General features: G+C 63.7%; 214 protein-coding genes, 7 tRNA genes, 2 pseudogenes and 1 riboswitch (2 of these 224 running past the window's edge). Of the genes and pseudogenes, 133 read left to right on the forward strand and 90 right to left on the reverse strand.

The window, feature by feature from the left end:
* The 4 genes from ACWPW1_RS07455 to ACWPW1_RS07470 all read left to right on the forward strand — a co-directional run.
* Nucleotides 1-2,042 carry the 3' portion of an ATP-binding protein gene (locus ACWPW1_RS07455; RefSeq protein WP_454252683.1) on the forward strand. 238 nt of this gene lie to the left of the window's left edge, so 2,042 of the gene's 2,280 nt are visible here — the last part of the coding sequence; its start codon lies off the left edge, out of view; the stop codon is at nt 2,040-2,042.
* 8 nt (nt 2,043-2,050) lie between these two features.
* The gene (locus ACWPW1_RS07460) at nt 2,051-2,512 is read left to right on the forward strand and encodes a response regulator (RefSeq protein ID WP_059314159.1); all 462 of its coding nucleotides are present in this window, start codon (nt 2,051-2,053) and stop codon (nt 2,510-2,512) included.
* Between the two features lie 102 nt (nt 2,513-2,614).
* Nucleotides 2,615-5,026 carry a response regulator gene (locus ACWPW1_RS07465; protein ID WP_059314160.1) on the forward strand — a complete coding sequence of 804 codons (2,412 nt, stop codon included), beginning with the start codon at nt 2,615-2,617 and terminating at the stop codon, nt 5,024-5,026.
* 27 nt (nt 5,027-5,053) lie between these two features.
* Nucleotides 5,054-5,623 (forward strand): biliverdin-producing heme oxygenase, encoded by a 570-nt coding sequence (locus ACWPW1_RS07470; protein WP_454252684.1) that lies wholly within the window; start codon nt 5,054-5,056, stop codon nt 5,621-5,623.
* 6 nt (nt 5,624-5,629) lie between these two features.
* Here ACWPW1_RS07470 and ACWPW1_RS07475 read toward each other — a convergent pair whose 3' ends face one another.
* A complete protein-coding gene (locus tag ACWPW1_RS07475) occupies nt 5,630-6,505 on the reverse strand; it encodes a hypothetical protein (protein WP_271654303.1) in 876 nt (291 codons plus the stop codon).
* A gap of 184 nt (nt 6,506-6,689) precedes the next feature.
* On the opposite strand from ACWPW1_RS07475, the gene ACWPW1_RS07480 reads away from it, so the two are divergent.
* Nucleotides 6,690-7,709 (forward strand): quinone-dependent dihydroorotate dehydrogenase, encoded by a 1,020-nt coding sequence (locus ACWPW1_RS07480; protein WP_059314163.1) that lies wholly within the window; start codon nt 6,690-6,692, stop codon nt 7,707-7,709.
* 120 nt (nt 7,710-7,829) lie between these two features.
* On the opposite strand, the gene rmf is transcribed toward ACWPW1_RS07480, so the two are convergent.
* The gene (gene rmf, locus ACWPW1_RS07485) at nt 7,830-8,045 is read right to left on the reverse strand and encodes a ribosome modulation factor (protein WP_007159291.1); all 216 of its coding nucleotides are present in this window, start codon (nt 8,043-8,045) and stop codon (nt 7,830-7,832) included.
* 318 nt (nt 8,046-8,363) lie between these two features.
* Here rmf and rlmKL point away from each other — a divergent pair, with 318 nt between their 5' ends.
* Together rlmKL and ACWPW1_RS07495 are read left to right on the forward strand one after the other, a co-directional pair.
* Nucleotides 8,364-10,535 carry a bifunctional 23S rRNA (guanine(2069)-N(7))-methyltransferase RlmK/23S rRNA (guanine(2445)-N(2))-methyltransferase RlmL gene (gene rlmKL / locus ACWPW1_RS07490; protein ID WP_454252685.1) on the forward strand — a complete coding sequence of 724 codons (2,172 nt, stop codon included), beginning with the start codon at nt 8,364-8,366 and terminating at the stop codon, nt 10,533-10,535.
* Between the two features lie 167 nt (nt 10,536-10,702).
* Nucleotides 10,703-11,737 carry an acyltransferase family protein gene (locus ACWPW1_RS07495; RefSeq protein ID WP_313648830.1) on the forward strand — a complete coding sequence of 345 codons (1,035 nt, stop codon included), beginning with the start codon at nt 10,703-10,705 and terminating at the stop codon, nt 11,735-11,737.
* Here ACWPW1_RS07495 and ACWPW1_RS07500 read toward each other — a convergent pair.
* Nucleotides 11,731-12,789: an oxidoreductase gene (locus ACWPW1_RS07500; protein WP_454252686.1), complete on the reverse strand. Its 1,059-nt coding sequence runs from the start codon at nt 12,787-12,789 to the stop codon at nt 11,731-11,733. The genes ACWPW1_RS07495 and ACWPW1_RS07500 overlap by 7 nt on opposite strands.
* 82 nt (nt 12,790-12,871) lie before the next feature.
* Nucleotides 12,872-13,309, reverse strand: coding sequence for an HPF/RaiA family ribosome-associated protein (locus ACWPW1_RS07505; protein ID WP_017638924.1), 438 nt, complete (start codon nt 13,307-13,309; stop codon nt 12,872-12,874).
* 223 nt (nt 13,310-13,532) lie between these two features.
* On the opposite strand from ACWPW1_RS07505, the gene ACWPW1_RS07510 reads away from it, so the two are divergent.
* Together ACWPW1_RS07510 and ybaK are read left to right on the forward strand one after the other, a co-directional pair.
* A complete protein-coding gene (locus ACWPW1_RS07510) occupies nt 13,533-14,597 on the forward strand; it encodes a diguanylate cyclase (RefSeq protein WP_454252687.1) in 1,065 nt (354 codons plus the stop codon).
* The gene (gene ybaK / locus ACWPW1_RS07515) at nt 14,594-15,064 is read left to right on the forward strand and encodes a Cys-tRNA(Pro) deacylase (RefSeq protein ID WP_323148596.1); all 471 of its coding nucleotides are present in this window, start codon (nt 14,594-14,596) and stop codon (nt 15,062-15,064) included. Before ACWPW1_RS07510 ends, ybaK begins: the two co-directional genes overlap by 4 nt.
* Nucleotides 15,065-15,205: 141 nt before the next feature.
* On the opposite strand, the gene xylB is transcribed toward ybaK, so the two are convergent.
* The 9 genes from xylB to ACWPW1_RS07560 form a co-directional block, all read right to left on the reverse strand.
* Nucleotides 15,206-16,702 carry a xylulokinase gene (gene xylB, locus ACWPW1_RS07520; protein WP_454252688.1) on the reverse strand — a complete coding sequence of 499 codons (1,497 nt, stop codon included), beginning with the start codon at nt 16,700-16,702 and terminating at the stop codon, nt 15,206-15,208.
* Between the two features lie 22 nt (nt 16,703-16,724).
* Nucleotides 16,725-18,200 carry a mannitol dehydrogenase family protein gene (locus tag ACWPW1_RS07525; protein WP_454252689.1) on the reverse strand — a complete coding sequence of 492 codons (1,476 nt, stop codon included), beginning with the start codon at nt 18,198-18,200 and terminating at the stop codon, nt 16,725-16,727.
* Between the two features lie 64 nt (nt 18,201-18,264).
* Complete coding sequence (locus ACWPW1_RS07530) at nt 18,265-19,362, reverse strand: ABC transporter ATP-binding protein (RefSeq protein ID WP_271654310.1); 1,098 nt, start codon at nt 19,360-19,362, stop codon at nt 18,265-18,267.
* Nucleotides 19,363-19,519: 157 nt separating this feature from the next.
* Nucleotides 19,520-20,353, reverse strand: a complete 834-nt coding sequence (locus ACWPW1_RS07535; protein ID WP_059314172.1) for a carbohydrate ABC transporter permease — start codon at nt 20,351-20,353, stop codon at nt 19,520-19,522.
* Nucleotides 20,354-20,363: 10 nt separating this feature from the next.
* Nucleotides 20,364-21,296: a carbohydrate ABC transporter permease gene (locus tag ACWPW1_RS07540; protein ID WP_271654311.1), complete on the reverse strand. Its 933-nt coding sequence runs from the start codon at nt 21,294-21,296 to the stop codon at nt 20,364-20,366.
* 122 nt (nt 21,297-21,418) lie between these two features.
* The gene (locus ACWPW1_RS07545) at nt 21,419-22,690 is read right to left on the reverse strand and encodes an ABC transporter substrate-binding protein (RefSeq protein WP_423815078.1); all 1,272 of its coding nucleotides are present in this window, start codon (nt 22,688-22,690) and stop codon (nt 21,419-21,421) included.
* Between the two features lie 270 nt (nt 22,691-22,960).
* Nucleotides 22,961-23,275 carry a hypothetical protein gene (locus ACWPW1_RS07550; RefSeq protein WP_059314175.1) on the reverse strand — a complete coding sequence of 105 codons (315 nt, stop codon included), beginning with the start codon at nt 23,273-23,275 and terminating at the stop codon, nt 22,961-22,963.
* Nucleotides 23,276-23,417: 142 nt separating this feature from the next.
* Complete coding sequence (locus ACWPW1_RS07555; RefSeq protein WP_059314176.1) at nt 23,418-23,663, reverse strand: hypothetical protein; 246 nt, start codon at nt 23,661-23,663, stop codon at nt 23,418-23,420.
* A gap of 152 nt (nt 23,664-23,815) precedes the next feature.
* Entirely contained in the window at nt 23,816-24,256 is a 441-nt protein-coding gene (locus ACWPW1_RS07560; RefSeq protein WP_454252690.1) for a hypothetical protein, read from the reverse strand.
* A 311-nt stretch (nt 24,257-24,567) separates the two neighbouring features.
* On the opposite strand from ACWPW1_RS07560, the gene ACWPW1_RS07565 reads away from it, so the two are divergent.
* On the forward strand, nt 24,568-25,377 hold the full coding sequence (locus ACWPW1_RS07565) for an inositol monophosphatase family protein (RefSeq protein WP_454252691.1): 810 nt from the start codon (nt 24,568-24,570) through the stop codon (nt 25,375-25,377).
* A gap of 53 nt (nt 25,378-25,430) precedes the next feature.
* On the opposite strand, the gene ACWPW1_RS07570 is transcribed toward ACWPW1_RS07565, so the two are convergent.
* Entirely contained in the window at nt 25,431-25,997 is a 567-nt protein-coding gene (locus ACWPW1_RS07570) for a histidine phosphatase family protein (protein WP_059314179.1), read from the reverse strand.
* Between the two features lie 257 nt (nt 25,998-26,254).
* On the opposite strand from ACWPW1_RS07570, the gene ACWPW1_RS07575 reads away from it, so the two are divergent.
* The 6 genes from ACWPW1_RS07575 to ACWPW1_RS07600 all read left to right on the forward strand — a co-directional run bounded on the left by ACWPW1_RS07575 (nt 26,255) and on the right by ACWPW1_RS07600 (nt 33,939).
* Nucleotides 26,255-26,701, forward strand: a complete 447-nt coding sequence (locus tag ACWPW1_RS07575; protein ID WP_454252692.1) for a FecR family protein — start codon at nt 26,255-26,257, stop codon at nt 26,699-26,701.
* On the forward strand, nt 26,698-27,327 hold the full coding sequence (locus ACWPW1_RS07580) for an OmpA family protein (protein ID WP_454252693.1): 630 nt from the start codon (nt 26,698-26,700) through the stop codon (nt 27,325-27,327). Before ACWPW1_RS07575 ends, ACWPW1_RS07580 begins: the two co-directional genes overlap by 4 nt.
* Before the next feature lie 10 nt (nt 27,328-27,337).
* Nucleotides 27,338-29,341, forward strand: a complete 2,004-nt coding sequence (locus ACWPW1_RS07585) for a CHASE2 domain-containing protein (RefSeq protein WP_454252694.1) — start codon at nt 27,338-27,340, stop codon at nt 29,339-29,341.
* Nucleotides 29,342-29,761: 420 nt separating this feature from the next.
* Nucleotides 29,762-32,164 (forward strand): TonB-dependent siderophore receptor, encoded by a 2,403-nt coding sequence (locus ACWPW1_RS07590; protein WP_454252695.1) that lies wholly within the window; start codon nt 29,762-29,764, stop codon nt 32,162-32,164.
* A 92-nt stretch (nt 32,165-32,256) separates the two neighbouring features.
* Nucleotides 32,257-32,763 (forward strand): GNAT family N-acetyltransferase, encoded by a 507-nt coding sequence (locus ACWPW1_RS07595; RefSeq protein ID WP_454252696.1) that lies wholly within the window; start codon nt 32,257-32,259, stop codon nt 32,761-32,763.
* 99 nt (nt 32,764-32,862) lie between these two features.
* Nucleotides 32,863-33,939: a hypothetical protein gene (locus ACWPW1_RS07600; RefSeq protein WP_454252697.1), complete on the forward strand. Its 1,077-nt coding sequence runs from the start codon at nt 32,863-32,865 to the stop codon at nt 33,937-33,939.
* Between the two features lie 19 nt (nt 33,940-33,958).
* Here ACWPW1_RS07600 and ACWPW1_RS07605 read toward each other — a convergent pair whose 3' ends face one another.
* The gene (locus tag ACWPW1_RS07605) at nt 33,959-34,588 is read right to left on the reverse strand and encodes a LysE family translocator (RefSeq protein WP_323148234.1); all 630 of its coding nucleotides are present in this window, start codon (nt 34,586-34,588) and stop codon (nt 33,959-33,961) included.
* Nucleotides 34,589-34,637: 49 nt separating this feature from the next.
* Entirely contained in the window at nt 34,638-35,456 is an 819-nt protein-coding gene (gene ppsR / locus ACWPW1_RS07610) for a posphoenolpyruvate synthetase regulatory kinase/phosphorylase PpsR (RefSeq protein WP_454252698.1), read from the reverse strand.
* A gap of 126 nt (nt 35,457-35,582) precedes the next feature.
* Between ppsR and ppsA the strand changes: the two genes are divergently transcribed.
* The 6 genes from ppsA (at nt 35,583) to ACWPW1_RS07640 (ending at nt 42,038) form a co-directional block, all read left to right on the forward strand.
* The gene (ppsA, locus tag ACWPW1_RS07615; protein ID WP_059314186.1) at nt 35,583-37,952 is read left to right on the forward strand and encodes a phosphoenolpyruvate synthase; all 2,370 of its coding nucleotides are present in this window, start codon (nt 35,583-35,585) and stop codon (nt 37,950-37,952) included.
* 148 nt (nt 37,953-38,100) lie between these two features.
* Nucleotides 38,101-39,102, forward strand: a complete 1,002-nt coding sequence (locus tag ACWPW1_RS07620; RefSeq protein WP_313648398.1) for a zinc transporter ZntB — start codon at nt 38,101-38,103, stop codon at nt 39,100-39,102.
* A 48-nt stretch (nt 39,103-39,150) separates the two neighbouring features.
* Nucleotides 39,151-39,417, forward strand: coding sequence for a hypothetical protein (locus ACWPW1_RS07625; RefSeq protein ID WP_059314188.1), 267 nt, complete (start codon nt 39,151-39,153; stop codon nt 39,415-39,417).
* A complete protein-coding gene (locus ACWPW1_RS07630; RefSeq protein WP_454252699.1) occupies nt 39,418-40,242 on the forward strand; it encodes a mechanosensitive ion channel family protein in 825 nt (274 codons plus the stop codon).
* Nucleotides 40,243-40,297: 55 nt separating this feature from the next.
* Nucleotides 40,298-40,882, forward strand: coding sequence for an RNA polymerase sigma factor SigX (gene sigX, locus ACWPW1_RS07635; protein ID WP_007159259.1), 585 nt, complete (start codon nt 40,298-40,300; stop codon nt 40,880-40,882).
* A 100-nt stretch (nt 40,883-40,982) separates the two neighbouring features.
* Complete coding sequence (locus ACWPW1_RS07640; protein ID WP_059314190.1) at nt 40,983-42,038, forward strand: OmpA family protein; 1,056 nt, start codon at nt 40,983-40,985, stop codon at nt 42,036-42,038.
* A 123-nt stretch (nt 42,039-42,161) separates the two neighbouring features.
* Here the strand turns inward: ACWPW1_RS07640 and gltA are convergent, their stop codons facing one another.
* Entirely contained in the window at nt 42,162-43,442 is a 1,281-nt protein-coding gene (gltA, locus tag ACWPW1_RS07645; protein ID WP_059314191.1) for a citrate synthase, read from the reverse strand.
* A gap of 345 nt (nt 43,443-43,787) precedes the next feature.
* Here gltA and sdhC point away from each other — a divergent pair, with 345 nt between their 5' ends.
* The 10 genes from sdhC (at nt 43,788) to brnQ (ending at nt 56,611) form a co-directional block, all read left to right on the forward strand.
* On the forward strand, nt 43,788-44,174 hold the full coding sequence (gene sdhC, locus ACWPW1_RS07650) for a succinate dehydrogenase, cytochrome b556 subunit (protein ID WP_167348559.1): 387 nt from the start codon (nt 43,788-43,790) through the stop codon (nt 44,172-44,174).
* On the forward strand, nt 44,168-44,536 hold the full coding sequence (gene sdhD / locus ACWPW1_RS07655) for a succinate dehydrogenase, hydrophobic membrane anchor protein (RefSeq protein ID WP_059314192.1): 369 nt from the start codon (nt 44,168-44,170) through the stop codon (nt 44,534-44,536). The genes sdhC and sdhD overlap by 7 nt, the downstream gene beginning before the upstream one ends.
* 3 nt (nt 44,537-44,539) lie before the next feature.
* A complete protein-coding gene (gene sdhA, locus ACWPW1_RS07660; RefSeq protein ID WP_059314193.1) occupies nt 44,540-46,312 on the forward strand; it encodes a succinate dehydrogenase flavoprotein subunit in 1,773 nt (590 codons plus the stop codon).
* Between the two features lie 11 nt (nt 46,313-46,323).
* On the forward strand, nt 46,324-47,028 hold the full coding sequence (locus tag ACWPW1_RS07665) for a succinate dehydrogenase iron-sulfur subunit (RefSeq protein WP_434776144.1): 705 nt from the start codon (nt 46,324-46,326) through the stop codon (nt 47,026-47,028).
* A 185-nt stretch (nt 47,029-47,213) separates the two neighbouring features.
* Nucleotides 47,214-50,045, forward strand: a complete 2,832-nt coding sequence (locus tag ACWPW1_RS07670) for a 2-oxoglutarate dehydrogenase E1 component (protein ID WP_059314194.1) — start codon at nt 47,214-47,216, stop codon at nt 50,043-50,045.
* A gap of 42 nt (nt 50,046-50,087) precedes the next feature.
* On the forward strand, nt 50,088-51,308 hold the full coding sequence (odhB, locus tag ACWPW1_RS07675; protein ID WP_454252700.1) for a 2-oxoglutarate dehydrogenase complex dihydrolipoyllysine-residue succinyltransferase: 1,221 nt from the start codon (nt 50,088-50,090) through the stop codon (nt 51,306-51,308).
* 80 nt (nt 51,309-51,388) lie between these two features.
* Nucleotides 51,389-52,825 (forward strand): dihydrolipoyl dehydrogenase, encoded by a 1,437-nt coding sequence (gene lpdA, locus ACWPW1_RS07680; protein WP_059314196.1) that lies wholly within the window; start codon nt 51,389-51,391, stop codon nt 52,823-52,825.
* Nucleotides 52,826-53,008: 183 nt separating this feature from the next.
* Nucleotides 53,009-54,175: an ADP-forming succinate--CoA ligase subunit beta gene (gene sucC, locus ACWPW1_RS07685; RefSeq protein WP_007159249.1), complete on the forward strand. Its 1,167-nt coding sequence runs from the start codon at nt 53,009-53,011 to the stop codon at nt 54,173-54,175.
* On the forward strand, nt 54,175-55,062 hold the full coding sequence (sucD, locus tag ACWPW1_RS07690; protein WP_027602680.1) for a succinate--CoA ligase subunit alpha: 888 nt from the start codon (nt 54,175-54,177) through the stop codon (nt 55,060-55,062). Before sucC ends, sucD begins: the two co-directional genes overlap by 1 nt.
* Before the next feature lie 205 nt (nt 55,063-55,267).
* Nucleotides 55,268-56,611 (forward strand): branched-chain amino acid transport system II carrier protein, encoded by a 1,344-nt coding sequence (brnQ, locus tag ACWPW1_RS07695; RefSeq protein ID WP_454252701.1) that lies wholly within the window; start codon nt 55,268-55,270, stop codon nt 56,609-56,611.
* A gap of 55 nt (nt 56,612-56,666) precedes the next feature.
* Here the strand turns inward: brnQ and ACWPW1_RS07700 are convergent, their stop codons facing one another.
* Complete coding sequence (locus ACWPW1_RS07700; RefSeq protein WP_059314197.1) at nt 56,667-56,948, reverse strand: hypothetical protein; 282 nt, start codon at nt 56,946-56,948, stop codon at nt 56,667-56,669.
* 200 nt (nt 56,949-57,148) lie between these two features.
* On the opposite strand from ACWPW1_RS07700, the gene htpG reads away from it, so the two are divergent.
* On the forward strand, nt 57,149-59,053 hold the full coding sequence (gene htpG, locus ACWPW1_RS07705; protein ID WP_313648401.1) for a molecular chaperone HtpG: 1,905 nt from the start codon (nt 57,149-57,151) through the stop codon (nt 59,051-59,053).
* A 55-nt stretch (nt 59,054-59,108) separates the two neighbouring features.
* On the forward strand, nt 59,109-59,846 hold the full coding sequence (locus tag ACWPW1_RS07710) for a dienelactone hydrolase family protein (RefSeq protein WP_313648402.1): 738 nt from the start codon (nt 59,109-59,111) through the stop codon (nt 59,844-59,846).
* A 44-nt stretch (nt 59,847-59,890) separates the two neighbouring features.
* Here ACWPW1_RS07710 and ACWPW1_RS07715 read toward each other — a convergent pair whose 3' ends face one another.
* Both ACWPW1_RS07715 and ACWPW1_RS07720 read right to left on the reverse strand, forming a co-directional pair.
* On the reverse strand, nt 59,891-60,385 hold the full coding sequence (locus ACWPW1_RS07715) for a SprT family zinc-dependent metalloprotease (protein WP_454252702.1): 495 nt from the start codon (nt 60,383-60,385) through the stop codon (nt 59,891-59,893).
* Between the two features lie 25 nt (nt 60,386-60,410).
* Nucleotides 60,411-61,031, reverse strand: a complete 621-nt coding sequence (locus tag ACWPW1_RS07720; RefSeq protein ID WP_059314201.1) for a DNA-J related domain-containing protein — start codon at nt 61,029-61,031, stop codon at nt 60,411-60,413.
* Between the two features lie 97 nt (nt 61,032-61,128).
* On the opposite strand from ACWPW1_RS07720, the gene ttcA reads away from it, so the two are divergent.
* From ttcA to ACWPW1_RS07765, 9 genes are all read left to right on the forward strand, one after another.
* Entirely contained in the window at nt 61,129-61,953 is an 825-nt protein-coding gene (gene ttcA, locus ACWPW1_RS07725; RefSeq protein ID WP_059314202.1) for a tRNA 2-thiocytidine(32) synthetase TtcA, read from the forward strand.
* On the forward strand, nt 61,953-62,624 hold the full coding sequence (locus ACWPW1_RS07730; RefSeq protein ID WP_454252703.1) for a DNA-3-methyladenine glycosylase I: 672 nt from the start codon (nt 61,953-61,955) through the stop codon (nt 62,622-62,624). The genes ttcA and ACWPW1_RS07730 overlap by 1 nt, the downstream gene beginning before the upstream one ends.
* On the forward strand, nt 62,621-63,385 hold the full coding sequence (locus ACWPW1_RS07735; RefSeq protein ID WP_454252704.1) for an SIR2 family NAD-dependent protein deacylase: 765 nt from the start codon (nt 62,621-62,623) through the stop codon (nt 63,383-63,385). Before ACWPW1_RS07730 ends, ACWPW1_RS07735 begins: the two co-directional genes overlap by 4 nt.
* Before the next feature lie 96 nt (nt 63,386-63,481).
* Entirely contained in the window at nt 63,482-64,120 is a 639-nt protein-coding gene (locus ACWPW1_RS07740; protein ID WP_454252705.1) for a C40 family peptidase, read from the forward strand.
* Nucleotides 64,121-64,216: 96 nt separating this feature from the next.
* A complete protein-coding gene (locus tag ACWPW1_RS07745) occupies nt 64,217-64,753 on the forward strand; it encodes a C40 family peptidase (RefSeq protein WP_313648407.1) in 537 nt (178 codons plus the stop codon).
* A gap of 54 nt (nt 64,754-64,807) precedes the next feature.
* Nucleotides 64,808-65,128: a hypothetical protein gene (locus tag ACWPW1_RS07750; RefSeq protein WP_271654332.1), complete on the forward strand. Its 321-nt coding sequence runs from the start codon at nt 64,808-64,810 to the stop codon at nt 65,126-65,128.
* A gap of 291 nt (nt 65,129-65,419) precedes the next feature.
* Nucleotides 65,420-66,646: a c-type cytochrome gene (locus ACWPW1_RS07755; RefSeq protein ID WP_454252706.1), complete on the forward strand. Its 1,227-nt coding sequence runs from the start codon at nt 65,420-65,422 to the stop codon at nt 66,644-66,646.
* Between the two features lie 2 nt (nt 66,647-66,648).
* A complete protein-coding gene (locus ACWPW1_RS07760; RefSeq protein ID WP_271654334.1) occupies nt 66,649-67,131 on the forward strand; it encodes a (2Fe-2S)-binding protein in 483 nt (160 codons plus the stop codon).
* Nucleotides 67,128-69,374, forward strand: a complete 2,247-nt coding sequence (locus ACWPW1_RS07765) for a molybdopterin cofactor-binding domain-containing protein (RefSeq protein ID WP_454252707.1) — start codon at nt 67,128-67,130, stop codon at nt 69,372-69,374. The genes ACWPW1_RS07760 and ACWPW1_RS07765 overlap by 4 nt, the downstream gene beginning before the upstream one ends.
* Here ACWPW1_RS07765 and ACWPW1_RS07770 read toward each other — a convergent pair.
* The 3 genes from ACWPW1_RS07770 to ACWPW1_RS07780 form a co-directional block, all read right to left on the reverse strand.
* Nucleotides 69,371-69,988: a DedA family protein gene (locus ACWPW1_RS07770; RefSeq protein ID WP_059314211.1), complete on the reverse strand. Its 618-nt coding sequence runs from the start codon at nt 69,986-69,988 to the stop codon at nt 69,371-69,373. The two genes, ACWPW1_RS07765 and ACWPW1_RS07770, sit on opposite strands and share 4 nt — an antisense overlap.
* A gap of 130 nt (nt 69,989-70,118) precedes the next feature.
* Nucleotides 70,119-70,952, reverse strand: coding sequence for a metallophosphoesterase family protein (locus ACWPW1_RS07775; RefSeq protein WP_454252708.1), 834 nt, complete (start codon nt 70,950-70,952; stop codon nt 70,119-70,121).
* A 121-nt stretch (nt 70,953-71,073) separates the two neighbouring features.
* Entirely contained in the window at nt 71,074-71,442 is a 369-nt protein-coding gene (locus tag ACWPW1_RS07780) for a YggL 50S ribosome-binding family protein (RefSeq protein WP_044342397.1), read from the reverse strand.
* Between the two features lie 132 nt (nt 71,443-71,574).
* Between ACWPW1_RS07780 and ACWPW1_RS07785 the strand changes: the two genes are divergently transcribed.
* The 3 genes from ACWPW1_RS07785 to ACWPW1_RS07795 all read left to right on the forward strand — a co-directional run bounded on the left by ACWPW1_RS07785 (nt 71,575) and on the right by ACWPW1_RS07795 (nt 74,869).
* Nucleotides 71,575-72,591, forward strand: coding sequence for a LacI family DNA-binding transcriptional regulator (locus ACWPW1_RS07785; protein WP_454252709.1), 1,017 nt, complete (start codon nt 71,575-71,577; stop codon nt 72,589-72,591).
* 90 nt (nt 72,592-72,681) lie between these two features.
* Complete coding sequence (locus tag ACWPW1_RS07790) at nt 72,682-73,659, forward strand: 2-hydroxyacid dehydrogenase (RefSeq protein WP_454252710.1); 978 nt, start codon at nt 72,682-72,684, stop codon at nt 73,657-73,659.
* Between the two features lie 10 nt (nt 73,660-73,669).
* Complete coding sequence (locus tag ACWPW1_RS07795) at nt 73,670-74,869, forward strand: mandelate racemase/muconate lactonizing enzyme family protein (protein WP_454252711.1); 1,200 nt, start codon at nt 73,670-73,672, stop codon at nt 74,867-74,869.
* A gap of 5 nt (nt 74,870-74,874) precedes the next feature.
* Here ACWPW1_RS07795 and ACWPW1_RS07800 read toward each other — a convergent pair whose 3' ends face one another.
* Nucleotides 74,875-75,204 (reverse strand): four-helix bundle copper-binding protein, encoded by a 330-nt coding sequence (locus tag ACWPW1_RS07800; RefSeq protein ID WP_059314216.1) that lies wholly within the window; start codon nt 75,202-75,204, stop codon nt 74,875-74,877.
* 97 nt (nt 75,205-75,301) lie between these two features.
* A riboswitch (cobalamin riboswitch) is annotated at nt 75,302-75,496 on the forward strand.
* Between the two features lie 95 nt (nt 75,497-75,591).
* Between ACWPW1_RS07800 and cobO the strand changes: the two genes are divergently transcribed.
* The 11 genes from cobO (at nt 75,592) to ACWPW1_RS07855 (ending at nt 86,658) form a co-directional block, all read left to right on the forward strand.
* Nucleotides 75,592-76,218, forward strand: a complete 627-nt coding sequence (cobO, locus tag ACWPW1_RS07805) for a cob(I)yrinic acid a,c-diamide adenosyltransferase (protein WP_059314217.1) — start codon at nt 75,592-75,594, stop codon at nt 76,216-76,218.
* Nucleotides 76,212-77,510 carry a cobyrinate a,c-diamide synthase gene (locus ACWPW1_RS07810; protein WP_454252712.1) on the forward strand — a complete coding sequence of 433 codons (1,299 nt, stop codon included), beginning with the start codon at nt 76,212-76,214 and terminating at the stop codon, nt 77,508-77,510. Before cobO ends, ACWPW1_RS07810 begins: the two co-directional genes overlap by 7 nt.
* The gene (gene bluB, locus ACWPW1_RS07815; RefSeq protein ID WP_059314219.1) at nt 77,507-78,157 is read left to right on the forward strand and encodes a 5,6-dimethylbenzimidazole synthase; all 651 of its coding nucleotides are present in this window, start codon (nt 77,507-77,509) and stop codon (nt 78,155-78,157) included. The genes ACWPW1_RS07810 and bluB overlap by 4 nt, the downstream gene beginning before the upstream one ends.
* Nucleotides 78,154-79,062 (forward strand): adenosylcobinamide-phosphate synthase CbiB, encoded by a 909-nt coding sequence (cbiB, locus tag ACWPW1_RS07820; protein WP_454252713.1) that lies wholly within the window; start codon nt 78,154-78,156, stop codon nt 79,060-79,062. Before bluB ends, cbiB begins: the two co-directional genes overlap by 4 nt.
* On the forward strand, nt 79,055-80,044 hold the full coding sequence (cobD, locus tag ACWPW1_RS07825) for a threonine-phosphate decarboxylase CobD (protein WP_454252714.1): 990 nt from the start codon (nt 79,055-79,057) through the stop codon (nt 80,042-80,044). Before cbiB ends, cobD begins: the two co-directional genes overlap by 8 nt.
* A complete protein-coding gene (locus ACWPW1_RS07830; protein WP_454252715.1) occupies nt 80,041-81,492 on the forward strand; it encodes a cobyric acid synthase in 1,452 nt (483 codons plus the stop codon). The genes cobD and ACWPW1_RS07830 overlap by 4 nt, the downstream gene beginning before the upstream one ends.
* Nucleotides 81,493-82,014, forward strand: coding sequence for a bifunctional adenosylcobinamide kinase/adenosylcobinamide-phosphate guanylyltransferase (cobU, locus tag ACWPW1_RS07835; protein ID WP_434776159.1), 522 nt, complete (start codon nt 81,493-81,495; stop codon nt 82,012-82,014).
* Complete coding sequence (gene cobT, locus ACWPW1_RS07840; RefSeq protein WP_434776160.1) at nt 82,011-83,069, forward strand: nicotinate-nucleotide--dimethylbenzimidazole phosphoribosyltransferase; 1,059 nt, start codon at nt 82,011-82,013, stop codon at nt 83,067-83,069. Before cobU ends, cobT begins: the two co-directional genes overlap by 4 nt.
* The gene (locus ACWPW1_RS07845; RefSeq protein ID WP_271654345.1) at nt 83,062-83,613 is read left to right on the forward strand and encodes a histidine phosphatase family protein; all 552 of its coding nucleotides are present in this window, start codon (nt 83,062-83,064) and stop codon (nt 83,611-83,613) included. The genes cobT and ACWPW1_RS07845 overlap by 8 nt, the downstream gene beginning before the upstream one ends.
* Nucleotides 83,613-84,344: an adenosylcobinamide-GDP ribazoletransferase gene (locus ACWPW1_RS07850; protein WP_454252716.1), complete on the forward strand. Its 732-nt coding sequence runs from the start codon at nt 83,613-83,615 to the stop codon at nt 84,342-84,344. The genes ACWPW1_RS07845 and ACWPW1_RS07850 overlap by 1 nt, the downstream gene beginning before the upstream one ends.
* 160 nt (nt 84,345-84,504) lie before the next feature.
* Entirely contained in the window at nt 84,505-86,658 is a 2,154-nt protein-coding gene (locus ACWPW1_RS07855) for an EAL domain-containing protein (protein ID WP_434776162.1), read from the forward strand.
* A gap of 91 nt (nt 86,659-86,749) precedes the next feature.
* On the opposite strand, the gene ACWPW1_RS07860 is transcribed toward ACWPW1_RS07855, so the two are convergent.
* Complete coding sequence (locus tag ACWPW1_RS07860) at nt 86,750-88,057, reverse strand: OmpP1/FadL family transporter (protein ID WP_323148261.1); 1,308 nt, start codon at nt 88,055-88,057, stop codon at nt 86,750-86,752.
* A gap of 282 nt (nt 88,058-88,339) precedes the next feature.
* Between ACWPW1_RS07860 and rnd the strand changes: the two genes are divergently transcribed.
* From rnd to ACWPW1_RS07875, 3 genes are read left to right on the forward strand one after another with little or no spacing between them, the layout of a single operon-like run.
* On the forward strand, nt 88,340-89,488 hold the full coding sequence (gene rnd / locus ACWPW1_RS07865; protein ID WP_454252717.1) for a ribonuclease D: 1,149 nt from the start codon (nt 88,340-88,342) through the stop codon (nt 89,486-89,488).
* On the forward strand, nt 89,485-89,787 hold the full coding sequence (locus ACWPW1_RS07870; RefSeq protein WP_434776164.1) for a YcgL domain-containing protein: 303 nt from the start codon (nt 89,485-89,487) through the stop codon (nt 89,785-89,787). Before rnd ends, ACWPW1_RS07870 begins: the two co-directional genes overlap by 4 nt.
* Nucleotides 89,784-90,725 (forward strand): D-2-hydroxyacid dehydrogenase, encoded by a 942-nt coding sequence (locus ACWPW1_RS07875; RefSeq protein WP_454252718.1) that lies wholly within the window; start codon nt 89,784-89,786, stop codon nt 90,723-90,725. Before ACWPW1_RS07870 ends, ACWPW1_RS07875 begins: the two co-directional genes overlap by 4 nt.
* Here ACWPW1_RS07875 and ACWPW1_RS07880 read toward each other — a convergent pair.
* The gene (locus ACWPW1_RS07880; RefSeq protein WP_454252719.1) at nt 90,710-91,306 is read right to left on the reverse strand and encodes a nitroreductase family protein; all 597 of its coding nucleotides are present in this window, start codon (nt 91,304-91,306) and stop codon (nt 90,710-90,712) included. The genes ACWPW1_RS07875 and ACWPW1_RS07880 overlap by 16 nt on opposite strands.
* 136 nt (nt 91,307-91,442) lie before the next feature.
* On the opposite strand from ACWPW1_RS07880, the gene ACWPW1_RS07885 reads away from it, so the two are divergent.
* Entirely contained in the window at nt 91,443-91,892 is a 450-nt protein-coding gene (locus ACWPW1_RS07885) for a YcgN family cysteine cluster protein (protein ID WP_058762427.1), read from the forward strand.
* 8 nt (nt 91,893-91,900) lie between these two features.
* Here the strand turns inward: ACWPW1_RS07885 and ACWPW1_RS07890 are convergent, their stop codons facing one another.
* From ACWPW1_RS07890 to ACWPW1_RS07930, 9 genes are all read right to left on the reverse strand, one after another.
* The gene (locus tag ACWPW1_RS07890; protein WP_434776166.1) at nt 91,901-92,884 is read right to left on the reverse strand and encodes an oligopeptide/dipeptide ABC transporter ATP-binding protein; all 984 of its coding nucleotides are present in this window, start codon (nt 92,882-92,884) and stop codon (nt 91,901-91,903) included.
* Nucleotides 92,881-93,864 carry an ABC transporter ATP-binding protein gene (locus tag ACWPW1_RS07895; RefSeq protein ID WP_285387379.1) on the reverse strand — a complete coding sequence of 328 codons (984 nt, stop codon included), beginning with the start codon at nt 93,862-93,864 and terminating at the stop codon, nt 92,881-92,883. The genes ACWPW1_RS07890 and ACWPW1_RS07895 overlap by 4 nt, the downstream gene beginning before the upstream one ends.
* A gap of 1 nt (nt 93,865) precedes the next feature.
* The gene (ddpC, locus tag ACWPW1_RS07900) at nt 93,866-94,741 is read right to left on the reverse strand and encodes a D,D-dipeptide ABC transporter permease (RefSeq protein ID WP_313649285.1); all 876 of its coding nucleotides are present in this window, start codon (nt 94,739-94,741) and stop codon (nt 93,866-93,868) included.
* Between the two features lies 1 nt (nt 94,742).
* A complete protein-coding gene (locus tag ACWPW1_RS07905) occupies nt 94,743-95,759 on the reverse strand; it encodes an ABC transporter permease subunit (RefSeq protein WP_434776167.1) in 1,017 nt (338 codons plus the stop codon).
* A 48-nt stretch (nt 95,760-95,807) separates the two neighbouring features.
* Nucleotides 95,808-97,373, reverse strand: a complete 1,566-nt coding sequence (locus ACWPW1_RS07910) for an ABC transporter substrate-binding protein (RefSeq protein ID WP_434776168.1) — start codon at nt 97,371-97,373, stop codon at nt 95,808-95,810.
* A 108-nt stretch (nt 97,374-97,481) separates the two neighbouring features.
* The gene (gene ddpX, locus ACWPW1_RS07915; RefSeq protein ID WP_313649283.1) at nt 97,482-98,057 is read right to left on the reverse strand and encodes a D-alanyl-D-alanine dipeptidase; all 576 of its coding nucleotides are present in this window, start codon (nt 98,055-98,057) and stop codon (nt 97,482-97,484) included.
* Between the two features lie 41 nt (nt 98,058-98,098).
* Complete coding sequence (locus ACWPW1_RS07920) at nt 98,099-98,950, reverse strand: MurR/RpiR family transcriptional regulator (protein WP_434776169.1); 852 nt, start codon at nt 98,948-98,950, stop codon at nt 98,099-98,101.
* A gap of 215 nt (nt 98,951-99,165) precedes the next feature.
* Nucleotides 99,166-99,921, reverse strand: a complete 756-nt coding sequence (locus ACWPW1_RS07925) for an SRPBCC family protein (protein WP_059314234.1) — start codon at nt 99,919-99,921, stop codon at nt 99,166-99,168.
* Nucleotides 99,922-99,974: 53 nt separating this feature from the next.
* Complete coding sequence (locus ACWPW1_RS07930; RefSeq protein WP_454252720.1) at nt 99,975-101,996, reverse strand: S9 family peptidase; 2,022 nt, start codon at nt 101,994-101,996, stop codon at nt 99,975-99,977.
* An 89-nt stretch (nt 101,997-102,085) separates the two neighbouring features.
* On the opposite strand from ACWPW1_RS07930, the gene ACWPW1_RS07935 reads away from it, so the two are divergent.
* The 4 genes from ACWPW1_RS07935 (at nt 102,086) to ACWPW1_RS07950 (ending at nt 104,127) form a co-directional block, all read left to right on the forward strand.
* A complete protein-coding gene (locus ACWPW1_RS07935; protein WP_454252721.1) occupies nt 102,086-102,559 on the forward strand; it encodes an MFS transporter in 474 nt (157 codons plus the stop codon).
* A gap of 97 nt (nt 102,560-102,656) precedes the next feature.
* The gene (locus tag ACWPW1_RS07940; RefSeq protein WP_454252722.1) at nt 102,657-103,430 is read left to right on the forward strand and encodes a class II glutamine amidotransferase; all 774 of its coding nucleotides are present in this window, start codon (nt 102,657-102,659) and stop codon (nt 103,428-103,430) included.
* Nucleotides 103,431-103,448: 18 nt separating this feature from the next.
* Nucleotides 103,449-103,961: a DUF2937 family protein gene (locus tag ACWPW1_RS07945; protein WP_323149678.1), complete on the forward strand. Its 513-nt coding sequence runs from the start codon at nt 103,449-103,451 to the stop codon at nt 103,959-103,961.
* 89 nt (nt 103,962-104,050) lie between these two features.
* Nucleotides 104,051-104,127 (forward strand) — tRNA-Val (locus tag ACWPW1_RS07950).
* A gap of 507 nt (nt 104,128-104,634) precedes the next feature.
* On the opposite strand, the gene ACWPW1_RS07955 is transcribed toward ACWPW1_RS07950, so the two are convergent.
* A complete protein-coding gene (locus tag ACWPW1_RS07955; protein ID WP_454252723.1) occupies nt 104,635-105,015 on the reverse strand; it encodes a hypothetical protein in 381 nt (126 codons plus the stop codon).
* A 722-nt stretch (nt 105,016-105,737) separates the two neighbouring features.
* Between ACWPW1_RS07955 and ACWPW1_RS07960 the strand changes: the two genes are divergently transcribed.
* A complete protein-coding gene (locus ACWPW1_RS07960; RefSeq protein ID WP_454252724.1) occupies nt 105,738-106,481 on the forward strand; it encodes a hypothetical protein in 744 nt (247 codons plus the stop codon).
* A 13-nt stretch (nt 106,482-106,494) separates the two neighbouring features.
* On the opposite strand, the gene ACWPW1_RS07965 is transcribed toward ACWPW1_RS07960, so the two are convergent.
* The 8 genes from ACWPW1_RS07965 to ACWPW1_RS08000 all read right to left on the reverse strand — a co-directional run bounded on the left by ACWPW1_RS07965 (nt 106,495) and on the right by ACWPW1_RS08000 (nt 115,047).
* Nucleotides 106,495-106,896, reverse strand: a complete 402-nt coding sequence (locus tag ACWPW1_RS07965) for a hypothetical protein (RefSeq protein WP_454252725.1) — start codon at nt 106,894-106,896, stop codon at nt 106,495-106,497.
* 923 nt (nt 106,897-107,819) lie between these two features.
* Nucleotides 107,820-108,122 carry a hypothetical protein gene (locus ACWPW1_RS07970; RefSeq protein ID WP_454252726.1) on the reverse strand — a complete coding sequence of 101 codons (303 nt, stop codon included), beginning with the start codon at nt 108,120-108,122 and terminating at the stop codon, nt 107,820-107,822.
* A 3-nt stretch (nt 108,123-108,125) separates the two neighbouring features.
* Nucleotides 108,126-108,551, reverse strand: a complete 426-nt coding sequence (locus ACWPW1_RS07975; RefSeq protein WP_454252727.1) for a hypothetical protein — start codon at nt 108,549-108,551, stop codon at nt 108,126-108,128.
* 10 nt (nt 108,552-108,561) lie between these two features.
* A complete protein-coding gene (locus ACWPW1_RS07980; RefSeq protein WP_454252728.1) occupies nt 108,562-108,897 on the reverse strand; it encodes a helix-turn-helix domain-containing protein in 336 nt (111 codons plus the stop codon).
* 85 nt (nt 108,898-108,982) lie between these two features.
* Nucleotides 108,983-109,621 (reverse strand): hypothetical protein, encoded by a 639-nt coding sequence (locus ACWPW1_RS07985; RefSeq protein WP_454252729.1) that lies wholly within the window; start codon nt 109,619-109,621, stop codon nt 108,983-108,985.
* A 1,484-nt stretch (nt 109,622-111,105) separates the two neighbouring features.
* Entirely contained in the window at nt 111,106-112,062 is a 957-nt protein-coding gene (locus ACWPW1_RS07990) for a tyrosine-type recombinase/integrase (protein ID WP_454252730.1), read from the reverse strand.
* Nucleotides 112,063-112,604: 542 nt separating this feature from the next.
* Nucleotides 112,605-113,774: an MFS transporter gene (locus tag ACWPW1_RS07995; protein WP_454252731.1), complete on the reverse strand. Its 1,170-nt coding sequence runs from the start codon at nt 113,772-113,774 to the stop codon at nt 112,605-112,607.
* Between the two features lie 565 nt (nt 113,775-114,339).
* Entirely contained in the window at nt 114,340-115,047 is a 708-nt protein-coding gene (locus ACWPW1_RS08000; protein WP_454252732.1) for a YfdX family protein, read from the reverse strand.
* 438 nt (nt 115,048-115,485) lie between these two features.
* Between ACWPW1_RS08000 and ACWPW1_RS08005 the strand changes: the two genes are divergently transcribed.
* The 10 genes from ACWPW1_RS08005 (at nt 115,486) to ACWPW1_RS08050 (ending at nt 123,374) form a co-directional block, all read left to right on the forward strand.
* A complete protein-coding gene (locus ACWPW1_RS08005; protein ID WP_059314241.1) occupies nt 115,486-115,767 on the forward strand; it encodes a hypothetical protein in 282 nt (93 codons plus the stop codon).
* A gap of 206 nt (nt 115,768-115,973) precedes the next feature.
* Nucleotides 115,974-117,896 carry a threonine--tRNA ligase gene (thrS, locus tag ACWPW1_RS08010; protein ID WP_059314242.1) on the forward strand — a complete coding sequence of 641 codons (1,923 nt, stop codon included), beginning with the start codon at nt 115,974-115,976 and terminating at the stop codon, nt 117,894-117,896.
* A gap of 20 nt (nt 117,897-117,916) precedes the next feature.
* The gene (infC, locus tag ACWPW1_RS08015; RefSeq protein WP_059314243.1) at nt 117,917-118,450 is read left to right on the forward strand and encodes a translation initiation factor IF-3; all 534 of its coding nucleotides are present in this window, start codon (nt 117,917-117,919) and stop codon (nt 118,448-118,450) included.
* A 61-nt stretch (nt 118,451-118,511) separates the two neighbouring features.
* Complete coding sequence (rpmI, locus tag ACWPW1_RS08020) at nt 118,512-118,706, forward strand: 50S ribosomal protein L35 (RefSeq protein ID WP_059227088.1); 195 nt, start codon at nt 118,512-118,514, stop codon at nt 118,704-118,706.
* 30 nt (nt 118,707-118,736) lie between these two features.
* Nucleotides 118,737-119,093, forward strand: coding sequence for a 50S ribosomal protein L20 (rplT, locus tag ACWPW1_RS08025; protein ID WP_007159199.1), 357 nt, complete (start codon nt 118,737-118,739; stop codon nt 119,091-119,093).
* Between the two features lie 96 nt (nt 119,094-119,189).
* Nucleotides 119,190-120,191: a phenylalanine--tRNA ligase subunit alpha gene (gene pheS, locus ACWPW1_RS08030; protein ID WP_434776175.1), complete on the forward strand. Its 1,002-nt coding sequence runs from the start codon at nt 119,190-119,192 to the stop codon at nt 120,189-120,191.
* Nucleotides 120,192-120,209: 18 nt separating this feature from the next.
* Nucleotides 120,210-122,588 (forward strand): phenylalanine--tRNA ligase subunit beta, encoded by a 2,379-nt coding sequence (gene pheT, locus ACWPW1_RS08035; RefSeq protein WP_454252733.1) that lies wholly within the window; start codon nt 120,210-120,212, stop codon nt 122,586-122,588.
* 3 nt (nt 122,589-122,591) lie between these two features.
* Entirely contained in the window at nt 122,592-122,894 is a 303-nt protein-coding gene (gene ihfA, locus ACWPW1_RS08040) for an integration host factor subunit alpha (RefSeq protein WP_007159196.1), read from the forward strand.
* Nucleotides 122,875-123,234 carry a MerR family transcriptional regulator gene (locus tag ACWPW1_RS08045; protein ID WP_007159195.1) on the forward strand — a complete coding sequence of 120 codons (360 nt, stop codon included), beginning with the start codon at nt 122,875-122,877 and terminating at the stop codon, nt 123,232-123,234. The genes ihfA and ACWPW1_RS08045 overlap by 20 nt, the downstream gene beginning before the upstream one ends.
* Nucleotides 123,235-123,297: 63 nt before the next feature.
* Nucleotides 123,298-123,374 (forward strand) — tRNA-Pro (locus ACWPW1_RS08050).
* A gap of 405 nt (nt 123,375-123,779) precedes the next feature.
* Here ACWPW1_RS08050 and ACWPW1_RS08055 read toward each other — a convergent pair.
* Both ACWPW1_RS08055 and ACWPW1_RS08060 read right to left on the reverse strand, forming a co-directional pair.
* Nucleotides 123,780-124,031, reverse strand: coding sequence for a hypothetical protein (locus tag ACWPW1_RS08055; protein ID WP_082696299.1), 252 nt, complete (start codon nt 124,029-124,031; stop codon nt 123,780-123,782).
* Between the two features lie 534 nt (nt 124,032-124,565).
* Nucleotides 124,566-125,459, reverse strand: coding sequence for a LysR substrate-binding domain-containing protein (locus ACWPW1_RS08060; RefSeq protein ID WP_454252734.1), 894 nt, complete (start codon nt 125,457-125,459; stop codon nt 124,566-124,568).
* Nucleotides 125,460-125,610: 151 nt separating this feature from the next.
* Between ACWPW1_RS08060 and ACWPW1_RS08065 the strand changes: the two genes are divergently transcribed.
* The 9 genes from ACWPW1_RS08065 (at nt 125,611) to ACWPW1_RS08105 (ending at nt 134,065) form a co-directional block, all read left to right on the forward strand.
* The gene (locus ACWPW1_RS08065; RefSeq protein ID WP_454252735.1) at nt 125,611-126,756 is read left to right on the forward strand and encodes an ABC transporter substrate-binding protein; all 1,146 of its coding nucleotides are present in this window, start codon (nt 125,611-125,613) and stop codon (nt 126,754-126,756) included.
* Between the two features lie 224 nt (nt 126,757-126,980).
* The gene (locus tag ACWPW1_RS08070) at nt 126,981-128,054 is read left to right on the forward strand and encodes an ABC transporter ATP-binding protein (RefSeq protein WP_059314247.1); all 1,074 of its coding nucleotides are present in this window, start codon (nt 126,981-126,983) and stop codon (nt 128,052-128,054) included.
* Nucleotides 128,041-128,913, forward strand: a complete 873-nt coding sequence (locus ACWPW1_RS08075) for an ABC transporter permease (RefSeq protein WP_059314248.1) — start codon at nt 128,041-128,043, stop codon at nt 128,911-128,913. Before ACWPW1_RS08070 ends, ACWPW1_RS08075 begins: the two co-directional genes overlap by 14 nt.
* A gap of 5 nt (nt 128,914-128,918) precedes the next feature.
* Nucleotides 128,919-129,716, forward strand: coding sequence for an ABC transporter permease (locus tag ACWPW1_RS08080; protein ID WP_059314249.1), 798 nt, complete (start codon nt 128,919-128,921; stop codon nt 129,714-129,716).
* On the forward strand, nt 129,713-130,852 hold the full coding sequence (locus ACWPW1_RS08085; protein WP_434776188.1) for an FAD-dependent oxidoreductase: 1,140 nt from the start codon (nt 129,713-129,715) through the stop codon (nt 130,850-130,852). Before ACWPW1_RS08080 ends, ACWPW1_RS08085 begins: the two co-directional genes overlap by 4 nt.
* Nucleotides 130,842-131,189, forward strand: a complete 348-nt coding sequence (locus ACWPW1_RS08090) for a (2Fe-2S)-binding protein (protein WP_434776189.1) — start codon at nt 130,842-130,844, stop codon at nt 131,187-131,189. Before ACWPW1_RS08085 ends, ACWPW1_RS08090 begins: the two co-directional genes overlap by 11 nt.
* A complete protein-coding gene (locus ACWPW1_RS08095) occupies nt 131,186-132,565 on the forward strand; it encodes an FAD/NAD(P)-dependent oxidoreductase (protein ID WP_454252736.1) in 1,380 nt (459 codons plus the stop codon). Before ACWPW1_RS08090 ends, ACWPW1_RS08095 begins: the two co-directional genes overlap by 4 nt.
* Nucleotides 132,558-133,745, forward strand: coding sequence for an NAD(P)/FAD-dependent oxidoreductase (locus tag ACWPW1_RS08100; RefSeq protein ID WP_454252737.1), 1,188 nt, complete (start codon nt 132,558-132,560; stop codon nt 133,743-133,745). Before ACWPW1_RS08095 ends, ACWPW1_RS08100 begins: the two co-directional genes overlap by 8 nt.
* The gene (locus tag ACWPW1_RS08105; RefSeq protein WP_042135772.1) at nt 133,706-134,065 is read left to right on the forward strand and encodes a RidA family protein; all 360 of its coding nucleotides are present in this window, start codon (nt 133,706-133,708) and stop codon (nt 134,063-134,065) included. Before ACWPW1_RS08100 ends, ACWPW1_RS08105 begins: the two co-directional genes overlap by 40 nt.
* A 203-nt stretch (nt 134,066-134,268) precedes the next feature.
* Here ACWPW1_RS08105 and ACWPW1_RS08110 read toward each other — a convergent pair whose 3' ends face one another.
* Nucleotides 134,269-134,556 carry a hypothetical protein gene (locus ACWPW1_RS08110; RefSeq protein WP_181109433.1) on the reverse strand — a complete coding sequence of 96 codons (288 nt, stop codon included), beginning with the start codon at nt 134,554-134,556 and terminating at the stop codon, nt 134,269-134,271.
* Between the two features lie 674 nt (nt 134,557-135,230).
* Between ACWPW1_RS08110 and ACWPW1_RS08115 the strand changes: the two genes are divergently transcribed.
* On the forward strand, nt 135,231-136,352 hold the full coding sequence (locus tag ACWPW1_RS08115) for an STY4528 family pathogenicity island replication protein (protein ID WP_454252738.1): 1,122 nt from the start codon (nt 135,231-135,233) through the stop codon (nt 136,350-136,352).
* 37 nt (nt 136,353-136,389) lie between these two features.
* Here the strand turns inward: ACWPW1_RS08115 and ACWPW1_RS08120 are convergent, their stop codons facing one another.
* Nucleotides 136,390-136,665, reverse strand: a complete 276-nt coding sequence (locus ACWPW1_RS08120) for a hypothetical protein (RefSeq protein WP_454252739.1) — start codon at nt 136,663-136,665, stop codon at nt 136,390-136,392.
* Nucleotides 136,666-136,985: 320 nt separating this feature from the next.
* Between ACWPW1_RS08120 and ACWPW1_RS08125 the strand changes: the two genes are divergently transcribed.
* Nucleotides 136,986-137,333 (forward strand): helix-turn-helix domain-containing protein, encoded by a 348-nt coding sequence (locus ACWPW1_RS08125; protein ID WP_160922927.1) that lies wholly within the window; start codon nt 136,986-136,988, stop codon nt 137,331-137,333.
* 330 nt (nt 137,334-137,663) lie between these two features.
* Here ACWPW1_RS08125 and ACWPW1_RS08130 read toward each other — a convergent pair whose 3' ends face one another.
* Nucleotides 137,664-137,999 (reverse strand): hypothetical protein, encoded by a 336-nt coding sequence (locus tag ACWPW1_RS08130; protein WP_454252740.1) that lies wholly within the window; start codon nt 137,997-137,999, stop codon nt 137,664-137,666.
* A gap of 285 nt (nt 138,000-138,284) precedes the next feature.
* On the opposite strand from ACWPW1_RS08130, the pseudogene ACWPW1_RS08135 reads away from it, so the two are divergent.
* Nucleotides 138,285-138,673, forward strand: a pseudogene (locus ACWPW1_RS08135) (SDR family oxidoreductase); the annotation flags it as partial.
* 89 nt (nt 138,674-138,762) lie between these two features.
* On the opposite strand, the gene ACWPW1_RS08140 reads toward ACWPW1_RS08135, so the two are convergent.
* The gene (locus ACWPW1_RS08140) at nt 138,763-139,545 is read right to left on the reverse strand and encodes a response regulator transcription factor (protein WP_454252741.1); all 783 of its coding nucleotides are present in this window, start codon (nt 139,543-139,545) and stop codon (nt 138,763-138,765) included.
* Between the two features lie 139 nt (nt 139,546-139,684).
* Here ACWPW1_RS08140 and ACWPW1_RS08145 point away from each other — a divergent pair, with 139 nt between their 5' ends.
* Nucleotides 139,685-140,500 carry a carbon-nitrogen hydrolase family protein gene (locus tag ACWPW1_RS08145; RefSeq protein ID WP_454252742.1) on the forward strand — a complete coding sequence of 272 codons (816 nt, stop codon included), beginning with the start codon at nt 139,685-139,687 and terminating at the stop codon, nt 140,498-140,500.
* A 107-nt stretch (nt 140,501-140,607) separates the two neighbouring features.
* A complete protein-coding gene (locus ACWPW1_RS08150; protein ID WP_454252743.1) occupies nt 140,608-141,936 on the forward strand; it encodes an APC family permease in 1,329 nt (442 codons plus the stop codon).
* Between the two features lie 301 nt (nt 141,937-142,237).
* Here ACWPW1_RS08150 and ACWPW1_RS08155 read toward each other — a convergent pair whose 3' ends face one another.
* From ACWPW1_RS08155 to dapA, 10 genes are all read right to left on the reverse strand, one after another.
* Complete coding sequence (locus ACWPW1_RS08155) at nt 142,238-142,999, reverse strand: DeoR/GlpR family DNA-binding transcription regulator (protein ID WP_454252744.1); 762 nt, start codon at nt 142,997-142,999, stop codon at nt 142,238-142,240.
* 55 nt (nt 143,000-143,054) lie between these two features.
* Complete coding sequence (locus tag ACWPW1_RS08160) at nt 143,055-143,738, reverse strand: SDR family NAD(P)-dependent oxidoreductase (protein ID WP_454252745.1); 684 nt, start codon at nt 143,736-143,738, stop codon at nt 143,055-143,057.
* 11 nt (nt 143,739-143,749) lie between these two features.
* Nucleotides 143,750-144,880, reverse strand: coding sequence for a sialidase family protein (locus tag ACWPW1_RS08165; RefSeq protein WP_454252746.1), 1,131 nt, complete (start codon nt 144,878-144,880; stop codon nt 143,750-143,752).
* A complete protein-coding gene (locus tag ACWPW1_RS08170) occupies nt 144,867-146,279 on the reverse strand; it encodes a sodium:solute symporter family protein (protein ID WP_454252747.1) in 1,413 nt (470 codons plus the stop codon). The genes ACWPW1_RS08165 and ACWPW1_RS08170 overlap by 14 nt, the downstream gene beginning before the upstream one ends.
* A gap of 78 nt (nt 146,280-146,357) precedes the next feature.
* A complete protein-coding gene (locus ACWPW1_RS08175; protein WP_323150109.1) occupies nt 146,358-147,683 on the reverse strand; it encodes an MFS transporter in 1,326 nt (441 codons plus the stop codon).
* Between the two features lie 27 nt (nt 147,684-147,710).
* Complete coding sequence (locus ACWPW1_RS08180) at nt 147,711-148,661, reverse strand: phosphoglycerate dehydrogenase (RefSeq protein WP_454252748.1); 951 nt, start codon at nt 148,659-148,661, stop codon at nt 147,711-147,713.
* A gap of 11 nt (nt 148,662-148,672) precedes the next feature.
* A complete protein-coding gene (gene pdxA, locus ACWPW1_RS08185) occupies nt 148,673-149,686 on the reverse strand; it encodes a 4-hydroxythreonine-4-phosphate dehydrogenase PdxA (protein ID WP_454252749.1) in 1,014 nt (337 codons plus the stop codon).
* Nucleotides 149,679-150,932: a four-carbon acid sugar kinase family protein gene (locus ACWPW1_RS08190; RefSeq protein WP_454252750.1), complete on the reverse strand. Its 1,254-nt coding sequence runs from the start codon at nt 150,930-150,932 to the stop codon at nt 149,679-149,681. Before ACWPW1_RS08190 ends, pdxA begins: the two co-directional genes overlap by 8 nt.
* Nucleotides 150,929-152,095, reverse strand: a complete 1,167-nt coding sequence (locus ACWPW1_RS08195) for an iron-containing alcohol dehydrogenase (RefSeq protein WP_454252751.1) — start codon at nt 152,093-152,095, stop codon at nt 150,929-150,931. Before ACWPW1_RS08195 ends, ACWPW1_RS08190 begins: the two co-directional genes overlap by 4 nt.
* 12 nt (nt 152,096-152,107) lie before the next feature.
* On the reverse strand, nt 152,108-152,983 hold the full coding sequence (gene dapA, locus ACWPW1_RS08200) for a 4-hydroxy-tetrahydrodipicolinate synthase (RefSeq protein WP_454253907.1): 876 nt from the start codon (nt 152,981-152,983) through the stop codon (nt 152,108-152,110).
* A gap of 365 nt (nt 152,984-153,348) precedes the next feature.
* Between dapA and ACWPW1_RS08205 the strand changes: the two genes are divergently transcribed.
* The 3 genes from ACWPW1_RS08205 to ACWPW1_RS08215 all read left to right on the forward strand — a co-directional run bounded on the left by ACWPW1_RS08205 (nt 153,349) and on the right by ACWPW1_RS08215 (nt 155,649).
* On the forward strand, nt 153,349-153,825 hold the full coding sequence (locus tag ACWPW1_RS08205) for a GlcG/HbpS family heme-binding protein (RefSeq protein ID WP_454252752.1): 477 nt from the start codon (nt 153,349-153,351) through the stop codon (nt 153,823-153,825).
* A gap of 11 nt (nt 153,826-153,836) precedes the next feature.
* Nucleotides 153,837-154,235 (forward strand): hydroxyisourate hydrolase, encoded by a 399-nt coding sequence (gene uraH, locus ACWPW1_RS08210; RefSeq protein WP_271654374.1) that lies wholly within the window; start codon nt 153,837-153,839, stop codon nt 154,233-154,235.
* Between the two features lie 640 nt (nt 154,236-154,875).
* On the forward strand, nt 154,876-155,649 hold the full coding sequence (locus ACWPW1_RS08215) for a lipopolysaccharide biosynthesis protein (protein WP_454252753.1): 774 nt from the start codon (nt 154,876-154,878) through the stop codon (nt 155,647-155,649).
* A gap of 10 nt (nt 155,650-155,659) precedes the next feature.
* Here the strand turns inward: ACWPW1_RS08215 and ACWPW1_RS08220 are convergent, their stop codons facing one another.
* The 4 genes and pseudogenes from ACWPW1_RS08220 to ACWPW1_RS08235 form a co-directional block, all read right to left on the reverse strand.
* The gene (locus ACWPW1_RS08220) at nt 155,660-156,403 is read right to left on the reverse strand and encodes an SDR family oxidoreductase (protein WP_454252754.1); all 744 of its coding nucleotides are present in this window, start codon (nt 156,401-156,403) and stop codon (nt 155,660-155,662) included.
* Between the two features lie 165 nt (nt 156,404-156,568).
* Nucleotides 156,569-157,006 (reverse strand): YqaA family protein, encoded by a 438-nt coding sequence (locus ACWPW1_RS08225; protein WP_271655814.1) that lies wholly within the window; start codon nt 157,004-157,006, stop codon nt 156,569-156,571.
* A gap of 113 nt (nt 157,007-157,119) precedes the next feature.
* Nucleotides 157,120-157,660: pseudogene (locus tag ACWPW1_RS08230) on the reverse strand (DsbA family protein).
* 92 nt (nt 157,661-157,752) lie between these two features.
* A complete protein-coding gene (locus ACWPW1_RS08235; protein WP_454252755.1) occupies nt 157,753-158,796 on the reverse strand; it encodes an SDR family oxidoreductase in 1,044 nt (347 codons plus the stop codon).
* A 161-nt stretch (nt 158,797-158,957) separates the two neighbouring features.
* Between ACWPW1_RS08235 and ACWPW1_RS08240 the strand changes: the two genes are divergently transcribed.
* Complete coding sequence (locus ACWPW1_RS08240; protein ID WP_454252756.1) at nt 158,958-160,349, forward strand: CoA transferase; 1,392 nt, start codon at nt 158,958-158,960, stop codon at nt 160,347-160,349.
* A gap of 35 nt (nt 160,350-160,384) precedes the next feature.
* Here ACWPW1_RS08240 and yghU read toward each other — a convergent pair whose 3' ends face one another.
* The 3 genes from yghU to ACWPW1_RS08255 all read right to left on the reverse strand — a co-directional run bounded on the left by yghU (nt 160,385) and on the right by ACWPW1_RS08255 (nt 163,448).
* On the reverse strand, nt 160,385-161,218 hold the full coding sequence (gene yghU, locus ACWPW1_RS08245) for a glutathione-dependent disulfide-bond oxidoreductase (protein WP_454252757.1): 834 nt from the start codon (nt 161,216-161,218) through the stop codon (nt 160,385-160,387).
* 167 nt (nt 161,219-161,385) lie between these two features.
* Nucleotides 161,386-162,288 (reverse strand): AraC family transcriptional regulator, encoded by a 903-nt coding sequence (locus ACWPW1_RS08250; RefSeq protein ID WP_059314270.1) that lies wholly within the window; start codon nt 162,286-162,288, stop codon nt 161,386-161,388.
* A gap of 65 nt (nt 162,289-162,353) precedes the next feature.
* The gene (locus ACWPW1_RS08255) at nt 162,354-163,448 is read right to left on the reverse strand and encodes a GNAT family N-acetyltransferase/peptidase C39 family protein (RefSeq protein WP_454252758.1); all 1,095 of its coding nucleotides are present in this window, start codon (nt 163,446-163,448) and stop codon (nt 162,354-162,356) included.
* Nucleotides 163,449-163,587: 139 nt separating this feature from the next.
* Here ACWPW1_RS08255 and ACWPW1_RS08260 point away from each other — a divergent pair, with 139 nt between their 5' ends.
* Nucleotides 163,588-165,081 carry a RimK family protein gene (locus ACWPW1_RS08260; protein ID WP_454252759.1) on the forward strand — a complete coding sequence of 498 codons (1,494 nt, stop codon included), beginning with the start codon at nt 163,588-163,590 and terminating at the stop codon, nt 165,079-165,081.
* Nucleotides 165,082-165,203: 122 nt separating this feature from the next.
* On the opposite strand, the gene ACWPW1_RS08265 is transcribed toward ACWPW1_RS08260, so the two are convergent.
* Nucleotides 165,204-165,401: an SEC-C metal-binding domain-containing protein gene (locus ACWPW1_RS08265; protein WP_058762382.1), complete on the reverse strand. Its 198-nt coding sequence runs from the start codon at nt 165,399-165,401 to the stop codon at nt 165,204-165,206.
* A 1-nt stretch (nt 165,402) separates the two neighbouring features.
* A complete protein-coding gene (locus ACWPW1_RS08270; RefSeq protein WP_059314273.1) occupies nt 165,403-165,885 on the reverse strand; it encodes an LEA type 2 family protein in 483 nt (160 codons plus the stop codon).
* A gap of 168 nt (nt 165,886-166,053) precedes the next feature.
* Here ACWPW1_RS08270 and ACWPW1_RS08275 point away from each other — a divergent pair, with 168 nt between their 5' ends.
* Complete coding sequence (locus ACWPW1_RS08275; protein ID WP_454252760.1) at nt 166,054-166,629, forward strand: hypothetical protein; 576 nt, start codon at nt 166,054-166,056, stop codon at nt 166,627-166,629.
* Between the two features lie 5 nt (nt 166,630-166,634).
* Here ACWPW1_RS08275 and ACWPW1_RS08280 read toward each other — a convergent pair whose 3' ends face one another.
* Nucleotides 166,635-167,108: a YchJ family protein gene (locus ACWPW1_RS08280; protein WP_323148721.1), complete on the reverse strand. Its 474-nt coding sequence runs from the start codon at nt 167,106-167,108 to the stop codon at nt 166,635-166,637.
* A gap of 1 nt (nt 167,109) precedes the next feature.
* On the reverse strand, nt 167,110-167,607 hold the full coding sequence (locus tag ACWPW1_RS08285) for a DUF6231 family protein (protein ID WP_059314276.1): 498 nt from the start codon (nt 167,605-167,607) through the stop codon (nt 167,110-167,112).
* Nucleotides 167,608-167,742: 135 nt separating this feature from the next.
* On the opposite strand from ACWPW1_RS08285, the gene ACWPW1_RS08290 reads away from it, so the two are divergent.
* From ACWPW1_RS08290 to ACWPW1_RS08305, 4 genes are all read left to right on the forward strand, one after another.
* Nucleotides 167,743-168,396 carry an OmpA family protein gene (locus ACWPW1_RS08290; protein WP_026083574.1) on the forward strand — a complete coding sequence of 218 codons (654 nt, stop codon included), beginning with the start codon at nt 167,743-167,745 and terminating at the stop codon, nt 168,394-168,396.
* Nucleotides 168,397-168,486: 90 nt separating this feature from the next.
* Nucleotides 168,487-168,747 carry a DUF1145 domain-containing protein gene (locus ACWPW1_RS08295; RefSeq protein WP_059314277.1) on the forward strand — a complete coding sequence of 87 codons (261 nt, stop codon included), beginning with the start codon at nt 168,487-168,489 and terminating at the stop codon, nt 168,745-168,747.
* 135 nt (nt 168,748-168,882) lie between these two features.
* Nucleotides 168,883-171,027, forward strand: coding sequence for an ATP-dependent DNA helicase DinG (gene dinG / locus ACWPW1_RS08300; RefSeq protein ID WP_059314278.1), 2,145 nt, complete (start codon nt 168,883-168,885; stop codon nt 171,025-171,027).
* A 193-nt stretch (nt 171,028-171,220) separates the two neighbouring features.
* Nucleotides 171,221-172,366: a serine hydrolase domain-containing protein gene (locus ACWPW1_RS08305; RefSeq protein ID WP_059314279.1), complete on the forward strand. Its 1,146-nt coding sequence runs from the start codon at nt 171,221-171,223 to the stop codon at nt 172,364-172,366.
* A gap of 9 nt (nt 172,367-172,375) precedes the next feature.
* Here the strand turns inward: ACWPW1_RS08305 and ACWPW1_RS08310 are convergent, their stop codons facing one another.
* Nucleotides 172,376-172,945, reverse strand: coding sequence for an NYN domain-containing protein (locus ACWPW1_RS08310; RefSeq protein WP_454252761.1), 570 nt, complete (start codon nt 172,943-172,945; stop codon nt 172,376-172,378).
* A 207-nt stretch (nt 172,946-173,152) separates the two neighbouring features.
* Nucleotides 173,153-173,572, reverse strand: coding sequence for a hypothetical protein (locus ACWPW1_RS08315; protein ID WP_454252762.1), 420 nt, complete (start codon nt 173,570-173,572; stop codon nt 173,153-173,155).
* Between the two features lie 231 nt (nt 173,573-173,803).
* Between ACWPW1_RS08315 and ACWPW1_RS08320 the strand changes: the two genes are divergently transcribed.
* The 26 genes from ACWPW1_RS08320 (at nt 173,804) to ACWPW1_RS08445 (ending at nt 198,859) form a co-directional block, all read left to right on the forward strand.
* A complete protein-coding gene (locus ACWPW1_RS08320) occupies nt 173,804-175,036 on the forward strand; it encodes a glutamate carboxypeptidase (RefSeq protein ID WP_454252763.1) in 1,233 nt (410 codons plus the stop codon).
* A 419-nt stretch (nt 175,037-175,455) separates the two neighbouring features.
* On the forward strand, nt 175,456-176,298 hold the full coding sequence (locus ACWPW1_RS08325) for an OmpA family protein (RefSeq protein ID WP_454252764.1): 843 nt from the start codon (nt 175,456-175,458) through the stop codon (nt 176,296-176,298).
* A gap of 82 nt (nt 176,299-176,380) precedes the next feature.
* On the forward strand, nt 176,381-177,028 hold the full coding sequence (gene pdxH, locus ACWPW1_RS08330) for a pyridoxamine 5'-phosphate oxidase (RefSeq protein ID WP_454252765.1): 648 nt from the start codon (nt 176,381-176,383) through the stop codon (nt 177,026-177,028).
* A gap of 270 nt (nt 177,029-177,298) precedes the next feature.
* Nucleotides 177,299-177,763, forward strand: coding sequence for an outer membrane lipoprotein (locus tag ACWPW1_RS08335; RefSeq protein WP_017639693.1), 465 nt, complete (start codon nt 177,299-177,301; stop codon nt 177,761-177,763).
* Between the two features lie 186 nt (nt 177,764-177,949).
* On the forward strand, nt 177,950-179,170 hold the full coding sequence (locus tag ACWPW1_RS08340) for an aspartate aminotransferase family protein (RefSeq protein ID WP_454252766.1): 1,221 nt from the start codon (nt 177,950-177,952) through the stop codon (nt 179,168-179,170).
* Nucleotides 179,171-179,232: 62 nt separating this feature from the next.
* Nucleotides 179,233-180,252, forward strand: coding sequence for an arginine/ornithine succinyltransferase subunit alpha (aruF, locus tag ACWPW1_RS08345; protein WP_059314285.1), 1,020 nt, complete (start codon nt 179,233-179,235; stop codon nt 180,250-180,252).
* A gap of 26 nt (nt 180,253-180,278) precedes the next feature.
* A complete protein-coding gene (gene astA / locus ACWPW1_RS08350) occupies nt 180,279-181,286 on the forward strand; it encodes an arginine N-succinyltransferase (RefSeq protein ID WP_059314286.1) in 1,008 nt (335 codons plus the stop codon).
* A gap of 9 nt (nt 181,287-181,295) precedes the next feature.
* Nucleotides 181,296-182,759, forward strand: a complete 1,464-nt coding sequence (astD, locus tag ACWPW1_RS08355; RefSeq protein ID WP_454252767.1) for a succinylglutamate-semialdehyde dehydrogenase — start codon at nt 181,296-181,298, stop codon at nt 182,757-182,759.
* Nucleotides 182,756-184,117, forward strand: coding sequence for an N-succinylarginine dihydrolase (gene astB / locus ACWPW1_RS08360; RefSeq protein ID WP_323148729.1), 1,362 nt, complete (start codon nt 182,756-182,758; stop codon nt 184,115-184,117). Before astD ends, astB begins: the two co-directional genes overlap by 4 nt.
* A 14-nt stretch (nt 184,118-184,131) precedes the next feature.
* Entirely contained in the window at nt 184,132-184,428 is a 297-nt protein-coding gene (locus ACWPW1_RS08365) for a hypothetical protein (protein ID WP_059314289.1), read from the forward strand.
* Nucleotides 184,429-184,465: 37 nt separating this feature from the next.
* Nucleotides 184,466-185,473 (forward strand): succinylglutamate desuccinylase, encoded by a 1,008-nt coding sequence (astE, locus tag ACWPW1_RS08370; protein ID WP_037063295.1) that lies wholly within the window; start codon nt 184,466-184,468, stop codon nt 185,471-185,473.
* Between the two features lie 12 nt (nt 185,474-185,485).
* A complete protein-coding gene (gene ltaE, locus ACWPW1_RS08375) occupies nt 185,486-186,484 on the forward strand; it encodes a low-specificity L-threonine aldolase (protein WP_454252768.1) in 999 nt (332 codons plus the stop codon).
* Nucleotides 186,485-186,669: 185 nt separating this feature from the next.
* Nucleotides 186,670-189,294: an alanine--tRNA ligase gene (alaS, locus tag ACWPW1_RS08380; RefSeq protein WP_323148730.1), complete on the forward strand. Its 2,625-nt coding sequence runs from the start codon at nt 186,670-186,672 to the stop codon at nt 189,292-189,294.
* Between the two features lie 84 nt (nt 189,295-189,378).
* Nucleotides 189,379-190,614 (forward strand): aspartate kinase, encoded by a 1,236-nt coding sequence (locus tag ACWPW1_RS08385; RefSeq protein ID WP_059314292.1) that lies wholly within the window; start codon nt 189,379-189,381, stop codon nt 190,612-190,614.
* A 157-nt stretch (nt 190,615-190,771) separates the two neighbouring features.
* On the forward strand, nt 190,772-190,957 hold the full coding sequence (gene csrA, locus ACWPW1_RS08390) for a carbon storage regulator CsrA (protein ID WP_007159101.1): 186 nt from the start codon (nt 190,772-190,774) through the stop codon (nt 190,955-190,957).
* A gap of 61 nt (nt 190,958-191,018) precedes the next feature.
* A tRNA-Ser gene (locus ACWPW1_RS08395) sits at nt 191,019-191,109 on the forward strand.
* Between the two features lie 106 nt (nt 191,110-191,215).
* A tRNA-Arg gene (locus ACWPW1_RS08400) sits at nt 191,216-191,292 on the forward strand.
* A 60-nt stretch (nt 191,293-191,352) separates the two neighbouring features.
* Nucleotides 191,353-191,429, forward strand: a tRNA-Arg gene (locus tag ACWPW1_RS08405).
* Between the two features lie 143 nt (nt 191,430-191,572).
* Complete coding sequence (locus tag ACWPW1_RS08410; RefSeq protein WP_454252769.1) at nt 191,573-192,013, forward strand: acyl-CoA thioesterase; 441 nt, start codon at nt 191,573-191,575, stop codon at nt 192,011-192,013.
* Nucleotides 192,014-192,015: 2 nt separating this feature from the next.
* Nucleotides 192,016-193,014 carry a tRNA-dihydrouridine synthase gene (locus ACWPW1_RS08415; RefSeq protein WP_313648999.1) on the forward strand — a complete coding sequence of 333 codons (999 nt, stop codon included), beginning with the start codon at nt 192,016-192,018 and terminating at the stop codon, nt 193,012-193,014.
* 152 nt (nt 193,015-193,166) lie between these two features.
* Nucleotides 193,167-195,170, forward strand: a complete 2,004-nt coding sequence (locus ACWPW1_RS08420) for an FUSC family protein (protein ID WP_454252770.1) — start codon at nt 193,167-193,169, stop codon at nt 195,168-195,170.
* The gene (locus ACWPW1_RS08425; protein WP_059314296.1) at nt 195,157-195,360 is read left to right on the forward strand and encodes a DUF1656 domain-containing protein; all 204 of its coding nucleotides are present in this window, start codon (nt 195,157-195,159) and stop codon (nt 195,358-195,360) included. Before ACWPW1_RS08420 ends, ACWPW1_RS08425 begins: the two co-directional genes overlap by 14 nt.
* Nucleotides 195,361-195,387: 27 nt before the next feature.
* Nucleotides 195,388-196,290, forward strand: a complete 903-nt coding sequence (locus tag ACWPW1_RS08430) for an efflux RND transporter periplasmic adaptor subunit (RefSeq protein WP_059314297.1) — start codon at nt 195,388-195,390, stop codon at nt 196,288-196,290.
* A 240-nt stretch (nt 196,291-196,530) separates the two neighbouring features.
* The gene (locus tag ACWPW1_RS08435; RefSeq protein WP_454252771.1) at nt 196,531-196,842 is read left to right on the forward strand and encodes a DUF485 domain-containing protein; all 312 of its coding nucleotides are present in this window, start codon (nt 196,531-196,533) and stop codon (nt 196,840-196,842) included.
* A complete protein-coding gene (locus tag ACWPW1_RS08440) occupies nt 196,839-198,494 on the forward strand; it encodes a cation acetate symporter (protein WP_271654397.1) in 1,656 nt (551 codons plus the stop codon). The genes ACWPW1_RS08435 and ACWPW1_RS08440 overlap by 4 nt, the downstream gene beginning before the upstream one ends.
* 206 nt (nt 198,495-198,700) lie before the next feature.
* Nucleotides 198,701-198,859 (forward strand): DUF3309 family protein, encoded by a 159-nt coding sequence (locus ACWPW1_RS08445; protein WP_007159093.1) that lies wholly within the window; start codon nt 198,701-198,703, stop codon nt 198,857-198,859.
* Nucleotides 198,860-199,018: 159 nt separating this feature from the next.
* Here the strand turns inward: ACWPW1_RS08445 and dacB are convergent, their stop codons facing one another.
* From dacB to ACWPW1_RS08465, 4 genes are all read right to left on the reverse strand, one after another.
* Entirely contained in the window at nt 199,019-200,479 is a 1,461-nt protein-coding gene (gene dacB, locus ACWPW1_RS08450; RefSeq protein ID WP_271654398.1) for a D-alanyl-D-alanine carboxypeptidase/D-alanyl-D-alanine endopeptidase, read from the reverse strand.
* Nucleotides 200,480-200,647: 168 nt separating this feature from the next.
* Entirely contained in the window at nt 200,648-200,797 is a 150-nt protein-coding gene (locus ACWPW1_RS08455) for a hypothetical protein (protein WP_017639713.1), read from the reverse strand.
* A 62-nt stretch (nt 200,798-200,859) separates the two neighbouring features.
* A complete protein-coding gene (locus ACWPW1_RS08460) occupies nt 200,860-201,480 on the reverse strand; it encodes a hypothetical protein (protein ID WP_454252772.1) in 621 nt (206 codons plus the stop codon).
* Between the two features lie 106 nt (nt 201,481-201,586).
* Complete coding sequence (locus ACWPW1_RS08465) at nt 201,587-201,796, reverse strand: cold-shock protein (RefSeq protein WP_007159089.1); 210 nt, start codon at nt 201,794-201,796, stop codon at nt 201,587-201,589.
* A gap of 844 nt (nt 201,797-202,640) precedes the next feature.
* Between ACWPW1_RS08465 and ACWPW1_RS08470 the strand changes: the two genes are divergently transcribed.
* Nucleotides 202,641-202,910 (forward strand): hypothetical protein, encoded by a 270-nt coding sequence (locus ACWPW1_RS08470; RefSeq protein WP_237140581.1) that lies wholly within the window; start codon nt 202,641-202,643, stop codon nt 202,908-202,910.
* Between the two features lie 286 nt (nt 202,911-203,196).
* Nucleotides 203,197-204,048, forward strand: a complete 852-nt coding sequence (locus ACWPW1_RS08475) for a CvfB family protein (RefSeq protein WP_323148919.1) — start codon at nt 203,197-203,199, stop codon at nt 204,046-204,048.
* On the opposite strand, the gene ACWPW1_RS08480 is transcribed toward ACWPW1_RS08475, so the two are convergent.
* The 6 genes from ACWPW1_RS08480 to ACWPW1_RS08505 all read right to left on the reverse strand — a co-directional run bounded on the left by ACWPW1_RS08480 (nt 204,002) and on the right by ACWPW1_RS08505 (nt 210,486).
* A complete protein-coding gene (locus ACWPW1_RS08480; protein ID WP_454252773.1) occupies nt 204,002-206,623 on the reverse strand; it encodes a ligase-associated DNA damage response DEXH box helicase in 2,622 nt (873 codons plus the stop codon). The two genes, ACWPW1_RS08475 and ACWPW1_RS08480, sit on opposite strands and share 47 nt — an antisense overlap.
* A 12-nt stretch (nt 206,624-206,635) precedes the next feature.
* Entirely contained in the window at nt 206,636-207,967 is a 1,332-nt protein-coding gene (locus tag ACWPW1_RS08485) for a deoxyguanosinetriphosphate triphosphohydrolase (protein WP_059316845.1), read from the reverse strand.
* A gap of 93 nt (nt 207,968-208,060) precedes the next feature.
* Nucleotides 208,061-209,239, reverse strand: coding sequence for an EAL domain-containing protein (locus ACWPW1_RS08490; RefSeq protein WP_454252774.1), 1,179 nt, complete (start codon nt 209,237-209,239; stop codon nt 208,061-208,063).
* A 105-nt stretch (nt 209,240-209,344) separates the two neighbouring features.
* Nucleotides 209,345-209,686: a hypothetical protein gene (locus ACWPW1_RS08495; protein WP_454252775.1), complete on the reverse strand. Its 342-nt coding sequence runs from the start codon at nt 209,684-209,686 to the stop codon at nt 209,345-209,347.
* On the reverse strand, nt 209,683-210,075 hold the full coding sequence (locus ACWPW1_RS08500) for a phage holin family protein (protein WP_059314307.1): 393 nt from the start codon (nt 210,073-210,075) through the stop codon (nt 209,683-209,685). Before ACWPW1_RS08500 ends, ACWPW1_RS08495 begins: the two co-directional genes overlap by 4 nt.
* 15 nt (nt 210,076-210,090) lie before the next feature.
* Complete coding sequence (locus ACWPW1_RS08505; RefSeq protein ID WP_313649011.1) at nt 210,091-210,486, reverse strand: DUF883 family protein; 396 nt, start codon at nt 210,484-210,486, stop codon at nt 210,091-210,093.
* Between the two features lie 347 nt (nt 210,487-210,833).
* On the opposite strand from ACWPW1_RS08505, the gene ACWPW1_RS08510 reads away from it, so the two are divergent.
* Entirely contained in the window at nt 210,834-211,121 is a 288-nt protein-coding gene (locus ACWPW1_RS08510) for a DUF3509 domain-containing protein (protein ID WP_007159080.1), read from the forward strand.
* A gap of 134 nt (nt 211,122-211,255) precedes the next feature.
* On the opposite strand, the gene ACWPW1_RS08515 is transcribed toward ACWPW1_RS08510, so the two are convergent.
* The 4 genes from ACWPW1_RS08515 to ACWPW1_RS08530 all read right to left on the reverse strand — a co-directional run bounded on the left by ACWPW1_RS08515 (nt 211,256) and on the right by ACWPW1_RS08530 (nt 217,000).
* On the reverse strand, nt 211,256-211,690 hold the full coding sequence (locus ACWPW1_RS08515; RefSeq protein ID WP_454252776.1) for a hypothetical protein: 435 nt from the start codon (nt 211,688-211,690) through the stop codon (nt 211,256-211,258).
* Between the two features lie 15 nt (nt 211,691-211,705).
* Nucleotides 211,706-211,987 (reverse strand): DUF3509 domain-containing protein, encoded by a 282-nt coding sequence (locus ACWPW1_RS08520; protein WP_059314310.1) that lies wholly within the window; start codon nt 211,985-211,987, stop codon nt 211,706-211,708.
* A 97-nt stretch (nt 211,988-212,084) separates the two neighbouring features.
* Nucleotides 212,085-212,963 carry a dTDP-4-dehydrorhamnose reductase gene (gene rfbD / locus ACWPW1_RS08525; protein ID WP_454252777.1) on the reverse strand — a complete coding sequence of 293 codons (879 nt, stop codon included), beginning with the start codon at nt 212,961-212,963 and terminating at the stop codon, nt 212,085-212,087.
* Nucleotides 212,964-213,529: 566 nt separating this feature from the next.
* Nucleotides 213,530-217,000, reverse strand: a complete 3,471-nt coding sequence (locus ACWPW1_RS08530; protein ID WP_454252778.1) for a hybrid sensor histidine kinase/response regulator — start codon at nt 216,998-217,000, stop codon at nt 213,530-213,532.
* Between the two features lie 146 nt (nt 217,001-217,146).
* On the opposite strand from ACWPW1_RS08530, the gene ACWPW1_RS08535 reads away from it, so the two are divergent.
* Nucleotides 217,147-217,713, forward strand: a complete 567-nt coding sequence (locus tag ACWPW1_RS08535) for a GNAT family N-acetyltransferase (protein WP_271654407.1) — start codon at nt 217,147-217,149, stop codon at nt 217,711-217,713.
* A 175-nt stretch (nt 217,714-217,888) separates the two neighbouring features.
* Nucleotides 217,889-220,345, forward strand: a complete 2,457-nt coding sequence (locus ACWPW1_RS08540; RefSeq protein ID WP_454252779.1) for a putative bifunctional diguanylate cyclase/phosphodiesterase — start codon at nt 217,889-217,891, stop codon at nt 220,343-220,345.
* Here the strand turns inward: ACWPW1_RS08540 and ACWPW1_RS08545 are convergent.
* Nucleotides 220,295-221,236 (reverse strand): bile acid:sodium symporter family protein, encoded by a 942-nt coding sequence (locus tag ACWPW1_RS08545; RefSeq protein WP_454252780.1) that lies wholly within the window; start codon nt 221,234-221,236, stop codon nt 220,295-220,297. The two genes, ACWPW1_RS08540 and ACWPW1_RS08545, sit on opposite strands and share 51 nt — an antisense overlap.
* Nucleotides 221,237-221,296: 60 nt before the next feature.
* Entirely contained in the window at nt 221,297-222,217 is a 921-nt protein-coding gene (gene rdgC, locus ACWPW1_RS08550) for a recombination-associated protein RdgC (protein WP_059314316.1), read from the reverse strand.
* Nucleotides 222,218-222,428: 211 nt separating this feature from the next.
* Between rdgC and ACWPW1_RS08555 the strand changes: the two genes are divergently transcribed.
* Nucleotides 222,429-222,504: transfer RNA gene (locus tag ACWPW1_RS08555), tRNA-Val, on the forward strand.
* 13 nt (nt 222,505-222,517) lie between these two features.
* Nucleotides 222,518-222,594, forward strand: a tRNA-Asp gene (locus tag ACWPW1_RS08560).
* A gap of 268 nt (nt 222,595-222,862) precedes the next feature.
* Here ACWPW1_RS08560 and ydiJ read toward each other — a convergent pair.
* On the reverse strand, nt 222,863-222,941 hold the 3' portion of the coding sequence (ydiJ, locus tag ACWPW1_RS08565) for a D-2-hydroxyglutarate dehydrogenase YdiJ (protein WP_454253908.1). It continues 2,951 nt past the right edge of the window; only the last 79 of its 3,030 coding nucleotides appear in the window; its start codon lies beyond the right edge, outside the window; its stop codon occupies nt 222,863-222,865.

A 222,941-nucleotide genomic window follows, 5' to 3' on the forward strand; every position in this document is an offset into this window, starting at 1 on the left:
TCGGTGCGCTCACGCAGGAAGAGCAGAATCCCATCTACCAGGGCGACGTGACCCTGGGCCCGCAGCAGCAGACGTTCGCTCTATTCATGCATCGCTTCGGTGGCGTGCTGATCGTCGAGTTCGAAGCGCCGGTGGACAGCCGGCTCGGTCTCAATACCCTCTATCCCATGGTGCGGGTATTCATCGAACAGCTGCATCAGGCCGAAACCGTCGAGGCCATCGCGACCCTGGCGGTGCGCGAGGCCAAGCGCATTTCCGGTTTCGATCACACCATGATCTATCGCTTCGACGAAGACGGTCATGGCCAGGTGCTGGCAGAGGAACTCGACCCGGGCGTACCCAGCTATCTGGGGCTGAGGTTTCCTGCTTCGGACATTCCCGCCCAGGCGCGTCGGCTGTATCTGGAAAATCGCATTCGGGTGATCGGCAACGCCAACTATGAGCCGTCGCCCCTGCAACCACAGACCAACCCTGTCACTGGGCAGCCGCTCGATCTCAGCTTCGCGCAACTGCGCAGCGTCTCGCCGGTGCACCTGCAGTACATGAGGAACATGGGCACCCTGGCGTCCATGTCCATTTCCATCGTGGTTGGCGGCCGTCTCTGGGGCCTGGTGCTCTGCCACGACCGCCAGCCGCAGCGCGTCTCCTTCCAGACGCGCACGGCCTGCGAGCTGTTCGGTCGCGTGCTGTCGTTGCAGATCGATGCGGCCGAGACCCACGCGCAATCCGATCGCCGCCTGGCGCTGCGCCAGTCCATGGTACAGATGCTCTCGACCATGGCCGACCGCGACAGCGTTTGCCAGGGTCTGCTGGAGTTGCCGCAGGTCTATCTGGACTTCGCGCGGGCGCAGGGCGCCGCCATCGTCTCTTCCGAAGGCACCGAACTGATCGGCCAGACTCCGCCGCGCGAGGTGGTGGATGGCCTGGTCGAATGGCTGTCGGTCAACGTCAAGGACCACTACATCACCGATAACGTCGCCAAGGACATCGCCGAGCTGCCGCAGCTCGCCCAGCATGCCGCCGAGCTGCCGCAGCTCGCCCAGCATGCCGCTGGGGTGTTGGCCGTGCCCATTTCCGAGTTGCATTCCCACTATCTGATCTGGTTCCGCAGCGAGCTGGTTCAGGTGGTCAACTGGGCAGGGCGGCCGACCAAGCAGGAAGGCAGCGACGGACGGCTGTCGCCGCGGCAAAGTTTCGTGCTCTGGCAGGAAACGGTACGGGGGCTGTCGCTACCCTGGTCCGCGCTGGAGCTGGAAAGCGCCATCGAGCTGCGCAACGCGGTCCGCGGCATCGTGCTGCGCAAGGCCGAGGAAATGGCCGAACTGGCCGAAGAACTGCAGCGCAGTAACAAGGAATTGGCCGCCTTCTCCTACAGCGTGTCTCACGACCTGCGCGCACCGCTGCGGCATATCGCCGGCTATGCCGAGCTGCTGGGCGACATCGAAGGTGGCAAGCTGTCGGATCGCGGGCGCCGATTCCTGGAAAACATCGGGTCTTCGGCGCGCTTCGCCGGCAGCCTGGTCGACAATCTGCTGAGCTTCTCGCAGATGGGACGAGCGGCGATCCGCTACTCCGACGTCAACCTCACCGCGCTGGTGGAGGCCATCCGCGAAGAGATGGCGCCGGACTACGAGGAGCGGGAGGTCGAATGGCGTGTCGGTCCGCTTCCCGTGGTCATCGCCGACGCCGCCTTCGTTCATCTCGCCTTGCGCAATCTCCTGGCCAACGCCATCAAGTACAGCCGTTATGAAGAGCCTGCGGTGATCGAGATCGGCACCTTGCCGAGCGATTCCGAAGACATCATCTTCGTCCGGGACAATGGCGTCGGCTTCAACATGGATTACGTGGGCAAACTGTTCAGGGTCTTCCAGCGTTTGCACCACACCGATGAATTCGAAGGGGTCGGTATCGGTCTGGCCAGCGTCAGACGCATCATCGAGCGCCATGACGGTCGCGTCTGGGCAGAAGGTGCCATAGGCGAGGGCGCTACCTTCTATTTCGCTCTGCCCAAACAACGCCCTTCACCGGTACACAAAAGGTAGTTCTCTTCATGCTCAAACCCATTGTGCTGGTCGAAGACAATCCGCACGATCTGGAACTCACCCTGGTGGCTCTGGAGCGCAGTCAGCTGGCCAACGATGTCGTGGTCCTGCGTGACGGCGCCGAAGCGGTCAGCTATCTGCTCAGGCGCGAGCCCTATGCCGATCGCGAGACCGGCAATCCCGCGGTGATGTTGCTGGATCTCAAGCTGCCCAAGGTCGATGGCCTCGAAGTCCTCGAGGTGGTGCGAGGTACGCCCGAACTGTGCAGCATCCCTGTCGTTATGTTGACTTCGTCACGGGAAGAGCCTGATCTCGAGAAAGCCTACGAGCTGGGAGTGAACGCTTACGTGGTCAAGCCGGTCGAGTTTCGTGATTTCGTCGCCGCGATCAGTGATCTCGGCGTATTCTGGGCCGTGCTCAATGAGCCGCCGCCAGGATCGCGACGGGTGACACGGCGGACTGGCCGCTAGCGAGTGAGCAGAATCAGTCCCTCTGTATCCAGTAATCCGCGACCGGCAGAGATGCGCGCCCCGGGTCCCCTGAGTGAACAGATCCAAGGCCGACGTCCGTTTATGCCTCTCTCGAAACAGATCAAGATCCTGCTGGTAGAAGACAGCAAGCTCGACGCCGAGCTGATCCTGATCGAGCTGGAAAGACATGGATTCGAGCTGCAATCCAAGATCGTCTATGAGCGTACCGGTCTTACCCTGGCCCTGAGCCAGCAGACCTACGACATCATCCTGTCCGATATCATCCTGCCGGGCTTCTCTGGGGCCGAGGCCCTGCGCGTGGCACGGGCGTTGGCCCCGGAAACCCCCTTCATCTTCGTCTCGGGCATCTTCGGTGAAGTCCATGCGGTGGAGATGATGCGCCTGGGTGCCAACGACTATGTGCTCAAGCAGAGCATGGAGTTGCTGGCCAAGGCGGTCGAGCGGGCGCTGCTGGTGGTGCACGAGCGTCGCGAGCGGCGGCGTGCCGAAGAAGCCCTGCACAGTCTCGAGGTCAGGTCGCGGCTGGCCATGGATGCCTCGCGCCTGGGCATGTGGGAATACCTGCCGGCCAGTGGCACCCTGATCTGGGATGAGCGCTGCAAGGCCATGTTCGGCCTGCCGGCCGATACGGTGGTCGACCTGGCGGTGTTCGAGCGACTGTGCGGCGCTGACGGCCTCGAACGCTTTCTCGATACGGTCCGCCAGGCGGGTGCCGACGAACGCGACGACGACTACCGCAGCGAGTACCGCATCCGCCTGGACAACGGCGCACAGCGCTGGGTCGAGACTCGCGGTCAACCCTTCTTCGATGCTGGCGTCTGCACTCGCTTCCTGGGCGTGATGCTCGACATCACCCAGCAGCGTGATGCCGCGGAAAAGCTCGAACGCCTCAACGTCAGCCTCGGCGAGCGCGTCGAGGAACGGACCCGCGAGCGCGACCGTACCTGGGATCTCACCCGCGATCTGCTGCTGGTGTGCCAGCCGGACGGCATTCTGGTAGCGCTCAATCCGGCCTGGGAAGAAAATCTGGGCTGGTCGCGGGTGGAGCTGCTTGGTTCTTCGCTGCTGGCCTTGGTCCATCCCGACGAGCGCTTCATCACCGAAAACGAACTCGAGCAGTTGGCCACCCGGGCCGCCAGCCAACGCTTCGTCAATCGCATCCGCCACCGCGATGGCAGCTATCGCTGGATTTCCTGGACCGCGGTGCCGGATGCCGGAATGACCTATTGCTCCGGCCGCGACATCTCCTCGGAGGTCCTGGCGATGGAAGAGCTGGCGGCGGCCAACCGCCAGCTGCGCGAACAGATCGACGAACGTGAGCGCGTGGAGGCGACCCTGCAGCAGATGCAGCGGCTGGAAGCCGTGGGTCAGCTGACCGCGGGCGTGGCCCACGATTTCAACAACCTGCTGACCGTGATCCTCAGCAGTGCCAGTTTCCTGGAGCGCGATCTGACCCGGCTGGCTGCCAACGACAAGACCCAGGGCCGGGTACAGAACATCCGCGAAGCGGGTGAGCGTGGCGCCAAGCTGACCGCCCAGCTGCTGGCCTTTTCCCGCCGCCAGCGTCTGGCGCCCAAGCCGGTCAAGCTCAACGAAACCGTCGAGGGGATGCTCGAACTGCTGCGCAGCACCATGGGTGGCAGCGTCTGGATCGAGACTCATCTGCGTGCCGACTGCTGGCATGCGCTGGTCGATCCGACCCAGATCGAACTCATCATCCTCAACCTGGCGATCAATGCCCGGGATGCCATGGCGGTTGGTGGCACCCTGCGACTGAGCACCTCCAACCAGACCATCAGTCAGGCTCCCCAGCGTCCCGAAGAGCCGGAGCCCGGCGAATACGTGCTGCTGGCGGTGCAGGATTCCGGTACCGGGATGAGCGAGGAGGTGCTGGCCAAGGCCTTCGAGCCCTTCTTCACCACCAAGGAGGTAGGCAAGGGTTCCGGTCTGGGCCTGGCCCAGGTGTTCGGCTTCGCCAAGCAGTCCGGTGGTGGCGTGCGCATCGAGACGCAGATGGGCAGCGGCACCACGGTGCTGGTCTACCTGCCGCGCACCGAAGCGGAAGACGCCCTGGAGCCCGTGGGGCTGCCCGCGCTGGGTCGTGACGAACAGGCCGCCGAGCGACGCATCCTGCTGGTCGACGACGACCATGCGGTGCGCAACGTGACGGCAGCCCTGCTGGCCGATCTCGGCTATCAGGTGGTGGAGGCCAGCAATGGCTTCGCCGCCCTCAGCGCCCTGGAGCGCGATCCGCAGATCGATCTCCTGCTGGCCGACTTCGCCATGCCCGGCATGAACGGCGCCGAACTGGCCCGCCAGGCGCGCAAAAGGCTGCCGCAGCTGCCGGTGGTCTTCATCACCGGGTACGCCGAGCTGGGCGAACTCGATCCCGAACAATCTTTCATCGTGCCCAAGCCCTTTCGCGAGGCGGACCTGGCAGCTCGGCTGCAGGCGGCCCTGCGCGGCGAGAAGCCCCAGCCTTCGCCGCTTTGAAAGCAGCCGTCCAGACGAGGTATTTGCGTGTCCACCATCCGTGAAATGTTGCGCGCCGAGGGCGGAGCCCTGCACGAGCAGGTCGATACGACCTTCGGCCGCTATGCGCTGCAGACCCGGCCCCACTACACCGCGTTTCTGCAGGCCCATGCCCAGGCGCTGATCGGACTCGAAGAGCTCCTGGAGCGCTCCGGTATCCAGCGGTTGTTGCCCGATTGGGCGGAACGCCGGCGCGCGACGGTATTGGGCGAAGACCTCCAGCGTCTGGAGGCCGTGCAACCCGAGCCCGTCATTCTCGAGCGTCTGCTCGATGAAGGTGAATGCTGGGGCGTGGCCTATGTCCTGGAGGGCTCGCGTCTGGGGTCTCGCCTGCTGGATCGTCATGCGGGCGAGAGCCCCGATGCGGCGGTGCGTGATGCTCGTGCCTATCTTGGGCATGTACCGCCCAAGGGGGCATGGCCGGCGTTTCTGGAGCGACTGGACACAGCAGGTGGCGATGCGGCCCTGCATCCGGCGATGTTGGCGGGGCAGCGACTGGCCTTCGAGGTCTTTCTGGCGGCGGGACAGCGTCACGCGCCCGCTACCGCCGCTGGCTGAGTCGGCCTAGAGCGCCTTCAGGTAGCCGATCACCTCGGCCGCGCCCAGGCGGTCGAGGGTCTCGGCGAGTACCCGCGCGTTGGCGACTTCCTGGGGCAGCAGCAGCCACTCCAGGTCCTGGCCCGGTGCCGTTAGTGGCAGGCGGGCATAGTCGAGCTTGAGGCCCAGCAGCACCTGAATGAAATCCGGATGATTCCAGACGGCGTTGGGCAGGGCGTAGAGGGCGAACGCCTGTTGCAGGCGCTCGATGGCCGGCAGGTCGAGGCGCAAGCGCTGGATCTGCGCCGGAACGTCCACGGCGACGCCGCGAATGCGGGCATAGGCGACGATGCTGGCGAAGGCCAGGGTGGTGGTCGCATCGTTTTCCAGGAACAGTCGGGCGCCTCGCCAACTGGCCTGGCGCAGGCGCAACGGTTGCTCGGTGGACAGATTGGGTAGCGTTCGATAGAGCGCGGCCTGAAAATCCCGATACCCGATGATTCGCACCTGATCACGCGCGGCGGGAAGGGCGGCCAGCTCTTCGAGCTGCACTACCGAATCCAGGGTCGGGTCGCTGAGCCGGTGACAGAGACCATCCAGCTTGCGCAGGTCCAGAGCGGTCAGCTGCAGGGTATCGGCGACCACCAGTTGACTCAGGAGGGTATGGGCCTTGCTCTTGATTTCCTGGGTCGGACCGGACAGCGCCGCCCGGGGCAGGCCAAAAAGCAGATGCAGCGGATGACCGTCATCCCACCACAGACTGTCCGCGGGGCTGGGCAAGGGGACGAAGGCATCGGCCAAACGTTCCAGGCAGCGCTGGATGCGGCGACTGGCCAGCGAGGGATGCAGATGGAGGGCCAGTGAAGACCAGGGACTGCCCAGGAGGTTGGCACCGTTGCTCATGAGGTCTCCGGGCGGATAGGAACTGCGCAGCCGATTCTAGCGTGGCAAAGACCGCGCGATCGCCGAATGATTCCCGAAAGGTAAGATCTTTTGTACGACCGACCGGTCGACCCGGGCGGCAGCGACGTATGGCAGCGGGCAAGCCTGTATAATGCGCGCTTTCCGAATTACCTGTGAGTCCGCCATGTACGACGCGCTCCGTCCTTTGCTTTTCAAGATGTCTCCCGAAGGGTCTCACGATCTGGCACTGGATCTGATCGGTGCTGCCGGGCGTCTGGGCCTGACCGGTCTAGGCCGGCAACCGGGCCGCCTGCCGGTCCAGGTCATGGGGCTGGAGTTTCCCAATCCGGTCGGCCTGGCCGCCGGACTCGACAAGAATGGCGCCGCCATCGACGGCTTCGCCGGCCTGGGCTTCGGCTTTCTCGAGATCGGCACCGTGACGCCCCTCCCGCAGCCGGGCAATCCCAAGCCGCGTCTGTTCCGCCTGGAAGAGGCCAACGCCATCATCAATCGCATGGGTTTCAACAATGCGGGTGTGGAGGCGCTGATCGAGCGAGTCAGGGCAGCGCGGTTCAAGGGTGTGCTGGGGATCAACATCGGCAAGAACGCCGTGACCCCGGTCGAGCGGGCGGTGGATGACTACCTGATCGGTCTGGAGCGAGTCTATGCCCATGCCAGTTACGTCACGGTGAACGTGAGTTCGCCCAATACCCCCGGTTTGCGCAGCCTGCAATTCGGCGATGCGCTCAAGCGTCTGCTGGAGGCCTTGCGACAGCGTCAGGAAGATCTCGCGGTGGTGCATGGCCGCCGGGTGCCCATCGCGATAAAGATCGCCCCGGACCTGAGCGACGAGGAAATCGTGCTCACCGCCCAGGCGATTCGTGATGCCGGGATGGATGCCATCATCGCCACCAACACCACCCTGGGGCGCGAAGGGGTGGAGAATCTGCCCTATGCCGCCGAGGCCGGTGGCCTGTCAGGCGCGCCGGTACGGGAAAAGAGCACCCATGTGGTACGGGTCCTGGCGGGCGAGCTGGGTGGCCGTTTGCCGATCATTGCGGCGGGCGGGATTCTGTCGGGGGAAGATGCGGCGGAAAAGATCGCCGCGGGCGCCAGCCTCGTACAGCTGTACAGCGGCTTCATCTATCGCGGGCCGGCCCTGATCCGTGAAGCGGTGGATGCGATCGCCGCGGCGCGCCCCTGAGAGGAAGGGGGCTCGCTGGGAGCCCCCGTGGGACCTCTGGTCCCCGATCCCGGAAGAGGATCTGACTGGAACACAACCAGAACGCTGTGGAAGCCCGGGGCTTCCGCTAGTGAAATCGAATTAGCCTACGGCTTGAAGTTGATTCATGCGTTGAAGACCAGCGGTGCCTACGTAGCCGTCCCATTGGTCGCTACGGCCTTCACGCCAGCCATTGAGCCAGGCCTGCCGAACGGCGTCCTGGGTGAAGGGGCAGAGATCCCGCGATTTGCCCACAATGCCGTGCTGATAACCACGCTGGAAAGCTCGTTCCATTGGATCACGCTTGAGTCTTCTCATAGGGTAGTGCCCTCGTAGGTTGACTTGCAGATTGTCCATGGCCCGTTGCAGGCCTGGATGCCAGAGCCGGCGTCCTGGCATCCGCCCCGCACCTTCGCGCTGCGGGTGGTCAATTACTAACCAAAGGTGCGCTGGCTGGGAATGACCTTTTAGCTATAAGCCGTAACCTAATCGAAATGAAATGGCGATAAACCGCCGCTGGAATGCCGTCACTGCGGCTTGTTGAGACGCAGTCAAACTTTATTCGGAGGGGGTCGTGCTGCTGGTCAATCCGACCAAAGGCAGGCAACTTCCTTCCGCTAGCCAATGGATTCAACGATGTCCGCGATGCAACAACTCATCCTCACCTGTCCCAAGGGTCTCGAGACCCTGCTGCTGGAAGAGGCCCAAGGCCTCGGCCTGCAGGAAGCCCGCAGCCAGACCGCGGCGGTGCGCGGCGAGGCGAGCCTCGCGGATGCCTATCGCCTGTGCCTCTGGTCGCGCCTGGCCAACCGGGTACTGCTGGTACTGGCCCGTTTCCCGGTGGAAGATCCCCAGGCGCTGTACCTGGGCGTGCATGGCGTGGAGTGGGAAGAGCACCTGACGCCCACCGGCACCCTGGCGGTAGGCTTCAGCGGTCAGGGCGCCGGCATCGACAACACCCATTTCGGCGCGCTCAAGGTCAAGGACGCCATCGTCGATCGCCTTCGTGAGCGCACCGGGCAGCGTCCTACCATCGACAAGCTCGCGCCAGACCTGCGGGTGCATCTGCACCTGGAGCGTGGTCAGGCCATCCTGTCACTGGATCTGTCCGGCCAGAGTCTGCACCAGCGTGGCTATCGCCTGCAGCAGGGGGCGGCGCCGCTCAAGGAGAACCTGGCGGCCGCGGTCCTCATCCGTGCCGGCTGGCCGGCTCTGGCGGCGGCTGGCGGAGCGCTCGCCGACCCCATGTGCGGGGTGGGCACCTTCCTGGTCGAGGCCGGCCTGATGGCGGCGGACATAGCGCCGAACCTGCGTCGCGAGCGTTGGGGCTTTTCCGCCTGGCTGGGGCATGTGCCCGCCCTGTGGCAACAGCTGCATCAGGAAGCCGAGGCACGTGCGGCCGCCGGCCTGGCCAAGACGCCGCTGTGGATCCGTGGCTACGAAGCCGATCCGCGGCTGATCCAGCCGGCGCGCAACAATATCGAGCGGGCCGGCCTGTCCGACTGGATCAAGGTCTATCAGGGCGAAGTGGCCAGCTTCGAGCCGCGTCCCGACAAGGCACAGACCGGTCTGGTGATCTGCAACCCGCCCTATGGCGAGCGCCTGGGCGATGAGGCCAGCCTGCTGTACCTCTACCAGAATCTCGGCGAGCGCCTGCGGCAGGCCTGCCTCGGCTGGCGCGCGGGGGTCTTCACCGGTGCGCCCGAACTGGGCAAGCGCATGGGCATCCGCAGTCACAAGCAATACGCCTTCTGGAACGGCGCCTTGCCCTGCAAGCTGCTGATGTTCGAGGTCGAGACCCGTCAGTTCGTGACCGGCAGCCGCAGCGGCGAGCGTTCGTCCACGGCCCAGGCGGCGGAGCCGCCCAAGCTGAGCGAAGGCGGGCAGATGTTCGCCAACCGCCTGCAGAAGAACCTCAAGCAGCTCGGCAAATGGGCACGCAATCAGGGCGTGCAGTGCTATCGGCTCTATGATGCCGACATGCCCGAGTACGCGGTGGCCGTGGATCTCTATGGTGACCGGGTGCACGTGCAGGAGTACGCGCCGCCACGCTCCATCGATCCGGAAAAGGCCCTGGCGCGGCTGCTCGATGCCCTGGCAGCCATTCCCCAGGCCTTGAACATCGATCCGTCGCTGGTGGTGGTCAAGCGGCGCGAGCGGCAGAGTGGCACCAAGCAGTACGAGCGTCAGGCCGCCCAGGGTGAATTCCTGCAGGTGGAGGAGGCGGGCGCCAAACTGCTCGTCAACCTCACCGACTACCTGGACACCGGCCTGTTCCTGGATCACCGCCCGCTGCGGTTGCGCCTGCGCCAGGAAGCCCAGGGCAAGAGATTCCTCAACCTGTTCTGCTACACCGGCGCCGCTACCGTGCAGGCTGCGGTAGGGGGGGCGCGCAGCACCACCAGCGTCGACCTTTCGCGGACCTACCTGGACTGGGCCCGGCGCAACCTGGCGCTCAATGGTTTCTCTGAGCGTCACCGCCTGGAGCAGGGCGATGTGCTGCACTGGCTGGAGAACGATCGCGGCGAATACGATCTGATCTTCGTCGACCCACCAACCTTCTCCAACTCCAAGCGGTTGGAAGGCGTATTCGATGTGCAGCGCGATCATGTCGGCCTCATCGATTCGGCCATGGCCCACCTGAGCCGCAATGGAGCGCTGTACTTCTCCAACAACTTCCGCAAGTTCGAGTTGGACGAAAGTCTCAGCGAGCGCTATCGCGTCGAGGAGATCACCGCCAGCACCCTTGATCCGGATTTCGCGCGCAATCCCAAGATCCACCGGGCCTGGCGTCTGACCCTGCAGTGACGCCCGGCGGCTGAACTGTCGCTGAACGGACCCGGCATCGAGCCGTTCAGCCTGTGATCCGGCGCAATCCAGCCTTCTCCCGGGAACGCCCGGCCAGCCCATGCCGTCCACAATGACGGCGCGGTGCTGGGTCGTGCCTGGCGGGACGAGGAGGGACAGGTTTTACAATGCTGGTTTCATTGCAGGCTCTCAGGGCCCTGGCTGCCTGGCTGGTGGTCTTTCATCACTTCATGCAGGTGTTCTTCGATTTCCACGCCGACAGTCTTGGCGGCCACCTGCTTTCCACGCGTGGGCAGGTCGGAGTCGACATCTTCTTCGTGCTCAGCGGCTTCGTGATCTACCTGTCCACCGCAGGACGACCGCTCAAGCGCAGCACCTTCCTCTGGCATCGCATCGCCCGCATCGTCCCGGCCTACTGGCTGTACACCGCGGTGACCGCGCTGATCCTCTACCTGGCCAGCGACGTGATGCCGATCTACGGGGTCGCCGCGCGTGAACTGCTGCTCTCGCTGTTCTTCATCCCAAGCGAGAATCCGGCCGGTTTCGGCCACTATCCGATCCTGCCGGTAGGCTGGACGCTCAATTTCGAGATGCTGTTCTATCTGCTCTTCGCGCTGTCCTTTGGCGTGGCCGAGCGCTGGCGCATCGGTGTGGTCAGCCTGCTGGTGATCCTGGTCAGCCTGGTGCTGGCCCGTGAGTCTTTCGTCAGCAGCTTCTATCGCAATCCGATCATCTTCGAATTCCTGCTCGGCGTGGGCCTGGCCGCGCTCTATCGGCGCGGTGCCTTGCAAGGGCCCAAGCCACTGGCGCTGCTGGCTGCACTGGCGGCTCTCACCTGCCTGGTGAGCTTCCCGGCCGACCACCCCTGGCGCCTGCTCACCTGGGGCGTGCCCAGCGCGGTGCTGGTTGGCGCCTGCGTGATCCTGGAGCCCTGGTTTGCCGGTTCACGCCTGTGCAAGGCGCTGGGGGATTGGTCCTATTCGGTCTACCTGGTACACGTCATCGTGCTCTGGCTGGGCGACTACTGGCTGCACCAGCAGTGGGGCTTCAACCCCTACCAGACCCTGGCGGTCTGCCTGCCGGTGATCCTGCTGCTGGCCTGGGCCAGCTATGAGTGGATCGAGCGTCGCCTGTCCCGCACCCTGCGCCAGCTGGGTGAGCGCCTGGCGGGACGGCGTCCACAATGGGTGGCCAGTCAGTAGGCGGTGCGTTCGGGTGCGGTCAGTTCGGGTTCCAGGGCCCGGCCTTCCGCCGCGGAGCGTTGCGCGGTCTCCAGCAAGGCCATGAGGGCGCAGGCCTGAGCGGGTGATACGGGATTGGCCGCACGCCCGGCAAGGGCCTCGACCAGCGCCAGGTAATAGCGCCGATGATCGCCGGCAGGCGTGGGCAGCGCCCGGCGCACGCCGTCGGCGCCGATCAGCCAACCTGGATCGGGATCCTGACCCCACTCGGGTCCACCCGGACGAACGCCTGCCTTGAGGGCATCTTCCTGGCGATCCGCGCCTGCCTTGATCCAGCTGCCGCCAGTGCCCTGGGCAAGGAAACGGGGTACACCACCGGCGGCCAGCATGCCGGCTCTCAGGGTCACCTGGCGGGCGCCGTAGTCCAGTTGCACCTGGAACCAGTCATCGGTAAGGGCGCCGGGTCGTTGCCGCACCAGATTCGCCTGCAGGCGCTGCGGCAGACCGAACAGGCAGAGTGCCTGATCCAGCAGGTGGGGGCCCAGGTCGAACCAGAGGCCACTCCCGGGCAGATCCGCCTCTCGCCAGCGGTTTCGCACCTCGGGACGAAAGCGTTCGATCCGGGACTCCAGGCTGGTCAACTCACCCAGAGCTCCACTGGCGAGTACCTCCTGCAATCCGAGGAAATCGCTGTCCCAGCGCCGATTCTGGAATACCGATAGCAACCGGCCGGCCTGGTCGGCTTCCTGAGACAGCTGCCGCGCTTCGGCGAGGGTGACGGTAAAGGGCTTGTCGACCACCACGTGCTTGCCCGCAGCCAGAGCGGCGCTGGCGAGAGGCGCATGGGTCTGATTGGGGGAGGCAATGACCACCAGGTCGATGGCCGGATCCTGCACGGCGGCCAGGTAATCCGCCGTCACCCGTACCTCGGGCAGGTCGGCGTGCACACGCTCGGCGTCCCGCGAGGCCACCAGTTCCAGCGCAAGGCCTGGGATCGAACGCAGCAGTGGGCCGTGGAAGGTCTGACCGACGAAACCATAGCCGATCAGGGCGACGCGAAGAGGAGAAGGCATGGAGCATCCTTTTTGCCGGGCTGAAAAAGACCGGGGCCGCTCGATGAGCGGCCCCGGTTGTATGCTGAAGCCAGAGGTTGCCTTACTTCAACTCGTGATCGTGAGCCAGTTGCTCCCGTTCAAGGAATTCGTCCTGCCGCAAGGAATCCTTGAACTCTTCGGAATCCTCCAGGGCAAGGGGGTCATTGAGTTCGCCGCCGGAAAGGCGCTTCTTCTCCAATTTGCCAGACAGGTGGGTGATGGCTCGCAGCAACTTGTCCGCTGCGCCATCCACTGCCAGGTCGAGGGACTCGGCCTTGTGGGTGACCGAGAGGGGTTGATGGCCCTTGATGCGCGCTTCCATTTGGCAGCGCTTGTCCTGGGCACCGGACTTGCCGGCGTTTTCGTCGTTGAGGTGCACCTCGACGCGGGTCAGGAGTTCGTCGAAACGATCCAGGCGATCTTCCACCACGGACGTCACCCAATTCTGCAAACCGGCGCTGCCTTCGATGTTGTGGTCACTGTTGACTTGAACTTGCATGCGGCTTCCTCTTTTTGACGGGCCTGACCATTGGATGAGGCCGGTCAGGCCGAGGTTCAAGGCTGTTCGTCTGGTGCTCGTGTCACCCGATGTTTCCTTCTGGCAGTGTCTAGGCGCGTCGTAGCTATCGGTAAACGACGTTCAGGTCGCGGGTCGCTGGCGTTTTGCCCTCATCCACTGATAATGCGCGACCTTTCATCGTCCGTCGCAGTGGGGATCGCCAATGCCAGATGCGCTCACGCGTGGCCACAGTTTCGCCCGGCGGCTTTGGCTGCCCCGGGCGGTTGGCCTGTTGCTCAGCCTGAGCTGCATCGTCTCGGTCCAGATCACCCAGCCGGTAACCGTCGGCCTGTGGATCCTGCTGCTGGCCAATGCGCTGCTGTGGTCGCCACTGGCCTATCTGCGCGCCGTCCGCGCTCGGGATCCCTATCGCGCCGAGTTGAGCAACCTGTTGCTGGATTGTGGCTCGGCGGGCTTCTGGGTGGCGAGCATGGGCTTTAACCTCCTGCCCAGCGTGACCCTGCTCGCCATGACCAGCCTCAACATGCTGGGCGCCGGTGGCCTGGTGTTCTGGCGCCGCGGCCTGCTCGCGCAGTTGGCCGGCATCCTCATCGGCCTGGTCGTGCTGCGCCACCCGGTCGCCATCCAGACCTCGACGGCGCAGATCTATGCCTGCCTGCCGATGATCATTGCCTATCCCTGGGCCCTGGGGCTGGTGAGCTTTCGCCTGGCGCAGCAGCTGTCGCGGCGCAAGCAGGAGCTGGAGCTGATCAGCAAGCAGGACGGCATGACCGGCCTGCACAACCGAACGCATTGGGATCAGCTGCTGCAGCGTGAATTCGCCCGCTGCAAGCGCAGTGGCGCCGATGCCAGTCTGGTGATGATCGACCTGGACAACTTCAAGCTGGTCAACGACCGCTTTGGCCATCAGGCGGGCGACGAGGTGCTCCGTCAGTTTTCCAGTCTGCTGGCGAGGACCATCCGCACCAGTGATCTCGCCGGTCGTTTCGGCGGCGATGAATTCGGTATCCTGTTGCCCGATACCTCGCCCGAGCGAGCCTTGGATCTGATTCGCCGCCTGCAGGAGCGTTTGCAGGAGATGCAGGCGGGTGGCCCCGGTGAGCGCCAGCACGTACGCGTCGGCATGAGCTGCGGCATCGCCGGCTTCGACCGGGCCTACGATGACGTGGCCCACTGGCTGCAGGCGGCCGACTTCGCCCTCTACCGGGCCAAGGCCCAGGGACGCGGACGGGCGGAGGTGGCCGACCCCCAAGGAGTGCTGGCATGACCCCGGCGATAGAACTGCTCAAGAAAAGCCAGGTGCCTCACGAGGTGCTGAGCTACCACCATGATCCCAAGGCCGCGTCCTATGGTCTGGAAGCCGTCGAGAAGCTCGGCCTGGCGGCGGCAACGGTATTCAAGACCCTGTTGGCCGTGAGCGAAAAGCACGAGCTGCTGGTGGCCATCGTGCCGGTTGCCGGTACCCTGGACCTCAAGGCCCTGGCCCAGGCCGCGGGGGTGAAGAAGCTGGAGATGGCCAAGCCTGATCAGGCCCAGCGCAGCACTGGCTACCTGGTGGGCGGGATCAGCCCGCTGGGGCAAAAGAAGCGGCTGCGTACCTTCATCGACGAGTCCGCGGCGGAACTGCTGAGCATCCATGTCAGCGCGGGGCGTCGAGGTCTGGAAGTGGCCCTGGCACCGGCGGACCTCGCTCGATTGCTGGATGCGCCTTTCGTACCGATCGGCAAGGCCTGAGACGTAGGTTGGTGCTGAGCGCAGCGAAGCCCAACGGGAAGCAGCGCATGGGAGTGTTGGGCTTCGCTGTGCTCAGCCCAACCTACGCCCTGAGTCTCGATGGGGTGAAAAATCGCCTGGCGTTTCTCACCCCTTCGTTCGTTAGGCTACCCCGTAGCTGTCACGCAACTGCTGCCGATAGCGCTGGTAGGCCGCTTCGTACTCGGCGACGCGGGCGGGATCCGGTTCGGCGCGGCTGGCCGGGTCCAGGTGCACGCAGCGCTCGGTAAGGCTGTCCAGCGACTCCGGGCGGCCCTGTTCCCGACTCCAGCACCATGCGGCCTGCAGGGCGCCGCCCAGGGCGGCGGCTTCGCCGTGGACCGGGCAGACCACCGGGGTGTTCATCAGATCGGCGATCAGTTGCCGCCACACCGGGCTCTTGGCACCCCCGCCGATGAGTCTCAGGGTGTCACCGGGCATGCCCAGGTCGCGCAGCAGATCGAAGCCATATCTCAGGGCGAAGCTGACACCCTCGACCACCGCCCGGCACAGGTTGGCGCGGGTCAGGTTGGTGGCGGTGAGGCCGTGCAGGCTGGCGGTCGCCGTCGGTAGCGCCGGTACCCGTTCGCCATTGAGGAAGGGCAGCATCAGCACCCCCTCGGCACCAATGGGGGATTCCGCCACCAAGCGGGTGAATTCGGCCAGATCCAGGCCGAGCAGTTCGCGGATCTGGCCGCTGGCATTGGTCAGGTTCATGGTGCAGATCAGCGGCAGCCAGCCGCCGTTGGACGAGCAGAAGCCCGCCACCGCCGGATGATCGCTGATACGCGGTTCGTCGGAGTAGCCATAGAGGGTGCCCGAGGTACCCAGGCTCAGGGTGATCTGGCCGGCACGGCTGTTGCCAGTGCCCAGCGCGCCCATCATGTTGTCGCCGCCGCCGCTGGAGACCAAGGCCTGGGGATTGATGCCCAGCTGGCTGGCGACCTCCGGCCGTAGGCGACCGACCGGCTGGTCGGCCTCGATCAGCTCCGGCAGGGCACGTTCCAGGCGACCGCTGGGGTCGATATGGCGCAGCAGTTCCAGGTCGTATTGGCGCGTTCGTACGTTGAAATAGCCGGTGCCCGAGGCATCGCCGTATTCCGCCACGGCGCGACCGGTCAGCCAGAAGTTCAGGTAATCGTGGGGCAGCAGCACCCGGGCGATCTGGTCGAACACCTCCGGGTGCTGTTCCTTGGTCCAGAGCAGCTTGGAGACGGTATAGCCCGGCGCGACGGCCAGGCCCAGGCGCTCGATGGACCCTTCCACGCCGCCGAGGTGTTCCAGCAGCCGCTCGTTTTCCGGGGTGGACTCGGTGTCGCACCAGAGTTTGGCCGGACGCAGCACCTTGCCGCTGTCGTCGAGCAGCACCAGACCATGCTGCTGGCCGGACACACCGACGCCAAGAATGTCCTGGCCATCGCTCCCGGCTTGAGCCAGGGCCACGCGGGTGGCGGCCACCAGTGCCCGGATCCAGTCCGCCGGATTCTGTTCGCGGCGGCCATTGGCGCCTTCGGTCAAAGGGTGAAGCGCACTGCCTTCGCCCAGTACTACTCCGCGCTCGACATCCAGGATCACCGCCTTGGTGCCCTGGGTGCCGCAGTCGATCCCGAGAAACTTCATGCCTGGCCGCTCCTTGTCGTTATTAGTCGCCGAGCAGGGTCTGCAGAGTGGCGCTGACCCCATGGGTCCGCAAGTTGTACAGCTGTCGTTCGAAGGCGGCAACGAAGGCGGCGGATTTCGGGATGTGCTTGCCGAAGATTTCCTCGGCGCCCAGCAGGCGTTCAGTGAGATTCTTCTGATCCTGCACCAGCTCCTCGCAGTAGTTGGCCCGTGGATCGGGGATGCGATAGGTCGCGCCGGTCTCGTCCACGCCGCGCAGATAGACCGCCCAGGCAGCTACCACCAACGCCGCGCGATCCATGGCCTGGTCGTCTTCGATCAGGCGATTGATGGTCGGCACGGTGAACTTGGGAAACTTCGAGGAACCATCGGAGCAGACCCGCTCCAGCTGGTCGGCGATGGCGCGGTTGGAGAAGCGCTCGATCAGGGTGTCCTTGTACTGGTCCAGGTCGATGCCGGGTACCGGCGCCAGCTGGGGCGTCACGTCCTCGTCCATGTAGGTGCGGATGTAGCGTACGAACAGCGGATCGGCCATGGTCTCGTGGACGAAGCGATAGCCCTTGAGGAAGCCCAGGTAGGTGAGGGCGAGGTGGCTGCCGTTGAGCAGCTTGATCTTCATCTCCTCGTAGGGGGTCACGTCGTCGGTGAACTGCACGCCGACGTCCTCCCAGGCCGGACGACCGGCGACGAAGCTGTCTTCCAGCACCCACTGCAGGAAGGGCTCGCAGACCACCGGCCAGGCGTCCTCGACGCCGTGCTCGGCCAGCAGGGCCTCGCGATGGGCGGCACTGGTCATGGGGGTGATGCGATCGACCATGGCATTGGGGAAGCTGACGTGCTCGGCGATCCAGCCGTGCAGGTCTTCGTCCACCAGGGCGGCGTAGGCCAGCAGGGCCTTGCGGGTGACCTGACCGTTGTGCGGAAGGTTGTCACAGGACATCACGGTGAAGGGGCCGGTGCCCTCGGCGCGGCGCTTGGCCAGGGCGGCCAGCAGGAAGCCGAAGACGCTGCGCGGATCACCGGGATGCTGCAGGTCGTGCTGGATCAGCGGCAGTTTGAAGTTGAATTCGCCGGTGCTGTCATCCATGCAGTAGCCGCCCTCGGTAATGGTGAGGGAGACGATGCGGGTACTGGGATGGGCCAGCTTGTCGATCAGCGTCTGGGTGCCGTCTTCGGCCAGCAGCATGCCGCTGATGGCGCCGACGACGCGGACCTCGGTGTCCGGCTCGTCGGCCAGCACCACCTGGGTGTAGAGATAGTCCTGGCCGGCCAGGGCGTCGCGCATGGCACGGTCTTCGGCGCGCAGCCCGACGCCGCAGATGCTCCAGTCCAGGTTGCGGCCCCAGTTGAGCAAGGCTTCGGTGTAGATGGCCTGGTGCGCCCGGTGGAAGCCACCGACACCGATATGGACGATGCCCTGGCGCAACTGGCAGGCGGCGTAGGCGGGCTTGGCGATGTGTGCGGGAAGCTGGTCGAGATTTTGGCGATTGAGTTTCATGAGAGGGATCCTGGCAGAAGGCGCCCCTGGTCATGGTCGGCCATGACCAGGAGAGAAGGGGAGATCAGGCGGCCTGGCGCAGCAGTGGCGCCACGGCGCGGCCCTGTTCGTCGAACAGGTGGCAGAACTCGACGTCCAGCGCCAGGCGCTGGCGTTCGCCATAGGCCACGGCGCAGTCGCCGGGTACCCGCACGGTCAGTGGCTCTTCGGCCTCGGTGACCATGTGGCAATAGGTGTCGCTGCCCAGCCGCTCGGCCACGTCGGTGATCACCGGCAACTGGCCGTCGGCGGCCAGCCGCAGGTGTTCCGGACGAATGCCCAGGGTCACCGGGCTGCCGACCGCGAGCCCAGCGCCCTGGCGTGGCAGTCGCATGCGCGGTCCCGCGGCCAGCGCCACCTCGACGCCCTGGGCATCGGTGGCCACCACCTGGCCCTTGAGAAAGGCCATCTTCGGCGTGCCGAGAAAGCCGGCGACGAAGAGATTGGCCGGATGGTGATAGAGCTCCAGCGGCGAGCCGACCTGCTCGACCCGCCCGCCATTGAGTACCACCACCTTGGTGGCGAGGGTCATGGCCTCCACCTGGTCGTGGGTCACGTAGATCATGGTGGCCTGCAGCTCCTGATGCAGCCGTGCCAGTTCCAGGCGCATCTGCACACGCAGGGCGGCGTCCAGGTTGGACAGGGGCTCGTCGAACAGGAAGATCTTCGGCTGGCGGACGATGGCGCGGCCGATGGCCACCCGCTGGCGCTGACCGCCGGAGAGCTGGCGCGGCTTGCGCTCCAGCAGGGGCGTCAGTTCGAGGATGCGCGCCGCGTCGCTGACCTTGCGCTCCACTTCCTGCTTGTCGACCTTGGCCAGGTCCAAGGCGAAGGAGAGGTTCTTGCGTACGCTCATGTGTGGATAGAGGGCATAGGTCTGGAACACCATCGCTAGGTCGCGCTTGGCCGGCGAGACCTCGGTGATGTCGCGCCCGTCCAGTTCCAGGGTGCCGCTGGTGACCTCTTCCAGCCCGGCGATGAGGCGCAGCAGGGTGGACTTGCCGCAACCCGAGGGCCCGACGAAGACCACGAATTCGCGGTCGTTGATGTCCAGGTCCACGCCCTTGATGATTTCCAGCGAGTCGAAGCCCTTGCGCAGGCTGCGGATTTTCAGATTGGCCATGACAGGAATCCTCTTGTTATTTGAGCCGTCGCTGCGCGTCGCGAGCGAAGGCGAGACAAGGAGGAAGGTCGCGAGAAAGCGCAGTTTACGCGGGTAAATGAGCATTTCGAGCGAGCTTCCGACGCCGGATCGGCAGGCGCAGTAGCGCAGCGACGGCTCATTTCACGGCGCCGAAGGACAGGCCGCGTACCAGTTGTTTCTGGCTGATCCAGCCGAAGATCAGGATGGGGGCGCAGGCCAGGGTCGAGACGGCGGACAGCTTGGCCCAGAACAGCCCCTGGGGACTGGAGTAGGAGGCGATCAGGGCGGTCAGCGGCGCGGCGTTGGACGAGGTCAGGTTGAGCGACCAGAAGGCCTCGTTCCAGCACAGGATAAGCGACAGCAGCATGGTGGAGGCGATGCCGCCCTTGCTGATCGGCAGCAGCACCCGGACGATTTCCTGGTAGGTGGTGGCGCCATCCAGGCGTGCCGCCTCGAGGATGTCCTTGGGGATGTCCTTGAAGTAGGTATAGACCATCCAGACCACGATCGGCAGGTTGATCAGGGTGTAGATGGCGATCAGCAACAGCCGGCTGTCGAGCAGCTCGAACTGCTTGGCCAACAGGTAGATGGGTACCAGTACCCCGACCGCCGGCAGCATCTTGGTAGAGAGCATCCACAGGAGCAGGCGCTGGGTGTTCTTGGTCTCGTGGAAAGCCATGGAATAGGCCGCCGGCAGCGCCAGCAACAGACTCAGCAGGGTGGCGCCAAAGGAGATCACCACCGAATTCAGCGCGAAGTGGAAGTAGTCGCTGCGTGCCTGGATGGTCAGGTAGTTCTCCAGCGTGGGCATGAAGAAGAACTGCGGCGGCGTGGCGAAGGCGTCGATCTCGGTCTTGAAGCTGGTCAGCACCATCCAGAAGATCGGGAAGAACAGCACCAGTGCCACCAGCCAGGCGAGCAGGCCCAGCAGCAGGCTCTGCAGGCGCCGGGATTGCTTGAGCGTCAGCATGTCGGGGTCCTCACTGTTGGGTCAGGTTCTTGCCAAGCATCCGCACCAGGATGATGGCGGCGATGTTGGCGATGAGCACGGCGATCAGGCCGCCGGCGGAAGCCAGGCCAACGTCGAACTGCAGCAGGGCCTGGTTGTAGATCAGGTAGGCCAGGTTGGTGGAGGCGAAGCCCGGGCCGCCGCTGGTGGTGGTGTAGATCTCGGCGAACACCGACAGCAGGAAGATCGTCTCGATCATCACCACCACGGCGATCGGCCGGGCCAGGTGCGGCAGGGTCAGGTGCCAGAAGATGGCGACCGGACCGGCACCGTCGAGGCGGGCCGCTTCCTTCTGTTCCTGGTCCAGCGACTGCATGGCGGTCATCAGGATGAGAATGGCGAAGGGCAGCCACTGCCAGGAGACGATCAGGATGATCGACAGCAGCGGATGAGTGGCCAGCCAGTCCACCGGGGTAGCCCCGAACAGCTTCCAGATCGCCGCGAGAATGCCGGAGACCGGATGGAAGATCAGGTTCTTCCAGATCAGGGCGCTGACCGTGGGCATGATGAAGAAGGGCGAGATCAGCAGGACCCGGACGATGCCGCGTCCGAAGAACTCGCTGGCCTCCAGCAGCGCCGAGATCAGCACGCCGAAGACCACGCTGATCAGCAGCACGCTGCCCACCAGCAGCAGGGTGTTGGTCATGCCGGGCCAGAAGCCGGCATCGGTGACGAAGTATTCGAAGTTCTCCAGTCCGACGAAGGCGTGCTCGCCCGGATAGAGCAGGTTGTAGCGGATCAGCGAGAACCAGATGGTCATGCCCAGGGGCACCAGCATCCACACCAGCAGCAGAGCCACCGAAGGACTGATCAGGAACCAGCCGGGACCGGCACGGCGGCGTTGACGACGTGCTGGAGCGGTGGGGGTATCGACGGCGGGCGTCTTGAGCGTGGAGGTCTGCATGGCGATGCTCCGCAAGGCAGGAGGCCGTGATGAATCCCTGGCGTCTCGCGACGCCAGCGACGGATCAGGCAGGAAAAGCCGCTAGGCCGAGGTCCGCTGAATGCGGACCCCGGTATCCAGCGCTACTTGGGATAACCGGCGCGCTTCATTTCCCGGGCGGTGGACTGCTGGGCCGCCTGCAGGGCCTGCTGCACCGGCATCTGCCCGGTCAGGGCTGCGGCGAACAGCTTGCCGACCGAGGTGCCGATGGCCTGGAACTCGGGAATGGTCACGTACTGGATGCCGACATAGGGCACCGGCTTGGCCGAGGGATGGGCCGGGTCGGCGTGCTGCAGCATGTCCAGGGAGACCTTGGCGAAAGGCGCCGCTGCCAGGTAGGCCTCGCTGTAGGTGGACTTGCGGGTACCCGGTGGCACGTTGGCGATGCCGTCCTTGTCCGCGACGAGCTTGCCGTAATCCTTGGAGGTGGCCCAGGTCACGAAGGTCTTGGCGGCGTCCTTGTGCTTGGAGGTGGCCGGGATACCCAGCGACCAGGCGTACAGCCAGGACGACCCCTTGTCGGTGACCTCGCGTGGCGAGGCGGCGAAGCCGACGCTGTCCGCTACCTTGCTCTGGCTCTTGTCCATGGTGAAGGAGCCGGCGACGCTGGCATCGACCCAGATGGCGCACTTGCCGCTGTTGAACAGCGCCAGGTTTTCGTTGAAGCCGTTACTGGACGCCCCGGGCGGGCCGTACTTCTTCATGTTGTCGACATAGTAGTTGGCGGCCGCGGTCCACTCCGGACCGGTGAATTCCGGCTGCCACTTTTCATCGAACCAGCGAGCGCCAAAGGCGTTGGCCATGGTGGTGATCAGGGCCATGTTCTCACCCCAGCCAGCCTTGCCTCTCAGGCAGAGGCCATACTGGTCCTTGTCCGGCTTGTTCAGCTTGCCGGCGAATTCGGCGATCTGGGTCCAGGTCGGCTGCTCGGGCATGGTAAGGCCGGCCTGCTGGAACAGATCCTTGCGGTAATAGGTGATGGAGCTTTCGGCGTAGAAGGGCAGGGCATAGAGGGTGCCCTTGACCGACAGGCCTTCGCGAACCGACGGGAAGAGGTCTTCCAGGTCGTAGTTGGCGGGCAGATCCTTCATCGGCTCCAACCAGTTCTGGGCGCCCCAGAGACCGGTTTCGTACATGCCGATGGTGAGCACATCGAATTGACCACCCTGGGTGGCGATATCGGTGGTCAGGCGCTGACGCAGGACGTTTTCTTCGAGGACGACCCAGTTGAGCTTGATGTCGGGATGCTGTTCTTCGAAGGTCTTCGACAGCCGCTGCATGCGGATCATGTCGCTGTTGTTGACGGTGGCGATGGTGACCGTCTCGGCGGCTTGAAGAGACAGCGAGAACGCCATGCCGGCAGAGAGGGTGACAGCGGACAATAAAAGCGCTTTTGGTGTTGTTTTCATCTTGCACTCCGCGTTCTGTGCCACTGCAGCAGACGCTGTTCTTGTTGTTGTAACCCACCACGCAGCCCGCTATGACGGCCCTTGCAGCGGAAGCCACGGATGGATTACAGCCCGTTGCCGCCCGGGAAACAAATGCTGGAAGACACCAAAAGCTGTACTTTTTTGCATGTCGATTCGAGGCGGTTCTTTGCTCCGTTCCGGACTTGCGCGGTCTAGCTAGAGGCTTTCCGCTCGCACCTTGGTGATGCCGTCCTCGCGATAGAGCTGCAAGGTTCCCGGGGTAGATTCGATCACCCGTTCGTTTTCGAGGAGAAAGGAGTAGACAGGGGTCGTACTACCTGGCGCGCGCAGGTTGCGGTATTCGTAGACCACCAGGTGATCCAGCTGGGCAACCCGTTGCGGCGAGCCGAAGCTTTGCTTGAGCTGGTCCTGGGTGTGACCACCGAATAGCGACGGATCTGGCGGCGGAGAGACGGGCGCAGAACTGCATGCCGTCAGCGCGGCGAACAAGAGAAAGGACAGGCGTTTCATGACGGCTCCGCATGCAGGTCAAAAGGGCAGACGAATGAGTTGCCCGTAGAACCAGACGGACCTGGAAAACGGCTATTCATTCCCTTGCTGGGAATAAAAAGCATACGAAATAGAAACCGTCCGTCGGGCTCAATCGAATGGCCTAGAACACCCAGCGTTGCTCTCGGACCAGCGGCTGGCGTTCGTTCAACCAACGTGCGCTGTCGGCAGGTTGCCGGCTATCTCGCGTCCGCGCCTGGGTACCAGCAGGCAGGGCAGTGGCTGGGACGGACGAGCTTTCGAGAGTGAGATCTGCCAGCTTGAGCGGCGGCATGGCGGGGAGGGAGGCAGCCCCAGCATTGAGGGCGGCAAAGGTAGCGATGAAGCTGGCCAGAATACGACGTCCCATTCCTTGGGTCTCCTGGTAGATCCGAAGCGTGAATCTACCATTCCAACGCCAATTTGGTTCCCCATTAGTTAGACGTTAATGCGCAACTGTGATCACGTTCGCCATCGGAGTCGCCAGTGGTTCACGTCACTGGCGGCGCGCTGGAGATCGCTTCAGGTCACGGGTACCGCTTCACTGTGTTTGGCGGCCAGGTAGCTGAATAGCGGCGGACAATCCGACACCAGACTGACCAGCGTCTGGCCAGCCGACGTTTCCTGACGCAGCAGGACCTTTTCACCCCGGGCGTTGAGATAGAGGGTGTATTCGGGCGTACTGGATTGAGCCATGAAACCTTCGCCCATCAGCGCACTACCCAGCGCCATGCGCTGGGGCATATCGCAGATACCTTGCCACTGGAACGCCCGGATACCGAGGTTTTCCAGGGTCTCGGCGAGCGTGCAGTGGATGACCAGAGGCGGGTGATCGAACAGCGGGAATTCGGTCGACAACAGTTCCAGATGTCGCTCTAGACCTTCGAAATGTTGCCTGGGGATCAGTCGCCGCAACTGTTGCAGCTGACCATTGCCGTGGAATGGCGAAGTGTGTGCGGTCATGGCGTCCTCCCGGTACATCGAGCGCTTGAATGTTCTGACGGCGGCCAGCGGATTTGGTGCGGTCCGCTTGCACATTTCGCCGTATCGATTGCCATTACCCGACAGCCTGCAACAGCGAGATGACATGCCAGTGACCATGGCTACTAGTCCTACCTTTGGCACTGTCCGCTGGCCTGCTGATATTGAGGCGGCGTCATCGCGCCTGGAACCGGTCATCCTGGCGCGAGACGGTGTGCGGAAGGCTCGATAGTATTCTTTTCCGCTGCCCGAGCTGGCACCCTGAGGCCCTTACCTTGCCACAGGAAAATCCCATGACCAGCATCGATCCCGCCATCGCCGAACGCTACCGCGCCGTTCAGGACATCGCCCGGGAAGCGGCCCAGGTCGGGCTCGAGTTCTATCGCCAGCGTGGTGCGCTGCAGGTGGATCACAAGGGCGATGACCTGCAGGATGTGGTCAGCATTGCCGACAAAACGCTGGAGGACCTCATCCGCCAGCGGCTGAGCGAGCGTTTCCCGGAGGATGGCCTGCTGGGTGAAGAGGGCGGCGCCACCGATCTGGCCGCGGCCTACCTCTGGGTCATCGACCCCATCGACGGCACCGCACCCTTTCTCAATGGGCTGCACAACTGGTGTGTGTCCATCGGCCTGATGCACCAGGGTGAACCGCTGCTCGGTGCCATCATGGACCCGAACCACGACGAACTCTTCCATGGCCTGCGCGGCCATGGTGCCTTCGTCAACGGCCAGCCGTTGCGCGTCCACTCGGCTACGGCGGTGCGTCAGGGGCTGACCGGCCTGGGTACGACGCACAGACGCGGCAAGGAGCATTTCCTGCCCTTCGTGACCGGGTTGCTGGCCGAAGGCGGGCAGTTCTTTCGCAATGGGTCCGGCGCGCTGATGACCGCCTATGTCGCGGCCGGTCGCCTGATTGGCTACTACGAAACCCTGATCCATGGCTGGGACTGCCTGGCGGGCCTGGTACTGATCCAGGAAGCCGGCGGCCGTCACAACGCCTTTCTGCGCAACGACGGTCTGGTCAATGGCAACCCGCTGCTGGTGGCCGCGCCCGGCGTCTATGACCAGCTCGCCGCGCTGGTGGGCCCGTCGCTGGATGGCTGAGCGAGGCCGTGTGTTTCCCATTCGCGCGCAGCCATGGCGCGGGTCACCCGGTGTCAGCGGTCTCCCTTGCGATAGAGGCTTGGCTTCCAGTAGTCCTTGAGCAGCAGATGCAGGGGGCCGCGCCAGCCGCGCTTGCGCAATTGCCAGGCGATCAGCACGTTCATGATGCCGTGCCCCAGCAGCAGTACCGAGCCGTGGCGTTCGGCCAGGTCGATCAGGCGGTCGGCCGCCTGGGCGGCCCGTACTGACGAGCGGCGGATGGATTCGGTGTGGGCGGCGAAGCCCAGGAACCAGGCCGACCTGAACAGCAGGCGCCAGGCCTTGACCGGGAGCCGCGGCGTATCCACTTCCAGATACGGCAGATGAGCTTCGGCGTAGACATCGTCGACCGGGCTTCCGGTTCGCCCCATCAGGTATTCAAGGGAGCGTACGCAGCGGCTCGAAGGGCTGCTGACCACGTAGCCCGCCGCTTGCGCCAGCCGCCGCGTCTCCTCGGGTTCCTGGCCTGCGGGTACCGGCGCCTTTTGGTAGCGCGCCACCCAGTCCTTCATGTCTCGCGGTGTGCAGTGGGCTTTGCTGGAAAGATCGGGTTTGCCGTGACGGACCAGAATGATGTGCATGAAGGATGACCTGGAAACGATGGTCACTAGACCGCTGCCGTGGTCGTTCGTCCCGCTACACCCTGAGCGATGAGTGATAGCCAAGTGCCACTTGCTCTGCTTGCGGTGCCGCCTGGCTTGTTTATCTGGTAGAAGGTGATTGAGTTCACGACTCTAGATTGCACTCCACTGCGTGCCTGGCGATTTGAACTGGCTCGCCAGCCTCTGATCGTGCCCAGCTACCACACTAGGTCAACTCATCCACGGACCGGGAAATGATGAAAAAAATAATATTTGCCTTGGGCCTGCTTGGCTTGCAGCTGCTGGGATCTCCTTGGGCCGCGGCCGATGACAGCCATGTGGCCCTGATCAAGAGTGTCGCGGGCAGCGTCAAGGTACTGCGCCAGGCGACCATTCTGGAGGCCCAGGCCGGTACCACGTTGCAGGTGGCCGATCGGCTGCAGACGGGTCCGGAGTCCACCGCAGCCATCGTCTTTCTCGACGGTACCCTGCTGACCCTGGGCAGCGGTGCGGACGTGCAGTTGCGTGACTATCTGTTCGAACCCAAGAGCAGCCGCTACGGCTTTTCGGTCTATTTGAACAAGGGCTCGGCGATCTACTCTTCCGGCAAGATCGGCAAGGTCTCGCCTGGCTTGGTGAAGATCGAAACGCCGTCCGCCACCATCGGCGTGCGGGGCACCCGTTTTCTGGTGCAGGCGCAATGAGGGGCGGCCGCGCTTGCCTGACCTCCGGTCGCGCGCTGTCGAGCCTGCTGCTGTGCGGCCTGTTGTTCCTGGCTGGCTGCGCCAGTCCACCCCAGACCCGTGTGGTACTGATGCCCGATGAGGACGGCCATGTCGGCGCCGTTTCGGTCACCAGTTCTGCCGGCCGGCAGGCCATCGACCAGGGCTTTGCCGAGGTCACCGTGGCCCGGCCCGGTCAAGCGCCTACCGCTTCCCAGCTAGTGGATCAGCCGACCTTCACGCAGCAGAATCAGCAGATCCTGGCGGCCCAGCCTTCGCCACCCAAGACCTTCGTGCTCAACTTCCTTTCCGACAGCATGGAGCTCACTCCCCAATCCAAGGCGCTCCTGCCTCAGGTGCTGGAGACTGCGCGCGAACGGCTGCCGACCGAAATCTCGGTATTCGGCCATGCGGATGGTTCGGGTGCACCGTCCTACAACCTCGATCTCTCGGCCCAGCGTGCGCGTAAAGTCGCCGGTCTGCTGCAACGGCTCGATCCCAAGCTGCGCGTCAATGTCGAGTTCTTTGGCGACACGGTTCCCCTGGTACCGGCGCGCGCCGGCAAATCCGAACCGCGCAACCGACGCGCCGAAATCCTGATTCTCTAGAGTCTGGCGCATGAAAGCTGTCACTACCGCGCTGCGGCGTCGAGCGCCCTGGATGTTCCTGGTCAGCCTGGGACTATCACTGGCCTTCGGTCTGGGCGCTTTGCTGCAACTGGCGCCGCTGCAGTACCTCGATCGTATCCTCTACGATCAGCTCAGCCGGTTTTCGGCCGACGAGGAAGACGCCAAGGCCGTCCAGGTAGTCAGCATCGATGAGGCCAGCCTCGCCGCGCTGGGGCAGTGGCCCTGGCCACGCTACCGGGTAGCGGAGTTGCTCTCCCGCATCGCCGAGGCGCAGCCGGCCGCCATCGCCGTTGATGTGCTGTTCAGCGAGCCGGATCGGACATCGCTCAAGGCGCTGCAGCGGAGCTTCAAGAACGACTTCGGCGTGGAACTGAATTTCTCCGGGGTTCCGCCGGAATTGCAGGACAACGACGGCTATCTCGGCTATGTCATGGGCCAGACGGGCGCCGTCGGTGCGCGCTTCTTCTTTCTCGGCCTGCCAACGCCTCACCTGAGCGGCTTGCGGCCGGGCGTTGGCTTCACGGGCGCGCTGGACGCGCTCAGGCTACCCGAGGCGAGTGGGGCCCTGAGCAGCGTCGCTCCAATCGCCGACCAGACGCGCTTCAGCGGCTTCATCAATAGCCAGCGGGACAGCGACGGTATCCTGCGGCGGGTGCCCCTGTTGCTGAGTCATCAGGGCATCGTGCATCCCAGTCTGGCGCTCGCGGCCAGCATGCGCGCCCTGGGGCTTACCCAGGGGGTGGTCGAAGACGGACTCGCCGGCCCGACGCTGCGCCTGGGCGATCACCGGCTGCCGCTCGACCGCGAGGGTCGGGCGCTCTTGCGTCTACATGCCGGTGCCCAGCACTATCCGGAGGTCTCGGCACTGGCCGTGCTGCAAGGGGCGGTGGCGCCCGCCATGCTCAAGGGCAAGGTGGTGTTCGTCGGCGTCACGGCTGCGGGTTTCAATGACCTGCATACCACGGCATTGGGCAAGATCTTTTCCGGCGTAAGGCTGCAGGCGGCCCTGGCCCAGGATCTGCTGGACGAAGCCCTGGTGCGGGTTCCGCAATTCGCCGGTGTGCTGCAGTTGCTGTTGTGTCTGGCGAGCGGCCTGCTGTTGTCCGTAGGCTTTTTCTTCAACCGCAGTCAGCGCCTGTTCCTGCTGCTGGCGGTGGCCTTGATCGTGGTTCCACAACTGCTCAGCGCCTGGTTGTTCGTGCGTCTCAGCATCTTCGTGCCCTTGGCGGCGCCCTTGCTGCTGGTGCTGGTGCTGTCAGGCCTGGCGCTGGTGACCCGCAGCATCCTGGCACGGCGTCATGAGGAGCGTTGGCGGCGGCAACTGGAACGTTCGCGTCAGATCACCATCGAGTCCATGGCGGCGGTGGCCGAGACCCGGGATCCTGAAACCGGGGCCCATATTAAGCGTACCCAGCACTATGTCCGCGCCATCGCCGAGCACATGCGGCGCACCGGTCAGGCACCAGAGCTGCTCACGCCGGATTACATCCAGCTGCTGTTCCTGTCCGCACCCCTGCACGACATCGGCAAGGTCGGCGTGCCGGATGCCATCCTGCTCAAGCCTGGTCGTTTGACGCCGGAAGAAATGCAGGTGATGCAGCGGCATGCCGAATTCGGGCGCCAGATCATCCTCAACACCGCGAGCCACCTGGAGGAGGACAACTTCCTCGCCTTGGCCGCCGAGATCGCCAGCACCCATCATGAGAAATGGGATGGCAGCGGCTATCCCAATGGACTGGCCGGCACCACCATCCCCTTGGCGGGGCGGATCATGGCGGTAGCGGATATCTACGACGCCCTGATCAGCCGCCGCTGCTACAAGGAGCCCTTCAGCCATGAGGAGTCGCTGCGGATGATGCGTGAGATGCGTGGCACCACCTTCGATCCCGAAGTGCTGGATGCCTTTCTGGCCATCGAACCGCAGATCCTGGCCATCGCCCAGCGCTTTCACGATGAAGGCGCCGGAGGTTCAAAGCGCCTGGTCTGGGGGTAGGGCGCGACAAGGAGGCATGGCCCTTGTCAGTCCGGAACGGGTGGTGGGATCCAACTGCACCGTGATAGCCCCGCCCGCCCTGTCGCGTCCTCCAATCTGGAGCAACGCGATCCTTCCAGATACCGGGCTCTGCTGACATTGGGCACCTGTTACACCTGACGAAACATTCTCTTGAAATTTCTTATCGGCAGGCGATGGAAGGCCAAGGGCTCGAAAGGGCTGTGCTTGAGCGGTTGCTCCATGAACGGCATGGATTTGCGTTCGCTTATGATATTAATTTGCATTTACAGATGCTTCCAGGTTGCATAGCCTGCGTCCCGCCGCGCAAGACGGCATTGGATACCGGTCCCTGGAAAGCCTCCAGCGAGTCCTTACGTGGGGTACGGACGGGTCGGTGTTTCCCTAGAGGACGACCACAACATGCAGCTCTTCTCCCTCCGCCTTCTCGCGCTTTCCGTATCCCTGGGCGTGGCGACCCTCGCCCAGGCCGCCCCTGTGGCGCTGTCCCAGCCGGCGCAGCCGCTGGCAGATGCTTTACAGAGCTTCGCGCGCGCCAGTGGTCTTCAGGTGAACTACGATGCCACGGCCCTGGTTGGCAAGCGCGCGCCGGCGCTGTCGGGACGGATGGAGCCGGATGTCGCCCTGCAGCGCCTGCTGGCTGGTAGTGGCCTGGCCGCTTCGGTCACCGGCAAGGTCGCGACCGTCGCCCCGGTGGCCACCCAGGCGGCGGCCGGCAGCGTGGCGCTGGAGGCCACCACCATCAGCGCGGACGATGGCTCCCTGATGGGCCGGACGACCACCGAAGGGACACGCTCCTACACCACCGGCGCCATGAGTACCTCCACCGGCCTGCCCCTGTCGATCCGGGAGACGCCCCAGTCGGTGAGCGTCATCACCCGGCAGCGCATGGAAGACCAGGGCATGACCGATCTCAATGATGTGGTCAGATACGCCCCGGGCGTAACGCTGCGCAAGTTCGGCGGCGACCGCCAGGAATTCCTCTCCCGCGGCTTCCGCATCGACAACGTCATGTACGACGGCTTGCCCACCACGGCCGGGACCTTCACCCTCGACAGTCTGTCCTCGGCCGATCTGTCCATCTACGACCGTGTCGAGGTGGTCCGCGGCGCCACCGGCCTGATGACCGGGGCCGGCGATCCTTCGGCCACCCTGAACCTGGTGCGCAAGCGTCCGACCGCCTTTCCCCAGGTCAGCGTCACCACCAGCGCCGGCAGCTGGGACCGTTACCGTACCGAGGTCGACGCCTCCAACAAGCTCAACGAAGCCGGCACCCTGCGCGGTCGCGCCGTGGCTGCCTATGAGGACGGCCACAGCTTCCAGGACGTGCGCGAGCGCAAGCGCCAGACCTTCTATGGCGTCCTCGAAGCGGATCTCAGCGACTCCACTACCTGGACCATCGGCGCGTCCAAGCAGCGTGAGGACAAGACCTCCGACTGGGGCAGCCTGCCCAGCGGCCCCAATGGCGAGGACCTGCACCTGTCGCGCTCTACTTTCTTGAGCGGTGACTGGGCCTACTGGGATCAGGACAACTACACCCTGTTCTCCGACATCACCCACACCTTCGACAACGGCTGGAAGGCCAAGCTGGCGGCGCAGCAGGTCTGGGCGAATTCCGATACCTACTCCAACTACCTGACGTCCACGGCCGCGGACTTTAGCTACAGTTCGGTGAGTGACTTTGGTACCGCTTCGGGCGCCTATCGCACCGATTCCGATCAGCTCAACCTTGATGCTTCGGTGAGCGGGCCCTTCCAGTTTCTGGGTCGCGAGCACGAACTGATGGCCGGGATCAGTCGGCGGCAGGATAAGTTCTATCAGCGTGGCGGCTATTCCGGTGCTACTCCGGTGGACATCTACAACTTCCGCCCCAGCAGCATCCTCAAGCCGGCCAAGGACAGCCTGACACCCTATGCCAGCAAGAACACCACCACCGAAGAGGCGGTGTATGCGGCAGCGCGCTTCAATCCGGTGGACCCGCTGCACGTCATCGTCGGGGGACGAGTCAGCTGGTATGACTTCGACAACCTTTACAGCGACAACGACTACAAGGCCACCCGCGAAGTCACGCCCTATGCCGGCATCATCTACGACCTGAACGACACCTATTCGGTCTATGCCAGCTATACCGAGATCTTCAAGCCACAAAGCGAGCAGAACTCCGGGGGTTCGGTTCTGGAGCCCATGACTGGCAAAAGCTACGAGATCGGTCTCAAGGGTGCTTATTTCGATGGCGCGCTGAATGCCTCCGTGGCGCTGTTCGACACCATCCAGGAGAATCGTGCCTACCTGCCAGCCAATCAGGCCACCTTCTGCCCTGGCTACCCCGCGCAGAGCTGTTACAGCGCTGCGGGCGAGGTCCGCAGTCGCGGTATCGACGCGGAAATCTCCGGCCAACTGACGCCAAACTGGCAGGCGTCTGCAGCCTATACCCTGGTACTTAGCCAATACACCAAGGATGTCACCTACGAGGATCGCCGCTTCGCGCCCGAGCAGCCCAAGCACCTGTTCAAGGCCGTCACCAGCTACCAACTCACGGGTAGCCTGAGCAACTGGCGTATCGGTGCCGATCTGCAGGCTCAGAGCGAGACCTTCGAGCGCGTTGGCACCGGCGAGGCCAAGCAGGATAGCTATGCCCTGGTGGGTCTGATGGCCGGCTACCGCTTCAACGAGCACTGGGATGGCCGGGTCAACTTCAACAACATCTTCGACGAGAAATACTGGCAGGGCATCCCGACGGGTACCGGAAGTGGCACCTATGGCGATCCCCGTAACGTCATGCTCAGCCTGAAGTGGACCCTCTGATCCCGCGACTCCGTTAGCAGGCTCACGCTTCGCCCTTGTCCAGTCCCCCGGACCTGGGCGAAGCTACGGACGTCTGCGAAGGAGTGCCGCCCATGTCCAGCTCTACCGTCCACCTGGAACGCTATGCCGATCGTCACGCCGAGGGCCTGGCCGCCCTCTATGGCGATCCGGCCGTGGCGCGGCAGGTGCTGCAATTGCCCTATCAGAGCGCCGAGCAGTGGCGGCAGCGTCAGACTGCCGAGCGCGAGGGACGGGTCGCGCTGGTCGCCCTGCAGCAGGGGCGGGTGGTGGGCAGTGCTAGTCTCGAACAGCAGCAGCGCATTCGCCGCCAGCACTGTGGTGCCCTCGGCATGGGGGTGGCCCAGGATTGCCAGGGGCAGGGCATAGGCACTCAACTGCTGACGGCCCTGCTCGATCTCGCCGACAACTGGATGAATCTGCAGCGCGTGGAGTTGACCGTTTTCAGCGACAACGCGCCTGCGCTGGCGTTGTATCGCAAGCTGGGTTTCGAAGAGGAAGGTCTCTTGCGCCGCTATGCGCTACGCGATGGGGTATTCTTCGACGTCTGCAGCATGGCGCGTTTCAAACCTGGCACCTAAGGGTGTATGAGGAAAACTTGAGTTCGCCACAAGAAACCTGAGTTTGTTTCATGCGCGCCTGGGTAGGACAATCTCTGCCTTGTCCGGTGGAGGTGTGCAATGGTCAGGATTCATTCCCAGGGTTTTTCGCAGATCGAGCAACACGGCGATGCGCCCTTGGCGACGATGGCGCTCCTCGATGACACCCGTCGCGCAGCCCTGTTCGTGCGTGGGCGCCAGCAACGTCAGCAGGCGTGGCGTGCCCAGCAGGCCGCGGGCAGCGAGCTACTCGCCGTGGGCGACTTTGGCTGGGCTGATCGAGTGCTGGCCCATTCCTATCTGGTAGCCGCAGCCTCGCCCGCTACCTCTCAGGCTGCAACGGAAGACGGCCGCTGGTTCGATGGCGAGCGTTGCTATCGAATTCCCGAGTTCACTCGCGAGCAATCCTTCGTCCTCAACTGGGAGTATCTGTTCGACGAGGTTGCCGAAGCCCGAGCGCTCGGGTTGGCGGTCAAGCCAGTGATCCTGGGTCCCTTGACCTATCTGTGGCTAGGCCGCTCTCTCGATCCTGCCTTAGAGCGCCTCGACCTGCTGGAGTCGCTACTGCCGGTCTATGGCCAGATCTTCGCGAGGCTGGCCGAACAGGGCGTGGAGTGGATTCAGATCGACGAGCCCCTGCTTGGCCGGGAATTGCCACTGACCTGGCGCACGGCCTTCGAACGAGCCTACAACCTGCTGCAGCGCGAGCCATTGAAGAAGCTGCTTGCCGTACGTGACGGGGAGCTGACCGACAACCTTGGTCTGGCCGCGGGTCTCCCGGTGGATGGACTGCATGTCGACTGGCCGCGTACGACCCAGGCGCAACAAGGTCTGCTCGATCGCCTACCTGCCTACAAGACACTTTCGCTGGGGCTGACTGGCGATTCCGAACCAGGTGCGCAGGAGCGGCGGTTGCAGTTCGCGCGTCAGGCGGGCGAACGCCTGCAGGATCGACTCTGGCTGTCGCCCGCCGTCGGTTCGAGCGAGGCCGGCTCGGGTCAGGCAGCCGCAACGAACAGCGAGTTCGTGCGCCTGGTCAGGGCCGCCCGGGAGGCCGCCAGGGTCAAGCCGGCAACCAGCGCGGAAAGATCCTGGTCAGCGATAGAAGCGGCGCTGGCGAAGCTGGGCGCGGCTCAGTCGAGCCTGGCTTCATCCTGAGCGGATTGCTACGGCAGGGCTAGCGGTGAGCGGTCAGCAGCAGGCCGCCCGCGCCGGCGAAAAAGGCTCCGGTAGCCTGATTGAGCCGGCGTACGCCGCGGGAGCCGCGGATGAAGCGGCGGATCTGCCGGCCAAACAGACCATAGATGAAGGCCGCGACCATTTCGGCGAACAGGTGGGTGCCGCCGAGGTAGATGAATTGCTGCGTCGTTGGCTGGTTGGGATCGATGAACTGCGGAAAGACCGCTGCGAACAGCAGGATCGCCTTGGGGTTGCTGATGCCGATGAGGAATTCCTGCAGCATCAGGCGATGCAGTGCTCGCGGCTGCGCCGTACTGGTTTCGGTCAGATCCAGACCCTCGAAGGCCCGGCTGCGCCAGCTCTTCACGCCCAGGTAGAGCAGGTAGAGGGCGCCGACCCACTTGATGACGGTAAAGGCCATCTCCGAGGCCAGCAGCATGGCCCCCAGGCCTACCGCCGAGATCACCAGGAAGATCACGAAGGCCACGTCGCGACCCAGCGCCGCCAGGCCAGCCGTTACCGCGCCATGGCGGATGCCGTTGCTCAGGGAGCAGAAGTTGTTGGGGCCAGGCGTCAGGGCGATGAGCAGGGCGACCGGAAAGAACAGCAGGGCATCGACGAGGTTCATGGCGGTCGCCTGAGACGCCGAGAAGGCGCGGAAGAGGAGGGCTGGTGGGCTATTTAAACCGTCTTTCCACGCCTTTCTCCACCAGAATCTTCGCCGAGATTTCCTCTACGGAAAAATGCGTGGTGTTGATGAAGGAGATGTTCTCGCGGCGGAACAGACTTTCTACCTCGCGCAGTTCGAATTCGCACTGGGCGAAGCTCGCATAGCGGCTGTTAGGGCGCCGCTCGTGCCTGATCGCCGCCAGCCGTTCCGCGTCGATGGTCAGCCCGAACAGCTTGTCGCGATAGGTCTTGAGCGAGGCGGGCAATTGCAGGCGCTCCATGTCTTCCTCGGTCAACGGATAGTTGGCCGCGCGGATGCCATATTGCAGTGCCATATAGAGGCAGGTCGGCGTCTTGCCGCAGCGCGAGACCCCCACCAGGATCAAATCGGCCTGCGCATAGTGGGTCGTACGGGCGCCGTCGTCGTTTTCGAGTGCGAAATTGACGGCCTCGATCCGCTCCATGTAGTGACTATTGTGCATGATCGAATGTGACTTCCCTACCGAATACGAAGATTCGGCGGAAAGTTCCCGTTCGAGTGGGGATAAAAAGGTGGAGAAGATGTCGATCATGAACCCGTTTGACTGGTCCAGAATGGCCCGGATGTCACGGTTGACGATGGTATCGAAGATGATGGGCCGCGCACGGTCCTGAACGGCGGCGGCATTGATCTGCTGTACCATCGCCCTGGCCTTGTCCAACGTATCCACGTAGGGGCGGGTGACCTTCCTGAAGGTGATGTCCCCGAACTGGGCCAGGAGGCTCTGACCGAGGGTTTCGGCGGTGATGCCGGTGCCATCGGAGATGAAAAAGGCGGTTCGTTGCATGGAAGGACGTCCTGGTGGCGTACGGGGCAGGGATCGCTGCACTGTAACCTACCGTCGTCCACTGTCCATGGGGCGAGCGCCGAGGCGTACTGCTTTCCCACAAAGACACAAGATGGAGAGAAGACCTTGGACGAGTATGTAATTTCACTGGAGCAGCTTGGCGTGCACGACGTCGAGCGCGTGGGCGGCAAGAACGCATCCCTCGGCGAGATGATCGCCAACCTGGCTGGCGCGGGCGTGTCCGTTCCAGGCGGGTTCGCCACCACGGCCCAGGCCTACCGCGATTTCCTCGAGCAGAGCGGCCTGAACGAGCGCATCCACGCCGCCCTCGATGCCCTGGATGTCGATGACGTCGTCGCCCTGGCCAAGACTGGCGCGCAGATTCGCCAGTGGGTCATGGACGCGCCTTTCCCGGAGCGTCTGGATGCGGAGATCCGCAAGGCCTTCGCCCGGATTTCCGAGGGCAATCCCAATCTGGCGGTCGCCGTACGCTCTTCGGCGACCGCCGAAGACCTGCCGGATGCCTCCTTCGCCGGCCAGCAGGAAACCTTCCTCAACATCCGCGGTGTCGACAACGTCATTCGCGCGGCCAAGGAAGTCTTCGCCTCGCTCTTCAATGACCGCGCCATCGCCTACCGCGTGCACCAGGGCTTCGACCACAAGCTGGTCGCCCTGTCCGCTGGCGTGCAGCGCATGGTGCGCTCCGAAACCGGCGCCGCCGGCGTACTCTTCACCCTGGATACCGAATCCGGCTTCCGCGATGCGGTCTTCGTCACCGCTGCCTATGGCCTGGGCGAGACCGTGGTGCAAGGCGCGGTGAACCCGGACGAATTCTATGTGCACAAGCCCACCCTGGAAGCCGGTCGCCCGGCCATCCTGAGACGCAACCTGGGCAGCAAGGCCATCAAGATGGTCTATGGCGATGAAGCCAAGGCCGGTCGCTCCGTGCGCACCGTCGACGTCGAGCCCGCGGATCGCGCGCGCTTCTCCATCACCGATGCCGAGGTCACGGAGCTGTCCAAGCAGGCGCTGATCATCGAGCGCCACTACGGTCGTCCCATGGACATCGAGTGGGCCAAAGACGGCGACGATGGCAAGCTCTATATCGTTCAGGCCCGCCCGGAAACGGTGAAGAGCCGGGCCAGCGCCACCGTCATGGAGCGCTACCTGCTCAAGGAAAAAGGCCAGGTGCTGGTCGAGGGCCGGTCCATCGGCCAGCGTATCGGCGCGGGCAAGGTCAAGATCATCCGCGACGTCAGCGAGATGGATCGTGTCCAGCCTGGCGACGTGCTGGTGTCCGACATGACCGATCCCGACTGGGAGCCGGTGATGAAGCGTGCCAGCGCCATCGTCACCAACCGTGGCGGCCGTACCTGCCACGCCGCCATCATCGCTCGCGAGCTGGGCATCCCGGCCGTGGTGGGCTGCGGCAATGCCACCAGCTTGCTCAAGGACGGTCAGACCGTCACCGTTTCTTGCGCCGAGGGTGATACCGGCCTGATCTACGAAGGCGAACTGGGCTTCGACATCCGCCAGAGCTCGGTGGAGGCCATGCCCGAGTTGCCGTTCAAGATCATGATGAACGTGGGCAACCCCGATCGCGCCTTCGATTTCGCCCAGCTGCCCAATGCTGGCGTGGGCCTGGCGCGCCTCGAATTCATCATCAACCGCATGATCGGTGTGCACCCCAAGGCGCTGCTCAACTACGACAGCCTGCCCTTCGAGGTAAAGGAGAGTGTCGACAAGCGCATCGCCGGCTATGGTGATCCGGTCGGCTTCTATGTCGAGAAGCTGGTGGAAGGGGTGTCCACCCTGGCCGCGGCCTTCTGGCCGAAAAAGGTCATCGTGCGCCTGTCGGACTTCAAGTCCAACGAATACGCCAACCTCATCGGCGGCAAGCTCTACGAGCCCGAGGAAGAGAACCCCATGCTGGGCTTCCGCGGCGCCTCCCGCTACATCAGCGAAAACTTCCGCGATTGCTTCGAGCTGGAATGCCGCGCCATGAAGAAGGTGCGCGAGGAGATGGGCCTGACCAACGTCGAGCTCATGGTGCCCTTCGTGCGGACCCTTGACGAGGCGGCACGCGTGGTCGAGCTGCTTGGCGAGAACGGCCTCAAGCGTGGCGAGAACGACCTGCGCGTGATCATGATGTGCGAGCTGCCCTCCAATGCCCTGCTGGCGGACGAATTCCTCGAGCACTTCGATGGCTTCTCCATCGGTTCCAACGACCTGACCCAGCTGACCCTGGGGCTGGATCGCGACTCCGGGATCATCGCCCACCTGTTCGACGAGCGTAATCCGGCGGTGAAGAAGCTGCTGGCCAATGCCATTGCCGCGTGCAACCGTGCCGGCAAGTACATCGGCATCTGCGGTCAGGGTCCCTCGGATCACCCGGACCTGGCCAAGTGGCTGATGGAGCAGGGGATCGAGAGCGTCTCCCTCAACCCCGACTCGGTCCTCGACACCTGGTTCTTCCTCGCCGAAGGCAACGCCTGATGCAGGGATGGCCTCGCCCGTGAGGGCGGGGCCATCCAGGTCAGGGATTAAGCCACCCATTTCCCCGAGCGCGGTCCTGGCAATCAACGCAGGGCGGCGCTCACCGGATCGCCGATCCGCCGGTCGCGTTCCCTGCACGAGAAGGTAGATGCAGCAGTACGACAGTGATGTGGAACAGGGCCTCATCTATGGCTATCTCCTCGATGGCCGTGGTGGCGGACGACGACTGAGCCGGCGGGAGCTGGCGGAGGTCGAGCCGGGCCCCAGCGAGGTGCTGTGGCTGCACTGGGACCGCAGCGTTCCCGAGGCCCAGGCCTGGCTGCGCCAGTCCAGTGGCCTGAGCGAATTCGCTTGCGATCTGCTGCTCGAAGAGGCCACTCGGCCGCGACTGGTCACTCAGCCCAACGACAGCCTGCTGCTCTTCCTGCGTGGGGTGAATCTCAACCCCGGTGCGGTTCCCGAAGACATGGTCTCGTTGCGGGTATTCGTCGACAAACGCCGGGTGATCTCCCTGCGCATGAGGCCGATGAAGGCTGCCGCCGAAGTTCAGGAAGACCTGGAGGCCGGTATCGGTGCCCAGAGCGCCGAAGACCTGGTGCTCTATCTCGCCAGCTACATGACCAGTCGGGTCGATGACCTGGTGCGTGGCCTGTCCGACCAGCTCGATGGCCTCGAGGAGCAGGTCGACCAGGACGAGAACAGCCTGCCCGATCATGCCCAGGTGCTCACCCTAAGGCGTCGCGCCACTGGGCTGCGGCGCTATCTGGCGCCGCAGCGCGACATCTATGCGGACCTGGCACGCGGCAAGCCAGCCTGGTTCGTCGAGACGGCCAGTCAGGGCTACTGGAGCGAATTGCACAACAGCCTGGTGCGCAATCTCGAAGAGCTGGAAGTCATGCGCGAGCGGGTCGCGCTGCTGCAGGACGCCGAGCAGCGGGCGACTACCGAAAGAACCAATCGCACCCTCTATCTGCTAGCCATCATCACCGGCTTCTTCCTGCCCATCAGCTTCATCACCGGCCTGCTCGGGATGAACATGGGCGGGCTGCCAGGCTCCTCGTCACCCTTTGGCTTCCTGATCGCCTGTCTGCTGATCACCGCGGTGGCCGTCTTCCAGGTCTGGCTGTTTCGCCGACTGCGCTGGCTGTGACCCGTCCGCACCTCGCTGCGTCAAGAGAAAACGACCAGCGAGGTGTCCATGCACGATCCTTTCGAAGCGTCCCTCAAGGCGCTCCTCAATACTCCGGCCGAGGCGCGGGACGAGGAGGGCGATGACCAGGCACGCCTGCATCGCGTCCTCAAGACCGCCAACCGTCAAGTCGGCGCAGGCGCGCTGTTCGATCTGATCGGACGGCACTGGGTGGCGGCCCTGCTGCTGGCGTTGGGCAACGGCGCCCCTCATCTGAAGCCGCGGTCGCGTCGTACCCGGCGTGCTGCCGAATCATCCCCGGAGATCTTGAAGTAGATGGAATTCGATATCTGGACCCAGAGTCTGCTGTCCGCCATGACCACCCTGTGGAGCAAGGTGGCCGGCTTCATTCCCAATGTCTTCGGCGCCCTGGTGGTGATCCTGGCCGGATTCGCCGTCGCCAAGATTCTCGACACGGTGCTGTCGAAGGTGCTCGCCAAGCTCGGCCTGGATCGCGTCCTCGCCGGCGCCGGGGTCACCAAGCAGCTGGCCAAGATCGGCATCCGCATGCCGGTCACCACCCTGATCGGCCGGATCGTCTACTGGTTCGTGCTGCTGGTCTTCCTGGTATCCGCCGCCGAATCCCTGGGGCTGCAGCGTGTCTCGTCGACGCTGGACGTCATGGCGCTCTACGTACCCAAGATCTTTGGCGCCGCCCTGGTACTCATCGTCGGGGTTCTGCTGGCGCAATTGGTCAGTGGTCTGGTCCACGGCGCTGCCGAGAGCGTCGGCCTGGACTATGCCGCGGGCCTGGGCCGACTCGCCCAGGGGCTGGTCATCATCATTTCGATCTCGGTCGCTGTCGGTCAGCTGGAGATCAAGACCGAGCTGCTGAACCTGGTCATCGCCATCGTGCTGACCGCCTTCGCCCTGGCCGCGGCCCTGGCATTGGGTCTGGGTAGCCGGGGGCTGGTATCGCAGATCCTGGCTGGCATCTATGTACGCGAACTCTACGAAGTCGGCCAGTGGGTGACCCTGGCAGACGTCGAAGGCGAGATCGAGGAAATCGGCACCGCAAAGACGCTCGTCATGACCGAAGAGGGCGATATCGTTTCCGTTCCGAACCGTCTATTGCTGGAGGCTCAGGTGCGCAGCCGCTGACAGGCGCTGCGGAGATGGCTATCATGCCCGCCACTTTTTGGTAGCTATCTCCGTCTTGAACAAGCCTGCCCCTCATGCCTACGACCCGACCACGCTCAGCGATGAAGAGCTGGTCCAGCGCGCGCATGGTGAACTCTTCCACGTGACGCGAGCCTACGAGGAACTGATGCGCCGTTACCAGCGCACCTTGTTCAATGTCTGTGCCCGTTATCTGGGGAACGACCGGGACGCAGACGATGTCTGCCAGGAGATCATGCTGAAGGTGCTTTACGGTTTGAAGAATTTCGAGGGGAAATCGAAATTCAAGACCTGGCTGTACAGCATCACCTACAATGAGTGCATCACCCAGTACCGCAAGGAGCGCCGCAAGCGGCGTCTGGTGGAGGCATTAAGTCTGGATCCGATGGAAGAAGCATCGGAGGAGCGGGCGCCGAAGCTGGAAGAAAAGGGAGGGATGGATCGCTGGCTGGTTCATGTGGGTCAGGTCGATCGGGAGATCCTGGTGCTGCGCTTCGTCGCAGAGCTGGAATTCCAGGAGATCGCCGACATCATGCACATGGGCCTCAGCGCCACCAAGATGCGATACAAGCGGGCACTCGACAAACTGCGTGACAAGTTCGCAGCTGAAGTTGAGGGCTGACTGGATGAGTCTGCCGTAAGTTTTTGAACTTCACGAAAACTTGTTGTCGAAGCCTCCGGAGATTGCCGGAATTAGTACCACTAAAATGGGGATACAAAGGATGAAACTGAAGAGCACCTTGGGCGTCGTAATCGGCTCCCTGCTGGCAAGCGCCTCGCTGAGCGCCCTGGCACAAGGTCAAGGCGCCGTCGAGACTGAGCTGTTCGGCAGCCGTCTGTTCACCGACAGCCAGCGCAACATGACCAACGCCGACCTGTACGGCGGTTCCGTTGGCTACTTCCTGACCGACGATGTTGAGCTGGCGTTGTCCTACGGTGAGTACCACAACGCCCGTGGCGACCACGACCTGGGCCACAAGAACATCAAGGGCAGCCTGGCCGCTCTGGACGCTTACTACCACTTCGGTCAGCCCGGTGTAGGCCTGCGTCCGTACGTTTCCGGTGGCTTCGCTCACCAGTCCATCAGCAACCGCGACGTCAACGAAGGTGGCCGTGATCATTCCACCTACGCCAACCTGGGCGCCGGCCTGAAGTACTACTTCACCGAGAACCTGTATGCCCGTACCGGCGTACAAGCTAACTACAACATCGACTACGGCGACACCGAGTGGAGCGCTGCTGTAGGTGTTGGTCTGAACTTCGGTGGTTCCACCAAGAAAGAAGTCGCTCCGGCTCCGGCTCCGGCCCCCGTTGCTGACGTCTGCACCGATTCCGACAACGATGGCGTTTGCGACAACGTCGACAAGTGCCCGAACACCCCGGCCAACGTCACCGTTGACGCCACCGGCTGCCCGGCTGCTGCTGAAACCGTTCGCGTCGAGCTGGACGTGAAATTCGATTTCGACAAGGCCGTGGTCAAGCCCAACAGCTACGCCGACATCAAGAACCTGGCTGATTTCATGCAGCAGTACCCGCAGACCTCGACCACTGTTGAAGGCCACACCGACTCCGTCGGCACTGACGCCTACAACCAGAAGCTGTCCGAGCGTCGTGCCAACGCCGTGCGTAACGTGCTGGTCAACCAGTACGGCGTGCAGGGTGGCCGCGTGAACGCTGTTGGTTACGGTGAGTCCCGCCCGGTTGCTGACAACGCTACCGAAGCCGGTCGCGCCGTCAACCGTCGCGTAGAAGCTGAAGTCGAAGCTCAGGCCAAGTAATTAGCCTGATCCAGACACAAAGAAGCCCGCCTTGTGCGGGCTTTTTTGTGTCTGTCGTTGAGGTCTTGAAGTTGTCAGGCAATAAAAAACCCCGCCGGGGCGGGGTTCTTCATCACGAATCGATCAGCCGCGATCGTCCGGAATGTCACGCTGGGTCACGCCGGTGTACAGCTGACGCGGCCGGCCGATCTTGTAGGGGCCGGACAGCATTTCCTGCCAGTGCGAGATCCAGCCGACGGTCCGCGCCATGGCGAAGATCACGGTAAACATGCTGGTCGGAATGCCGATTGCCTTGAGGATGATGCCGGAATAGAAGTCCACGTTCGGGTAGAGATTGCGCTCGACGAAGTAGGGGTCTTTGCGCGCCAGTTCTTCCAGGCGCATGGCCAGTTCCAGCTGCGGATCGTTGATGCCCAGCTCGGCCAGGACTTCGTCGCAGGTCTGCTTCATCACCGTAGCGCGCGGATCGAAGTTCTTGTACACGCGATGGCCGAAGCCCATCAGCTTGAACGGATCGTTCTTGTCCTTGGCCTTGGCGACGAACTTGTCGATGTTGGACACATCGCCAATCTCGTCCAGCATTTTCAGAACGGCTTCGTTCGCGCCACCATGTGCCGGACCCCAGAGGGCGGCGATGCCTGCGGCGATGCAGGCGAAAGGATTGGCGCCGGAGGAGCCGGCCAGGCGGACGGTGGAGGTGGAGGCGTTCTGCTCGTGATCCGCGTGCAGGATGAAGATGCGATCCATGGCGCGCGCCAGTACCGGGCTGATCGGCTTTTCCTCACATGGCGTATTGAACATCATGTGCAGGAAGTTTTCCGCATATCCCAGGTTGTTGCGGGGATACAGCATCGGTTGGCCCATGGAGTACTTGTGCACCATGGCAGCCAGGGTCGGCATCTTGGCGATCAGGCGCATCGCCGAAATTTCGCGGTGCTGCGGATCGGTGATGTCCAGGGAGTCATGGTAGAAGGCTGACAGGGCGCCAACCACGCCGCACATGATGGCCATGGGGTGCGCATCGCGACGGAAGCCGTTGAAGAAGTTCTTCAGTTGCTCGTGAACCATGGTGTGGTTCTTGATGGTATCGACGAACTGCACTTTCTCTTGCGCGTTCGGCAATTCACCCTTGAGCAGCAGGTAACAGGTCTCGAGGTAGTCGGATTTCTCCGCCAGTTGCTCGATGGGGTAGCCGCGGTGCAGCAGAATGCCTTTGTCACCATCGATATAGGTGATCTTGGATTCGCACGAGGCAGTGGACATGAAGCCCGGGTCAAAGGTGAACACACCAGTGGAGGTGAGGTTGCGAACATCGATCACGTCCGGGCCAAGGGTGCCGGACATAACGGGCAGGTCAACCGGATCCGCTCCCGAGATGATCAACTGCGCTTTCTTGTCAGCCATTAGGCCTCCTTATTTTGCTTTGAAATCATCAATAAACCCTCCACTCAGGGCCTCGCCCACTATAGAGGGATAAATTTGAAAGTCAATTTACGAAAATATCGACCTAGAGGGTGTTTCTGGCCAGATTGTGCGGCGAAAAGACATTAACACGCAGGCTTCTGAATATCAGCTGGCGACGTCGGGATCGGGTATCGACGTTTGTCATGAGTAGGCTAACTGTCTATAATTCTCGCCCGACCGTACCGGGTCGGCGAGCTGATGCCGAGCGGTCGACGCTTCCCTACAGAAGCGTGTAGCAGATGTGGAATCTCCTATAACTAGCCCGACCGCAATTGGGCCCTCAGTGTGAAAGAAGCCGTGAATAGCAAACGACCTGTAAACCTAGATCTCAGGACCATCAAACTACCTATCACAGCTTATACCTCGATTCTTCACCGTATCTCTGGCGTCATCCTGTTCCTCGGCATCGCAGTCATGCTCTACGGGCTGCACCTGTCGCTGGGTAGCGAGGAAGGCTTCGGCCAGGTGAAAGCTTTTCTGGCCTATCCGCTGGTCAAGCTCGTGATTTGGGGTCTGCTGTCCGCGTTGCTCTACCATCTGGTCGCCGGCATTCGGCACTTGATCATGGATGGGGGCGCCGGTGAAACCCTGCAGGGCGGCAAGCTGGGTGCACAGCTAGTGCTGGTCATTTCCGCAGTTCTGATCATTCTGGCAGGGGTTTGGGTATGGTAACCAACGTCACCAATCTTTCGCGTTCCGGTCTCTACGACTGGATGGCTCAACGGGTCTCGGCAGTCGTCCTCGCGGTCTACTTCCTCTTTCTGATCGGCTTCCTGATCCTTCACCCAGGGCTCACCTTCGAGCAGTGGCACGGGCTGTTCTCCAACACCCTGATGCGTATCTTCAGCCTGCTGGCGCTGGTGTCCATCTGTGTGCATGCCTGGGTCGGTATGTGGACCATTTCCACTGACTACCTGACCACCATGGCCATCGGCAAAGGTGCTACCGCCGTGCGTTTCCTGTTCCAGGCGGTATGCGGGTTCGCGATGTTCGCGTTCTTCGTCTGGGGCGTGCAGATCTTCTGGGGTGTTTGATCAATGTCCACAATTCGTCATATTTCGTTTGATGCCATCATCGTAGGTGGCGGCGGCGCTGGTATGCGCGCTGCTCTGCAACTGGCCCAATCCGGCCACAAGACCGCCGTCATCACCAAGGTTTTCCCGACCCGGTCCCACACCGTATCTGCCCAGGGTGGCATTACCTGCGCCATTGCCTCGTCCGATCCGAACGATGACTGGCGCTGGCACATGTACGACACCGTCAAGGGGTCGGACTACATCGGTGATCAGGACGCCATCGAGTACATGTGCTCCGTAGGCCCGGAAGCGGTTTTCGAGCTGGAACACATGGGTCTGCCGTTCTCCCGTACCGAGCAGGGTCGTATCTATCAGCGTCCCTTCGGCGGCCAGTCCAAGGACTACGGCAAGGGCGGCCAGGCGGCTCGTACCTGCGCCGCGGCCGACCGTACCGGTCATGCCCTGCTGCACACCCTCTATCAGGGCAACCTGAAGAACAATACGGTATTCCTGAACGAGTGGTACGCCGTGGACTTGGTGAAGAACCAGGACGGCGTCGTGGTCGGTGTCATTGCCATCGCCATCGAAACCGGCGAGACCGTCTACGTCAAGGCCAAGGCCACTGTGCTGGCCACCGGCGGTGCGGGTCGTATCTACGCCTCCACCACCAACGCCCTGATCAACACTGGCGACGGTGTCGGCATGGCGCTGCGAGCCGGCGTGCCGGTGCAGGATATCGAAATGTGGCAGTTCCACCCGACCGGCATCGCCGGCGCCGGGGTACTGGTCACCGAAGGTTGCCGCGGTGAGGGTGGTTACCTGATCAACAAGCACGGCGAGCGCTTCATGGAGCGCTATGCACCCAACGCCAAGGATCTGGCCGGTCGCGACGTGGTCGCCCGCTCCATGGTGAAGGAAGTGCTGGCCGGCAACGGTTGTGGCCCGGATGGCGACCATGTGCTGCTGAAGCTGGACCACCTGGGTGAAGACGTCCTGCACAGTCGTCTGCCCGGCATCTGCGAACTGTCCAAGACCTTCGCCCATGTCGACCCGGTCGTCGCACCGGTACCCGTGATCCCTACATGCCACTATATGATGGGCGGCATCGCCACCAACATCCATGGTCAGGCCATCACTCAAGACGCCAACGGCAACGACAGGATCATCGAAGGTCTGTTCGCAGTAGGCGAAGTGGCCTGCGTATCTGTGCACGGTGCGAACCGGCTGGGCGGCAATTCGCTGCTGGACCTGGTGGTCTTCGGTCGTGCAGCTGGTCTGCACCTGGAGAAGGCACTCAAGGAAGGTATCGAGCACCGCGGTGCCTCGGAAAGCGATCTGGAAGCCTCGTTGCAGCGCCTGTCCGGCGTCAACGAGCGCACCACCGGTGACGACGTCGCTACCCTGCGCAAGCAACTGCAGACCTGCATGCAGAACTACTTCGGGGTGTTCCGCACCGGCGAGTACATGCAGAAGGGCATCGCCGAGCTGGCCGACCTGCGCGAGCGCATCGCCAAGGTCAAGATCAACGACAAGAGTCAGGGCTTCAACACCGCCCGCATCGAAGCGCTCGAGCTGCAGAACCTGCTCGAAGTGGCCGAAGCAACCGCCATCGCCGCCGAGAATCGCAAGGAATCCCGTGGTGCTCACGCCCGTGAAGACTTCGAAGAGCGTGACGACGAGAACTGGCTGTGCCACACCCTCTATTTCCCCGGTGAAAAACGGGTCAGTAAGCGTGACGTCAACTTCGCGCCGAAGACCGTACCGATGTTCGAACCCAAGGTTCGGACTTACTAAAGGTGACCACCATGTTGAAAGTCAGCGTATATCGTTACAACCCGGATCAGGACGGCCTGCCGTCCATGCAGGAGTTCCAGGTCGATACCGGTGGGAAGGATCTCATGGTGTTGGACGTCCTGGCTCTGATCAAAGAGCAGGATGAAGGCTTCTCCTACCGTCGTTCCTGCCGCGAAGGCGTGTGCGGCTCCGACGGCATGAACATTAACGGCAAGAACGGCCTGGCGTGCATCACGCCGCTGTCGGCCGTGGTCAAGAACGACAAGCTGATCGTGCGTCCGCTGCCCGGCCTGCCGGTCATTCGTGACCTGGTCGTCGACATGAGCATCTTCTACAAGCAATACGAGAAGGTGAAGCCGTTCCTGCAGAACGAGACCCCGGCACCAGCCATCGAACGCCTGCAGAGCCCGGAAGATCGTGAGAAGATCGACGGTCTGTACGAGTGCATCCTGTGCGCCTGCTGCTCGACGTCCTGCCCGTCCTTCTGGTGGAACCCCGACAAGTTCCTCGGCCCCGCTGCACTGCTGCAGGCCTATCGCTTCCTGGCCGACAGTCGTGACACCAAGACCGAAGAGCGCCTGGCGGCCATGGACGATCCGTTCAGCGTGTTTCGCTGCCGCTCGATCATGAACTGTGTGGCGGTCTGTCCCAAGGGGCTGAACCCGACCAAGGCCATCGGCCATGTGCGGGCGATGCTGCTGCAGAGCGGTACCTGATCCACGTCCCGCCCGGCCAGTTGTGCCGGGCGGGTTCGTTAACGACCTCGATAGCTTGATTCAACCAATGTCCATTCAGGGATACCCGGAACAGCATCCGGGCATTGGCGCAGCCGTAGAGAGACCAGGTCTCGCATCGAGACTTGTCATCGGCTGATGCTATCTCTGCCGAAGGGGTGAACTAGATGCACGAAAGTCAGATGCAGCAACTGTGGGACAGCGCTCACCTGTCCGGCGGTAATGCTGCTTATGTGGAAGAGCTCTATGAGCTGTTTCTGCACGATGCCAACGCTGTGCCGGAAGAGTGGCGCACCTACTTCCAGAAGCTGCCCGCTGTCACTGGCAATTCGCCGGACGTTGCGCACTCCGCGATCCGCGACCATTTCGTGCTGTTGGGCAAGAACCAGCGGCGAGCTCAACCGGTCTCGGCCGGTACCGTCAGTTCCGAACACGAGAAGAAGCAGGTCGAAGTCCTGCGGCTGATCCAGGCGTTCCGTCTGCAGGGCCATCAGGCTGCTCAGCTCGACCCGCTGGGTCTGTGGAAGCGTCAGCCACCTGCCGATCTGCTGCTCAACCACTATGGGTTGACCGACGCCGATCTGGATACCACCTTCCGCACCGGTGAATTGTTCATCGGCAAAGAGGAAGCAACTCTCCGCGAAATCAGGGATGCGCTGCAAGAGACATATTGCCGCACGGTCGGTGCAGAGTTCATGCACATCGTCGATTCCGAAGAGCGCCGCTGGTTCCTGCAGCGCCTGGAAAGCGTCCGTGGCCGCCCGCAATATTCCCCGGAAGTCCGCACCCACCTGCTGGAGCGTCTGACCGCCGCCGAGGGCCTGGAAAAGTATCTGGGCACCAAGTACCCGGGCACCAAGCGTTTCGGCCTGGAAGGTGGCGAGAGCCTGATTCCGCTGATCGACGAGATCATCCAGCGTTCCGGCTCCTATGGGGTCAAGGAACTGGTGATCGGCATGGCCCACCGTGGCCGTCTGAACGTGCTGGTCAACACCCTGGGCAAGAATCCGCGCGATCTGTTCGACGAATTCGAAGGCAAGAAGCTGGTCGAGCTGGGCTCCGGTGACGTCAAGTACCACCAGGGTTTCTCCTCCAACGTCATGACCCAGGGCGGCGAAGTCCACCTGGCGCTGGCGTTCAACCCCTCGCACCTGGAGATTGTCTCTCCGGTGGTGGAGGGTTCGGTGCGTGCCCGCCAGGATCGCCGCGGCGATCGCTCCGGCGACAAGGTCGTGCCCGTTGCCATCCACGGCGACGCCGCCTTCGCTGGCCAGGGCGTGGTCATGGAAACCTTCCAGATGTCGCAGACCCGGGCGTACAAGACCGGCGGCACCCTGCACCTCGTCATCAACAACCAGGTGGGTTTCACCACCAACCGCCAGGAAGATGCGCGCTCGACCGAGTACGCCACCGACGTCGCCAAGATGATCCAGGCGCCGATCTTCCATGTGAACGGCGACGATCCCGAAGCGGTGCTGTTTGTCACCCAGCTGGCGGTCGACTATCGCATGCAGTTCAAGCGTGACATCGTCATCGATCTGGTGTGCTACCGCCGTCGCGGCCACAACGAGGCCGACGAGCCGAGCGGCACCCAGCCGCTGATGTACCAGCAGATCGCCAAGCAGCGCACCACCCGCGATCTCTATGCGGATGCCCTGACCCAGGCCGGTGTCGTCACTGCCGAGCAGGTCCAGGCGCAGTTCGAAGCCTATCGGGGTGCCCTCGACGAGGGTCGTCACGTGGTGGCCAGCCTGGTCAAGGAACCCAATCGCGACCTGTTCGTCGACTGGAAACCCTACCTCGGCCATGCCTGGACCGCGCGTCACGACACCGGCTTCGATCTCAAGACCCTGCAGGAACTGGCCAACAAGCTGCTGCAGATTCCGGAAGGCGTCGTGGTCCAGCGTCAGGTAGGCAAGATCCTCGAAGATCGCCAGAAGATGACTGCCGGCGGCCTGCCCCTGAACTGGGGTTTCGCCGAGACCATGGCCTACGCCACCCTGCTGCACGAAGGCCATCCGATCCGCATCACCGGTCAGGACGTCGGCCGTGGCACCTTCTCGCACCGCCATGCGGTGCTGCACAACCAGAAGGACGCCGTGCCCTACGTGCCCCTGCAGCACCTGGCCGAAGACCAGCCGTCGTTCGAGATCTACGACTCCTTCCTGTCCGAGGAAGCGGTGCTGGGCTTCGAATACGGCTACGCCACCACCACGCCCAACGCGCTGGTGGTCTGGGAAGCCCAGTTCGGTGACTTCGCCAACGGTGCCCAGGTCGTCATCGACCAGTTCATCACCAGCGGCGAGATCAAGTGGGGTCGTCTCTGCGGCCTGACCATGCTGCTGCCCCATGGCTACGAAGGCCAGGGTCCGGAGCACTCGTCGGCTCGTCTGGAGCGTTACCTGCAGCTGTGCGCCGAGCAGAACATCCAGGTCTGCGTACCGACCACGCCGGCGCAGATCTACCACCTGCTGCGTCGTCAGGTGATCCGCCCGCTGCGCAAGCCGCTGGTAGTGCTCACGCCCAAGTCGCTGCTGCGCCACAAGCTGGCCATCTCGACCCTGGAAGACCTGGCCCATGGCTCCTTCCAGACCGTGATCAACGAACTGGATCAGATCGATGCCCAGCAGGTGAAGCGCCTGGTTCTGTGCAGCGGCAAGGTCTACTACGACCTGCTGGAAAAGCGCCGCAGCGAAAACCGCCAGGACATCGCCATCGTTCGCCTGGAGCAACTCTATCCGTTCCCGGAAGACGACCTGGCCGAGGTACTGGCTGGCTACCCGAACCTCGAGCGCGTGGTCTGGTGCCAGGAAGAGCCGATGAACCAGGGTGCCTGGTACTGCAGCCAGCATCACATGCGTCGCGCCGTGTCCGGTTACAAGCAGGGCCTGGGTCTGGAATACGCCGGTCGCGATGCGTCCGCTGCGCCGGCCTGCGGCTATGCCTCCATGCACGCCGAGCAGCAGGAAAAACTGCTGCACGATGCTTTCTCCGTTTGATTCGCCACGCGACTACTAAAGATCACTAAGGAAATTCATAGAATGGCTATCGAGATCAAAGCCCCTACCTTCCCGGAATCGGTCGCTGACGGCACCGTCGCCACCTGGCACAAGAAGCCGGGCGAAGCGGTCAAGCGTGACGAACTGCTGGTCGACATCGAGACCGACAAGGTCGTGCTGGAAGTCGTGGCACCGGTCGATGGCGTCCTGGCCGAAGTCCTGAAGAACGAAGGCGACACCGTGCTGAGCGAAGAAGTTATCGCTCGCGTGGAAGAGGGCGCCACTGCCGCCGCCGCGCCGGCTGCCCAGCCGGCCGCCGTCAGTGCTCCGGCTGCCGCGCCCGCTGCCGGTGGTGAAGAGGATCCGATCCTCGCTCCCGCCGCACGCAAGATTGCCGAAGAAAACGGCATCGACCCGGCTACCCTGGTCGGAACCGGCAAGGGTGGTCGCATCACCAAGGAAGACGCTGTCGCCGCTGTCGAGGCCAAGAAGTCCGGCGCTGCTGCTCCGGCTGCCAAGCCCGCTGCCGTCGCCGCTCCAGTGGTGACCGCTGCTGGCGATCGCACCGAGAAGCGTGTGCCCATGACCCGCCTGCGCGCCAAGGTCGCCGAGCGCCTGGTTGAAGCCCAGTCCAGCATGGCCATGCTGACGACCTTCAACGAGGTCAACATGAAGCCGATCATGGACCTGCGCTCCAAGTACAAGGACATGTTCGAGAAGAAGCACAATGGCGTACGCCTGGGCTTCATGTCCTTCTTCGTCAAGGCGGCCACCGAGGCGCTCAAGCGCCAGCCGGGCGTCAACGCCTCCATCGACGGCAACGACATCGTCTACCACGGCTATCAGGACATCGGCGTGGCCGTGTCCAGTGACCGTGGCCTGGTAGTGCCGGTGCTGCGCAACGCCGAGTTCATGAGCCTGGCGGAAGTGGAAGGCACCATCGCCGACTTCGGCAAGAAGGCCAAGGCCGGCAAGCTGACCCTGGAAGATATGCAGGGCGGCACCTTCACCATCTCCAACGGTGGTGTCTTCGGTTCGCTGCTGTCCACTCCCATCGTCAACCCGCCGCAGACCGCGATCCTGGGCATGCACAAGATCCAGGAGCGCCCGATGGCGGTGAACGGCCAGGTGGTGATCCTGCCGATGATGTATCTTGCGCTGTCCTACGACCATCGCCTGATCGATGGCAAGGAAGCCGTGACCTTCCTGGTCACCATGAAGGACCTGCTGGAAGACCCGGCTCGTCTGCTGCTGGACATCTGATCCGGCTCTCGCGGTGCGGGGCAGGGGCCACGCACCGCTTCAAGTTTTCCTGCCTGAAGCTGCTCCAAGGGGATTAGTGTATGAGCGACAAATTCGACGTAGTGGTGATCGGCGCCGGCCCTGGTGGCTACGTGGCCGCCATCCGTGCCGCGCAGCTCGGTCTGAAGACGGCCTGTGTCGAGCGCTACAAGGGCAAGGAAGGCAAGGTCGCCCTGGGCGGTACCTGCCTGAACGTGGGTTGCATTCCTTCCAAGGCGCTGCTGGACAGCTCCTACAAGTACCACGAGGCCCACGAGGGCTTTAAGGTCCACGGGATCGATGCGCCCAACGTCACCATCGACGTGCCCACCATGATCGGCCGCAAGGACCAGATCGTGAAGAACCTCACCGGCGGCGTGGCCACCCTGTTCAAGGCCAACGGCGTGACTCTGCTGGAAGGCAACGGCAAGCTGCTGTCCGGCAAGAAGGTCGAAGTCACTGGCCTGGACGGCAACGTCCAGGTGGTCGAGGCCGAGAACGTCATCCTGGCGTCCGGCTCGCGTCCTATCGACATCCCGCCGGCTCCGGTGGACCAGAAGGTCATCGTCGATTCCACCGGCGCCCTGGAATTCCAGAGCGTGCCCAAGCGTCTGGGCGTGATCGGTGCCGGCGTCATCGGTCTGGAACTGGGTTCGGTCTGGGCTCGCCTGGGTGCCGAAGTCACCGTGCTGGAAGCCCTGGACAAGTTCCTGGTCGCCGCCGATGAGCAGGTGTCCAAGGAAGCCTACAAGATCCTCTCCAAGCAGGGTCTGAACATCCGCATGGGTGCTCGTGTGACCGGCTCCCAGGTCAACGGCGAAGAAGTCACCGTCAACTACACCGAAGCCGGTGAAGAGAAGCAGATCACCTTCGATCGCCTCATCGTTGCCGTGGGCCGTCGTCCGGTCACCACCGACCTGCTGGCGTCCGACAGCGGCGTGGAAAGCGACGAGCGTGGCTACATCTACGTCGATGACTACTGCGCCACCAGCGTTCCGGGCGTGTTCGCCATCGGTGACTGTGTACGCGGTCTGATGCTGGCCCACAAGGCCTCGGAAGAGGGCGTGATGGTCGCCGAGCGTATCGCCGGTCACAAGGCTCAGATGAACTACGACCTGGTGCCCTCGGTGATCTACACCCACCCGGAAATCGCGTGGGTCGGCAAGACCGAGCAGGCGCTGAAGGCCGAAGGCGTCGAAGTCAACGTCGGTACCTTCCCCTTCGCGGTCAGCGGTCGTGCCCTGGCGGCCAACGACACCGCCGGCTTCGTCAAGGTCGTGGCCGATGCCAAGACCGATCGCGTCCTGGGCGTCCATGTGGTCGGCCCGAGCGCGGCGGAACTGGTGCAGCAGGGCGCCATCGCCATGGAATTCGGCACCAGTGCCGAAGACCTGGGCATGATGGTGTTCTCGCACCCGACGCTGTCCGAGGCACTGCACGAAGCAGCCCTGGCGGTGAATGGTCATGCGATCCACGCAGTGAATCGCAAGAAGCGGTAAGAGATTTACGGAACCACGGGGTCGCCGACCGCCGTGGAGCCTCCGGGCTCCACCGCAGGAAGGCACCTCGGACCCTTGCGAGGCAGGGGTCACAGGTGGCGCGGTGCCCGCGACCGTCCAGAGGACGGCTCGGAGAACGCACAGCGTCGAATGCGCAATACCCAACGAAGACGGTAGACAAGCATGAATCTCCACGAGTATCAGGGTAAGCAGCTGTTCGCTGAATACGGCCTGCCCGTTTCCAAAGGCTACGCTGTCGACACCCCCCAGGAGGCCTACGAGGCTTGCGGCCGTATCGGCGGCGACGAGTGGGTCGTCAAGGCCCAGGTACATGCCGGTGGCCGTGGTAAGGCTGGCGGTGTGAAGCTGGTCAAGAGCAAGGAAGAAGCCAAGGAATTCGCCGCCAAGTGGCTGGGCCAACGTCTGGTGACCTACCAGACCGACGCCAACGGTCAGCCGGTCAGCAAGATCCTGGTTGAATCCTGCACCGACATCGACAAGGAGCTCTATCTGGGCGCCGTCGTCGATCGCTCCAGCCGCCGCATCGTGTTCATGGCGTCCACCGAAGGTGGCGTGGACATCGAGAAGGTCGCTCACGACACTCCGGAGAAGATTCTCAAGGCCACCATCGATCCGCTGGTAGGCGCTCAGCCTTACCAGGGTCGCGACCTGGCTTTCCAGCTGGGCCTGAAAGGTGACCAGATCAAGCAGTTCACCCAGATCTTCGTCGGTCTGGCCAAGCTGTTCCAGGACTACGACCTGGCCCTGCTGGAAGTGAACCCGCTGGTGATCAAGAAGGACGGCAACCTGCACTGCCTGGATGCCAAGATCAACATCGACAGCAACGCCATCTACCGTCAGCCCAAGCTGCGTGCCTTCCACGACCCGTCGCAGGACGACGCCCGTGAAGCCCATGCGCAGAAGTGGGAACTGAACTATGTAGCCCTGGAAGGCAGCATCGGCTGCATGGTCAACGGTGCCGGTCTGGCCATGGGTACCATGGACATCGTCAACCTGCACGGCGGCAAGCCGGCCAACTTCCTGGACGTTGGCGGCGGCGCGACCAAAGAGCGCGTGACCGAAGCCTTCAAGATCATCCTGTCCGACAGCAACGTGAAAGCCGTTCTGGTGAACATCTTCGGCGGCATCGTGCGCTGCGACATGATCGCCGAAGGCATCATCGGTGCCGTGAAGGAAGTCGGTGTGAAGGTGCCGGTCGTGGTTCGCCTCGAAGGCAACAACGCCGAACTCGGTGCCAAGGTCCTGGCCGAAAGCGGCCTGAACATCATCGCGGCAACCAGCCTGACCGACGCTGCCCAGCAGGTCGTCAAGGCCGCGGAGGGTAAGTAATGAGCGTCCTGATCAATAAAGACACCAAGGTCATCTGCCAGGGCTTCACCGGCAGCCAGGGTACCTTCCACTCCGAACAGGCCATCGCCTACGGCACCCAGATGGTCGGCGGCGTGACTCCCGGCAAGGGCGGCTCCACCCACCTGGGCCTGCCGGTGTTCAACACCGTCAAGGAAGCCGTGGAAGCTACCGGCGCTGACGCCTCGGTGATCTACGTTCCGGCTCCCTTCTGCAAGGACTCCATCCTGGAAGCGGCCTTCGGCGGCATCAAGCTGATCGTCTGCATCACCGAGGGTATCCCCACCCTCGACATGCTGGATGCCAAGGTGAAGTGCGACGAACTGGGCGTACGCCTGATCGGCCCGAACTGCCCCGGCGTCATCACCCCCGGCGAGTGCAAGATCGGCATCATGCCCGGTCACATTCACCTGCCGGGCAAGGTCGGTATCGTGTCGCGTTCCGGCACCCTGACCTATGAAGCCGTGAAGCAGACCACCGACGCCGGCTTCGGCCAGTCCACCTGCGTGGGCATCGGCGGCGACCCCATCCCGGGCTCGAACTTCATCGATATCCTGAAGCTGTTCCAGGAAGATCCGCAGACCGAAGCCATCGTCATGATCGGCGAGATCGGCGGCAGCGCTGAAGAAGAAGCCGCAGCCTACATCAAGGCCAACGTGACCAAGCCGGTGGTGTCCTACATCGCCGGTGTCACTGCACCGCCCGGCAAGCGCATGGGCCATGCTGGCGCCATCATCTCCGGCGGCAAGGGCACTGCGGACGAGAAGTTCGCTGCCCTGCAGGACGCTGGTGTGAAGACCGTGCGTTCCCTGGCTGACATCGGCAAGGCCCTGGCCGAGCTGACCGGTTGGGAAGTCAAGAAGGCCTGAGCCTGACTGACTGTAGAAAAGGCCGCCTTCGGGCGGCCTTTTTCATGGGCGCGTTCATGACGCCTCATCACCTGCCGGCTGCCTTTTCGCCGGTAATTCGTTAGGATGGCAACCTTCCGCTCCATCGGCCACCTCGTGGCCCCTCCAAGACCTGCTCCCAAGAGGGTGGGCTGCCTCGTTTTCCTCATTGCTGGTACTGCCTTCCATGAAAGCTTTGCAAAGCCGGGACGTCCTGGCCCTCGGATTCATGACGTTCGCGCTGTTCGTCGGCGCGGGCAACATCATCTTTCCCCCGATCGTCGGCCTGCAGGCTGGCGAGCACGTCTGGAGCGCCGCCCTGGGCTTTCTGCTGACCGCGGTCGGGCTGCCGGTGCTGACCCTGATCGCCCTGGCGCGCGTCGGTGGCGGCATGGATGCCCTGAGCAGGCCGCTGGGCCAGACGGCTGCCCGGGCGCTCGCCATCGTCTGCTACCTTTCGGTGGGGCCGCTGTTCGCCACCCCGCGCACTGCCACGGTCTCTTTCGAGGTGGGTGTCGGGCCCCTGCTGGGTAACGGACCGATCCCGCTGTTCCTCTACAGCCTGGCCTATTTCCTGGTGGTGCTGCTGGTCTCCCTCTATCCGGGGCGGCTGCTCGACACCGTCGGCCGCTTTCTCGGTCCGCTGAAGATCCTCGCCCTGGCGGTGCTGGGCGGCGCGGCGCTGTTCTGGCCAGCGGGCGGTCCTGCCACGGCGGCGCCCGACTACGCCTCGCGGGCGCTGTCCCAAGGCTTCGTCAACGGCTATCTGACCATGGATACCCTGGGCGCCCTGGTGTTCGGCATCGTCATCGTCAACGCCATTCGTGCCCGGGGCGTGACCGCCCCCGAGCTACTGACGCGCTACACCATCATCGCCGGCCTGATCGCAGGGGTTGGCCTGGTGCTGGTCTATCTAAGCCTGTTCCAGCTCGGGGCCGGCAGCGGGGCGCTGGTACCCCATGCCAGCAATGGCGCCGAGGTGCTGCATGCCTATGTGCAGCACACCTTCGGCAGTGTCGGCAGCGACTTCCTCGCGGTGCTCATTACCTTGGCCTGCCTGGTCACGGCAGTGGGTCTGACCTGCGCCTGCGCGGAGTTCTTCAGTGAGTTCCTGCCCTTCAGCTATCGCAGCCTGGTGGTCCTGCTGGCAGCCTTCTCGCTGCTGGTGTCCAACCTCGGCCTGACCCAGCTGATCCAGATCTCGGTGCCCATTCTCACCGCCATCTATCCGCCCTGTATCGCCCTGGTGGTGCTGAGCTTCTTCACCGCTCGCTGGGCGGCGCCCGGTCGCATCGTCGGGCCGGTGCTGCTGGTGGCGCTGGCGTTCGGCATTCTTGATGGCTTGCAGACCGCCCACCTGACGGTGCCCTATCTGGGGGATGCCGTGCAGTGGCTGCCACTGGCCGACTCGGGCCTGGGTTGGCTGTTGCCGGCCGTGGTGGTGGGCCTCGTTGCCCTGGCGCTGGAAAGCCTGCGTCGCGGAGGCCGGGCGGCAGAGAATGAGGCCGAGCCAGATCCCTCGCGCTCCTGAATCAGTCGTCCACAAAAAAGCCCGCATCAGCGGGCTTTTTTTATAACCGATCAGCTTACGGCTTGGGCTGGGTAGCCGGCGCGTTGCCGTTGGCGGTACCAGTGGCCGGGCTGACCGAGGTGGCTTCGCCGTTGGTTTGCTCTTTGGCAGCCTCGTTGGCGGCTTCGTTACGCTGCTCGGCAGCCTTGTTGCTCTGCTCGGCGGCTTTGTTCAGGTTTTCCTGAGCTTTCTGTTCGGTCTTGGCAGCATCCTGAGCCTTGTTTTCGGAAGGCTTGTCACAGGCGGCGAGGCCGAAGGCGGCAGTGAAGAGCAGGGCGATGGCAAAGGGCTTTTTCATGTGTTTTCTCCTTATGAACTACACGACAGCCGTTCGAGCGCACCGTTAAAAGTTAAGTTCCGCGTCTATCTCAGGCATCGCCCAAATTCCTACCTGTATCGCGAACCGGAACCGGAAAGGTTGAAATGTTGCGCGTCGCCCCCATCTCCGCCACATCGCCAGGCATCTGGCGCGTACCTATCGATAGCGGAGTTCGTAGCATGAGTGTGGAGACTCAAAAGGAAACCCTAGGCTTCCAGACCGAAGTGAAGCAGCTGCTTCACCTGATGATTCACTCGCTGTATTCCAACAAGGAAATCTTCCTGCGCGAATTGATTTCCAACGCCTCCGACGCGGCCGACAAGCTCAGATTCGAGGCTTTGTCCAAGCCCGATCTGCTCGAAGGCGGGGATACGCTGAAGATTCGCCTGAGCTTCGACAAGGAGGCCGGCACGGTCACCCTCGAAGACAATGGCATCGGCATGAGCCGTGAAGAGGTCATCGCCCACCTTGGCACCATCGCCAAGTCCGGCACCGCCGATTTCCTGAAGAATCTCAGCGGCGACCAGAAGAAGGATTCCAACCTCATCGGTCAATTCGGTGTGGGCTTCTATTCGGCCTTCATCGTCGCCGACCAGGTCGATGTCTATACCCGTCGTGCCGGCCAACCCGCCGCGGAGGGCGTGCACTGGTCGTCCAAGGGGGAAGGGGAGTTCGAGGTCGCGACCATCGACAAGCCCGAGCGCGGTACTCGTATCGTGCTGCACCTCAAGCCCGAGGAGCTGGAATTCGCCGATGGCTGGCGCCTGCGCAACGTGGTCAAGAAGTACTCCGATCACATCGGTCTGCCCATCGAGTTGCCCAGGGAACAGCAGGAGAGCGAGGAAGAACAGTCGGCCGAAGCCGAGTGGGAGACCGTCAACCGTGCCAGCGCGCTCTGGACCCGTCCGCGTACCGAACTCAAGGACGAGGACTACCAGGAGTTTTACAAGCACGTCGGCCATGACTTCGAAAACCCGCTGACCTGGAGCCACAACAAGGTCGAGGGCAAGCTCGAATACACCTCGCTGCTGTATGTGCCGGCCCGTGCCCCCTTCGATCTCTACCAGCGCGAAGCACCCAAGGGCCTCAAGCTCTATGTGCAGCGCGTCTTCATCATGGATCAGGCCGACCAGTTCCTGCCGCTGTACCTGAGATTCATCAAGGGTGTGGTGGACTCCAACGACCTGTCGCTGAACGTTTCCCGCGAGATCCTGCAGAAGGATCCGGTGATCGACTCCATGAAGTCGGCCCTGACCAAGCGGGTGCTGGACATGCTGGAGAAGCTGGCCAAGAGCGAGCCGGAAAAATACCAGTCGTTCTGGGGCCACTTCGGCCAGGTGCTCAAGGAAGGTCCGGCGGAAGACTTCGCCAACCGCGAGAAGATCGCCGGCCTGCTGCGTTTCGCCTCGACTCACAATGGCGACGACGCTCAGAACGTTTCCCTGGCCGACTACATTGGTCGCATGAAGGAAGGTCAGGACAAGATCTACTACCTGACTGGCGAGAGCCATGCCCAGATCAAGAACAGCCCGCACCTGGAAGTCTTCCGCAAGAAGGGTGTCGAGGTGCTGCTGCTGACCGATCGTATCGACGAGTGGCTGATGAGCTACCTCACCGAATTCGACGGCAAGCACTTCGTCGATGTCGCCCGTGGCGATCTGGACCTCGGCAAGCTGGATAGCGAAGAAGACAAGCAAGCCCAGGAAGAGGTGGCCAAGACCAAGGAAGGCCTGGTGGAGCGCCTCAAGCAGGCCCTGGATGCTCAGGTCAGTGAAGTCCGCGTCTCCCATCGCCTGACCGACTCGCCGGCGATCCTCGCCATCGGTGAGCAGGATCTGGGTCTGCAGATGCGCCGGATTCTGGAAGCCAGCGGCCAGAAGGCGCCTGATTCCAAGCCGATCTTCGAGATCAATCCGCAGCACCCGCTGATCGAGAAACTCGATGGCGAGCCCGACGAGGATCGTTTCGCCGACCTGTCGCACATCCTGTTCGATCAGGCTGCGCTGGCCGCGGGCGACAGCCTCAAGGATCCCGCCGCTTATGTCCGCCGGTTAAACAAATTGCTGGTGGAATTGTCCGCTTAAAGATAGAGAAGCCCGCCTCGGCGGGCTTCTTTCTATCCACCCTTTGGAGGACCCCATGGTCGATGTCACTGTAAAACCCGTTGCCTACGAAATCGATGGCCAGCCGTTCGAGAGCCAGCTGGTCTACGCCACCAGTGGTAATCCCACTCGACCAGGCGTGCTGTTCGCGCCGAACTGGATGGGGGTGTCCCACGGTGCCGTGGAACAGGCCAAAGAACTCGCCGAGGTCGACGGTCTGGCCTACCTGGTGGTGGACTTCTATGGACGTAACGTCCGGCCGCAGAATGCCGACGAGGCCCTGGCGGCCATGACGCCGATCCGTGGCGATCGCGCCCTGCTGCGCCAGCGCATGCAGGCGGCCTATGCGGCGCTGGTTGCCCAGGCGGAGACAGCGGCGGTGGACGTCCATCAGATCGCGGCCATCGGCTTCTGCTTCGGCGGCTGCGCCGCTCTGGAGCTGGCGCGCGATGGCGCCCCGCTGAGCGCGGTGGTGACCTTCCACGCCAATCTCGATACGCCTGCGCCGGCCGATGCGGCTCGTATCACCGGTCCGGTGCTGGTGTTGCACGGTGCCTCGGATCCGATGGTGCCAGACGAGCAGCTCACCGGTTTCCGCCAGGAAATGGATGCCGCCCAAGTGGATTGGCAGTTGCTGAGCTATGGCGGCGCGGTGCATTCCTTCACCGATCCCGAAGCCAACAATCCGGGCAAGCAGCAGTACCACCCGGTGGTCGCCAAGCGTGCCTTCCTGGCAATGCACAACCTGTTCGCGGAAGTCTTCGCCCAGGGCTGAGTGCTTGCCAACACCTGCCGGCGCCCTGACCGGGCCCGGCAGGATCAGCCGCGGATGACTTCGTCGGTGAAGTCCAGCGGTGTCCGGCAGCGCCGGCACAGATAGCGTCGCCCCTTGCGCACCAGCGCGTGACGCTGGGCAGTGAACTCGAAACGACCATCCGGGCAGCTGCAGCGATACAGATAGAGCGTCCGGGCTCGCTGTGGCAGCTCATAGGTATGGCAGCGATCCGGCGGCAGCCCATAGACGCCGCGCATGATCAGCTGCCACTCCTCGCCGTGAGGCCTGATGCCACCGCCAAACAGTTGATGCGCCACCAAGTGCGCCACCTCATGGGCGACAGTCTGTTCGAGAAAATGGCTGCGGTTTTCCTGATAGAGCTGCCCGTTGAATCTCAGCCGATTCTCGGTGAGATGAGCGACGCCGGCCCGCTGGCCACGCAGGGCCAGGCTGACCTCGGGGCGGGGAAATCGGCGTTTGAAAAAGGCCTCGGCCTGTCGATAGCAGTCTTCGACCCGGTCTTTGAGTTGTTCAGACATGGGCAACCTCTGGAGCGCCGGACAATTATGCCGAAGCTCGTGCCTGTGCCCTAGCGTCCGCGGTCGGCTGGTGGCCGTAGTGCCGCCGTAGCGTATCCATGGCCGCATTGATGGCCTGCAGCCGGCCGGTGCTGCCGCCGTGATCGGGGTGATGACGGCTGGCGAGCTGGCGATAGCGGCGGCGGATCTGGCCATAGTCGGCCGAGCGATCCAGGCCCAGCAGGCGCAGGGCTTCCAGCAGCTCCGATTCGCCGTTGACCAGCGCCCAGAAGTGATTGAGCAGATTCGCCACGTCTTCGGGCGTGGTGGTCTCCAGCTGGGTGAGATCCAGGTAATAGGCACGCAAGGGGTCGGCCACGACCAGTCCGGCGCGGGCGCGCAGATAGGGGCGCAGCTCGATGCGCAGGGCGCTGATGATGAGTTCGGCGCGTTGCTCCGCACGCAATTGGTCGCGCAACTGGTAGAGGGCGTTGAAGACACGAAAGTGCAGGCGGAAGAGTTGATAGTTGTCGGTTACCGGACGGGGTGGGATCAGCGGCGAGCCTGCCCGGCGCAGGGCCTGCAGCAACTCGTACTCCGACAGGCTGGTCTGGGCCCTGAGCAATTCCTGGTGCAGCGCCTTCATGAGCTCCTGGGTATCGCTCATGGCTGCCGGTCGCTCCGGACTGACGTTCGGGGTAGGGCGCCGGCCGCTTTGCGCGTAAAATGCCGGCCTTTCGTTTTTTCCTTTCGCGGATTCATCCATGGGCACCCTTTCGGTCAACCAGAACAAGCTGCAGAAACGCCTGCGCCGTCTTACCGGCGAAGCCATCGCCGACTACAACATGATCGAGGACGGCGACAAGGTCATGGTCTGCCTGTCCGGCGGCAAGGACAGCTACACCCTGCTCGACATGCTGCTCTATCTACAGAAGGTCGCCCCGATTCGTTTCGAGATCGTGGCGGTCAACCTCGACCAGAAACAGCCGGGCTTTCCTGAACACGTTTTACCTCAGTATCTGGCGGAGCTGGGGGTCGAGTACCACGTTCTGGAACGTGATACCTATTCCGTGGTGAAGGAAAAGATCCCCGAGGGCAAGACCACCTGCTCGCTGTGCTCGCGCCTGCGGCGGGGCATTCTCTATACCTTCGCCGATGAGATCGGCGCGACTAAGATGGCGCTGGGCCATCATCGCGATGACATGGTAGAAACCTTCTTTCTCAATTTGTTCCATGGCGGCACCCTCAAGGCCATGCCCCCCAAGCTGCGCGCCGACGACGGGCGCAACGTGGTGATTCGCCCGCTGGCCTATTGCAACGAGAAGGACATCGAGGCCTACGCCGTCCTGCGCGAATTCCCCATCATTCCCTGCAACCTCTGCGGCTCCCAGGAAAACCTGCAGCGCAAGGTGGTCAAGGAGATGCTGCTGGAGTGGGAGCGCAAGACGCCGGGACGTACCGAGATCATGTTCCGCGCCCTGCAGAACGTCGTGCCGTCGCAACTGGCCGATCGCGAGTTGTTCGATTTCGCCAGCCTCAAGATCGATGACAGCGCGACGCCGCGCTTCGTCCAGGTGATGAATCTCTGATGCGGGATTACACCTGGCTGCTCGAATACGCGCTCAACCGCTGCGGTTCCCGCGCGGCCCTGGAGGCGCGGCTGCCGCAACCGGTGGACGCCGCGACCCTGAGGTCCGTGGGCGATGACCGCTATCTGTCGCTGTTGACCCGCCGCATCTTTCGCGCCGGGCTCAAGCACAGCCTGGTGGATGCCAAGTGGCCCGCCTTCGAGGAGGTGTTCTTCGGCTTCGATCCGGAGAAGGTGGTGCTCATGGGCGGTGAGCGTCTGGAGCGGCTGATGCAGGATGCGCGGCTGATCCGCCACCTGGGCAAGCTGCGCAGCGTGCCGATCAACGCCCAGATGGTGCTCGATTTTCAGCGTAGCCACGGCAGCTTCGGTCAACTGCTGGCCGAGTGGCCAGGCCAGGACATCGTCGGTCTGTGGGAGCTGCTGACCAAGCGGGGCAACCAGCTGGGTGGTCTGTCGGCACAGCGTTTCCTGCGCATGGCCGGCAAGGACACCTTCCTGGCGACCGACGACGTGGTGACGGCGCTCAAGGCGCAGAACATCCTCGACAAGGCACCCACCGCCAAGCGTGACCGCCAGAAGATGCAAGAGGCCTTCAATCTCTGGCAGGAACAGAGCGGACTGCCGCTCTGCCAGCTGTCGGTGATGCTGGCTCTGACGGTGAATCATTGAGTGATGCTCTGGCGCGCGCTCAAGGCCTGCTCGAAAGGGCCGAGCGGGTGCTGTTCATTACCGGGGCAGGGCTGTCCGCCGATTCCGGACTGCCGACCTATCGCGGTCTGGGTGGCCTGTACAACGGCCTCACCGATGAGGGCGTCCCCATCGAGGCGGCGCTGTCGGGCAGCATGTTGCGGCAGCGTCCCGACGTCTGCTGGCGCTATCTTGCCCAGCTCGGACGAGCCTGCGCCGCGGCCGTGCCCAATGCGGCGCACCAGGCGATCGCCAGCTTCGGTCGGCGTTGTCCCGGCAACTGGGTGCTGACCCAGAACATCGATGGCTTTCATCGGCAATCGGGGTTTCCGCTGGCGCGGCTGATCGAGATCCATGGGCAGCTGGAGCCGCTGGCCTGCATGAGCTGTGGGCAGGCGGTGGCGGATGCCCAGGCCTGCCTCGCAGGTCCGTTGCCACCGCGTTGCCTTGGCTGCGGTGGCATCCTGCGGCCACCGGTGGTGCTGTTCGAGGAGGCTCTGCCGGTCACCGAGCTGCAACGTCTGCAGGCTGCAGTGGCGGAGGGTTTCGATCTGGTGATCGCCGTCGGCACCACGGCTGCCTTTGGTTATATCCAGGCGCCGATTGGCCAGACCCTGGCGCAGGGTGGCGATCTCATCGAGATCAACCCGGACCGTTCGTCGTTGAGCGGTCTGGCGACCATTCAGCTCAAAAAAAGGGCCGTAGACGTCCTTCCTCCGCTTTTGAGTCACATCAGCGGCTAAAAAAACTTGCTATCTGTGATCCAGGTCGGCAAGGTGGCGAAACTTTGAAAAAACGTCACGGTCGTGCCCATGCCAAGGAACCGCCTCGCACCCCTCGTGCCTCTGTCTTTTGTCTGTCTGCTCGCCGCCTGCGCAAGTGCACCGCAAAGCCCCGACGCCGCGGTCGCCCAGCATCAGTCCAGCTCCTCCCATACCTTCCAGATTGCCTCGCTGCATAGCCTGAGCAGTGCTGCCAACGGCTCGACGGCCGTGGAAACCGAGGCAGGTCCGCAGCGTCCGGTCTTCCCCCATACCCGCTCACCGCAGCAGCTCGACTGGGATCACGAAGTGGGCCCGCGTCAGGCGCTACCCAATCTGGCAGACCAGATCCTCGACCGCGCGACCCAGCTGGTAGGGACGCCCTATCGCCGTGGCGGCAGCAGCTTGACTGGTTTCGATTGCAGCGGCTTCGTCAATTACGTGTTCCGCGAGCGGGCCGGCATGAACCTGCCGCGCTCGACCCGCGAGATCATAGATCTCGAAGTGCCGGTGGTGAGCAAGAACGATCTGGAACCCGGCGATCTGTTGCTGTTCAATAGCAACGGCCGTGGTCGGGTCAGTCACACCGGTATCTACATGGGCGAAGGCAAGTTCATCCATTCCTCCAGTCGCCGGAGCGGCGGGGTGCGAGTGGACAGCCTGGACGACCAGTACTGGAAGGTGAGTTTCCTGGAAGGCAAGCGCGTATTGCGCTGAAGCGTATCGCTGCGATTGTCGCCGGTGCGCTTCGAGGACCCGCGGGTGCTGCGTGGCAGGCCGGCGGCGATCAATGGATAACTAAGGATGTTCCCAATGCCGCATGCGGCTCGCCTCGGATTGTATTGCGCCTTCGTGCTGCTGGCCGCCTGTGCCGGCAGACCGCCCCAGGCACCCGCACCGGTAGCCCCGATCGCCTCCCGTCCCATGCTGGAAAGCCAGGCCCAGGCGGCCAACGATGTGCTCTTTCGCGCTATCGGGCTGGTGGGCACGCCTTATCGCTATGGTGGTAATACACCGGCTGGCGGTTTCGACTGCAGTGGCCTGATTGGCTATGTCTATCGCGACGCGGCCGGCGTCACCCTGCCACGCTCGACCCGGGAAATGATCAGCCTGGGTTCGCCCAATGTGGCACGCAACGCCCTGCAGCCTGGCGACTTGATCTTCTTTGCTACCGCCGGCGGTCGCCAGGTGAGCCATGCCGGCATCTATGTCGGGGAAGGGCGCTTCGTCCATGCGCCGCGTACCGGCGGTACCGTACGCTTGGACAGTCTGGCCAAGCCCTATTGGCAGAAAAGCTACCTGCAGGCCAAGCGGGTCCTGTTCACGCCGAGTCTCGCCGGCGGCTATTGAACCCCGCTTCGCCTGGGCCGCTCGAATAGGCATCCAGCCCGTGCGGAGCCCATCATGCCCCAGGCGATACGTCTGCCGCCCCAGCCGGCTCGCTGCGAGCTGTGCGGTCGGGCGGCACCGCTCACCCGTCACCATCTGATTCCCCGTTCGCTGCACGACAAGGGCTACGTGCGCAAGAAATTCGACCGCGTCAGCCGGATCACCGCCACCCTCTGGGTCTGCCGACCCTGCCACAACCATATCCACCAGACCTTCGACGAAAAGACCTTGGCACTGGAATACAACAGTCGCGAGCTGCTCCTCAGCGATGCGCGCATTCGCCAATTCGTCGACTGGCTGGCGGCCAAGCCCGATGGCTTCGTGCCCAAGCGTTAGATAATACCACCCCTATGGATTGGGGCATTTGGGAGTTCTCCTTGCTGTCCTGAGTGATGCAAAACGCAAGTGATCAACGGCGAGGGGAGGGTGAAAGGCCAGGTCGCCGTTTGTTGAGGGAGGGACGACTACCGCTGGAAATGTAAAGGCCGCCGAGGGCGCCCTGGTCAAAACTGTTGGCTGTCTCTCAGCTCAGGGGTCGCGTGCCACGGTAGCGCGCCGCTGCGATTAGGATGAGGCAAAAGCCACGGCGAAATCGGCCAGTCCGGTTCGACCTCACGAGGAGCGTCGATGAGATCCTTCGCCCTGCCAAGCCTGGCGGGGATCCTGCTTTTGTCTTCCGCTGCTTTGACCCAGGCGGATGAGGCGACCCTGACGCGGGGCGAATATCTGACTCGCCTGGGTAACTGCCAGGGCTGCCATACCCGCCCGGATGGCGCACCCTTCGCCGGCGGTGTCGCCTTCGATACGCCCTTCGGCCGCCTCTATTCGAGCAACATCACCCCGGATCGCCAGCAGGGGCTGGGCGACTGGACGGCAGATCAGTTCCGCCGCGCGCTGCACGACGGCCTCGGCCGTGAAGGCGAGCAGCTCTATCCCGCCTTTCCCTATACCGCCTTTACTCGCCTGAGCGACGAAGACGTCGCTGCTATCTTCGCCTTCCTGCGGATCCAGCGGCCGGTGCCCTATGCGCCGCCAGCCAATTCCCTGCGCTTCCCCTATGACCAGCGTGCGCTGATCCGTGGCTGGAAGTGGCTGAACTTCACTCCAGGCCCGCTCCCCGCAATGGCCGATGCCCGGCTGGCGCGGGGCGCCTACCTGGCCGAGGCCGTGGGGCACTGCCAGGAATGCCATACCCCGCGAACCTGGAGCCAGGGCCTCGATAGCGGTCGGGCCTATGCCGGGGCGACCCAGCAGGGCTGGACGGGCTGGAATCTCACCCCGGACCCTCGCGGTGTCGGCGACTGGACCGATGCCAAGCTCGCCAGTTATCTGCGTGAAGGGCATCAGCGTGGGGAGGCCGTGGCGGCGGGGCCCATGGCCGAGGTGGTGAGCGGCGGTACCCGCCATCTGGACGACGCCGATCTCGCTGCCCTGATCGCCTATCTGCGGACCTTGCCTGCCCAGCCAGGAGCGGTCCCCGCGCGCGCAGAGGTGCAGCCGCCCGGGGAAGGCGGACCTCTCACGGCGGGCGAGGCGGAAAGCGCGGCCCTGTTGCAGTCGGCCTGCGCCAGTTGCCATGCGCCGGATGATCGCGGTCCGGCTGGACCTTATCCGCGTTCCTTCAGCAACTATTCGGCGGTACGCGATCCGGCCGGGACCAACCTCGTACGCGTGCTGCTCGACGGACTCGACCGTCAGGGCCGCGCCGAGCATGCCTTCATGCCAGCCTATCGCGATCTGCTCAGCGACCAGCAGCTCGCTGACCTGGCTACTTACATCGGCCGCCGTTTCGGTGGCCATGCCGCCGCTATCCGTCCCGCGGATGTGGCGGCCGCGCGCGAAGGAGAGAAATAGCGGTGGCGGCCATCGAACTCAAGGTCAACGGCGAGACCCGGCAACTCGACGTCGATCCACGCATGCCTCTGCTGGACGCCCTGCGCGACGAGCTGGGTCTGAAGGGACCCAAATTCGGCTGTGGCCTGGGTGAATGCGGTGCCTGCACCGTGCTGGCGGATGGCAAGCCCGTCCGCGCCTGTCTGCTACCCGCGACGTCCTTCGTTGGTCGTGAGCTGCTGACGCTGGAGGGCTTGGGTACCCCTGAGGCGCCCCATGCGTTGCAGCGGGCCTTTATCGAAGAACAGGCAGCCCAGTGCGGCTATTGCATCCCGGGCATGGTGATGACCGCCCAGGCGCTGCTGGAACGAGTGCCCGATCCGAGCGATGCGCAGATCCGCCAGGCGCTGGCGGCCAACCTCTGTGGCTGCGGCACCCACTACCGCATCCTGCGCGCGGTCAAGCGGGCGGCGGTGCTCTTGCGTGACAAGCAGGCCCCGGCATGACGCTGTCGCGACGCGCCTTTCTCGGCGGCGGCGCCGTGCTGCTGCTGGGCTTCAGCCTGCAGCGACCGGTCGCTGCCCAGGTGCTGCCCGCACCCGCCGATAGTGCCGCCCTGGCCAAGACCCTCGATCAGCGGCAATTGGATGCCTGGCTGGCGGTGGATGCCCAGGGCCAGATCACTGTCTACAGCGGCAAGGTGGAGCTGGGGACCGGGGTCAGTACGGCGCTCCGCCAGATCGTGGCCGAGGAGCTCTGTGTGGCCTTCACCGCCACCCGGTTGATCCAGGGGGATACCCGGCTGACCCCGGATCAGGGCATCACCGCGGGCAGCAAGAGCCTGCAGGTAGGTGGTGCCCAGTTGCGCAAGGCCGCTGCCAGTGCGCGGCAATTCCTGTTCCTCGAAGGATCGCGGCGGCTAGGTCTGGATCTGGCGGTGGTGGATACGGTGGATGGCCGTGTGGTGTATCGCGGTGATCCCACTGGACGCTATGTCAGCTATGGCGAGCTGGTCGGCGGGCGGCCTCTGGGTCGGCTGGTCAACCAGGCCGTACGGACCCGGGCCATCAAGGATTACCGCCTGGTCGGTACTTCGGTGCCGCGCGAGGACATTCCCGCCAAGCTGTTCGGGAGCTTCGATTACGTCCATGACTTGCGCCTGCCCGGCATGCTGCACGGTTGCGTGGTGCGACCGCCCTGCACCGGCTCGGCGCGGCTGGCGGGGGTGAGCATTCGCGGCATTGATGCCAGTGCGCTGCCTGCCGGTGCTCAACTGGTGTACGAGGGCGCCTTCGTCGCGGTCTTGGCGGCGCAGCCATGGCTGGCGCGACAGGGGGCTGCGGCATTGCGGGTGGACTGGAGTCTGGTGCCGGACATGCCGCTGCCGGGCGAGCTCTATGCGCACCTGGAAGCCAAGGCCGGCCCGCCCGAGGTGCAGCAGGAGGCGGGTGATGTCGAGCAGGAGCTGGCGAATGCCGCGCAGCGGCTCGATGCCGAGTACCGCTGGCCCTATCAGAATCATGATTCCATCGGCCCCTCCTGCGCGGTGGCCGAGGTCCGCGCGGATGGTGCCACGGTCTGGAGTGGAACCCAGGGTGTCTATCAGCTACGGGCGGCCTTGGCGGATCTGCTAGGACTGCCGGAGGAAAGCATCCATGTCATCTATCAGCAGGCCTCCGGCTGCTATGGCCACAACGGCGCCGATGATGCGGCTGCCGATGCGGCGCTGCTGTCCAAATTGAGTGGCCGACCGGTGCGGGTGCAATGGAGTCGCGCTGACGAGCACGGCTGGAATCCCAAGGGGCCAGCCATGTTGATGCGCCTGGCCGGGGGTCTGAGCACCGCGGGCGACCTGCTCGCCTGGCGCTTCGCCAACTGGACGCCTACCCACCTGACCCGGCCCAATGACCAGACTGGCAGGGCGGCGCTGCTCGCCGGACAGCTGGCCTACAACCTGCCGCTCAAGGGCGGGCGGGGCGGTGGCGATCGCAACGCCCCGCTGGATTACGACGTGATCAATGTCCAGGTATCCACGCACTGGCTGGAAGCCAGCGATTCGCCGCTGCGACCGTCGGCCTTGCGTGCCCTCGGGGCGGTCGGCAATACCTTCGCCAATGAATCCTTCATGGATGAGTTGGCCCTGGGGGCCGGGGTCGATCCGCTGGAATTCCGCCTGCGCTATCTGCAGGACCCGCGGGCGCGGGCGGTGCTACAAGCCGCTAGCGCCAAGGCCGGGTGGCAACCGCCGGCCCCGCAGGAAAAGGCCTGGGACGGTGCCCCCGCGAAAGGTCAGGGTCTGGCCTTCCTGCGCTACGAAAACGAGAACGCCTATGTGGCCGCGGTGGTCGAGGTGACAGTGAGCGAGGCCACGGGTATCCGGATCACTCGGGTGGTGGTGGCCCATGATTGCGGTCTGATCGTCAACCCGGACGGCTTGCGCAATCAACTGGAGGGCTGCGTGGTGCAAGGCATCGCCCGGACCCTCAAGCAGGCGGTGCGCTTTGATTACCAGGGGGTGACGAGCCTGGAGTGGGGCGCCTATCCGCCGCTGACCTTCGATGAGTTGCCCGAGCTGGAACTGGAGCTGATCGATCGGCCAGAGGAGCCGGCGGTGGGCGCCGGGGAGGCCACCACTGCCGCCATCCCCGCGGCCATCGCCAATGCCGTCGCCGCGGCGACCGGTCTGCGCCTGCGCGAGGTGCCCTTGAACCGCGAGCGCCTGCACGCCGCGCTGGCCGCTCGCGGTTAGGCGCGTTTCAGGCGCTGCTTGAAAAACAGCACGCCACCGGCGCCCAGCAGGGCCACCACCGCGGCGCCGATCCACAGGGGCTCGTTGCCGGCGAAGCTGAATTGGTGGGCGCCCTTGGCGGCCAGGTAACCCGGACTCATCATCAAGGGCGCCCAGACGATGGCGGACAGCACGTTGGCCGACTGAAAGCGCAGCTGGTTCATGGCCATCATCCCGGCCACCAGGGGCACGGTGTTGCGGATCATGGTCAGGAAGCGGCCGCCGAACACCGCGAAGAAGCCGTAGCGGCGGAAGAACAGCCGGGTCTTGGCTACCTGCTTGCGATAGCGGCGGAAGGGCGGCCGGTGGACGATGCTGGGCCCGAGCCAACGGCCGATGATGTAGGAGCAGATGTCGCCAAGGATCGCGCCAACGATGGCGGCCAGCACCAGCGGCACTGGCGAGAGGACCCCTGAGCCAGCCAGGCCGCCGACCACCAGCATCAGCGCCGTAGCCGGAATGAAGACGCCCAGCAGCACCAGGGATTCGCCAAAGGCGAGCAGGCCGACGATCAGCGGCGCCCAGGCCTGATGGGTTTCGATGAAGCCAAGCAGCGATTGCGTGAGAGATTCCATGAGGGCCACTCTTGCCGGAAAGTCCTAAGACTACGCGGCGCCCTGAGTCTGCCAGCCGCTTCAACAGCTTGAATCAATTTCCGTTGCCGGAAGTGCGCAGGAGCGCGCATTGGCGCCCCTGCTGCCGGCCTCAGGTCTCCGCCAGGGCGTCCTGAGCGGCCTGCCAGCGCAGGTCGTGGCGTTCACCCACGACGAAGCGATCGCCCTGGAAATCCCAGCGCTCCACCTCGGCGGTTTTTTCGGCGCCTTCACCGACCAGCAGGCGATTGAAGGAATTGGGCGAGGTACCGCGCACCCGAGAGGAGAGGGCGGTGCCGGCCTGGACGATCCAGACCTCGCGGGGCAGGGTGGGGTATTGCCGGCTCAGCGGCAGCACATAGGGCAGGTGGATGTGGCCACCCATCACCAGGTCCAGACCGGCATCGGCCCAGGTGGCGAGGGCGTGGTCGGCGTTATGCTGCAGGTTGCTGAGGTCGCTGAGTTCGAGGGCGCCAAAGGGCTGATGGGCGATGACGATGCGCAGCTTGTCCGGCCCGGCGCGGCGCAGGCGCTCGGCCACGCGCTCGATCTGTGCGGTGCTCACCGCACCGTCCTTGTGGCGCTGCGGAGCGGTGGTGTTGAGGCCCACCAGCAGCAGCTCGTCGTTCTCGAAACTGGGCTCCAGATCCCCACCGAAATGGCGGCGATAGTTGCCATAGGGCGTCAGGAAACGGGCGAAGACGTTGTACAACGGCAGGTCGTGGTTGCCCGGGATCACCAGGGTGCGTGGGATGCCGTAGCTTTCCAGGCGTTCGACGAACACCTTGGCGGCGGCGAATTGCTCGCGCCGGGCGCGCTGGGTGATGTCCCCCGAGAGGATGAGGACATCGGCGCCGTGTTCGCGGACATGGGCTTCCAGGGCCGCGACCACGGCAGGTTGCTCGGTGCCGAAGTGAGTATCGGAGATTTGCAGAAGGGTCGTCATGAGGACCTGGTTTCCAACGGATTCCCCTTTACGACCGCAACGGGCGCCAAGCTATCCAGCAATACTGTCTAAAGGCTAGTTCAAGGCCTGCCAGCCACGCGCAGCAGCCTTGAACCCTCTTTTAGACTTCGCCGTCGTGGTGCCAGGCGTCATGCAGGTCGGAGGCGTTGGCTTCGCCGACTTCGGCGCGGGCCTTGAGCCAGTCCAGCAGGGCGGTACGGTCTTCCTCGGTGGGCGAGGTGTAGCGCTTGTTGGCCATGATGGTGCCTTCGACCCAGGCGTTGTCGAAACCGCCGATGTAGTCCAGCTTGCGCTCTTCGACGTAGTCGATGAAGTCACCCAGGAAGGTGTCCAGATCGTCTTCGCTGAGTTCGTTCTTGAAGCTCACCTTGATTTCGAAGGCAAGCTCCTGGAACTCGCCCAGGTACTGCTTCTTGCGCAGGCGACGCTTCATGCGGCTCAAACGGGGATCTTGGTTGGTATCGGTCATGGCGAAGGCCTGGATATCGATGAAAGGGCAGGCATTATCCCTGGCGTTGGTCGGTAATGCCAATGGTGACCGCCGGGAGGGGCGGTTAGCATGACGGTTTTGGCTGCGACCAGAGCGCGCAGGGGTGGAAGGATGACGGGCAAGACGAGAAGCCGCTCCGGTAGCGTGACCATCCGCGACGTGGCCAGCCTGGCCGGCGTCGCACCGATCACCGTCTCGCGGGTGGTGAACGCGCCCGCAAGCGTCAAGGCGGCCACCCGTGAGCGGGTACTGGCCGCCATAGCAGCAAGCGGCTACATGCCCAACCTGGTGGCTGGGGCCTTGGCCTCCAATCGCAGTCGATTGGTGGCGGTGCTGGTGCCCATGCTGACCAATCCGCTGTTCGCCGACAGCTACCAGGCGGTGGCCGAGCGACTGGCTCAGGCCGGGTATCAGGTGTTGCTGGGCGTCACTGGCCACGATCCCGAGCATGAAGAGGCGCTGCTGGCGACCATTCTCAGCCGGCGGCCGGATGGCCTGATCCTGACCGGCGTTGATCACACGCCGGCCAGCCGTGCCCGGCTCCAGGCGGCGGGCGTACCGGTGGTGGAGACCTGGGATCTCAGCGCGGAGCCCATCGATCAGGGGGTGGGGTTTGACCATGAGGCAGTGGGCGCGCTGCTGGCCGAGCGGGCTAACGCTGGTGGTTATGCCCAGGTCGCCCAGGTGGCGGTGGACGACCCCCGCGGTACCCGGCGACGTCTGTGCCTGAGTCGGGCCCTGGCCACCCTCGGCATCGCCGAGACGGCGCCGGCGCTATTCACCGGCCTGCCCAGCCTGGAGCAGGGGCGCCAAGCCCTGTGCCAGCTGCTCGCCCAAACCAAGGTGCGGCCGCTGCTCGTGGTCTGCACCTCCGACACCCTGGCCCATGGCGTGCTGACCGAGGCCCTGGCGCAGGGGCTGGCGGTGCCCGGCGACGTGGCGGTGATCGGTTTCGGCGACATGGCCTTCGCGGCCCATACCCTGCCTGCCTTGACCACGATACGGGTGGATGCCACGGCCTTGGGGCACACGGCAGCGGAATTGTTGTTGGCCCGTCTGGCGGGTAGTGATGGAGAGCCACAGCAGCGCGACCTGGGTGTCGAGTGGATCGAGCGCGGTAGCGCCTAAGGACAGGTGGCGGTTGTCAGACGACTTGTTGGGCGCTAGGGTGATTGAAATGGTAGCGGTACCATTTTCGCTCAGCAGAGGAGGAGCCGGATGAAGATCGTGATGATTGGTGAAGCCGCCACGCACCAGGAGGCGCTTGCCAGGGACCTGGTCGGCCCGGCCACCTTTATTACCTTGCCGCGGGAAGCCCATAAGTCAGCCACCTGGGACGAGCGAATCGAGGACGCCGATGTTCTGGTCGCCATGCGTCTGCAGCGTTCAACGCGGGCGCCCAGGGTACGGCTGCTGCAGGTACCTGGCGCTGGTCTAGATGGCATCGATTTCGGAGTGCTGGCAGCGGACTGTCGCGTCTGCAACGTCTTCGAGCACGAGATTCCCATGGCCGAATACGCCCTGGCCTGCCTGCTGGATCATGAGGTGCGCCTGGGTGAGGCCCAGGCGGCCTTCGCCAGCGAGCGTTGGACCCATGCCTATCTGGGGCGCCAGCCGCGTGGTGAGTTGCAGGGCAGGACCCTGGCGATCCTGGGTTTCGGCAGGATCGGCCAGGCGGTGGCGCAGCGGGCGCGGGCCTTCGGCATGCGCATCCTGGCCATCACCCGTAGTGCCCGCGACGGCCGGGTGCCCGCCGGGGCCGATGCTGCCCTTGCGCCCGAGGCGCTGAACGAGGCTCTGGGCCTGGCCGATTACGTAGTGCTGGCCTGTCCGCTGGACGAGACCACCCGGGGCTGTTTCGGCGCTGCCCAGTTCGCCGCCATGCGGCCGGAGGCCGTGCTGCTGAACCTGGCACGGGCGGCGGTGGTGGAAGAAGCCGCCCTCTATCAGGCGCTCGCCGACCGGCGCATCGCCAAGGCGTACCTGGACGTCTGGTACCGCTACCCCAGTGGCGAAGGCGATCTCGTGGCACCCGCACGGCATCGCTTCGAAGAACTGCCCAATGCCGTCTGCACGCCGCATGTCTCGGGTTGGACCCACGGGCTGTTCGCGCGCCGCTATGCCTTCATCGCCGCCAACATCGAACGCCTGCGTCGGGGCGAAACGCTGCTCAATCAGGTCCACGGACCTCGCTAGAGGAGGCGCCGTGCGCATCACTCGCATTGAAACCATGAGGCTCACGCAACTGCCCAATCTGCTCTGGGTGGAGATCCACACCGACAGTGGCCTGGTCGGTCTGGGTGAGACCTTTCGCGGCGCCGAAGCGGTGGAGGCGCAGATACACTCGCTTTGCGCGCCACTGCTATTGGGTCGCGATCCCCTGCAGATCGAAGCCCACAGCCGGGCGCTGCTGCGTGGCTATCTGGGCTTCAACGGCAGCGGCGTGGAAACCCGAGCGGCTTCGGCGCTGGATATCGCCCTCTGGGACCTGTTCGGCCAGGCTATGGGCGTGCCGATCCATCAGCTGCTGGGTGGCCAGGTCCATGAGCGGATGCGCGCCTACAACACCTGCGCCAGTCCCAACTTCAATACCGGTGGTGAGCAGCGCCGGCTGATCGCCAAGGGCGAGGCCCGCGTGGCCGGTCGCTACGATGATCAGGTGGCGGCGGTGGAAAACCCGGGCGAACTGGCCCAGAGCCTGATGGACGAAGGGTTTGCCGCCATGAAGATCTGGCCCTTCGATGCCTTCGCCCTGGCCAGTGGCGGCCAGTATCTATCCAGCACCGACTTGCGCCAGGGTCTGGAGCCCTTTGCGCGCATCAGGGAGGCGGTCGGCGATGGCATCGAGGTGATGTGCGAATTCCATTCCTTGTGGAATCCGACCTGCGCCCTGCAGATCGCCCGAGCACTCAAGGACTACAACATCTTCTGGGCGGAAGATCCGATCAAGATGGATCACGTTCAGGGGTTGGCGGATTTCCGGCGGCTGGCGGGCATTCCGGTCTGCGGCAGCGAGACCCTGGCGATGCGCGGTGCCTTCCGCGATCTGCTGGCGGCCGATGCGCTGGACTATGTGATGGTGGACCTGTCCTGGTGCGGTGGGTTGAGCGAGGCACGCAAGATCGCCACCTTGGCCGAGGCCTATCAGAAGCCCATCGCCCCGCACGATTGCACCGGACCGGTGGTGCTGATGGCCTCGCTGCATCTGGGGTTGGCCTCAGCCAATGCCATCTTTCAGGAAGTGGTGCGAGCCTATCTGGCGGGCTTCTATCGTGAGCTGGTCACCGAGCTGCCGGTACTGGAGCAGGGCTGGCTGCTACCGCCAACCGCACCGGGCCTGGGCACCGCCCTGCATCCGGCGCTGCGTCAGCGGCCGGACCGGATCGGGCGGGTATCAACGCGGTAAGGGGCTCAGGCGGCCATGGCTGCGCAGGCATCGGCGCAGGCTTCACAGGCCTGGGCGCAAGCCTGGCAGTGGTCGGCCTTGTGCTTGCCGCATTCGGCGGCGCAGGCGCGGCAGGTCGCCACGCAGAGGGCACAGGCTTCGGCCAGGCGATCGCTGCCGCGCTGCATGAAAGTGGCGGCCAGACGGCAGGCGTCGGCGCAGTCACGATCCAGGCGCACGCAATCGCGCATCATGTCCAGATTGGCTTCACCCAGACAGGCGCTGGCGCAGGTTTCGCACGCGGCCGCGCAGTCGAGGCAGGCCTTGATGCAGGCAGCGAGGGAGGATTCGGTCATGGGTATCTCCTGGCAGTGGGGTGCTAAGGGTGGACCCGGCCGCCGGCCGCCGAGTTCGGCCCGCGCGATCGATTGACGCTCTCTCGGGTAGTCCGTACCCTGCGCCCTTGCACGTGGTGCCCCGTTTGAGCCGGGGTGAAACAGGGAAGCCGGTCGAGCCGGCGCTGCCCCCGCAACGGTAGTTGAGTAGCAGCTGCGCGAGACCCACTGGCCCCGGCCGGGAAGGGGCGCAGCGGGTGCCCGAGGGTATCGACTCACCAGCCCGGAGACCGGCCACGCTTGCGTTCATCTCGGCGATGCGGAGGGCGTCGTGCGGCGTCGCCACCTGCCTTGCGCGGGCGGCGTCTCTGCCCGTTTCTCCGTCGCGCCCGCACCCGGAGAACCGCCATGACCGACACCCCTGATTCGAACAGCCCCGAGCGTGACGAGCGCCATCGCGCGCGCATGGTGCGCAAGAAGGCGGTGATCGACGCCCGGATCGCCGATGCCCAGGACGAACGCGGCCTGCTGCTGGTGCACACCGGCATCGGCAAGGGCAAGAGCAGCTCCGCCTTCGGCATGGCGGCACGCGCCCTCGGCCACGGCATGCAGGTCGGCGTGGTGCAATTCATCAAGGGCCGCCGCGACACCGGCGAGCAACTCTTCTTCAGGCGCTTCCCCGACGAGGTGCGTTACCACGTCATGGGCGAGGGTTTCACCTGGGACACCCAGGATCGTGCCCGCGACCTGCAGTCGGCGGCCGCGGCCTGGGCGGTGGCAGTGGAGCTCTTGCGCGATCCGGCCATCGGCCTGGTGCTGCTAGACGAACTCAACATCGCCTTCAAGCATGGCTATCTGGAGGTCGACCAGGTGCTGGCCGATCTCGCCGGGCGCCCGGCGCACCAGCATGTGGTGGTGACTGGCCGCGGCGCGCCGCCGGCCCTGATCGAAGCCGCCGACACCGTGACCGACATGAGTCTGGTCAAGCATGCCTTCCAGGCCGGCGTCCGCGCCCAGCAGGGCATCGAATGGTAGGCGAACCGCGGCACTGCCCGGCGCTGCTGATCGCCGCCCCGGCCTCCGGTCAGGGCAAGACCAGCGTCACCGCCGCCCTGGCCCGGTTGCATGCACGCCAGGGTCGGCGGGTGCGGGTGTTCAAGTGCGGCCCGGATTTTCTCGATCCGATGATCCTCGCCCGTGCCAGTGGCGCCCCGGTCTACCAGCTCGATCTGTGGATGATCGGCGAGGCCGAGAGTCGGCGCCTGCTGTGGGAAGCGGCGGCGGAGGCGGACCTCATCCTCATCGAAGGCGTCATGGGGCTGTTCGACGGGCAGCCGTCGGCGGCGGACCTGGCCGAGCGCTTCGGCGTACCGGTGCTGGGGGTGATCGACGCCGCGGGCCTGGCGCAGACCTTTGGTGCCCTGGCCTATGGCCTGGCCCACTATCGGCCGAGCCTGCCGTTCGCCGGTGTGCTGGCCAATCGCAGTGGCAGCCCGCGGCAGACGCAGCTGATCCGCGGCAGCCTGCCGGAGGGCATGACCTTCTTTGGCAGCCTGCCAAGAGATGCCGGCATCGAGCTGCCCAGTCGCCACCTGGGGCTGATCCAGGCCGACGAGGTCACCGACCTGGATCGCCGCCTGGACATGGCGGCCGATGCCCTGGCCGCCAGCTCCGACATCGAATTGCCGCCGCCAGTGGCCTTCGCCGCGCCGGAGCCGACGCCGGTCGAACCGCTGCTGGCCGGGGTGCGCATTGGCGTGGCCCGCGATGCGGCCCTGGCGTTTCTCTACCAGGCCAACCTGGACTTGCTGCGCGCCCTGGGCGCCGAGCTGCAATTCTTTTCCGTGCTCGCCGACTCGACGCTGCCGGAAGCGGACAGCCTCTATCTGCCGGGCGGCTATCCCGAGCTGCACCTGCAGGCGCTGTCCAATAACCTTGGCATGCGCGCTGCCATTCGCGCTCACCATGCCGCCGGCAAGCCGATCCTCGCCGAGTGCGGTGGCATGCTCTATCTGCTTCAGGAGCTGACCGACAAGGCCGGTGAGTCCGCCGCCATGCTCGGTCTCTTGCCGGGCAGCGCACGGATGCAGGCCCGGCTGACCGCCCTGGCCCTGCAGTCGGTGGAGTTCGCGCAGGGCACCTTGCGCGGCCACACCTACCATCATTCCGCGCTGGAGTCGCCCGAGGCACCCTGGGCGCGGGGTCTGTGCCCCAATGGTAAGGCGGTGGCCGAGGCGGTCTATCGAGACGGTCGCCTCACCGCCAGCTATATTCACTTCTACATGCCGTCGGCACCCGCCGCGGCCGCCGCGATGTTCAAGCCGTGACCACGACACCCTATACCCCTGCCGAACAAGCCGCCGTCTACCGAGCCATCGCCGAGCGCCGCGACATGCGCCATTTCTGCGGTGGCGAGGTGCCTCCCGAACAACTGGCCCGCCTGCTGGGTGCCGCCCACCAGGCCCCCAGCGTCGGGCTGATGCAGCCCTGGCGCTTTCTGCGCATCAGCGATCCGGTCTTGCGCCAGCGCCTGCACGAGCTGGTGGAGGAAGAGCGCTGCGCCACCGCCGAAGCCCTCGGCGAGCGCAGCGATGACTTCATGAAGCTCAAGGTGCAGGGCATTCTCGACTGCGCCGAGGTGCTGGTCGCTGCCCTGATGGACGGGCGCGAAGCCCATATCTTCGGCCGCCGTACCCTGCCGGAGATGGACCTGGCCTCGCTCTCCTGCGCCATCCAGAATCTCTGGCTGGCCGCGCGTTGCGAAGGCCTGGGCATGGGTTGGGTCTCGCTGTTCGACCCGGAAGCGGTGCGCACCCTGCTGGAGATGCCCGAGGGGTCCCAGCCAGCGGCCATCCTCTGCCTGGGGCCGGTGGAAGCCTTCTATCCGCGACCCATGCTGGAGGAGGAGGGCTGGCGTCAGGGCCGCCCGCTGGAAGAACTGGTCTTCGAGAATCGTTGGGGCCAGAAGCCATGATGCTGGCCTTCGCGGTCGTCGGCGGCATGCTGCTCGACCTGCTGCTCGGCGAACCCCGGCGGGCCCATCCCCTGGTGCTGTTCGGCCGCTACGCCGACAGCCTCGAAGCGCGCTTCAACCCCGGTGGCCGTGGCTGGCGCAGTCATGGGGTGATGGCCTGGAGCCTGGCCGTGCTGCCCTGGGTGCTGCTCACCGCCTTGCTCTGCCAGATCGGCTGGCTGGCCTGGATCATCCAGCCTCTGGCACTGTATCTGGCGGTGGGACTGCGCAGCCTGGGCGAGCACGCCGAGCCGGTGGCACGTGCCCTGCAACGCAACAACCTGCCCGAGGCGCGGCGCCGGGTCGGCTACCTCGTCAGTCGGGAGACGGGCGAGCTGGACGAAACCGCTGTGGCCCGCGCCGCCACCGAATCCGTACTGGAGAATGGCAGCGACGCCGTCTTCGCCGCGTTGTTCTGGTTCGCCCTGCTCGGCGCGCCGGGCGTGGTGCTCTATCGCCTGGCCAATACCCTGGACGCCATGTGGGGCTACCGTACCCCACGCCTGGAGCGTTTCGGTTGGGCTGCGGCGCGCCTGGACGATGTGCTCAACTATATTCCCGCGCGTCTGGTCGCCCTGACCTATGCCGGTCTTGGCCGCTTCTGGAGCGCCATCGAAAGCTGGCGCTCCCAGGCGCCGCTGTGGGACAGCCCCAACGCTGGCCCGGTGATGGCCGCCGGCGCCGGGGCCCTGGGGGTGAGCCTGGGCGGCGCTGCTCGCTACCACGGCGAATGGCACGAGCGTCCGTTGTTGGGTCGCGGTCCGGCCCCTACCTTCCTGGCCATCACCCGTGCCCTCCAGCTGGTACGACGCGGCGCCTGGGTGTGGACCTTGCTGATCGCCCTGGGAGGACTGCTGCTTGCTTGAGCACGGCGGTCGACTACGGCGCGCGGCGCGCACCTACGATATCCCCCTAGCCGACTGGCTGGACCTGTCTACCGGACTGGCCCCCTGGCCCTGGCCATTGCCCGAGATTCCCGCCAGTGCCTGGGCGCGCCTGCCCGAGCCCGATGACGGCCTGGTGGACGCCGCCTGCAGCTACTATCGTGCGTCCGCGCTGTTGCCAGTGGCTGGTTCCCAGGCTGCCATCCAGGCGCTGCCTGTCTTGCGCGCGCCTTCGCGAGTCGGGGTGCTGGCGCCCTGTTATGCCGAGCACGCCCTGGCCTGGCGTCGCGCCGGCCACGAGGTGCTGGCGTGGAGCGAGGAGCAGATCGCGACCGGGCTCAACCAGCTGGACGTACTGGTGGTGGTCAACCCCAACAACCCTACTGGGCAGCGCCTCTCACCTGCGCGGCTGCTGGACTGGCATGCCCGCCTCGAAAGGCGGGGCGGTTGGCTGGTGGTGGACGAGGCCTTCATGGACCCTACGCCAGGTGCAAGTCTCGCGCCCTTCAGCGATCTGCCCGGGCTGATCGTGCTGCGCTCCTTTGGCAAGTTCTTCGGGCTGGCCGGCATGCGCCTGGGCTTCGTGCTTGCCGCGCCGGACTTGCTTTCGCCGCTCGATGAGCATCTCGGTCCCTGGACGGTCAACGGGCCCAGTCGTCATCTTGCGCGGCAGCTGCTGGTCGACCAGACGGCTCATGAGCGCCAGCGTGAGGCGCTTCGGCAAGCCGGCGAGCGCCTGGCGGCGGTGCTCGCCGGGCACGCCCTCGACCCTAGCGGTGGCTGCGCCCTGTTTCAGCTGCTGCAGCGCCCGGATGCCACGGCCCTGCACGAGCACCTGGCGCGCCAGGCCATCCTTACCCGCTTGTTCCCCGACCTTGGCGCCCTGAGATTCGGCCTGCCGGGCGACGAATCCGGCTGGCAGCGCCTGGACCAGGGGTTGGCCAGCTACCGGAGTCCCCTATGAGTACGCTGATGGTGCAGGGCACCACGTCCGACGCCGGCAAGAGCACCCTGGTGGCCGCCCTGTGCCGCTGGCTCTATCGCCAGGGTGTAGGGGTAGTACCCTTCAAACCGCAGAACATGGCGCTCAACAGCGCGGTGACCGCCGACGGTGGCGAGATTGGCCGGGCCCAGGCGGTCCAAGCCCAGGCCTGTGGTCTGGCGCCCCATACCGACATGAATCCCGTGCTGCTCAAGCCCAATACCGACGTCGGCGCCCAGGTGATCATCCATGGCCGCGCCGTCACCAGCATGGACGCCAAGGCCTATCACGCCTACAAGCCCGTGGCCCGCGAAGCGGTACTGGCCTCCCATGCCCGGCTGGCCGAGCGCTTCGAGGTGGTGCTGGTGGAAGGCGCCGGCTCGCCGGCCGAGATCAACCTGCGCCAGGGCGACATCGCCAACATGGGCTTCGCCGAGGCGGTGGACTGCCCGGTGCTGCTGGTGGCGGACATCGATCGTGGCGGTGTCTTCGCCCATCTGGTCGGCACTCTGGACCTGCTCGAACCGAGCGAGCAGGCGCGTGTCGCCGGCTTCATCATCAACCGTTTCCGCGGCGACCTGGCCCTGCTGCAACCCGGGCTGGACTGGCTCGAAGCCCGCACCGGCAAACCGGTGCTTGGCGTGCTGCCCTATCTGCATGACCTGCACCTGGAGGCCGAAGATCGCCTGGCCACAGGCCAGGTCGCCAAGCAGGGACCCCGCTTGCGGGTGGCGGTGCCGGTGATGCCACGGCTGAGCAATCACACCGATTTCGATCCCCTGCGTCTGCACCCCCAGGTGGAATTGCTCTTCGTTCGGCAGGGCGAGGCCCTGCCCGCGGCGGATCTGATCATCCTGGGCGGCTCCAAGAGCGTGCGCAGCGACCTGGCCTTCCTGCGCGCCCAGGGCTGGGACACGGCCATCGCCCGCCATCTGAGATACGGCGGCCGAGTACTGGGTATCTGCGGCGGCTTCCAGATGCTGGGCGAGCGCGTCGCCGATCCCCTCGGCCTGGAAGGTGCCCCCGGTGACAGCGCCGGTCTGGGTCACCTGGCTATGACCACCGAACTGGCGGCGGAAAAGCAGCTGCGCAACGTGCGCGGCTGGCTGTGCGACGGCGACGCCGAGGTCGCCGGCTACGAGATTCATGCCGGCGTCAGCCAGGGAGCGGCGCTGGAGCATCCGGTGCTGCGCTTCGACGATGGTCGCGTCGATGGCAGCCTCAGCGCAGACGGCCAGGTGCTGGGTACCTACCTGCACGGCCTGTTCGAGTCGCCCGCTGCCAGTGTCGCGCTGTTGCGCTGGGCGGGTCTGGCCGAGCCGCAGCAGCTGGACTACCACGCCTTGCGCGAACGCGATCTGGAGCGCCTGGCCGACCTCGTCGAACACCATTTGGACACTGGGCGCCTGCGCGCCCTCTGCGAGCTCTAGATGCGCGAACTCATTCTTGGCGGCGCTCGCTCCGGCAAGAGCGCCCTGGCCGAGCGCCTGGCTGCCGACTGCGGACTGGCGGTCACCTATATCGCTACCGCCGGGGGCAGCGATGCCGAACTGGCGCGCCGCATCGAACGCCACGCGGCGCGTCGGCCCGCGCACTGGGCGCTGGTGGAAGAGCCCCTGGCGCTGAGCGAACGCCTGCAGGCGCTGGCCGCGCCAGAGCAGTGTCTGCTGGTGGACTGCCTGACCCTCTGGCTGACCAACCTGCTGCTGCTCGACGATCCGCAGCGCTTAGAGCAGGCCTGCGTGCAACTGCTCGACGTCATCCCCCAGCTGCCAGGCCGGCTTATCTTCGTCAGTAACGAGACCGGTCTGGGTATCGTCCCCCTGGGCGAGCTGACACGGCGTTATGTCGATGCCGCTGGCGAACTGCACCAGGCCCTGGCCACCCGCTGCGATCGCGTGGTGCTGAGCGTGGCCGGTCTCCCTCTGATCCTCAAAGGAACCCCGTTATGAGCATGCCCTGGTGGCAAGGACCCTGCCGCCAACCCGATACCGCTGCCGCCGAAGCCGCGCGCCAGCGGCAGATGGTCTTGACCAAGCCGAGCGGCTCGCTTGGCGATCTGGAAATGCTGGCCATCCAGCTGGCGGCCCTGCAGGGCACGCCGCGCCCTCTGCTGCAGCGCACCGCCATCGCCGTCTTCGCCGGTGACCACGGGGTCGTGGAGGAGGGCGTCTCGGTCTATCCGCAGTCCGTGACCGCCGAGATGGTGCGCAACTTCGTGCGCGGGGGCGCCGCCATCAGCGTGCTCGCCCGGCAACTCGACGCCGCCCTGGAAGTCATCAACCTGGGCACCGTCACCCCCCTGGAGCCGCTGCCCGGGGTGATCGATCTACCCCTGGGACGCGGCACCGCCAATTTCACCCTGACGCCAGCCATGACCCATGACCAGTGCCAGGCGGCGCTGCAGGCCGGACGCGACGCCGTGTTGCGGGCCTGTGCCGGCGGCGCCGACCTTTTCATTGGCGGCGAGATGGGCATCGGCAACACCACCGCCGCCAGCGCCCTGGCCAGCGTGCTCCTGGACACCTCGCCGCTGGCCCTCGCCGGGCCCGGTACCGGGCTGGACGCCGATGGCGTGGCGCGCAAGGTGGCAGTCATCCAGCGTGCGTTGTTGCGTCATGGCGATGCCTTGCAGGATCCCTACGAACTGCTGCGCCGGCTGGGCGGTTTCGAGTTAGCCGCCTTGACCGGCGCCTATCTGGCCTGCGCCCAGCAGGGCCTGCCGACCCTGGTGGATGGCTTCATCTGCTCGGTCGCTGCGCTCTGTGCCCAGCACCTGCAGCCCGATACCCGCGACTGGCTGCTGTTCGCCCATTGCGGCGCCGAGCCCGGTCATGCCGCCGTACTGCTGGCCCTGGGTGGCGAGCCGCTGCTGGACCTGGGTCTGCGCCTGGGCGAGGGCAGCGGCGCGGCCCTGGCGGTCCCGCTGCTGCAGCTGTCCTGTCGCCTGCACAGCGAGATGGCCACCTTCGCCGAAGCCAGCGTTTCCAGTCGCGCCCATGACTGATTGCTGGCTGCTGCGCCATGGCGCCACCGAGGGTCCCGAAGGCTTTCGCGGCCGCCTCGATCCGCCGCTGTCGGAACAGGGTTGGACGCAACTGCGCGCCGCCGTCGCCGCGCAGCCGCCTTTCGCCCTGATCCTGAGTTCGCCGCAGCAGCGCTGCGCACGCTTCGCCGAATGGCTGGCAGCGGAGCAGGGTGCCGAGCTGCTGCTGGAGCCCGATCTGCGCGAACTGGATTTCGGCGCCTGGGAAGGCCGCAGTGCGGCCGAGCTGATGCGGGACCAGGCCGAGGCCCTGGGGCTGTTCTGGGCCGATCCCTATGCCTATACCCCGCCCGAGGGCGAGCCCGTGGCCGCCTTCGCCGAGCGGGTGCTGGGGGCGGTGGCGCGCTGGCGTCCGCGACTGCAGGCGCAACGCAGCCTGATCGTCACCCACGGCGGCGTCATCCGCCTGCTGTTGGCGCGCCAGCGCGGTTTCCCGCCCAAGGATCTACTGCAGGTCGAGGCACCCTACGCGACCCTGCAGTCGCTGGCACTGGAGCAAGACTGATGCCGCTGTCCTGGTTGATCGCCGTGCAGTTCCTCACCCGCCTACCGGTCCGGCTACCGGGCATGCCCGCACCCGAGGCCATCGGCCGTTCGGTGCTCTGGTATCCGGCAGTCGGCTTGCTAATCGGCGCTGTGCTGAGTCTGATCGCCTGGCTGGGCGCCGGGGGCGGCGTATTCCTCCAGGCGGCGCTGGTGCTGGCCGCCTGGGTGATGGTGACGGGCGGGCTGCATCTGGATGGCCTGGCAGACACCCTCGATGCTTGGGTCGGTGGCTATGGCGACCGCGAGCGGACGCTGGCCATCATGAAGGACCCGGCTTGCGGCCCCATGGGCGTGCTGGCGCTGCTGCTGACCCTACTGCTCAAATGGAGCGCCCTGGTCGTGCTCTTGCCGGACTCGCTGGCATGCCTGTGGCTGGCGCCTCTGGCCGGCCGCCTGGTGCTGCCTTGGCTGCTGCTGACCACGGCTTATGTGCGTCCGGGCGGGCTGGGCGACATGCTCAGTCGCCATCTGCCACGGAAGCTGCTCAACAGGGTGCTGCTGCTTGGCGCTGCGGGTCTGGCCTTGCTGCCCCAGGGCTTCATGGCGCTGCTGGTGACCGCTGGCATCGCCTTGCTGGCGCGCCGGGCACTGCGTCAGCGCCTGGGCGGTACTACCGGCGACACGGCAGGCGCGCTTCTCGAAATCACTGAAACCGGGGTGCTGGTGGCACTGGCGCTAACGTTGCGCTGAAAAATGTGCCCAAGCGTGAGACAGCCTGGGTTTTGCGACCTCCGTCCTTGAACGGCCCGGGTTAAACCATTATGAAGTGCCGTGGTATCTCGCCCAGCGAAGCCACCTCGGCACGTGCGGATCCAAGGGGGAGTCGTCGTCAGCTGGACAAGGAGCTCCCATGCCTGATGCGCCTCAACGCACCGCCTCGCCCCAGGAGATCGCTCCGGCATCACGGCTCCGTCTCAAACCGCGCAGCCTGTTCGCCACCTTCTTTCTAGCGTTCATCCTGGTCGATGCCGTCGGCACTCTGCTGTTCACCCTGCACAGCTATCGTCAGGCTCGGGATGCCAGCAGCCAGAGCATCGATTATCGGCTGATGAGCGCCGCCCTGGCACTGCCTGAAATCCTGGGCGAAGACTATCTCGCACAGCTGCAGGACCCGGCCAAGGCGGATTCCGCACGCTACCGACGCACCTTGATCAACCTGGATCGCTATGCCCGCAAGGCCGGGCTGGCGTCGCTCTATGCCTTCGTCGAGGAAGGTTCGAATTTTCGCTTCATCATGGATTCGGCCAACGAGGAGGAAATCCGCGTTGGCTACTTTGGCGACTATCGCCAGCTCTACGATCAGGCACCGCCGGAACTCGGAGCCGTGTTTGCCGATCATCAACCTCGTTTCGCGGAATACCAGGATAATTTTGGCAGTTTCCGTTCTCTGTTCCTGGCCATTCCCGGGCAGGACGGGCAAGCAGTCGTCATAGGGGCGGACATGTTCATGGAAGGAATAGCAGCAGCAGAGCAGTCGGCTCTACTGGATTCGCTGCTGATAGGCGCAATCATCTTTGCCCTGGGGGCTCTGGTCAGTCGGATACTGGCCGGTGCGCTCAATCGCTATCTTGCCCGCCTCGGGCAGGCCACCGAGCGCATCGCCGACGGCGACTATCAACTGGGCCTCAAGGAAGGACGCGATCCGGTCGGCCGGCTGGGCCGCGCCATGAACCAGATGGGCGCTGCCCTGGCCGCGCGCGAGCGACGCATCAGCCAGCTGGCCTTTCGAGACATGCTCACCCGCCTGCCCAACCAGGTGCGGCTGGTCCTGGAAATTCGCCAGCGTATCGAACGCGCCGCGGCCGGGCGTTTCGCCGTCTTGCTGCTGGACGTGGCGAACTTCCGCAACATCAACGAACTGCTCGGCCAGGAGGGCGGCGACAAGATCCTGCGTCATCTGGCGCGCCGGCTAAGGGTCGCGGCGCCGGAAGAAAACGGCGTAGCGCGGATCGGTGCCGACACCTTCGTGTTGCTGCTGCCCTGGTTCGATGGCGCTTCGGCGGAGGCGGCGCTGCTGTCGCTGCGCAACCTGGTGGAGAAACCCTTCGTCAGTGGCAATCAGCGAATATCCCTGCGCATCACCTTCGGCATCGCCTGCTACCCCGAGCACGGCACCAGCGCCGAAGCCTTGCTGGCCAACGCCGAGACCGCCCTGCAGGATGCGCGCCGGCGGCAGCTGCCCTTCGCCTTCCATGATCCGGACCAGGAGCGCCAGCGTCAGCTCGGCATTGCCATGCTCGATGCCCTGGACCTCGCCGTGGATCACGATCAGTTGCGGCTCTATCTGCAACCCAAGATCGCGCTGCCGGATGGCCGGGTCGAGGGCGCCGAAGTCCTGATCCGCTGGCAACATCCGGAGTTGGGCCTGCTCAAGCCGGACGCCTTCGTCGGCATCGCCGAACAGAGCCGCAAGATCTGCGACATCACGCTCTGGGTGCTGGAACGTTGCATGCGTCTGCAGCGCGAGCGGCAGCTGGGTGCCCTCAAACTCAACGTCAATCTGTCGCTGCTGGACCTCGAGCACCCGGCCTTCATCGCCCGCATCGGCCGGCTGCTGGACGAGACGGGTGCCGTAGCTGCCGGCTTCTGCCTGGAGATCACCGAGTCCCGGGCCATGAGCAATCCGGTACAGGTGCTCGACTGCCTGCGCCAGCTCAAGGCGATGGGCTTCGAACTGTCGCTGGACGATTTCGGTGCCGGTCATTCCTCGCTGGCCTGCCTGAGCAGCTTTCCCATCGACGAGCTGAAGATCGACCGGCAGTTCATCGAGCACTGCCAGTTGCCGGGTGATCAGGAGGTGATTCGCCTGCTGGTCCAGCTTGGACAGCTACGCGGCCTGCGCGTGGTGGCGGAAGGGGTGGAAACCCACCAGGCGCTGCAGGTGCTCACCGAGCTGGGCTGCGACCAGATCCAGGGCCAGTTGGTAGCTGGGGCTCTGTCACTAGAGGACTTCCAGCACTGGTACGCCGAGCAGGAGCAGGGATACTGGGAGCTCAGGGCCTAGGCGAAGGATCTCCCCCGTCCCAGAGATGGTCGTCAATACCCTAGAAAGCACGAAGCCGCCTTGCGGCGGCTTCGGTAGCGAACCCTGACGCTTAGAAACGGTAGGTCAGCTGGGCGCCCAGGCCGTGGGCGCTGTTGTCGTACTTGGCATTGTAGCCACCGCGCAGGGCATCAGGCGCGCGGTTGACCTTGACGTTGTCTTCCCACAGGTAGGCGTAGGCCACATCGATGGTCATTTCCTTGGTCGGGGACCAGCCCGCGCCCAGGGAGAAGGTCTTGCGATCACCAACCGGGACACGCACGTTGCGATCGGCGTTGTCCACCGGCGAGGGGTCGATAGCCATACCAGCGCGCAGTACCCACTGGGGATTCAATTGATAGGAGGCACCTAAAGCGTAGGACCAGGTGTCTTTCCAGTTGAACTCTTCGGTAATCTCGCCGAGGCGATTGCCTAGTACTGGCAGGGTGGGAGTGCCCTCGTTCTCGACGGTAATGGCGTCCAGCCGGCTCCAGCGGGTCCAGGTCGCCCCAGCGTACAGAGTCCAGTCGTTGTTCAGACGATAGGTGAAGGAGGCGTCGCTGCTTTCCGGGAGGGTGATGTTGAGGTTGGCGTCGTACTTGCCGTTGAGCCGTCCCAAGATGGCGTTAAAGGTAGGATTCGCACTGGCGGCGTCGGTGACCTCGGTGTGGCCCTTGAGCTTGTAGCTGACCTTGGAGTGGTAGGCCAGACCGAACGTCAGGTCATCGGTGAGGTCGGCCAGCACGCCGACGTTGAAGCCGTAGGCGGTATCGTCACCCTTGATCTTGACCTGGGCATCGCCGCCGCCAAACGCACCAGCGTTCAGGTTGCTGTTGAGCTTGCCTTCAAGACGGTTAATGGTCGGACCGAAGCCGATGGAGACCTTGTCGGTGATCTTGTAGCTGATGGTCGGCTGGATGGTGATGACTTCCACCTTGCTCGCCTGGCCCTGGTAGCGGCCCTGGAAGGCGTGCTCATAGTTGCTGATCAGCGCATAGGGCACGTACATGCCCAGGCCGAAATGCAGGCGATCGTCTACGGGGGTCACGAAGTAGCCGAAGGGCACCACCGAATTGGGCACCATGTCGCCGTCGTTGCTGCCAGGCACCTGCTGGCCGTTGGCATAACGGGCGTTGACATCACTGATGTCGACCTTGGCGTGAATGTAGGCGCCACCCAGGGACACCTCGCGGCCCAGGCGTGACATGCCGGCCGGGTTGCCATAGATGGTGGAGGCGTCCTGCGCGGAGGAAGAGCGTCCGGCGAAGGAGGTACCCATACCGCTGACACTTTGTTCGTTGATAGCCAGACCGTTCGCCAGGGCATAGCCGGAAGCGCTCGAAACGGCCAATGCAAGCAGGGTCAGTTTTATTGTTTTCATGCTCTTGCAGCTCCATTGAAAGGCGAGAAGCGCTACCCCCGCGGATTCCCAAGTCCGAGTGAGTACCTGCGCACACTCTGCTTTTAGCAGGCCTCGCCCGTGAATACAAAAAAAACTATTCGGTCACGTTTGGTTCGGGGTGGTCATCAGGCGTTCATCCGACGAACTCGCCTGGAAAGCCGCTGAATGCCCTGTTCCCCAGCGATCGACATACCGCCGACGGGCACCGAAGAACACGCTCGGGTGGCTTATACTGTCGGCTCATCTGTTCGGAGTGCGCCCTTGACTTCTGCCCCTCACTGGATCCGCGACGATGCGGCGCTGGCCACCCTCTGTCAGCGGTGCCAGACGTTGCCCTTCATCGCCCTCGATACCGAATTCATGCGGGTCGACACCTTCTATCCCAAGGCCGGCCTGATTCAGATCGGCGACGGCGAACAGGCCTACCTGGTTGATCCGCTGTGCATTGGCGACTGGACCCCTTTCTCAGCCTTGCTGGCAGACGCTTCCGTCGTGAAGGTGCTGCACGCTTGCAGCGAAGACCTGGAAGTGTTGCTGCGTTTGACCGGCAGCCTGCCGCAGCCGCTGTACGACACCCAACTGGCGGCTGCCTATCTGGGTCTGGCCCATTCCATGGGTTATTCGCGGCTGGTCGCCGAAGTGCTCAAGATCGACATACCCAAGGACGAGACGCGCTCGGACTGGCTGCAACGTCCCCTGACCCCGCTGCAGGAGCGCTACGCGGCAGCCGACGTGACCTATCTGGTCGACGTCTACCACTACCTGAACGCACGTCTGGATGACCAGCGGCGCACCTGGCTACTGGAAGATGGCGCTGAACTGGTGGCCAATCTGCGGCGTATCAGCGATCCCTGGGAAGCCTACCGCGACGTCAAGCTGGCCTGGCGCCTGTCGCGCCAGCAACTGGCGGTGCTTCGGGTGCTCTGCCACTGGCGCGAGGTTACCGCCCGAGAGCGCGACCAGCCGCGCAACCATGTCCTGCGTGAACGCTCGCTCTGGCCGCTGGCGCGTTTCCAGCCCGACGACAAGCAGGCGCTGGCGCGCATCGACGACATGCACCCGCGCACCGTGCGCCAGGATGGCGATACCTTGCTGGCGCTGATCGACGAAGGCGTGGCTACCCCGGCCGACCAATGGCCGGCGCTGCAGTCCGAGCCCTTGCCCCACGAGGCATCGCCGCTGCTCAAGGCCCTGCGCGCCATCGGTGAACGCGATGCCGAGGCCCTGGGCATGGCACCGGAACTCATGCTGCGCAAGAAGGTGCTCGAAGCCCTGCTGCGCACCGGCTGGCCCGATGGCGACTACCAACTCCCGGAGAATCTCCGCGGCTGGCGTCGCGAGCGCTTTGGCCAGGCCCTTCTCGATCACCTGCAGGCGCAGCGCACCGCGCCCCTGGAAGACACCCCATGAAGCTGTTGTGCTCTATCTACCGAAGCCCGCGCAAGCCGGAAATGTACCTCTATGTCGACAAGCTCAAGGGTCTGACCCGCGTCCCCGAGGGCCTGCTCACCGCCTTCGGCTCCCCAGCGCTGGCCTTCGAGTTCGTGCTGACCCCGGAGCGCACGCTGGCGCGGGAAGACGTCGCCAAGGTTCTCGAGAACATCGACAAACAGGGCTATCACCTGCAGATGCCACCGCCGGAGCTGGAGCGCGACGACTACATCGAGCACCTGCCCGAAGAACTGCTACGTCTCAACGATCCGCTATGACCGCCGTCCTGCTGCTGGAAGACGAGCCTTCAGCCTATGTACAGGCCTGGCGCCAATTGGCGCCGGACCTGGAACTACGGGTGCCGGCGAACCCGGCCGAGGCTCTTCGTCTGGCGGCAGCAGGGGGCTACTGGTTCGGCCAGCCGGATCGCGCAGCAGCGCTGCTGCGCGAGGGCGCCAAACCGACCTGGCTGCAATCCACCTGGGCCGGCTATGCGCCGCTGCTTGCAGCGGATCTGCCTTGCGACTATCGCTTCAGTCGCGCCGTGGGGTTGTTCGGCCAGAGCATTGGCGAATACGTCCTGACCTATCTGCTGCAGCATGAGCGTCAGGTCATTGCACGCCAGCTCAGCCAGCGTGAGCAACGGTGGGATACCCGCACGCCGGGCACCTTGGCCGGGCGGCGTTTGCTGCTGGTAGGAGCCGGTGACATCGGGCAGGACATGGCGCGGTTGTTCGCCCCCTTCGGCATGACGATTACCGGCGTGGCACGCAGCCCCCGCGCCGTGCCCGGCTTTGCCCAGGTCGTGACGCTGGCGGAGCTGCGCCAGGCGGCGAGGGAGGCAGACTTCGTCGTCAACCTGCTGCCGGACAGCACCAGCACTCGCGACATCTACGATACGGCCTTCTTCGCCGCCTTGCCCGCAGGCGCCCTGTTCATCAATGCCGGACGCGGCACCAGCGTGGTGGATGCCGCTCTGATCACCGCGCTGCACAGTGGTCACCTGGCCGGGGCGGTGCTGGACGTGTTCCGCCAGGAGCCGCTGCCGCAGGACCATCCCTTCTGGCAGGCACCGAACCTGCAACTCACCGCGCATGTCGCCGGGCCCACGCCGCCGGCAGCGGCCATCCGGCTATTGCTGGACAATCTCCAGCGCCTGCAACAGGGGCAGCCCCTGCGCGGCGCAGTCGATCTTGCCCTTCAACCGAAGGTATAGGGGCCGGCCACTGCCAGCTCCTCGACCTTCAGCCGCGGGCTGGGTAGCTCACGGGCCTGCAGTTGTTCCGACAGGCTGGCCTTGTCGCCCAGCTTGCCGATGGCCACCGCCAGCTCGACCTTGAACGGCGCCGGCACCCGCAACTCACGCTGAATCCCCACGCGATCGATGCCTGCCATGCCGTGCACGTGCCAGCCGGCATTGGTCGCCTGCAGCGCCAGGTAGGCCCAGGCGGCGCCGGCGTCGAAGCTGTGGCTGGGGAAGGGCACTTCCTCGCCACTGCTGGCGCGCAGCAGGGTAGTCTTCGACAGGATGATCACCAGGGCCGAGGCATGCTGCGCCCAGGAGCGGTTGAACTCGCTGATCAGCGACAGGAACAGCCCCCAGTGGGCGTCGTCGCGCCGCGCATAAAGGAAGCGCCAGGGCTGGGCATTGAAGGCCGAAGGTGCCCAGCGCGCGGCTTCGATGAAGCCGAGCAGGGTCTCTTCCTCGATGGCTGTGGGTTCGAAGGCGCGGGGCGACCAGCGCTGCACGAACTGCGGGTCGACGGGGTACTGTGGAGTACGGCTGCTGTTGGTCATGGGCTCATCACACGCAGGAAAGAAGATCCGGCACGGTAATCCGACCCGCCGGAGCCGACAAGGGCGCGAACGGTGCTTGGCGCCTGGGGCGTGCGGCACTAGACTGCGCGGCCTTTCCTTTGCCCGACAATCCGCCATGGCCGCCATCACCCAGCCGTTCTGGAAGCGCAAGACCCTCGATCAGCTCGATGCCCAGGAATGGGAATCGCTGTGCGACGGCTGTGGCCTGTGCTGTCTGCAGAAACTGGAAGATGAAGACGACGGCGCCGTCTATTACACGCGCATCGCCTGCAAGCTGCTGGATCTCAAGACCTGCCAGTGCAGTCGCTATGCCGAGCGTACCCGCTTCGTGCCCGACTGCATCCAGCTCACGCCGGCCCAAGCCGACCAGTTCGCCTGGCTGCCGCCCACCTGTGGCTATCGCCTGGTGGCCGAAGGCAAGGATCTGCCGGAGTGGCACCCGCTGATCTGCGACGACCGCGAGGCGGTGCACAAGGCCGGCATCTCCCAGTCCGGCCGCATGCTCAGCGAGACCCAGGTCGCCGAAGACGACTGGGAAGACTATCTGATCTTCCGCGCGGGCTGATAACGGCTTCAGACCACCGCAGGGCTGGCCCGCAGCGGTACGGCCAGGTCCGCCGCTCGATGGCAGCGTACCTCCGCCAACGTGCCTGGCAGCAGTGCTTGAGGTCGCTCGCACCCGGCGCCCGCCTGCGGACAGCGATCCCGAAAGAAACAGCCCGTCGGCAGCACGCGGTTGCCCGGCAACTCGGTGCGCTGCGCCGCGGCATTGCCCGTGAGCGGCTGGTCCAGCCGCGGCACCGCCTCCAGCAACAGCCGGGTATAGGGGTGGCTGGGCTGCTCCAGCACCTCTGCCGCCGCACCCAGCTCGACGATCTGCCCCAGGTACATCACCGCCACGCGATCGGCCAGGTGGCGCACCACCGAGACGTTGTGGGAGATCAGCACGAAGGTCAGGCCGCGATCGCGTTGCAGCTGGGCCAGCAGGTTGAGGATCTGGGCCTGCACCGAGATGTCCAGGGCCGAGGTGGGTTCGTCGAGAATGATGACGTCCGGGTCCGACGACAGCGCCCGAGCGATGGCGATGCGCTGGCGCTGGCCTCCGGAGAACTGGTGCGGGTAGCGATCCAGGTATTCGGGACGGATACCGACCTGCACCGCCAGGCGCTCGGCGAGGGCACGCAATTCGACAGAGGAGCTGCGACCCCGTACCACCAGCGGCTCGGTGATCAGCTTCCACACCGGCAGGCGCGGATCCAGCGAGGACTGCGGGTCCTGGAAGACGATTTGGATATTGCGCTCGCCACGGGCGGCGCCGGTGAGGGTGCCGCTCACCGGCTCCACCAGCCCCATCAGGACCTGGGCCAGGGTGCTCTTGCCGCAGCCGGATTCACCTAGCACGCCTAGGGTCTCGCCGGAAAAGAGTCGCAGGTCGATGCCGTTGAGGGCATGGGCCTGGCCCTTGGTGCGGCCGAGCCAGTCGCGGCCCACCGGATAACGCACCTCGACGCCGCTGAGTTCCAGCAGCGGTACGGCGGGCGGAAAAAGGGTGTTCATGCCGGGGCGTCCTCCGCCTGCAGCCAGCAGGCGCTCAGGTGATCGGGGGTGTCCGTCGGCAGCAGCGCGGGGCGCGTCTCGCAGCGCTCATGGCGCCGGCTGCAACGATCCTTGAAGCTGCAGCCGCCAGGCAGCTGGGCCAGGTTGGGCACCTGGCCGGGGATGCTGGCCAGGTCGCTGCCCGGCACCGCCTTTTCCGGCAGGCAGGCCATCAGGCCCTGGGTATAGGGATGCCGGGGTGCCTGCATGACTGCCGCGGTAGCCCCCTGTTCGACGATGCCGCCGGCGTACATCACATAGACACGGTCGCAGAATTGCGCGACCAGCGCCATGTCATGGGTGATCAGCAGGATGGCGGTGCCCCGGGCCCGTGCCTTTTCGCGCAGCAGGAGCAGCACCTGGCGCTGTACCGTGACGTCCAGCGCGGTGGTCGGCTCATCGGCGATCAGCAGCTGCGGATCGCAGGAGAAAGCCAGGGCGATCATGATGCGCTGGCGCATGCCGCCGGACAGCTCGAAGGGATAGCGTTCGAGGATCTGCTCGGGATCGGCGATATGCATGTCCTTGAGCAACTCGATTGCCTTGGCGCGAGCCTGGGCGGCATCCAGCGCGGTATGGCGGCGAATCACGTCCAGCAGCTGGCGACCGATGCGCCGCGTCGGATTGAGCGCGGTCATCGGCTCCTGGAAGATCATCGCCGCCTCGCGGCCGCGGACCTCCATCAGCTGGCGCTCGCTCAAGGCGAGCATGTCGTGGCCCACCAGGTTGACGCTGCCGCCAGTGACCCGGTAGCTGCCGGGTGGCAACAGGCCGAGGGTGAGCATCGCGGTGACCGACTTGCCCGAGCCGGACTCGCCCACCACGCCGACGATCTCGCCGGGGGCCACACTCAGGCTGACGCCGTTGAGCGCCTTGGCGCTGCTGCGAAAGCCGGGGAATTCCAGATTCAGCTGGTCGATGTGCAGAACGGGCTGGCCCATGTCATTTGCCCTTTTGGCGAGGATCGAGCAGATCGCGGATGCCATCGCCCAGCAGGTTGAAACCGATGGCGGTGACCAGGATCGCCAGACCCGGGAAGGTCGAGTACCACCACTGGTCGAGGATGAAATTGCGGCCGCTGGCGACCATCACGCCCCATTCCGCGGTGGGCGGCTGGGCGCCCAGACCGATGAAGCCCAGCGCCGAGGCCATGAGGATGGCGTTGCCGATGTCCAGGCTGAATTGCACCAGCAGCGGCGGCATGGCGTTGCGGGCCACGTGCCAATGCACCAGGTGCCATTTGCCGGCGCCAAAGGTGCGTGCTGCCTGGACATAGGCCAGCTGGCGGATGCTCAGGGTCTGGCCGCGCGCCAGGCGCACATAGAAGGGGATGCGCACCAGGGTGATGGCCAGCATGGCGTTGAACAGACTCGGCCCGAGGGCGGCGGCCAGGGCCATGATCAGCACCAGCGAAGGCACCGAGAGGATGATGTCCATCAGGCGCATCATCAGCCGATCGAAGGCGCCGCCGACGATGCCCGACAGGCAGCCGAGCAGGCCGCCGATGGCGCAGGCGGCAAAGGCCACGAACAGGCCGACGCCCACCGACTGGCGGCTGCCGTAGATCACCCGGCTGAGCAGGTCGCGACCCACCTCATCGGTGCCGAACCAGTGCAGGGCGCTGGGTGCCTGCAGGCGGGCGGTGAGTTTCAGCGCGTTGGGCTGGTAGGGCGCGAGCCAGGGCGCGGCGACCATGCACAGCAGCACCAGCAGGGTGATCACCAGCCCCGTGAGCATCAGCGGATTGCGGCGGATGCGCCAGGCCAGCCAGGCGGTCTGCTCGCGCCAGCGGGGGCGCACAGCGGTCAGGGTCGTCATGCTAGTTCACCTTGCCGATGCGGGGATCGACCAGCCGGTAGAGCAGGTCGATGAAGCGGTTGAGCAGGACGTAGATGAAGGACACCACGATGGCGAAGCCCATGACCGCCGGGAAATCCAGCGCCTGGATCGACTTGACCACATAGGCGCCCATGCCCGGCCAGGCGAACACGGTCTCGGTGAGCACCGCGCCATAGAGCAGGTCGCCCAGCGCCAGGCCGATCACCGTGATGGAGGGAATCAGCGCATTGGGCAGCGCATGGCGCAGCACTACGGTGGTCTGCGACAGGCCATAGGCGCGGGCGGTGCGGATATAGTCCTCGCCCAGCTGTTCGAGCATGGCGCCGCGGATCTGCCGGGTGATGACGCCCAGGTTGACGAAGGCCAGGGTCACCGCCGGCAGTAACAGGTGCCTGGCCGCGCTGACGAAGCCGGTGAGATCGCCCGCCAGCAGGGTATCGATCAGATAGAAGCCGGTCACCGCTGGCGGTGGCGTCAGCCCCTGGTCCAGGCGCCCGCCGCCGGGCAGCCAGCCGAGGTGCCCGTAGAACAGCACGATCAGCCCCAGGCCCAGCCAGAAGGCCGGGGTGGAGATGCCGGCCACCGCCAGGGTACGGCTGATGTGATCGATCCAGCGGTTGTTGTAGACCGCCGAGAGCACGCCCAGGGGCACGCCAATGAGGATCGACAGCAACAGCGCGGCCAGGGCCAGCTCCAGGGTGGCGGGAAAGAACAGCTGCAGGTCTTCCAGCACCGGGCGATGGGTGCGGATCGACTGGCCCAGGTCGCCCTGCAGCAGGTCCCCCATGTAGCGGAAGTATTGCTGGTAGAGCGGCAGGTCCAGGCCCAGCTGCTGACGGATGCCGGCGACAATTTCATCGCTGGCACGCTCGCCGGCGATCAGTCGTGCCGGATCGCCGGGGATCAGGTGGGAGATAACGAAGGTGATCAGGGACACCCCGATCACCACGATGAGGATATCGGTCAGCTGCTTGCGCAGCAGATTGAAGAAGGCCATGGCATACCTCGCGAGGCGGGTGCCGGAGCGCGCCGGCACCCGTCGCCCTTACTTGGACATCGCAGCGAAATCGAAGACCTGTTCGAGCATGGGGTTGAACACGTACCCCTTGACCGCGGCGCGCATCGGCACCGTGTAGGCCTTCTGGTAGAGGTAGGCGTAGGCGGCGTCGCCCACCACGATCTTCTGGGCTTCCTGGTACAGCGCCTTGCGCTGAGCCACGTCGCTGACGCTGGCGGCGTCGCGCAGCAACTGGTCCACCTTGGGATTGCTGTAGAAGGCACGGTTGCCCGCCAGTCCCGCATTGGTGCTGTCGAACCAGAAGTTCATGAACATGTAGGGGTCGGCGAAGTCCGGACTCCAGTTGCCGATGGCGACGTCGAAGTCGCCCTTGCCCAGGCGTTCGCGGAAGGTGGCGTTGGCCAGCTTCTCCATCTTCAGGTTGACGCCCAGGGTGCCCAGGCCCGCCTGCAGGGTCAGGCCGATGGGTTCCCAGGCCGGATCCTTGTCCGAGTAGAGAAATTGCAGCTCCCGGACCTTGGGCGCCTTGCCCAGGGCGGCCTGGGCGGCTTCCAAGTCCTGCCTGGGCATTGGCAGGCTTGGATCATGGCCCCACATGCCGTCCGGGATCGGGCCGTTCATGAGCTTGGCCTTGCCCGTGGCGATGCCTTCGACGATGCCCTGGTAGTCGAGGGAGTCGACCACCGCCTTGCGCGCGTTGACGTCGTTCAGGGGCGCGCGCCTGTTGTTGAGGTAGAGGTAGGTCACCCGCAGCGAGGGGTAGGCGGTGGTGACGAAGCCGGACTTCTGCGCCAGGGCCTTGACCTGGTCTTCGGGCAGGTCCTCGATGATGTCCAGGTCGCCCTGTTCCAGTTGCAGGCGCCGTACCGATGGCTCGGCGATGATGCGGATCACCACCTGCTTGAGCGTGGGCGCCTGGCCGGCGTAGTGCGGGTTGGGCTCCAGGGTCAGCGACTGGCCCTTCTGCCAGGCGGCCAGGCGATAGGCGCCGGAGCCGGCGGTGTGGCCGGCCAGCCAGGCGTCCACGTCCTTGCCGTGGGTGCTGGCCACCTTGGGGTTGATCACGCTGGCGCCATCGTGGGCCAGGGCGAAGAGGAAGGGCGCGAAGGGCTTCTGCAGGGTGAATCTGATCGTCTGCGGATCCACCACGGTCACCGTCATGTCCGCCGGGAAGATGCTGGACGGGCCCTGCTTGAGCTTCATCAGACGCTCGACGGAGAACTTGACCGCCTCGGCGGTGACCTCGCTGCCATCGTCGAACTTGTTGCCGGGCTTCAGGGTGAAGGTCCACACCAGGTTGTCGGGGGAGACGGTCCAGCCGCTGGCCAGGTCGCCCTCGACATCGGTGCTGCCCTTGCCGTCTTCCACCTTGTAGCGCATCAGGCGCTGGTAGGCCGGATAGGTCACGGTCCAGTCGTTGTTGTCGAAAGTCACGCCCGGATCGACGGTCTGCAGATCCGCAGGCTTGCCGATGACTAGGGTGTCGGTCGCGGTGGCGGCGCTGGCCGGTTGCCAGGCGCCGAGGCCCAGCAGGGAAACCAGGGCGAGCACGCGGGACGCCGATGAAACGTGGGTGCGCGAAGACGAGAACATGCCGGTACCTCGGATTGTTTGGGTTTATGGGTGTTTCGGCAGTGGGCAAGGCGGTCGAGCGAAGGGCTCTCGCGGCGCCGGATTCGAATGACCCGGTCGCCGGCAGGATCAGTTCAGCAGGGCGGCGAGCTCCTCCTGGCCGAGATGGTGGTAGTCGATCAGCGCATAACGACGGGCGTCGGGCAGTTCGAAGTGCCACCACTCGCTGGGGATGAAGGTGAAGCCGGCGCTCTGCATGATGCCCAGCAGCAGCAGGCGGTTGCGCTGGGCGGCGGCGGGCAGCGCCGGATTGAACAGATGCGACAGCTCGCGCATGTCGTCGAAGCCGGTACCCATGTCCAGCGGTTCACCGGCCTCGTCGAGCAGGGTCACGTCCACGGCCACGCCGCGGCTGTGGTGGGAACCCTGCGCCGGATCGCTCACGTACTGGGCGTCGGGCAGCACCCGCCACAGCAGTTGCTGGGCATAGGGCGGGCGGTAGGCATCCAGCACCTGCAGACGCAGACCGGCCTGTTGCGCCAGCGCGCTGGCGCGGTGCAGGCGGCCGGCGGCATCCCGGTGCAGCAGGCAGTGGGCGTCCTGGTAGAGCACCTTGCCGGCCAGGTTGTCGGCGGTCGCATAGACCAAATGGATGGCTACGCCGTAGTGGTCGGCGTCGATCTCGACGAGTTCTGGATGGTTCACGGTACGGAATGCTTCCTTAGGGTGAAGAAGAGGGCCAGGGCTCATTCGAATTGCCCGAAGCGCTGCTGCAGGGCGCGGTTGCTGGCCAGACGCTGTTCCAAGGCATCGCCCGAGCGATCCGCCACCGCCGACACCAGCAGGTTCAGCAGGCAGGCCAGCGGCGCCAGGGAGTCCCAGAACTGGTCGACTTCCAGGCGCAGTTGCAGCAGGTCGGCGGGGTAATCCCGCGCCCAGGGGCAGTGGTAGTCGGTGATCAGCGCCATGGGCAGCCTGGCATCGCGAGCGCTCTCGCAGAGCTTGCGGGTCACGCTGGAATAGGCGCGAAAGTCGGCCACCACCAGGTAGGTCTGGGCGAAGCCGCTGTTGAAGATGTCGGCGTAGGTGCCCGACAGGCCATCGACATAGAAGGCCTTGGGCCGGATGTATTCCAGCAGGCTGTGAAAACTGCCGAGTACCCCGCGGGTGGTCTGGATACCGGCGATGAACACGGCGTCCGCGCCGGTCAGCTGCCGGACCACCTGTTCGAACACCGGTCCGCGGGCCAACTGGTAGACGTCTTCGATGGCGGCAAGCTCGGCGGCCAGGGAGCGGTCCAGGGCGTCGCTGCGCCCACTCTGCTGGCGAAAGGCACTGAAGCGATCGGTGATGCGCCAGGCTTCCAGGCCTTCGTCTCTCAGGCTCTGCTTGACGTCGTCGAGGTTGCGATAGCCCAACGAGCGCAGCAGCCGGCCCACGGAAATGCCGGTGGTGTTGGTGCGCTGGGCGATGCTGTCGGCGGTCTCGAAGGGGAGTTTCTCCGGATTGGCCAACAGGTAGCCCGCGACGCGTTTGCCGGTGGGCGTAAGGTCAGCGAAGGCGCCTTCGAGGGCCTGGAAGAACAGCGGCTTGGTCAAGGTGTGGATCCGCAATGTTATCTAGCTGTCATTAAAAGCTCCGTTGTTCGAAAGCTAACATCGCTTTTCCAGGCGTCGCAAGAGGTCGCACGCCGGTTGTCACCGAGGTGTCGCAAAGCGGATTCAGGGGTCGCTACGAGATAAGCCAATCGGGGCTGAATGGCCTGAAGGAAGGTAGCGGCGTCCCGGACGAGACGCCGCGGTACAGCCGGAGGTCAGCCCAGCGGCGACTCCATGTGCGAGGTGCGCTCGATAGCCCCGTAGCGATCGCCGACCGCATGGGCCCGCTCCAGTAGCACCTTGAGTTCCGCCAGATCCTGAGCGATGCGGGTACCTGGGTCGCGGCGTAGCAGGCGGGCGAACAGGTGGCCCAGGCGACCGGCTGGCGGTTCGTAGGCCATGACGGCCGTCACCTCGGTGCCACCGGGCACATCTTCGAAGCTGACCCAACCCAGGTTGTTCAGGCCGGCATATCCGCAGGAGCGCCAGCCAATCAGCCGGCCCGGGACGTCGTCGGTGACTTCGGCGTCCCACTCGAAGCGGCCCATGGGTGCCTTGACCACCCAGTGCGAATAACGGTCGTTGAGCACGTCCACGCGCTCGATATGACGCATGAAAATCGGCAGGTTGGAGAAGTCGCGCCAGAACTGATAGAGCTCATCGCGCGGCCGGGCGATCACCACCCGCCGAGTCTGGGAGGCAGCCGAACGCCATGCCAGCGAGCGACGAACGTCACGTTCGAAACGAACCTTGGTCAGGGTGCGCCGAATCGAGCAATGGCCACGCAGGCCACGATTCAGCAGCCAGGCACCGGTGGCGCCCGTGAGCAAGCCAAGCAGGCCGCCACGCGCCAGGCCGCGGCTGAGCAGCAGGCCACCGCCGGCCACGGAGGCCAGGCGTTCCACGCCTTTTATGGCGGCGGCGTCGCGAGGCGGAGGAGCGAGAGGGGGAGTGGGGGCATCTAGGTGCATGGCAGATTCTCCTTTAGCTGTGGAAAAGACCTGCCCAGAGCCCCCGCCGTTCCCTAGCCGGTCAGGCCCAGTACCCGGAAGACGAAGGCGTATTCCAGGGCCACGTCGCGCAAGGCCTGGTAACGGCCACTCATGCCCCCGTGGCCGGCGCCAAATTCGGTCTTGAGCAGCAGTAGCGGCGCCTGGTCGGTGCGCAGTTCGCGCAGCCGCGCCACCCACTTGGCGGCTTCCCAATATTGCACCCGGGTGTCGTGATAACCCGCCACCGCCAGAATGGCTGGATAGGCCTGGGCCTTCACGTTTTCATAGGGGGCATAGCTGGCGATGCGGTCGCGCACCTCCGGTTCGTTCGGATCGCCCCATTCGTCGTATTCGGTCACGGTCAGCGGTAGATCCGGCTTGAGCATGGTGTTGAGTACATCGACGAAGGGCACCTCGACGATGGCGCCAGCGTAGAGCTCGGGACGCTGGTTGAGCACCGCGCCGATCAGCAGGCCGCCCGCGCTGCCGCCGCTGATGACCACCTGTTGCGTCGTCGTCAGGCCCTGATGGAGCAGATGCTCGGTGCAGGCGATGAAATCGTCGAAGGTATTCTGCTTGTGTTCCAGCTTGCCGCTGCGATACCAGGCCTCGCCCAGCTCGCCACCACCGCGGACATGGGCGATGGCGAAGCGCACGCCGCGATCCAGCAGACTCAGGCGCGCGTGGGAGAACCAGGGGTCGAGGCTGTGGCCATAGGCGCCATAGCCATAGAGGTACAACGGAGCGCTCTGTGGCAGATCGCGACGACCGACCAGGCTGATGGGGATGCGCGTGCCATCGGCGGCGGTGGCCCAAAGGCGGCGGCTTTCATAGGCATCGGCGTCGAAGGGGCCTTCCACCGGGACCTGCTTGAGTACCCGCTGGGTGCCGCTGGCGAGATCCAGCTCGCGGACTTCCGCCGGGCGATTGAGCGCTTCGTAGCGCAGGCGCATGACCGGGCTGTTGAATTCCAGCACGTCCATGGCATCAAGGCTGTAGACCTCGTCCGGCAGGTCGACCCGATAGGGCGCCTGGCCGTAGGGACGAACTTCCAGAATCGGCAATCCTGCCGTACGCAGGCTCAGCACCAGCGCCTGGGCGCCGAGGCTGGCATCCTCCAGCATCACCTCGGGGTCGTGGGGCACGAGCAGTTGCCAGTGCGACCGCGTCGGGTTCTCTTCGGCGGCCTGATAGAGCGCGAAGTTGATGCCGTCCTGGTTGCTGCGCACATACCAGCCGTCGACGCCATGATCGGGGAAATACTCATGGCCTTCTTCACGCGGTGCCAGGCAGACGAAGGCCTCATCCGGGCGATCCGCGTCCAGTACCCAGGCCTCGCTGGTGGTCTTGCTGTGGGACAGCAACAGCAGCTTGCGTTCCGAACTCGAGCGATAGCAGCCCAGGAAGAAGCGTCCGTCGGTCTCGTGGAAGACCAGTTGCGGTTCGGCATCACCCAGGTGGTAGCGATAGAGCTTGTGGGGGCGATGGGATTCATCACGCTCGCCAAAGAACAGGGTGCGGCTGTCATTGGCCCAGGTCAGGCTGCCATCGCATTCCTCGAAGGGCAGTTCGGTCACCGCGCCGGTGGCCAGCTCCTTCACATAGAGCCGATAGGTTTCATCGCCGACCTGGTCCAGACTGTAGGCGAGTCGGGTCTGGTCCGGGCTGATGGTGAAGCGGCCGACGGAGAGAAAGCCGCCGTCGGCGATGGCATTGCCGTCGAACAGCAATTCCTCGGTCGCGGGATCAGGCGTCAGGTCGCCATCGGCCGGGCGGCGGCAGCGATAGTTGCGGCCGTATTCATCACCGGCCTGGGTACGCTGATAGTAGAAATAGTCGCCGCGGGGGACGGGTAGGGACAGATCCGTCTCGCGAATGCGCGCGCGGATCTCCTCGAACAGCTGCTCGCGCAGGGCGGCCTCCGGTGCCAGCTGGGCTTCCAGGTAGGCGTTCTCGGCCTCCAGGTGAGCCAGCACCTCGGGGGCGTCACGGCTTTCCAGCCAGACGTAGGGGTCGTCGCCAGGGGCGCGGCGGGCGGTGGGGGCTTGGGTCATGCGAGCTCCTTGGGCGCCGCGCAAAGACACGCGGGCGGGGCAAAACCGCTATCATAGGCTTCTCCTTTCCGCTATCGCCATGGATCGCAATGACCGAGCAAGAGTACCTGATCGCCTGGGCCGTCTACGCCATCGCCGCGCTGCTGCTGTTGGTGGTGTCTTTCAAGGCCACCGGCTGGCTCTGGCGCTGGCTGCGCGAACCCATCCGGCTGGTGGTGGCCGTGCTGCTGGTGACGCCAGCCCTGGTGGATGCCGAGCACGGCCTCTATGCGCCGGCGATCGCCGTGACGGTGCTGGATCTGGTGTTCAAGGTCGGCAACAGCGCCTGGTCGGCGGTCGCCAACCTGGCCGCCGCGGGCACCATCGGTGTGGTGCTCTACCTGATCTTCGTCCTGTGCCGCTGGCTCTACCGCCGTTCGCATCCGCGCTCCGCCCCGGTCGCTGCGGAAGCGCCGGCGGATGGTCCTCAGCCCGAATCGCCGGCGGCCCTGCGCGACCAGGCAGCGCCTGCTGAGCGCCGCGAACCCCGAGGCCGCAGCGAGCGCGTGGAACCGCGTCTGTAATCCAGGCTTGCGCACTCGGCGTCACCCCTGCAGCATGACCGCGAAGGGCAGCGGCTGCAGTCGCCGTTGAACCAGGCAGCCACCCGGAGGGACGGACATGTGCGAATTGCTGGGCATGAGTGCCAACGTGCCCACGGATCTGGTCTTCAGTCTCCAGGGTCTGATGCAGCGTGGCGGCCGTACCGGCCCGCACCGGGACGGCTGGGGCGTAGCCTTCTACGAGGGCAGGGGATTGCACCTGTTCAAGGATGCCCTGCCGGGCGCCGATTCCGAGGTGGCCAAGCTGGTCCAGGGCTATCCGATCAAGAGCCATACGGTGATCGGCCATATCCGTCACGCCAACGTGGGCGCGGTCAATCTGGCCAATACCCACCCCTTCGTGCGCGAGCTGGGCGGGCGCTACTGGAGCTTCGCCCACAATGGCCAGCTGCGGGATTTCCATCCCGAGCCGCGCTTCTATCGCCCGGTGGGCGATACCGACAGTGAAGCGGCCTTTTGCAGCCTGCTGGATCAGGTCCGCGAGCGCTTTCCCGAACCGGTGCCGGTCGAGATGCTGCTGCCGCAGCTGGTGAATGCCTGCGACGGCTTCCGCAAGAAGGGGGTCTTCAACTGTCTGCTCAGCGACGGCGACTGGCTGTTCAGCTTCTGCACCACCAAGCTGGCCCATATCACCCGCCGCGCCCCCTTCGGTCCGGCCCAGTTGCGTGATGCGGAAGTCCACATCGACTTCAAGGCCGAAACCACGCCGGATGATGTCGTCACCATCATGGCCACCGAACCCCTGACCTGCGATGAGGTCTGGACCCTGCACCAGCCAGGGGAATGGCATCTCTGGTGGAATGGCGAGATCGTCACCCAAGGCCGCGTTTGAACAGGAAGCCTCCCCGCGATGCTGCGTAGTTATATTCGTCTGCTGTTGTTCACCCTGGCCTTGCTGGTGGGGGTGCAGATTCCCGGCTTCATGCTCGATTACGAGCAGCGCGTGGACGCCCATCGCCTGGAGTCCGATCAGGCCCTGGGCGGCTTCCGGCGGACCGCGCAGCAATATTTCGAGGGCAGTCTCGACGGCCTGCTGGCCCACTATCAGGCCAGTGAGGATCCGGTTTTTCGCAGCGATGCCGACAGCCTCGCCGTCCTGATGCGGCGCAATGCGCTCTTCAACGAAGAATGGCAGGCGCTGCAAGGCCCCTGGTATCAGCGAGCCTGGCATATCCTGGTTCGACCCAATCCGGAGCTGCGTGACGAAACCCTGCGGCAGTACCGTTATCAGGTAGTGCTCACGCCTGAGGCCATCGGTTGGGGGGTAGGGCTGGGCCTGGCGCTTGCCGTGACGGTGGAAACCCTGGCGCTTTGGCTTTCGATCCTGCTCTATCCGCGGCGTCCGGCGCGGCGTCTTGCCTAGGCCTAAAAAAATATTTCACGTTTTCAGGTGTTTAGCGGAAAAAAGGGCTTGACGCTCATCTCCCGCGCTGTAGAATGCGCACCCACAGCAGGCACGTAGCTCAGTTGGTTAGAGCACCACCTTGACATGGTGGGGGTCGTTGGTTCGAATCCAATCGTGCCTACCAGCTACAGAGCGGTCTCTAGGGTTTTGGCTCACAGAGATCGTTCACAATATAACCCCGGCGTTCACACAGCAATCTGTGAATGATCCGGGGTTTGTTGTTTCTGGCATCCAGAGAAGGGCATTCACACTGGTCTAGCTGTGAACGACCCTAGCCAAACCCTCATCACTCCTAGCATCTGCCCCACCATGTGAAGGTGGAGGGCATTGCTCGTAGCCTCGCAACGTCCCTCCCTTCGCTTCGCTCAAGGTTGGCTCTAACCCATCTGAGCTACGTGCCTTCCTATAACGCTCTATACGCAACGATCTACCCTTACCCCATACCAGCCCCTAGGCTAACCCTCTATCGCTTCGTATGCGCGCTTGTAGGGGCTTATAGTCCTTTCCGCTAGAAAAGTTACGCCTACCTACATACCCCCACCCCAGGGGGCTAGGGGGTCTTACATACTTATGCATTGTGGCAAGCAAATTTCTCATAATAATTAGAAGGGTTTCTGATGAGGCTTCCCCTTCACAATAACAAGGTCGTTAGAAACGGTATAAAAGGGCTGACGACGCTCATGTGGTTTGCAGCGGACTGAATAAATTTTTGGTAATGAAATCTAAACGGCTCGCTTTGTCCGACATGTGATTTCATCTTGCTGATTGCATCTAGGATCTCGGCCTTATCGCTAGCGCTAATAGCTGCATCCTTTACTGCGTTTTGTAAGTTGGCAAATTGGATTGCAACCTCGTTGGATAGACTCAATGTGTCTTCTAGAATGATATTGTCGGTATTGGTGGCATGTAGAATTTGATCAATGCCAATAAATGTATTTTTGGTGCCCCTAAAATTTCCTACGTTTTCCAGCCTTATGGCTACGCGCCCTTTACCATCATCTTTCTTGCTCATCACAGCTTCACCTGATTTTATTGGAATTCCGGTGATAGCATGAGATTGAAGGTTTTAAAAGCTTAAATTGCGTAGAAAAATTATTGACTGTATCAATCTGTAAGTGGTAGAAATGAGGCGCGGCAAACGGGCCTGCTGGAGACGGCGAACCGTAGGTGCGCAGCCTCAAGGCTGGAAGTGCCCTGCTAGATGAGTACGCTATGAGCGAACCTTAGATGGTGTAGTAAGTAGGGGAAGGTTAGGCAGTCCGAGCCGGTGGATTGTAAACAGGCCCGCTAGAGTAGAGCGGAGACTACTCAGCATAACCCTACTGGCTTGGTTAGTAGGGCAGGTTACTGGTAGCTGACCTATCAGGCACAGACGGCTCGCCCCTGTGAAGAACGCCCTAGCCAGCAATGGCTAGTGGACCCGCTAAGGGCAATAGGCTAAGCGCCTATCGGACAGGGCTAGCGCTCTGGTCTGTTACGCCTGTAGCTTGCGGATGTACGTCTAGGAAGGATGTCGCAGCTATGAAGTATATTGAAAGCGGTACTAGCGGGATCGTCAAATACCTCGCTTATCTATCCCTTCTTCTCGTTGCTCTATACGGTGCTGATAGGGTGTACAACAAGAAGTACAACGACTGCATAGACAACGCATTGGCTAGTAGCTATTCGCTGTCAGTGGCAATAGATACCTGTATTGCTGTGGCTAAGTGAGCTTATTTAGGGAAGATGCACGCTGTGTTAGAAGAGCTATCCAAAACCGTTAAGGCTCAGTTATATGAGCGTGTCTCAAGTCCTCTCTTGGGTTCGTTCCTAATAGCTTGGTGCGGCTGGAACTATAAGTTTGTTCTGGTGCTTATCTCTTCAATGGAAGCTGAAAAGAAGCTTGCATATATCAATGCCAATCTATATCCGTCCATATGGGATAAGGTGCTAGAAGGTTTTACCTATCCTCTAGTGACAAGTTTGGTGTTGATATTTGCTTATCCATGGCCGGCTAGGTGGATATTCTCATATAGTCGTAAGCAGCAATTAAGGCTAAAAAAGCTACAGTATGAGATTGACGAAGATACCCCACTGAATATGGAGGATGCTAGGGAGCTTAGACGGAGTAATTCGAAAATTGTAGAGGATTTTGAAAAAGAAATTTCTCTACAAAAATCGCAGATTGAGCGTCAGAAAGAGCAGCTTTCTGTAGCTACGGAGTCATTAAAAGAGATTGGTGACGACAAGGCCCATGTTGCACAGTTACTTGAACAGCTAGCTGAACATCAACGGCGAAACGAAAGGCTGAATGAAAGGGTCAATTATTGCGAGAAAAAACTTTCTTTAGTAAGGTCTACATTAAAGAAGGCTCAATATGAGCGCGATAATTACAATGGCCGATACCCAGAGTATTTAAGCGAGATAGATAAGGCATTGGCCATGCAAGGCAATAGTGAGTCTATCATCAACAAAAATGGTGTTATAGTTAGAGAGTAATCGATAACCTCAGCTATTTTCCTTTCATGCGTTCTACTTCTTTTTCCCACTGCTCATACTCGTGCTGAGCTTCTCGCTTTCCTTTGGCAAACTCTTTCTGCGCTGATGGTCTGCCAGGAGAGTATTTGACTGCATTCGAGAGAAGAGATTTTAGTGCATTGATATGAGCGGCGCTAACCTCGTCGGTCTCAGGGCTCTCTACAGCCTCTTTCAATCTTTCTGCCGCTACATCCAGCCAGTAGAGACGGCTTTCTTCATCCAGACCGTTTTCCTCAGCATATGTTTTCAGTTCGCTGAGCTTACAGCCCAACTCTTTAGCTAGTCCAGAGTGGCTCCGCGTAGTAATGTATTTGTCTTCTTGTTCTTGAGAGAGACGAAGCTTAGAGGGGCGTCCCCGTTTAGTGGTCTGGTCCATGGTCTTTCCTTTTTGAATTGGTGTGGAATAGGTAGAGGCTAACGCCAAAAGTGAAGACATTAGCTATCACTACGCATTCCTGATATTTATGTAGGTACATCATTGCAATCATCTGACTTAGCTGGATGGCTTGCATGAGGTAGTAAGCGAGAAGGGATATATTCATTACGGCGTTCCATAGCCTAGGGCTACAGACGCTTTATACAGCAGGTAGCTTATTTATCGTGTCTAGCGTCATTTCTCTTGCGAGATAGGTGACTGTCTGGAAGGTTAAACCTAGCGTACAGCTAAGGTGGTACAAAGAGTAATAGCTTGAGTTATTGGCTACTATGTATCTTAGATAGCGTCTGGTGATGAGGTCTGATTTATTGTTGCTAGTAGGATCAACGTCCACCATATCGTTACCATCGGTGTATAGAGCATCGTTAACCCTAATGTATTCTCTAGGGGCATCTCCGCATCTGAATCCTAATGCTTGATCTCTATAAATGATTGGTGCTGCCATATCTAACCTGTCTGAGCTTGAGCTAAGATGGTTAGCCTATGAATCTCTTGATCCTTCACTAGCTCCTTATACCTCTTGGCATCATTCACAGGTGAAAGAATGGAGACATAGCCCTTGCAGAAGGGGAAGCTAACCATCTTGGTTTCTTTGGTAGTGTCATAAGGGAAAGAGGTTACTAGGCCGCCAGAGGCGAGGTAGTGGTCAACAAGCTCGTTTATCTGTTCGTGGTTCATGCTCAAGCCCTTTAAGTGTTTATGTGTATTGTTCGGTGAGGTCTATTAAGTCTTCTTCGCTAAGCTCCTTTCCTCTTACCACTTGAAACGCTAATTCGTTTAGTAAGTAGGAATGGCTCTTATGCTTATCCGCTAAAAGGAATAGCTCAGAAGCTAATTGGCTGGCTTCCACTTTCTCTGCAAGGCTAGCCATCAACCACCTCTGTTAATTTCTTAGCGCTAATTAAGTCGTCAATGGCTTTGTGTAGGATTGTCTTATTGGTGTACACACTGCCAGTAAGCTCCACAGGAGCAGCTTTGGATGTGTACTCAAGGCCTAAAACCACAATGGTGGAATACTGAGTGGTTCCATACTTGACGCCACGGTAGGAGCTTTCGCTCATCAAGCTAGCGTTAGCCTTAAGGACATATGCTTGCTCTTCAAGACGCTTAGCCACTCGTGCCTTACGGTATTGCTCTTCTAGTTTTTCATCTTCAAATAGTGCCATGACTTACTCCCCCTGCTGGTTGTACTTGGCTCGAATGGCAGCCATCAAGGCGATCTCATCCTTAGCGCTACCAAGCACAGAACCTTTCTTGTTATCGATGTTGATGGAACCTTCTTCAGTAACCTTTACAGCCTTGCTGGAATTCATTTCCTTCCACTTGGCTTTACGGTCAGCTTCCATAGCAGCGGTTTGACTCATAGCTTTAAGCCAGGGGTCGTTAGCTAGACGTTCATTGGTAGCCTGCTTAGCCACCTCCCAAGCGCTCTTCTGACCAGCAGTGCTATTGAGCGTACCCTTAGGGGTAGTGGGTTCTTGATAGTCCACCAGTTCATAACCCTTAGCCTGAAGTTGCTCAAAGGCCTCAATGGGGCTAATGCCCATTTCACTAGCTACTTGCTTGAGTACGGTGGTGGTGATTTGCTTGCTCATGGTCTGTTCCTTATTGATTTTTATAGAGTGAAATAATGTCGTCAGGTGTGTTTATCCTGTACTCATTGCGTAAGGCATTGGCACCTTTGAGACGATATTTCCTAACGGTGATGATGCCGTGTTTCTGCATTGTCCCCAATGCTCGAATGATTGACTCATGACTCACGTAGGTGGCTGTAGAGAAAGCTTCGATAGTCACTCTTGCCCAGCCATTTTCTTGCTCGTTAGCTCGGATGATTGCTAAGAAGGCTTTCTTGTTGGTTGAGTTAATCTTGGAGTACACCCTTTCGATTAGGGCTTGCTCCTCAGTGCTGTAGCCGGTAGGGATAGTTGCCTTGTTTGTCATTGTGTTTTCCTAAATTAGATCAAGCCGAGTCCGTCAGAATATTTCTAGTAGAAATTCAGAGTTGTTCAGCATTGCGTAACGTGTATCAGGCCGGGGAGAGAGCCTTGTCTAATGTCTCTTGCTGGCGTGCTAGGCCATACGATAGATAGTCACCAGCCTTGTACAGATCAAGACTATCCCCATAGGGTTTGCTAGGAGGGTCATAGCAAACAATGGCCTCCGCTTCTATCTTTTGCTTTGCAAGATCAAAGTAAACTCTTGGATTGCTGTGAAGATAGCGAGCCATTCCGTCAATGGTATATCGTGTGACCTGAGCCAGTAGTCTTGCTGTGCTCTCAGCAGTCTCTTCTGACTTGCAACTTTCAGTGCTTACTTCCGCTAGAAGGAGAGCGTAGCGGACGTTTCTCGGCGAGACATTTAGTTGGCCGCTACCAGAAGTCTTACCTACCACATAGCAGGCGCCATATATAAGATCCTCAAACCATTGCCTATCAACGGTATGGCCCATACCATTTCCCTCTCTGAGCATGTAGGGTACAAACTTATATAAAGGGTTTTGATAGGACTTTGGCTTTCGGCCTCTTGGATCTTTCTTTAACTCTTCCTTAGCGATGGGTTGCATCTTTTGACTAGCAGCTATTGCGGCTTGTGCTTGCTCAAGCTCCTTTGTTGAGAAGCTATTTCTGAATCGCTCAAAGCCGTCTTTGGATGGGGAATATTCCATTAGCCTGCCTTCCTTGGTTTGATGCTAAGGTGAAGCTCTCCCTGTACCTCTCCGGTAGTATGGTTAACTAGCAATAGCCTATTGCCTTCAATCCTCTCTATTGTGGTATGGCTTGAGTGGAAGCGTATGTGATACATCTTTGAGGCTGCTACTTCGTAGTGCTCCTGGCGGAGCGTCTCTATATTTTTCATAGGCATTTATTTCGCTAGCATTATATAAGGGTAAAAGAATTGACTTGAAAGGTGCTTTAGCTTTGCTTTTTACCACCCACCAATGTTCCTCCCTGAAGGGGAGGGTTATTGTGTGGGACTACTCTTACCCTTATAGGTTGATACCCTACATGTGTCAGGTATGAGACTTGGGTAAATGAATGCCCAGCTTGTTAGCGTCCATCCAAGACGCTAAGGCTGGGAAGAATCTCAGGCTATGGTGTACCTAAAGGATTCTTAGGAAAACTCTATAGCGGCTAAGGCCGCGAGAATTCTCTTAGGAATGCTCTATGCATTGGTTAATGTTCGTCTCTACGTTCGTTAACACTCACTGCGTTCCTCACTATTAACATAGTGTATGACTGAAATTCTAGGCTTTTTGCTTCACTAAGAGGAAACAAACATGAAATATTCTATGGTTAGCGTAATGAAACTCATGCGTCTGCATGCTGAATTTGGTTTCACTCATGCCTGTGATGGGGACGCTATGAGCGTAGCTAGAAGCTCACGCCTGTGGCGTTCGCGAGTACCTGCCTAGATTATCTTCTGAACGCAAGAAAGCATCATTCAGTCTAAGCTGTAGCGACTGTGTCGCCATGCTTAGCATTGCTAGGCAGAGCAGGTGGTAGAGAGTAATGGAAGAAGTAAGTAATTACTTAGATACTTACTATGACTGATTTTTTGACCAAAAGTCCTCAAGGATTTGAACAATGCTCATGGTTAACGCCATGTCAGGAAGGATCGGTCTATCCGTATATTCTTAATCTAACTATGTTATCGACCTCTATTGCTAAAGCTTTAGAGGATTTATAGCGTATAAGACAATTAAAATGTGAATTCAGTTCACTATTTTTTATGATTTTCTAATCTTTTTATGCGTATTTACCTATAGCCCTCAGAGAGAGCGAGAGTCTCTTAGAATAACTCGCCTGCCTTGGCAGGCTATAGCGGGTAGGGTTGAGGGTTTTAGTGAGAGAAGTGATATAGCCCTAAGCGGCTGGAAGCCGCGAGATTACTGGGAGAGACGGCTCTACCTAGCGTAGCTTATGAAGGTAGTGTCATTGGTGTGTAAGCCACCACATTGCTTGACTACGCCTAGAATGGGTCAGGTGGTGCAAGAGAGGGTAGGGCATTGCTTCCTGTCTCTCTCATTGAAAAATACCTAAGCGCGTTTGCAGAAATTATTTTCTAGCGTGAATGCCGCTAGGTTCTCCATTGCATAACAAAAAGGGCTAGCCACTACAGCTAACCCTTGTGCTTGTCGCTGTGTAGGCGTTAATCAATTAGGTGTAGGACATCCTTAGCGTTCAGGTGGCTATATCTAGCTACAGACCTTGTGTCTCTATGCCCTGACACAATCATTATCTGAGCGTTGTTAAAGCCCTTCTTCGCTACGTTGGTAATGCGTGTATGCCTTAGCTGGTGAAGGCGTACACTCTCATCCATACCTAACTTGATCCTGGCCTTCCTGACAGCCTGAGAGACGCTATGAGCCTGTATCTTGAACAGCCTACCCATACCTACACGCTTCTTCTTACTGAGCGCTATAGCGTCATGGAAGAGAGCTACAGCTCGCATAGTGAGGGGTACTGAGCGTGTCCCATTCTTCCCATCCACTACGTCTACAAGCCTGTCTTCTAAGTGTAGGTGCTCAAGCCTGAGCGTCACTATCTCCGATCTACGCATAGCGGTTTCATAGGCCAGCTCTGTGATGAGTCTGGTAGTAGGAGAGAGGGCAGATAGGAGCTTCATCAGCTCCCCTTGGCTGACCACCTTGTCGCTAGGCTTGGATGGCTTCGGAAGGGCTATGTCAGTAAGGGGGTTGGCTATCTCTAGTAGTAGCTCCCTTCTGGCGTACTTGAAGAGGCGAGACAGGAACTCAAGCTCTGTCCTACAGGTGGCAGGCTTCACCTTCTCTAGCCGCTTGTGCTTGTACTCGTTCACCATGACCTTTGTTATCTGGTCCATGGGCATAGGGAAGACGCTAGACAGATGCTTGAGGCGAGCTAGGGCATGGTGGTAGCTGCCTTTCCTGGCAAGCAAGGTCTCTACGTACAGGGCTCCAATGCTAGCCACCGTATGTACCTTCACGCTTCGACACTCTGCCTCTATAGAGGAAGCCCAGAGAGACGCCTCCTGTTCTGTCTTGAAGGTCTTGGATTGGGGAGCCTGTCCTTTTATGCGTACCTGAGCGTTCCAGCTACCTGAGGGGAGTTGTCTGAGCGTTGCCATGATGAGGTTCCTGTCGTGAAGGGAGCCTCTGCAAGCCGCATAACCTATTGATCTCTCTGGAAATTGACATGGTGGGGGTCGTTGGTTCGAATCCAATCGTGCCTACCAAACAAAGCCCGCACTGCTGGCGGGTAAGAAAAAAGGCGATCCGAAAGGGTCGCCTTTTTTCGTTTGGGTATGGGTTGGGGGAGGCGCCAGCGGTCAGCGCTTCAGATCCGTCCTGGTGACTGGGGCTCGATGACCAGTTCGCCGTATCCGCCCTGATTCTGGCGAATCACATCCGGATCGGCATGGCGCCTGAGTGATCGGCGTGTTCCGCCGGAGAAGGGTCATGAGCCAGGCGCCTGTTGCCCGGGCCACGGGGACGGTGGGGCAGTGACCGGCGCCAGGCCAATAGCGCGGCTCGGCCATTCCGCCGTCGCCCGCTATCCGAGAGTGGCCGCCAGGCCTTCGCGGCAAGCCGCTGGCGATTCTTCATGACCTGAGTCATTCCAGCGGCGTGCTGCTGGGCCAGGGTCTTTGCCCCCCAGGCAGGCGAAGCGCTAGGCGTCTTGCTGCCGGGCGGTCATTGGCCACGTGAGGGCAACGAACGCCATCCCGCCGCCCACCAGCAGCAGCGCTGCACTCAGGCTCCAGTGCTGCGCGACGAAGCCGATCGTGGCCGGACCGATGAGAATACCGGCGTAGCCGATGGTGGTGATCGCTGCAATGGCGTGGCTTGCGGGCATCCGGGTCTGCCTTCCGGCGGCACTGAAAAGCACGGGGACGATGTTGGAAGCCCCAAGGCCAACCAGTAGAAAGCCGGCGAAGGCAAAGGGCTGGGTGGGTGCCAGGACCGCCATCAGGAAGCCTGCCGCGGCGAGTAGACCGCCGCCTACGACCACTTTCAGGCCGCCCAGCGTCTTCACGATCCAGTCGCCGGTCAGGCGGCCAATGGTCATCGCCAGCGCGAATACCGTGTAACCGAAGCCGGCCTGTGCCGGGTCGACGTCATGCGCATCGATCAGGAACAGGGCGCTCCAGTCCAGGATCGCGCCTTCGCCGAGAAAAATCAGAAAACAGAGCAAGCCGATGAAGGCGACGATCCCGCGCGGCAGCGTAAACAGCGGGGTATGCCCGGCGTCGTGATTGCCGTAGGGCAGCAGACCCTTGATTGAAGCCGCGAGTAGAACGATCAGCAGCGCGCTGAACACCAGGGTCGCAACCAGCGGTTGTGTTCCAGCCCCCAGCAGAACGCTCATGCCGCCGGCGCCGACAATCCCGCCGACACTGAACAGGCCGTGGAAGCCGGACATCATGTTGCGACCGCTGTCCTTTTCGACCATCACGGCCTGAATGTTGATCGCGACGTCCAGAGCGCCAACGCTTGCCCCGAACAAGGCCAGGGCTATGGCCATGCCGAAAATCGAATTGGCGAGGGCAAGCAGAGGCAGCACCAGGGCGAGTGCCACCGAGCTGGTCGCGATCACCGCGCGGCACCCAAAGCGGCTGGCGAGGATGCCGACGATAGGCATCGCGACAATGGAGCCTAGGCCCAGGCAAAGCAGCAGAAGGCCAAGCGTTGAGTCATCGGCGCCGATCCTCGCCTTGGCAACGGGCACCAAGGGTGCCCACGCGGCCATGGCAGAGCCCGCAATGAGGAAGCCCGCTCGGGTCGCCCATTGTTCGATCGCTCCCGAAGGCTGTTGGGCGGCGAGTTGCACGTGTTGCATTGGAGAGACTCCGGAAAAAGGTGGCAGTAGAGGTGATAACACTTCATACCAGTGTTAGCTGATCATGCATCATTAAGCAAGAATGCGCACAATCGTGCATATTGTGGCTTTATGCGCAGAGCTGGACGGCCATGCCTGATTCGAGCGGGCTGGCGTCGAGGCATAGGCAGGACCTGGTAGCTCTGCCTAGGGGGGGAGGGGAGGTGAAGGCCTGTGCGAATCTGTGGGCGGAGCGGAGCTTCAGTATGGCGACAGGCTCAGGTGCAGTAGCAAACCGACGGCTTCTCCTGCAGCGACGGCCTATGTCTGGGCACCGTCAGGTTTTGGGCGTCGGCGGCTGAGGACAGGGCTCTCTGAGGCGGTTTTTGCAGAAGGGGTATGGTTGGGTGCAGTCAGGCCTGGCAAAAAAATCCGCATCGGTGGTGGGTAATGGAAAAGGGCGATCCCAGAGGTCGCCCTTTTTGTGTTTGCCCATGCTGCACGCTGTGATCGATGCGGACTTGCTGGGCATCGGGTCGTTTAACGAGGCGACCTTGCGATCGCCCTGTTTACCCAGGCCGGGCCATCAGCTGTTTGGGGTGACGGTCTCGGTAAAGGAGCCGGCCGGTTGCAGTCCGTGCTTGTTCGCCGTGAAGTCCATGGCCGTCGACGCGTAGCGCACCTCATCCTGAGCTTGCTTGAGCGTCAGGTTGGCTTCATAGAACTTGTCACTGGCCAACTGCTTGGCCGCCTGATCGACGTCGGTGATGGTTTGCTTGAGTGGTGCCAAGGCGATGGTGGTGTCGATATCCACGCCGGCCAGTCGCAGGGTTTCCGCAGCGCCCTTGGCGTCCCCGTGTTTGAGTTTGCTATTGGCGTCGGCGACTGCCTTCATTTTCTGTGGGTTGGCCATATAACTGTCTTGCACCACGGTATCACCCCATATCGGCAGCCAGGACGTTACGGTGGTGCTGGTATCGGCTTTGCCCTGATTGTCCTTGACCTTCAAGTCACTTGCGGCTCTTTTGAGTGCAGTATTATCCGACTGCGCAAGTTTGAGTGCCTGCTGGGCATCCTTGACATGGCCCACGGCTTTCGTGGTGTGACCTTGGAACAGTTCCACGCGCGCAGCGGAGATGTCGGTGAAGGCTCTTTGGCCCTGGGTGGACAGGGCCTGAAAGCCGCCCAGTTCGCTCGGCGAGGGCGCTTGAGTGGCGGCGAAGGCCGCAGACGAGCAGGCGGCTACGATGGCGACGACCAGCATGCTTTTTGCCAGTTTATTCTTGACGTTCATTTGCTGCCTCCAGCGGATATGCAATTGAAGTAAGGCTATCGCTCAGGTACCAGAACCAAGTTCTGTAGTGCCTGGAATCGATATTCCGCCGAATCGCTTAACATTGGATTAATAGCGGCGGCGTGCTTCTTGAATGAGGGCTGAACGACGTCGTACTACAGGGCTTTCAACTATTTGAGCGGGCGTGAGTACTTTTTGCGCGCGCTTAATCAAGGCCATGTTTGATGGAAGAATGACCTTCATTCGGAGCGTAGGAAATTCGGTCTCCAAGTGGCTCTTTTATAGAGCGCCTGACCGGGTGGTGTCCTGGTCAAGCTGTGACCTCTTGCCTCGGTCGTGGCGGTCCGGCTTTTCACGTAGACTGGCTGACGATTTTTCTTGGGCCGCCAGACGATTCGCCAGAGGCGAGAAGGGGGCCGGTGCAGCGAGGAGCAGGTGATGACTCAAGGTGGTGAAGGGCGGCAGATCGGCAAGGGTGGCTGTCTCGGGTTGATCTTGCTGTCGATCCTGTTCGCGGTCGTGGTCTTCGGCTCCATCATCTACGTCTATCGCCACAATGCAACGCCGGTCAGCCGCGCCAACGAGCAGCAGGCCATCGACCAGTGCCTGGCGAGGGCCAATGCCCCGGAGACCTCGCCGGCCGATCGCCAGGCGCTGATGGAAAACTGCCAGGAAATGCAGAAGCAGTTCCTCAAGAAGTACCCCGACGCGGCCCGTTAAGCAGACGACAGTCCCTGGCGAGGTTGCGCCAGGTCTCGGTTTCTGAAAGGATTTCCGTCCCAAACTTTCCAGTGATCCTTTCGCGTCGCCCGGAATGCCTTGCGGCCCTGCCACTGTGCGGCGGGATTTCCAGCGGTGCGGCTGCTTACTGGCCAATCCCACCATGTGGCCCTTGGTATGGGTCACCACTGAGTTGAGGAGGCGCCATGCCTGTCATTACTCTCCCCGACGGTAGCCAACGTCCATTCGACAAGCCCGTCACCGTAGCCGAAGTCGCCCAGTCCATTGGTGCCGGTCTTGCCAAGGCCACTATCGCCGGTCGCGTCGACGGTCAGCTGCGCGATGCCAGCGATCTCATCGAGCAGGATGCCAACCTGCAGATCATCACCGCCAAGGACGAGGACGGCCTGGAGATCATCCGCCATTCCTGCGCCCACCTGGTGGGTCATGCGGTCAAGCAGCTGTTCCCGACCGCCAGGATGGTCATTGGCCCGGTGATCGACGAAGGCTTCTACTACGACATCGCTTTCGAGCGTCCCTTCACCCTCGACGACCTGTCGGCCATCGAGACGCGGATGCGCGAGCTGATCGACAAGGACTACGACGTCATCAAGAAGATGACGCCGCGCGCCGAGGTCATCGAGGTGTTCAAGGCCCGGGGTGAGGAGTACAAGCTGCGCCTGATCGACGACATGCCCGAGGAGCAGGCCATGGGCCTGTACTACCACGAGGAATACGTCGACATGTGCCGTGGCCCGCACGTGCCCAACACCCGCTTCCTCAAGGCCTTCAAGCTGACCAAGCTGTCCGGCGCCTACTGGCGTGGCGACGCCAAGAACGAGCAGCTGCAACGTATCTATGGCACCGCCTGGGCGGACAAGAAGCAGCTGGCGGCCTATATCCAGCGCATCGAGGAAGCCGAGAAGCGCGACCATCGCCGCATCGGCAAGCAGCTCGACCTCTTCCACCTGCAGGAAGAAGCACCCGGCATGGTGTTCTGGCACGCCAATGGCTGGACTGTCTACCAGGTACTCGAGCAGTACATGCGCAAGGTTCAACGCGAGCACGGGTATCAGGAGATCAAGACGCCCCAGGTGGTTGATCGCGTTCTGTGGGAGCGCTCGGGTCACTGGTCAAACTACGCCGAAGGCATGTTCACCACGGCCTCGGAAAGTCGTGACTTTGCGATCAAGCCGATGAATTGCCCCTGCCACGTGCAGGTGTTCAATCAAGGGCTGAAGTCCTACCGCGACTTGCCGCTGCGCCTGGCCGAGTTCGGTGCCTGCCACCGCAATGAGCCGTCCGGTGCCTTGCACGGCATCATGCGCGTGCGGGGCTTCACCCAGGATGACGCCCACATCTTCTGTACCGAGGAGCAGGTCAAGCAGGAAGCCGACAACTTCATCAAGTTGACCCTGCAGGTCTATGCCGACTTCGGTTTCACCGACGTGATCATGAAGCTCTCCACCCGGCCGGCCAAGCGCGTCGGTTCCGAAGAGCTGTGGGATCGCGCCGAGAAGGCCCTGGCCGATGCACTGGATGCCTCGGGTCTGGACTGGGAATACCAGCCCGGCGAGGGCGCCTTCTACGGGCCGAAGATCGAATTCACCCTCAAGGACTGCCTGGGTCGTCAATGGCAGTGTGGTACCCTGCAATACGATCCGAACCTCCCGGAGCGTCTCGATGCCAGCTACATCTCCGAGGACAACAGCCGTCAGCGTCCAGTGATGCTGCACCGCGCCATCCTCGGTTCCTTCGAGCGTTTCATCGGCATGCTCATCGAGCACTATGCCGGTCTGTTCCCGGCGTGGCTCGCCCCGACCCAGGCGGTGGTGCTCAATATCACCGACAAACAGGCCGATTTTGCCCAGCAGGTCGTCGGCGAATTGAACGCTGAGGGCTTCCGAGCCAAAGCCGACTTGAGAAACGAGAAGATCGGCTTTAAAATCCGCGAGCATACTTTGCTCAAGGTTCCCTATCTCCTCGTCATTGGAGACCGGGAGGTTGAGACACGATCCGTTGCCGTGCGTACCCGCGAAGGCGTCGACCTGGGCTCCATGCCCGTTGAGCGTTTCCGCGAGCTGCTCACGCAAGCGGTTTCCCGGCGTGGCCGGCAAGATTCGGAGTAATCACTATCAAGCAGCGTGACATGAGACAAGACAAGCGAGCAGCCCCCCGGGCACCGATCAACGAAAATATCACCGCCCGGGAAGTTCGCCTTATTGGCGCCGATGGACAGCAAGTAGGCATCGTCTCCATTCAGGAGGCCCTGCAGGCTGCCGAAGAAGCCAAGCTGGATCTGGTGGAAATCACCGCCGACGCCCTCCCTCCGGTCTGCCGGATCATGGACTACGGCAAGCACGTCTTCGAGAAGAAGAAGCAAGTCGCGGCGGCGAAGAAGAACCAGAAGCAGGCTCAGGTCAAAGAAATCAAGTTTCGTCCAGGGACGGAAGAAGGGGATTACCAGGTAAAACTACGCAACCTGGTACGTTTCCTAACCGAGGGGGACAAGGCCAAGATCTCGTTGAGATTTCGCGGCCGGGAGATGGCCCACCAGGAGCTGGGCATGGAGCTGTTGAAGCGGGTCGAAGCTGACCTCGTCGAACACGGCACCGTTGAGCAGCATCCTAAGATGGAAGGACGCCAACTCATCATGGTCATCGCCCCCAAGAAGAAAAAGTAACCACCAGGGCACTGGCAGGCCTTGCGGTTATGCGTAATCACTCAATGCGGAGTATCCGAACATGCCAAAGATGAAAACCAAAAGCGGCGCTGCGAAGCGCTTCAAGAAGACTGCTGGCGGCATCAAGCACAAGCACGCCTTCAAGAGCCACATCCTGACCAAGATGACCACCAAGCGTAAGCGTCAGCTGCGCGGTACGTCGCTGATGCATGCATCCGACGTCCAAAAGGTCGAGCGCATGCTGCGCCTTCGTTAATCCTGGTCAAGAATTTAGAGGAAGTTACTCATGGCTCGTGTTAAGCGTGGCGTTATCGCTCGTCGCCGTCACAAGAAAATCCTGAAGCTCGCAAAAGGCTACTACGGTGCCCGTTCGCGCGTCTTCCGCGTCGCTAAGCAAGCGGTAATCAAGGCAGGCCAATACGCCTACCGTGACCGCCGTCAGAAGAAGCGTCAGTTCCGCGCTCTGTGGATCGCTCGTATCAACGCTGGTGCTCGTATCAACGGTCTGTCCTACAGCCGTCTGATCGCCGGCCTGAAGAAAGCGGCCATCGAGATCGACCGTAAGGTACTGGCCGATCTGGCCGTGAACGAAAAAGCGGCGTTTGCTGCGATTGTCGAGAAAGCTAAAGCTTCGCTGGCTTAAGCCCCCCGGCAATCTCGCGCCTCTGGCGCGAAGCAACGTTATCAATAGGGGAAGAGCCTCATAGCTCTTCCCCTATTTTGTATCTGGAGTCCCTAGATGGAAAACCTGGATGCGCTGGTCTCCCAAGCCCTGGAGGCCGTGCGGCTCACCGAAGACACCAATGCCCTGGAACAGCTCCGGGTCAACTACCTGGGCAAGAAGGGTGAACTGACCCAGATCATGAAGACCCTGGGCCACCTCACGGCGGAGGAACGTCCCCAGGCTGGCGCCCTGATCAACGCCGCCAAGGAACGTGTCCAGGACGCAATCAACAGCCGCAAGGCGACGCTGGAGCAGGCCGCCCTGGCCGCTCGCCTCGCTGCGGAACGTATCGACGTGACCTTGCCCGGTCGTGGTCAGGCCTCTGGCGGCCTGCATCCGGTCACCCGTACCCTGGAACGTATCGAGCGCCTGTTCGCCAACATCGGCTATGGCGTCGCCACCGGTCCCGAGATCGAAGACGACTACTATAACTTCGAGGCGCTCAACATCCCCGGCCACCACCCGGCGCGGGCGATGCACGATACCTTCTACTTCAACGCCAACATGCTGCTGCGCACCCACACCTCGCCGGTGCAGATCCGCACCATGGAGAGCCAGCAGCCGCCGATCCGCATCATCTGCCCGGGTCGCGTCTATCGTTGCGATAGCGATCAGACCCACTCGCCGATGTTCCATCAGGTCGAGGGTCTGGTGATCGACGAGGAAGTCAGCTTCGCCGATCTCAAGAGCACCCTGGTGACCTTCCTGCGCGAATTCTTCGAGGAAGAGCTGGAAGTCCGCTTCCGTCCCTCCTACTTCCCCTTCACCGAACCGTCTGCCGAGGTGGATATCCGCCGCCCGAGCCGCGACGGCGAACCGGCTTCGCGCTGGCTCGAGGTGCTGGGCTGCGGCATGGTCCATCCCAATGTCCTGCGCATGGCCGGCATCGATCCGGAGAAGTACCAGGGCTTCGCCTTTGGCATGGGCGCCGAGCGCCTGGCCATGCTGCGCTACGGGGTCAACGACCTGCGCCTCTTCTTCGACAACGATCTGCGCTTCCTGGCGCAATTCCGCTAGCTGCCAGACGGGAGTCCTATGAAATTCAGTGAACAATGGCTGCGTAGCTGGGTGAACCCTGCGGCTACGCATGAGGATCTGGTTGCCCGGCTGTCCATGGCCGGCCTGGAAGTGGACGGCGTCGAAGCGGCGGCCGGGAGCTTCCAGGGCGTCATCGTCGGCGAGGTCGTCTCCGTTGAGCGTCATCCCGATGCCGACAAGCTCAATGTCTGCCAGGTCAGCAACGGTCAGGAATCCTTCCAGGTGGTCTGCGGCGCGCCCAATGTGCGTGCGGGCCTGAAGGTGCCTTTCGCCACCGTCGGCGCCACGCTGCCGGGTGACTTCACCATCAAGAAGGCCAAGCTGCGCGGCGTGGAATCCCACGGCATGCTCTGCTCGGCCAGCGAACTGCAGATCAGCGACGACAACAGCGGCCTGCTTGAGCTGCCGGCCGCTGCGCCGGTGGGCGAGAGCCTCCGCAGCTACCTGCAGCTAGACGACGCCATCATCGACGTCGACCTGACCCCGAACCGCGGCGACTGCCTGTCCATCGCCGGTCTGGCGCGGGAAGTGGGTGCCCTGTACAACGCCCAAGTCGAGCCGCTGCAGGTCGAGGCCGTAGCGGCTACTCACCAGGAGACCCGTCCGGTCGAGGTGCTGGCACCTCAAGCCTGCCCGCGCTACCTGGGTCGCGTGGTCAAGAACGTCGACCTGTCCCGTCCGACCCCGGACTGGATGGTCGAGCGGCTGCGCCGCAGTGGCGTGCGCAGCATCGACGCCGCCGTCGACGTCACCAACTACGTGATGCTCGAATTGGGGCAGCCCATGCATGCCTTCGATCTGGACCAGATCAAGGGCGGCATCCGCGTGCGCCTGGCCGATGCCGGCGAGCGCCTGGTGCTGCTGGACGGCCAGGACATCGAACTGCGCAACGACACCCTGGTGATCGCTGACCATGAACGCGCCCTGGCTATCGCCGGCGTCATGGGGGGCGAGCACAGCGGTGTCGCGGCCGGTACCCGTGACCTGTTCCTGGAAAGCGCCTTCTTCGACACTATCGCCGTGGCCGGCAAGGCCCGTTCCTATGGCCTGCACACGGACTCCTCCCACCGCTTCGAGCGGGGCGTGGACTTCGAGCTGGCGCGCAAGGCCATGGAGCGGGCGACCCGTCTGCTGCTGGACATCGTCGGCGGCGAACCAGGGCCCGTCATCGAGTCAGTGAGTGCCGAGCATCTGCCGCAGGTCGAGCCGATCCTGCTGCGCGCCGAGCGCATCGAGCGCGTCCTGGGCCTGACCCTGGACGATGCCCAGGTCGAGCGTCTGCTCAGCGGCCTGGGTCTCGCCGTGGCGCGCCTGGAAGCCGGTCGCTGGCAAGTGGGTGTGCCCAGCCACAGGTTCGACATCAGTATCGAAGTGGACTTGATCGAAGAGCTGGCGCGTCTCTATGGCTACAACCAGCTGCCGATCCGCTTCCCTCAGGCACGTCTGGCGCCGCAACCCCTGCCTGAAAGCAAAGGCGAGCTGAGCCAACTGCGTCGCCTGCTGGTGGCCCGTGGTTACCAGGAAGCCATCACCTACAGCTTCATCGACGAAAAAACCTTCCGTCTGTTCGCCCCTGAGGCCCAGCCGGTGATGTTGGCCAACCCCATCTCCACCGACATGGCCGCCATGCGCTCGTCGCTGTGGCCGGGTCTGGTCAAGGCCGTGCAGTACAACCTTAACCGCCAGCAGGACCGCGTCCGGCTGTTCGAGTCGGGGCTAAGATTCGTCGGTCAATTGGAAGGGCTGGTGCAGGAAAACGTCCTGGCTGGCGCGGTCTGCGGTTCGCGTCTGCCGGAGAGCTGGTCATCCGGGCGTGAGGCGGTGGACTTCTTCGACGTCAAGGCCGATGTCGAGGCGCTACTGGCTCAGTCTGGCGCAGGCACTGACTTCCGCTTCGTCGCAGGCGAGCATCCGGCGTTGCACCCGGGGCAGACCGCGCTGATCGAAAGGGCAGGGCAGCCGGTCGGCTACCTGGGCGCCCTCCATCCGGAAGTGGCACGCGAGCTGGACGTGGAACGTCCGGTGTTCCTCTTCGAGCTGGCCCTGGACGCCCTGACAACCGGTACCCTGCCGCGCTTCGGCGAGCTGTCGCGCTTCCCCGAAGTGCGGCGTGACCTGGCGCTGGTGGTGGACGAAGCCGTCGCCGCAGGCGACCTCCTGGCCGACATCCGCGAAAACGCCGGCGAAGGCCTCAAGGAGCTGCGTCTGTTCGACGTCTACCAAGGCAAAGGCATTGATCCACATAGAAAAAGCGTCGCCATCGGCTTGACCTTGCAACATCCATCGCGCACATTAACCGATGAAGAAGTCAACGAAACGACGCAGAAAATCCTCGTTTCTCTGGAAAGAAGGTTCAACGCCACCTTAAGGAAATAGCGCATGGGGGCCCTGACGAAAGCTGAGATGGCCGAACGTCTGTTTGAAGAGCTCGGTCTGAACAAACGTGAAGCCAAGGAATTGGTCGAACTGTTCTTCGAAGAAATTCGTCATGCGCTCGAAAGCAACGAGCAGGTCAAGTTGTCCGGTTTCGGCAACTTCGACCTGCGCGACAAGCGCCAGCGCCCCGGACGCAATCCCAAGACAGGGGAGGAAATACCCATCACGGCACGCCGTGTGGTGACCTTCCGCCCCGGGCAGAAACTGAAAGCCAGGGTCGAGGCCTATGCTGGAACCAAGTCATAACGACGAACTGCCGGTCATACCGGGCAAGCGCTACTTCACCATCGGTGAGGTGAGCGACCTCTGCCTGGTCAAGCCGCACGTGCTGCGCTACTGGGAGCAGGAATTCCCCCAGCTGAACCCGGTGAAGCGCCGCGGCAACCGGCGCTACTACCAGCGCCACGACGTGCTGATGATCCGCCAGATCCGCTCGCTGCTGTACAACGAAGGCTTCACCATCGGCGGGGCACGCCAGCGCCTCACCCAAGGCGACGAGACCCGCGACGAGGGTTCGCAGTACCATCAGCTCATCCGCCAGATGATCAGCGAACTCGAAGAAGTCCTCGTCGTACTGAAAAAGTGAAAAAAAGCTTCCACTAATCAAAGTGTTGCAGTAAGATGCACGCCGTTCCCTAGGGAATACAGTCGGGGCGTAGCGCAGCCTGGTAGCGCACTTGCATGGGGTGCAAGGGGTCGAGTGTTCGAATCACTCCGTCCCGACCAAATTAACGATGAGGCTCAAGCACTTAGTGGCTTGGGCCTTTTTCGTTTCTGGAGCTAAATCAAAATCAGCTGGCGATTCGCTGGGGTAGGGTTCCTGGTAGCTTTCGACCGGGTTGCTGCAAGAGTATTGCTGGTTATAGGCATACCTACCTTACTGAGTCTTCCACCCCGCCTGCTCACTGGTAACGACGTATAGAGACATCCAGCTCAGTAGAGCTCGGCATTACCTGCGCAGCTGTTCTCGTTATCGCCTGTGGCGGCTTATTCGATCTTGAGCGCCCTGTTCGAGATGCGCTCCTTCGATCACTGCCTAAAGCGTAATCCAACCTGCTTCCGGGCCAGCCGCTGCTTTGGACTAGCTAATAGAAATAGGAAGGCCCAGCGTTAATACTGGGCCTCCTAATGTCATTCAGCGTCCTTAGCGGCATCTGCTCCAGCAGAGGTGAGCTTTATCGGTAGCACCAAAGAGCGATCGCCTTGAGCGTCGACGTGGACGTTGCCCTTATGAATCAGCCCATGCTCTTGCAGGTCCTGAAGAACGTCCATAACGGCATCTTCACCGTGATGGTTATCGAGAATTTCACTACCCAGGCCTGCTGGATGCGAGTGATACAGGCGGCGCAAGATTTCAGCTTTGAGTTCTGCATTGATAGCCATGTGGTCTCCTCGTATGTGTGCACAGGTTATGACAATCGTTGAGCTGACCAGTGCCTGCGAAGGAGAGGCCGGACATCTTCTGGAGCATCTATGCTACGCAGCTTAGGTCGTTGCAGTGCTTCGATGTTCGAAACAGGAGTGTCATCCCTCTTCGCCTCGACTAAAAATCCAGACGCTCGAAACCAACTAGATTTTGATGCGTAAATTTTTGTGCCCTTGTAGTCGAGCTCTGCCCCATAAGAGCGTGCTGCTGTACAGCCTAAGCGTTTAGCCGTTGAGGGCTCAGCTATCTGGGCTGAGCGGGAAGGCAGTGGAAGCTTTCATCCCTCAGTCTGCACGTCGCACTCAAGCATGCGGCAGGTCTTTCGCATTGGGTTAACCGAATGAATAGCCCATCGCCTGCTGACCATTCTTGAAGAATCGAGACGAGTTTCGTTAAAACAACCCTATTGCTCTCGGTGATGATCCTGCTTGCAACAAAAGCTAGCTGGAGAAGCTTTCCTCGGGCGGGAAGAAGGGCGTGGAAATGAACTCTTAGTGTGGGAAGTGAGTTGCATAATGCTTCTTCAGCGCCTGAATGAAGTCCGTCGCTAGCGGCGTCTGGCCCGATCCCGCAGGCGCGACGACGTACACGGGAAACAACAGCTCAGGCTCGAAGCGGTGGATGGTGATGCCCTTGTGCAGGAAATCCTGGGCAACGTTCGGGCTCATGAGGGCTGCGCCCATGCCGGCGGCGACCATCTCGCAGGTGATCGAGCTGTACTGGCCTTCCACGGCGAGCTTGCGTTCGACGCCGGCCTGCTCGAAGACCCTGTCCATCTGCTCGCGGGTGCCATCGCCATGGCAGAGAGAGACGAAGTTCTCGCCGTGAAGATCCTGTGCCCTGATGACTTCCTGCGACGACAGTCGATGGCCTGGCGGCAAGACGCAGACGGCGCGGAGCCGGGTGATCAGCAGCGTTTCCAGGGGGCCGGCGTCGCTGGGCTGGACTACTACCCCTAGGTCGCAGAACTGGGATTGCACCCACTGCACCACGGTGGGGGAGGCGTTCATGTGTAGGGAGACGGTCAGCTCAGGCCGGGTCGCGACGAAGTCCTTGATGACGTGGGGGATGAGTGTGAGGCCGGTCGAGGGTACTGCCGCGATACGCAGGCGGCCGGTTCCCAGGTTGCGGATGTTCTTGGCCGATTGGCGCAGGCTGTCCAATCCCACGTAGGCCCGCTCCACTTCTTGAAAGAAAGCACTGCCTTCCTTCGTGGGTATCAGCCGTACACCCGCGCGCTCGAACAGTTTGAGTCCGGTGCTCAATTCCAGCTGTGCGATCAGTCGGCTGACGTTTGGCTGCGAAGTGTGCAGGGCTTCGGCGGCCGCGGTCATGGAGCCTAGACGCATCACGCTGCGGAAGGCCTCGATCTGTCTGAGATTCAATAGGGTTCTCCATATCAAATATGAATACTTAACCTGTACCTTCGTATTTGACCCTATGGGTTCAGGCTGACAATACTCGGTCACAAGCCAAATGGCCCCATAAAAAGAAAGCGTTTCCGAATGGCGGTTACCGCGATGTCCTCGGAGGCGGATGCCTAGATCTTCCGGTCGTGTCCTCACGACGTTCTCGATCTGCCGCAACGCAAAAAAGGGAGCATTGCCCGTGACCAGTTCGTATCTCGTCCGTACCTCATCCATCTCCTTGCGTCAGGGTCTGTCCGCGCTGCTGTTGGCCGCAGCGACCGCTGGCATGGCGCTGCCTGCACACGCCGAAACGACGCTGTATGTCGCGGGGGTCGGCGGCTCCACCGAGCAGATGTACAAGACCCGCGTCATTCCCGCCTTCGAAAAGGCGCATGGGGTCAAGGTCGTGTATGTGTCGGGCAACTCGACTGAAACGCTGGCCAAGTTGCAGGCCCAGAAGGGGCGGCAGCAGATCAACGTCGCCATGATGGACGATGGCCCCATGTACCAGGCGCTGCAGCTGGGGTTTTGCGAAAAGCTCACGGATGCGCCTGTCTACCAGGACCTGTATCCCTTGGCGCGGCTGAGCCCTGAGGCTACGGCAGTAGGTATGGTCGCCACCGGGATCGGCTACAACGAAGAGGCCTTCAAGAAGCGCGGATGGGCAGCCCCGACGTCCTGGACCGATCTGGAAGATCCCAAGTATCGGCAGCTGCTGGGCATGCCGCCAATCACCAATACCTACGGCCTGCATTCGTTGATCGAAATGGCGCGGCTGAATGGCGGCGGCGAGAAAGACATCGATCCGGGTTTCGCGGTGTTCGAGAAAAAGATCGCGCCTAACGTACTGGCCTGGGTCAGTGCCCCGGGCGAGATGGACGGGATGATGCAGAACGGTGATGTGCTCATGGCGGTGTACGGCAGTGGCCGTGCAGTGGCACTGCAGAACACCGGCTTTCCGCTCAAGTTCATCTATCCGAAGGAGGGCGCCGTAGCGCTTCAGGTCGCCGCCTGCTCCGTCACGCCCAATGCGCAGTCCGAACTCTCCCAGCAATTCATTCAGTACGTGCTGTCGCCGGAAATCCAGAAGATCCAGTCCGAAAGTAACGGCTTCGCGCCGGTCAATCGCACCGTGAAGCTGCCGCCAGAATTGGCTTCCCGTATGCCTTACGGACAGGAAAAGGTCGACAGCCTGCTCAAGGTCGATTGGGACACCATCAACCAGAAGCGTTCCGAGTGGACGACGCGCTGGAACAGGACCATCGAGCGATAGAGGAGCGTGTCGACCAGGTGGCGATGACATGACATCGGGATTGCGGATGGAGAGGACTGGCCCCTCGGGCTACCCCTCCGCTCGCTGCAGCGCCAAGTCCTCACGTCATCGTCCGGCTCGACCCTGCTCACTGATCGAGTGGCTGGTTTTCCCTAGGAATCGGTTGCTCCCACCTCCCTTGGACGAACAGCGATCACGCCTTCGTGATCGCCGGAGGCATGCCCATGGCTTTCCTGATCCTCGACGGCCTCGTCAAAACCTATGGTGATTTCACCGCTATCGCTGGACTCGACTTGGCAGTGGAGAAAGGCGAATTTCTTTCCCTGCTCGGCCCTTCGGGGTGCGGCAAGACCACGACGCTGCAAAGCGTTGCGGGTTTCGTGCAGCCTACGGCCGGACGCATCGTGCTGGACGGGCGAGACATCACCCATGTCCGGCCGGAAAAGCGCGGGTTGGGGATGGTGTTCCAGAGCTATGCCCTGTTCCCCCACATGACCGTGGCCGAAAACGTCAGCTTCGGTCTGGAGATGCGCGGCGTGGCGCGTAGCGACAGGGCGGAGCGGGTAAAGTCAGCGCTCGATATGGTTCGGCTGCAGGGCCTGGGCGAACGCTATCCCAAGGCCCTGTCCGGCGGGCAGCGTCAGCGGGTGGCCATCGCGCGTGCCCTGGCGATCCGCCCGGACCTGTTGTTGCTGGACGAGCCGATGTCGAACCTCGACGCCAAGTTGCGCGAGGACATGCACATCGAATTGCGTGCCATCCAGCGCGACCTGGGTATCACCACCATCCTGGTCACCCACGACCAGGTTGAAGCGATGACCATGAGCGATCGCATCGCGGTGATGCACGGCGGGCGCATCGTGCAGATCGGTTCGCCCTTCGAGACCTACGAGCGGCCCCAGTCGCCTTTCGCCTCGAGCTTCCTGGGCAAGACCAACGCCTTCCCCGGTGCCGTCCACACTCGTAAGCCACGCTGCTACGAGGTCAAGGTCGACGGCCTGATGCTGCATGTCCCTCATGAGGGGCATCAGTTCGACGGCGATGTAAACGTCTACCTGCGTCCGGAAAAGATCCGCCTTACCGATCCTGCCGAAGCGCGCTTGTGCGGCAAGGTGCGCATGCGGGTGTTCCTCGGCAACCTCTGGCTGATCGGTGTCGAGAGCCCCCTGGGACCGGTCAACCTGACGCAGCCGAACCTCGGCGCGCCGCCGCCGCTGGAAGGGGAGGAGGTGGGCCTGACCTGGCTGGATGATGACCTGCGCCTGCTCGGCCGGGAGGTGTCCCATGGCCACCTATGATGCCGAACGGGTCGGCAGCGCGCCCTGGCTGCTGACCGGCCCTGCGCTTCTAGTATTCCTGACCCTGCTGGCGGCGCCGCTGGTGCTCACGGCCATGCTGTCGTTGAACCTGTTCAGCGACACCAAGGGGGTGATTCCCGTGTACTCGCTCGCCAACTACCTGGAGGTGTTCGGCGACGACTATTTCCACGAGATCTTCTTGCGTACGGGTGGGATGGCGCTCGCCGTCACCGTCTGCTCGGTCCTGATCGGCGTACCGGAGACGCTCATCATCGCTCGCATGCGGGCACCCTGGAGGTCACTGTTCCTGCTGGTGGTGCTCGGACCACTGCTCATCTCGGTCGTGGTGCGCACCCTGGGGTGGGCCATCCTGCTGGGCAACAACGGGCTGATCAACCAGGCGTTGCAGGCGCTGGGCGTCATCGATTTTCCGATCCGCATGATGTTCACACAGTTCGGGGTCGTGCTGGCGCTGACCCATGTGCTGGTGCCCTTCATGGTGATCGCCGTCTGGGCCAGCCTGCAAAAGCTCGATCTGCAGGTGGAGCAGGCCGGCCTGTCGCTGGGCGCTTCGCGGATGACGACCTTCAGGCGGGTGGTGCTGCCGCAGATCGTGCCGGGAATCCTCTCGGGCTCGATCATCGTCTTCGCCCTGGCGGCCTCGGCCTTCGCCACCCCCGCGATCATCGGCGGACGTCGCCTCAAGGTGGTGGCGACGGCGGCCTACGACGAATTCCTGGGTTCGCTGAACTGGCCGCTGGGCGCCGCCATCGCGGTGCTGCTGCTGATCGCCAACCTGGTGATCGTGGTGGGTTGCAGCCGGTTGGCCGAGCGCCGTTTCAAACACGTCTTCGAGTGATCGCCATGTACCGGAACGGTTTCTTCTCCCTTGCCTTTCATGCGCTTTTCATCGCCTTCATCGTCGCGCCACTGGTGGTGGTGATGGCGGTGTCCTTTACCGGCGAAGGCTTCATTTCATTGCCTTCCGGTGGCCTGTCGCTGCGCTGGTTTGAGGCGCTGTGGGCCAACCAGGAAATGGTCGATGCCTTCTGGCTGTCGCTCAAGTTGGGCCTGGTGTCGGCGACGGTCGCGACCTTGCTCGCGGTCCCCGCGGCGCTGGCGATCAGTCGCTACGACTTTCCCGGACGCGGGGCGATCACGGGCTTCCTGATGTCGCCGCTGATGATTCCCTCGGTGGTGCTGGGGATCGCCTTCCTGCGCTTCTTTTCCCTTGCCCAGGTGGGCGGCTCGCTGTGGGCGCTGAGCATCACCCACGTCATCGTCGTGCTGCCCTATGCCTTGCGGCTGACGCTGGCGTCCACCATCGGCCTGGAGCGCGATGCGGAACATGCCGCGCTATCCCTGGGCGCCAGTCGGTTGCAGACCTTCTGGCGGGTGATCCTGCCGCGGATCCGCACTGGCGTGGTCGGCGGCTGGCTGCTCGCCTTCATCCAGAGCTTCGACGAACTGACCATGACGGTCTTCGTCGCCACACCTGGAACTACGACCTTGCCGGTCGCCATGTACAACCAGATCTCCCAGACCATCGATCCCCTGATCACGGCGGCCTCCACGGTGCTGATCCTGGGCACCCTGGCGGTGATGCTGCTGCTGGATCGGCTCGTCGGCCTGGATCGGGTGCTGATCGGAGAGAAGCAATGAACGACAGCAGCGTATCCCCCTCGGCAGAGGTCATCGTGGTTGGCGGTGGGCTGGTCGGCATGGCGGTCGCCTATGGCCTGGCGAAGGCCGGTACCAGGACGCTGGTGCTCGACCAGGGCGATGACGCCTTCCGCGCCTCCCGGGGCAACTTCGGTCTGGTCTGGGTGCAGGGCAAGGGCTTCGATCGCCTCGAATATTCCCGCTGGACGCGTTCCTCGGCGCTGGCCTGGGCCGGGCTGGCCGAGGACCTGCTGAAGGAGACGGACGTCGATGTCCGCCTGAAGCAGCCCGGCGGCTTTCACATGTGCTTTTCCGATCAGGAGCTGGCGGAGCGCCAGGTGCGGCTGTCAGGTATGCAAGCCGGTCTAGGTGACTATCCCTTCGAAATGCTGGATCAGGCGGATCTGCGGGCACGCTTGCCCGGTATCGGTCCCAAGGTCGTCGGGGCGAGCTACACACCCATGGATGGCCACGTGAATCCGCTCAAGCTCCTGCGGGCCTTGCATGCGGGAGCGCAGCACCACGGGGCGACGGTACTGGGGCGGATGCCGGTCGAGCGGATCGATTCCGCGCCTGGCGAATTCACCGTGGTTACTCCTGGTCAGCGCTTCACCGCGCCGCGGCTGGTACTCGCCGCAGGGCTGGGCAATCGACCACTGGGGGAACAGGTCGGGCTGCATGCCCCGGTCGCGCCGAATCGTGGGCAGGTACTGGTCAGTGAGCGGGTTCGTCCCTTCCTGAATTACCCGACCATCAATGTGCGCCAGACCGATGAAGGCAGCGTGCAGCTCGGCGACTCGATGGAGGAGGTTGGTTTCAATGACCTCACCACCACCGACGTACTCGCCAAGATCGCCCAGCGCGGCGTCAACACCTTCCCGATGCTGGCTGACGTGCGCCTGGTGCGCGCCTGGGGCGCCCTGCGCGTCATGAGCCCGGACGGCTATCCGATCTATCAACAATCCGTCTCGCATCCCGGTGCCTTCGTCGTCACCTGCCACAGCGGCGTGACCCTGGCCGCGGCGCACGCGACACGGATCGCGCCCTGGGTCCGCGGCGGTGAACAGCCGGAAGAGCTGGCGGTGTTCGCCGGCGAACGTTTTCTCACCGGGGAGGTGTTTTCCCATGCCCACTGATTCCTTGTTCCGCCGTATCGATGCCGAGGGCAACCGTCTCATCACCCTGACCTTCGACGACCAGGCCTTCCAGGTGCCCAGTGGTCTCACGGTCGCGGCCGCCTTGCTGCTGGCTGGCGTACGGCAGTTCCGCACCTCGCCCGTGGGCGGCGAAGCACGCGCGCCCTATTGCATGATGGGTGTGTGCTTCGAATGCCTGGTCGAGATCGATGGGGTGCCGAGTCGCCAGAGTTGCCTGATCGAGGCAACCGACGGCATGCGTATCCGTTCGCAGCAAGGGGCTCGGGACTTGCCCTTCACCGCTGCCGATGCCGCGGTGATGGAGGTGCAGCCATGAATCTCGAGCCGATCGATGTCGTCGTCATCGGGGCAGGCCCTGCTGGCATGGCCGGTGCGCGGACCCTGGCTGATCTTGGCCTCTCCGTCGCGCTGCTGGACGAACAGGCCGCGGTGGGCGGACAGATCTATAGAGGCATCGGCAACGCCACGCTGGCGCGGCGCGAGCTGCTCGGTGAGGATTATGCGGCGGGCGCCCGCCTGGCGGACGCGATGAAGGGTGCGAACGTGCGCCACGAAACGGGGGCTTCCGTTTGGCAGATCACCCGCGAGCGCCAAGTGCATTACCTCAAGGACGGCAAGGTGCGCTCCTTCGCCGCCAAGGCCGTACTCCTGGCGACCGGTGCCATGGAACGGCCCTTTCCCATCCCGGGTTGGACCCTGCCCGGGGTAATGACGGCCGGGGCGGCGCAGATCCTGCTCAAGACCGCCGGTATCGGTCCACAGGGACCGGTGGTGCTGGCCGGGTGCGGACCGCTGCTGTACCTGCTCGGCTGGCAATACCTGCGGGCGGGCATACCCATTGCGGCCCTGGTGGACACCAGCCGCCGTGAGGATTACTGGCGCGCCCGTGGCCATTTGCTGGCGGCGCTCAGGGCCTGGCCCTATCTGCGCAAGGGCGTCTCGCTGTTGCGCGCCCTGCGCAAAGGGGAGGTCCCGCACTACACCGGCGCCGAGCAACTACAGGTCGAGGGGGAAGGGCAGGCGCAGGCGCTCAGCTTCGTCGTCGACGGGAATGCACAACGGGTGTCGGCCAACACCGTGCTGCTGCATCAGGGCGTGGTGCCGAATATCCAGTTCACCCAGGCGCTCCGGGCCCAGCATCGCTGGGATGATGCGCAGCTGTGCTTCGTGCCGGAAACCGATCAGTGGGGCGCGCTCGACGTACCTTTCATCTCTGTAGCGGGCGACGGCGCGGGTATCGGCGGGGCTCAGGCGGCCGCGCTGCAAGGGCAACTCTCGGCGCTGGGGCTGGCGCGTAATCTGGGCCAGATCACCCCGGCCCAGCGCGATGCCCAGGCCGCGCCCTTGCGTGCGGAGCTGGAGCGCAACCTGCGTATCCGCCCCTTCCTCGATGCCCTTTATCGCCCGCGCGAGGAGAACCGCATTCCCGCCCGGGACGACGTCACTATCTGCCGCTGCGAAGAGGTGACGGCAGGCGACGTCCGGCGGTTCGTCGAGCTGGGCTGCAGCGGGCCGAACCAGGCGAAATCCTTTGGTCGCTGCGGCATGGGTCCCTGCCAGGGACGGATGTGCGGACTGACCGTCACCGAGATCATCGCCAAGTCCCGCGGGCTCACGCCTGACGAGGTGGGTTATTACCGTATTCGGCCACCGATCAAGCCCATTACCCTGGGAGAACTGGCGAGTGGCTGACCTGACGGCGGACGTGATCGTCATTGGCGCCGGGCTGCATGGGTTGAGCACGGCCTGGCATCTCGCGCAGCGCGGCGTGCGGGTAATCGTGCTCGAAGCCGACTATGCCGGGCGACATGCCTCTGGGGTGAACGCCGGCGGGGTGCGGACGCTCGGCCGGCATCTCGCGGAAATTCCCCTGGCGTTGGCGTCCCGAGAACTCTGGCACAACCTGCCAGAGCTGCTGGGGACGGACGCGAGTTTCGTCGCGAGTGGTCAGCTGAAACTGGCCGAAAATGACGAAGAGCTGCAGCAATGTCGGGACCGAGTCGCTCACCTCCAGGCGCACGGTTTCACCCATGAAGTGCTCATTGATCGGGAGGAGGTCTTCGAACTTCTGCCGACGGTGGCGCCCCATGTGGTGGGTGGCATCTGGGTGGCGGACGATGGCTACGCGACGCCCTATCGGGTAGTGACGGCAGTTCGGCACGCGGCGGAGCGCCTAGGTGTGGTGCTGCATGAACAGACGCCTGCGATATCGATCACCCAGCGAGGCACGCGCTGGCAGGTCGAGACGCGCAAGGGGCGGTTCGAGGCGGACCAGCTGGTCGTGACGGCAGGTGCCTGGGCGGGGCGCCTGGCTGCCGAGGTGGGCGAGCCGGTACCCACCTATCCGCAAGGCCTGATGCTGATGGTGACCCATCGAGTGGCGCCCTTCTGCAAGCAGGTGCTCGGCGCCACCGGTCGCGCCCTATCCTTCAAGCAATTCGACAACGGCACAGTGGTCATTGGCGGCAAGTTGATCGGTGCCCTGGACTACGATGCCCGCCACGGCGAGGTCGATATCGCTCGTCTCGTAACCAGCGCCCAGACCGTGACGGATCTCTTTCCGCACCTCAGGCATCTGGGCATCAACCGCGCCTGGTCCGGTATCGAAGCCTTCACGGAAGACGATCTGCCCGTCATCTCAAGCAGCAGTCGCGCCAGTGGCCTGACCTACTCGTTCGGTTACTGCGGCAGCGGTTTCCAGATGAGCCTTGGCACCGGCCAGCGCGTTGCGCAACTGGTGCTCGGCGAGTCGTCGCCGATCGATCTTACGGCTTTTGCCATCGATCGCTTCCACAGAGATTCCTCAACCCCCAGGCCACTCAAGGAGCCTATATGCAACCCATTACCCGTATCGAAACCAACCAGCGTATGAGCCGGGTCGTCCAGTACAAGGGCGGCATCACCTTCGTCGGCGGCCAGACGGCCAATGATCGCACCCAGGACATCAAGGGGCAGACCGCGCAGGTGCTGCAGAAGATCGACGACTACCTGGCCAAGGTCGGCCTGGACAAGACGCGCATTCTCAGCGCCCAGGTGTGGCTGTCGGACATCCAGGCCAACTTCGCCGGTATGAACGAGGTGTGGGACGCCTGGGCACCAGAAGGGCAAGCACCCGCGCGGGCTACAGTTGAGTCCAAGCTGGCAGCACCGGAATTGCTGGTCGAGATCGCTATCGTCGCCGCGGCGGAGTGAAGGCGGCCGCGTCAGCACCCTATAGCTGAGACACTGCGCCTATATCAAGAAACGCCGGTAGAGCACTGCCTTTGAGGTAGAGCCGATTTGGCTACAGACCCCTGGAGACTGTTGAGACAGGTGCTCGACGTTAGGCGTTTATAGCAAAAAAAGCGGAGCCTCAAAAGGCTGGGATGGTTGCTAGACCATCCCAGCCACCGCTTCTAATCGACGGTAGTCGCTTGAGCGTTGGCGCACCGGGAACTAGAGATTGCCCTGCGATAGAGCGTGACCATCTCGTCTAGCAATTCCTGAGCGATGTTGCAGGCAACCTTTAGCCGCAGCTCGTCAGAAGGACCAGAGTCGCGCTCTGCCAGCTGAACTAGCAGGTCACCTAGCATTGAGGCACGAAGATCCGCATCGGCTTCGATAGACCGAGTGGAAAGATCCATTTGGTTAAGCGCGATTGGCTTGCTGGGGAAGGGGACCACAGAGGGCTTCTTCTCAGCCATGACACACCTCCGTTGTAGAGGTATATGGCGAGCCGATAGCGCCGAGGCGGAGCTCGGGCTTAAAAGGAGATACAGGCATTTTAACTGCTCCTCAGACGATTAAGGAGCCGCCACCCGCCGTTGCTACACGGTAAGGGAGGCGGACCGTGCAGGGGTAGCAAACCGGCGTCCGAGGGAACCGGCCAGGCAAAAGCCTGCCCTACACGGCCCGCCATAGAATCATGAAGCCAATACGCGCACGTACGACTCCCTGACTATGGCGCTACCGCGCCTCGAACGCTTTAGGTTGCTACACCTAGTCATGGGATTGACCATGACCAGCCAAATCTACCTCGCTCAAATCGTGACCGCAACCAGTCACAAGCGTCCCTGGCTCTACCCAGCAATGATCGCGGCTCGTTAATTACGAGCGAAATGCGGCAGGGTGAAGACCGTTTGGTGGTCAGGCCATCCAGACCGGTTCCCATCCCTGCCTTGCCAGACAGTCCTAGACTTTCTCTGCCGTTAAGCTAGGGGGCTCTACCCACCTCTGACTCATCTAGGTTGGTCTACAGCAGACCATTTGGTATGCAACAGAAATACGGTGACGGGCCAAATCGGATTTATCCGGGACAGACCAGTTGGTGCCAAAGAGACTCGCCTGGCAGCCGAAAGGCCTTGGTAGGGGAGAGGAAATGGCAAGCTATTCCGCACACGAGCGCTACGCATCGACTGACTGGGTCACGACGCCAACCGCACTGCTGGTAGATCCGCGCCTGACTCCCTTGGAGCGCAACGGCTGGCAGGTCTTGCGCGTGCTGAGCGGCCCGGATGGTGTCAGTTCGCTTACGAGCCTGAGCCAGCTACGACGCTATCTCACCACCACGCCGTTAGGGCAGCGGGCGGGCTATGAGACGGCGCGACGTGTTCTGAAAGTGCTGCGCCTGACGGGATGGATCACGCTGATCGGTGTGCAGCGTGACCCCATGACGGGCAAGGTGATGAGCGAGCGCTACAGGGTGCATGAGCGCGCCTTAGCGTTTGATCAGGCATGCACTGCCGACCAGACGCTTGCCTGTCTATTACAAGCGTGCCTGCACGAGACTGGGCATCCGATCCAGCGGATCGCGCAGCATCTAAGTCAGGCGTTCACGCAGGGTGAGCGCAGTAAAGATGTAGTGCCTAATGGAGCTTCTATCCCAAGCGAGTTTGGGAGCTCTATCTCCGGGGCGGTACCTGTGGAGTCCGGCTTAGGCCAAACCGGTCTGCCACAGACCAACAAAGTCCACGACGAACCAATTGGCCAATACAGTACGTACAGTAGTAAGACGTATAAAGTACGTACGTATCCTTCAAAGCTGGAAAACACGAAGGGCAATGCTCCGCTTCCATCCTGTCTCGCGGGAATTGATGAGGAGCAGTTGCAGGAGCTGCTGACGGCACTTGATGAATTGTCCCTAGAGCAGCGTCAGCAGGTGTTGGCAGAGCTCGACGCCAGACACCGTAACGGCGGGGTACGCAACGTGGTGGCCTATGCTTTTGGCTTGATCAGACGAGCGCAGTCGGGAGGTTTCCGGCCTTATGCATTGCGGGACAGGCCGGCAGTGCAGGCCGTGGCGAACAGAGACCTCGGCATGGGCCATCGTCCACGCCCGGCACATCGAGTAGCCCCCGCAAAGCGCTCAACGCCCGAAGTCGCTGAAAACCACATTGCGACGCTTCGCAAGATGCTCAACATGCCTGTCAGGGTGTCGCGTGTGCTCGACGACATCAAAGCTCGGTCCGAGCAGCGCGGCGAAGAAGCCAGTGGCGGTTAATCAAGATTTATCGAGCCACTCTGCGGGCTTGGACTGCTCATAGGCCCAGTGCGGAGGCGTTCGTAATGCTTTTGCTGCGGCGATGGATGATGACTATCTCATCCAACAGATCTTGCGCGGTCATCTTGATAATCGTGGCGCGAAGCGAATCTGTTTCCAGGGTGCACGCGTCAAGCTGATCGAGTAGGTCCTTCAGTATGGAAAAGCGCAGCTCGATGTCATCTGAAAGGTCCGACAAGTCGCTTGCGAAGTAGCTGGCGTCGATACCTTTCTGCGGGAGCGGATAAATCCGCGTGTTCTTGGTGTGCGTCATGATGCGTATACCTCGATTTTCCTAACGTCCGTCTGGGGGTCGATTAATCGATCCTGTCCGGGCAGGTCGCTCAGCACTTCAGCTTGCACTCGCTGGCTTGGAGGTATCTCAGCGTTAGCAGCAGCCTTACAAGTGCTATTGCCCAAGGTGCCGAGCCAGCCATGTCTCTGGTGACCAAGAGGATTCCGGCCCTCTCACTAGCTGCCCATGAGCAGATAGGCGAGCTTTAGCAAGACAACCTATAGGGTTGATATTCAACCTGTAATGCCCTTCATGTCAACAGGGTGTCGCTCGACCATTGAGGTTGAAGGGAGGGCGTCATGGCTGAGTACGATACGGCGGCATTGGCAGGTCTGGTGGGGCGAGCCATTGCTCGGCAGCGCATTCGCTGCGGGTTCACCCAAGAGCAGATCGCCGAACGATTGGGGATAGGCAACGAGGCGGTATCGCGCATTGAGCGCGGTTTGGTCATGCCTAACATTGAGCGCTTATTGTCTCTGGCGGAGGTATTCGGCTGTGAAGCAGCGGACTTGCTGACCGAGGCAAGTGCCCGGCCTCAGGATCAGGCCCGACATCTCGAAACGCGCCTGGCTACCCTCAGCGCCGAGGATCGCCAACTGGTCATTGAGTTGCTTGAAAGTCTGATTCAGCGACTGGGACGCGGTTGAGCGAGCGACTAGGGTGCTTGATTCCCGCACCTTTAGGTTCTCAGGCAGATGCCTGGGAAGGAGCAGTGCCGGCTGCTCCACGGAACCTGGCGTCTGTGCGCTTGAAGGAATAGCGGGCACAAAAAAGCCCTCGCGAGAGGGCTCCTTCACCGGCGATAGAGTTACACGAGCAGGTGGGCGAGATAGGCTACGCCAGCAGTAAAGGCCGCGCCGGTGAGTACGGGCACCGCGATCCACAGAGGATTGGCCTGACGCTTACGGTACCTGGCAGACTTCTCAAGGACCGCGTCAACCTCAGCGCGTGTGGCTTCGACCCTACGGCGTCTCGACTCATTTATGGCTTGTGCGTTCATGCGCTACTCCTTTGGAGGGCGGCGCCTCCGGGGCCTTATTCAAGGCCGATATAAGCGTGATCATAATACCGGTGATCACTGCTGCAAGCGTGGCCCATTTTCGAAATGAGTCGACGCGCAGCTCTGTGAGTTCGATGTTGAGCTTGTCGATCTCCAGCAGAGTCTTTTCCAGCGTCAGCTCAGCCTGGTACCGAGCGATTTGCTCCGCTTCGACCGCGATATCAGCAGGCGACAGCTCGAGCCGCGGATCTCTAGGGTCTTCATCGAAATCGCCCGCAGATAGCCCTAATGGCGGCTCCTGTCTATTGGACATGCAGTACCCATCTTTAATTGGTGGAAAAAATACGCGCGGGCTATGCCACCTCTTACGATGGGCGGCTGCGCTCGGCCCACGGTGAGCATGCGCGGCGCGCTAACTACTCGTGCCGCGTTTCCACATCCGCCGGCCCTCAGACACGGTCGTCGGTCAAAGAACGTAGGTCCTGGCGGCTGTGGCTGATTTAGGTCCCGACCGAACGACTACGGGTCAGTGTCAACCTGCGCAAACATAATCGTCTTCCCAGCGCTTCTCGCTACGACCACTCTCAACCGATGCTGGTGCCGCGAGGCCGTCAAGACAATGATGCCCAACGAATCCGGAGCTATCGTCACCATGGCCTCATACGCGTCCGGCTGTGCGTTTCCCACCCTCGGCGCCTAAGGGTTGCACTAGCCCAACTGACCGGCACGCTCGCGCTCGAAGCCATCGAGCACGGCATCCGCGTCAACGCGGTCGGAGTCGACGACGTCGTCACCAACATCCTTAATGGCGTGGTCGGCGACGGCCCGGGTTTTCTTGCCCGGCACGGCGAAACCGCGCCCATTGGCCGTGCTGGGCAGTCGGAGGAAATTGCCGAGATTGTCGCCATGCTCACCTCGGACCGCGCAAGCTATCTAGTCGGCTCGATGGTCATGGCCGATGGCAGCATGACTGTCACCGCCAGTTGATCAACCCATCACGCATACAGGGGATCCCTCATGAGCATACTGACCCAGGTTGCCTTCTTCATTGCACTGCGCGATGCAAATCTGTGGCGTCATCCGCGCTGAGCCTGCAGGAACACCGCGAACAGCTCCGACTGCGACTTGATGCCCAGCTTGCTGTAGACGTGCTTGCGGTGCACCTTCACGGTCTCAGCCGAAATGGCTAACTTGCGCGCCACCTCTTTGCTGGAGTACCCGCTGAGGACCAGACGCGCCACTTCCAGCTCGCGACCGGTCAGCGCCGTTTCCACTTGGCGTGCCATCCGCTCAAGGCGCTCCTGCCAAGGCGGGGCGGCCGTCGGCTCACTGGGCTCCGGCTCGTGGTTCAGGCGCTGACGGACCAACGCGGTAACCCAGGGCGCTACCAGGGAGAACAGGGCTATCTGGTCAGGTTGGAAGCGTTGCCGTGAACCTAGTGACAGACACAGCGTTCTAGCACCGGGGAGGGCGACATTGAACTGCACCTCGTCAGCGACCACGTTGAGGCTGAAGTAGCGCTGGTAGTAGTCCGTTTGCTCGAAACAGTCAGGCGCGATTTCGCTCAAGCGTACGAGACCTTCCCGCTGGCTCTCGCGACTGGCGATGTAGAAGGGGTCGAGCAGGTACAGGCCGTGCAGATAGTCCTGAAAGAGCCGGTCCGGTGCACCGTCGTCGCCGGGACTTTCAGCCAACACCTGCGGGCGTCCCTCGCTAAAGACCAGGGCCACCCAACTGTCGTGATGTACGTACTGCGCCAGCGCGCGAGTCATGGCACGCCAAAAGTGCGGGCGTTCGAGCGCTTCGATGAGTTCGGCCACGGTCTGATGGAAGGCGATGTCGTGCAAGGTCATGGTCATCTGTCTACCCCTATGGGGTTACCCCGCGTGCGTAATTCCGCCTGTGTGGCTCCGCCTCCATACTCGACTCCGGCCGGAGGGGTGTCCGCATTCTGTGTTTGCCCCCCACCTGATGCAACACCAAGAACGGAGCCCCGTCATGCAAGTTGAACTCGCTCAGCTCACCGGTCGTGATGGTGATACGGCCCATAATCTCGCCCAGGCCCTGCAGGCTATCGCGTCGTGCAGGGCGGGTACACGCCTGCTGGTGTTCCCGGAAACCTACCTGACGGGCTTTCCGACGCCAGAAAACGTTGCGGCCCTGGCTGAGCCTTTGAATGGCCCAAGCCTGACGGCTATCGGCAAGGCAGCGGCTGCGCGTGGGCTGGCTGTTGCCATCGGTTTTGCCGAAGACGACGGCGGCACGTTCTATAACACTACTGTGTTGATGGACGGGCAGGACATTGTGCTGATCTATCGCAAGACGCACCTGTGGGCGTCGGATCGCGGCGTGTTCGCGCCGGGCGATCGCTACGCCACCGCGCTGCTGGACGGCGTACGGGTCGGCTTGCTGGTGTGCTTCGACATCGAGTTTCCGGAGAGCGCACGTGCCCTGGGCGAGCTTGGCGCAGAGCTGCTGATCGTCACTAACGGCAACATGGACCCGTACGGGCCGACGCACCGAACCGCGATCACAGCGCGGGCGATGGAAAACCAGGCCTACGCGGTGATGAGCAACCGGGTCGGCGCAGGCGACGACGGCCTGGTATTCGCGGGCGGCAGTGCAGTGGTCGACCCCAACGGCAGCCTGTTGCTGGAAGCCGGTCGAGAGCCCTGCGCGCAGTCCATTACCTTGGACTTTCATCGCCTAGCTGAAGCCCGCCGTGACTACCGCTATCTGGAAGAGCGCCGCATGACGCTGCCAGGTACGCGTATCGACCATGCCAATGGCGTGCGTGAGCTACTGATCCCCTGACATTTCCCTTCTGAGGGGCGCCACAGACGCGCCCGTTGCGGCCTTGCCGCGCGCTTTTGCCGACTTCGGTCCTGCCATAACAACGTATAAAATGGGAGTAACAAGTAATGGCTCGTCTGCAACGATCCCTGTCTTTGGGAGCGGTGGTGCTGTTCGGCATCGCCTACATGACGCCGATTATCGTGCTCGGCACGTTCGGTATCCTTGCCGAGATCACCCACGGCGCCGTATCGGCGGCCTACCTAGCCGCTGCGGTGGCGATGTGCTTCACCGCGCTGAGTTACGCGCGCATGGCCAAGCTGTTTCCGGTAGCCGGATCGGCTTATAGCTATGTGCGCCACAGCATCAGCGATCACCTCGGATTCATTGCCGGCTGGGCGGTGTTGCTCGACTACCTCTTCCTCCCGATGGCGATCTGGCTGATTGGCGCGGCCTACCTCCATTCGGCGTTCCCGCAGCTACCCCAGGCGCTTTGGGTGCTGACGTTCATCCTGGTCACCAGCGTGATCAACATCGTGGGCCTGCACCTGGCCAAGGGCATCAACAGCGTACTGATGCTGGTGCAGTTTCTAGTGCTGCTGGCCTTCGTGGCGCTGTGCGTGCATTACGTGCTGGGCGACGCCAGCAAGCCACTGTTGTCGCTGCAACCGTTCTTGGACGAGGGCGTGAACCTGTCTCTGGTGATGGCGGGCGCGGCGGTAGCGTGCTACTCCTTCCTGGGCTTTGATGCGGTCAGCACCCTGACTGAGGAAACCCGCGACCCTCAGCGCACCATTCCTCGGGCGATCCTGCTGATCACCCTAATCGGTGGACTGATCTTCGTGGTCACGGCCTATTTCGTTCAGCTGGCCCATCCGTCCACCCAATTTGAAAGCAGCGATGCGGCCGCTTACGAGATCGCCCGCAATATCGGCGGTGATCTGTTTGTGTCGGTCTTCCTGATCGGGTTGATCGTGGGCCAGTTCACCTCTGGCTTATCGGCGCAGGCCAGCGCCTCGCGCCTGATGTTCGCCATGGGCCGCGACGGCGTGCTGCCGCGTGCGCTACTGGGCACCCTGAGCCCGCGCTTCGGTACGCCGGTAGGCGCTATCCTGGTCTGCGCGGTAGTGGCGCTGCTGGCCCTGAGGCTCGATGTCACTACCTCGACCTCATTCATCAACTTCGGCGCCTTTCTAGCGTTCAGCCTGGTGAACCTCTCGGTGATCGTTCACTTCGCGCGTCAGCCCCAAAAGCGTGGCCCCCTACAACTGGTGCTCTATCTGCTGTGTCCGCTTATTGGTCTGTTGGCGACGCTCTGGCTGATGATCAGCCTCGACCGCTTGGCGATCATGCTTGGCTGCAGCTGGCTGATGCTCGGTGGACTCTATCTGGCTTGGCTGACGGGAGGTTTTCGTAGCCGCCCGCCCGCACTTAGCTTCGACGCTGAGCAAGGGTAAGTACCGCGCTTTTCGCCGCGCGGGGCAGGTACCCGACCAAGCCGGCGAAGGCGTGTGAGTACGTCTGATTCGCCGGGTGGCCACATACCGAACCAATGCCGTATCGGCTGCAGGTGGCCCCTATGCACTTAGCCCAAGCGCTGGCCAACATTTGGCGTTCGGCGTCAGGCGCCGGCGACGCGGTTTAGGGGTGGCACTTAGAGCACGCCTGGAATGAAGCTGGCGTGTGAATCGCAGCCGCCTACCGCGTTCAACGACTGACCCTTACGCCAAGGCCCTGCGTAGATCAGCGTGTTGATTCTCAGGACACGACCTCCACGCGAACCAGCGCCTGCTGCCGGAAGGGCGCGAGAGACTCGCTCGCCGTGGCATCGGTAATCAGCGTCCAGTCCGTCTTGAGCGGCGTCCAGTGCTGCTGGCGATCGCGGCCCAGCTTGGTCGAGTCGGCGAGTACGAACACCTCGGCGGCCTGCTGGATCATCAGCTCCTTGAGGTACGCCTGCTCGGGGCTGGCCTCGCACAGGCCACGCCCGGCGACGACGCCATCGGCGCTGAGAAAGACTTTGTCGGCCGACAGCCGCTCCAGCATGGTGAAGGCCGCCGGGCCGAAGGTGGACATGCTGCCGGGCCGCAGGTCGCCGCCGAGCAGGGTGACGTGGCCTTCCGGCAGATCGCGCAGCAGCGGCACCGCCAGCAGGTTGTTGGTGATGACGTGCAGGCCGCGCCGCTCGCTGAGCAGCTTGGCCAGGGCGGCGGTCGTGGTGCCGCCGTCCAGCACCAGGGTGTCGTGGTCGTTGATATGGGCGAGGGCGGCGCGGGCGAGCAGGGCCTTTTCCGGAGCGGACTGGTTGCTGCGTTGCTCCAGGGACGGCTCCGGCTCACGGGTACCGATGTGGGTCGCGCCGCCGTAGGTCCGCAGGATCTGGCCTTCTTCCGCGAGGGCGGTGAGGTCACGGCGCACCGTGGCTTCCGACACCTCCAGATGCCGGCAGAGGGTTTCGACGTTGGTGTGACCGGCCAGAACCAGTTCGAGGATGGCCTGGCGACGTTTGGCGACCTTCATGGGGATTCCATCGGGAGAGACGGCGCTACTCTAGCGCAGTCGCGCGTCCCCCACATCACAGCGACGCGCCGCCGCAGACCGTCAGCGTCTGGCCGGTGAGGGCGCCGGCATCCGGGCCGAGCAGGAAGGCGGTCAGGCCGGCGACTTCCTCAGGTTGTACGTAGCGGCCCAGCGGAGGCAGCCGCGGCGGCGTGCCGGCGCGACCCGGATCGCGCAACATGGGTGTCTCGGTCGCCCCGGGCGCCACCAGGTTCACGGTGATGCCGCGCGAGGCCAGCTCCAGCGCCCAGGAGCGCACCAGACCCACCAGGGCCGCCTTGGTGGCGGCGTACTGGCTGCGTCCAGCGGCGCCCTGCATGGTGCGGCTGCCGATCAGTACGATGCGCCCGCCTGTGGCGAGGCGCTCGATCAGGCGGTCCACCAGCCGGCTGGCCACGGCGACGTGCAGGTGCCACATGGCTGCGCCGTCGGCCGGATCCAGGGCGCCCAGTGGCGCGGTGCGCATGAAGCCGGCCGCATGGGCGATGGCGTCCAGCGGTTCGATGTCGGCCAGCACCGCATCCAGCGCCTGTTCATCGGCCAGGTCGACGCCGATCCAGGTCAGCGCCGGATGCGTCTGCTCGGGCGGGCGGCGGCTAAGGCCGGTCACCCGCCAGCCTTCGGCGAGCAGGCGCTGGGCGATGGCCGCGCCGATGCCGGAACTGACGCCGGTGACCAGGGCGTGAGGCTGAGTCGTCATCGCCGTCTCCTTCAACGCAGCGCGGCCAGCGGCAGCCGGACGTGCTTGATGCGTTGGCGGAAGTAGGTGAAGGCCAGGTGCACATCCCCGTTGGCCGCCTGCACGAGGCTCGGATAGGAGTACTCGCGATTGAGCTTTTCGGTGGAGTTGTTGGTCAGGCAGTAGCCATCGCCGGCCTCGACATCCAGGCGTCGCCAGGTGTGGCCCTCATCCGTGGACACGGCCAGACTCATGGGGCCACGCGGCACGCCCCAGACGGCGCTGCGTTCACCGTCCTTTGCCACCGGATCGACGCGGCTGTCGCCGTCGTCGATCTCGTCATAGAGCGAGGCGCGGCGTTCGCTGTAGTCGGCGGCGCTGGTGGGATTGTAGGCCACGACCAGTTCGCCGCTGGTGAGGCGAACGAACTGGATGGAGGAGTTGTTGTTGGGTAGGGCCGTCGGGGTGGGGACGCTCCAGCTGCGACCGCCGTCCTGAGAGCGGCTGGCGTGGATAAAGTCGGCCCAGCGACTGCGGAACAGCGCCAGCAGGCTGCCGTCACCCAGCAGCTGGATATTCATGTGCACGCAGCCGGTGCTCTCGGGCACGGCATGCTCGGTCCAGCTGCGGCCCTGATCGCCTGAAATCAGCACGGCGCTGGTGTCATGGCTGCCTACCCATTTCTCGCCGGGGCGAGCGATGCAGTGAAAGATCGGCAGCAACCAGTCGCCGTTTGAGAGCACCACCGGCGGCTGGCGGACGAAGGTGCCGGGCGTGTCGATCAGGGTCTCGATGGCGCTCCAGCTGTGGCCGCCGTCGGTGGACAAGCGGCGGCGCACGATGGCGGTGTCCTGGTTGCCAGCGACCTGGGCGGTCCACAGCAGCCACAGCGGGCCGCCGGGTGCCTGGAACAGGATGGGGTTCTGCTCGGAGCGAGTCGGGTCGTCCGATAGCTGCACCGGATCGCTCCAGATCCCGCTGACGGGATCGCGGCGGCTCAGCAGCACCGAGATGTCGGCCTTGCCTTCCTGGGTGCCGGCGAACCAGGTGCACAGCAGGGTGCCGTCAGGCTGAGCCAGCAGGTTGGCGGCGTGGTTCTGCGGATAGGGCGTCGGCAGGAAGCTGTCCTGGCGACCGGCGATGGCGATTTCAGTGGTTGGCATGGCGGACCTCGGCAGGGGCGGCTTTGGCGGCGGACTGGGGGAAGAGCCGTTCGATGACCACGACGATGGCGGGCGTCGCCAGGGCAACGTACATGTTGTCGATGCCATAGGGGTTGCCCAGCAGATACCAGACGCTGGTGGTGATGGTCGAGGCCAGCAGGCCCAGGGTCGCGCCCCGGTTGGTGGCGAACAGCGGCAGGTAGATGGCGATCATGGCGATCACCGCGATGGACAGGCGCAGCGCCCGGGTGAAGAACGACAGGTTCAGGATCTCGGGCACGAAGAACACGAAGAACAGCGGCACGAAGCCAATGATCAGGGAGATCACCCGGGTGGCCTTGAATTCACGCTCGGGGGTCGGCTTGCGCAGCGGCACATAGAAGTCCCGCACGACCAGGGAAGCGATGGCCAGGGCCACGGTGCTGACGCTGACGAAGATGGAGGCGACCAGGGAGATGGTCACCACGCCGGCCAGCACGGGATGCATCGACTGCAGGAAGACGGGCAGGGCGTAGAGGCTGCTCATTTCCGGATGCAGGTACTTGGCCGCTACCCCGATGAAGCCCAATGCCAGGGAGATGGGAATGCACAGCAGCGAGGCGTGGAAGGTGGAGCGCTGTGCGGCGCGGGCATCCTTGGTCGAGGAGATCGCCTGGATGATGAACTGGGTGGAAAAGATCGCGCCGACCGTACCGATGATCCAGGCGAAGATCTTGCTGCCGCCAATGGCGCCGTCCCAGGTGAAGTAGTGCTCCGGCATGTTCTGCATGACCGGAGTGAAGCCGCCGGTCATGTGCAGGGCCACGCCCAGGACGATGAGCACGCCCACGTACTTGACCCCGGTGTGCAGGATGCTGACGTAGGCCACGCTCTTCAGCCCGCCGAACGCGTAGTACAGGGTACTGACGATGGCGGTGATGAAGGCGGCGGTGGGCAGGTTGATCTTGAGTACCGTGGCGATCGCCGCGGCGCCGCTGACGTAGTTGCCGACGTTCACCAGCAAGAGGGCGTAGATCATGATGATCGACACCATCAGCTTGGTGGACAGGCCGTACTTCTGGGCGATGAAGCCCGAGATGGTGAATTCACCGGAGGCGTAGAGCTTGCGCGCCATCAGCAGGCCGAACAGTGGAAAGCCGATGGCGGCGGCGATCACCGACCAGGAGGCGGCGAAACCGCTTTCGAAGGCTGCCTGGGCAGTGCCAACGGTGGACTTGGCGCCGATGAATTCCGACATCATCAGGATGCCCACCACGAAGGCCGGCATGCTGCGCGCAGCCACCATGAATTCGCCACTGGTACGGCTGCGCAGGCGGATGCTGAGCCAGGTGGTGAAGAGAATGTAGACCACCACCATCCCGATAATGATGGCAGTGCTTTGCACGTCGAACGTCTGCATGGAAATCGCTCCGTGTTGTTGTTGTACGAGCTTTTTCACAGGGCGCTGGCAGAACGCCGGCGCCCTGAACGAGAAACGTCAGTGGCTGGGCTGGCCCGCGCGCAGCAGGTCCGCTTCCGGGTCGTCATCGGTGACGATGGGTTCCACCCGGCCGAGCAGGAACAGGTAGTTGAGGATGGCCGCCACGATCAGCGCCGCCGAAAACAGCAGGGCGATGTTGAAGGAGCCGGTGGTGGCGACGATGAAGCCGGTGACGATGGGGCCGACCACACCGCCCATGTTGGAGACCGAGTTCTGCAGACCGGCCAGCATGGACGTCATGCCGCGCGGGGCGATATCCCCGGGCATGGCCCAGACCTGGGTGGCGGCCACGGTGGTGCCTGACTTGGCGATGCACAGCAGGATGATCGCGATCCAGGCGGATTCGGCGAAGGCGGCCAGACCAATGCAGGAGGCCATCAGCAGGCCCACCACCAGGAAGGTCTTGCGGATGGCCGTCAGCGAATAGCGACCGCTGCGGTAGATGCGATCCGACAGCCAGCCGGCGAAGATTTCTACCACCATGGCGATGAGCAGCGGCAAGGCGGCCATGAAGCCCATGGAGATGAGGTCCATGCCCTTTTCCTTGACCAGGTAGGTGGGCAGCCAGGTGATGAAGAAGTAGGAGTTGTAGTTGATGAAGAAGAAGCCCAGGCACATGGCCCAGACGTTGCGGTAGCGCAGCAGCTCGTACCAGCGCATCGCCGGCTTCTCGCCATTGCCCTCGCGACGGCGCTGCCCTTCGCGGATGTAGCGCAGCTCGGCCTCGTTGATGCGTGGATGGTCTTCCGGATCATTGCGGTAGAAGGCGAACCAGGCCAGGGCCCAGAGGATGCCGAGGGCGCCGCTGATGACGAAGGTCAGCTTCCAGCCGAACAGTGCGATCAGGCCGACGATCAGCGGCATGGCCACCGCGCCGCCGAACTTGGAACCGCTATCGAAGATGCCCGACACGGTGGCGCGCTCCTTGTCGGGAAACCAGCGCGAGGTGATGCCGGCGTTGCTCGGGTAGGCCGCCGCCTCGCCGATGCCCAGGCCGATGCGCAAGGCGAACAGCGACTTGAAACCCGTGGCGAGACCGGTCAGGGCAGTCGCCAGCGACCACCAGAGCACCGCGCCGCCCAGGGTGGCCTTCTGACCGAAGCGGTCGGCCAGCCAGCCCGCGGGCAATTGCAGCAGGGCGTACGACCAGAAGAAGGCCGACATGATCAGCCCCATCTCGGTCGCGTTGAGGGCGAATTCCTTGCTGATGAAGGGTGCGGCGGCGGAGAGCACCACCCGGTCGATGTAGTTGATGGCGATCGCCGTCCACATCAGTCCAGCGATGATCCAGCGAATCCTGGTGGCCTTGTTGTTGTTATCCATGATCAGGTTCCGAAAAGGGATGAAGGGTCAGGGAGTGACGACGACCGACTCCAGGGGGGCTGTGCCCGTGAGGGCGGCCACCACGTTGCGGGCGCAGGTGAGGCTGAGGATGTCCAGGGCGCCCGGGGTGTAGCCGGCGATGTGCGGCGACACCACCACGGCGGGCAGCCCGTATAGCGGGTGCTGGTTGGCCGGCTCGTCCTCGAACACGTCCAGGGCCGCGCCGCCCAGATGGCCGCTGTGCAGCGCCTGGTAGAGCGCCTCTTCGTCGACGATGCCGCCGCGCGCGGCGTTGATCAGGTGGGCACCCGGCTTCATCAGGCCCAGGCGCCGCGCATCCATCAGATGGCGAGTGGCGTCGGACAGGCCGATGTGCAGGGTGACGAAATCGGCCTCGGCGAGCAGCTCGTCCAGGGCGCGGAATTCGATGCGCTCGCGGTCGGCGAAGGCCTGGTCGGGGTAGGGGTCATGGGCGATGACGCGCATGGCGAAGCCACTGGCGCGACGTGCGACCTCCTTGCCGATGCTGCCCAGGCCGACGATGCCCAGGGTCTTTCCGTGGACATCCGCGCCAAACAGCCGCGGCCACTCGCCGGCGCGGGTCTCGCGGTCGGCGCGGGCGACCTGGCGGGCCGAGGCCAGCAGCAGGGCGAAGGTGTAGTCGGCCACCGCGTGGCGGTTGGAGTTGGGCACGTTGCACACGGTCACGCCGCCGGCGCGGGCCGCGTCCAGGTCGATGTTGTCGACCCCGACGCCGTGCTTGCACACCAGGCGCAGCTGCGGCAGGGCCGCGAAGGTGGCGGCGTCGAAGACATTGAAGGCGGTGATGGCCGCCTGGCACTCGGCGGCCGCGGCGATGAAACCCTCGGCATCGATGTCGGCGGGCAAGGTCACCACGTCGATGCCGTGGCGGGCCAGCAGCTCCAGCGGTTCGCGGGAATACTTGGCGAAGGACGGCGAGGTACAGACGACTTTCATGGTCATGCTCCTCAGGCGGCCTGGCTGGCGCGGTGGCGGCTGGCCAGTTCGGTGGCCTGGCGCAACGCTTCGATGAGGCTGCGCTCGTCGGCGATGCCCTTGCCGGCTATGTCGAAGGCGGTGCCATGGTCCACCGAGGTGCGGATCACCGGCAGGCCGACAGTGACGTTGACTCCCGCCTCCAGCCCCATGACCTTGACCGGGCCGTGGCCCTGGTCGTGATACATGGCCACCACGCAGTCGAAATCGCCGCGACCGGCGCGGAAGAACAGGGTGTCGGCGGGCAGCGGGCCTTCCACGCGCCAGCCGCGCGCACGCAGCTCGTCGATGGCCGGCTGGATCTTGGTCTCTTCCTCGCCGTAGCCGAATAGGCCGTTCTCGCCGGCGTGGGGATTGATGCCGCAGACGGCGATCAGGGGATCCTGGATGCCGGCGCGCAGCAGGGTGGCATGGGCACGCTCGATGGTGCGCTTGACCAGGCCCGGCTCGATGCGCGCGATGGCATCGATGATGCCGATGTGTGTGGTGACGTGGATGACCTTGAGGATTGGCGTCATCAGCATCATCGACACCTCCTCGGTGCCGGTTAGGTGCGCCAGCAGCTCGGTGTGGCCCGGAAAGATATGACCGCCGGCGTGCAGGGCTTCCTTGTTCAGCGGCGCGGTGCAGATGGCGTCGAGTTCACCGGCCGAGGTGAGCTGCACGGTGTGCTCGATGTAGCGATAGGCGGCGTCGCCGGCCAGGGCGGACAGTTTGCCGTAGGGCAGGTCGGCGGGGATCAGGCCCAGGTCGATGCAGTCCACCACCCCGGGCTGGAAGCGGGCCTGATCAGGCCGCTCGATGGCGTTGACCTGCAGACGACCGCCGACGATGCGATTGGCGTCTTCCAGGCGACCGGCGTCGCCGATGACCAATGGCCGGCAGCTGTCGTACACCGTGCCATGGGCCAGGGACTTCATGATGATCTCGGGACCGACGCCGGTGGCGTCACCCATGGTGATGCCGATGACGGGACGTTCAGACATGGTGGGCTTCCTTCTGCAGGGAGGCCGTGGCGGCCTGTGCGGGTAGGTGGGCGCGCAGGTGGCGCCAGGCGTCGAAGAGGGTGTCGGATTGGCCGAAGCCGCCGGCCTTGGTGACCACTGGCAAGAGGCGGCCATGCCAGTGGGCGCTGGCCAGGGCCACCCCCGGTGCGAGGGCGCCGTGCAGGTCCAGGGCGGCGATGCCTGCCTGGGCGAGCAGGGCGCGGGCGGTTTCGCCGCCGGTGGCCATGAGCGCGGCGGCCTCATGCAGGGCCGGCTGCAGCAGTTCGGCCAGGGCCTGGCTCAGGGCCGCGGCCTGGTGGGGATGCCGGGCTTGCTGGTCGAGGCTGACCAGGACGTCTTCGCCACCTGCCAGGCGCTGGGCCAGGGCCGCGCCCAAGGCCTGACGTTCGGCGGCGCGTTGCGGGTCCAGCAGCCACGCGGGGGCCAGCGTGTTCCAGTGTTGGTGGCTGCCGGCAGCCAGCCGTTCGGCCTGCGCCTGCGAGTGGCGCGACATGCTGCCGACCACCGTGAGGACCGGGCCATCGCTCCGAGGACCTGGGATGGGGCTACCGGTCAGGCCCAAGGCGTTGGGCAGGGCCTCGGCCAGGCCAGCTGAGCCGACCCAGAACAGTTGCCGCGAGAAGGGCGCGGAGGCCCACGCCAGTGCGTCCAGGTCCGATTGGTGCTGCGCATCGCAGACCAGCGCTCGCAGCCCACCGTCGAGGGCGCGGCGCAGGGCGGTGGCCAGGGCCACCGGCTGCCGCAGGGTAGCGAGGTCCAGGCAGGCACAGCTGACACCCTGATCGGTGAGTTGCGCGACCAAGTCGGCGCTGCCGGTCAGGGCCTCGTTATGCCAGACATCGGTCTGATCGACCGGTACGCCGTCCAGGTACTGAATGCCACCCCGGGTAGTGCGTCCCTGCGCCGGGTAGGCAGGTGCCACCAAAGCGAGACCGCGGGGCGCAAGGGCGGCCACCTCGGCGGCGACATTGCCTCTCAGGGTGGAGTCGATCTTCTTGTAGAGTGCGGCGCCGATCACCGCCGGATGGCCGAGCAGCGCGGCGTGGCGCGCAGCGGCAGCACTTGCGTCCAGGCGACGGCTGTCCAGGTCCAAGGCCGTCACCGGTGCCTGTGCATCCAGGGCCTCGACGTCGAGTAGCACCCGGGTCGCCTGCGTCTTGGCGAAACCCAGGGCGCAGTCGGCGGCGCCGCTGAGGTCGTCGGCCAGGATCAGCAGACGGGTCATGGCAGCAGGCGCCGGTACAGCGCCTGGATGTCGTCCAGACTCAGCGGCTTGGGATTGTTGACCATTAGCCGGGTCACCTTGGACGCCGCCACCGCCATGTCCGGCAGGTGCTCCTCACGGATGCCGAAGACAGCCAAGTCCTGGGGGATCTCCAGGGCGGCGGTCCAGGCGGCGATCTGTTCGATGAGCGTGTGCGCGGCAGCCTCGTCACTGTCTTCCTCACGGGCCAGGCCGCAGACCACGGCGGCTCGTTTCAAGCGTGGCGCGCAGCTGTCCAGGTTGAAGGCCATGACGTGGGGTAGCAGCATGGCGTTGGCCACCCCGTGGGTGACGTGGAACTTGCCCCCCAGGGGATAGGCAAGGGCATGCACGGCAGCGGTGCCGGCTGCGGTCAGGGCCACGCCGCCATAGGTGGAACCGAGCAGCATGTCGCTACGAGCGCGTACCGACTCCGGCTGCTGATAGGCCTCGACGATGCTGCCGGCGATCAGGCGCATGGACTCCAGGGCGAAGGTATCGCTGACCGGGTTGGCCTTGTTGGAGATGAAGGATTCCAGCGAATGGGTGAAGGCATCCATGCCGGTGGCGGCGGTGATGGCCTTGGGCAGGCTCAGGGTCAGCAGCGGATCGAGCAGCACCAGCGCAGGCAGCAGGTGGCGGCTTACGACACCCACCTTGAGCTCCTCGTCGGGCAGCGTGACGATGGCATTGGGCGTGACTTCCGAGCCGGTGCCGGCGGTGGTTGGGACCAGCACGGTGGGCAGCCCGGCGCGGGCGACCTGGTCGATCCCGAGCATGGACTTGAGCGACTGCTCGTTGGTGAGCATGACCGCGAACAGCTTGGCGGCATCCAGCACCGAGCCACCGCCGATGGCGAGCAGGGCATCGGGCTGGCGAGGCGAGACCTGCTCGCGAAAGACCTGTTCGATGTTCTCCAGGGTCGGCTCGATCTCGACGTTGTCGATCACGGCCACTTCGATGTCACGGGCGGCCAGTTGCGCCTTGACGCGATCGGTCACCCCCAGGCCATGCATGGCGTTCTGGGTCACCAGCACCACACGGCGCAGCGGGACGTCGAGGAGGGCGAGCTTGTCGCCGAGTTGATCCAGGGCGCCTGCGCCATGGACCAGATGTTTGACGGTCTGGAAATGATAGAGGGACATGGAGGCTCCGGATCAGTCGCGGTAGACGGCCAGCAGGCCTTCGAGCTTGTGCACCGTGGCGTCATCGAGCGGTGCGACCGGCGCACGGCAGGGACCGACCGGGACGTTGAGCAGGTCGGCGGCCTTCTTCAGCACCGACGGCATGGTGCCCAGCGCGAAGGCGTCGCGTAGGGGTCGCAGCTTTTCCTGGGCCGCGCGCGCTATGGCATGATCGCCGGCCTGGAAGGCGTTCCAGATGGTCATGACCACCTGGGGCACGGCATTGGCGGTGGCCGCCACGGCGCCATCACCGCCGGCCAGCAGGTTCCAGTAGATCAGGGAGTCGGTACCGGCGAAGACCGCGAAGTCGTCACTGCGGTACTTCATCATCTGTACCAGCGCATCGAAATTGCCGGCGCTGTCCTTGATGCCCTTGATCTGCGGGTGCTGGCTCAGGGCCGCGACGGCGCCGATGCCGATGGACATGCCGGTCTTGGCCGGAATGTTGTAGAGCATCAGGGGCAGGGCAGAGGCGTCACCGATGGCTTCGTAATGCGTGATCAGCTCTTTCTGGCTGACGGCATTGAAGTAGGGGGTGATGACCGACAGGGCATCGACGCCGCGATCGGCCATTTTTTTGTTCAGTTCGATCACTTCGTGAGTGGCGAAGGCGCCGGTGCCCGCTATGACCGGTACCCGGCCGCCGGCGGCATCCACGGTGAGCTCGGCGATGCGCAGCTTCTCGGCTTCGGAGAGGGCAAAGAATTCGCCATTGGTGCCCAGTACGAACAGGCCATGGACACCTGCGCCGATCAGGTTTTCGATCAGAACGCGCAAAGCGTTTTCGTCGACGCGCTGCTGGGCGTCGAAGGGGGTGACGAGGGCGGGAACGATGCCGCGGAATTTCATGGTCATGCCTACCTTGTGATTGTTCTGATCACAATAAAGCATGTTTTGATCTAATCGATCAATAGTGGTCTGGTTGATTTGTGGGTTGATGAATCCCTTGCCGAGAGTGATGAGGAAGGGATTCCAGGACCTGCCAGCGGTTTGTCTGCGTGCGAGCCTGATAGCTACGAGCCGAGCATGAGCGGTCCTGCGATGGCGTTGCGGTCATCTGCAATGCCTGGAAAACGAGGAACAAAGACGCTTGGTGGCAGCCGGAGTGGGCGGCCATCTGATTGATCACCCTGACAAAATTGTCACGGTCCAGTACCCCTTCCTGACCGAGCGATCAGGATAATTTGGCGGGGTCATCTCCTGGACCTCGAATCATGTCGCGCTTTCTTTCTTGCCTAACCGTCGCGCTGCTGGGCGCTACCTTGCTCGGTCAGGCGCAGGCAGCCCTGCCGCAGCACCCCGATCTCGACTTGGATGCCGCACATCGACTGGCGCAAGCCGCACCCTGCAGCGCTGCGCTCGCGGTGCTCGACCGCAGCGGTCAAATGATCCTTTTGCAGCGCGATACCCGCGTCGGGCCGCATAACGCCGAGGCGGCTCGCCGCAAGGCCTTCACCGCCCTGTCCACGCGCACCCCGTCCCAGGCGCTGGCCGAGCGCGCTCGGCAGAACCCGGACGCTGCCAATCTCGTCACCTTGCCCGAGTTGCTGCTGTTGGGCGGCGGCATCCCCCTCTATGAAGGCGACCAGTTGGTCGGCGCCCTGGGCATCGCCGGTGCCGGCGGTGGCGGGGCGGACGAGCGTTGTGCGCTGACGGCTGCTGAACACCTCAATCTCACCTCCCATCCTTGAAGGAGATCTTCATGAAGACGTTCGTTCTGTTGTCTGGCCTGGCCCTGTCCGGCCTTGCCGTCGCCGCGCCCAATCCCCTGAGCGTCCATGTGCTCAACCTGGAGGACGGCAAGCCGTCGGCCGGGGTGCACGTGACCCTGGAACGCCAGGTAGGGCAGGGCTGGCAGCCGCTGGCGGAAGAGGTCACCAACGACCAGGGTCGGGTGCCGGCGCTGTTCCCCAAGGAGCGGACCTTCGAGAAGGGTGAATACCGCGTGGTCTTCAAGACCGGGGACTACTATCGCCAGCAGGGCCGTAGTGCCTTCTTCCCGGAAATCCCTGTGGTATTCGACGTCACCCAACCGGAGCAGCACTACCATATCCCGCTGCTGCTGAGTCCCTACGGCTTCAGTACCTATCGAGGTTCCTAGATCAGTTGAGGGGTGAGGTGCCTTGCCGGAGCTACCGCTGGGATAGGTGAGGCCTAGCCAGTGATGATGGAAGGGCATCCCCCTGGTCATCTTGCCGAGCTCCGCTTAGATGGGCACAACCTCTCGGCTGGCCGGGGGGACGACTCCTGCTGGTCGATCCCTTCGTGGTGTCTTGAACGAAAGGTGATGGCTTTTCCGGCCACACCTCTCGTCGTTTAAAACGCCGCCATCAAACGAGATGATGCCAAGGAGGTAATCCACCTGCGATCCAGCTGTTTGCAGGTTTGGGCGTTCTTTTCGGCAATACGCGTTCACGCGGTCAACGACCTCTATGCGGCGCATTACGGGGATGTATCTGTCTAGCCTGTAATAGCGCTGACGTAGTCATAGGCTCTTTCCTGCTGGCCAAGATTCGCGTGAAGCGGGAGCAGTGAAACAGCGCCTGGCAGGAGAAGAAGCCCATCGTCATCGCGTTAATCGTTTTTGCCTCCCGTTATTTCTCCAGTCGATGTCGTTGATACTGTCTGACTGATGGCGTTCGCCGTGTTTTTGACCAGGAGCCGGTGCCTATGCCGCTAGATCAAGATCTTCCTCTATTACCCTGGCTAGTCATGTGCCTGGCCGTAAACGGATCATGGCGATGAGCCAGGACTTCGCTTCGCTGCGAGGCAGCCAGCAGGGTCCGGTGCTCTTGCTGGCGTCGGGGCCGTCGGCGGGGGAACTCCGCCTGGAAGCCTGGCGTGATGTGCCAGTCATTACCATGAACGGCGCCATTGCCAAATTGACGAAGAGCGCCATCGAGCCGTTGTTCTATGTCTGTAGTGATCTGAGTTTTGCCGCCCAGCAGCCCGAACTCTATGCGCAGGGCCTCGAACGCGCCCAGCACCTGGCATTGTGGCCGGAGGCCATCGATGAGTTGTCAGCCGGGTTGCATGGCAAGGCGCATGGGCTCAAGCGGGCGCCCAGTACCCGACTGGAGCACTACCTCGGCGCTGAGCGTGCCCAGGCGCAACGTGTCCATACGCTGCTCAGTCGCCGGGCACGCGACATCGGTTTCAGTCGGGACATGGACTACGGCATCTTCGATGTACGGACCGTCGCCTTTATCGCCCTTCAATTAGCCTATCACCTGGGTTTCAGCGAGATTTATCTGGCCGGTGTCGATCTCAATGCCCAGGCCCCACGCTTCTACGAAGGCAGTACGGACCCGAGATCGCCCTGCGGTCTGGACGAACATCTGCACAACCGTATCTTGCCCGGCCTCAAGGTCATGCAGGACGTCATGACCGCCGACGGTCGGCAGGTCCTCAACCTGTCTCGCTGCAGCCGTATTCCTGCGCAACTCATCCCGCGCGCCGATCTGGCCTACGTGGAGGCGGCCTGGCTGGGGCAGCGGACCCGTCAAGCCGGTTGACGACGAAGCTTCAGTATTCCTGCCGCGTCGGGCGGAAGAGGATTTCGTTGATATCCACGTCGTCCGGTTGGCTCAAGGCGTAGATGACTGCCCGGGCAAAGGCATCGGCGGGAATGGCGAGCTCATAGAGCTTGCGAACGTTTTCAGCGACGTCTGCTTCGGTGATGGAGTCGGGTAACTCCGTGGCAACCGCGCCGGGGGAAAGGATGGTGGTGCGCAGGCCATAGGGCTTGACCTCCTGGCGCAAGCCTTCGGAGATGATCCGTACGGCATGCTTGGTGGCCGAATAGACGGTGCTGCCGGCGCGGACCTTATGGCCGGCGACCGAGGCGACGTTGATGATGTGGCCGCTCTTCTGCGTTTGCATGGCCGGCAGTACCGCGGCGATGCCATAGAGCACGCCCTTGATGTTGACGTCGATCATCTGGTCCCAGTCTTCCAGACGCCGCCGGTCCAGTGGCGAATGCGGCATCAGCCCGGCGTTGTTGAGCATGACGTCGACACGACCATGGTGCTCCAACGCCAGATCGACCAGGGCCTGGACCTGCTCGGCCCGGGTCACGTCGGTGGCCTTGACCTCGACCTGGGCGCCCAAGGACCGCAGATCGGTTGCCAGAGCTTCCAGACGTTCAAGTCGGCGCGCGCCCAGCACCAGGTGCGCGCCGTGTTGGGCCAGCATGCGCGCGGTGGCCTCACCCAGGCCGCTGCTGGCCCCCGTAATGACGACGACCTTGTCTCGGATGTTGTCGCTCATGGAAAGCTGCTCCTGAAGGCTGTTGAAAGTCATCAGACTTCATACCTTACTTAAGGTGCATGGGCTGATGCGGCTGTTCTCCACTGGGCTTCGCTTACGCAGGTCTACGGCAGGCCCTCAGGCGCCACGACATTCTGTCGAAATTTCAGAGCGGCCAGTCCGCAGTCAACGCCAACCGAGGGTAAGACCCCAGACCACCACATAGCGCGTGGCCTTGGCCAGGGTCACCACCAGCAGAAAGCGCCACAGCGGTTCGCGCATCACCCCGGCCACCAGGGTGAGGGGATCGCCGATCACGGGCGTCCAGCTGAGCAGCAGCGACCACCAGCCCCAGCGCTGATAGGCCGCCTGGATGCGGGCAAGGCGTTGCGGCGACACCGGAAACCAGCGGCGCTGGCGAAAGCGTTCGAGGTGGGTGCCCAGCCACCAGTTCAGCGTCGAACCCGCGACATTGCCCAGCGTCGCGGCCAGCAGCAGGAGCGCCGTGGCATAGCGCTCGGTGAGCAGCAGCCCGGCCAGGGCCGCTTCCGACTGCAGGGGCAGCAGGGTGGCCGCGCCAAAGGCGAGGGTGGCCAGGCCTAGGTAGACGCTCAGGGCTTCCAGAATGAAGCTCCCGCAAGGAAAGCCATTAAGGGTCTGTCTCGGGTCGGGACGAAGCCGCCGAGCATAGCGCCATTAGCCGCGCTACGCCGCCTCTCGACCCTGAGCCCTAATGCTCAACCCAGCCTGGCGATCCAGTCCGCGACCGAATCGCCGCTGCTCATGTCCGGCTGCACCAGGCCATCGATCATGAAGGCCGGCGAGACATGGATGCCGTTCTGCCGGGCGTACTTGCAGTGCCACTTGATGGCGTGCTGCAGGTCCGGCTTGGCGAAGGCGTCGGCCAGGGCCAGGCCGCTGTAACGCTCCAGGCGCGCGATGATGTCGTTGGGTGTGGCCTCACGGTTAGGCCCGGTGGCGTGATCCTTGAACTCGAACTCCTCGCGGTGGGCGGCCACTGCCGCCAAGACCGCCTTTGCACTCTCCTTGCCCCCCTTCCAGGGTGGCGGCGGCCAGGACGCAGCGCACCACCACCCCGGAGAACAGGTGCCAGGGCTGGGATTGCAGGCGGATCTTCAGGGTGATCCGCTCAGGGCCGGCCTGGGCCAGCAGGTCGTCGAGCTTGTTGAAGGCCTTGACCGAGAAGGGACAGGTAGGCTCGAGAAAGACTTCGAAGGTGCGGGGGCCATGACCCCAGGTGAGCGTGTCTGCGTACATCATGAAACTCCAACCGAATTGAGCGAAGCGATCAGGTTGTGACCGCGCGCTGTCCCGGGCGTTTTCCAGGATTCAGGACGGCGCGGGACGCCTCAGGGAATCAGCCGTCGCCTGCGCATGTCCTCCAGATGCGCGAGCAAGACCTCGTCGGACCTCAGGATCATCTGCCCAAAACCCGCTTGCCGCGCCTTGGTCACGTCGAAGATGGCGTCCTTCTCGACATGGAAGATGAAATCGCCAAAGGCGCCGGGTGCGATTCGTTCGGGATCGGCCTCGGCCAGTCCTTCGCGCTCTGCCAGCGCCTGCCAGACCGGGTTCAGCGCGGTCAGGCGCTGGGCCAGGGAGATAGGTTGCGGCTCGCCCACGTCCAGACCGAACCAGTCGGCCAGCTGCGGCCAGACGTGACTCCAGCGGAAGACGTCGCCATTGGTGAGGTTGTAGGCACCGTCGCGTTCTTCTTCCGCTGCCCAGACCGCGGCGTCGCCCAATAGCGGCGCAGCGGTGACGTTGACCAGGGCGCCGCGGTAGGCCTGCTCCGTTCCGGGAAACTGCATGGCCGTGCCGGTCTCGCGACAGAGCGCGCCATAGAGGCCGATGAGGTTGCCCAGATTCATGGCCGATCCCAGCGAATGGCCGATGACGATGTCGGGCCTCAACGCCGTCCAGCGAATGCCATCAGCTTCGAGACTGCGGACGAAGTCTTCATGGCGGAAGTAGAGGTTGGGCGGGAAGTGACGACTGTCGTCCTCGCGGGCCGGCGTCTTGTAGACCCCTAGGTGAGCGCCGTAGATCTTGCCGCCCTGGACGAAGGTGATGCGGTCCAGGGGCGCTCCGGCGCTACGCACCGCGCCCACCAGGTTCTCCAGCATGGCGGCGTTTTCGTCCGCCTCCACGCCTGGATCGGGGTTCGGCTTGAGGGCGCTGTAGAAGAGATGGGTCACGCCGGCCAGGTCGGCCTTGGCCGCTGCCAGGCTATTCCGGTCCAGCAGGTCGGCGGTCAGATGGGGAAAGCGGCTTGGGCCCTGTTTCGAGCGGCCAACGGTGATGATGGACCAGCCGGTCTTGGCGAAGGCCTCCAGCACGGCCTGGCCGATGATGCCGCTGGCGCCGGCGATGAGCAGCTGTCTTCCGGTCATGGGGTCTCCCGATAAGGTCTGGTGAAAGATGAAGAAAAGACCCTGGTGCCTGATGCTTTGTCCCCGTGGCGGGCCGGACGGTAGGCGGGCGAAAACCAATGTCCTGCTCGCGCAGGCACGGCTACTGTGGCAATAACGCCTGCGGCTTTGGAGAACCTCCCTTGATCAACCCATCCGGCACAGCTGCCATTCTCGACTCCCTGCTCGGCGAACTCGTCGCCGCCCTCGAACTGCCTGCCTCCCTGGCGTCGGCCCTGCAGGTTCAGGGTAGCGGCAGTCTCGCCTCCTGCTTTCCGGTCAGCGACCTGGCCACGGCGGCGATCGGTGTCGCCGGATTGGCCATCGCCGACCTGCTGGCCGAGAGAGGAGCCGCGGTCCCGGTAGAGGTGGATCGTCATCTCGCCGCGGCCTGGTTCAAGACAACCTTGCGCCCCCTGGGCTGGGAATTGCCGGGCGTCTGGGACCCGGTCACCGGTGATTACCGCACCCGTGACGGCTGGTTGCGGTTGCACGCCAACGCGCCGCATCACCGAGAGCGCGCCCTGGCCGTGCTGGGTTGCACCAACAGCCATGACGCCGTCGCGCGGGCCATGGCCGATTGGCCTGGCGAAGCCCTGGAAACGGCCATCGTCGCGGCGGGTGGCTGCGCGGCCAAGCTCCGCACCCAGGCCGATTGGCAGGCGCATCCGCAGGGGCAAGCCGTCCGCGCCGAACCCCTGATCGCTCAGGAATGGACGGCTGCCGATACAGCGCTGGATTGGCAGCCGGATCCATGGCGTCCCTTGCAGGGCATTCGGGTCCTCGACCTGACCCGGATCCTCGCCGGGCCCATCGCCACGCGATTGCTGGCTGGACTGGGCGCCGAGGTGCTACGGATCGATCCGCCCGGCTGGGACGAGCCGGCCCAGGCGCCCGAAGTCACCCTCGGCAAGCGCTGCGCACGGCTCGATCTCAGGCGACCTGCCGATCGCCAGCGCTTCGCGGCGCTGCTGGTCGAGGCGGACATCCTGGTTCACGGCTATCGCGCCGATGCGCTGGAACGGCTGGGTTACGGAGGGGCGCAGCGACGCGCGCTCAATCCCGGCCTGATCGATGTGTCCCTCTGCGCCTATGGCTGGAGCGGTCCCTGGGCGCTACGGCGGGGCTACGACAGCCTGGTGCAGATGTCTTGTGGCATCGCGGCGGCCGGCAGTGAGTGGCGGCAGGCGGAGCAGCCGGTGCCCCTGCCGGTCCAGGCGCTCGACCATGCCACTGGCTATCTGATGGCCGCCGCGGCCATTCGGGGACTGGCGCGGCGTCAGCGGGAGGGGCGAGCGTTGACGGCGCGCCTGTCACTGGCGCGTACCGCCTGGCTGCTGACCGAGCGACCGGGCGCGTGCGGCGGTCCCGCTTACCACGGGCCGGAGGAAGGGGATTACCGCAAGGAACAGGAACTAACCGCCTGGGGATCGGCGTTGCGCTTGCGAGCGCCGCTCCGGATTGGCGGGGTCGAGCTGCAGTGGCGGCGCCCCGCGACGCGACTCGGATCCGCCACGGCGGACTGGAGCCGCTAGGGTGCAGCAGACACCTGCTGCACCCTCCGGTGGGATCAGTCCAGGTCGCTGGCCGAATGCCGCTCGGCCACTTGCTCGCCGGCCTCACCCCAGGTGCGATTGACCCGGCGACCACGCTGCACCGCCGGCCGGGCGGCGATGGCCTGCGCCCAGCGCTGGACGTGGGTGTAGTCCTGTACGGCAAGGAATTCCGCGGCGTTGTACAACTGGCCCAGCACCAGGTTGCCGTACCAGCTCCAGATGGCGATGTCGGCGATGCCGTATTCCTCGCCAGCCACATAGCTGCGCTCGGCCAGCAGACGGTCGAGCACATCGAGTTGGCGCTTGGCTTCCATGGCGTAGCGGTTGATGGGGTATTCGAGCTTTTCCGGCGCATAGGCATAGAAATGCCCGAAGCCACCGCCTAGGAAGGGCGCGGAGCCCATCTGCCAGAACAGCCAGTTCAGCGTCTCGGTGCGACCGGCGTGATCCTTCGGGATGAAGGCGCCAAAGCTGTCGGCGAGATAGAGCAGGATGGCACCGGATTCGAAGACGCGCAGCGGCTCGGCGCCCCGACGATCCACCAGGGCCGGGATCTTGGAGTTGGGATTGATCTCCACGAAGCCGCTGGAAAACTGATCGCCCTCGTTGATACGGATCAGCCAGGCGTCGTACTCGGCGTCGGTATGTCCGAGCGCCAGCAGCTCTTCCAGCAGGATCGTCACCTTCATCCCATTGGGCGTGCCCAGGGAATACAGCTGGAAGGGGTGCTCGCCGACCGGCAGTTCCTGGTCGTGGGTCGGGCCGGCAATGGGGCGGTTGATGCTGGCGAAGTTGCCGCCGGAGGTGGTGGGAGTCCAGACGCGTGGGGGAGTGTAGGAATCGGTCATGGTGGCACTGTCCTCTGTCGGCACGGATTGGTAGTTCGATCATAACCGAACTTTGCGCTTGGTCTGTCAATGGTCTCAAGCGCGTAACAGACCAGGTCCAGCAGCGCAGGCAGACACGGTAGATCAGTGATCCATGCAGACGCCGCCTGCCAGCGCACGGCAGCCGATCAGGCGTTCTGTTCGGTCAGTCGCTGCACGGTAAGGCTACGGTACTGGCGCGGGGTCATGCCCTTGAGCTGGTGGAAGCGGCGGTTGAAGTTGGAGATGTTGTTGAAGCCCGCCTCGAAGCAGATGTCGGTGACCGGCATGCGACTGTGGGAGAGCATCTCGCAGGCCTTGCTGATGCGCAGGCTGTTGACGAATTCGACGAAGGTACGACCGGTGGCCTGGCGGAAGAAGCGCGAAAAATAGGTCGGCGTCATGCCCAGGTGCTCGGCCACTTCCTCCTGGGTGAAGTCGCGCTGGTAGTGATCGAAGATGAAGTTCAGGGCACGGTTGGTGCGATCCACCGCCTGTTCGCTGGCAGTGGCCGGCTCGACGCTGCCGGAGAGCAGCTGATAGCGCTCCGAGGTGGCCAGCGCCTCCATCAGCACCAGGAAATGACCGAGGCGGGTCGCGCCGCCACTGTCGGCGATCTGCTGTAGCAACACCTCGGCACGGGCGATCAACTGCGAATCGTGGAATTCGATGCCGTAGCGCGCCCGCTCCAGCAAGGGGGCCAGACCGCTCAACTCGGGAAACACCGCCGTGGCGTTGTCCACCGTCTCATTGGTGAAGTTGACCAGCATGTCGCGCTTGGCCACCACCTCGCCCTCGGCGATTCGGCTGATCCAGTTGTGTGGCAGGTGGGGGCCGGTCAGAAACAGGCTGCCTGGATAGAAGTTGCCGATGTAGTCGCCGATGAAGGCCGTGCCTGAACTGGCCACGATCAGGTGCAGCTCGTATTCCTTGTGGAAATGCCAGCGCACCAGCGGACAGGGAAAACCATGCTCCCGGTAGATCACCGAGTGACCGCTCAGGTCCTCCATCAACTCGTAGGAGGGATTGCTCTTGCGCAGGGACTGACTCATGGGGCGACCCATCGCTCACGTTGGTCCTGATCCTGGCCCTGTTCGCCGCGTGGTGCAACCCCGTCTCAGGCGGGCCGCAGCACCACTGCGGCGCGCAGCTTGCCGCGGCCGAAGCGACTCATCTTGTCGAACTCGGCGTGGGAGACGGGAATGTGCTGACAGTCCAGCTCCCGCCGGTGCTGGCTGTGGTCGACATCGGGATCATGCAGGTAGACGAAGTCCTCGTCGCAGTCGGTGACCAGCACCCAGTGTGGCCCCTTGGCCTTGGTCAGCCGGAAGGAGCTGATCAGCACCAGGGGAAAGGCGCCTTCGGCGACCCAGCCAGCCACGTCCAGGCGGGTACGGTAGAGACGCTCGATGGGCGACTGCTTGACCTCGGCGCTGAAGTCTTCATGTACCAGGCGCATGACTTCCTTCTTCTCTTCGCTGCGGACCCCATCGAGAAACAGCGGGCCCCGGGTGTTGACCTGCAAGGTCACGCGGAAGCCGCGTCGCTGGGCGGCCAGGGCCAGGCCATGGGGGCCGCAACCACCATGGCCCGCGGTCATGTAGATGGTCGTGGCTTCACGCCATAGCCGCAGTTCCTCACGCCGCTCCAATGGCCGGCCCGGCTGCAGCGCGCCCATGGCCATCAGCAGGCAGGACGGGCCACAGGTGAAGTCGGTGGTCTGGCGATAGAAGGGCACGGGGCGCGCCTGACCTTCTCGCGGTTGGCGGATACGCTTTTCGAAGCGCAGCGCCTGGCTGTGGTCTTCGTAGTAGTCCTCTACCGTAGCGAAGGGCAAATAGCCGTTGCGCTCATAGAGGCCGATGGCGGCGGCGTTGTCCGGTCGTACTTCCAGGCGCAGATAGGCGCAGTCGCGCTCCAGCGCCTCGGCTTCGGCGGCGTCGAGCAGGCGTTGACCCAGACGATGGCCACGGGCCGCCGGATCGACGGCGATGGAGTAGAGACGCGCCATCGAGGTGTTCTGGTGAAACAGCACCAGGGCGTAGCCGGCCACCTGGCGGTCGCTTTCCGCCAGGATGAGCACGGCGTTCGCCCGGGTGAGCATCCAGTGGAAATTGCGCCGGGAAAGGCGGTCATAGCTGAAGCAGCGGGCTTCCAGATCGACCAGTGCCGCCAGATCGTCCAGCCCGGCGGGCCTGAGCATGAAACTCATCGCGAAGGATTCTCCTGGAGCAGAGCGGGCAGCCTGGCATGGTTAAGCAACGGTTAATAGCACCCGCGTTACAACAGTTGGAGTGGTCAGGCGGCATCCGGGTTTCCGCCGCCACCACGCCCCGCATCGAGGAGGTCCAGTGAGCAAGCTGTATATCGTCGTGGAACGCAAGGAAGACTGGTCGTCCTACTATCCCAGCGAAGACGTCATCACCGCCCAGGAATACCTGGAGCAGTCCAACGAACAGGACAATGGCAAGCGGGTCCAGGTCATCAACCTCTGCCGCAGCCAGAAGTACCTCGGCCACGGCTACTACTGCTCGCTCCTCGCCGAAGCCCGGGGGCACAAGGTCATCCCCTCCGTGCGCACCATCAGCGAGTTGGCGCGCAAGTCGCTCTATGGCCTGGCCCTGGAGGACCTGGACAAGCTGCTAACCAAGGCGCTGGCCGGCCATCCCTATGGCAGCGCCGATGGCTTCACCCTCACGCTCTATTTTGGCAATACCGACATCGCCCCCTTGCAGGATTTGGCGCGCCAGGTCTTCGAGGCCTTTCCCTGTCCGCTGCTGCTCGTGGAATTTCGCCGCGACCGTGCCGGTTGGCACATCGGCGGACTCAAGCTGGGCAGCATCCACAAGCTGCACGAACAGCAGGAAGATCACTTCGCCAACGCCCTCGACGGCTTCAGTCGCCGCGTCTGGCTAAAGCCCGGCCGCCGCGAGAAGTACCGATTCGACCTCGCCATCCTGCATGACCCCAAGGAAGCCTTTCCACCCTCCGATGCCAAGGCGCTGAAGAACTTCGTGCGCGTCGGCAAGCACCTGGGCATGGACGTGGAGCTGATCGAAAAGAAGGACTATGCGCGACTGGGTGAATTCGACGCCCTGTTCATTCGCGAGACCACCGCCATCGATCACCATACCTATCGCTTCGCCAAGAAAGCCGAAAGCGAGGGCCTGGTCGTGATGGACGATCCGCGCTCGATCCTCAGATGCACCAACAAGGTCTATCTGGCCGATCTCCTGCGCGCTCACAAGCTGGACATGCCCGCCACCGAGATCCTCTACAAGGACAATCCCGGCCAGCTCGAAGGGCTCGGCGAGCGCCTGGGCTTTCCGCTGGTGCTGAAGATTCCTGATGGCTCCTTTTCCCGGGGTGTCATCAAGGTCGAGGACCCGGCGCAGCTGCGCAAGGCCAGTGCCGAATTGTTCGAGCGTTCGGTGCTATTGCTGGCACAGGAATTCTTCTATACCGAATACGACTGGCGCATCGGCGTGCTCAACCAGGAGCCGATCTTTGCCTGCCAGTACTTCATGTCCAAGGGCCACTGGCAGATCTACGACCACAGCGCCTGCGCCACCGAGGTCAGCGGCGATTTCCGTACCCTGGCGGTGCAGGACGCGCCCCACGCCGTGGTCGAACTGGCAGTACGCACTGCCAACCTGATTGGCGACGGTCTCTATGGCGTGGACCTGAAACAGGCAGGCGACAAGCTGGCGGTGATCGAGGTGAACGACAACCCCAACATCGATTGCGGGGTGGAGGACCTGGTGCTCAAGGATGATCTCTACGCCCTGGTCCTGGAGGAATTCATCCGGCGGCTGGAGTCGCAACGCGGTGGACAACCCTGGTAACGCGCCAGGGTCGCGGGGCCGTAGGTTGGGCTGAAGCGTAGCGAAGCCCAACAGTCCAGACTGACTCCGCTAGGTTGGGCTCAGACGGTAGAGCCGCCTCAGCCCAACCTACAGAAACGGACTCAGGCGCCGTGGCACTTCTTGAATTTCTTCTCGCTGCCGCAGGGGCAGGGATCGTTGCGACCCACTTCCTTCAGCGGATTGCGCACCGGCTCCTGGGCATGGCCATGGTTGCAGTGCGGGCCGTGCACATGGTGGGCATGGCCGTGATCGTGGTCATGGTCGTGATTGCAATCGGGACCGTGGACGTGCTGGTTCATCTCATAACTCCGGGATGTAGGCGCCAGGCACGAACTGCCCCTGGCGAGAAAAATGGACACTGCGGCCGAACAGCCAGCCGGTCTTCACCCGGCCACGCAGGCGGTAGTTGATCGGCTCGTTGGGGTTCTCCAGCATGCGGCCGACGTCCTTCACGTAGCGCCACAGGTTGGTCTGTACCGGTACGGAGAAGCTGCGCCGACCATTGGCCGGCACCGACGAGTGCAGGTTGGTGACGCCCTGGGACAGCAGCAGGTCGTTCAGGTAGACCGTATAGGCCAGGCTGCGTACGGGCAGGGTGCTGTCGTTGGGGTTCTGGACGCGGAAGTGCAGCACGAAGTCCTGGCTCCAGAGCCGGGCGCGGATCAGCTCGACACCGGTCAGCTCGACCTGGGGTTCTTCGTAGTTGTGCCCGATGTAGGTACAACCGCCAAGGCTGCTCAGCAAGACGCCGAGCAGGGTGATGAACAAGGCCTGGCGAAGCATGCGGCACTCCCGTTTTCTGCGCAGTTTAACAAGCACCGATTGCTGCACAAGTCGGGGCCGCTTGGCACAGGCTAACAAAAAAACGGCGGGGCCAGTCGACCACGCAGACTGGACCGGCCCGACGTGACGTTGCATCCTGCATCCCTTGCCGTGACCGAGGAGGTCGTCATGTCCGCCGTTCTCTATGAAATCGCCTTCCAAGGCGAGCTGATCGCCGGCGCCGATGCGCAGCAGGCCCGGCAGAATCTGATGCGACTGTTTCAGGCGGATGAACAGCGCATCGCCGTGCTTTTCTCCGGTCGCCGCATGATCATCAAGAATCGCCTGGATGCGGCGACGGCCGAGCGCTATCGCGCCACCCTGGCCCAGGCCGGGGCGCTGGTCGAGGTCGCGCCCATGGCCGAGACGGTCGAGCCGGCGGCGGCGCCAACCGAGACCCGGGCAGAGCCAGCACCGGCACCTGTACCCCTGTCCTCGCCATCCTCCGCTGAACGCGGGTCACTGTCAGTCGCGCCCCGGGATGCGGTGATGGCCGCCTTCGTCGATGTCCAGGCGCCGGATTTCGGACTGGCGCCGGTGGGCGCCGATCTCCATGATCACAACGCGCCGGTGGCACCCCCGCAGGTTGACCTCTCGCACCTGAGTCTGGCCCCGGTGGGTAGCGATCTGGCTCCAGCATCCGCGGCGCTGCCTGTGGCGGTTCCGGACACGGATCACCTCACGCTTGCCCGGGAAGAGCCCTAGTCGGTCTACAGGAAACCGGCACAGCACTTCTTGAACTTGGCACCACTGCCGCACAGGCAGGCATCATTGCGACCCGGCAGGGGACGCACGGTCGGGTCGAGAAAGTACCAGCGGCCCTCGCGCTGGACGAAGCCCGAGCGCTCTTCATGACGATGGGCCCCGCGCCCATCCTCCCAGCGTGCGACGAAGCTGACCCGGGCATGCTGCGCATCGCCTGGCTCGGGGCGATGCTCCAGCACCTGCAAACCCTGCCAGCGACTGCCCAGGCTCCAGGCCGCCAGGGCCTCCCGGTCCAGCTGTTGCTGCTGCGCGGGCGCCGTGGTGGCTACCAGGTAGTCGATCAGCCCCAGCACGTAGGCGCTGTAGCGCGAGCGCATCAGCCGTTCGGCATCGGGCGCCGGAAGGCCTTCATGGAACGGACCGCAACAGTCGCCGAGCGGGCGGTCCGAGCCACAGGGGCAGGGGGCCATGGATTGCATCTCACCACCAGTACTTGCCGAAATTCTGCGGATTGGCCCAGAACCGGGCATTGAGCCAGTCCGGGACCTGCTTGTAGTCGTGCAGATCATAGCTGAACAGGGTGACCACCTGGCCTTCGCGGGCGAAGCGTTCGCTGGCCTGCAGGGCGAGGGCGTAGAAATCCGTCGCCTGCCAGTCGCTGGCGGCCAGGTCCACCAGCACGGCCAGCCGCGAGGTGTTGAAGTTGCGCAGACCGCCGAGCAATTCGCGGCCCTGGCGCAATGGCAGGTGTTCGAGGCAGTCGGCGACGATCACCAGATCGTAGCGTTCGGCCAGCAGCGTAGGGTCCTCGTGCGGTGCCGAGGCGTGCAGCAGCTGGCATTGGGGGTGAGCGTCCACATAGGCTTGCAGCGCCGGCAAGGGTTCGCGTGCCACGCACAGCAGGCGCGTGGGTCTATGGTGCTCGAGCAAGCTTGCCAGAGCCTCTTGCGGGGTACGGGACGAGAATATCTTTGCCATTAAGGGAACCCTAATCAAATCGCGATTGACTAAGCAACCAGCGTTGTCAAGATGTGTACGCCACCATTAGTCTGACAGCGCAATACAACGAAAGACGAGCCTAACTCGCGGCACTAGGTCTATAGGAGACCCTTCATGAGCAAGAGCATCGCAAGGACAGCTTTACCCCTCATCCTGGCAAGCACCGTGCTGGCCGGTTGCGCGGGCGGCGTACAGAAATCCGATTGGCCGGTGTGCGCTGCGGTAGGCGCGCTGGTCGGCGGCGCGGCAGGTGCTACTCAGAGCGGTAACGTCGCCGGCATGGCGGCCCTGGGTATCGGTACCACCGCAGGCGCCTATTGCTGGGTGCATGGCAAGGGTAACGAGCAGGTCGCTCGCATGGAGCCCGCTCCGGCTCCGGCGCCCGCACCGGCCCCCGCGCCGGCACCGCTGCCCAAGCAGGAAGTGATCACCGCGCGTGACCTGCACTTCGCCTTCGACTCCGCTGAAGTCAGTCCGCAGGACCGTGCCCAGCTCGATGGTATCGCCGGCCGTCTGCGTGGCGAAGCCGCCAGCACCCGTCTGTCGATCACCGGTCACACCGACAGCAAGGGTACCGATGCCTACAACCAGCGTCTGTCCGAGCGTCGTGCCAAGTCGGTCAGCAACTACCTGATCCAGGCCGGTGTGCCGGCGGCCAGCGTCGTGTCCGTGAAGGGCATGGGCGAGCGTCAGCCGATCGCGACCAACGAGACCGCTGAAGGCCGTGCCACCAACCGTCGCGTCGAAATCCAGATCGACCGCGAGTGATGCAGGGGCGGCGGACCGAGGTCCGCCGCCTTTACTTTTTCCGGCGATAGGCGTTATGGTCCGATCCATCTCGTCCTCCTGCTGGAATCCATGAAAACCCTGTCCCTTACCGGCAAAGTTCTTCTTCTGCTGTTCTGGCTTGCCGCAGCCGCCGCCCTCGCTCTGCCTCTCGCTCGTCCCTTCCCCGAATTGCTCGCGCTGGTCGCCCTGGCCCTGCTGCTGCTGCACCTGGGTGAAGTCTTCGCCAGCCGTCGTGCCTTGCGTCTGCGTCGCCACCCCTGGCTCGACCGCGTGAGCCTGTTGATCTTTGGCGCCTTTCATCGCCTGCCCCCACAGCTGCCGAGCGCCTGATCGGCCTGCGACCACAACGTTGGGCGCATCCTGACGACAGGCGCGTTATCATAGCGCCCAAGATCCATTACTGTAGATGCATACAGCGCTCGTCCGCCGGACGTGGCGCTGCTTTGCCATCGCCCGGAACCAGGCATGCTCAGCACCGAACTCAAGACCCAGATCCAGGGCGCCTACACGCGTTTCCTCGAAGCCAAGTCGCTCAAGCCACGCTATGGCCAGCGCCTGATGATCGCGGAAACCGCCAAGGGCCTGGGCGCCATCACCCAGGACGGGGAGGGCCACCGCGAAGGTGAGCCGGCCGTGGTGGCGGTGGAGGCGGGCACGGGTACCGGCAAGACCGTGGCCTATGCCCTGGCCGCCATCCCCGCGGCCAAGGCTGCCGGCAAGCGTCTGGTGATCGCCACGGCGACGGTGGCGTTGCAGGAGCAGATCGTGCACAAGGACCTGCCGGACATCCTGCGCAACAGCGGGCTGTCCTTCAGCTTCGCCTTGGCCAAGGGGCGCGGGCGCTATCTCTGCCTGTCCAAGCTGGACATGCTGCTGCAGGAAGGCCAGGCCCAGAACGCCACCGCCCAGCTGTTCGCCGAGGACGGCTTCAAGATCGATGTGGACGAGTCGTCCAACGAACTGTTCGGCAAGATGATCGAGCGCCTGGCCGGCAATCGCTGGGACGGTGACCGCGACAGTTGGCCGGAAGCCATCGAAGACGTGCAGTGGTCGCGCATCACTACCGACCACAGCCAGTGCACCAATCGCCACTGCCCGAATTTCCAGCAGTGCGCCTTCTACCGGGCGCGTGAGGGCATGACCAAGGTCGATGTCATCGTCACCAACCATGACCTGGTGCTGGCCGACCTGGCCCTGGGTGGCGGCGCCATCCTGCCCGATCCGCGCGACACCCTCTATGTGTTCGACGAAGGCCACCACCTGCCGGACAAGGCCATCGGTCACTTCGCCCATTTCACCCGGCTGAGATCCACCGCCGAGTGGCTGGAGCAGATCGCCAAGAATCTCACCAAGCTCCTCGCCCAACACCCGTTGCCGGGCGATCTCGGTCGCCTGGTCGAGCAGGTGCCGGAGCTGGCGCGGGAGATCAAGACCCAGCAGCAGTTCATGTTCACCGCCTGCGAGGCCCTGGCCGATTTCCGCGCCGGCGAGGACATGGAAGGCCGGGAACGGCCGCGCCACCGCTTCGTCGGCGGGGTCATTCCCGAAGACCTGCGGGAAATGGGCATCGAGCTCAAGAAAGGCTTCGCCAAGCTCACCGATCTGTTCACCCGCCTGACCGAGATGCTCAAGCAGGCCATGGATGGCGAATCCAGCATTGGCCTCGCCAGCTACCAGGCCGAGGAGTGGTATCCGCTGTTTGGCAGTCTGCTGGCCCGCGCCCAGGGCAACTGGGAGCTGTGGACGGCCTTCACCTGCGAAGACCCGGAAGACAGCCCGCCCATGGCGCGCTGGATGACCCTGGCCGAAACGGGATCGCTCTACGACATCGAGGTCAACGCCAGCCCCATCCTGGCTGCCGAGATGCTGCGTCGCCATCTATGGAACGTGGCCTTCGGTGCCCTGGTGACCTCCGCGACCCTGACCGCGCTCGGCACCTTCGACCGCTTCCGCATGAGATCCGGCCTGCCGCGCTCGGCGGCCACCGCCGTGGTCCCCAGCCCGTTCCGCCACGCCGAAGCCGGGGTGCTGCGGGTGCCGGATCTGAAGGCTGATCCGCGCAATGCCGCCGAGCACACCGCGGCCATCGTCCGCGAATTGCCAGCCATGCTCGAAGGTGCCCGTGGCGCCCTGGTGCTGTTTTCCTCGCGGCGGCAGATGCAGGACGTCTTCGACGGCCTGGAGCGGGACTGGCGCAAGCGGGTGCTGATCCAGGGCAACCTGTCCAAGCAGGAGACCCTCAACAAGCACAAGAAGCGCGTCGATGACGGCGAGGCCAGCGTGCTGTTCGGTCTGGCCAGCTTTGCGGAAGGGGTCGACCTGCCCGGTGCCTACTGCGAGCACGTGGTCATCGCCAAGATTCCGTTCGCCGTGCCGGACGATCCGGTGGAAGCCGCCCTGGCCGAGTGGATCGAGGCGCGCGGTGGCAATCCGTTCATGGAGATCGCCGTGCCCGACGCCTCCCTGCGCCTGATCCAGGCCTGCGGCCGGTTGCTGCGTACCGAGCAGGACAGTGGCACCATCTCGCTGCTGGATCGCCGCCTGGTGACCCAGCGCTACGGCAAGGCCATCCTCAATGCGCTACCGCCGTTTCGGCGGGAGATTCAGTAATTGGCGGCCTTGGTTACGCCAATTCGTAGGTTGGGCTAAGACGGTTCCATCGTCGAAGCCCAACAGATCCGGCGCCGAGGCAACAGCTATTGGGCTTCGCCGCGCTCAACCCGACCTACCGCGACCTTTGGCAGTGGCCGTATCAACGGACCGTCTGACTACGGCGCCAGAGCATCACCAGTAAGGAAGACCCATGACCGTCCACGGCTATCACGACCTGAGATTCGAATCCGTCCGCGAGGCCTTCGCCGAGTTGCTGGCCGCCGGCCAGACCCGCGGCGCGGCGCTGTGCGTCCAGGTCGGCGGTGAAACGGTGCTGGATCTCTGGGGCGGGATGGCGGACAAGGACGGCCAGACGCCGTGGCACACCGACACCCTGCTCAATCTGTTCTCCTGCACCAAGGCCTTCACCACGGTGGCGGCGTTGCAGTTGGTCGAGGAGGGCAAGCTGGCCCTCGATGCCCCGGTCGCCGAACGCTGGCCGGCATTCGCTGCGGCCGGCAAGGCCGACATCACCCTGCGGCAATTGCTCAGCCACCGCTCCGGCGTCTCCGCCTTGCGCGAACGCCTGGCGGGTGACGCCCTGTACGACTGGGACACCATGACCGCCGCGGTCGCCGCCGAGGCACCCTGGTGGACGCCCGGCACCGCCCATGGCTATGCCCCCATCACCTTTGGCTGGCTGCTGGGTGAACTGATCCGTCGCGCCGACGGCCGTGGCCCGGGCGAGGCCATCGTGGCCCGGACCGCCGAGCGTCTGGGTCTGGATTTCCACATCGGTCTGCCGGCGAGCGAAGACGAGCGCGTCGCCCATATCGTACGCGGCAAGGGGGTGCTGGGTGATGCCGCCGCGCAGCGCCTGCTCAAGACCACCATGAGCGATCCGGGCGCCTTGCCGACCCTGGCCTTCGGCAATCCATCCGGCGTGCTCACCAGCACCAACAAGGCCGAGTGGCGCCGCTTCGAGCAGCCGGCCGCCAACGGCCATGGCCATGCACGCAGCCTGGCGGGCTTCTATGCCGGTCTGCTGGCCGGCGATCTGCTGGAGTGGGAAACCCTGAGCGAGGCCCTGCGCGAGCACAGTCAGGGCGAAGACCGTACGCTCTTGACGCCGACCCGCTTCGGCCTGGGCTTCATGCTCGATCAACCGGACCAGGCCAACGCCACCTATGGCCTCGGGCCTCAGGCCTTCGGCCATCCGGGGGCGGGCGGTTCGACCGGCTTCGCCGACCCGGAGCGCGAGGTGGCCTTCGGCTTCGTCACCAACACCCTGGGGCCCTATGTGTTGATGGACCCGCGCGCCCAGGCCCTGGCGCGCGCGGTGGGGGAGTGCCTCTAGGGCAGTCGGCTAGCGGGCGATGGCCGCCTCGATATCGCGGAATTCAACCACCCGGACGTAGGGTGCGATTTCGCCACTGATGGAAAAGTGCGCGCCGATCACCGTGACCTCGACGCCTTCGTTTTCCACCAGGTACTGGACGACCTCATGGAAGTCGCCATCGCCGGCCACCAGGTAGAGCTTTTTCCAGCCGCGTTTCGCATGGGAGCGCATCAGGTTGAACGCAAGGCCGACATCGACCCCCTTCTGGCTCTTGGTCGTGTACTGCTCGCCCGTTACCGGATGCAGGATCGGCCCGCCACCCACGGACGCAGGCCATTCGTGAGCCTTGGTTTGCAGCCAGTAGAGCTTGACCCTCAGGCCGGCGCCCTTGGGCGGGGCCGAGCTCAGGAACTTGTTGAAGCCGGTCTGGGCGATGGTGGGTGGGTCGCTATCGCAGTTGAAGTAGTAGGCGTCACCTATGGGTTCGCCCGCATCCTGCTCGATGAAAAGACGCAGTTTTAGATAGTCGAATTTGGCGCCGGATACAGAGCCGTTCCAGGCGCTCAGTGCATAGGCGCCGTCGACGAACCACGCCACGCCCGTTCGAGTTGTAGTTGGCATCGTATTGCTGGGACCAGGCCTGTTACCGTTGATGGGCGCACACCCGCACGCGGGATGCGCGGCGCCTATTGTGGGCTTAATTCCCTGTTTGCGCCTCAGGTAACGACAAGAGAATCCAAACGCCGTGATCTAGAGCGATCGCTCGGGCAGGAAAGCGGCCCTGGACGCTGGGGGAGAGCGGATTTATGTCGCCCTGGCTTCACGACCGTCGTTGGCGTGCGCGGCATCGACGATCAAGGCGTTCTGCAACAGACGGATTCGCGGTGCCACATGGTAGGCGCCGTCATCGTTATGGCGCAGGTAGAGGCGTTGGCAGCCAAGACACCGCCATACCGTGCTCTGGTTGTAGGGATAGAACCGGGGAGCGATGGGCGCGTCATTCGACCAGTAGTGGGTGGCGCCTGGGTGATATTCCTCGATGATCGACTCCTCGGGCGCATGACGCGCCAGGGTGCCGATCTGCGCGAAGTCCGTTTCCCGGTAGCCCACCGGCCAGGCAGTCCACCCCGCCAGATCCCGCTGCAGGCAGCGGCAGTCCTGCGTGATGGCTGCGGCCCTTACGGCCAGATCCTTGAGCGTCGCGACATCTATGAATCCGTCCATGAGCAAGCCTCCTGCTGGCCTGGCAGCACTGCCGCGAAGCGGACCTTCGCCGACGATTGATCCCGCCATCATCACCCTGGCGTTCAGGGAACTCAATCAGCGCTATCGACAAGGGGGCGCTGGCTCTCTTTGTACGTGCTGACGAGACGAAGCTCCACGCGGATTTCCCCTGGGTCGCGGTCCCGACTACAGTTGTCTGACTAATCCAACAATACCAACAAGGAATGCCCGATGTCCGCTCCGTTCTTCCGCACCACCCTCGCCGCCGTTCTTACCTGCTGTATCGCCTTGCCTGCCAGCGCCGCCCTCGACGAACGCATCCAGTCCGCGGCAGAGCAGGCCAAGGCACCGACCCTCACCTTGCTGGAGCGACTGGTAAACATCGATTCGGGCTCCGGGTATGAGCCCGGGCTGACCGAAGTCGGCACCCTCTTGACCACCGAACTGAAAAAGCTCGGCGCCGCCGTGCAACAGGTGCCCAACACCGCGCCGGACAAGAGCCAGCATCTGGTGGCGACCTTTAAGGGTACCGGCAAGGCCAAGATCCTCTTGCTGGCGCATATGGATACCGTATTCAAGGAAGGCACGGCCAAGGCCCGGCCATACCGTACCGACGAAAAGCGTGCCTATGGCCCGGGTGTGTCCGATGACAAGGGCGGCATCGTGGTCGCCCTGGCGGCCCTGGACATCCTCAAGAGCCTCGACTTCAAGGACTATGGGCAGATCACCCTGCTGCTGGATGCCAGCGAGGAAACCGGCTCTCAGGCCGCCACCGACCTAATTGCCAAGACCGCCAAGCAGCATAACGTGACGCTGAACCTGGAGCCGGGGCGTCCGGGCGACGGCCTGGTGATATGGCGCAAGGGCAGCGCCACCGCCGTGGTGGAGGTCAAGGGCAGGTCGTCCCACGCGGGGGTCGCCCCGGAATTGGGACGCAACGCCGCCACCGAGGTGGCGCACCAGGTATTGCAGCTGGGCAACCTGGGCGACGCGGAGAAGAAGACCTCCGTCAACTTCACCGTGATCAATGCCGGTGAGCGCATCAACGTGATTCCTGAGCACGCCATCGCCAAGGCTGACGTGCGCGCTGCCTTGCCGGAGGAATTCGACCGGGTCGAGCGGGACCTGGCACGGATCGCCGCCACCAAGCAGGTCGCCGACACTGAAGTGACCACCCGCCTGGAGCGCGGCCTGCCGCCGATGCCTCAGACTCCGGCGAGCGACAAGCTCCTGGCCATGGCCCAGGGCATCTACGGCGAGCTGGGTCGTACCCTGACCGTCGAAGGCAGCGGCGGCGCGGCGGATGCCAGCATCGCGGCGGGTGCCGGGGTGCCCACCCTGGACGGTTTCGGCATCGTCGGTGGCAAGCTGCATACCCCCGAGGAGTATGTCGAACTGGACAGCGTCACGCCGCGCATCTATCTGCTCACGCGGATGCTGGTGGAACTGTCGAAGGCGCAGTGACGGCGCCCCAGGCATTGCCTCTCGCAAGACCGGTGCCTGTGGCACCGGTTTCCCCACCTCTGTAACCAGGCAGCGGCTGCCGCCAGGGATCGTGCGCTAGCCCTTCGCACCTGCCGTCGAATTCCTGATCTCGTGCAGAAATCAGCTCAGCCGTGAGCGACTGTGGACGACCTGCGCCTGGCAGTCGGCGGTCGTGACGTGCGTGGGATGGCCGGCCGACGGCAAGGCGCCGGTAGCCGATGGAGGCCCGGCAATCCTGCCATTGGTCGGCATACAGGTAAATTTCGTGACTCCACCGCTTTGCCCCGCGTAGGTTTGCGGCCACAATCTCGAAACTACTTTAAGTTCACTCGCGCCGCCGGCTCTGGCCGGGGCGTTGGATTCACTCTGTCCTCCGGCTTGCCGATGGGAAACTTTGCATGAAGCTGATCAAATCCACCACCCTCATTCTCTGCATGGGCGTGTCCGCCTGCAGTTCCTTCCAGGGCCAGGGCGACCAGGCCGCCGCGCCTGCCAAGCCGGGCAATGCCCAGGCCAGTACTGCCGCCAGTGGCGCGCACTGGTGGTGGCCCTTCGGCGGCAGCGAAAAGCCCGCCGAGCCGGTGAAGCCGGTCGCCAAGGCCGCCGAGCCCAAGGCCGAGGTCAAGGTTGCGGCCAAGGCGCCGGCGGCCAAGCCGGAGCAGGCCGCTGCGGGAGAGAAGGGTGGTCACTGGTGGTGGCCCTTCGGTAGCGAAGACGCCAAGCCGATGGCCAAGGCCGAGACCCTCAAGCCAGTACCCGTCAAGGTCAGCAAGGCCTGGCTGGACGATCACGAGCAGAAGCTGCGCGTCGCCGTGGCCGGCAGCAACGTCAAGATCGAACGTCGTGACGATGCCCTGGTGCTGGTGGCACCGGTCGACAGCTCCTTCAACCCGGATCGCGCGGAGATGCTGCTGCCGGTGATGCTCGGCCCGCTGTCCCGCTCGGCCAAGTCGGTGAGCGTTGACCAAGATAGCGCCGTCATCGTACTCGGCTTCAGCGACAGCACTGGCACTGCCGCGCTCAACGACAAGATCAGCCTGCAGCGGGCCCAGGCCGTGGCGGCGATCTTCCGTCTCAGCGGCTACACCGGCAATCGCCTCATCGTGCGTGGCCTGGCTGCGGCCCACCCGCGTGCCGACAACACCACCGCCGCCGGCCGCGCCGTCAATCGCCGGGTCGAGGTGCTCATCCAGCCGCGCGCGACCGTGCTGGCCAGCCTGCAGTCCCTGGCTACCCGCTAGGTCGGCAAAGCTTGTCCTGAAGCAGGCGAGCGGGGCGGGACTTGGTTAAGCTAGGTCGATACCGACCTAGCAGGAGACCTCCATGTCACCGTCCCTCGCCGATATGCGTCGCGACTACACCCGCGACGGCCTGACCGAAGCCCAGGCACCCGCTAATCCCTATGCCCTCTTCGGGCAGTGGTTCGAAGAGGCGGTGCGCACCGAGCAGCCGCCCGTCGAAGCCAATGCCTGCTGGCTCGCCACCGTCGATGGCGAAGGGCAACCCCATTGCCGCGTGTTGCTGCTCAAGGGCGTCGATGCCCAGGGCTTCGTCTTCTATACCAACTACGACAGCGCCAAGGGCCAGCAACTGGCGGCTCAGCCGCGGGCGGCCATGACCTTCTTCTGGCCGGCGCTGGAGCGTCAGGTGCGGATCGAGGGGCTGGTGGAGCAGGTCTCCGCCGAGGAGTCCGATGCCTACTACCGGGTCCGCCCGCTGGGCAGTCGCCTGGGCGCCTGGGCCTCGCCGCAGAGCCAGGTCATCGCCAATCGCTATGAGCTGGAGCAGCGCTTGACCGAGGTGCAGCAGCGGTTCGTCGACGGTGAACCCAGTCGCCCGCCGTTCTGGGGTGGCTATCGCCTCAAGCCGCAGCGCATCGAATTCTGGCAGGGGCGCTCCAGTCGCCTGCACGATCGCCTGGACTACCAGCGCACCGAAGACGGGTGGCAGCGCCAGCGACTGGCACCGTAGGACGGTAGCCTCGCGAACGGGCAGCAAGCGGATACGCGCTGCGCGCCGCCGCCGCGGTACCAGCGGTACTCAGGGATTCCGGGCATTGCCCAGGCCTGCCGGGATGGACGCGCAGCAGTTTTGCTGGTCATTCTTAAGGCGTTCGCAAGGTACCGTCGTTACAGTCGCCGGAAACCTCCCCGGATGCCCTGGGTCAAGGATAATAGAGATCCGTATCCTGAGGTCCGCCCACGCGGCCCCTTGTCTTTCATCTGCCTTTGGAGTTGCCTCATGAACAGAGTCCTACAACTCGCCGCTTCCCTGACCGCCGTCGCCCTGCTGGCAGGCTGCGCATCCGATCAGTCCGGCGACGTCTATTCGCGCGATGAGGCCAGGCAGGTACAGACCGTCCGCACCGGTACCATCACCGCGCTGCGCCCGGTCACCATCGAAGGCACCAAGTCGCCCATTGGTGCCGGTGCTGGCGCCGTGGTAGGCGGCATTGGCGGCAGTGCCATCGGCGGCGGTCGTGGCAGTTTCGTGACCGCCATCATCGGTGCGGTCGCCGGCGGCCTGCTGGGCTCGGCCACCGAAGAGGGCTTCACCAAGGCCAATGGCGTCGAGATCACCGTGAAGGAAGACGACGGCGGCTCGCGTGCCTATGTGCAGGCGGTCAACAAGGGCGAGATCTTCCGCGTCGGCGAGCGGGTTCGCATCCTGACCGTGAACGGCACCAGCCGCGTCGCGCCCAACTGATCGGCCTGACGTACCTTCGGGTACGTCCATGCCCTTCCAGAGCGGGTGTCCGAATCGCTAGACTGCGAATCGGACACCCGTTTGCGTTTTCGCCCGTAAATAGTTGTCGCCTGGGCGCAATGCCGCGCCCGGAGGTCGTCCTACAATCCCCCTCAGTCACCGCCGTGATCGGCAGGAGAAACCCCGATGTCCGCTTCTCAACCCAACGTGCAACGCGCCGCCTTCGATGAGGTGATGGTCCCGACCTACGCCCCTGCCGCGTTCATTCCGGTGCGAGGAGAGGGCTCCCGCGTCTGGGACCAGGCCGATCGCGAGTACGTGGATTTCGCCGGCGGCATCGCCGTCAGCGCCTTGGGCCACGGCCATCCGGCGCTGATCGACGCCCTGACCGAGCAGGCCGGCAAGCTCTGGCACGTCTCCAACATCTACACCAACGAGCCCGCCCTGCGTCTGGCGCGCAAGCTGGTGGATCACACCTTCGCCGACCGGGTGTTCTTCGCCAACTCCGGCGCGGAAGCCAACGAGGCGGCCTGCAAGCTGGCCCGTCGCTATGGCCATGACGTCAGCGGCGGCAGCCGCTACGAGATCGTCGCCGCCACCAATAGCTTCCACGGCCGTACCCTGTTCACCGTAAGCGTCGGTGGCCAGCCCAAGTATTCCGATGGTTTCGGTCCCAAGATCGAAGGCATCCGCCATGTGCCCTTCAACGACCTGGCCGCCCTCGAAGCCGTGGTGTCGGACAAGACCTGCGCCGTCATCCTCGAACCCATCCAGGGCGAGGGCGGCGTGCTGCCGGCCGCCCAGGCCTACCTCGAAGGCGCCCGCCGCCTGTGCGACGCCCAGGGCGCGCTGTTGATCTTCGACGAGGTGCAGAGCGGCGTTGGTCGTAGCGGTCATCTCTACGCCTACCAGCACTACGGCGTGGTGCCGGACATCCTCACCACCGCCAAGAGCATCGGCGGTGGCTTCCCGCTGGCGGCCATGCTGACCACTGACAAGGTCGCCCAGCATTTCAGCGCGGGCGTGCATGGCAGCACCTACGGCGGCAATCCGCTGGGCTGCGCCGTCGGCGCCGCGCTGCTGGACATCGTCGCCACGCCGGAAACCCTGGCTGGCGTAGCCGCTCGCCATCAGCGCTTTGTCGCCGGCCTGGAGCAGCTCAACGCCCGCTATAGCCTGTTCGAGCAGGTTCGCGGCCTGGGTCTGCTGATCGGCGCGGTGCTCAACGACAGCTGGAAGGGGCGTGCCAAGGACATCGTCACCGCCGCCAACGAGGAAGGCCTGATGATCCTCCAGGCCGGCCCGGACGTGCTGCGCATGGCGCCAAGCCTGATCATCCCCGAGGCGGACATCGACGAAGGCCTGGCCCGCCTGGATTGCGCCCTGGCGCGCCTCACCCAAGGCTAATCTCCGGACGCGGGACGCGTACCGCTGGCATCCAGGGATGGATCCGTACACAAGGAGTTCTCATGCTGGTAATGCGCCCTGCGCGCGCGGCGGATCTGCCCCTGGTCCAGCGGCTCGCCGCGGATAGCCCGGTTGGCGTCACCTCGCTGCCCGACAACCCCGAACGGTTGCGCGACAAGATCCGCACCTCGGAGTCGTCGCTGGCGGCCGAGGTGGGCTTTCATGGCGAGGAGAGCTATTTCTTCGTGCTCGAAGACACCACCAGCGGCGAGCTGCTGGGCTGTTCGGCCATCGTCGCCTCGGCGGGCTTCTCCGAACCCTTCTACAGCTTTCGCAACGAGACCTTCATCCATGCCTCGCGCGAGCTGAAGATCCACAACAAGGTGCATGTGCTGTCGCTCTGTCACGACCTGACCGGCAACAGCGTGCTGAGCAGCTTCTACGTCCAGCGCCCGCTGCTCGACACCCCCCACGCCGAACTCAACTCCCGTGCCCGGCTGCTGTTCATGGCCGCCCACCCGGCGCGTTTCGCCGAGACGGTGGTGGTGGAGATCGTCGGCCTGGCGGACGATGACGGCGAATCGCCGTTCTGGAACGGGGTAGGGCGCAACTTCTTCGACCTGGACTACACCACCGCCGAGCGGCTGTCCGGGCAGAGGAGCCGCACCTTTCTCGCCGAGTTGATGCCGACCTATCCGCTCTATGTGCCCCTGCTGCCCGACAGTGCTCAGGAAGCCATGGGCCAGGTGCACCCGCGCGCGCAGATTACCTTCGACATCCTCAGTCGCGAAGGCTTCGAGACCGACAACTACATCGACATTTTCGATGGCGGCCCGACCTTGCACGCCCGCACCACGGCCATCCGGTCCATCGCCGAGAGCCGTCTCGCACCGGTGAGCGAGGGCGCAGTGGCGCCCGAGGACGCGCCCTGGTTCCTGATCGCCAACGATGGCCTGGAGAATTTCCGGGCGCTGGCCACGCCACTGCGCTGGGCTCCCGGTGAGTCCGTCGTCCTTTCCCCCGAGCAGATCGCCACCCTGGAGATCGCCGAAGGCGACCGGGTTCGTCTGGTAGCGCTGTAGCCGACCCTAGCGTCTTTGGAGGTCCGATGATCGTCCGTCCCGTTACCCGTGCCGATGTGCCCGCGCTGCTGCAACTGGCGCAAGCGGCCGGTGCCGGTCTCACCACGCTGCCCGCCAGCGAAGAACGCCTGGCGCAGCGGGTGGAAAACGCCGAACGCAGTTTCCTGCAGCAGGCGCAGCCTGCCGATGCCGACTATCTCTTCGCCTTGGAAGACGAGGGTGAGGTCATCGGCATCGCCGGGATCGCCGCCGCCCTGGGGCTGCGCGAACCCTGGTACAACTACCGGGTCGGCCTGACGGTGAGCGCCTCGCGTGAACTGGACATCCACCGGCAGATTCCCACGCTGTTCCTGGCCAACGACATGACCGGCAGCTCCGAGCTCTGCTCGCTGTTCCTGCGCGCCGATCGCCGTGGTGGGGCCGCCGGGCGGCTGCTGTCCAAGTCGCGCTTCCTGTTCATCGCCGAATTCCGCGAGCTGTTCGCCGAGCGCATCATCGCCGAATTGCGCGGCATGTCCGACGGTAACGGCCAGTCGCCGTTCTGGGAGGGCCTGGGCCGGCATTTCTTCAAGATGGAATTCTCCCAGGCGGACTATCTCACCGGCATCGGCAACCGCGGCTTCATCGCCGAACTCATGCCGCGCTTTCCGCTGTACACCTGCTTCCTGTCGCAAGAGGCGCGTCAGGTGATCGGGCGGGTGCACCCGGACACCGAGGCGGCTCGTCGGCTGCTGGAGGCCGAGGGCTTCAACTACCAGGGCTACGTCGACATCTTCGACGCTGGCCCGACCCTGGAGGCGGAAACCGCCAAGGTGCGGGCGATCCGTGACAGCCAGCGCCTGGTGCTGGCGGTGGGTACGCCTGGCGATGACGCTGAGGTCTATCTGATCCACAACCGCAAATGTCAGGACTGCCGCATCACCAGCGCCCGTGCTCGCCTGGCGGCCGGCACCCTGGTGGTCGACCTGGCCACCGCCCGCGAGCTGCGGCTGATGGCCGGCGCCCAGGTGCGCGCCGTGCGCCTGATGCCTTGAGGAGACGTCATGGATAGCCTCTATATCGCTGGTCAGTGGCGCCCCGGGCGGGGCGAGGTATTCAGCTCCGTCGATCCCTATGACGGCATCCCGCTCTGGCAGGGCGCGGCGGCGGACGCGGACGACGTCGATCAGGCCATTGCCGCCGCGCGCGAGGCCTTTCCGACCTGGGAAAGCCGCGGGCCGGCCGCTCGTCTGGCCATCCTGCAGGCCTTTGCCCAGGTGCTGCAGGCTCGCCGTGCAACCCTGGGGCGCGCCCTGGCCGAGGAGACCGGCAAACCCCTGTGGGAAGCCGATACCGAGATCGGCAGCATGATCGCCAAGGTGGCCATCTCCGCCCAGGCGGAAGCCGCGCGCAGCGGCGAACGTGCGGCGACGGTAGCCGATGCACGCAGCGTGACGCGCCATCGTCCCCATGGCGTCCTGGGGGTCTTCGGCCCCTACAACTTTCCCGGCCATCTGCCCAATGGGCATATCGTGCCGGCGCTGCTGGCCGGCAATACGCTGGTGTTCAAGCCTAGCGAGCTGACGCCGCGCTTCGCTGCCCTGACCCTGGATTGCTGGATCGCCGCCGGGCTGCCAGCGGGCGTGCTCAACCTGATTCAAGGGGGGCGTGCCACGGGTGAGGCCCTGGCCGCGCATCCCGGTCTGGACGGTATCCTCTTCACCGGTTCCAGCGCCACGGGCGCGGCCCTGCACCGCCTCAATGCGGACCGTCCGCAGCGGCTGCTGGCCCTGGAGATGGGCGGCAACAATCCGCTGGTGGTGGCGCCGGTGGCCGATCTGGACGCCGCCGTGGTGACCATCGTTCAGTCGGCCTTCCTTTCCGCCGGGCAGCGCTGCACCTGTGCCCGTCGCCTGCTCGTGCCCCAGGGTGACTGGGGCGATGCGCTGCTGGCGCGTCTGGCAAGCGTCAGCGCGGGTCTCAGTACCGGCCGCTTCGACGCCGATCCGGTGCCTTTCATGGGCACCGTCATCTCCCTCGCCGCTGCCCAGACCCTGCTGCGGACTCAGGCCCAGCGCCTGGCGCAGGGTGGCCGCGCGCTGCTGGAGATGCGTCAGCCGGATGCGACGCGCGCGCTGCTTACCCCGGGCATCCTCGATGTCTCGGGGATCCCTGAATTGCCCGACGAGGAAGTCTTCGGGCCGCTGCTGCAGGTCCAGCGCTATACGGACTTTGACCATGCCCTGGCGCTGGCCAACGCCACCCGCTTCGGCCTCGCGGCCGGGTTGCTGGCCGACGATCCGGCCACCTACGAACGGTTCTGGCAGGGCGTGCGCGCCGGCATCGTTAACTGGAATCGTCCGCTTACCGGTGCGGCCAGCGCGGCGCCCTTCGGCGGCGTCGGCGCCTCTGGCAATCATCGTCCCAGCGCCTACTACGCCGCGGACTACTGCGCCTTCCCGGTCGCCTCGCTGGAGAGCGACGCCCTGAGCCTGCCTGCCCAATTGCCCCCAGGATTACACCTATGAGTCACCTCGCTCTCGCTGCTCGGGAGGTCAACTTCGACGGCCTGGTCGGTCCGACCCACAACTATGCGGGCCTGTCCTATGGCAACGTGGCCTCCCAGGCCAGCAAGCAGCAGTGTTCGAATCCGCGCGAGGCGGCACGTCAGGGCCTGGCCAAGATGCAGGCGCTGATGGAGCTGGGCTTCGAGCAGGGGGTCCTCGCGCCCCACGAGCGGCCCGACATCGCCTCGCTGCGCCGCCTGGGCTTCGCCGGCAGCGATGCCCAGGTGCTGGAAAGCGCCGCGCGCGAAGCCTTGCCGCTGCTGCTGTCCGCCAGCTCCGCCTCGGCCATGTGGACCGCCAACGCCGCCACCGTCAGCCCCAGCGCCGACACCCATGATGGCCGGGTGCATTTCACCCCGGCCAACCTGGCCTGCAAATTTCACCGCAGCCTCGAACCGACCACCACGGCGCGCATCCTCCAGGCGATGTTTCGCGATCCCGCGCATTTCCAGCACCATGCGCCGCTGCCCTCGGTGGCCCAGTTCGGCGACGAGGGCGCGGCCAACCACACCCGCTTCAGCCACGACCACGGCGCCCCGGGCGTGGAGTTCTTCGTCTTTGGCCGTAGCGCCTTCGATCCGCGCTATCCCGAGCCCCATCGCTATCCGGCGCGCCAGACCCTGGAAGCCTCCCAGGCCATCGCCCGGCTGCACGGGCTGAGCGAGGAGGGCGTGGTGTTCGCCCAGCAGAATCCGGCGGTGGTGGACCAGGGCGTCTTCCACAACGACGTCATCTCGGTGGGCAACGCCCAGGTGCTGTTCCACCACGAAGACGCCTTTCTCGACAGCGACCGCGTGCTGGATGAACTGCAAGGCAAGCTCGCCCGGCGCGGCGGCCAGCTGCAGCGTCTCTGCGTGCGCCGCAGTGAGATCAGCGTCGGCGACGCCGTGCGTTCCTACCTGTTCAACAGCCAGTTGCTGGATCGGCCGGGGCAGGGCGCGCTGCTGGTGGTACCCGACGAGTGCCGGCAGAATCCGGCGGTGTGGGACTACCTGCAGGCCCAGGTCAATAGCGCGGGGCCCCTGGGCGAGGTCAAGGTGTTCGACCTCAAGCAAAGCATGCAGAACGGCGGCGGACCCGCCTGCCTGCGGTTGCGGGTGGCCCTCAAGCCCGACGAACTGGAGGCGGTGAATCCAGGGGTGCGCTTCACGCCGACGCTGCACACCCAACTGCTCGACTGGGTGGATCGCCACTACCGCGACCGCCTGGCGCCTGCGGATCTCGCCGATCCTCAACTGCTGGACGAGGTCCGCACTGCCCTCGACGAGCTGACCCAGTTGCTGGGCCTCGGCTCGGTCTATCCCTTTCAATTGCCCTGATGCCCGGAGTTTCCATGAGCGACCGTCTCGACCTGATCCTCGAACCTACCGCCGACGAGCAGCAGACGCTGCAAGTCCAGCGCCTGGCCATCCGCCTGGCCGGCCGCGACCTCTGGCTGGAAGCCGACGGCAGCGGCGGTCTCAACATCTTCGCCGACTCCCAGGACGACGAAGAGCAGACCCCGGTCCTGGTGCTGCGGCCCCAGGCCCTCAATGCCCTGGGCCTGTCCATCGCCCTGGAAACCTTCGCCGACGAAGGCGATGAGAATCATGTGCATGACGCCGATTGCGGTTGCGGCCACGATCATTGAGTATCTAGCTCCGACACGTCGCTCAGCGGAGTAGAGCATGGCTGCATCTGAACGTTATCGGTTGGCGCTTGGCCGCCTGCTGGACCTGACCCTGGCCGGCCGCGAGCCGACCGAGAAGATTCAACTGACTGCCGACGGCACCCGTCTCCACTGGCTGACCGAAGGCGTGCTGGAAGTCACTCCGCCGGTGGCGCGCGACAACCACCTGGACCTGCTGCTCTCGGCGGGTATCCATGGCAACGAGACGGCGCCCATGGAACTGCTCGACGAGTTGCTCGGCGGCATCGCCAGCGGAGCCCTGCGTCCCGCCTGCCGAATGCTGTTCATGTTCGGCAATCCCGATGCCATGCGCCGCGGCACCCGCTATGTCGAGCAGGATCTGAATCGCCTGTTCAATGGTCGCCATGCCCAGGCCGAAGGCTCCGAGGCCCAACGTGCCAACGATCTCGAGCGCCTGTCCGCGCAGTTCTTCAGCAAGCCTGATCGCGCCCGACTGCACTACGACCTGCACACCGCGCTGCGCGCCTCGGCGCTGCCGCGCTTCGCCCTCTATCCCTGGAGTGCCGGGCGCGAGCATTCGGAAGCCGAGTTGCAGCGCCTGGAAGCCGCCGGCATCGAAGCCGTGCTGCTCTATGACAAACCCGGTATCACCTTCAGCGCCTACACCTACGCCGAATGCCAGGCCGAAGCCCTGACCCTGGAGCTGGGCCAGGCCCGTCCCTTCGGCGAGAACAGCGAACTCGACCTGAGCCGCCTGCGGCTGCTGCTCGAAGCCCTGATCGAAGGCCGTGAAGCCGAACTGCCGCCGCCGGATTCCTCGCTGCTGAGATTCCGGGTCGCGCGCCAGGTGTACAAGTCCAGTCCGCGCTTCCAGCTGCACCTGGCCGACGACGTGGCCAACTTCTCGCCGCTGCGCCAGGGTTCGCTGCTGGCCGAGGATGGCAGCGAGCGCTGGATCGTCGACGAGGCCGAGGCGCGCATCATCTTCCCCAACCCCAAGGTCGCCGTCGGCCTGCGGGCCGGGCTCATCGTGGTCCCGGCATAAGGAGCGGCCTGCATGATCGATCTGCGCAGCGATACCGTCACCCAGCCCACGCCGGCCATGCGCCAGGCGATGCTGGACGCCGAACTCGGCGATGACGTCTATGGCGAAGACCCGACTGTCACCCGGCTGGAGCAGCGTCTGGCGGGCGATCTCGGCCTGGAGGCCGGACTCTTCGTGCCCAGCGGCACCATGAGCAATCTGCTCGGCCTGCTGGCGCACTGCGAGCGGGGCGACGAATACCTCGTCGGCCAGCAGGCCCACACCTACAAGTACGAAGGCGGGGGCGCCGCGGTGCTCGGCTCCATCCAGCCACAGCCCATCGAGATGGCCGCCGACGGCAGCCTGGACCTCGATCTCGTGCGCAGCTACATCAAGGCCGATGACTTCCACTTCGCCCGCACGCGATTGCTGGCGCTGGAAAACACCATGCACGGCAAGGTCCTGCCGCTGGCCTATCTGGCAGCGGCAAGGGCCTTCACCCGGGAACACGGCTTGGCCCTGCATCTGGACGGCGCGCGGCTGTACAACGCTGCGGTCAAGCTAGGCGTACCGGTGCGCGAGATCAGCCAGCATTTCGATTCGGTGTCGATATGTCTGTCCAAGGGCCTCGGTGCACCGGTGGGTTCGGTGCTCTGCGGCGATGCCGCCCTGATCATCAAGGCGCGTCGCTGGCGCAAGGTGGTCGGCGGCGGTATGCGCCAGGCCGGCCTGCTGGCTGCGGCGGGGCTGCATGCCCTCGATCACCAGGTCGAGCGCCTGGCCGAAGACCACGCCCATGCCGCTCAGCTCGGCACCGCCCTGGCCGAACTCGGCTACCAGGTGGAGCCGGTGCAGACCAATATGGTCTACCTCGCCATGGGTAACGAGGCGCCCGCCCTGCAGGCCTTCCTCGCCGAGCGCGGCATTCGTATCAGTCCGGCTCCACGCCTGCGGCTGGTCACCCATCTGGACGTCAGCGCCGCCGATATCGAGGCGGCCGTCGCCGCTTTCGCCGCCTACCGCCGCCGCTAAGTCTTCCGACGACGTTTTTCCTGCGCAACCGGGGCGACACCGGGGCGCAGGCGTCGATATACTCCCAGGCATGCGTGTCCGTTTTCCGCACGTGCCGCGTCTGCGGCGCCCGCTCCGTTCGTCTCGTCTGCGATCCAGTCGGATGCCCGTCACGCGCGTCGAAAAGCCCATTGTCTGGAATGAATATGAAAAGCGCCGAAATCCGTGAAGCCTTCCTCCGCTTCTTCGAAGAGAAGGGGCACACCCGGGTCGCCTCCAGTTCGCTGATCCCCGCGAACGATCCGACCCTGCTGTTCACCAACGCCGGTATGAACCAGTTCAAGGACTGCTTCCTCGGCATGGAAAAGCGCAGCTACACCCGCGCCGCCACCAGCCAGAAGTGCGTGCGCGCGGGCGGCAAGCACAACGACCTGGAGAACGTCGGCTACACGGCGCGTCACCACACCTTCTTCGAGATGCTGGGCAACTTCAGCTTCGGCGACTACTTCAAGCGCGACGCCATCACCTTCGCCTGGGAATTCCTCACCTCGCCGCAGTGGCTGGGTCTGCCCCGGGAAAAGCTCTGGGTCACCGTCTACGCCACTGATGACGAGGCCTACGACATCTGGACCAAGGAAGTCGGGGTGCCCGCGGCGCAGATGGTGCGCATCGGCGACAACAAGGGCGCGCCCTATGCGTCGGACAACTTCTGGACCATGGGCGACACCGGTCCCTGTGGCCCCTGCACCGAGATCTTCTTCGACCATGGCCCCGAGATCTGGGGCGGCCCGCCCGGTTCGCCGGAAGAAGACGGTGATCGCTACATCGAGATCTGGAACAACGTCTTCATGCAGTTCAATCGCACCGCCGACGGCGTCCTGCATCCGCTGCCGGCGCCCAGCGTCGACACCGGCATGGGCCTGGAGCGAGTAAGCGCTGTGCTGCAGCACGTGCATTCGAACTACGAGATCGACCTGTTCCAGAATCTGCTGGCGGCTTCGGCCGAGGCCATCGGCTGCGCCAACGACGAGGCCCCGTCGCTCAAGGTGGTGGCCGACCACATCCGTTCCTGCAGCTTCCTCATCGCCGACGGCGTGCTGCCGTCCAATGAAGGCCGCGGCTACGTGCTGCGTCGCATCATTCGCCGCGCCTGCCGCCACGGCAACAAGCTGGGCGCCAAGGGCACCTTCTTCCACAAGATCGTCGCCGCCCTGGTGGCCGAGATGGGTCAGGCCTATCCCGAGCTGGTCCAGCAGCAGGCGCACATCGAGCGCGTGCTGCGCACCGAGGAAGAACAGTTCGCCAAGACCCTGGAGCAAGGCCTGAAGATCCTCGAACAGGATCTGGCGCAGCTTCAGGGCGACACCATCCCCGGTGACGTGGTGTTCAAGCTCTATGACACCTACGGCTTCCCTGTGGACCTGACCAACGACATCGCCCGCGAGCGCAACCTGAACCTCGACGAGGCCGGCTTCGAACGCGAGATGGAGGCCCAGCGCGAGCGGGCTCGTTCCGCCAGCGCCTTTGGCGTGGACTACAACAGCCTGGTCAAGGTCGAGGGCGAAACCCGCTTCCTGGGCTACGACACCACCAGCGCCTCGGGCACCATCGTCGCCCTCTACCGTGCCGGTCAGCCGGTCGATAGCCTGGCCGAAGGCGAGGAGGGCGTGGTCATCCTCGACCAGACGCCGTTCTACGGTGAATCCGGTGGCCAGGTTGGTGATACCGGGACCCTGGAAAGCGCCGGCGTCGGCTTTGCCGTGCGTGACACCACCAAGACCCAGGGTGCCTTCCTCCACCATGGCGTGGTGACCAAGGGCAGCCTCAACGTCGGCACCGCGCTCATGGCCCAGGTCGACGCCAGCCGCCGCCAGGGCATCGCCCTGAACCACTCCGGTACCCACCTGCTGCACGCCGCGCTGCGCCAGGTGCTGGGCGATCACGTCCACCAGAAGGGCTCCCTGGTCAACGACCAGCGCCTGAGATTCGACTTCAGCCACTTCGAGGCCATCAAGCCCGAGGAGCTCAAGCGCATCGAGACCATCGTCAACGAAGAGATCCGCAAGAACAGCGCCGTGACCACCGAGGTCATGGCCATCGACGAGGCCAAGGCCCGCGGCGCCATGGCGCTGTTCGGCGAAAAATATGGCGATGTGGTGCGCGTGGTCGGTATGGGCGGTGAATTCTCCGTCGAGCTGTGCGGTGGTACCCACGTCGCCCAGACCGGCGACATCGGCCTGCTCAAGCTGGTCAGCGAAGGCGGCGTGGCCTCCGGCGTGCGCCGCGTGGAAGCCATCACCGGCACCGCGGCCCTGGCCTATCTCAACGGCGCCGAGGAACAGCTGCGCGAAGCCGCCAGCCTGCTCAAGGGCAGCCGCGACAACGTGCTGGACAAGCTGGCCGCGCTGGTCGAGCGCAATCGCCAGCTGGAGAAGGAAATCGAGCAGCTCAAGGCCAAGGCCGCCAGTGCTTCGGCCGGCGACCTGGTAGACCAGGCGGTGGCGGTCAAGGGCGCCAAGGTCCTGACCGCACGCCTGGATGGCCTCGACGGCAAGGCGCTGCTGGCGCTGGTCGATCAGCTGAAGAACAAGCTGGGCAGCGGCATGATCCTGCTGGGCGGCGAAGCCGACGGCAAGGTGGTGCTGGTCGCCGGCGTCACCGCTGACCTGACCGCCAAGCTCAAGGCCGGCGAGCTGATGAAGCGCGCCGCGGCCGTGGTCGGGGGCAAGGGTGGTGGTCGTCCGGACATGGCCCAGGGCGGCGGCACCGATGCCAGCCAGCTGGATGCGGCCCTGGCCTGTGCCGGTCAGTACGCCGAGGAAAGTCTCTAAGAGCGCTACGGGTCGCCGGGGAGGGCGGCCCGCTTCCTCCCTCAACAACTTGAATCAGATTTTTCTGCGGACGGGCAGCAAGCAATGGCATTGATCGTACAGAAATTCGGCGGTACCTCGGTGGGTACGGTGGAGCGTATCGAGCAGGTCGCCGACAAGGTGAAACGCTTCCACGAAGCAGGTGACCAGATCGTCGTGGTGGTGTCGGCCATGAGCGGCGAGACCAACCGTTTGATCGGCCTCGCCAAGCAGATCATGGAGCAACCCGATCCGCGCGAGCTGGATGTCATGGTTTCCACGGGTGAGCAGGTCACCATCGGTCTGCTGACCATGGCGCTGCTCAAGCGCGGCGTCCAGGCGGTCTCCTACACGGGCAGCCAGGTGCGCATCCTTACCGACAGCGCGCACACCAAGGCACGTATCCAGCAGATCGACGATGCCCGCATCCGCGCCGACCTCAAGGCACGCAAGGTCGTGGTCGTAGCCGGCTTCCAGGGCGTCGACGAGCAGGGCAACATCACCACCCTGGGCCGTGGTGGCTCCGACACCACGGGCGTGGCCCTGGCGGCCGCGCTGAAGGCCGACGAATGCCAGATCTACACCGACGTCGACGGCGTCTACACCACCGATCCGCGCGTGGTGCCCCAGGCCCAGCGGCTGGACAAGATCACCTTCGAGGAAATGCTGGAAATGGCCAGCCTCGGCTCCAAGGTGCTGCAGATCCGCTCGGTGGAATTCGCCGGCAAATACAACGTGCCGCTGCGCGTGCTGCACAGCTTTCAGGAGGGTCCGGGCACCCTCATTACCCTTGATGAAGAGGAATCCATGGAACAGCCGATCATCTCCGGCATCGCCTTCAACCGTGACGAAGCCAAGCTGACCATTCGCGGTGTGCCGGATACCCCCGGCGTGGCCTTCAAGATCCTCGGCCCGATCAGCGCGGCCAACATCGAAGTCGACATGATCGTGCAGAACGTCGCGCACGATAACACCACCGACTTCACCTTCACCGTGCACCGCAACGACTACCAGGCGGCCCTGGAGATCCTCAAGCGCACCGGTGTCGAGATCGGTGCCCGTGAGTCCGTGGGCGACATCAAGATCGCCAAGGTCTCCATCGTCGGCGTCGGCATGAGATCCCATGCCGGGGTAGCCAGCCAGATGTTCGAAGCCCTGGCCAAGGAGAGCATCAACATCCAGATGATCTCCACCTCCGAGATCAAGGTCTCGGTGGTCATCGAGGAGAAATACCTGGAGCTGGCCGTCCGCGCGCTGCACACCGCTTTCGAACTCGACGCCCCCGCACGCGGCGTGGAGTGACCCTGCAAGCGAGGTCCCTGCCACAGGGGCCTCATCTATCGCCCCGGTCTGCGGAACTTTACTTGCATGGACAGAGGTCAATAGCGACTAGAAGGTCCATTCAGGGATCGTTTCGGCTTTTACGTGCAGACTGGGTTAAACGCTCAAGGAGAATGGAATGCTTATTTTGACTCGTCGGGTTGGTGAGACCCTGATGGTTGGTGACGAAGTCACTGTGACGGTGCTGGGAGTCAAGGGCAACCAGGTCCGTATCGGCGTCAATGCACCCAAGGAAGTCGCGGTTCATCGCGAGGAAATCTACCAGCGCATCCAGAAGGAAAAGGACCAAGAACCAAACCACTGATTTTTTTTGAATTTTTCTCTTTGCAAACGGGCAAACCTTCGATATAGTTTCGCCCCGTTGCGGTGAGGTGGCCGAGTGGCCGAAGGCGCTCCCCTGCTAAGGGAGTACACCTCAAAAGGGTGTCGAGGGTTCGAATCCCTCCCTCACCGCCATTTGCTTCAAACTGGCTCCGCTGTACTGACCAAATGGTAAGTACCTGATAAACAAGCAAATTTGCTTGACACGTCAGAAACGGAAGCTAGAATACGCAGCTTCAACGCACTCGTAGCTCAGCTGGATAGAGTACTCGGCTACGAACCGAGCGGTCGGAGGTTCGAATCCTCCCGAGTGCGCCAAATCGACGAAGCCTCTGGCTTCAGCAGTACCAGCGGTGTTCTGGCTAAACTCACCGAAACGCACTCGTAGCTCAGCTGGATAGAGTACTCGGCTACGAACCGAGCGGTCGGAGGTTCGAATCCTCCCGAGTGCGCCAAACATGAAGAAGGGCCTGCAGCGATGCAGGCCCTTTTTTATTGCCTGCGGATTCATGCGAATATCCGCGGCCATCCATCGCGCCGCGGCCGCCACCGGCCCGGTCAGTGTTTTTTCGGATATCGCCCGCGAGAGGGTCGCATCATGCAGTGGGACCGACCGACTCCCCATCTCCTGCCGCTGCGCATCGGTGCCGAGCACATCGATGGCCTGGGCCATGCCAACAATGCCGTCTACGTGAGCTGGCTCGAACAGTGTGCCTGGCAGCACTCGGCTGCACTGGGCCTGGATCTCGCCACCTTCCAGCGCCTGGACCGTGCCATGGCCGTGGTGCGCCACGAGATCGACTACCTCAGCAGTGGTTACCAGGACGACGAGCTGATGCTGGGCACCTGGCTGGTGGACTGGGATCGCCGCCTGCGTATGACCCGCCAGTTTCAGCTGCAGCGTCCGGCGGACGGCGTGACCCTGTTGCGCGCCCGGACGACCTTCGTCTGCATCGAGCTATCCTCCGGCAAGCCCAAGCGCATGCCGCCCGAGTTCCTGGCCGGTTATGGCCAGGCGCTGCCCAGCGAGGACGTCTGAGCATGGAGATCGCCCTGGCGCCCATGGAAGGCCTCGTCGACGACATCCTGCGCGAATTGCTGACCGAGGTCGGCGGGCTCGACTGGTGCGTGAGCGAATTCATTCGCGTCTGTGATCGCCTGCTGCCGGCAGCGGCCTTCGCCAAGCTGGCTCCGGAGCTGGGGCAGGGCGCGCGGACACCTTCGGGTACCCCCATGCGGGTGCAACTGCTGGGCTCGGATCCAGCCTGCCTGGCCGACAACGCAGCCTTCGCCTGCACCCTGGGCGCACCGGTGATCGACCTCAACTTCGGCTGCCCGGCCAAGACCGTGAACAAGTCCCGTGGCGGCGCGGTGCTGCTCAAGGAGCCAGAGCTGCTCAACCGGATCGTCGAGAGCGTCCGCCAGGCCGTTCCGGCGGCCATTCCGGTCACCGCCAAGATGCGTCTGGGCTACGACAGCCCGAACAGTGCCCTGGCCTGTGCCGAGGCCCTGGCAGCCGGTGGCGCGTCGCAACTGGTGGTCCATGCGCGGACCAAGGTGGAAGGCTATCGCCCGCCCGCACATTGGGAATGGGTGGCACGGGTGGCCGATCGAGTCGCCGTGCCGGTACTGGCCAATGGCGAGATCTGGACCCTGGACGATTACTGGCGCTGCCGCAGCGTCAGCGGGCAGGCGTCGGTGATGCTGGGCCGAGGCCTGGTCTCCCGGCCCGATCTGGCGCTGCAGATCGCCGCGTCCGTGCGCGGTGAAGAGGCCACCCCCCAGAGTTGGGCAGAGATCCTGCCCCTGGTGCAGCGCTTCTGGTTGATGGCGCAACGCAAGCTGGCGCCACGCTATGCGCCCGGACGACTCAAGCAGTGGCTGGGCATGCTGACGCGCAGCTACCCCGAGGCCGCAGCGCTGTTCGCCCAGGTGCGCCGCGAATCCGATTGCGCGCTGATCGACGGCTTGCTGGGCATGGCTGGGCAAAACCCGGCCAGTCTTGATCTCGATCAAGAACGCCTGCTGCAACCTGTATAGGCTGCAATGGGTGGTGACGACGGAGCGTCGTCACTCGAGCACGCAAGGCACTTCAGGCGACCTAGGGTCGCCTTTTTTTCGTCTGGGCACTGACCGGAACTTCGCCTGGGCCGTGCGGCCTATGCTGGATCCCCTGCAATCCAAGAGTCGCCGTGCGCCTACCCTGGACGGTCTTTCTCGCACCTTCGCCCGCGGCGCTGGTCTTCGCCGGCAAGACCCTGTTCGCCGCCGCCCTGGCGCTCTGGCTGGCCTTTCGCTTCAGCCTCGAACAACCGGTCTGGGCCTGCATGACGGTGATGATCGTCTCCCAGCCGCTGTCGGGTATGGTGTTGGCCAAGGGACTGTTCCGCCTGCTGGGTACCATGGCGGGTACCTGCATGGCGGTGGTGCTCATGGCCTTCTTCGCCCAGACGCCCTGGCTGTTCCTGCTGGCCCTGGCGGGCTGGATGGCGCTGTGCACGGCGGCCTCGACCCTGTTGCGCAACCACTTCTCCTATGGCTTCGTGCTGGCCGGCTATACGGTCGCCATCATCGGTCTGCCCGCCATCGCCCATCCGCTGACGGTGTTCGATCAGGCGGTAGCCCGCTGTACCGAGATCTGCCTGGGTATCGTGGTGGCCTCGGCGGTGAGCGCCCTGATCTGGCCACAGCGAGTGGAGCAGAATCTGGCCGCCCAGGCGCGGCGTACCTGGGAGCAGGGCGTGGCCGCCGCGCGGGCGGAGCTGGCCGAGGCCCAGGATGCCACCCAGGGCCTGCTGGCCATGCTCGGCCAGGTGGTAGCGGTGGATGCCCAGCGTGACCATGCGTGGTTCGAAGGGCAGCGTGGTCGGCAGCGCGCCAGGGCGCTACGACTGCTTTCACGGGATCTGCTCAGCCTGTTGCGTACGGCCCGCGGTGCCATGCGCCAGTGGCGCGGCCTGGGGGAGGCCCAGCGCGCCGTCCTGCAGCCCTGGCGCGACGAAATGCTCGTGGCCCTGGCCGACCCCCAGGCTGAGGTGCTGGAGACCCTCCTGCAGCGTCTGAGGGCGGCAGCCGGTACCACCACATCGCTGGACAACGACCAGCGCTACCTGCTCGCCCGTTTCGCCATCCTGCTGGACAAGATCCAGCAGGCCGGTCGCGCCCTGGACAGCGTCCATACCGCGCAGCTCAGTGCCGTGGCACCCTCGGCCCTGGCCCGCCATCGCGACCTGCAGACGGCGCTGCTCTATGGCCTGCGCAGTGCCTGTGCGCTGCTGGGCGTCGGGGTGTTCTGGCTGGCCAGTGCCTGGCCGTCGGCACCCGGTGCCATGCTCATGGCCGGTGTCATCTGCAGCCTGTTCGCCAACCGCGACAATGCCGCCACCATAGGGCTCGGTTTCCTGCGCGGCATTCTCTATGCGGCGCCGGTCGCCATCCTCATCAGCCAGGTGTTGCTGCCACAGATCACCGGCTATCCGCTGTTGTGTTTGGTATTGGGCGTGCCCCTGTTCTTCGCCGCCCTGGGCATGGCCGGTCCGCCCAGCGTGGTGGGGACGGCAACGGCCTTCGCCATTCACCTGCTGGTGCTGGTGTCGCCGAGCAACCAGGGCCACGTGGAGATGGGCGTCTTGCTCAACCAGCTGCAGAGCCTCTTGATCGGCGTGGGTTTCGCCGTGCTGGTGTTCCGCCTGATCAGCCTGCGTACGCCGCGACGGACCAGCCGCCGCATCCTCGAAGCCACCACCTACGATCTGCAGCGACTGGCCTCGGTGCCCCTGGCCAATGCCGAGACCTGGTTCGGGGGGCGCATGGCGGATCGCCTGCTACTCCTGGCGCGACATATCGAGCAGTTGTCGGCGAGCGAGCGCGGGCGCTGGGAGCAGGGCTTGCTGGCACTGGACCTGGGCAACGAATTGCTGCATCTGCGGGCCTGTCTGGCAGGTGCGCAGGGCAACGTCGCTCAGGCGCGGGACGTCTTTCTGGCGCGCTTTACCGAGCAGTTGGCCGTAGGCTTCGGCAATCTGCAGTCCGGTGCCCTGGATACAGCGGCGGATCGCCTGCGCCAGGCGCTGGAGCAGGCCGCTGACGACGAGCCGCATCGACTGGCGCGCGGCGCCATCGGGCAGCTTCAGCAGACCTGGCGCAGCTGTTGTCTGAAGGCGATAGCGGAGGAGGGCACGGATGAATCTGCATGAATGGGCCATTGGCGGGGTCTACCTGGGCCCACTGTTCGTCTATGGCGTCCTGGCGCTGCTGCTGACGGCCCTGTCGATGTGGCTGCTGCAGCGCAGCCGGCTCGGGCGCCAGCTGTGGCACAGCGCCCTGTTCGGCTGCGCGCTGTTCGTGCTCTGGCTGGCCGGCATCGTCGCTGTCCTGGCCACCTGAGCCTAACAACAAGAGGATCGACCCTTGATGCACAAGACCCTGCGTGTGGCGATCACCCTGATCGTGGTGCTGCTGGCGATACTGGCTGGTACCTGGCTCTGGCACTTCTATCTCTATACGCCCTGGACTCGTGATGCACGGGTGCGTGCCGACGTAGTGGTGGTGGCACCCGACGTATCCGGCTGGGTAACCCGCCTGGCAGTGGTCGACAACCAGCTGGTCAAGCGAGGGGACCTGCTCATGCAGATCGACCAGCAGCGCTACCAGGCCAATCTCGACCACGCCAAGGCGGTGGCAGATACGCGCCAGCAACAGCTGCGCTTGCGTGAAAGCGAGGCCGCCCGCCGGCAGCGGTTGGGTACCAGCGCCATCAGTGCCGAAGACCGCGAGACCGCCCAGGTCAATGTGGCCGTCGCCCGCAGCCAGTACCAGGAAGCCCTGAGTGACGTGAACCTTGCGCAGATCAACCTGGATCGCAGTCGCGTCCTGGCGCCGCGGGAAGGACGCATCACCAACCTCAGGTTCGCCGAGGGCAACTATGTGCAGACCGGCCAGGCGGTGATGGCGCTGGTGGATACCCGCTCCTTCTATGTGATGGCCTATTTCGAGGAAACCAAGATCCCGCATATCCATCCCGGTGACGGGGTGCGGGTAAGGCTGATGAACCAGGCCGCGCCCTTGCAGGGCAAGGTGGCAAGCATCAGCAGCGGCATCACCGATCGCAATGCGGCCAACGATGCCCAGTTGCTGGCCAACGTCGAGCCGACGTTCAACTGGGTACGCCTGGCGCAACGCATTCCGGTGCGCATCGAGCTGCTGGACGTGCCGGCGGATATGCACCTCAGCGCCGGCATGACAGCGAGTGTCTCGGTGCTTGACGGGGAAGGCCACCATCCGCTGCAGGGCTGGCGTCGACTCTGGGATTACTAAAAGCCTTGAATGGGGAGGAAGAGTCGCCGAACGAAGGCCAGGCAAGACGAGGATTCGCGAGGAAGCGGACCGGGCTCGCGCTCGAGTTTACGAGTGGTAAATGAGCATTCCGGGCGAATTTCCAACGCAGCCTGGCCGAGCGCAGGCCCTTTTCAGTACGACTAAAGTCGTCTGGAAGCCTTACCGGGCGCGCCTAGAGTAGAGCTCGACGCTCCCGTCATGCTGTAAGGAACAACAATAATGAATGACAGCACCTACCGGCGGATTGAAGCCAGTCCGCGTTTCCAAGAACTGGTGCGCAAGCGCGGGCGTTTTGCCTGGACGCTTTCCGCCATCATGCTCGGACTCTATGCAGCCTTCATCCTTTTGATCGCCTTCGCGCCCACGGTCCTCGGTACCCGTATCCATGCGGAGACCGCCATGACCTGGGGCATTCCCCTGGGCGTCGGTCTGATTCTCTCGGCCTTCGTGCTGACGGGTATCTACGTGCGCCGGGCCAATGGCGAATTCGATCGGCTCAACGCGGAAATCCTTCGGGAGGTGCAGCCATGAGACGTCTACTCCTGGCCAGCGGGCTGCTCGCCCTGTCGCCTTCGCTCTGGGCAGCCGATGCCCTCACGGGCGCCGTCCAGCGCCAGCCGCTGAACATCTCCGCCATCCTGATGTTCGTGGTCTTTGTCGGGGCCACCCTGGGCATTACCTACTGGGCGTCCAAACGCAACCGTTCGGCTGCGGACTACTACGCCGCGGGTGGCCGCATCACCGGTTTCCAGAATGGCCTGGCCATTGCCGGTGACTACATGTCGGCCGCCTCCTTCCTCGGTATTTCCGCGCTGGTGTTCACCTCGGGCTACGACGGCCTGATCTACTCCATCGGCTTCCTGGTGGGCTGGCCGATCATCCTGTTCCTGATCGCCGAGCGCCTGCGCAACCTGGGCAAGTACACCTTCGCCGATGTGGCGTCCTATCGCCTCAAGCAAAAGGACATTCGCACCCTGTCCGCCTGCGGTTCGCTGGTGGTGGTCGCGCTCTACCTGATCGCCCAGATGGTCGGCGCCGGCAAGCTGATCCAGCTGCTGTTCGGCCTGGACTACAGCATCGCCGTGGTGCTGGTGGGCATTCTGATGGTGCTCTATGTGCTCTTCGGCGGCATGCTGGCCACCACCTGGGTGCAGATCATCAAGGCGGTGCTGCTGCTGTCCGGTGCCAGCTTCATGGCCTTCATGGTGATGAAGCACGTGGGCTTCGACTTCAATCGGCTATTCGCCGAAGCCATCGCGGTACACCCGAAAGGCGAGGCCATCATGAGCCCCGGCGGTCTGGTGAAGGATCCGATCTCGGCCTTCTCCCTTGGCCTGGCGCTGATGTTCGGTACTGCCGGCCTGCCGCACATCCTGATGCGCTTCTTCACCGTGAGCGACGCCAAGGAAGCCCGCAAGAGCGTGTTCTACGCTACCGGCTTCATCGGCTACTTCTACATCCTGACCTTCATCATCGGCTTTGGCGCCATCCTGCTGGTCAGCACCAACCCGGCCTTCAAGGATGCCGCAGGTGCCCTGCTGGGCGGTAACAACATGGCGGCCGTGCACCTGGCCAACGCCGTGGGTGGCAGCATCTTCCTGGGCTTCATTTCGGCGGTAGCCTTCGCCACCATCCTGGCGGTGGTCGCCGGTCTGACCCTGGCCGGCGCCTCGGCGGTGTCCCACGATCTCTACGCCAGCGTGATCAAGAAGGGCCAGGCTAACGAGAAGGACGAAATCCGCGTCTCCAAGATCACCACCGTGGCCCTGGGCGTCGTCGCCATCGCCCTGGGGATTCTCTTCGAGAAGCAGAACATCGCCTTCATGGTGGGCCTGGCGTTCTCCATCGCTGCCAGCTGCAACTTCCCGGTCCTGCTGCTCTCGATGTACTGGAAGCGCCTGACCACCCGTGGCGCCATGATCGGTGGCTGGCTCGGCCTGATCACGGCGGTGACGCTGATGGTGCTCGGCCCGACCATCTGGGTGACCATCCTCGGTCATGCCAAGCCCATCTACCCCTATGAATACCCGGCACTGTTCTCCATCGCCGTGGCCTTCATCGGTATCTGGTTCTTTTCCATCACCGACAAGTCGGCGGCTGGTGAAGAGGAGCGGGCTCGCTTCTATCCGCAGTTCGTCAGATCCCAGACGGGTCTGGGTTCCAGTGGTGCGGTCTCCCACTAACCACCCATGGCGCTAGAACGAAGCCCGGATTGGCAACGATCCGGGCTTTTTTTCGTGCGACAAATCAGATCTGGCAGGGGTTGCTGCAGGTCGCCTGACAACCTTGGGATTTTCCGCCACCGGCGCAGGTCCATGGAATAGGCCCGTTGCTTCGTATCATCCGATTACGGCGACGGTCGACCCTTGGCCTTCATGGAGAATGGCAGATGACTCTCTCGACCATCCTGGTTCTAGTGCTGCTGGTCCTGCTCATTGGCGGACTTCCAGTGTTTCCGCATTCGCGCAGCTGGGGTTACGGCCCGTCCGGCATCGTGGGTGCCATCCTGGTCGTGCTGCTGGTATTGCTGCTACTGGGCATGATCTAGCAAGGGCTGTCGTGCTGAAAATGCCCTGCAAAGGTGCATCGGACAAAGTCCTTGCCCAAGTCGGTGCAGCGCGGTAACGTCGGTTTTCCGGCCTGCCTTGCCGAGTGCTGTAAACAAAACCGGAGTCCGCGAGAGCGGACTCCGGTTTTGTTTTGGGCGCTAGTTGGCCGCGCCGTCCTGGCGACTGCGCTGATAGAGATCCAGCACGACCTCATCCAGGATGGACGAGGCCCCCCAGGGACGGCTGCTGTTTAGGATGGCGACCACTACCCAGCTGCGGGCGTTGGCATCCCGAACGAAGCCCGCCAGGGCGCGCACGTTGTTCAGGGTGCCGGTCTTCATGTGCGCCTGGCCGGTCAGCGGCGAATTCTTCATGCGCTTGCGCAGGGTGCCGTCCATGCCGGCCAGGGGCAGGGAGGCGATGAATTCCGGCCCATAGGGGCTCTGCCAGGCCGCGCGCAGAATTTCGGCCATCTCCCGGGCACTGACCCGCTCGGTCCGTGACAGACCGGAGCCGTTCTCCATGATCAGGTGACTGGCATTGATGCCCTTACGCGCTAGCCACGAGCGGATGACCCGCAGCGCTGCCTTGCCATCGTCGGCATCCGCCGAGGTGCGGAATTGTGCACCTATGGATAGGAACAGCTGCTGGGCCATGGTGTTGTTGCTGTACTTGTTGATGTCGCGAATGATCTCGACCACATCCGGTGAAAAGGCCCGTGCCAGCACCTCGGCATTGCGCGGCACGCTGCCTTCACGGGTACGGCCCTTGATGCTGCCACCCAGTTCCTGCCAGATGGCCCGGACCGCGCCGGCGGTATAGGCCGGGTGGTCGAGCAGCGACAGATAGCTCTGGGCGTTGCAGCCGTCCGGCAACTGGCCGCTGACTACCAGACTGGTACTGCCATCGGCCTGAGGCACCGGATTGAAGCGCACTTCGGGCCAGGCCGGGCAACCGCTCTTGCCGGTGGCACGCATCTGATTGTCGATGTTGACGTTGGTCAGCGGCGGATCCATGGATACGCTGACCCGGCCATCGGCCGAGCGGACCACCATGCGAACCGACTTGAGATTGACCAGCAGCGAGTCCGGCCCGACCAGGAAGGTCTTGTTCTCGTCGTCGCCATCGTCGTTGAAGGCGGGCAGGTTGGGCTTCACGAAGCGACTTCGATCCAGCACCAGGTCACCAGTGACTTCCAGCACGCCATTGGCCCGCAGGTCGCGCATGAGCAGCCAGAGCCGCTCCATGTTCAGCTTGGGATCGCCGCCACCCTTGAGGTAGAGGTTGCCGTTGAGGATGCCGTCCTTGAGGGTGCCGTCGGTATAGAACTCGGTCTTCCATTGATAGGTGGGACCCAGCAGTTCCAGAGCCGCGTAGGTGGTGATCAGCTTCATGGTCGAAGCCGGATTCACCGAAACGTCGGCGTTGTAGTAGTCGTTCTCGCCGGGGCCATCCAGCGGCAGCATGACCAGCGACAGGTCGCTGCCGGGAATCTTGTTGGTCTGCATCGCCTTTTCGATTCGCGGCGGCAGAAAGGAGGTATCGGCACTGACGGGCAGGGAAAAGCCCAGGGCGCAGCAGCTCAGCAGCAGGCCCAGAGATCGGAAGGTCTTTCGCATCGGGACACACACCTTGGCAGGGTACCGGCCTAGTTGAAGAGAAAAGGGGCCGATAGACGTCGGAGTGTGGGCATTATGCAGTAAGGAGGGAGGGGCGAGCCAACCCCAAGGGGCAGGGCGCGGATAAAGAAACGACCGCCGAAGCGGTCGTTTCTGGAAAGGACGGGATCAGTTGTAGCCGGTGGCGTCCTTGGTACGGTCCGGACTGTTTGGCGAAGGCGGATCGCGCCCGTCGTCGGTCTTGGCGTGCTCGGTGCGCAGGGGCTTTTCGTCCTTGGGCAGTTCGCGTTCGTCGGCTTTGCGCTTTTCTTCGGCCATGGGATCCTCGTCTACGTGATTACCTGTCAAGGTGTGACCGGCGCAGGCGTTTCGCCGTTCCCCTAGGGCGAGGAGCGGTCGGCGAACACGCCGGCGGCCTGCAGCTGGCGCAGCGCATCGCTGACCTGGCGAGCGAAGGTTTCTTCGATGGCGGTCCCGGCCTGGTGGCTGGCGGCCAGCGGCAGGAACCAGACTCCCATCCAGGTACGTACCGAACTGGCATTTCGCACTCGCGTGGGTGAGCTGCCGTCGGGCGCAATCCATTCGGCGGTCAGCACATAGTCGTCCTTGGCGGTACCCGGGACGAGAAAGAAGGTAGCACCGGTGATCAGCCCGCTGGCGATGGCGGCGGCGTAGGAGGTGCTGTTGTACAGCTTGAGGCGCAGCAAGGCGTCATCGGGTCTGCCGGGTTCCGGCACCAGGGTGATGCGGTCGAACAGCCTGGAGCCTGCCAGGATCTCGCGCAGCCGGGGCTTCAGGCCTTCGCGGGCGATGGCGATCGACGTCGCGTCCTTGGCGTCCTCGACAGTGCCACGATAGAAATTGAATTCCACCAGCACATTGGCGCGCTGTGGTGGGGCGCTCAGGGGCGCGCGGAATGCCTGGGAAGAGAGTTCGTCACCGGGAAAAGCGGCGCAACCAGCGAGCAGAAGCAGGCAGAGCAGGGCAGCGAGAGTCTTCATGAAACGCACCTCATCCCTAAGTGGCGATAGCGAAAGCTGGCAGGGGCCAACGTCCGCGCAAAAAAAAGCCCAACCGGGGGTTGGGCTTTTTCGAGAAGGCGGGTGATTAGATCACCTGCACCTCATCAGCCTGCAGGCCTTTCTGGCCTTGCACGACCAGGAAGGAAACAGCCTGGCCTTCTTGCAGGCTCTTGAAGCCGTTACCCTGGATGGAGCGGTAGTGAACGAACACGTCCGGGCCGCTCTGGGGGGTGATGAAGCCGAAGCCTTTCTCGTCGTTGAACCACTTGACGGTGCCAGTTTGGCGAGTAGACATGGATTTCTCCTTGAATAAGATGACGTTGTTGTCCACGAGGACGACAGTTTTGAAACGAGGAGAAACCCATGCCGCGAAAGCTGGCCCTGATGTACTCCAGGTTCTCGACAGGTGAGCCGCTTTGTAGAGACAGCCTCACCTGACAGCGATGGATGGTCTCAGACTGGCTTGCGCAAAACAAGACCTTTGAGCTGCTCGATGTTGACTTTACCGACCATGGTCGAAGCGGCATCTGGCGCGGGCGAACTGATGGTGGAAAAGGGCGGCAGGATGCGGCCCTGGTCATGGAGCGGGAAGACTATGCGAAGCGATCCGTGCTGAATCGTTTTCTATGCACAACGTGTTGCGATCTAGTCACTGCGCAGGGCCTCACCTCCGCCTATCGATGAGGCCTGTCCAAAGGTTTGTCAGGTTTTTCAGGGCCCTATGAACATCTAGGTACTCGCCGAGGGGCATCTGCGGAACAGTGCGCAGCTTAGCGGTCGGTACCCCTGGCTGCTGATCGCGGAGCCTCAAACAGCTGACAACGGCGTCCGGGTGTAGCGCGCACCTCTGGCTGAGCGAGACGACCGCTCGCTTCAAATGCCATGAAGGCGCTGGGTGCCCCCCATCCTGTACCTGGAAAAAGGTCGCCGATCAAGGAGCCGGCTTCACTACGAGCATAGGTTTTTCAGCAAGCCGAAGCAGCCGCTCGGCGTTTGAGGACAGAAGCTCAGCGGTGGCGCGGGCGGTCTTGGGCCAGTGGTGTCGGAAGGGTGATGAGCTGCTCAATTTTGGTAGTGGCTAGGTGATATTATCTTGTCCGAATCATTACCCCCGGACCGCAACGGTCCAAGGAACTACTGTGAAAAACGGACTCGAAAGCGCAGGACGCGCATTGAGCCAAGGGCTCGCTGGCTACCGTGTCGAGCTGCGCCGCCTGAACCTCAATGAAATATTGGTAGCGGTCTATCATGCCCACCAGTCGATTAAGCTGACTCAGCGAATACTGACCAACGAGCAGGCCAGCAATCCGTTCCTGCTGAATACGGTAGTGGCGGCCATGCGTGTCGAAGCTGATGCTGTGGGTCTCTTCATCGAGATTCCAATCGCCCAGGACTGCCTCACGGCCTGAGTCCAGGCGCGCCTGTAAGACCTCAACCTCCTCTAGCTGCCAGGTACACCGTTCGCGCCGAGGCTTGAGCCAGTTGCCGTGCGGGTGTTTCCACGGCAAGGCATGGCGCCGAGCAGTGGAGAGGCATGAAGGGAATCAGGTCAGTGTCTGGTACACGAGCAACGCGGTGCCGGCAGCGATGCCTTTCATGATCCTGCGCACCTGTTTCAAGGGTGAGGCATAGCTATCAAGCGCCGGCTCTGATGATCGCGGTAAAATGGGCCGCTTTCTACAGGAGTCTCCGTTCATGGCCTTGCTGGGTCGTTTCAACAGCTTGCAGATTTTGCGCAATACACCCATCGGTCTGTTCCTTGACGCGGGCAACGACGGCGAGGTTCTGCTGCCGCGTCGCTATGCCCCGCGTGACGAACCCTGTGCCGAAGGTGATTGGCTCAATGTGTTCCTCTACCTGGACAGCGAGGACCGGCTGATCGCCACCACAGAGAAGCCGAAAGTGCAGGTTGGCAGCTTCGCCAGCCTGCGCGTGGTGGAAGTCGGTCGGGTCGGGATCTTCCTTGACTGGGGGCTACCCAAGGATCTGTTGCTGCCGCATTCCGAGGAGAAGCGTCCCCTGCAGGTGGGTGATCATTGCGTGGTGCACGTGCATCTGGATGCCCGTACCCGGCGGATCGTCGCCACCGCGCGGCTGGATCGCTACCTGGATCGCGAGCCGCCACGCTACAAGGCCGGCCAGCCGGTGCCCTTGCTGGTCGTCGAGCAGACCGACCTGGGCTACAAGGTGATCGTCGACAACAAGCACTGGGGTCTGGTGCATCGCAACGAGGCCTTCAAGCCCCTGCGGCTGGGGCAGCGCGAGCGAGGCTTCATTCGTGAGGTACGGGCGGATGGCAAGATCAGCCTGACCCTGCAGCCCCAGGGCGCGGCCGCCGGTAACGACCTTGCCGAGCAGATCCTTGGCCTGGCGAGAGCCCGCGGTGGAGTGCTGGAGCTCAGCGACAGCAGTCCGCCCGCGCTGATCCATCAGCTGTTTGGCGTCAGCAAGGGCAACTTCAAGAAAGCCATCGGCCATCTCTATCGCCAGGGACGGATCGTTATCGAGGACGACCGGATTTCTGTACGCGAGGACGCCGCGGACTAGCGCCGCGACGGGGTGTCAGATCGCTGTCATGGCTGGGCTGCACCAGGGATTCGGGGTCGAAGGCGCGGGCTCGCTCGTCCGGCCCGGCTTCGCGTTCCAGGTCGCCGACCAGGCGGGTGATGCGATCGGCCAGCTTTTCCGAACTCAGGCTCTCGCGCAGGCGCTCCACCATGAGCGGCAAGGCGAACGGCGAGGGGTGATCGAGGGTCACTAGGCGCAGGGGCAGCGCGCCGGTACGGGTCAGTGTCTGCTGCAGCCGATCGGCGTCGAGCTCCTGGCGCAGCACCTCGGTCTGAGCCTGGCCGAGCAGCAGGTTATCCGGATCGTACTGACGAAAGACCTGATAGAAGAGGCTGCTGCTGGCCTGTAGCTGGCGGTTGCTCTTGTGCGCGCCCGGATAGCCGGAAAAGATCAGCCCGGAGATGCGGGCGATCTCGCGAAAGCGCCGCTGGGCGAGTTCGGCGGCGTTGAGGCTTTCCAGGGTGTCACTGATCAGGTTGTCGGTGGTGAAGAGGCTGGCATCGAGCAGCCCTTCCCAGTCCAGGCTGACGGGTGAGACCAGCTCCAGGCCATAGTCGTTGACGGCGATGGAAAAGGTGCAGGGGCGGCGCTGCGCCAGGCGCCAGGCGAGCAGGCTGGCCAGTCCGAGATGGGCGTGGCGGCCAGCGAAGGGATAGAGAAAGAGGTGCGAGCCCTCGCGGGATTCCAGGGTCTCGGCGAGCAGGTAGTGGGCGCTGGGCAGCGCCGACCATTGCCGCTGGACATCCAGCAGCGGCTGCAGCAACCGCATTTCCGGACTCTCGTAACGTTGGGCCTCGGCATCTTCGAGCAGGGCCAGAACATGCTTGGCCAGGGTGTCCGAGAGCGGCATGCGGCTGCCGCTCCAGCGTGGGATGGCGGCCTTGCGACCGCTGGCGCGGCGCACGTATACCGTCATGTTCTCCACCCGCACCAGTTCCAGGGTACGGCCAGCGAAGAGAAAGTGATCACCAGGGCGCAGGCGGGCGATAAAGCCTTCCTCGATGTTCCCCAGGCGATTGCCGCCGCCGCCCTTGGACCAGAATTGCACGTTGAGGCTGGTCTCGCTGACGATGGTGCCTATGCCCAGGCGATGCCGCTTGGCCAGTTGCTTGTCGGGGACGCGCCAGATGCCCTCGGCATCCGGCTCGGCGCGGCGATAGTCCGGATAGGCCGACAGGGAGGCGCCGCCAGTGCGGACGAAGGCGAGGGCCCAGGCCCATTCGCCGTCACTGAGGCCGCGATAGGCCCAGGCACTGCGGATTTCCGGCAGCAGGTCGTCCGGTTCGAAGCCACCCCCCAGGGCCACGGTCACCAGGTGCTGCACCAGGACATCGAGGGGCTTGACCGGGGCCGCGCGGGCCTCGATCTCCCCGGCCGTGATGGCGCGGCGGGTGGCGGCCGCATCCAGCAGGTCGAGGCTGTAGGTAGGCACCAGGGTCGCACGGGAGGCGCGCCCCGGGGCGTGACCACTACGGCCGGCGCGTTGCAGCAGGCGAGCGATGGTCTTGGGCGAGCCGATCTGCAGTACCCGCTCCACGGGCAGGAAGTCCACGCCGAGGTCGAGGCTAGAGGTACAGATCACCGCCTTGAGCTGGCCATTCTTGAGGCCGCTCTCCACCCATTCTCGGGCCTGCTTCTCGATGGAGCCGTGGTGCAGGGCGATCAGGCCGGCCCAGTCCGGGCGTGCCTGCAGCAGGGCCTGGTACCAGAGCTCGGTCTGGGCCCGGGTATTGGTGAAGACCAGGGTGGTGGGACTGTCTTCAAGTTCGCGGATCACCTGCAGCAGCAGGCGCATGCCCAGGTGCCCGGCCCAGGCGAAGCGCTCGACTCCGCCCTGGGGCAGCAGGGTATCTACCTGCAGGCGCTTGTCCTGGCGGCCCTGCACCAGGTGTCCCGGTTCTCCGGCCAGCAGGACATCCAGCGCGTGAGCCTGGTTGCCCAGGGTCGCCGACAGGCCCCAGGTCTGCAGGCCGGGGTTCCAGCGGCGCAGGCGGGCCAGGGCGAGTTGGGTCTGGGTACCGCGCTTGTTGCCAAGCAGTTCGTGCCATTCATCAATGACTACCAGGCGGACATGACCCAGGGCTTCCTGGGCGTCCTCCCGCGACAGCAGCAGCGACAGACTTTCGGGAGTGGTTACCAGGGCCGTCGGCAGGCGGCGATTCTGTCGCGCACGCTCGCTGCTACCGGTATCACCGGTGCGCAGGCCCAGGGTCCACTCCAGCTCTTCCTCGAGTACCGGACGCTCCAGGGCGCGCAGGGTGTCCGCCGCCAGCGCGCGCATGGGCGTCAGCCAGAGCACCGTGAGCGGCGGTGGCGCCTGCTTGCGCTTGCTGGGCAGCCCCTTGGCGGTGATCGGCTTGGGCGCCACGAAGGCATCCAGGGCCGCCAGCCAGACCGCGTAGGTCTTGCCGGAACCGGTAGTGGCATGCAGCAGGCCGGATTCTCCGGCGGCGATGGCCTTGGCCACCTCGCGCTGGAAGGGAAAGGCCTTCCAGCCCTGGACTGCCAGCCAGCGACTGCCGGGGCCCTTGCGCGATCGGGTAGCGGTGGCCATCTCGGCACTCCTTTAGACCGGGTTCGAACGCCCGGTCATCTCGGCCGCCATGGCGGTGGCGTAGCTGTCGGTCATGCCGGCGATGAAGTCGATCACCCGCATGAAGGCCTGGTGCAGGGTCCAGGAGGGATCCGGGGCGCTGTTGCCCAGCAGGTCGAGGATGCGCCGACTCTTGAAGGACGGCTCGCGGCCCCGATGCTGTTCCAGGGCAGCGCCGCAGAAGGCGTTGAGCAGGATCTCCAGGGTGGTGTAGGCACCGATCTCATGGAGGGTCTTGCGCTTGTCGTGAAAGATCTTTTCCCGGGCCAGCGCCTTGGCGCGCTGCACGCAAAGCTTGGCCGGACCGGCCATGTGCTCGACCAGGTCATCACCCAGGGTGCCGGCGAGCAGGGCGTCCTGCTGTTCGACGAAGGCGCGAGCGGTGGCGTTGGTCAGGTGTTCGATGGCCTTGCCGCGCAGGATCGCCAGCTTGCGCCGGCGGGAGTCGCGCGGACCCAGCTGGCGATAGGTCTCGGGCAGATCATCGCCGACCAGGCCCAGCAGCAGCGCCTCGACCTCGGCATAGTCCAGCAGCTCCATCTCCAGGCCGTCTTCCAGGTCGATCAGGCCGTAGCAGATGTCGTCGGCGGCCTCCATGAGGTAGACCAGGGGATGCCGTGCCCAACGCTCGGGACCCAGCAGGGGCAGTTCGAGTTTTTCGGCGATCTGTTCCAGCAACGGCAATTCGCTCTGGTAGCAGCCGAACTTGTGCTTCTTGTAGCCAGGCGCCGCGGCATAGCGTGACGTCCAGGGGTACTTGAGATAGGTACCGAGGGTCGCGTAGGTCAGGCGGGTGCCGCCGTCGAACTGGTGGTATTCGAGCTGGGTCAGCACCCGGAAGCCCTGGGCATTGCCTTCGAAGTGCAGAAAATCCTGGCGCTCCGCTTCGCTCATGTCATCCAGCCAGCCGCGTCCGGCCGCCTGGGTGAACCAGTAGCGAATGGCGTCTTCGCCGGAATGGCCGAATGGCGGGTTGCCGATGTCATGGGCCAGGCAGGCGGATTGCACCACCATGCCGAGATCGCTCGGGTCACACCACTCGGGCAGGTCGCCTCTGAGGCTCTCGCCCACGCGCATGCCCAGGGAACGGCCGACGCAGCTGACCTCCAGGCTATGCGTCAGGCGCGTATGGATATGATCGTTGCTGGTCACGGGGTGGACCTGGGTCTTGCGGCCCAGCCGGCGGAAGGCGCCGGAAAAGATGATGCGATCGTGGTCCTTGTGAAAGGGGCTGCGCCCCAGTTCATCCGGGCTGTGCAGGGGTTTGCCCAGCCGTTCGCGGATAAGAAGTGTCTGCCAGTCCAAGGCCATCCTCGAGCTATCACCGTTTAGGGGACGCCGGCGGTTACCGTTCGGCGCTTCTGCGTTCTGACCTCGGCAACATACGATCATCACCCCTCAGTTGGCAAAACCCGGCAGTTGGCTGGCGTCCAGGTCGATCAGCAGCAGGCGCTGACCGCTTTCCAGGAACTGGCTGGCGGTCAGGCAGTACTGGTTGGTCGTGGCATCGCGATACACCGTCGAGAGCGCCAACCGGCGCTCGTTCCAGCCCTCGGCCAGCAGTGCATAGAAGTAGGGACGCCAGGACCAGTTGTGGTTGAGGTAACGGCGGTTCTCGCGCCAGAACATGCCGTTCCATTCCAGGTTGGGGGTAATCTGGGTGCCGGCGCGGTCGCATTGGTAGATGCGCAGCAGGCCGGGAAAGACGTGGGGATCGGGCAGGGCGCTCAAGGGGCCGCCGTGTTCTGCCCAGGGTTTCAGCCGGGTGACGAAGTCGGCGAGCCGCTGGCGCAAGGCGAGCAGCTGGGTCTGCTGAGCCAGCTTGCCATCGACGAAGCGACTGCGCAGGGCGGCGAAGCGCTCCTGGTAGCGGTCACTGGTGCTCAGCTCATGGGTGGCCTGGGCGAACAGGAAACCCTGGACATAACGTGAACCGCACTCCAAGGCGAAATCCAGTTCGGTTTCGGTTTCGACACCCTCGGCGATCAGCCAACACCCGGTCTTTTCGGCCATCTGTGCCAGCGCCTTGACCGCGTCGCCCCGGGGGCCACCTCGCGCGGCGGCCTGGAACAGCCGCATATCCAGCTTGAGAATGTCGGGTTGCAGGTCCAGCACCCGATCCAGTTGCGAATAGCCGGAACCGAAATCATCGATGGCGATGCGGATGCCGCGTTCCCGATAGCGGGCCACGGCCTCGGTCAGGCGCGGCAGATCGCCGGCAGCCTCGGTGATCTCGTAGACGACCCGGCTGGGCGCTACCCCAGAGCGTTCCAGCTGCACCAGGCTGGGCAGGTCGGCTCCGCTCTCCAGCTGGCTGATCCAGCGTGGTGACAGGTTGAGGCTGAGAAACCAGTCTTCCGGTGCGCTGGCGAAGCGCTGCAGGGCATCTTCCCGAAGCGTGCGATCAAGGTGCAGCAAGTTTGCAGTCGGAGTATGCGGGTCGGCAAACAGGGGCCCGACGGAGGTGTGACTGCCGTCGGCCTGGCGCAGTCGGCCAAGCGCCTCAACCCCGGCGATACGTCCGGTAGCGGTGTCGATGAAGGGTTGGAAGAAGGCAGAGGGTTGAGCACTGGGCACGAGCGGTTCCTTGTCGTCAGGGAGGCAGGTGGTTGTCGACCTGACCCGATGCCATGCGATAAGGGTGCCAGATGAAAAAACGGCTCCCTGGGGAGCCGTTCATGATCAGCGGGGTGGCGGTAGCGGATGATCCGCCTGTTCGCGATGCCGGTTCTGCAATCGATTGACGATGGGATACAGCGCCAGACCGATACGGGCCAGGCGGCCCACGGCGCCAAGGCGCTTGCCGAACAACGACAGGAACACCGTCGCGCCCAGCATCAGCGGCTTCTTCGCCGAGCTGGCGACCTTGTCGCGATTGGGTCGTACCAGATCACCGATAAGGCTGATGGGGTTGTGCAAGGGTTGGGCGTTGTAGATGAGCTGCTGGCGATACATCTCCATGCGCAGCCGGACCAGTTCCTTGCGCTTGGCCTGGCTGGTGGCAGCGGAAAGCGGCTGGTTCATGGCAGTAGGCGCTCCCGGTTGCGGTTCAGTTCTTCCAGGGTGGCATGGAAAGGCGCGGCACCCTTGACCAGGCGGAGGGCTCGCAGGATGCAGATCGCCAGCGCCACGGCATAGAAGCCGCACAGCGCCAGGGTCGCGGTCATGCGATAGGTATCCCAGAAGGCGATGATGACCGCCGCCGAGATGCCTACCAGCACCAGCAGGCCAAAGATCAGGCTCAGGCCGGTGAAGAGGAACAGCTGGAAGGTACGAACCTTCTCTTCCTGTACCTCGATACCCAGCAATTCCAGGTGGCTCTGCAGCAGTCCTACTACCGCGCCGGCGAGGCGCTTGACCGAAGGCTTGGGCGCCTCGTCAGGCAGCTCCCGTGGAGGAGAGGAGGTGTCCATGGCAATCTCCCAGGCTTAGCGGCGCGATGCCAGCAGGCCGATCAGGAAACCGACACCGGCGGCAATGCCCAGGGCCTTGAAGGGATTGTCGACCACGTATTCCTCGGTGGTCTCCTTGGCGACGACCCCCTGGCGGTAGAGGTCGTCCTGCTTGGTCTTGAGCACGTCGCGGGAACGCTCCAGGCTGGAACTCAACTTGGCGCGCAGTTCATCTGCCTGCTCGCCAGCCATGCTTGCAGTGTGCTTGAGCAGCTGCTCGGCGTCGGCCAGCAGGGTGTGGAATTCGTCGGTCAGCGCCTGCTCGGCCTCGCCCAGATGACGACGGACCCGGTCAGTGTTCTGCTGGTGTGCCTGCTCATCGATATCAGCGGCAAGCTCGTCTTTGAGCACGGGGGAGATTTTGTCGTTCATGGGGCGCTCCTGAATAGGCAATGGGTATCCGTTTCAGGCCTTTCGAGTGAGGGCTCCGACCAAAGGTTCCACGGGCGGGGCCGCATGCCCTTCCAGTGCTTTCTCTATATAGGAGGGTCAGAGCATATAGGAGGGTCCAAAGCGGACGAATGGTCATACCATACCGATTTCGGGTCTCCAAAAGTTCCGCACTATTAATCGATTAGAAGAGCTGGCTCACAAAACGGCGTGCTAGCGCCATTGGGCGTCTTATTCAAGTATTAGGCTAGAACTTTGCTGTTTCTATCACTGTCAGTTGCGTCGTATTTGATCGTCCATGCACTTATAGACAAATAAGAGGGGGAAGAATGGAAAACGCCATTGATAGACTGACTGCCGCTTTCAGTACTTATAAATGCTCGGTCACGGCGCCTCGCCCTGACGGCAGTATCGTGCTGACGGTGCAGGACCAGCAGTGTGATGACGCACGGGTGAACCGGGTGGTCAGCGCCCGGCAGCTCGGTGAGAGCCAGCTGCTGAAAACGGTGATCGACGAAGTCCGCAAGGACGTGTCGTTGCGGGCCGGAGCCTTGGCACCGCAATCCATGGCCGTGCTACGCGCCACCGGAGCCAATATGCTGAGATATTCCGAATAAGGGATAGGCAGCAGAAGACTTCAGCTCGAGACTTGCAGTACGGATGCCCTGCATTCGTTGGTCTCGAATACTGAAGATTACAGATGGCAAACAAGTACTTGGCCGCCTTTAGCGGTATGTCCAAGGTCGATTGTCTAGCTCTTGCACTTCAACAGACGACAATCTCCGCAGGGAAGTTGCATCGCGGGCAGCGCGTACATGGGGCACGCAACGTCCATCACGCCCCAGGACGGGAAGCCCTGTCCGGCTTGTACGGCAGCCAGCCGAGCACTGGCGATCACACCATTGAGCAGTTCCTCTTCCCGATACAACGCCTGGCGCAAGGCCGGCGAGCGATAGAGGATGCGCCCACACCTATCCAATAGCGTGAAGGAAAAGCGCCCGGTGCGATCCGGCAGCGTCGGCCATACCTTGAGCGGGGCCAATTGCTCGTCGAGTCGTGTGCAGGTCAGCTGATACAGCGAGACGCCGGCTGACGGGAGCGGCGTAACCGCGCCCACGTTATCGAGGAGCGTCGCAGGGCCTGAGGTCTGCACGAGACTGCTGGTCATGCCTTCCGTGGTTTGCATGGTCCTGTTCCTGCCTTAATTCGCCACGCTGAGGTGGTTTACCGTGCCGCTGCCGCCCGCCAGCAGAGCGCTGACGCCATGGCCCTCATCAATGGCAATACCCAGACGAATGCTATCGATCAGGCGCGCGAGTCGGGTCTGATCGTGCAGCTGCTGCTTGCTGATCAACCGCTTTACCTTGACGCCATTGTCGTCGGACAGCGTCAGGCTGACGCTGCCGTCGAGGCGTTCGATGCGAAAGTTGACCCGAAAGTCGTGCTCGAAAGCCGCGGCGATGAGCTGGAAGGGGTTGTCCATGACGTACCTGACTGGCGTGAGCGGGGTCAGTGCCATTGACTTCAGCGGGCTGGGCTAGTTCTGCGGGAAACCTCAAAAGTATGACCGACGGCCCGTTTCAGCTGCTCACCTGAGTGTCGCGTTCGCTCCAGCACTGGGCGAAAGCCCGCTGCCAGTCGGGCAGCGTCTGCCCCAGCACCGCCGCCAGCTTGTCGGTGGACAGGCAGGAATTGGCGGGTCGATGCGCCGGGGTGGGGTAGGAGCTGCTGGGGATGGGGTTGAGGCGCGCCTTCAGTTCGCCGGTCTCGCGCAGCCGCTGCGCGATCTGTTCGGCGAAACCGTACCAGGACGTGGTACCGGTCGCGGTCAGGTGATAGGTGCCCCAGAGGTCCTGCTGGTCACTGCACGCCAGCAGGCGCTCGGTAGCGTCGGCGATGGTGCGCGTCCAGGTGGGGGCGCCGATCTGATCGGCGACGATATTCAGTTCGTCGCGTTCGCTGAGCAGGCGCACCATGGTGCGCAGGAAGTTGTTGCCCTGCCAGGAATAGATCCAGCTGGTACGCAGGATCAGATGACGTTCGGCCTGTTCACGTACGGCGTTTTCACCGGCCAGCTTGGTGCGCCCATAGACGTTGAGCGGGCAGGTGGGATCCTCCTCGCGATACCGGTCCTGCTTGCTGCCATCGAAAACGTAATCGGTGGAGTAGTGGACCATGGGCACGCCTAGTTGCTGGGCGGCGCGGGCAAAGACCTGGGGAACCCGTTCGTTGATCAGGGTGGCGGTCTGGGCATCGCTCTCGGCGGCATCCACGGCGGTATAGGCTGCAGCATTGATGATGACGTCGGGACGGGCAGCGAGAACGCGTTGGTAGAGGGCATCCAGCTGGGTGAAATCCACCTGGGCCCGGCCGACGACGGTCACCTGGGCCTTGGGTGCCAACAGGGTTTGCAGTGCCTGAGAAAGTTGTCCGTGTTGACCCGCGATGAAGACGTTCATGTGACTGAGCTATTCCAGAAGGGCTGGCGCGTCCGTGCCTGTTTGACAGGGTGGGCGTCGCCACGACAGCCCTGAGCAAAAGGCGCAGTCTACCCGATGACCGGCGTAGGACAAGGCTAGCCTTTCGCCTTCGCAGGGCCTTTGGCATTGGCTCTGCCAGGCCTGCCTGGCCGGAAACCAGCCCAGGCGAAAGGATGAAAAAATTTGTTTCACGAACACTTGACAATTGTGCGACGGGGGAAAGGTATCCGTTGGTCTTTTTCCAGGGGAGTTGTGCACAACTTGTGCTAGCGCCTGTCAAGTCCTCTCTGGCCCCCACAGATCCCTGTCTAGAATCGCCCTTTTGAATTAAGTTGTTGATTACGTTGAACTTATCAAACTGGTTAAAAAATGAGCAAGTTGTTTGCGGGGCCCGCAGAGCAAGGCTCAGGGTTCTTTTCCACCATGTTTTCAACAAAGTTATCAACAGAACCTGTGGATTGTTCCGAGAAGAGCCGAACTGAAAACCTTAATCGGTGCTGAACGACAGGCTGATTGGACAGGTGTCTGCCGTTCTGTCGTCCGGCTTAGCCGGACAGGGCCAACTGACGACTCAGCAGGGCGCGCAGTGAGGCCGGCTTCACCGGTTTGGGCAAGAAATCCAGGCGCGCTTCGCGCACCTTGGCCAGGCATTCCGGACGGCCATCGGCACTGATGACGATGCCGGGAATGTCCTGGCGCAGCACCTGGCGAATCCATTCTGCGACGTCCGGACCCGTGTCGGCATCACTGAGGTGGTAGTCGACGATCAGCAGGCGTGGCACCACCCCCTGATCCAGCAGGGCGGCACATTCTTCACGGCTGCGCGCGGTCCAGACCTGGCATCCCCAGCGGCCCAGCAGGCTGCGCAGACCCAGCAGGATGCTGTCTTCGTTGTCGATGCACAGCACCGGATCACCGGCCAAGGGCTGGGCGGTTTCGCTGGCGGTCGCCGCCTGGATGGCGAGGGCGGGCGCCAGGGGCACCTTGACGCTGAAGACACTGCCATGGCCCGGCCAGGAGCGCACCGAGAGTTCGTGGCCGAGCACCCGGCAGAGCCGATCGGCGATCGCCAGACCCAGGCCCAGGCCTTTCTCGGCGCGGGTCTGGTGGCTGTCCAGACGCTTGAACTCCTCGAAGATCAGTTCGAGCTTGTCCGGCGGGATGCCGGGGCCGCTGTCCCAGACCTCCAGGCTCACGTTCTGCCCCTGGCGGCGTACTCCCAGCAGCACGCGGCCATGGGCGTATCTCAGGGCGTTGGTGAGGAAATTCTGCAATACCCGACGCAGCAGCTTGCTGTCGCTGTTGACCACCAGCTGGCTGGTGCGGATGCGCAGACTGGTGCCCTGGTCCTGGGCCAGGGCCTTGAATTCGACACCCAGGGCCTCGAACAGGGTGGCCAGGGGGAAGGGCGCCGGCGCGGCCAGGATGCGCCCGTTCTCCAGACGCGAGATGTCCAGCAGGTCGGCGATGAGGTCTTCGCTGGATCTCAGCGCGCTGTCCATGTTGCGCACCAGTTCCTGGGCCTCCTGGGCGAGGCCGTCCTGGTGGGCGAGGGCAGCGGTGAACAGTCGGGCAGCGCTCAGCGGCTGCATGAGGTCATGGCTGACCGCGGTGAGGAAACGGCTCTTGGACTGGTTGGCCGCCTCCGCGTGGGCCCTGGCTTCCTCCAGTGCCTGGTTGAGCTGGGAGAGTTCGCGGGTGCGTTCTTCCACCCGCTGTTCCAGGCCTTCGTTGGCTTCGCGCAGGGCGCGCTCGGCCTCGCGGAAGGCGGTGATGTCGGTGAAGCTCATCACGAAGCCACGGCCGGGCATGGGGCTACCGATCAGCTCGATCACCCGGCCGTTGGGAAAGGTGCGCTCCGAGGTGTGGGGAATGCCCTGGCGCATCCGTTCCACCCGGCGCGCCACGTGCTCATCGGCATCGCCCGGTCCGCAGAGGCCACGCAGGGCGTTGTAGCGGATGATCTCGGCGATGGGGCGGCCGACCTGGATCATGCCGTCCGGATAGTCGAACAGCTCCAGGTAACGCTGGTTCCAGGCGACCAGGCGCAGCGACTGGTCGACCACGCTGATGCCCTGGGAGATGTTCTCGATGGCGCCCTGCAGCAGCGCCCGGTTGAATTCGAGCACCTCCGAGGCTTCGTCGGCGATGCGCACCACGTCGTCGACCTGCATGTCGCGGCCTTCGATGGCCGCCTTGACCACCGCGCGCGCGGAGGAGGCACCGATCACCCCGGCCAGCAGCCGCTCGGTCTGGGCGATCCATTCACTGTTGGCGTTCATGCCAGGGTGGTAGGTGAGGCCGCTCTGCTCGGCGAAGCGGCTGAAACTCAGGCGGGCGCGCTCATCACCCACGAAGCGGGCGGCGAGCAGCCGCAGGTCCTCCAGCTTCACCGCCAGCAGGGCGCGATTGCGCGGCCGGGGCAGGGCGTACTGGGCGATGAAGCGCCCGGCCTGCCAGTATTCCGAGACCCGGGTGCGCGAGAGCAGCGACACCAAGGCGAACAGCAGGAAGTTGCCGGCCAGGGAGACCAGGGCGCCGACCGTGGTCGGTTGCAGCGTCCGCTCCCCCGCGGGCTGCTCGAACCAGGCCAGACCAGGAAAGGCCTCCAGCGGCCATTGCAGGCTGGTGGCTACTACCGGCAGCACCATCAGATAGCCCCAGAGCAGCGCGCCGGCGGTGAGCCCGGCAAAGACGCCCCGGCGATTGGCGGCCTTCCAGAACAGCGCCCCGACCATGGCCGGCCCGAGCTGGGCAATGGCGGCAAAGGCGATCTGGCCGATGGTGGCGAGACTGGCATTAGAGCCCAGCAGGCGATAGCTGCAATAGGCCAGCACCAGGATGACCACGATGCTGGCGCGGCGCACCGTGAGCATCCAGTGGCTGAACACCGCGTGCGGACTCTCGACCTGCCCACGGCGCTTGAGCAGCCAGGGCAGGACGATGTCGTTGGAGATCATGGTGGAGAGGGCGACGCAGGCGACGATCACCATGCCGGTGGCCGCCGAGGCCCCGCCCAGGAAGGCCAGCAAGGCCAGCCAGGGACGCTCCTGGGCCAGCGGCAGGCTGATGACGAAGGAGTCGGGCAGCACGCCACCGGGCAGGCGCAGCTGGCCGGCCAGGGCGATGGGAATGACGAACAGGGCGGCCAGCGCCAGGTAGAGCGGAAACACCCAGCGTGCCAGGTTGACGTCCCGGGTATCGATGTTTTCCACCACCGTCACATGGAACTGGCGCGGCAGGCACATCACGGCGATGAAGGCCACGCCGGTCTGGATCAGCAGGCCCGGCCAATCCAGCGTCTCCCGCCAGTATTCCTGCAGCTGCGGCGCCTGCTGGGAGCGGGCGAGCAGGTCGGCGAAGCCGTCGTGCAGGTCGTAGGTGACCCAGAGGCCCACGGCGATAAAAGCGGCGAGCTTGACCAGGGATTCGAAGGCGATCGCCAGCATCATGCCGCGATGGTGCTCGGTGACATCCAGGTTGCGGGTGCCGAAGAGAATGGCAAACACCGCCAGGACCAGGGAAACGAACAGCGCGGTGTCCTGGGCTCGGGTGTTCAGGGATTCGGCATTGATACCGGTCAGCAGATTGACGCCGATGACGATGCCCTTGAGCTGCAGCGCCAGGTAGGGGAGGACGCCGACCAGGCAGATGAGTGCGACGACGATGGCCAGGGTCTGGGACTTGCCATAGCGGGAGGCGATGAAGTCGGCGATGGAGGTGATGTTTTCCTTCTTGCTGATCAGCACCATCTTCTTGACCAGTTGCGGGGCCAGCAGCAGGAAGAGGATGGGGCCCAGGTAGATGGGCAGGAACGACCAGAGCTGGTCGGCAGCCTGACCGACCGCGCCGAAAAAGGTCCAGCTGGTGCAATAGACGGCCAGCGACAGGCTGTAGACCCAGGCCCGCAGGCGTGGCTTGAGCGGTGGGCGGCGATCGCCATAGAAGGCGATGGCGAACAGCATGGCGAGGTAGCCGAGGGTTACGGTGATGATCAGCCCGCTGGGCAGGGACATGGCGACTCCAGGCAATCCAGGCGCCCATCGCGCCCGGACAAAGTGTCGCACCTTGGGGTGCCAGACGTCAGGTCTGGCGACATTGGGTTGAGCCAGACGGTTTGCCCTGTTAGGTTGGCGGGCTGATTCAAGCGAGAGAGAGTGTCATGTTCCAAGCGCAGCCCATTTCCCTGCAACGTGGTGCGCTGCGCCTGGATCCGCTGGCGGAAGGCGACGTGCTCGAACTGGTCGGCCTGGCCGAGCGCAATCGCGAGGCGCTGCATTATCTGAGCGGACCGCTGCGGCCAGACTGGTACCGTCTGGCACTGGCCGAGCAGCGCGAGGGGCGAGCCTTGCCCTTTGCCGTACGGATCGCCGACCGGCTGGTGGGTACGACCCGCTTCGCCGATTTCCTGCCCGCCTTGCCCGCCGCCGAGATCGGCTGGACCTGGCTCGATGCCGAGCAACACGGCAGCGGCCTGAATGGCAACATCAAGTACCTGATGCTGCGCCATGCCTTCGAGCACTGGCAGTTGGTACGGGTACAGCTCAAGACGGCAGCGACCAATCTCCGGTCCCAGGCGGCCATCGAAAAGCTGGGTGCGGTGCGCGAGGGGCTCTTGCGCAATCATCGGCGCTTGGCGGACGGTCGGCTGGACGACACCATCATCTACAGCATCACCGACCGCGAGTGGCCCGAGGTGAAGGCGCGACTGGAGGCGTCCTTCAACTAGCGGCAACGCCTGGCCGACCGTTCGTCGCTGACCACCGCTGCGCAACGGGTCTGCGCCGCTTGTTTGGCGCCGCTATTCCGGCGGCCGTCCTTTCTTGTCCAACAGTTTTCCGCAATACGGCCGACATGCCTGCTCAATGGTACGAGTTCGCCTGTCTCCTTTCGCGGATCGCTGTATGTCTTCATTGTCACCTTCCTCTGCGCTGCGCACGCTCAGGGTCGTCTGGCCCTTCGTGATCATCCTGTCCTGCCAGGCGCTGGTAGCCATCTTCAGCCTGCAACTGCTGTCGACGGTGCGCGCCTATGTGTCCGCGGAAAGCCTGTGGAGCAAGAGCCTGGGCAACGCCATGCTGTCGCTGGGTGCCTACCTGGATGAAGGACGCCTCGAGGCCTATCAGGACTATCTGGCCTCCATCAGCGTCAATGACCTGGATCGTGCGGCGCGCACGGAACTGGATAACGGCGGAAGTCCTGCCGAAGCCGCGCGCCTGCTGCGCCTGGCCGGCAACAGCCCGGATGACATCGATGGGCTCATCACCCTTTTTCGCCTGGCCCGGCACGTCGAGCCGTTCGAGGGAGTGATCGCCCGCTGGCAGGCCACCGATCCCTACATGGACGAGTTCCAGGCCCTGGCGCGGACCAGCTTCGAATTGATCAGGCTACAGGGGCCGGGGCCGGCGCTGATCCCGTTGAAGCGCCACCTGCTGGATTTGCACGACCGCATGATGCCGGAGACCGTAGCCTTCTCGGAGCGCCTCGGCCTGGCGTCACGGCAGATGGTGCGCGGGCTGTTCATCGCCAACGTGCTGGTGGGTGCACTGCTGGTCCTGCTGGCCATCTGGCGCATGCACAGCCTGGTGCAGCAGCGCTGGCGTTCCGAGCAGGCGCTGCAGGCCGAGAAGGAGCACATGCAGGTCATCCTGGCTTCCATCGGCGATGCGGTGCTGGCGCTCAATGCCCAGGGGCGGCTGCTCTATCACAATCCGGCGGCGGCGCGTCTGCTCGCCAAGCCCGAACTGGCCGCCGGCACACCGGTCAATCACCTGTTCGATATCCAGATCGAGGACCAGCCGGGGTCGACGCGCCCGCTGGCCGAGCGGCTGCTGAGCCAGGATTGGCGGGCTGGCAACGAACCCCTGGCCCATCAACTGGTACTCACCGAAGGGACCCGTATCCCGGTGGCGCTGACGGTGAGCGCGCTGCCGCGTGGCGAGGCCGGCACCGGGGTGGTGCTGGTGATGCACGACCAGACCCGGGAGCGGGCCTTCCTGCACGATCTGGCCTGGCAGGCGAGTCACGATGCCCTGACCGGGCTGCTCAATAGGCGCGAGTTCGAGACCCGGCTGGAGCGCCTGCTGGCCAATCCAGAGCTGGTCTGCGCGTCGCTGCTGTTCATCGATCTCGATCAGTTCAAGATCGTCAACGACACCTCCGGGCACTTCCACGGCGATCGGCTGCTGCGCCAGCTCTGCGAGCTGCTGGGTGGCCAGCTGGGTGAAGACGACTGCCTGGCGCGCCTGGGCGGCGATGAATTCGGCGTTCTGCTGGAAAACCGTACGCCGGCTGAAGCCGAGGCCGTGGCCGAACGGCTGCGTTGCTGCGTCGGTGCTCTCCAGTTCGAGGCTGCCGGGCAGGGCTTTCGCGTCGGCTTGAGCATTGGCGTGGTGCACCTGGGTGGTCATGCCCTGGCGCCGGAGGAGGCCCTGCGGCTCGCCGATCTGGCCTGCTACGCCGCGAAGGACAAGGGCCGCAATCGCATCCAGGTCTTTGCGCCAGGTGATGTGGAGCTGGACCAGCGTCATGGCGAAATGGCCTGGGTGCAGCGCCTGCACCGGGCGCTGGCCGAGGACAGATTCCGCTTGTTCGTCCAGCCGATCCTGGGTTTGCGCAGCGAGACCGTAGCGGATCGCCATGTGGAGGTGCTGATGCGGCTGGAGGAGGGCGATCGACTGATCGCGCCAGGCGTCTTCATCCCGGCGGCGGAACGCTATGGGCTGATGCCGGACCTGGATCGCTGGGTGATCGCCGCGGCGCTGGCGCGCTTCGCCGAATTGCCCAACGGGCTGCTCGATACCCTGGCCATCAACCTGTCGGGTCATTCCCTGGGCGAAGCGGGCCTGGCCTCGTTCGTCAAGCAGCAGCTCCAGCGCTGGCAGATCGCCCCGGCACGGATCTGCTTCGAGATCACCGAAACCAGCGCCGTGGCCAATCTGGATGCGGCACGGCAGTTCATGGACGAATTGCGTGGGCTGGGGGTGAGATTTTCCCTGGACGACTTCGGCGCCGGAATGTCGTCCTTCACCTATCTCAAGCACCTGCCAGTGGACTACCTGAAGATCGATGGCAGCTTTGTCCGCCATCTGCTGGAGGATGCAGTGGACAGCGCCATGGTCGAGGCGATCAACCAGCTGGGGCATCTCACCGGCAAGAAGACCATCGCCGAATTCGCCGAGAACGACGCGGTGATCGCGGCGCTAGGCACCCTGGGCGTCGACTATGCCCAGGGCTACGGCATCGCCCGGCCGCAGCCCTTTACCGAAGACACCTGTCAGGCGCTGCTTCGGCAGGTGTGGTGCGAGCCCTCAGGCGCGGCCGTCGTCGTCCTTGAAGCGGCGGAAGAGGGTGGCCAGTAGCGCGCCTGAGATGTTGTGCCAGACGCTGAACAGGGCGCTGGGCACCGCTGCCAGTGGCGAGAAATGCGCGGTGGCCAGGGCGGCGCCAAGACCGGAATTCTGCATGCCGACTTCCAGCGCCAGGGACTTGCGCTGGGCCAATGGCAGCTTGCAGAACTTGCCGGTGAGATAGCCGAGCAGGAAGCCGAAGCCGTTGTGCAGGATCACCACCGCCATGATCAGCAGGCCGGACTCGGCGATGCGCGCCTGGCTGGCGGCCACCACCGCGGCGACGATCACCACGATGCTGACCACTGACGCCAGCGGCAGCACCTCGACCAGCGCGCCGACCCGTCGGCCGAGCAGGCGCTGGGCGACGAGGCCCAGGGCGATGGGCAGCAGCACCACTTGCAGGATCGACCAGAACAGGCCGCCAAAGGAGATCGGCAGCCAGGTGGAGGCCAGCAGCCAGATCAGCGCCGGGGTCAGCAGGGGAGCCAGCAGGGTGGTCACGGCAGCGATGGCTACCGACAGCGCCAGGTCGCCCTTGGCCAGCCAGGTCATGACGTTGGACGCCGTCCCGCTGGGGCAGCAGCCGACCAGGATGACGCCCACGGCGATCTCCGGTGGCAGGTGGAACAGCTGGCACAGCGCCCAGGCCACGCCCGGCATGATGACGAAGTGCGCCACCACGCCCAGCAGCACTCGCCAGGGATGGCGACCGACGGCAGCGAAGTCCTCGACCTTGAGGGTCAGGCCCATGCCGAACATGATCACCCCCAGCAGCGGCACGATGGCCACGCTCAGTGGCTTGAACACGGCGGGAGCGAAAAACGCCAGCAGGGCTGCGAGCAGCACCCAGAAGGCGAAGGTATTGCCGACGAAGCGGCTGAGGGCGGCCAGGGCGCGCATGGCAAACTCCTTTTTGTAAGGGCAGAAAAAAGGCCGGTCTGCGCCGGCCTTGATTGAAGCTTACAGTCCCTGAGGCAGCTCTTCGCCACCCAGGGCTTCGATCAGCTGTGGCAGGAATTCCGCCAGGGTCATCATCATCAGCACGAAGCTGGCGTCCTGCTGGCCGAGGGCGTCTTCGCCACCGTCCTGTTCGGCCTGGTCCTGCAGCAGGTCCTCGAACTTCAGGCGCTTGATGGTGACCTTGTCGTCCAGCAGCAGGGCGAGCTTGTCCTGCCAGGCCAGGGCCAGCTTGGTGACCAGCTTGCCAGCGCCCAGGTGGTTCTGGATCTCTTCGCTGGTGAGGTCCTGGCCCTTGCAGCGCACCACGCCGCCATCTTCGCCGGCGTCGCGCAGTTCGCACTCGTCGAGGATATAGAGGCCGTGGGTGGCGTCACCGGCCTTGACCCAGTCGGTGAAGGTGGCCATCGGCGCCTGCTTGACGCCCAGCGGCCGTACCGGCAGCGAGCCCAGGGCATCGCGCAGGGTGGAGAGCAGGTCCTCGGCGCGCTTGGCGCTGGAGGCGTCCACCAGGATCCAGCCCTGCTTGGGGTCGATGGCGGCATAGGTGGTCTGGCGACGAATGAAGGCGCGCGGCAGGAAGGCCTGGACGATCTCGTCCTTGATCTGCTCCTTCTCCTTCTTGTAGACCTTGCGCATCTGCTGGTTTTCGATCTCGTCGACCTTTTCCTGCACGGCTTCCTTGACGACGCTGCTGGGCAGGATGCGTTCTTCCTTGCGCGCGGCGATCAGGAAGAAGCCCTGGCTTTCGTGTACCAGCGGCAGGTCCGGGCCCTTGCCGAAGGGGGCGACGAAGCCATAGGTGGACAACTCCTGGCTGGCACAGGGGCGCGCCGGTTTGGCGGCGAGGGCGGCGTCGAGGGCTTCGGTCTCGAAGGCGACTTCCTGGGTGAGACGGTAGACGAGCAGATTACGGAACCACATGGTGTCACTCCCAAAAACGAAGCGCGCATTATCCGCGTCGCCCGCCCTGGAGGCCAACCCCGGATCGCGGTGGTCGTCGGGAATGCCGGCATTCTCTGACAGCTCCGGAGCGCAACGCTAAGCCTTTGGAAGTGCTGGGAAAATTTTTTTCAAAAAGGGGTTGCCAGGTGGGAAACCCCTCCGTAGAATGCGCCCCACTTCGAGAGCAAACGGGTGATTAGCTCAGCTGGGAGAGCATCTGCCTTACAAGCAGAGGGTCGGCGGTTCGATCCCGTCATCACCCACCACTCGAGGTAATGCGCAGCGGTAGTTCAGTCGGTTAGAATACCGGCCTGTCACGCCGGGGGTCGCGGGTTCGAGTCCCGTCCGCTGCGCCATTTAAGGGTTGTCTGGTCCTGAACGCCAGCAACCATCGAAAAGCGGCCCTAGTGGCCGCTTTTTCGTTTGGGCGCGATTTTCCTATCGTGCTTTCTCGCGTTTTCCCTTCCTTATATGAATTGCTTGGGTCGATGGGTTTGCACCTTGGCCTGATCACCCGCGCGTGGAAAACGCTGCGCGTTAATCGCGGCCATGGGCCGCTCCTACAGGGTGTCACGCGCTTGTAGGAACGGCCCATGGCCGCGATAGGTGGGGCAAGGTGCGAACTCAGCCCCTTATTGCATCAAGTACCGCTTCCAACGGGTGGCGCAGGCGGCGGTCGTCGATGCGCTTGACCTGGCTGCGG

Source organism: Pseudomonas sp. Marseille-Q7302, assembly GCF_965111925.1.

Excerpts from the sequence above, each read along its gene's own strand:
- ACWPW1_RS07460 (WP_059314159.1), top strand. The coding sequence starts at position 2,051 with ATGCTCAAACCCATTGTGCTGGTCGAAGACAATCCGCACGATCTGGAA.
- ACWPW1_RS07465 (WP_059314160.1), top strand. The coding sequence starts at position 2,615 with ATGCCTCTCTCGAAACAGATCAAGATCCTGCTGGTAGAAGACAGCAAG.
- ACWPW1_RS07475 (WP_271654303.1), bottom strand. The coding sequence starts at position 6,505 with ATGAGCAACGGTGCCAACCTCCTGGGCAGTCCCTGGTCTTCACTGGCC.
- ACWPW1_RS07480 (WP_059314163.1), top strand. The coding sequence starts at position 6,690 with ATGTACGACGCGCTCCGTCCTTTGCTTTTCAAGATGTCTCCCGAAGGG.
- rmf (WP_007159291.1), bottom strand. The coding sequence starts at position 8,045 with ATGAGAAGACTCAAGCGTGATCCAATGGAACGAGCTTTCCAGCGTGGT.
- rlmKL (WP_454252685.1), top strand. The coding sequence starts at position 8,364 with ATGTCCGCGATGCAACAACTCATCCTCACCTGTCCCAAGGGTCTCGAG.
- ACWPW1_RS07495 (WP_313648830.1), top strand. The coding sequence starts at position 10,703 with ATGCTGGTTTCATTGCAGGCTCTCAGGGCCCTGGCTGCCTGGCTGGTG.
- ACWPW1_RS07500 (WP_454252686.1), bottom strand. The coding sequence starts at position 12,789 with ATGCCTTCTCCTCTTCGCGTCGCCCTGATCGGCTATGGTTTCGTCGGT.
- ACWPW1_RS07505 (WP_017638924.1), bottom strand. The coding sequence starts at position 13,309 with ATGCAAGTTCAAGTCAACAGTGACCACAACATCGAAGGCAGCGCCGGT.
- ACWPW1_RS07510 (WP_454252687.1), top strand. The coding sequence starts at position 13,533 with ATGCCAGATGCGCTCACGCGTGGCCACAGTTTCGCCCGGCGGCTTTGG.
- ybaK (WP_323148596.1), top strand. The coding sequence starts at position 14,594 with ATGACCCCGGCGATAGAACTGCTCAAGAAAAGCCAGGTGCCTCACGAG.
- xylB (WP_454252688.1), bottom strand. The coding sequence starts at position 16,702 with ATGAAGTTTCTCGGGATCGACTGCGGCACCCAGGGCACCAAGGCGGTG.
- ACWPW1_RS07525 (WP_454252689.1), bottom strand. The coding sequence starts at position 18,200 with ATGAAACTCAATCGCCAAAATCTCGACCAGCTTCCCGCACACATCGCC.
- ACWPW1_RS07530 (WP_271654310.1), bottom strand. The coding sequence starts at position 19,362 with ATGGCCAATCTGAAAATCCGCAGCCTGCGCAAGGGCTTCGACTCGCTG.
- ACWPW1_RS07535 (WP_059314172.1), bottom strand. The coding sequence starts at position 20,353 with ATGCTGACGCTCAAGCAATCCCGGCGCCTGCAGAGCCTGCTGCTGGGC.
- ACWPW1_RS07540 (WP_271654311.1), bottom strand. The coding sequence starts at position 21,296 with ATGCAGACCTCCACGCTCAAGACGCCCGCCGTCGATACCCCCACCGCT.
- ACWPW1_RS07545 (WP_423815078.1), bottom strand. The coding sequence starts at position 22,690 with ATGGCGTTCTCGCTGTCTCTTCAAGCCGCCGAGACGGTCACCATCGCC.
- ACWPW1_RS07550 (WP_059314175.1), bottom strand. The coding sequence starts at position 23,275 with ATGAAACGCCTGTCCTTTCTCTTGTTCGCCGCGCTGACGGCATGCAGT.
- ACWPW1_RS07555 (WP_059314176.1), bottom strand. The coding sequence starts at position 23,663 with ATGGGACGTCGTATTCTGGCCAGCTTCATCGCTACCTTTGCCGCCCTC.
- ACWPW1_RS07560 (WP_454252690.1), bottom strand. The coding sequence starts at position 24,256 with ATGACCGCACACACTTCGCCATTCCACGGCAATGGTCAGCTGCAACAG.
- ACWPW1_RS07565 (WP_454252691.1), top strand. The coding sequence starts at position 24,568 with ATGACCAGCATCGATCCCGCCATCGCCGAACGCTACCGCGCCGTTCAG.
- ACWPW1_RS07570 (WP_059314179.1), bottom strand. The coding sequence starts at position 25,997 with ATGCACATCATTCTGGTCCGTCACGGCAAACCCGATCTTTCCAGCAAA.
- ACWPW1_RS07575 (WP_454252692.1), top strand. The coding sequence starts at position 26,255 with ATGAAAAAAATAATATTTGCCTTGGGCCTGCTTGGCTTGCAGCTGCTG.
- ACWPW1_RS07580 (WP_454252693.1), top strand. The coding sequence starts at position 26,698 with ATGAGGGGCGGCCGCGCTTGCCTGACCTCCGGTCGCGCGCTGTCGAGC.
- ACWPW1_RS07585 (WP_454252694.1), top strand. The coding sequence starts at position 27,338 with ATGAAAGCTGTCACTACCGCGCTGCGGCGTCGAGCGCCCTGGATGTTC.
- ACWPW1_RS07590 (WP_454252695.1), top strand. The coding sequence starts at position 29,762 with ATGCAGCTCTTCTCCCTCCGCCTTCTCGCGCTTTCCGTATCCCTGGGC.
- ACWPW1_RS07595 (WP_454252696.1), top strand. The coding sequence starts at position 32,257 with ATGTCCAGCTCTACCGTCCACCTGGAACGCTATGCCGATCGTCACGCC.
- ACWPW1_RS07600 (WP_454252697.1), top strand. The coding sequence starts at position 32,863 with ATGGTCAGGATTCATTCCCAGGGTTTTTCGCAGATCGAGCAACACGGC.
- ACWPW1_RS07605 (WP_323148234.1), bottom strand. The coding sequence starts at position 34,588 with ATGAACCTCGTCGATGCCCTGCTGTTCTTTCCGGTCGCCCTGCTCATC.
- ppsR (WP_454252698.1), bottom strand. The coding sequence starts at position 35,456 with ATGCAACGAACCGCCTTTTTCATCTCCGATGGCACCGGCATCACCGCC.
- ACWPW1_RS07620 (WP_313648398.1), top strand. The coding sequence starts at position 38,101 with ATGCAGCAGTACGACAGTGATGTGGAACAGGGCCTCATCTATGGCTAT.
- ACWPW1_RS07625 (WP_059314188.1), top strand. The coding sequence starts at position 39,151 with ATGCACGATCCTTTCGAAGCGTCCCTCAAGGCGCTCCTCAATACTCCG.
- ACWPW1_RS07630 (WP_454252699.1), top strand. The coding sequence starts at position 39,418 with ATGGAATTCGATATCTGGACCCAGAGTCTGCTGTCCGCCATGACCACC.
- ACWPW1_RS07640 (WP_059314190.1), top strand. The coding sequence starts at position 40,983 with ATGAAACTGAAGAGCACCTTGGGCGTCGTAATCGGCTCCCTGCTGGCA.
- gltA (WP_059314191.1), bottom strand. The coding sequence starts at position 43,442 with ATGGCTGACAAGAAAGCGCAGTTGATCATCTCGGGAGCGGATCCGGTT.
- sdhD (WP_059314192.1), top strand. The coding sequence starts at position 44,168 with ATGGTAACCAACGTCACCAATCTTTCGCGTTCCGGTCTCTACGACTGG.
- sdhA (WP_059314193.1), top strand. The coding sequence starts at position 44,540 with ATGTCCACAATTCGTCATATTTCGTTTGATGCCATCATCGTAGGTGGC.
- ACWPW1_RS07665 (WP_434776144.1), top strand. The coding sequence starts at position 46,324 with ATGTTGAAAGTCAGCGTATATCGTTACAACCCGGATCAGGACGGCCTG.
- ACWPW1_RS07670 (WP_059314194.1), top strand. The coding sequence starts at position 47,214 with ATGCACGAAAGTCAGATGCAGCAACTGTGGGACAGCGCTCACCTGTCC.
- odhB (WP_454252700.1), top strand. The coding sequence starts at position 50,088 with ATGGCTATCGAGATCAAAGCCCCTACCTTCCCGGAATCGGTCGCTGAC.
- lpdA (WP_059314196.1), top strand. The coding sequence starts at position 51,389 with ATGAGCGACAAATTCGACGTAGTGGTGATCGGCGCCGGCCCTGGTGGC.
- sucC (WP_007159249.1), top strand. The coding sequence starts at position 53,009 with ATGAATCTCCACGAGTATCAGGGTAAGCAGCTGTTCGCTGAATACGGC.
- sucD (WP_027602680.1), top strand. The coding sequence starts at position 54,175 with ATGAGCGTCCTGATCAATAAAGACACCAAGGTCATCTGCCAGGGCTTC.
- brnQ (WP_454252701.1), top strand. The coding sequence starts at position 55,268 with ATGAAAGCTTTGCAAAGCCGGGACGTCCTGGCCCTCGGATTCATGACG.
- ACWPW1_RS07700 (WP_059314197.1), bottom strand. The coding sequence starts at position 56,948 with ATGAAAAAGCCCTTTGCCATCGCCCTGCTCTTCACTGCCGCCTTCGGC.
- htpG (WP_313648401.1), top strand. The coding sequence starts at position 57,149 with ATGAGTGTGGAGACTCAAAAGGAAACCCTAGGCTTCCAGACCGAAGTG.
- ACWPW1_RS07710 (WP_313648402.1), top strand. The coding sequence starts at position 59,109 with ATGGTCGATGTCACTGTAAAACCCGTTGCCTACGAAATCGATGGCCAG.
- ACWPW1_RS07715 (WP_454252702.1), bottom strand. The coding sequence starts at position 60,385 with ATGTCTGAACAACTCAAAGACCGGGTCGAAGACTGCTATCGACAGGCC.
- ACWPW1_RS07720 (WP_059314201.1), bottom strand. The coding sequence starts at position 61,031 with ATGAGCGATACCCAGGAGCTCATGAAGGCGCTGCACCAGGAATTGCTC.
- ttcA (WP_059314202.1), top strand. The coding sequence starts at position 61,129 with ATGGGCACCCTTTCGGTCAACCAGAACAAGCTGCAGAAACGCCTGCGC.
- ACWPW1_RS07730 (WP_454252703.1), top strand. The coding sequence starts at position 61,953 with ATGCGGGATTACACCTGGCTGCTCGAATACGCGCTCAACCGCTGCGGT.
- ACWPW1_RS07745 (WP_313648407.1), top strand. The coding sequence starts at position 64,217 with ATGCCGCATGCGGCTCGCCTCGGATTGTATTGCGCCTTCGTGCTGCTG.
- ACWPW1_RS07750 (WP_271654332.1), top strand. The coding sequence starts at position 64,808 with ATGCCCCAGGCGATACGTCTGCCGCCCCAGCCGGCTCGCTGCGAGCTG.
- ACWPW1_RS07755 (WP_454252706.1), top strand. The coding sequence starts at position 65,420 with ATGAGATCCTTCGCCCTGCCAAGCCTGGCGGGGATCCTGCTTTTGTCT.
- ACWPW1_RS07765 (WP_454252707.1), top strand. The coding sequence starts at position 67,128 with ATGACGCTGTCGCGACGCGCCTTTCTCGGCGGCGGCGCCGTGCTGCTG.
- ACWPW1_RS07770 (WP_059314211.1), bottom strand. The coding sequence starts at position 69,988 with ATGGAATCTCTCACGCAATCGCTGCTTGGCTTCATCGAAACCCATCAG.
- ACWPW1_RS07775 (WP_454252708.1), bottom strand. The coding sequence starts at position 70,952 with ATGACGACCCTTCTGCAAATCTCCGATACTCACTTCGGCACCGAGCAA.
- ACWPW1_RS07780 (WP_044342397.1), bottom strand. The coding sequence starts at position 71,442 with ATGACCGATACCAACCAAGATCCCCGTTTGAGCCGCATGAAGCGTCGC.
- ACWPW1_RS07785 (WP_454252709.1), top strand. The coding sequence starts at position 71,575 with ATGACGGGCAAGACGAGAAGCCGCTCCGGTAGCGTGACCATCCGCGAC.
- ACWPW1_RS07790 (WP_454252710.1), top strand. The coding sequence starts at position 72,682 with ATGAAGATCGTGATGATTGGTGAAGCCGCCACGCACCAGGAGGCGCTT.
- ACWPW1_RS07800 (WP_059314216.1), bottom strand. The coding sequence starts at position 75,204 with ATGACCGAATCCTCCCTCGCTGCCTGCATCAAGGCCTGCCTCGACTGC.
- cobO (WP_059314217.1), top strand. The coding sequence starts at position 75,592 with ATGACCGACACCCCTGATTCGAACAGCCCCGAGCGTGACGAGCGCCAT.
- ACWPW1_RS07810 (WP_454252712.1), top strand. The coding sequence starts at position 76,212 with ATGGTAGGCGAACCGCGGCACTGCCCGGCGCTGCTGATCGCCGCCCCG.
- cbiB (WP_454252713.1), top strand. The coding sequence starts at position 78,154 with ATGATGCTGGCCTTCGCGGTCGTCGGCGGCATGCTGCTCGACCTGCTG.
- ACWPW1_RS07830 (WP_454252715.1), top strand. The coding sequence starts at position 80,041 with ATGAGTACGCTGATGGTGCAGGGCACCACGTCCGACGCCGGCAAGAGC.
- cobU (WP_434776159.1), top strand. The coding sequence starts at position 81,493 with ATGCGCGAACTCATTCTTGGCGGCGCTCGCTCCGGCAAGAGCGCCCTG.
- cobT (WP_434776160.1), top strand. The coding sequence starts at position 82,011 with ATGAGCATGCCCTGGTGGCAAGGACCCTGCCGCCAACCCGATACCGCT.
- ACWPW1_RS07845 (WP_271654345.1), top strand. The coding sequence starts at position 83,062 with ATGACTGATTGCTGGCTGCTGCGCCATGGCGCCACCGAGGGTCCCGAA.
- ACWPW1_RS07850 (WP_454252716.1), top strand. The coding sequence starts at position 83,613 with ATGCCGCTGTCCTGGTTGATCGCCGTGCAGTTCCTCACCCGCCTACCG.
- ACWPW1_RS07855 (WP_434776162.1), top strand. The coding sequence starts at position 84,505 with ATGCCTGATGCGCCTCAACGCACCGCCTCGCCCCAGGAGATCGCTCCG.
- ACWPW1_RS07860 (WP_323148261.1), bottom strand. The coding sequence starts at position 88,057 with ATGAAAACAATAAAACTGACCCTGCTTGCATTGGCCGTTTCGAGCGCT.
- ACWPW1_RS07870 (WP_434776164.1), top strand. The coding sequence starts at position 89,485 with ATGAAGCTGTTGTGCTCTATCTACCGAAGCCCGCGCAAGCCGGAAATG.
- ACWPW1_RS07875 (WP_454252718.1), top strand. The coding sequence starts at position 89,784 with ATGACCGCCGTCCTGCTGCTGGAAGACGAGCCTTCAGCCTATGTACAG.
- ACWPW1_RS07880 (WP_454252719.1), bottom strand. The coding sequence starts at position 91,306 with ATGACCAACAGCAGCCGTACTCCACAGTACCCCGTCGACCCGCAGTTC.
- ACWPW1_RS07885 (WP_058762427.1), top strand. The coding sequence starts at position 91,443 with ATGGCCGCCATCACCCAGCCGTTCTGGAAGCGCAAGACCCTCGATCAG.
- ACWPW1_RS07890 (WP_434776166.1), bottom strand. The coding sequence starts at position 92,884 with ATGAACACCCTTTTTCCGCCCGCCGTACCGCTGCTGGAACTCAGCGGC.
- ACWPW1_RS07895 (WP_285387379.1), bottom strand. The coding sequence starts at position 93,864 with ATGGGCCAGCCCGTTCTGCACATCGACCAGCTGAATCTGGAATTCCCC.
- ddpC (WP_313649285.1), bottom strand. The coding sequence starts at position 94,741 with ATGACGACCCTGACCGCTGTGCGCCCCCGCTGGCGCGAGCAGACCGCC.
- ACWPW1_RS07905 (WP_434776167.1), bottom strand. The coding sequence starts at position 95,759 with ATGGCCTTCTTCAATCTGCTGCGCAAGCAGCTGACCGATATCCTCATC.
- ACWPW1_RS07910 (WP_434776168.1), bottom strand. The coding sequence starts at position 97,373 with ATGTTCTCGTCTTCGCGCACCCACGTTTCATCGGCGTCCCGCGTGCTC.
- ACWPW1_RS07925 (WP_059314234.1), bottom strand. The coding sequence starts at position 99,921 with ATGCACCTAGATGCCCCCACTCCCCCTCTCGCTCCTCCGCCTCGCGAC.
- ACWPW1_RS07930 (WP_454252720.1), bottom strand. The coding sequence starts at position 101,996 with ATGACCCAAGCCCCCACCGCCCGCCGCGCCCCTGGCGACGACCCCTAC.
- ACWPW1_RS07935 (WP_454252721.1), top strand. The coding sequence starts at position 102,086 with ATGACCGAGCAAGAGTACCTGATCGCCTGGGCCGTCTACGCCATCGCC.
- ACWPW1_RS07940 (WP_454252722.1), top strand. The coding sequence starts at position 102,657 with ATGTGCGAATTGCTGGGCATGAGTGCCAACGTGCCCACGGATCTGGTC.
- ACWPW1_RS07945 (WP_323149678.1), top strand. The coding sequence starts at position 103,449 with ATGCTGCGTAGTTATATTCGTCTGCTGTTGTTCACCCTGGCCTTGCTG.
- ACWPW1_RS07955 (WP_454252723.1), bottom strand. The coding sequence starts at position 105,015 with ATGAGCAAGAAAGATGATGGTAAAGGGCGCGTAGCCATAAGGCTGGAA.
- ACWPW1_RS07965 (WP_454252725.1), bottom strand. The coding sequence starts at position 106,896 with ATGGACCAGACCACTAAACGGGGACGCCCCTCTAAGCTTCGTCTCTCT.
- ACWPW1_RS07970 (WP_454252726.1), bottom strand. The coding sequence starts at position 108,122 with ATGGCACTATTTGAAGATGAAAAACTAGAAGAGCAATACCGTAAGGCA.
- ACWPW1_RS07975 (WP_454252727.1), bottom strand. The coding sequence starts at position 108,551 with ATGAGCAAGCAAATCACCACCACCGTACTCAAGCAAGTAGCTAGTGAA.
- ACWPW1_RS07980 (WP_454252728.1), bottom strand. The coding sequence starts at position 108,897 with ATGACAAACAAGGCAACTATCCCTACCGGCTACAGCACTGAGGAGCAA.
- ACWPW1_RS07985 (WP_454252729.1), bottom strand. The coding sequence starts at position 109,621 with ATGGAATATTCCCCATCCAAAGACGGCTTTGAGCGATTCAGAAATAGC.
- ACWPW1_RS07990 (WP_454252730.1), bottom strand. The coding sequence starts at position 112,062 with ATGGCAACGCTCAGACAACTCCCCTCAGGTAGCTGGAACGCTCAGGTA.
- ACWPW1_RS07995 (WP_454252731.1), bottom strand. The coding sequence starts at position 113,774 with ATGCAACACGTGCAACTCGCCGCCCAACAGCCTTCGGGAGCGATCGAA.
- ACWPW1_RS08000 (WP_454252732.1), bottom strand. The coding sequence starts at position 115,047 with ATGAACGTCAAGAATAAACTGGCAAAAAGCATGCTGGTCGTCGCCATC.
- ACWPW1_RS08005 (WP_059314241.1), top strand. The coding sequence starts at position 115,486 with ATGACTCAAGGTGGTGAAGGGCGGCAGATCGGCAAGGGTGGCTGTCTC.
- thrS (WP_059314242.1), top strand. The coding sequence starts at position 115,974 with ATGCCTGTCATTACTCTCCCCGACGGTAGCCAACGTCCATTCGACAAG.
- infC (WP_059314243.1), top strand. The coding sequence starts at position 117,917 with ATGAGACAAGACAAGCGAGCAGCCCCCCGGGCACCGATCAACGAAAAT.
- rpmI (WP_059227088.1), top strand. The coding sequence starts at position 118,512 with ATGCCAAAGATGAAAACCAAAAGCGGCGCTGCGAAGCGCTTCAAGAAG.
- rplT (WP_007159199.1), top strand. The coding sequence starts at position 118,737 with ATGGCTCGTGTTAAGCGTGGCGTTATCGCTCGTCGCCGTCACAAGAAA.
- pheS (WP_434776175.1), top strand. The coding sequence starts at position 119,190 with ATGGAAAACCTGGATGCGCTGGTCTCCCAAGCCCTGGAGGCCGTGCGG.
- pheT (WP_454252733.1), top strand. The coding sequence starts at position 120,210 with ATGAAATTCAGTGAACAATGGCTGCGTAGCTGGGTGAACCCTGCGGCT.
- ihfA (WP_007159196.1), top strand. The coding sequence starts at position 122,592 with ATGGGGGCCCTGACGAAAGCTGAGATGGCCGAACGTCTGTTTGAAGAG.
- ACWPW1_RS08045 (WP_007159195.1), top strand. The coding sequence starts at position 122,875 with ATGCTGGAACCAAGTCATAACGACGAACTGCCGGTCATACCGGGCAAG.
- ACWPW1_RS08055 (WP_082696299.1), bottom strand. The coding sequence starts at position 124,031 with ATGGCTATCAATGCAGAACTCAAAGCTGAAATCTTGCGCCGCCTGTAT.
- ACWPW1_RS08065 (WP_454252735.1), top strand. The coding sequence starts at position 125,611 with ATGCCTAGATCTTCCGGTCGTGTCCTCACGACGTTCTCGATCTGCCGC.
- ACWPW1_RS08070 (WP_059314247.1), top strand. The coding sequence starts at position 126,981 with ATGGCTTTCCTGATCCTCGACGGCCTCGTCAAAACCTATGGTGATTTC.
- ACWPW1_RS08075 (WP_059314248.1), top strand. The coding sequence starts at position 128,041 with ATGGCCACCTATGATGCCGAACGGGTCGGCAGCGCGCCCTGGCTGCTG.
- ACWPW1_RS08080 (WP_059314249.1), top strand. The coding sequence starts at position 128,919 with ATGTACCGGAACGGTTTCTTCTCCCTTGCCTTTCATGCGCTTTTCATC.
- ACWPW1_RS08085 (WP_434776188.1), top strand. The coding sequence starts at position 129,713 with ATGAACGACAGCAGCGTATCCCCCTCGGCAGAGGTCATCGTGGTTGGC.
- ACWPW1_RS08090 (WP_434776189.1), top strand. The coding sequence starts at position 130,842 with ATGCCCACTGATTCCTTGTTCCGCCGTATCGATGCCGAGGGCAACCGT.
- ACWPW1_RS08095 (WP_454252736.1), top strand. The coding sequence starts at position 131,186 with ATGAATCTCGAGCCGATCGATGTCGTCGTCATCGGGGCAGGCCCTGCT.
- ACWPW1_RS08105 (WP_042135772.1), top strand. The coding sequence starts at position 133,706 with ATGCAACCCATTACCCGTATCGAAACCAACCAGCGTATGAGCCGGGTC.
- ACWPW1_RS08110 (WP_181109433.1), bottom strand. The coding sequence starts at position 134,556 with ATGGCTGAGAAGAAGCCCTCTGTGGTCCCCTTCCCCAGCAAGCCAATC.
- ACWPW1_RS08115 (WP_454252738.1), top strand. The coding sequence starts at position 135,231 with ATGGCAAGCTATTCCGCACACGAGCGCTACGCATCGACTGACTGGGTC.
- ACWPW1_RS08120 (WP_454252739.1), bottom strand. The coding sequence starts at position 136,665 with ATGACGCACACCAAGAACACGCGGATTTATCCGCTCCCGCAGAAAGGT.
- ACWPW1_RS08125 (WP_160922927.1), top strand. The coding sequence starts at position 136,986 with ATGGCTGAGTACGATACGGCGGCATTGGCAGGTCTGGTGGGGCGAGCC.
- ACWPW1_RS08130 (WP_454252740.1), bottom strand. The coding sequence starts at position 137,999 with ATGTCCAATAGACAGGAGCCGCCATTAGGGCTATCTGCGGGCGATTTC.
- ACWPW1_RS08140 (WP_454252741.1), bottom strand. The coding sequence starts at position 139,545 with ATGACCATGACCTTGCACGACATCGCCTTCCATCAGACCGTGGCCGAA.
- ACWPW1_RS08145 (WP_454252742.1), top strand. The coding sequence starts at position 139,685 with ATGCAAGTTGAACTCGCTCAGCTCACCGGTCGTGATGGTGATACGGCC.
- ACWPW1_RS08150 (WP_454252743.1), top strand. The coding sequence starts at position 140,608 with ATGGCTCGTCTGCAACGATCCCTGTCTTTGGGAGCGGTGGTGCTGTTC.
- ACWPW1_RS08155 (WP_454252744.1), bottom strand. The coding sequence starts at position 142,999 with ATGAAGGTCGCCAAACGTCGCCAGGCCATCCTCGAACTGGTTCTGGCC.
- ACWPW1_RS08160 (WP_454252745.1), bottom strand. The coding sequence starts at position 143,738 with ATGACGACTCAGCCTCACGCCCTGGTCACCGGCGTCAGTTCCGGCATC.
- ACWPW1_RS08165 (WP_454252746.1), bottom strand. The coding sequence starts at position 144,880 with ATGCCAACCACTGAAATCGCCATCGCCGGTCGCCAGGACAGCTTCCTG.
- ACWPW1_RS08170 (WP_454252747.1), bottom strand. The coding sequence starts at position 146,279 with ATGCAGACGTTCGACGTGCAAAGCACTGCCATCATTATCGGGATGGTG.
- ACWPW1_RS08175 (WP_323150109.1), bottom strand. The coding sequence starts at position 147,683 with ATGGATAACAACAACAAGGCCACCAGGATTCGCTGGATCATCGCTGGA.
- ACWPW1_RS08180 (WP_454252748.1), bottom strand. The coding sequence starts at position 148,661 with ATGAAAGTCGTCTGTACCTCGCCGTCCTTCGCCAAGTATTCCCGCGAA.
- pdxA (WP_454252749.1), bottom strand. The coding sequence starts at position 149,686 with ATGTCTGAACGTCCCGTCATCGGCATCACCATGGGTGACGCCACCGGC.
- ACWPW1_RS08190 (WP_454252750.1), bottom strand. The coding sequence starts at position 150,932 with ATGACCCGTCTGCTGATCCTGGCCGACGACCTCAGCGGCGCCGCCGAC.
- ACWPW1_RS08195 (WP_454252751.1), bottom strand. The coding sequence starts at position 152,095 with ATGTCCCTCTATCATTTCCAGACCGTCAAACATCTGGTCCATGGCGCA.
- dapA (WP_454253907.1), bottom strand. The coding sequence starts at position 152,983 with ATGAAATTCCGCGGCATCGTTCCCGCCCTCGTCACCCCCTTCGACGCC.
- ACWPW1_RS08205 (WP_454252752.1), top strand. The coding sequence starts at position 153,349 with ATGTCGCGCTTTCTTTCTTGCCTAACCGTCGCGCTGCTGGGCGCTACC.
- uraH (WP_271654374.1), top strand. The coding sequence starts at position 153,837 with ATGAAGACGTTCGTTCTGTTGTCTGGCCTGGCCCTGTCCGGCCTTGCC.
- ACWPW1_RS08215 (WP_454252753.1), top strand. The coding sequence starts at position 154,876 with ATGAGCCAGGACTTCGCTTCGCTGCGAGGCAGCCAGCAGGGTCCGGTG.
- ACWPW1_RS08220 (WP_454252754.1), bottom strand. The coding sequence starts at position 156,403 with ATGAGCGACAACATCCGAGACAAGGTCGTCGTCATTACGGGGGCCAGC.
- ACWPW1_RS08235 (WP_454252755.1), bottom strand. The coding sequence starts at position 158,796 with ATGACCGGAAGACAGCTGCTCATCGCCGGCGCCAGCGGCATCATCGGC.
- yghU (WP_454252757.1), bottom strand. The coding sequence starts at position 161,218 with ATGACCGATTCCTACACTCCCCCACGCGTCTGGACTCCCACCACCTCC.
- ACWPW1_RS08250 (WP_059314270.1), bottom strand. The coding sequence starts at position 162,288 with ATGAGTCAGTCCCTGCGCAAGAGCAATCCCTCCTACGAGTTGATGGAG.
- ACWPW1_RS08255 (WP_454252758.1), bottom strand. The coding sequence starts at position 163,448 with ATGAGTTTCATGCTCAGGCCCGCCGGGCTGGACGATCTGGCGGCACTG.
- ACWPW1_RS08265 (WP_058762382.1), bottom strand. The coding sequence starts at position 165,401 with ATGAACCAGCACGTCCACGGTCCCGATTGCAATCACGACCATGACCAC.
- ACWPW1_RS08270 (WP_059314273.1), bottom strand. The coding sequence starts at position 165,885 with ATGCTTCGCCAGGCCTTGTTCATCACCCTGCTCGGCGTCTTGCTGAGC.
- ACWPW1_RS08275 (WP_454252760.1), top strand. The coding sequence starts at position 166,054 with ATGTCCGCCGTTCTCTATGAAATCGCCTTCCAAGGCGAGCTGATCGCC.
- ACWPW1_RS08280 (WP_323148721.1), bottom strand. The coding sequence starts at position 167,108 with ATGCAATCCATGGCCCCCTGCCCCTGTGGCTCGGACCGCCCGCTCGGC.
- ACWPW1_RS08285 (WP_059314276.1), bottom strand. The coding sequence starts at position 167,607 with ATGGCAAAGATATTCTCGTCCCGTACCCCGCAAGAGGCTCTGGCAAGC.
- ACWPW1_RS08290 (WP_026083574.1), top strand. The coding sequence starts at position 167,743 with ATGAGCAAGAGCATCGCAAGGACAGCTTTACCCCTCATCCTGGCAAGC.
- ACWPW1_RS08295 (WP_059314277.1), top strand. The coding sequence starts at position 168,487 with ATGAAAACCCTGTCCCTTACCGGCAAAGTTCTTCTTCTGCTGTTCTGG.
- dinG (WP_059314278.1), top strand. The coding sequence starts at position 168,883 with ATGCTCAGCACCGAACTCAAGACCCAGATCCAGGGCGCCTACACGCGT.
- ACWPW1_RS08305 (WP_059314279.1), top strand. The coding sequence starts at position 171,221 with ATGACCGTCCACGGCTATCACGACCTGAGATTCGAATCCGTCCGCGAG.
- ACWPW1_RS08315 (WP_454252762.1), bottom strand. The coding sequence starts at position 173,572 with ATGGACGGATTCATAGATGTCGCGACGCTCAAGGATCTGGCCGTAAGG.
- ACWPW1_RS08320 (WP_454252763.1), top strand. The coding sequence starts at position 173,804 with ATGTCCGCTCCGTTCTTCCGCACCACCCTCGCCGCCGTTCTTACCTGC.
- ACWPW1_RS08325 (WP_454252764.1), top strand. The coding sequence starts at position 175,456 with ATGAAGCTGATCAAATCCACCACCCTCATTCTCTGCATGGGCGTGTCC.
- pdxH (WP_454252765.1), top strand. The coding sequence starts at position 176,381 with ATGTCACCGTCCCTCGCCGATATGCGTCGCGACTACACCCGCGACGGC.
- ACWPW1_RS08335 (WP_017639693.1), top strand. The coding sequence starts at position 177,299 with ATGAACAGAGTCCTACAACTCGCCGCTTCCCTGACCGCCGTCGCCCTG.
- ACWPW1_RS08340 (WP_454252766.1), top strand. The coding sequence starts at position 177,950 with ATGTCCGCTTCTCAACCCAACGTGCAACGCGCCGCCTTCGATGAGGTG.
- aruF (WP_059314285.1), top strand. The coding sequence starts at position 179,233 with ATGCTGGTAATGCGCCCTGCGCGCGCGGCGGATCTGCCCCTGGTCCAG.
- astA (WP_059314286.1), top strand. The coding sequence starts at position 180,279 with ATGATCGTCCGTCCCGTTACCCGTGCCGATGTGCCCGCGCTGCTGCAA.
- astD (WP_454252767.1), top strand. The coding sequence starts at position 181,296 with ATGGATAGCCTCTATATCGCTGGTCAGTGGCGCCCCGGGCGGGGCGAG.
- astB (WP_323148729.1), top strand. The coding sequence starts at position 182,756 with ATGAGTCACCTCGCTCTCGCTGCTCGGGAGGTCAACTTCGACGGCCTG.
- ACWPW1_RS08365 (WP_059314289.1), top strand. The coding sequence starts at position 184,132 with ATGAGCGACCGTCTCGACCTGATCCTCGAACCTACCGCCGACGAGCAG.
- astE (WP_037063295.1), top strand. The coding sequence starts at position 184,466 with ATGGCTGCATCTGAACGTTATCGGTTGGCGCTTGGCCGCCTGCTGGAC.
- ltaE (WP_454252768.1), top strand. The coding sequence starts at position 185,486 with ATGATCGATCTGCGCAGCGATACCGTCACCCAGCCCACGCCGGCCATG.
- alaS (WP_323148730.1), top strand. The coding sequence starts at position 186,670 with ATGAAAAGCGCCGAAATCCGTGAAGCCTTCCTCCGCTTCTTCGAAGAG.
- ACWPW1_RS08385 (WP_059314292.1), top strand. The coding sequence starts at position 189,379 with ATGGCATTGATCGTACAGAAATTCGGCGGTACCTCGGTGGGTACGGTG.
- csrA (WP_007159101.1), top strand. The coding sequence starts at position 190,772 with ATGCTTATTTTGACTCGTCGGGTTGGTGAGACCCTGATGGTTGGTGAC.
- ACWPW1_RS08410 (WP_454252769.1), top strand. The coding sequence starts at position 191,573 with ATGCAGTGGGACCGACCGACTCCCCATCTCCTGCCGCTGCGCATCGGT.
- ACWPW1_RS08415 (WP_313648999.1), top strand. The coding sequence starts at position 192,016 with ATGGAGATCGCCCTGGCGCCCATGGAAGGCCTCGTCGACGACATCCTG.
- ACWPW1_RS08425 (WP_059314296.1), top strand. The coding sequence starts at position 195,157 with ATGAATCTGCATGAATGGGCCATTGGCGGGGTCTACCTGGGCCCACTG.
- ACWPW1_RS08430 (WP_059314297.1), top strand. The coding sequence starts at position 195,388 with ATGCACAAGACCCTGCGTGTGGCGATCACCCTGATCGTGGTGCTGCTG.
- ACWPW1_RS08435 (WP_454252771.1), top strand. The coding sequence starts at position 196,531 with ATGAATGACAGCACCTACCGGCGGATTGAAGCCAGTCCGCGTTTCCAA.
- ACWPW1_RS08440 (WP_271654397.1), top strand. The coding sequence starts at position 196,839 with ATGAGACGTCTACTCCTGGCCAGCGGGCTGCTCGCCCTGTCGCCTTCG.
- ACWPW1_RS08445 (WP_007159093.1), top strand. The coding sequence starts at position 198,701 with ATGACTCTCTCGACCATCCTGGTTCTAGTGCTGCTGGTCCTGCTCATT.
- dacB (WP_271654398.1), bottom strand. The coding sequence starts at position 200,479 with ATGCGAAAGACCTTCCGATCTCTGGGCCTGCTGCTGAGCTGCTGCGCC.
- ACWPW1_RS08455 (WP_017639713.1), bottom strand. The coding sequence starts at position 200,797 with ATGGCCGAAGAAAAGCGCAAAGCCGACGAACGCGAACTGCCCAAGGAC.
- ACWPW1_RS08460 (WP_454252772.1), bottom strand. The coding sequence starts at position 201,480 with ATGAAGACTCTCGCTGCCCTGCTCTGCCTGCTTCTGCTCGCTGGTTGC.
- ACWPW1_RS08465 (WP_007159089.1), bottom strand. The coding sequence starts at position 201,796 with ATGTCTACTCGCCAAACTGGCACCGTCAAGTGGTTCAACGACGAGAAA.
- ACWPW1_RS08475 (WP_323148919.1), top strand. The coding sequence starts at position 203,197 with ATGGCCTTGCTGGGTCGTTTCAACAGCTTGCAGATTTTGCGCAATACA.
- ACWPW1_RS08480 (WP_454252773.1), bottom strand. The coding sequence starts at position 206,623 with ATGGCCACCGCTACCCGATCGCGCAAGGGCCCCGGCAGTCGCTGGCTG.
- ACWPW1_RS08495 (WP_454252775.1), bottom strand. The coding sequence starts at position 209,686 with ATGAACCAGCCGCTTTCCGCTGCCACCAGCCAGGCCAAGCGCAAGGAA.
- ACWPW1_RS08500 (WP_059314307.1), bottom strand. The coding sequence starts at position 210,075 with ATGGACACCTCCTCTCCTCCACGGGAGCTGCCTGACGAGGCGCCCAAG.
- ACWPW1_RS08505 (WP_313649011.1), bottom strand. The coding sequence starts at position 210,486 with ATGAACGACAAAATCTCCCCCGTGCTCAAAGACGAGCTTGCCGCTGAT.
- ACWPW1_RS08510 (WP_007159080.1), top strand. The coding sequence starts at position 210,834 with ATGGAAAACGCCATTGATAGACTGACTGCCGCTTTCAGTACTTATAAA.
- ACWPW1_RS08515 (WP_454252776.1), bottom strand. The coding sequence starts at position 211,690 with ATGCAAACCACGGAAGGCATGACCAGCAGTCTCGTGCAGACCTCAGGC.
- ACWPW1_RS08520 (WP_059314310.1), bottom strand. The coding sequence starts at position 211,987 with ATGGACAACCCCTTCCAGCTCATCGCCGCGGCTTTCGAGCACGACTTT.
- rfbD (WP_454252777.1), bottom strand. The coding sequence starts at position 212,963 with ATGAACGTCTTCATCGCGGGTCAACACGGACAACTTTCTCAGGCACTG.
- ACWPW1_RS08530 (WP_454252778.1), bottom strand. The coding sequence starts at position 217,000 with ATGTCCCTGCCCAGCGGGCTGATCATCACCGTAACCCTCGGCTACCTC.
- ACWPW1_RS08535 (WP_271654407.1), top strand. The coding sequence starts at position 217,147 with ATGTTCCAAGCGCAGCCCATTTCCCTGCAACGTGGTGCGCTGCGCCTG.
- ACWPW1_RS08540 (WP_454252779.1), top strand. The coding sequence starts at position 217,889 with ATGTCTTCATTGTCACCTTCCTCTGCGCTGCGCACGCTCAGGGTCGTC.
- ACWPW1_RS08545 (WP_454252780.1), bottom strand. The coding sequence starts at position 221,236 with ATGCGCGCCCTGGCCGCCCTCAGCCGCTTCGTCGGCAATACCTTCGCC.
- rdgC (WP_059314316.1), bottom strand. The coding sequence starts at position 222,217 with ATGTGGTTCCGTAATCTGCTCGTCTACCGTCTCACCCAGGAAGTCGCC.